The sequence below is a fragment of the Pseudooceanicola aestuarii genome (assembly GCF_010614805.1).
Classification (GTDB): Bacteria; Pseudomonadota; Alphaproteobacteria; order Rhodobacterales; family Rhodobacteraceae; genus Pseudooceanicola; species Pseudooceanicola aestuarii.
The window spans coordinates 797,501-967,500 of record NZ_JAAFZC010000001.1 but is presented as its reverse complement, the minus strand read 5'-3'; the positions used below and the strand labels follow the sequence as shown (position 1 = coordinate 967,500).

The 170,000-nt window shown below is 65.9% G+C and carries 162 protein-coding genes, 2 tRNA genes and 2 rRNA genes; 103 read left to right on the top strand and 63 right to left on the bottom strand.

What is annotated here, in order from left to right; all coding sequences use genetic code 11:
* Positions 1-12 precede the first annotated feature (12 nt).
* The 4 genes from G5A46_RS04550 to G5A46_RS04535 all read left to right on the top strand — a co-directional run bounded on the left by G5A46_RS04550 (position 13) and on the right by G5A46_RS04535 (position 4,790).
* Positions 13-3,433, top strand: a 23S ribosomal RNA gene (locus tag G5A46_RS04550).
* A 75-nt stretch (positions 3,434-3,508) separates the two neighbouring features.
* Positions 3,509-3,623: ribosomal RNA gene (gene rrf / locus G5A46_RS04545) — 5S ribosomal RNA — on the top strand.
* A 66-nt stretch (positions 3,624-3,689) separates the two neighbouring features.
* Positions 3,690-3,766: transfer RNA gene (locus tag G5A46_RS04540), tRNA-Met, on the top strand.
* A gap of 154 nt (positions 3,767-3,920) precedes the next feature.
* Complete coding sequence (locus G5A46_RS04535; protein ID WP_163847720.1) at positions 3,921-4,790, top strand: hypothetical protein; 870 nt, start codon at positions 3,921-3,923, stop codon at positions 4,788-4,790.
* Positions 4,791-4,805: 15 nt separating this feature from the next.
* Here G5A46_RS04535 and G5A46_RS04530 read toward each other — a convergent pair whose 3' ends face one another.
* Positions 4,806-5,789 (bottom strand): winged helix-turn-helix transcriptional regulator, encoded by a 984-nt coding sequence (locus tag G5A46_RS04530; RefSeq protein WP_204318691.1) that lies wholly within the window; start codon positions 5,787-5,789, stop codon positions 4,806-4,808.
* 178 nt (positions 5,790-5,967) lie between these two features.
* On the opposite strand from G5A46_RS04530, the gene G5A46_RS04525 reads away from it, so the two are divergent.
* The 16 genes from G5A46_RS04525 (at position 5,968) to G5A46_RS04450 (ending at position 25,031) form a co-directional block, all read left to right on the top strand.
* On the top strand, positions 5,968-7,683 hold the full coding sequence (locus G5A46_RS04525) for a class I adenylate-forming enzyme family protein (protein WP_163847718.1): 1,716 nt from the start codon (positions 5,968-5,970) through the stop codon (positions 7,681-7,683).
* Positions 7,683-8,738: an NAD(P)H-dependent amine dehydrogenase family protein gene (locus G5A46_RS04520; protein ID WP_163847716.1), complete on the top strand. Its 1,056-nt coding sequence runs from the start codon at positions 7,683-7,685 to the stop codon at positions 8,736-8,738. The genes G5A46_RS04525 and G5A46_RS04520 overlap by 1 nt, the downstream gene beginning before the upstream one ends.
* A complete protein-coding gene (locus G5A46_RS04515) occupies positions 8,735-9,544 on the top strand; it encodes an SDR family NAD(P)-dependent oxidoreductase (protein ID WP_204318690.1) in 810 nt (269 codons plus the stop codon). Before G5A46_RS04520 ends, G5A46_RS04515 begins: the two co-directional genes overlap by 4 nt.
* A gap of 299 nt (positions 9,545-9,843) precedes the next feature.
* Positions 9,844-11,301, top strand: coding sequence for a carotenoid oxygenase family protein (locus G5A46_RS04510; RefSeq protein WP_204318689.1), 1,458 nt, complete (start codon positions 9,844-9,846; stop codon positions 11,299-11,301).
* Positions 11,301-12,458, top strand: coding sequence for a thiolase family protein (locus G5A46_RS04505; protein WP_163847714.1), 1,158 nt, complete (start codon positions 11,301-11,303; stop codon positions 12,456-12,458). The genes G5A46_RS04510 and G5A46_RS04505 overlap by 1 nt, the downstream gene beginning before the upstream one ends.
* 2 nt (positions 12,459-12,460) lie before the next feature.
* Positions 12,461-14,188, top strand: coding sequence for a phenylacetic acid degradation protein PaaN (paaN, locus tag G5A46_RS04500; protein ID WP_163847712.1), 1,728 nt, complete (start codon positions 12,461-12,463; stop codon positions 14,186-14,188).
* A complete protein-coding gene (locus G5A46_RS04495; RefSeq protein ID WP_163847710.1) occupies positions 14,185-15,408 on the top strand; it encodes a thiolase family protein in 1,224 nt (407 codons plus the stop codon). Before paaN ends, G5A46_RS04495 begins: the two co-directional genes overlap by 4 nt.
* Entirely contained in the window at positions 15,405-16,898 is a 1,494-nt protein-coding gene (locus G5A46_RS04490; protein ID WP_163847708.1) for a class I adenylate-forming enzyme family protein, read from the top strand. Before G5A46_RS04495 ends, G5A46_RS04490 begins: the two co-directional genes overlap by 4 nt.
* Entirely contained in the window at positions 16,895-17,872 is a 978-nt protein-coding gene (locus tag G5A46_RS04485) for an NAD(P)H-dependent flavin oxidoreductase (RefSeq protein WP_204318688.1), read from the top strand. Before G5A46_RS04490 ends, G5A46_RS04485 begins: the two co-directional genes overlap by 4 nt.
* A 63-nt stretch (positions 17,873-17,935) precedes the next feature.
* Positions 17,936-18,814 carry a branched-chain amino acid ABC transporter permease gene (locus tag G5A46_RS04480; protein ID WP_163847705.1) on the top strand — a complete coding sequence of 293 codons (879 nt, stop codon included), beginning with the start codon at positions 17,936-17,938 and terminating at the stop codon, positions 18,812-18,814.
* A 4-nt stretch (positions 18,815-18,818) separates the two neighbouring features.
* Positions 18,819-19,895, top strand: coding sequence for a branched-chain amino acid ABC transporter permease (locus G5A46_RS04475; protein ID WP_163847703.1), 1,077 nt, complete (start codon positions 18,819-18,821; stop codon positions 19,893-19,895).
* Complete coding sequence (locus tag G5A46_RS04470; protein ID WP_163847701.1) at positions 19,892-20,659, top strand: ABC transporter ATP-binding protein; 768 nt, start codon at positions 19,892-19,894, stop codon at positions 20,657-20,659. Before G5A46_RS04475 ends, G5A46_RS04470 begins: the two co-directional genes overlap by 4 nt.
* Before the next feature lie 3 nt (positions 20,660-20,662).
* Positions 20,663-21,427, top strand: a complete 765-nt coding sequence (locus G5A46_RS04465) for an ABC transporter ATP-binding protein (RefSeq protein WP_163847699.1) — start codon at positions 20,663-20,665, stop codon at positions 21,425-21,427.
* Positions 21,418-23,244: an AMP-dependent synthetase/ligase gene (locus tag G5A46_RS04460; protein ID WP_163847697.1), complete on the top strand. Its 1,827-nt coding sequence runs from the start codon at positions 21,418-21,420 to the stop codon at positions 23,242-23,244. Before G5A46_RS04465 ends, G5A46_RS04460 begins: the two co-directional genes overlap by 10 nt.
* A 20-nt stretch (positions 23,245-23,264) precedes the next feature.
* The gene (locus tag G5A46_RS04455) at positions 23,265-24,446 is read left to right on the top strand and encodes an ABC transporter substrate-binding protein (protein ID WP_163847695.1); all 1,182 of its coding nucleotides are present in this window, start codon (positions 23,265-23,267) and stop codon (positions 24,444-24,446) included.
* Between the two features lie 123 nt (positions 24,447-24,569).
* Entirely contained in the window at positions 24,570-25,031 is a 462-nt protein-coding gene (locus tag G5A46_RS04450; protein WP_163847693.1) for a PaaI family thioesterase, read from the top strand.
* Positions 25,032-25,058: 27 nt separating this feature from the next.
* Here G5A46_RS04450 and G5A46_RS04445 read toward each other — a convergent pair whose 3' ends face one another.
* The gene (locus tag G5A46_RS04445; protein WP_163847691.1) at positions 25,059-25,445 is read right to left on the bottom strand and encodes a YciI family protein; all 387 of its coding nucleotides are present in this window, start codon (positions 25,443-25,445) and stop codon (positions 25,059-25,061) included.
* Positions 25,446-25,536: 91 nt separating this feature from the next.
* Between G5A46_RS04445 and G5A46_RS04440 the strand changes: the two genes are divergently transcribed.
* From G5A46_RS04440 to G5A46_RS04415, 6 genes are all read left to right on the top strand, one after another.
* Positions 25,537-26,412 carry a fumarylacetoacetate hydrolase family protein gene (locus G5A46_RS04440; protein ID WP_163847689.1) on the top strand — a complete coding sequence of 292 codons (876 nt, stop codon included), beginning with the start codon at positions 25,537-25,539 and terminating at the stop codon, positions 26,410-26,412.
* Complete coding sequence (locus G5A46_RS04435; protein WP_163847687.1) at positions 26,409-27,080, top strand: malonic semialdehyde reductase; 672 nt, start codon at positions 26,409-26,411, stop codon at positions 27,078-27,080. The genes G5A46_RS04440 and G5A46_RS04435 overlap by 4 nt, the downstream gene beginning before the upstream one ends.
* A 116-nt stretch (positions 27,081-27,196) precedes the next feature.
* Complete coding sequence (locus G5A46_RS04430; RefSeq protein WP_163847685.1) at positions 27,197-28,285, top strand: C4-dicarboxylate TRAP transporter substrate-binding protein; 1,089 nt, start codon at positions 27,197-27,199, stop codon at positions 28,283-28,285.
* A gap of 13 nt (positions 28,286-28,298) precedes the next feature.
* Complete coding sequence (locus tag G5A46_RS04425) at positions 28,299-28,820, top strand: TRAP transporter small permease subunit (RefSeq protein WP_163847683.1); 522 nt, start codon at positions 28,299-28,301, stop codon at positions 28,818-28,820.
* Positions 28,817-30,121 carry a TRAP transporter large permease gene (locus tag G5A46_RS04420; protein WP_163847681.1) on the top strand — a complete coding sequence of 435 codons (1,305 nt, stop codon included), beginning with the start codon at positions 28,817-28,819 and terminating at the stop codon, positions 30,119-30,121. The genes G5A46_RS04425 and G5A46_RS04420 overlap by 4 nt, the downstream gene beginning before the upstream one ends.
* Positions 30,122-30,149: 28 nt before the next feature.
* Positions 30,150-31,019 carry a dioxygenase family protein gene (locus tag G5A46_RS04415; RefSeq protein ID WP_163847679.1) on the top strand — a complete coding sequence of 290 codons (870 nt, stop codon included), beginning with the start codon at positions 30,150-30,152 and terminating at the stop codon, positions 31,017-31,019.
* 203 nt (positions 31,020-31,222) lie between these two features.
* Here G5A46_RS04415 and G5A46_RS04410 read toward each other — a convergent pair whose 3' ends face one another.
* The 3 genes from G5A46_RS04410 to G5A46_RS04400 form a co-directional block, all read right to left on the bottom strand.
* Complete coding sequence (locus G5A46_RS04410; protein ID WP_163847677.1) at positions 31,223-31,894, bottom strand: GntR family transcriptional regulator; 672 nt, start codon at positions 31,892-31,894, stop codon at positions 31,223-31,225.
* A gap of 142 nt (positions 31,895-32,036) precedes the next feature.
* Complete coding sequence (locus G5A46_RS04405) at positions 32,037-32,741, bottom strand: hypothetical protein (RefSeq protein WP_163847676.1); 705 nt, start codon at positions 32,739-32,741, stop codon at positions 32,037-32,039.
* The gene (locus G5A46_RS04400) at positions 32,713-33,000 is read right to left on the bottom strand and encodes a hypothetical protein (RefSeq protein ID WP_163847674.1); all 288 of its coding nucleotides are present in this window, start codon (positions 32,998-33,000) and stop codon (positions 32,713-32,715) included. The genes G5A46_RS04405 and G5A46_RS04400 overlap by 29 nt, the downstream gene beginning before the upstream one ends.
* 179 nt (positions 33,001-33,179) lie before the next feature.
* On the opposite strand from G5A46_RS04400, the gene G5A46_RS04395 reads away from it, so the two are divergent.
* The 3 genes from G5A46_RS04395 (at position 33,180) to G5A46_RS04385 (ending at position 35,595) form a co-directional block, all read left to right on the top strand.
* Complete coding sequence (locus G5A46_RS04395; RefSeq protein ID WP_163847672.1) at positions 33,180-33,623, top strand: hypothetical protein; 444 nt, start codon at positions 33,180-33,182, stop codon at positions 33,621-33,623.
* 117 nt (positions 33,624-33,740) lie between these two features.
* A complete protein-coding gene (locus G5A46_RS04390; protein ID WP_204318687.1) occupies positions 33,741-34,400 on the top strand; it encodes a ribonuclease HII in 660 nt (219 codons plus the stop codon).
* A gap of 94 nt (positions 34,401-34,494) precedes the next feature.
* The gene (locus G5A46_RS04385) at positions 34,495-35,595 is read left to right on the top strand and encodes a site-specific DNA-methyltransferase (protein ID WP_163847670.1); all 1,101 of its coding nucleotides are present in this window, start codon (positions 34,495-34,497) and stop codon (positions 35,593-35,595) included.
* Positions 35,596-35,716: 121 nt separating this feature from the next.
* Here G5A46_RS04385 and G5A46_RS04380 read toward each other — a convergent pair whose 3' ends face one another.
* Complete coding sequence (locus G5A46_RS04380; RefSeq protein ID WP_163847668.1) at positions 35,717-36,535, bottom strand: sulfotransferase family protein; 819 nt, start codon at positions 36,533-36,535, stop codon at positions 35,717-35,719.
* 145 nt (positions 36,536-36,680) lie between these two features.
* Here G5A46_RS04380 and G5A46_RS04375 point away from each other — a divergent pair, with 145 nt between their 5' ends.
* From G5A46_RS04375 to G5A46_RS04355, 5 genes are all read left to right on the top strand, one after another.
* Positions 36,681-38,258, top strand: a complete 1,578-nt coding sequence (locus G5A46_RS04375; RefSeq protein WP_163847667.1) for a DUF5928 domain-containing protein — start codon at positions 36,681-36,683, stop codon at positions 38,256-38,258.
* A gap of 12 nt (positions 38,259-38,270) precedes the next feature.
* Positions 38,271-38,651, top strand: coding sequence for an HIT domain-containing protein (locus G5A46_RS04370; protein ID WP_163847665.1), 381 nt, complete (start codon positions 38,271-38,273; stop codon positions 38,649-38,651).
* Between the two features lie 174 nt (positions 38,652-38,825).
* Positions 38,826-39,035, top strand: a complete 210-nt coding sequence (locus tag G5A46_RS04365; RefSeq protein WP_163847663.1) for a zinc-finger domain-containing protein — start codon at positions 38,826-38,828, stop codon at positions 39,033-39,035.
* A gap of 91 nt (positions 39,036-39,126) precedes the next feature.
* The gene (gene polA, locus G5A46_RS04360; RefSeq protein WP_163847661.1) at positions 39,127-41,925 is read left to right on the top strand and encodes a DNA polymerase I; all 2,799 of its coding nucleotides are present in this window, start codon (positions 39,127-39,129) and stop codon (positions 41,923-41,925) included.
* 123 nt (positions 41,926-42,048) lie between these two features.
* Positions 42,049-42,990 carry a cation diffusion facilitator family transporter gene (locus G5A46_RS04355; protein WP_163847660.1) on the top strand — a complete coding sequence of 314 codons (942 nt, stop codon included), beginning with the start codon at positions 42,049-42,051 and terminating at the stop codon, positions 42,988-42,990.
* Positions 42,991-43,069: 79 nt separating this feature from the next.
* Here G5A46_RS04355 and G5A46_RS04350 read toward each other — a convergent pair whose 3' ends face one another.
* Together G5A46_RS04350 and G5A46_RS04345 are read right to left on the bottom strand one after the other, a co-directional pair.
* A complete protein-coding gene (locus G5A46_RS04350) occupies positions 43,070-43,837 on the bottom strand; it encodes a hydroxypyruvate isomerase family protein (RefSeq protein WP_163847658.1) in 768 nt (255 codons plus the stop codon).
* A 34-nt stretch (positions 43,838-43,871) separates the two neighbouring features.
* Positions 43,872-44,447 carry a DUF1285 domain-containing protein gene (locus tag G5A46_RS04345; RefSeq protein ID WP_239520608.1) on the bottom strand — a complete coding sequence of 192 codons (576 nt, stop codon included), beginning with the start codon at positions 44,445-44,447 and terminating at the stop codon, positions 43,872-43,874.
* An 83-nt stretch (positions 44,448-44,530) separates the two neighbouring features.
* Here G5A46_RS04345 and G5A46_RS04340 point away from each other — a divergent pair, with 83 nt between their 5' ends.
* The 4 genes from G5A46_RS04340 to G5A46_RS04325 are packed head-to-tail and all read left to right on the top strand — an operon-like array spanning position 44,531 to position 51,289.
* Complete coding sequence (locus tag G5A46_RS04340; RefSeq protein WP_163847654.1) at positions 44,531-45,538, top strand: AAA family ATPase; 1,008 nt, start codon at positions 44,531-44,533, stop codon at positions 45,536-45,538.
* Positions 45,535-46,419: a DUF58 domain-containing protein gene (locus G5A46_RS04335; RefSeq protein WP_163847653.1), complete on the top strand. Its 885-nt coding sequence runs from the start codon at positions 45,535-45,537 to the stop codon at positions 46,417-46,419. The genes G5A46_RS04340 and G5A46_RS04335 overlap by 4 nt, the downstream gene beginning before the upstream one ends.
* Positions 46,419-49,241 (top strand): DUF4159 domain-containing protein, encoded by a 2,823-nt coding sequence (locus G5A46_RS04330; RefSeq protein ID WP_163847651.1) that lies wholly within the window; start codon positions 46,419-46,421, stop codon positions 49,239-49,241. Before G5A46_RS04335 ends, G5A46_RS04330 begins: the two co-directional genes overlap by 1 nt.
* Positions 49,238-51,289 carry a hypothetical protein gene (locus G5A46_RS04325; protein ID WP_163847649.1) on the top strand — a complete coding sequence of 684 codons (2,052 nt, stop codon included), beginning with the start codon at positions 49,238-49,240 and terminating at the stop codon, positions 51,287-51,289. Before G5A46_RS04330 ends, G5A46_RS04325 begins: the two co-directional genes overlap by 4 nt.
* A gap of 48 nt (positions 51,290-51,337) precedes the next feature.
* On the opposite strand, the gene G5A46_RS04320 is transcribed toward G5A46_RS04325, so the two are convergent.
* Together G5A46_RS04320 and G5A46_RS04315 are read right to left on the bottom strand one after the other, a co-directional pair.
* Positions 51,338-51,703, bottom strand: coding sequence for a hypothetical protein (locus tag G5A46_RS04320; RefSeq protein WP_163847648.1), 366 nt, complete (start codon positions 51,701-51,703; stop codon positions 51,338-51,340).
* Positions 51,704-51,734: 31 nt separating this feature from the next.
* A complete protein-coding gene (locus G5A46_RS04315) occupies positions 51,735-52,472 on the bottom strand; it encodes a DUF599 domain-containing protein (RefSeq protein ID WP_163847646.1) in 738 nt (245 codons plus the stop codon).
* A 109-nt stretch (positions 52,473-52,581) separates the two neighbouring features.
* On the opposite strand from G5A46_RS04315, the gene G5A46_RS04310 reads away from it, so the two are divergent.
* The 8 genes from G5A46_RS04310 to G5A46_RS04275 all read left to right on the top strand — a co-directional run bounded on the left by G5A46_RS04310 (position 52,582) and on the right by G5A46_RS04275 (position 60,477).
* Positions 52,582-54,024, top strand: a complete 1,443-nt coding sequence (locus tag G5A46_RS04310; RefSeq protein ID WP_163847644.1) for an FAD-linked oxidase C-terminal domain-containing protein — start codon at positions 52,582-52,584, stop codon at positions 54,022-54,024.
* Complete coding sequence (locus tag G5A46_RS04305) at positions 54,021-55,169, top strand: FAD-binding protein (protein ID WP_163847642.1); 1,149 nt, start codon at positions 54,021-54,023, stop codon at positions 55,167-55,169. Before G5A46_RS04310 ends, G5A46_RS04305 begins: the two co-directional genes overlap by 4 nt.
* Positions 55,166-55,519: a hypothetical protein gene (locus G5A46_RS04300; RefSeq protein WP_163847640.1), complete on the top strand. Its 354-nt coding sequence runs from the start codon at positions 55,166-55,168 to the stop codon at positions 55,517-55,519. Before G5A46_RS04305 ends, G5A46_RS04300 begins: the two co-directional genes overlap by 4 nt.
* Positions 55,519-56,850 carry a glycolate oxidase subunit GlcF gene (gene glcF / locus G5A46_RS04295; RefSeq protein WP_163847638.1) on the top strand — a complete coding sequence of 444 codons (1,332 nt, stop codon included), beginning with the start codon at positions 55,519-55,521 and terminating at the stop codon, positions 56,848-56,850. The genes G5A46_RS04300 and glcF overlap by 1 nt, the downstream gene beginning before the upstream one ends.
* A 58-nt stretch (positions 56,851-56,908) precedes the next feature.
* Positions 56,909-57,739: a trypsin-like serine peptidase gene (locus G5A46_RS04290; RefSeq protein WP_163847636.1), complete on the top strand. Its 831-nt coding sequence runs from the start codon at positions 56,909-56,911 to the stop codon at positions 57,737-57,739.
* Between the two features lie 257 nt (positions 57,740-57,996).
* A complete protein-coding gene (locus G5A46_RS04285) occupies positions 57,997-58,461 on the top strand; it encodes an Hsp20 family protein (protein ID WP_163847634.1) in 465 nt (154 codons plus the stop codon).
* Positions 58,462-58,642: 181 nt separating this feature from the next.
* Positions 58,643-59,632 (top strand): diacylglycerol/lipid kinase family protein, encoded by a 990-nt coding sequence (locus tag G5A46_RS04280; RefSeq protein ID WP_163847632.1) that lies wholly within the window; start codon positions 58,643-58,645, stop codon positions 59,630-59,632.
* A 29-nt stretch (positions 59,633-59,661) separates the two neighbouring features.
* Positions 59,662-60,477 carry a metallophosphoesterase family protein gene (locus tag G5A46_RS04275; protein WP_163847630.1) on the top strand — a complete coding sequence of 272 codons (816 nt, stop codon included), beginning with the start codon at positions 59,662-59,664 and terminating at the stop codon, positions 60,475-60,477.
* A gap of 202 nt (positions 60,478-60,679) precedes the next feature.
* On the opposite strand, the gene G5A46_RS04270 is transcribed toward G5A46_RS04275, so the two are convergent.
* Positions 60,680-61,852, bottom strand: coding sequence for a MalY/PatB family protein (locus G5A46_RS04270; protein ID WP_163847628.1), 1,173 nt, complete (start codon positions 61,850-61,852; stop codon positions 60,680-60,682).
* 119 nt (positions 61,853-61,971) lie between these two features.
* Here G5A46_RS04270 and def (G5A46_RS04265) point away from each other — a divergent pair, with 119 nt between their 5' ends.
* The 3 genes from def (G5A46_RS04265) to def (G5A46_RS04255) are packed head-to-tail and all read left to right on the top strand — an operon-like array spanning position 61,972 to position 63,483.
* Positions 61,972-62,490: a peptide deformylase gene (gene def / locus G5A46_RS04265; protein WP_163847626.1), complete on the top strand. Its 519-nt coding sequence runs from the start codon at positions 61,972-61,974 to the stop codon at positions 62,488-62,490.
* A 1-nt stretch (position 62,491) separates the two neighbouring features.
* A complete protein-coding gene (gene def / locus G5A46_RS04260; protein ID WP_163847625.1) occupies positions 62,492-62,989 on the top strand; it encodes a peptide deformylase in 498 nt (165 codons plus the stop codon).
* On the top strand, positions 62,986-63,483 hold the full coding sequence (def, locus tag G5A46_RS04255) for a peptide deformylase (RefSeq protein WP_163847623.1): 498 nt from the start codon (positions 62,986-62,988) through the stop codon (positions 63,481-63,483). The genes def (G5A46_RS04260) and def (G5A46_RS04255) overlap by 4 nt, the downstream gene beginning before the upstream one ends.
* 62 nt (positions 63,484-63,545) lie before the next feature.
* Here the strand turns inward: def (G5A46_RS04255) and fmt are convergent, their stop codons facing one another.
* The 5 genes from fmt to G5A46_RS04230 all read right to left on the bottom strand — a co-directional run bounded on the left by fmt (position 63,546) and on the right by G5A46_RS04230 (position 67,146).
* Positions 63,546-64,454 (bottom strand): methionyl-tRNA formyltransferase, encoded by a 909-nt coding sequence (fmt, locus tag G5A46_RS04250; protein ID WP_163847621.1) that lies wholly within the window; start codon positions 64,452-64,454, stop codon positions 63,546-63,548.
* Between the two features lie 118 nt (positions 64,455-64,572).
* Positions 64,573-65,025, bottom strand: a complete 453-nt coding sequence (gene rnhA, locus G5A46_RS04245) for a ribonuclease HI (protein WP_163847620.1) — start codon at positions 65,023-65,025, stop codon at positions 64,573-64,575.
* 70 nt (positions 65,026-65,095) lie between these two features.
* The gene (gene ispH, locus G5A46_RS04240; RefSeq protein ID WP_163847618.1) at positions 65,096-66,046 is read right to left on the bottom strand and encodes a 4-hydroxy-3-methylbut-2-enyl diphosphate reductase; all 951 of its coding nucleotides are present in this window, start codon (positions 66,044-66,046) and stop codon (positions 65,096-65,098) included.
* Between the two features lie 69 nt (positions 66,047-66,115).
* On the bottom strand, positions 66,116-66,547 hold the full coding sequence (locus tag G5A46_RS04235; RefSeq protein ID WP_163847616.1) for a YqaA family protein: 432 nt from the start codon (positions 66,545-66,547) through the stop codon (positions 66,116-66,118).
* A 20-nt stretch (positions 66,548-66,567) separates the two neighbouring features.
* The gene (locus G5A46_RS04230) at positions 66,568-67,146 is read right to left on the bottom strand and encodes a LabA-like NYN domain-containing protein (RefSeq protein WP_163847615.1); all 579 of its coding nucleotides are present in this window, start codon (positions 67,144-67,146) and stop codon (positions 66,568-66,570) included.
* A gap of 138 nt (positions 67,147-67,284) precedes the next feature.
* Here G5A46_RS04230 and folK point away from each other — a divergent pair, with 138 nt between their 5' ends.
* The 11 genes from folK (at position 67,285) to recO (ending at position 76,171) form a co-directional block, all read left to right on the top strand.
* Positions 67,285-67,842 (top strand): 2-amino-4-hydroxy-6-hydroxymethyldihydropteridine diphosphokinase, encoded by a 558-nt coding sequence (gene folK / locus G5A46_RS04225; protein WP_163847613.1) that lies wholly within the window; start codon positions 67,285-67,287, stop codon positions 67,840-67,842.
* Positions 67,843-67,917: 75 nt separating this feature from the next.
* The gene (gene rpoZ / locus G5A46_RS04220; protein ID WP_163847610.1) at positions 67,918-68,277 is read left to right on the top strand and encodes a DNA-directed RNA polymerase subunit omega; all 360 of its coding nucleotides are present in this window, start codon (positions 67,918-67,920) and stop codon (positions 68,275-68,277) included.
* A 34-nt stretch (positions 68,278-68,311) separates the two neighbouring features.
* Complete coding sequence (locus tag G5A46_RS04215) at positions 68,312-70,480, top strand: RelA/SpoT family protein (RefSeq protein WP_163847607.1); 2,169 nt, start codon at positions 68,312-68,314, stop codon at positions 70,478-70,480.
* Positions 70,470-71,120: a DUF2062 domain-containing protein gene (locus tag G5A46_RS04210; protein ID WP_163847605.1), complete on the top strand. Its 651-nt coding sequence runs from the start codon at positions 70,470-70,472 to the stop codon at positions 71,118-71,120. Before G5A46_RS04215 ends, G5A46_RS04210 begins: the two co-directional genes overlap by 11 nt.
* Positions 71,121-71,126: 6 nt before the next feature.
* Positions 71,127-71,876, top strand: a complete 750-nt coding sequence (locus G5A46_RS04205) for a pyridoxine 5'-phosphate synthase (protein WP_163847603.1) — start codon at positions 71,127-71,129, stop codon at positions 71,874-71,876.
* A 22-nt stretch (positions 71,877-71,898) separates the two neighbouring features.
* Entirely contained in the window at positions 71,899-72,360 is a 462-nt protein-coding gene (acpS, locus tag G5A46_RS04200; protein WP_163847602.1) for a holo-ACP synthase, read from the top strand.
* Positions 72,361-72,434: 74 nt separating this feature from the next.
* Positions 72,435-73,277 (top strand): signal peptidase I, encoded by an 843-nt coding sequence (lepB, locus tag G5A46_RS04195; protein WP_163847600.1) that lies wholly within the window; start codon positions 72,435-72,437, stop codon positions 73,275-73,277.
* 7 nt (positions 73,278-73,284) lie between these two features.
* On the top strand, positions 73,285-73,968 hold the full coding sequence (gene rnc / locus G5A46_RS04190; protein WP_163847598.1) for a ribonuclease III: 684 nt from the start codon (positions 73,285-73,287) through the stop codon (positions 73,966-73,968).
* Positions 73,969-74,095: 127 nt separating this feature from the next.
* On the top strand, positions 74,096-75,001 hold the full coding sequence (gene era, locus G5A46_RS04185; RefSeq protein ID WP_163847596.1) for a GTPase Era: 906 nt from the start codon (positions 74,096-74,098) through the stop codon (positions 74,999-75,001).
* 49 nt (positions 75,002-75,050) lie between these two features.
* Positions 75,051-75,380 carry a DUF1491 family protein gene (locus G5A46_RS04180; protein WP_163847595.1) on the top strand — a complete coding sequence of 110 codons (330 nt, stop codon included), beginning with the start codon at positions 75,051-75,053 and terminating at the stop codon, positions 75,378-75,380.
* Between the two features lie 59 nt (positions 75,381-75,439).
* Positions 75,440-76,171 (top strand): DNA repair protein RecO, encoded by a 732-nt coding sequence (recO, locus tag G5A46_RS04175; protein ID WP_163847593.1) that lies wholly within the window; start codon positions 75,440-75,442, stop codon positions 76,169-76,171.
* On the opposite strand, the gene G5A46_RS04170 is transcribed toward recO, so the two are convergent.
* Both G5A46_RS04170 and G5A46_RS04165 read right to left on the bottom strand, forming a co-directional pair.
* Positions 76,149-76,523 (bottom strand): META domain-containing protein, encoded by a 375-nt coding sequence (locus tag G5A46_RS04170; protein WP_163847591.1) that lies wholly within the window; start codon positions 76,521-76,523, stop codon positions 76,149-76,151. The two genes, recO and G5A46_RS04170, sit on opposite strands and share 23 nt — an antisense overlap.
* Before the next feature lie 9 nt (positions 76,524-76,532).
* Positions 76,533-77,066 (bottom strand): TetR/AcrR family transcriptional regulator, encoded by a 534-nt coding sequence (locus G5A46_RS04165; RefSeq protein WP_163847589.1) that lies wholly within the window; start codon positions 77,064-77,066, stop codon positions 76,533-76,535.
* A gap of 165 nt (positions 77,067-77,231) precedes the next feature.
* On the opposite strand from G5A46_RS04165, the gene glpK reads away from it, so the two are divergent.
* The gene (glpK, locus tag G5A46_RS04160) at positions 77,232-78,713 is read left to right on the top strand and encodes a glycerol kinase GlpK (protein ID WP_163847586.1); all 1,482 of its coding nucleotides are present in this window, start codon (positions 77,232-77,234) and stop codon (positions 78,711-78,713) included.
* 3 nt (positions 78,714-78,716) lie between these two features.
* Here glpK and G5A46_RS04155 read toward each other — a convergent pair whose 3' ends face one another.
* Together G5A46_RS04155 and G5A46_RS04150 are read right to left on the bottom strand one after the other, a co-directional pair.
* On the bottom strand, positions 78,717-79,409 hold the full coding sequence (locus G5A46_RS04155; RefSeq protein WP_163847580.1) for a fumarylacetoacetate hydrolase family protein: 693 nt from the start codon (positions 79,407-79,409) through the stop codon (positions 78,717-78,719).
* 112 nt (positions 79,410-79,521) lie between these two features.
* Complete coding sequence (locus G5A46_RS04150) at positions 79,522-80,370, bottom strand: glycosyltransferase (protein WP_163847578.1); 849 nt, start codon at positions 80,368-80,370, stop codon at positions 79,522-79,524.
* A 151-nt stretch (positions 80,371-80,521) separates the two neighbouring features.
* Here G5A46_RS04150 and ade point away from each other — a divergent pair, with 151 nt between their 5' ends.
* From ade to G5A46_RS04130, 4 genes are all read left to right on the top strand, one after another.
* Complete coding sequence (ade, locus tag G5A46_RS04145; protein ID WP_163847576.1) at positions 80,522-82,225, top strand: adenine deaminase; 1,704 nt, start codon at positions 80,522-80,524, stop codon at positions 82,223-82,225.
* A gap of 182 nt (positions 82,226-82,407) precedes the next feature.
* The gene (locus G5A46_RS04140; protein ID WP_163847574.1) at positions 82,408-84,504 is read left to right on the top strand and encodes a 3-hydroxyacyl-CoA dehydrogenase NAD-binding domain-containing protein; all 2,097 of its coding nucleotides are present in this window, start codon (positions 82,408-82,410) and stop codon (positions 84,502-84,504) included.
* A 17-nt stretch (positions 84,505-84,521) separates the two neighbouring features.
* A complete protein-coding gene (locus tag G5A46_RS04135) occupies positions 84,522-85,709 on the top strand; it encodes an acyl-CoA dehydrogenase family protein (protein ID WP_163847572.1) in 1,188 nt (395 codons plus the stop codon).
* Between the two features lie 3 nt (positions 85,710-85,712).
* Positions 85,713-86,762, top strand: coding sequence for an acyl-CoA dehydrogenase family protein (locus G5A46_RS04130; RefSeq protein WP_163847570.1), 1,050 nt, complete (start codon positions 85,713-85,715; stop codon positions 86,760-86,762).
* Between the two features lie 234 nt (positions 86,763-86,996).
* Here the strand turns inward: G5A46_RS04130 and G5A46_RS04125 are convergent, their stop codons facing one another.
* Positions 86,997-87,308, bottom strand: a complete 312-nt coding sequence (locus G5A46_RS04125; RefSeq protein WP_163847568.1) for an I78 family peptidase inhibitor — start codon at positions 87,306-87,308, stop codon at positions 86,997-86,999.
* A gap of 125 nt (positions 87,309-87,433) precedes the next feature.
* On the opposite strand from G5A46_RS04125, the gene G5A46_RS04120 reads away from it, so the two are divergent.
* Positions 87,434-88,564 (top strand): S-(hydroxymethyl)glutathione dehydrogenase/class III alcohol dehydrogenase, encoded by a 1,131-nt coding sequence (locus tag G5A46_RS04120; RefSeq protein WP_163847566.1) that lies wholly within the window; start codon positions 87,434-87,436, stop codon positions 88,562-88,564.
* 49 nt (positions 88,565-88,613) lie between these two features.
* On the opposite strand, the gene G5A46_RS04115 is transcribed toward G5A46_RS04120, so the two are convergent.
* A complete protein-coding gene (locus G5A46_RS04115) occupies positions 88,614-89,474 on the bottom strand; it encodes a DMT family transporter (protein ID WP_204318686.1) in 861 nt (286 codons plus the stop codon).
* 132 nt (positions 89,475-89,606) lie between these two features.
* Positions 89,607-90,227, bottom strand: coding sequence for a class I SAM-dependent methyltransferase (locus tag G5A46_RS04110; protein ID WP_163847562.1), 621 nt, complete (start codon positions 90,225-90,227; stop codon positions 89,607-89,609).
* A 97-nt stretch (positions 90,228-90,324) separates the two neighbouring features.
* On the opposite strand from G5A46_RS04110, the gene G5A46_RS04105 reads away from it, so the two are divergent.
* The 3 genes from G5A46_RS04105 to mbfA all read left to right on the top strand — a co-directional run bounded on the left by G5A46_RS04105 (position 90,325) and on the right by mbfA (position 93,150).
* A complete protein-coding gene (locus G5A46_RS04105; protein ID WP_163847560.1) occupies positions 90,325-91,227 on the top strand; it encodes a LysR family transcriptional regulator in 903 nt (300 codons plus the stop codon).
* 218 nt (positions 91,228-91,445) lie between these two features.
* Positions 91,446-92,153, top strand: a complete 708-nt coding sequence (locus tag G5A46_RS04100) for an NYN domain-containing protein (RefSeq protein ID WP_163847558.1) — start codon at positions 91,446-91,448, stop codon at positions 92,151-92,153.
* A gap of 25 nt (positions 92,154-92,178) precedes the next feature.
* Positions 92,179-93,150, top strand: a complete 972-nt coding sequence (gene mbfA, locus G5A46_RS04095; protein ID WP_163847555.1) for an iron exporter MbfA — start codon at positions 92,179-92,181, stop codon at positions 93,148-93,150.
* Positions 93,151-93,160: 10 nt separating this feature from the next.
* Here mbfA and zapE read toward each other — a convergent pair whose 3' ends face one another.
* Positions 93,161-94,222 (bottom strand): cell division protein ZapE, encoded by a 1,062-nt coding sequence (gene zapE / locus G5A46_RS04090; RefSeq protein WP_239520607.1) that lies wholly within the window; start codon positions 94,220-94,222, stop codon positions 93,161-93,163.
* Positions 94,223-94,363: 141 nt separating this feature from the next.
* Between zapE and G5A46_RS04085 the strand changes: the two genes are divergently transcribed.
* Positions 94,364-95,608: an MFS transporter gene (locus G5A46_RS04085; RefSeq protein ID WP_163847553.1), complete on the top strand. Its 1,245-nt coding sequence runs from the start codon at positions 94,364-94,366 to the stop codon at positions 95,606-95,608.
* Positions 95,609-95,671: 63 nt separating this feature from the next.
* On the opposite strand, the gene G5A46_RS04080 is transcribed toward G5A46_RS04085, so the two are convergent.
* The 15 genes from G5A46_RS04080 to G5A46_RS04010 all read right to left on the bottom strand — a co-directional run bounded on the left by G5A46_RS04080 (position 95,672) and on the right by G5A46_RS04010 (position 110,478).
* On the bottom strand, positions 95,672-96,622 hold the full coding sequence (locus tag G5A46_RS04080; RefSeq protein ID WP_163847551.1) for an alpha/beta fold hydrolase: 951 nt from the start codon (positions 96,620-96,622) through the stop codon (positions 95,672-95,674).
* Entirely contained in the window at positions 96,619-97,545 is a 927-nt protein-coding gene (locus G5A46_RS04075) for an ornithine cyclodeaminase family protein (RefSeq protein WP_163847550.1), read from the bottom strand. Before G5A46_RS04075 ends, G5A46_RS04080 begins: the two co-directional genes overlap by 4 nt.
* A complete protein-coding gene (locus tag G5A46_RS04070; protein ID WP_163847548.1) occupies positions 97,542-98,165 on the bottom strand; it encodes an HAD-IA family hydrolase in 624 nt (207 codons plus the stop codon). Before G5A46_RS04070 ends, G5A46_RS04075 begins: the two co-directional genes overlap by 4 nt.
* 4 nt (positions 98,166-98,169) lie before the next feature.
* A complete protein-coding gene (locus G5A46_RS04065) occupies positions 98,170-98,625 on the bottom strand; it encodes a YaiI/YqxD family protein (protein ID WP_163847546.1) in 456 nt (151 codons plus the stop codon).
* Positions 98,622-99,452, bottom strand: a complete 831-nt coding sequence (fghA, locus tag G5A46_RS04060) for an S-formylglutathione hydrolase (protein WP_163847543.1) — start codon at positions 99,450-99,452, stop codon at positions 98,622-98,624. The genes G5A46_RS04065 and fghA overlap by 4 nt, the downstream gene beginning before the upstream one ends.
* Positions 99,453-99,480: 28 nt before the next feature.
* Positions 99,481-100,179 (bottom strand): nitroreductase family protein, encoded by a 699-nt coding sequence (locus G5A46_RS04055; protein ID WP_163847541.1) that lies wholly within the window; start codon positions 100,177-100,179, stop codon positions 99,481-99,483.
* 127 nt (positions 100,180-100,306) lie between these two features.
* Entirely contained in the window at positions 100,307-102,511 is a 2,205-nt protein-coding gene (locus tag G5A46_RS04050; protein ID WP_163847539.1) for an NADP-dependent isocitrate dehydrogenase, read from the bottom strand.
* Between the two features lie 112 nt (positions 102,512-102,623).
* Entirely contained in the window at positions 102,624-103,508 is an 885-nt protein-coding gene (gene rfbA, locus G5A46_RS04045) for a glucose-1-phosphate thymidylyltransferase RfbA (RefSeq protein WP_163847537.1), read from the bottom strand.
* Positions 103,505-104,347: a dTDP-4-dehydrorhamnose reductase gene (gene rfbD, locus G5A46_RS04040; RefSeq protein ID WP_163847535.1), complete on the bottom strand. Its 843-nt coding sequence runs from the start codon at positions 104,345-104,347 to the stop codon at positions 103,505-103,507. Before rfbD ends, rfbA begins: the two co-directional genes overlap by 4 nt.
* A complete protein-coding gene (rfbB, locus tag G5A46_RS04035; protein WP_163847533.1) occupies positions 104,344-105,408 on the bottom strand; it encodes a dTDP-glucose 4,6-dehydratase in 1,065 nt (354 codons plus the stop codon). Before rfbB ends, rfbD begins: the two co-directional genes overlap by 4 nt.
* Positions 105,405-105,971 carry a dTDP-4-dehydrorhamnose 3,5-epimerase gene (gene rfbC / locus G5A46_RS04030; protein ID WP_163847532.1) on the bottom strand — a complete coding sequence of 189 codons (567 nt, stop codon included), beginning with the start codon at positions 105,969-105,971 and terminating at the stop codon, positions 105,405-105,407. The genes rfbB and rfbC overlap by 4 nt, the downstream gene beginning before the upstream one ends.
* Before the next feature lie 369 nt (positions 105,972-106,340).
* On the bottom strand, positions 106,341-107,615 hold the full coding sequence (locus G5A46_RS04025; RefSeq protein WP_163847530.1) for a bifunctional folylpolyglutamate synthase/dihydrofolate synthase: 1,275 nt from the start codon (positions 107,613-107,615) through the stop codon (positions 106,341-106,343).
* On the bottom strand, positions 107,612-108,634 hold the full coding sequence (accD, locus tag G5A46_RS04020) for an acetyl-CoA carboxylase, carboxyltransferase subunit beta (protein ID WP_163847528.1): 1,023 nt from the start codon (positions 108,632-108,634) through the stop codon (positions 107,612-107,614). Before accD ends, G5A46_RS04025 begins: the two co-directional genes overlap by 4 nt.
* Positions 108,635-108,693: 59 nt before the next feature.
* Positions 108,694-109,605, bottom strand: a complete 912-nt coding sequence (locus G5A46_RS04015; protein WP_163847526.1) for a CPBP family intramembrane glutamic endopeptidase — start codon at positions 109,603-109,605, stop codon at positions 108,694-108,696.
* A 33-nt stretch (positions 109,606-109,638) separates the two neighbouring features.
* On the bottom strand, positions 109,639-110,478 hold the full coding sequence (locus tag G5A46_RS04010) for a CPBP family intramembrane glutamic endopeptidase (protein ID WP_163847524.1): 840 nt from the start codon (positions 110,476-110,478) through the stop codon (positions 109,639-109,641).
* A gap of 185 nt (positions 110,479-110,663) precedes the next feature.
* On the opposite strand from G5A46_RS04010, the gene ilvD reads away from it, so the two are divergent.
* The 5 genes from ilvD (at position 110,664) to G5A46_RS03985 (ending at position 115,696) form a co-directional block, all read left to right on the top strand.
* A complete protein-coding gene (gene ilvD / locus G5A46_RS04005) occupies positions 110,664-112,391 on the top strand; it encodes a dihydroxy-acid dehydratase (protein ID WP_163847522.1) in 1,728 nt (575 codons plus the stop codon).
* Positions 112,372-113,265, top strand: coding sequence for a hypothetical protein (locus tag G5A46_RS04000; protein WP_163847520.1), 894 nt, complete (start codon positions 112,372-112,374; stop codon positions 113,263-113,265). Before ilvD ends, G5A46_RS04000 begins: the two co-directional genes overlap by 20 nt.
* Positions 113,266-113,376: 111 nt before the next feature.
* Positions 113,377-114,150 carry a DUF6478 family protein gene (locus G5A46_RS03995; RefSeq protein WP_163847518.1) on the top strand — a complete coding sequence of 258 codons (774 nt, stop codon included), beginning with the start codon at positions 113,377-113,379 and terminating at the stop codon, positions 114,148-114,150.
* Between the two features lie 18 nt (positions 114,151-114,168).
* Positions 114,169-114,561 (top strand): hypothetical protein, encoded by a 393-nt coding sequence (locus G5A46_RS03990; protein WP_163847516.1) that lies wholly within the window; start codon positions 114,169-114,171, stop codon positions 114,559-114,561.
* Positions 114,562-114,790: 229 nt separating this feature from the next.
* A complete protein-coding gene (locus G5A46_RS03985; RefSeq protein WP_163847514.1) occupies positions 114,791-115,696 on the top strand; it encodes a LysR family transcriptional regulator in 906 nt (301 codons plus the stop codon).
* A 66-nt stretch (positions 115,697-115,762) separates the two neighbouring features.
* Here G5A46_RS03985 and G5A46_RS03980 read toward each other — a convergent pair whose 3' ends face one another.
* The 4 genes from G5A46_RS03980 to G5A46_RS03965 are packed head-to-tail and all read right to left on the bottom strand — an operon-like array spanning position 115,763 to position 118,772.
* Positions 115,763-116,737 carry an OmpA family protein gene (locus G5A46_RS03980; RefSeq protein ID WP_163847512.1) on the bottom strand — a complete coding sequence of 325 codons (975 nt, stop codon included), beginning with the start codon at positions 116,735-116,737 and terminating at the stop codon, positions 115,763-115,765.
* Positions 116,709-117,284, bottom strand: coding sequence for a peroxidase-related enzyme (locus tag G5A46_RS03975; RefSeq protein WP_163847510.1), 576 nt, complete (start codon positions 117,282-117,284; stop codon positions 116,709-116,711). The genes G5A46_RS03980 and G5A46_RS03975 overlap by 29 nt, the downstream gene beginning before the upstream one ends.
* Positions 117,285-117,300: 16 nt before the next feature.
* Positions 117,301-118,053 carry a GNAT family N-acetyltransferase gene (locus G5A46_RS03970; RefSeq protein ID WP_239520606.1) on the bottom strand — a complete coding sequence of 251 codons (753 nt, stop codon included), beginning with the start codon at positions 118,051-118,053 and terminating at the stop codon, positions 117,301-117,303.
* Positions 118,050-118,772, bottom strand: a complete 723-nt coding sequence (locus G5A46_RS03965; RefSeq protein ID WP_163847507.1) for a competence/damage-inducible protein A — start codon at positions 118,770-118,772, stop codon at positions 118,050-118,052. Before G5A46_RS03965 ends, G5A46_RS03970 begins: the two co-directional genes overlap by 4 nt.
* Before the next feature lie 51 nt (positions 118,773-118,823).
* Between G5A46_RS03965 and sfsA the strand changes: the two genes are divergently transcribed.
* Positions 118,824-119,528, top strand: a complete 705-nt coding sequence (gene sfsA, locus G5A46_RS03960) for a DNA/RNA nuclease SfsA (protein WP_163847505.1) — start codon at positions 118,824-118,826, stop codon at positions 119,526-119,528.
* A 5-nt stretch (positions 119,529-119,533) separates the two neighbouring features.
* On the opposite strand, the gene G5A46_RS03955 is transcribed toward sfsA, so the two are convergent.
* Complete coding sequence (locus G5A46_RS03955) at positions 119,534-120,733, bottom strand: hydantoinase/carbamoylase family amidase (protein ID WP_163847502.1); 1,200 nt, start codon at positions 120,731-120,733, stop codon at positions 119,534-119,536.
* A 198-nt stretch (positions 120,734-120,931) separates the two neighbouring features.
* Between G5A46_RS03955 and G5A46_RS03950 the strand changes: the two genes are divergently transcribed.
* Both G5A46_RS03950 and G5A46_RS03945 read left to right on the top strand, forming a co-directional pair.
* Positions 120,932-121,987, top strand: coding sequence for a saccharopine dehydrogenase (locus G5A46_RS03950; protein ID WP_163847500.1), 1,056 nt, complete (start codon positions 120,932-120,934; stop codon positions 121,985-121,987).
* Positions 121,984-123,126: a saccharopine dehydrogenase family protein gene (locus G5A46_RS03945; protein WP_163847497.1), complete on the top strand. Its 1,143-nt coding sequence runs from the start codon at positions 121,984-121,986 to the stop codon at positions 123,124-123,126. The genes G5A46_RS03950 and G5A46_RS03945 overlap by 4 nt, the downstream gene beginning before the upstream one ends.
* A 175-nt stretch (positions 123,127-123,301) precedes the next feature.
* On the opposite strand, the gene G5A46_RS03940 is transcribed toward G5A46_RS03945, so the two are convergent.
* From G5A46_RS03940 to G5A46_RS03925, 4 genes are all read right to left on the bottom strand, one after another.
* On the bottom strand, positions 123,302-123,562 hold the full coding sequence (locus G5A46_RS03940) for a hypothetical protein (RefSeq protein ID WP_163847495.1): 261 nt from the start codon (positions 123,560-123,562) through the stop codon (positions 123,302-123,304).
* A gap of 165 nt (positions 123,563-123,727) precedes the next feature.
* Positions 123,728-124,951, bottom strand: a complete 1,224-nt coding sequence (locus G5A46_RS03935) for a DNA recombination protein RmuC (RefSeq protein WP_163847493.1) — start codon at positions 124,949-124,951, stop codon at positions 123,728-123,730.
* Complete coding sequence (gene mutL / locus G5A46_RS03930; RefSeq protein WP_163847491.1) at positions 124,948-126,834, bottom strand: DNA mismatch repair endonuclease MutL; 1,887 nt, start codon at positions 126,832-126,834, stop codon at positions 124,948-124,950. Before mutL ends, G5A46_RS03935 begins: the two co-directional genes overlap by 4 nt.
* A 73-nt stretch (positions 126,835-126,907) precedes the next feature.
* Positions 126,908-128,128 carry a urate hydroxylase PuuD gene (locus G5A46_RS03925; protein WP_163847489.1) on the bottom strand — a complete coding sequence of 407 codons (1,221 nt, stop codon included), beginning with the start codon at positions 128,126-128,128 and terminating at the stop codon, positions 126,908-126,910.
* Between the two features lie 133 nt (positions 128,129-128,261).
* Here G5A46_RS03925 and G5A46_RS03920 point away from each other — a divergent pair, with 133 nt between their 5' ends.
* Both G5A46_RS03920 and G5A46_RS03915 read left to right on the top strand, forming a co-directional pair.
* Positions 128,262-129,158, top strand: a complete 897-nt coding sequence (locus G5A46_RS03920) for an MBL fold metallo-hydrolase (RefSeq protein WP_163847486.1) — start codon at positions 128,262-128,264, stop codon at positions 129,156-129,158.
* Positions 129,159-129,172: 14 nt separating this feature from the next.
* A complete protein-coding gene (locus tag G5A46_RS03915) occupies positions 129,173-129,550 on the top strand; it encodes a rhodanese-like domain-containing protein (RefSeq protein ID WP_163847485.1) in 378 nt (125 codons plus the stop codon).
* A 191-nt stretch (positions 129,551-129,741) separates the two neighbouring features.
* Here the strand turns inward: G5A46_RS03915 and G5A46_RS03910 are convergent, their stop codons facing one another.
* Positions 129,742-131,085 carry an ammonium transporter gene (locus G5A46_RS03910; RefSeq protein WP_163847483.1) on the bottom strand — a complete coding sequence of 448 codons (1,344 nt, stop codon included), beginning with the start codon at positions 131,083-131,085 and terminating at the stop codon, positions 129,742-129,744.
* A 28-nt stretch (positions 131,086-131,113) separates the two neighbouring features.
* Entirely contained in the window at positions 131,114-131,452 is a 339-nt protein-coding gene (locus G5A46_RS03905) for a P-II family nitrogen regulator (RefSeq protein ID WP_163847480.1), read from the bottom strand.
* 254 nt (positions 131,453-131,706) lie between these two features.
* On the opposite strand from G5A46_RS03905, the gene G5A46_RS03900 reads away from it, so the two are divergent.
* Positions 131,707-133,917 (top strand): transglycosylase domain-containing protein, encoded by a 2,211-nt coding sequence (locus G5A46_RS03900; RefSeq protein ID WP_163847478.1) that lies wholly within the window; start codon positions 131,707-131,709, stop codon positions 133,915-133,917.
* A gap of 228 nt (positions 133,918-134,145) precedes the next feature.
* Here G5A46_RS03900 and G5A46_RS03895 read toward each other — a convergent pair whose 3' ends face one another.
* Both G5A46_RS03895 and G5A46_RS03890 read right to left on the bottom strand, forming a co-directional pair.
* Entirely contained in the window at positions 134,146-134,772 is a 627-nt protein-coding gene (locus tag G5A46_RS03895; RefSeq protein ID WP_163847476.1) for an MlaC/ttg2D family ABC transporter substrate-binding protein, read from the bottom strand.
* Positions 134,750-135,544, bottom strand: coding sequence for an MlaA family lipoprotein (locus G5A46_RS03890; protein WP_163847474.1), 795 nt, complete (start codon positions 135,542-135,544; stop codon positions 134,750-134,752). Before G5A46_RS03890 ends, G5A46_RS03895 begins: the two co-directional genes overlap by 23 nt.
* A gap of 317 nt (positions 135,545-135,861) precedes the next feature.
* Between G5A46_RS03890 and G5A46_RS03885 the strand changes: the two genes are divergently transcribed.
* The 5 genes from G5A46_RS03885 to G5A46_RS03865 all read left to right on the top strand — a co-directional run bounded on the left by G5A46_RS03885 (position 135,862) and on the right by G5A46_RS03865 (position 139,690).
* Positions 135,862-136,323: a RidA family protein gene (locus tag G5A46_RS03885; protein ID WP_163847472.1), complete on the top strand. Its 462-nt coding sequence runs from the start codon at positions 135,862-135,864 to the stop codon at positions 136,321-136,323.
* A 94-nt stretch (positions 136,324-136,417) separates the two neighbouring features.
* Positions 136,418-137,191 carry a glycerophosphodiester phosphodiesterase family protein gene (locus G5A46_RS03880; RefSeq protein WP_163847470.1) on the top strand — a complete coding sequence of 258 codons (774 nt, stop codon included), beginning with the start codon at positions 136,418-136,420 and terminating at the stop codon, positions 137,189-137,191.
* A gap of 38 nt (positions 137,192-137,229) precedes the next feature.
* Positions 137,230-138,432 carry a GNAT family N-acetyltransferase gene (locus G5A46_RS03875; RefSeq protein ID WP_420821346.1) on the top strand — a complete coding sequence of 401 codons (1,203 nt, stop codon included), beginning with the start codon at positions 137,230-137,232 and terminating at the stop codon, positions 138,430-138,432.
* Positions 138,429-138,722 (top strand): 4a-hydroxytetrahydrobiopterin dehydratase, encoded by a 294-nt coding sequence (locus tag G5A46_RS03870; RefSeq protein WP_163847467.1) that lies wholly within the window; start codon positions 138,429-138,431, stop codon positions 138,720-138,722. The genes G5A46_RS03875 and G5A46_RS03870 overlap by 4 nt, the downstream gene beginning before the upstream one ends.
* The gene (locus G5A46_RS03865; protein WP_204318685.1) at positions 138,722-139,690 is read left to right on the top strand and encodes a mechanosensitive ion channel family protein; all 969 of its coding nucleotides are present in this window, start codon (positions 138,722-138,724) and stop codon (positions 139,688-139,690) included. Before G5A46_RS03870 ends, G5A46_RS03865 begins: the two co-directional genes overlap by 1 nt.
* 58 nt (positions 139,691-139,748) lie before the next feature.
* On the opposite strand, the gene G5A46_RS03860 is transcribed toward G5A46_RS03865, so the two are convergent.
* Positions 139,749-140,351: a GntR family transcriptional regulator gene (locus G5A46_RS03860; RefSeq protein ID WP_163847465.1), complete on the bottom strand. Its 603-nt coding sequence runs from the start codon at positions 140,349-140,351 to the stop codon at positions 139,749-139,751.
* Between the two features lie 201 nt (positions 140,352-140,552).
* Between G5A46_RS03860 and G5A46_RS03855 the strand changes: the two genes are divergently transcribed.
* Positions 140,553-141,053 carry a protein-tyrosine phosphatase family protein gene (locus tag G5A46_RS03855; protein WP_163847463.1) on the top strand — a complete coding sequence of 167 codons (501 nt, stop codon included), beginning with the start codon at positions 140,553-140,555 and terminating at the stop codon, positions 141,051-141,053.
* A 243-nt stretch (positions 141,054-141,296) separates the two neighbouring features.
* Here G5A46_RS03855 and G5A46_RS03850 read toward each other — a convergent pair whose 3' ends face one another.
* Complete coding sequence (locus G5A46_RS03850) at positions 141,297-141,785, bottom strand: peroxiredoxin (protein ID WP_163847460.1); 489 nt, start codon at positions 141,783-141,785, stop codon at positions 141,297-141,299.
* 87 nt (positions 141,786-141,872) lie between these two features.
* Here G5A46_RS03850 and G5A46_RS03845 point away from each other — a divergent pair, with 87 nt between their 5' ends.
* Positions 141,873-143,081 carry an NAD(P)/FAD-dependent oxidoreductase gene (locus G5A46_RS03845; protein ID WP_163847457.1) on the top strand — a complete coding sequence of 403 codons (1,209 nt, stop codon included), beginning with the start codon at positions 141,873-141,875 and terminating at the stop codon, positions 143,079-143,081.
* Positions 143,081-143,641: a 16S rRNA (guanine(966)-N(2))-methyltransferase RsmD gene (gene rsmD, locus G5A46_RS03840; RefSeq protein ID WP_163847455.1), complete on the top strand. Its 561-nt coding sequence runs from the start codon at positions 143,081-143,083 to the stop codon at positions 143,639-143,641. The genes G5A46_RS03845 and rsmD overlap by 1 nt, the downstream gene beginning before the upstream one ends.
* Before the next feature lie 69 nt (positions 143,642-143,710).
* On the opposite strand, the gene map is transcribed toward rsmD, so the two are convergent.
* Complete coding sequence (gene map / locus G5A46_RS03835; protein ID WP_163849871.1) at positions 143,711-144,502, bottom strand: type I methionyl aminopeptidase; 792 nt, start codon at positions 144,500-144,502, stop codon at positions 143,711-143,713.
* A gap of 202 nt (positions 144,503-144,704) precedes the next feature.
* Here map and G5A46_RS03830 point away from each other — a divergent pair, with 202 nt between their 5' ends.
* Positions 144,705-145,349, top strand: a complete 645-nt coding sequence (locus G5A46_RS03830) for a hypothetical protein (protein WP_163847452.1) — start codon at positions 144,705-144,707, stop codon at positions 145,347-145,349.
* A 12-nt stretch (positions 145,350-145,361) separates the two neighbouring features.
* Here the strand turns inward: G5A46_RS03830 and G5A46_RS03825 are convergent, their stop codons facing one another.
* Both G5A46_RS03825 and G5A46_RS03820 read right to left on the bottom strand, forming a co-directional pair.
* Positions 145,362-146,066 (bottom strand): response regulator transcription factor, encoded by a 705-nt coding sequence (locus tag G5A46_RS03825; protein ID WP_163847449.1) that lies wholly within the window; start codon positions 146,064-146,066, stop codon positions 145,362-145,364.
* Positions 146,063-147,973, bottom strand: coding sequence for a PAS-domain containing protein (locus G5A46_RS03820; RefSeq protein ID WP_163847447.1), 1,911 nt, complete (start codon positions 147,971-147,973; stop codon positions 146,063-146,065). The genes G5A46_RS03825 and G5A46_RS03820 overlap by 4 nt, the downstream gene beginning before the upstream one ends.
* Before the next feature lie 201 nt (positions 147,974-148,174).
* Here G5A46_RS03820 and G5A46_RS03815 point away from each other — a divergent pair, with 201 nt between their 5' ends.
* The 8 genes from G5A46_RS03815 to G5A46_RS03780 all read left to right on the top strand — a co-directional run bounded on the left by G5A46_RS03815 (position 148,175) and on the right by G5A46_RS03780 (position 158,513).
* Positions 148,175-150,151, top strand: a complete 1,977-nt coding sequence (locus G5A46_RS03815) for an AMP-binding protein (protein WP_204318684.1) — start codon at positions 148,175-148,177, stop codon at positions 150,149-150,151.
* A 29-nt stretch (positions 150,152-150,180) separates the two neighbouring features.
* The gene (locus G5A46_RS03810; RefSeq protein ID WP_163847444.1) at positions 150,181-150,999 is read left to right on the top strand and encodes an ABC transporter ATP-binding protein; all 819 of its coding nucleotides are present in this window, start codon (positions 150,181-150,183) and stop codon (positions 150,997-150,999) included.
* Positions 151,000-151,040: 41 nt separating this feature from the next.
* Complete coding sequence (locus G5A46_RS03805; RefSeq protein ID WP_163847441.1) at positions 151,041-152,027, top strand: branched-chain amino acid ABC transporter permease; 987 nt, start codon at positions 151,041-151,043, stop codon at positions 152,025-152,027.
* 75 nt (positions 152,028-152,102) lie between these two features.
* Positions 152,103-153,179, top strand: a complete 1,077-nt coding sequence (locus tag G5A46_RS03800; RefSeq protein WP_163847438.1) for a branched-chain amino acid ABC transporter permease — start codon at positions 152,103-152,105, stop codon at positions 153,177-153,179.
* Between the two features lie 81 nt (positions 153,180-153,260).
* On the top strand, positions 153,261-154,544 hold the full coding sequence (locus G5A46_RS03795) for an ABC transporter substrate-binding protein (RefSeq protein WP_163847434.1): 1,284 nt from the start codon (positions 153,261-153,263) through the stop codon (positions 154,542-154,544).
* Positions 154,545-154,633: 89 nt separating this feature from the next.
* Positions 154,634-155,488, top strand: a complete 855-nt coding sequence (locus G5A46_RS03790; protein ID WP_163847432.1) for an ABC transporter ATP-binding protein — start codon at positions 154,634-154,636, stop codon at positions 155,486-155,488.
* Positions 155,489-155,562: 74 nt separating this feature from the next.
* Positions 155,563-156,792 (top strand): phenylacetate--CoA ligase family protein, encoded by a 1,230-nt coding sequence (locus tag G5A46_RS03785; protein WP_163847430.1) that lies wholly within the window; start codon positions 155,563-155,565, stop codon positions 156,790-156,792.
* A gap of 47 nt (positions 156,793-156,839) precedes the next feature.
* Positions 156,840-158,513, top strand: a complete 1,674-nt coding sequence (locus tag G5A46_RS03780) for a peptidoglycan-binding protein (RefSeq protein ID WP_163847428.1) — start codon at positions 156,840-156,842, stop codon at positions 158,511-158,513.
* A 143-nt stretch (positions 158,514-158,656) separates the two neighbouring features.
* On the opposite strand, the gene ykgO is transcribed toward G5A46_RS03780, so the two are convergent.
* Positions 158,657-158,782: a type B 50S ribosomal protein L36 gene (ykgO, locus tag G5A46_RS03775; RefSeq protein WP_028287243.1), complete on the bottom strand. Its 126-nt coding sequence runs from the start codon at positions 158,780-158,782 to the stop codon at positions 158,657-158,659.
* Positions 158,783-158,857: 75 nt separating this feature from the next.
* Positions 158,858-158,932 (bottom strand) — tRNA-Val (locus G5A46_RS03770).
* A 148-nt stretch (positions 158,933-159,080) separates the two neighbouring features.
* On the opposite strand from G5A46_RS03770, the gene G5A46_RS03765 reads away from it, so the two are divergent.
* On the top strand, positions 159,081-159,941 hold the full coding sequence (locus tag G5A46_RS03765) for an N-formylglutamate amidohydrolase (protein ID WP_163847426.1): 861 nt from the start codon (positions 159,081-159,083) through the stop codon (positions 159,939-159,941).
* A gap of 2 nt (positions 159,942-159,943) precedes the next feature.
* Here G5A46_RS03765 and G5A46_RS03760 read toward each other — a convergent pair whose 3' ends face one another.
* From G5A46_RS03760 to G5A46_RS03745, 4 genes are all read right to left on the bottom strand, one after another.
* Entirely contained in the window at positions 159,944-161,197 is a 1,254-nt protein-coding gene (locus G5A46_RS03760) for a DNA polymerase IV (protein ID WP_163849869.1), read from the bottom strand.
* 168 nt (positions 161,198-161,365) lie between these two features.
* A complete protein-coding gene (gene pyrF / locus G5A46_RS03755; protein ID WP_163849868.1) occupies positions 161,366-162,088 on the bottom strand; it encodes an orotidine-5'-phosphate decarboxylase in 723 nt (240 codons plus the stop codon).
* Between the two features lie 205 nt (positions 162,089-162,293).
* Entirely contained in the window at positions 162,294-162,596 is a 303-nt protein-coding gene (locus G5A46_RS03750) for a hypothetical protein (protein WP_163847424.1), read from the bottom strand.
* 250 nt (positions 162,597-162,846) lie between these two features.
* Complete coding sequence (locus tag G5A46_RS03745; protein WP_163847422.1) at positions 162,847-163,161, bottom strand: hypothetical protein; 315 nt, start codon at positions 163,159-163,161, stop codon at positions 162,847-162,849.
* A gap of 224 nt (positions 163,162-163,385) precedes the next feature.
* On the opposite strand from G5A46_RS03745, the gene clpB reads away from it, so the two are divergent.
* The 4 genes from clpB (at position 163,386) to msrQ (ending at position 169,498) form a co-directional block, all read left to right on the top strand.
* Positions 163,386-166,004, top strand: a complete 2,619-nt coding sequence (gene clpB, locus G5A46_RS03740) for an ATP-dependent chaperone ClpB (RefSeq protein WP_163847421.1) — start codon at positions 163,386-163,388, stop codon at positions 166,002-166,004.
* Positions 166,005-166,301: 297 nt separating this feature from the next.
* Entirely contained in the window at positions 166,302-167,879 is a 1,578-nt protein-coding gene (locus G5A46_RS03735; RefSeq protein WP_163847419.1) for an FMN-binding glutamate synthase family protein, read from the top strand.
* Positions 167,880-167,938: 59 nt separating this feature from the next.
* Positions 167,939-168,844 (top strand): protein-methionine-sulfoxide reductase catalytic subunit MsrP, encoded by a 906-nt coding sequence (gene msrP / locus G5A46_RS03730; protein ID WP_163847416.1) that lies wholly within the window; start codon positions 167,939-167,941, stop codon positions 168,842-168,844.
* A gap of 18 nt (positions 168,845-168,862) precedes the next feature.
* The gene (gene msrQ, locus G5A46_RS03725) at positions 168,863-169,498 is read left to right on the top strand and encodes a protein-methionine-sulfoxide reductase heme-binding subunit MsrQ (protein ID WP_163847414.1); all 636 of its coding nucleotides are present in this window, start codon (positions 168,863-168,865) and stop codon (positions 169,496-169,498) included.
* The last annotated feature ends 502 nt before the right edge of the window (positions 169,499-170,000 follow it).

Sequence of the window (170,000 nt, the reverse complement as noted above, 5' to 3'; positions counted from 1 at the left end):
TCTTCTGGATCAAATCAAGCGCGAGAAGGGCGTTTGGTGGATGCCTTGGCAGTAAGAGGCGATGAAGGACGTGATACTCTGCGATAAGTCATGGGGAGCCGAGAATAGGCTTTGATCCATGAATTTCCGAATGGGGCAACCCACCTGACAGTTCGATATAATTGCCTTCGGGCAGCCTATATCTTGCTGAAACAGGTACTTATTACCTGAATACATAGGGTTTTAAGAGCAAACCCGGGGAACTGAAACATCTAAGTACCCGGAGGAAAGGACATCAATTGATACTCCCCTAGTAGCGGCGAGCGAACGGGGACCAGCCGAGCCGTGAATGTGGCCAGAACGATCTGGAAAGATCGACCATAGTGGGTGACAGTCCCGTATGGGAAGCATGATCGGACGTATTAAGTAGGGCGGGACACGTGAAATCCTGTCTGAAGATCGGGGGACCACCCTCGAAGGCTAAGTACTCCTTACTGACCGATAGCGAACCAGTACCGTGAGGGAAAGGTGAAAAGCACCCCGACGAGGGGAGTGAAACAGTACCTGAAACCGAACGCCTACAATCAGTCGGAGCTTGACTGGACTCTAATGACAATCCCTGCGCACCACGCTATGCCTGCTGGAAACAGCTGAAAGGGCAGTAGCATGGATGGCGCATTGGCAGTTCTCTTCCTCGTGGCCGGTCTGACCGACATGGGGGTGAACCACTGCGGAACCGGATGCCTGGCGGAAAGCCAGCAAGAACAGCGCATTGCGCTGAGTTTCGGTGACGTACAGTTCAACGGGAACTCGATCAGCGAAGAGGTCTATCTGAAGTATGACTCCGGGCGAACCTATGGGCCGTTCCAACCAGCAGCCGGCGTTTCCGTAACCGGAGATGGCGACGCGTGGATCGGTCTGGGGGCAACCTGGACCGGCCAATTCGCAAGTGATCGTGCCTATGTGCAGCTCTCACTTCTCCCCGGCCTCTACAGCCGCGGAGATGGGCCGGACCTTGGCCACGCGATCGAGTTTCGATCGGGTGTCGAGGTCGGTTACCAATCGCGGAAGGGGATCCGCTACGGCATCTCCTACGACCATCGGTCGAACGCGGAATTGTCGAATATCAACCCAGGTCTGGAAACCCTGCAATTCAGGATTTCCATGCCCTTCTAGGTTGTCATTAGTGTCCAGTCTTGTGACGGCGTACCTTTTGTATAATGGGTCATCGACTTGGTCTATCTAGCAAGCTTAAGCCGTTAGGTGTAGGCGCAGCGAAAGCGAGTCTTAATAGGGCGTCGAGTTAGATGGATCAGACCCGAAACCGAGTGATCTAGGCATGACCAGGATGAAGGTACGGTAACACGTACTGGAGGTCCGAACCCACACCTGTTGAAAAAGGTCGGGATGAGTTGTGCCTAGGGGTGAAAGGCCAATCAAACTCGGAGATAGCTGGTTCTCCGCGAAATCTATTTAGGTAGAGCGTCATCCGAATACCCCGGGGGGTAGAGCACTGGATGGGTAATGGGGCCCCACAGGCTTACTGATCCTAACCAAACTCCGAATACCCGGGAGTACTAGATGGCAGACACACTGCGGGTGCTAACGCCCGTAGTGGAGAGGGAAACAACCCTGACCTCCAGCTAAGGCCCCCAATTCATGGCTAAGTGGGAAAGCAGGTGGGACGACCAAAACAACCAGGAGGTTGGCTTAGAAGCAGCCATCCTTTAAAGATAGCGTAACAGCTCACTGGTCTAAACAAGTTGTCCTGCGGCGAAGATGTAACGGGGCTCAAGCCATGAGCCGAAGCTGAGGATGCCGTAAGGCATGGTAGCGGAGCGTAGTGTGACATAATTCCATTCCTCCTTAGTCCCCTCCGGGGGGCGTTGGAGGAGCGGAGTTTTCTGTGAAGCCGGCGCGTAAGCGATCCGGTGGAGAGATCACTAGCGAGAATGATGACATGAGTAGCGACAAACAGGGTGAGAGACCCTGTCGCCGAAAGTCCAAGGGTTCCTGCTTAAAGCTAATCTGAGCAGGGTAAGCCGACCCCTAAGGCGAGGCCGAAAGGCGTAGTCGATGGGAATCAGGTTAATATTCCTGAGCCAGAGAGATGTGACGGATCGTGAAGGTTGTTCACCCTTATCGGATTGGGTGGGCCGCTGATCGGTCCCTGGAAATAGCCTCTCATTGGATCGTACCCTAAACCGACACAGGTGGACTGGTAGAGAATACCAAGGCGCTTGAGAGAACGATGTTGAAGGAACTCGGCAAAATACTCCCGTAAGTTCGCGAGAAGGGAGCCCGGGTTCAAGGCAACTTGGATCTGGGGGCACAAACCAGGGGGTGGCGACTGTTTACTAAAAACACAGGGCTCTGCGAAGTCGCAAGACGACGTATAGGGTCTGACGCCTGCCCGGTGCCGGAAGGTTAAAAGGAGGAGTGCAAGCTCCGAATTGAAGCCCCGGTAAACGGCGGCCGTAACTATAACGGTCCTAAGGTAGCGAAATTCCTTGTCGGGTAAGTTCCGACCTGCACGAATGGCGTAACGACTTCCCCGCTGTCTCCAACATCGACTCAGCGAAATTGAATTGCCTGTCAAGATGCAGGCTTCCCGCGGTTAGACGGAAAGACCCCGTGCACCTTTACTACAGCTTCACACTGGCATCAGGCACAACATGTGCAGGATAGGTGGTAGGCTTCGAAACCGGGACGCCAGTCTCGGTGGAGCCATCCTTGAGATACCACCCTTGTTCTGCTTGATGTCTAACCGCGATCCCTTATCGGGTTCCGGGACCCTGTGTGGCGGGTAGTTTGACTGGGGCGGTCGCCTCCTAAAGCGTAACGGAGGCGCGCGAAGGTTGGCTCAGAGCGGTCGGAAATCGCTCGTTGAGTGCAATGGCAGAAGCCAGCCTGACTGCGAGACTGACAAGTCGAGCAGAGTCGAAAGACGGCCATAGTGATCCGGTGGTCCCGAGTGGAAGGGCCATCGCTCAACGGATAAAAGGTACGCCGGGGATAACAGGCTGATACTGCCCAAGAGTCCATATCGACGGCAGTGTTTGGCACCTCGATGTCGGCTCATCTCATCCTGGGGCTGGAGCAGGTCCCAAGGGTACGGCTGTTCGCCGTTTAAAGAGGTACGTGAGCTGGGTTTAGAACGTCGTGAGACAGTTCGGTCCCTATCTGCCGTGGGTGTAGGATACTTGAGAGGAGTTGCCCCTAGTACGAGAGGACCGGGGTGAACGATCCACTGGTGGACCTGTTGTCGTGCCAACGGCAGTGCAGGGTAGCTATGATCGGACAGGATAACCGCTGAAGGCATCTAAGCGGGAAGCCCCCCTCAAAACAAGGTATCCCCGAGGGCCGTGGTAGACCACCACGTCGATAGGCCGGAGATGTAAGTGCAGCAATGCATTCAGTTGACCGGTACTAATTGCCCGATAGGCTTGATTTGATCCAGTAGAAGCCAGAAAGCTCTACTCAAAAGTCAACACCCAGACTTGGACAACAATTGATGTTTCTTCCTCGGTCTGGTGGTCATAGCGCGAGCAAAACACCCAGCCCCATCCCGAACCTGGCCGTTAAGTGCCGTAGCGCTGATGGTACTGCGTCTCAAGACGTGGGAGAGTAAGTCGCCGCCAGACCTAGCAAGAAACATCAAAAAGATTTCTCTCTATAACGATGAAAAAAACCGATCAGGACAAAATTGACGCGGGATGGAGCAGCCCGGTAGCTCGTCAGGCTCATAACCTGAAGGTCGTAGGTTCAAATCCTACTCCCGCAACCAAAAATCAGACAGATCCCGTCGCCACGCCAACCCGTCGCGGCGGGTTTTTCGTGTCCATACGTCCAAAAACAACGAAAACACCTAAACTGCTTAGAGGCATTGCAAAATGCAGTGTGAATGCCCCATCACAGGGGAGAAAAGGGGCAGTGGTCACATGAAGTCAGCGTTTCTGACAATGGTCTGGAAAGAAGAGTTCTTTCTTCGTCTTTGGGTGCAGTATTATGGTGGTCTGGTGGGCCGTCGGAACCTCTATGTGATCAGCCATGGCGCTGATGCACGTACTGCCGAGATCGCGAAAGGCTGCAACCTGATCGTCATTCCGCGCGATCCGCCGGATGCACATTTTGATGATACGCGGTGGGCGCTGTTGTCGGATGTGGCTAGTGGGCTGGTGCGGATCTTTGATCGCGTCGTGGTCGGCGATGTGGACGAATTGATGGTCAACCTGGCCCCTGACCAGTCGCTCCTCGATCGGCTGGAGGCTGTGCAAGGGTCGATCACCGCGCCGGCGGGTTATGAACTTTTTCCGCAGGATGACGCGCTGATCGACGAAGACCGCCCGTTTCTACAACAATGTTTCAAGGGCGTGTTGAGCGGTACTTATTCCAAGCCTTGCATTCTGACAGAACCGGCGCGGATTTCGGCGGGAGGGCATGGTAGTGCGACTTGGCCGCAGATCGACCCGATGCTCGCGTTGTTGCATCTGCGGTTTCTCAACACCCGCGAGCAGGTCACACGCCGGGCGCAACGCAAAGCGATCGCGGACCAGGCGACGGCGGGAAGCGACCGCGACCAGGGCGCATTTCTGCGCGGATGGCGCCGGGCAGAGCAGATCCGCGACAAGATCGCCCACCAGTTCAACAGCGCCCCGGAAATCTCTTCGGCCGAGGCGCCGGGCCGGGTTGGCGCGATCCTGGATGATGCACGGCAGCGAAAGAATGGCATCCATTCGTTCAATCTGCGCAAGGTGCGCGAAAACGATGTCCGACTGGTGCTGGATCCAAGGCTGCGCGATCTGTTCTGAGGGCGTCGGCGCCAGTCAGCCTTGTTCGGCGGCGACCGTGGATTTTGTGCCGTTGCGGGCGGGTTCGATGCGGAACCGGACGTCGGCGGGATGCAGCGGTTGCTTGCAGGCCGAACAGACCATGGCGGGGTTCAACGGCGCGCCAGTGTCGCGGTCGAACAATTCCAGCGGGGGCCCTTCGGGTGTGGCATACCAGCGGTCCCCCCACCGCATCAGCATGACCAGAACCGGATAATAGTCGACCCCGGCTTCGGTCAGGCGGTATTCATAGCGCGGCGGTTGGCTGGAATAGAGCTGTTTGCGGATCATTCCGATATCGCTCAGCGATTGCAGGCGATCCACCAGGATGTTGGTCGCGATGCCAGCGTCCTTCTGGATCTGGTCATAGCGCCGCTCTCCGGTGAAGATCGCGCGCAGGACGAGGGAAGACCAGCGATCCCCCAACACCCGCAGAATCACGTCCAGCAGATTGGCCTGCGTACCATGGTGGCTGCCACGTGGTTTGTGTCGACGGTTGTGTTGCGGAGTGATCCAGCCCATGCCCGGCCCATGCTGCCATGTGACGCTGCGGGCGGTGAAGGCCTGCCCGGTGGCGAGGCTCAGGGGGACGGCGCTGATTTCGGTGGCGCCGCAGGTGACATGCTCCATCCGGACTGCGAACTTGGCCGAGTCGCCGGCCCATTTCTCTTCCCATCGTAGCATGGCCAGGGCCAACCCATAGAGATCACGGCCCTTCTCCGTCAGGATGTATTCATAGCGCGGCGGCCGCTCGCAATAGAGCCGCTTGACCAGGATATCGGCGGCGGTGAGGTGTTGCAGCCGTTGGCTGAGCTGCGCTTTCAGCAGGCCGGTGCGTTTGCGGAACCCTTCAAACCTGCGTTCGCCCAGCCAGAAGGCTTGCAGGATCAGCATGGTCGGCACGTCCCCGACGTCGTCAAGCGCCCGCCAGATCGAACAGCTGCGAACCAGTTTTGCGGTATCTATCGGGTTTGACTTCATCGGCACTCTTTCCATCAACTTCGTACCGTTAGCAGACCTACTTGGGGGGATCTAGGCGGAAAACCGGGATCAGCCTCTGTGGATACACGGGTACAAGAATTGATCTTGCGTGGTTTCCAAAAAGATGGTTTCAAAATGCAAGCCGCTAGAGGGGGCGGCGCCGGACGGGAGGAAAGCCATGACAAAGATGGAGCATGTCGGTCACCAGGCGGCGGAGCGGTCCGCACGACATCAGGTGTATCGCGATCGCGGGTGGTGGACGGGGCAAACTCTGGATGCCGCCTTTGACGCCATGGTCGCGCTGGATCCCGATGCGCCCGGCGTGATTGATCCGCCCGATTGCGCCGTGTTGATGGGGCGCTCCGCCGCGCGCTGGACCCTGCGGGAGATGTCCAATGCGGCGCGGAACCTTGCCGCGCAACTGGCGGCGCAGGGGATCGGGCGCGGCGACGTGGTGCTGGTGCAACTGCCCAACACGGCAGAACTGGTGACCATGTACCTGGCGCTGTCGCGGCTGGGCGCGGTGATCAGCCCTGTGCCGATGCCCTATCGCCATCACGAGATCGCCGACATCCTGCGCGAGCTGGACGTGCGTGCCATCGTCGCGTGCCGGACGTTCCGGGGACAGGACATGGCGGCAGAGCTTCGGCCGTTGGTGGCCGCGCCGGTCCGCGTCCTGGGCTTTGGCGGCGCGGCGGACGGGGGGCTGGCCCTTGATACCACGGCGCCCGTGACGCCGGTGGTCGCCGCCGGGGACGGCGCGGCCATCTTTACCATCTGCTGGACCTCCGGCACCACCGGCGCGCCAAAGGGGGTGCCGCGCAGCCATGATCATTGGTTTTCCCAGACCCTCGCCGTGGAAGAGGCGATCACGCTGACGCCGGGGGAGTCGATGTTGAACCCCTTTCCGCTGACCAACATGGCGGCGCTGTCCAGCTTTCTGTTTCTGTGGGTGCGGGCACGAACTTGTTTCGTGCTGCACCATCCTTTTGACCTGAAGGCCTACCTGGGCCAGCTGGTGGCGGAGAAGATCGCCTTTACCGCCGCGCCGCCGGCGATCCTGAACATGCTGCTGCAGAACGAGGCGCTGCGCGATCAGGTGGACCTTTCCCATGTCCGTTACATCGCCTCCGGCTCTGCGCCGCTGGACCCCTGGATGGTGCGCGGCATGCGGGAGGTTTTCGAGGTGGACGTGGTGAATTTCTTCGGCTCCAACGAAGGGGTGGCACTGGTGGGTGGCCCGGCCGCGGTACCCGACCCGGAACAGCGCGCCACCCTGTTCCCCCGTCCCGGCGCGGAATTTCCCGGCCGGTTCGGCGCGCGGTTCGAAACCCGGTTGGTCGATTTCACCGCTGACGACCGGGAGATCACGCAACCCGGCACGGTGGGCGAATTGCTGATCCGGGGGCCCAATGTCTTTGACGGGTACCTGAACGGCCGGGACCGGGAATCCTTTGACGCCCTTGGATTTTTCCGCACCGGCGACCTGTTCGAAATCGCCGGGGGCGGTGACATGGCGCGGTTCTACCGGTTTCGCGGACGTCGCAAGGAGCTGATCATTCGCGGCGGCATGAACATCTCGCCCGAGGAGCTGGACAGCCTGATCAACGCCCACCCCGACGTGCAGGAGGCTGCGACCTGCGGCTACCCCGACCGTGTGATGGGTGAAAAGGTCTGTGTTTTCGCGGTGCCCCGTTCGGGCGCTGTGCTGACGCTGGCCGGGATCACCGAATTCCTGGAGAGGCAGGGTGTGGCGAAGTTCAAGTGGCCCGAGCGGTTGGAGCCGATCGACCAGCTGCCGCGCAACCCGCTGAACAAGGTGCTGCGGCGCGATCTGGCCGCCCGGCTGAGTGACATGAGCGAACCGGCCGCGCCGGCCAAGAGGGGAACGTGATGAGAAAACCGAGGATCATTCAATGGGGCACCGGCTCCATGGGGCGGACGACGATCCGGCGGATATTGGACCGCGATGATGTCGAACTGGTGGGTGCCTATGTCACCAATCCCGACAAGGTCGGGCGCGACGTGGGGGAGATCGTCAAACGTCCCGCCACCGGCATCATCGCCACCAATGATATCGACCAGATCCTGGCGCTGGATGCGGATGTGGTGCTGCATACCTCGCAGATCAGTGTGCCCTATGCGGGGCAGAATGCCGATGTCATCCGCCTGCTGGAAAGCGGCAAGAACGTGATTTCGCCCAATGGCTACAATCGCCCGGATTACCACGGGCCGGACTATGCCGAACCGCTGCGCAACGCGGCGATCAAGGGCGGCGCCACGTTGGCCGGCATCGGGCTTAACCCCGGTTTCATCGTTGAGCGGATCGCCCTGTCGCTGGCCGGGCTGGTCGGCGGAAGGACGGACATGCGGGTCTACGAGGTGGTCGATGCCTCCAACGCGCCATCGCCGGGACTGGTGTTCAACGCCATGGGATTTGGCTCGGACCCGGCGGTTTCGGACCTGCGGCAAGGGCCGGTGGCGGAACTGTATGATACCTATTTCGCCGAGATCTTCGACTATGTCGCCGAGAAGCTGGGCACGCGGATCACCGAGATCACGCCCCTGCACGAACTCACCCTGGCACCGCATGACATTGCCATCCGTGTCGGTACCATCGCCAAGGGAACCGTTGCTGCGACGACGTGGAAGTGGCGCGCGGGCTTTGCGGACGGGTCGGGGATGTTGCTGTCGATCCTGTGGACCTCCTCCCACGAACTGCATGGCGAGGACGCCGCCGCCCATTGGGTCATCGAGATCGACGGCCGCCCCGGCGTGCGCGCCACGGTCGAGCTGCTGGACGAGAATCCGGAGGCCCCGCCGGCGAAACCGGCGATGGATGCGATGGCCGTGCTGCTGCTGAACGCGGTACCGCATGTGATGGCCGCCGGTCCCGGATTCTGGGATCTGCCGGCAATCCTGCCCGCCCGGCGGGAGGTGGCACCATGACGGGCACCGCGACAGGGTCGGGGGTCGTGCCGATGTTCGACCTTGCGGGCAAGGTGGCGCTGGTCACCGGGGGCAATGGCGGCATCGGCCTGGGCATGGCGCGGGGATTGGCGCAGGCCGGGGCAGACGTGGTTATCTGGGGTCAGAACCCGGACAAGACCGCCCGCGCGGAGGCCGAACTGACCGCCCTGGGCGGGCGCGTCCAGGCGCGGCGTGTCGACGTGACCGATGAACAGGCGGTGAACGAAGGTGTCGCCGCCGCGCTGGCCGAATTCGGGCGGCTGGATTTCGTCGCCGCCAATGCCGGGACGGGCGCCGGCGGTGGGCCGTTCCACGATATCACGCAATCGGACTGGCGCGCGCTGATGACTGTCAACCTGGATTCCGTGATGTGGCTGTTCCGCGCCGCCTGTCGGCACATGACCGACCGTGCGGCGGCGGGCGATCCGGGCGGCTCCTTGCTGGTATCGTCCTCCATCGCGGCGCTGAACTCGCCGCCGATGAACCAGGCCTATGCCGCGTCGAAGGCCGGGGTGATCGCGATGATCAAGAGTATCGCGGTGGAATACGGCCGTCACGGCATCCGCGCCAACGCGGTTTTGCCGGGCTTTGTCCGTTCGGACCTGTCGCAAGCCTTGCAGGAGGCCGAGAAATTCAACGACCGCGTGATCCGCGGGCGCGTCCCCCTGGGCCGTTGGGGCGAGCCGGAGGATTTCGCCGGGTTGGCGGTCTACCTGGCCTCCGACATGTCGCGGTTCCACACCGGCGATGCGCTGGTTCTGGACGGGGCGCTGACCATCACCTGACGGGCGCTGCGGCGCAGCAGGTACGAAATCGCAATTCACGCGACGCGGGGCCGCGAGGCTCCGCCGACTGCTGTGCTGCGCCTCTTGGGCGGCCTGCCCCGGAGGAATATCGGAGTTACAGGGCAACTGGTAATAAACTCAATGCGTTGCACGTGAAACATTTGCGGCAACCCCGTTCGAGTGGGTCACGCAAGCAGGGCAAATATTTTCAACCCTGGCTCGAATATGTAACTTGCGAATTAAAACCAACCAACCTAGGCTGATGCCAAGAGGAGAGGCCGAATCCGGGAGGGCACATCATGGATGGCAAGCTGACAGATCTGGAACCCGTGCGTATCGAAGCGGGCGAACTGACCGGCGAGAACACGCTGAACCCTTATCTTCAGGGGTTCTACGAAGGCACCAACCGGGAGACGACCGCCCTGGACCTTGAGGTCATCGGCGAGATCCCCAAAGACCTGCACGGCGGCTATTACCGCAACGGTCCCAACCCCGTCCGCGCGCCCAGCGACATGCACCATTGGTTCGACGGCGACGGGATGCTGCACGGCATCCTGTTCGAGGACGGCAAGGCGCAATACCGCAACCGGTTTGTCCGCACCGATGATTTCATCGCCGAGCAGAACGGCACGCTGGAAGCCGGGGGCGTCATGCTGCCCGCCCACCGCAACCGCCCGGACAAGGTCTACAAGGATACGGCCAACACCGACGTGATCATGCACAACGGCCAGCTGATGGCGCTGTGGTATGTCTCGGGTACGCCGGTGCGCGTCGACCCGGTGACCTTGGACACGATCGGCAACGAGAGCTTTGGCGGCAAGCTGCCGCGCAACGTCTCCGCGCATTCCAAGGTGGACCCCGAGACCGGCGAATTCGTCTTTTTCGACTATTCGCTGTACGAGCCCTGGATGTCCTTCGGCGTGGTGAACGCCAAGAACGAGCTGACGAATTTCCAGCGCGTCGAACTGCCCGGTCCGCGCCTGCCCCACGACATGGGCCTGACGAAGAACTACGCCATCCTGCATGATCTGCCGGTGATCTTCTCCGAAAGCGGGATGCGCAAATCCATGTGGAACATCACCAATTCCGGCGAACCTGCCCGGTTTGGCGTGGTGCCCCGCAACGGGACCGGCGATCAGATCCGCTGGTTCGAGACAGAGCCGTGCTACATCTACCACGTCATCAACTCCTGGGAGGAGGGCGACGAGGTCATCATGGCGGCCTGCAAGATGGTGCCCAACGGCCTGGCCAAGGATCCCAAATACGGCCCCTACGCGGCGCATGTGAACGTCATGGCGTTGCACGCGGTGCCGGTGGAATGGCGCATGAACATGCGCACCGGCGAGATCAAGATGCGCCAGCTGGACGACCGGATCGGTGAATTCCCGGTGATCAACCTGGATTACGCCGCCAAGAAGACGCGCTGGTCCTACCATGTCTCCATGGCGCCGACGGATCTGCAGAAATTCGACGGCATGATCAAATATGACCTGATCACCGGCGACGCGGTCGAACACAAGTACGAACCGGGGGTCTATGGTTCCGAGCCGGCCTTTGCGCCGCGCATCGGCGCCAAGGGGGAGGATGACGGCTATGTCGTCGTCTTCGTCACCGACGAGGCCTCGCGCACGTCGGAGGCACGGATCATCGACGCCCGCAATTTCGATGCCGGACCGGTGGCGCGGGTGCTGTTGCCGGCGCGGGTGCCGGCCGGGTTCCACGGCACCTGGGTGCGTGGCGATCAACTGGTGGCCTGATGGACGTTCTCATCTACGAGGCCCTGCGCGGGCCGCGCGGCAAGGCGCGGCCTGACGGCGGGCTTGCATCCGCAACGCCGCAGGGGCTGGTGGCCGATCTGGCCTCCGGCATCGCCGACCGCACCGGCGCCGCACCCGATCCCTGCGCCCTGGTTCTGGGCGCGGTCGGGCAGGTGGGCGCCCAGGGTGGCAACATCGCACAGGTGGCCAAGCTGGCCGCCGGGCTTCCCGCGCGCACGGCCACGATCAGCGTGAACAATTTCTGCGTCTCCGGCCTGACGGCGGTGGGGCAGGCGGCGGCGATGGTGCAGGCGGGGACAGCCCGCAGCGCCCTGGCCGGCGGGGTCGAGATGATGTCCCGCGTGCCCTTCATGGGCGACCGGGCGGAGTATTACACCGACGACAGCTTTGCGCCGCCGCAACGCTACATCCCCGTGGCCTTGGCCGCCGACCGGCTGGCCGCGCGGCGCGATGTCACAAGGGCGGAACTGGATGCCGCCGCCCTGACCTCGGGCCAGCGGGCTGTCGCGGCGGAGGGGACGGCGCTGACGGCCTCCCGATTGGCGCTGAACGGGCTGGAGCGGGAGGAATGCCTGCGCCCCGTCACCGCCGAGGGGCTGGCCGGGCTGGAGCCTGTGTTCGGCCCCCTGGCCGAACAATACCGCGATGCGCTGGGCGACGAGGAATTCGCGCCGATCCACACGCTGGCCCATGCGCCGGCCACTTCGGACGGGGCCGCGCTGGCGCTGATGGGCGCACCGGGCGCGGTGGAGGCCGCACCACGGGCCCGCATCCTGGCCTGGGCCGAGACGGGGGGCGATATCGGCGCCTCGCTGACCGCCGGGGTGGACGCGATGGACCAGGTGCTGGAGCGTGCCGGACTGCGGCTACAGGACATGGACCGGATCGAGTTCATGGAGGCCTTTGCCGTCACCCAGGCGCTGTTCCTGCGCGACCGCGCCCCCGATCCCGACCGCGTGAACGTGGGCGGTGGCCATCTGGCCAAGGGGCATCCGCTGGGCGCCTCGGGCGCCATTCTGCTGTCCTCGCTGCTGGATGCGCTGGACGCCTGCCAGGGCCGTCTGGGGCTGGTGGTGGCCACCGGCGCCCAGGGTGCTGGCAGCGCCATGATCGTCGAACGACTGAACCGAGGGTGACAATGACCAACTGCCAAGAGACCGCCGCCCAGCCCGCCGACCTGATCGCGCGCCACGCGCCGCTGCTGGACCGGGCCATCGCGGCCACCGAAACCCGCGAAGCCTGGAGCCCGTTCCGCGACAGCCCGTCTTCCAAGATCCACGGGGCGGAGAAACCGGCGGCGGGCAAGGCCGCCTTTGCCGCGCGGCGCGACACGCGGTTCACCATCGATCAGCCGGGTATCACCGGCTGGGTGGGGGCTGAGGTCTCGCCCTTCACGCAGCAGCCGCTGGGCATCACCTATCCGCGATCCGACCCGCAGGCGCTGATCGCCGCGGCCCAGGCCGCACAGCCCGCCTGGGCCGCCGCCGATCCCGAACTGCGGCTGGCGCTTTGCGTGGAGATCGCGCAGCGCATGTACGACCGCAACTTCGAAATGGCCCATGCCGTCATGCATGTGGCGGGGCAAAGCTATACCCAGGCGTTCAGCGGATCGGGCCCCAATGCGCTGGATCGCGGGATCGAGGCGCTGGCCTATGCCGCCCGCGCCATGCGCGCGGTCAGCCCCGATGGCACCTACCATCGCGATTTCGCCGGCCAGCCCGTGGCGCTTGAGAAACGCTTTACCCTGGTGCCGCGCGGGCTGGGGCTGGTGATCTGCTGTGCCTCTTTCCCGACGTGGAATGCCTATCCCTCGATGTTCGCCAGCCTGGCCACGGGCAACCCGGTGATCGTCAAACCGCATCCCATTGCCATCCTGCCCATGGCCCTGGTGGTGGAAACCGCCCGCGCCGTTCTGGCGGAATTCGGGTTCGATCCCAACCTGGTCACCCTGGCCGCCGACACGCCCGAGGCCCCCGTGGCCGGAGCCTTCGTCGCGGATCCGGCGGTGCAGATCATCGATTTCACCGGCAGCCCGCGCTATGGCAGCCATCTGGAACAGACCGTGGTGGGCAAGCTTCTGTACACCGAAACCGCCGGGGTGAATTCCGTGGTGGTGGAGTCGGTTGACGATCTGGACGACGCAGCGCGGGCCATCGCGCGGGCCAGCTGCCTGTTCTCGGCCCAGATGTGCACCAGCCCGCAGGTGATCTATGTCCCGCGCGAGGGCATCGCGACGGCGGCGGGCCACGCCGGTTTCGACACGGTGGCGCAGGCGATCGTGGCCCAGGTGGATGCCATCGCCGATCAGCCCGCACAGGCGGCGGGTATCATGGGGGCGGTGCAGGGGCAGGTCAGCCTGGATGTCGTCACCGACGCGACGGCAGAAGCCGCGCGCCGCGACCTGCGCGTCCTGCGCCCGGCCGCGCCCTATGATCATCCCGATTTCCCCGAGGCGCGCACCATGACGCCGCTGATCCTGGCGGTGACCCCGGCGGAGGTCGATCTTTACGCGGAGGAACGGTTTGGCCCCGTTCTCTATATCGTGGCCGCCGACAGCGGAGAGGCCGCCGTGGCCGAAGCGACCGAGCTGGCGCGCACCCGTGGCACGATCTCCTGCTATCTCTATTCCACGGATGCGGCGTTTCTGGATGCGGCAGAGCCGCGCTACCTGGCCGCCGGGGCGAATCTGTCGATCAACCTGACCGGGGCGATGTGGATCAACTTTGCCGCCGCCTACAGCGATTACCACGTCACCGGGCTGAACCCTGCGGGCAATGCCTGCCTGACGGATCTGGCCTTTGTCGCCTCGCGGTTCCGCATCGTGCAGAACCGCCGCCCCGCCCGCGTGGAAATCGCCGCGCAATGACGACGGGCGTGCATATCATCGGCGCGGCGATGTCGCGGTTCGGCAAGCGCCCGCAGGACAGCGTTAAAACGCTGACTGCCCAGGTGGTGGCCGAGGTGCTGCAGGACGCGGGCATCGGCGCCGAGGCGCTGGATGCGGCGTGGTTTTCCAACACCCGCCAGCAGATGCTGGAGGGGCAGAACACCATCCGCGGCCAGATCGCCCTGCGTGCGGCGGGGGTGCATGGGCTGCCGGTGACCAATGTGGAAAACGCCTGTGCCTCCGGCTCGACCGGGGTGTGGGGCGCCATGGCCGCCATCCGGGCGGGAATGGCCGATGTGGCGTTGGTGGTGGGCGCGGAAAAGATGGTGTTTCCGGACCGTCCCGACCAGGTCGCCGCCGCCTTTGCCGGAGGCACGGATGTGCATGACCGCGCCGGGGTGATCGACTACATCCGCAGCATCGGCGGCGAGGATCCGGGCCCGGGGCGAAGCCTGTTCATGGATCTGTATGCCGCGCAGGCGCGCCGCCATATGGCGCAATACGGCACCACCCAGGCGGATTTCGCCCGTGTCGCGGCCAAGAACCACACCCATGGGTCGCAGAACTGTCGGGCGCAGTATCGCACGCCCTTCTCTCTGGATCAGGTGCTGGCGGACAAGCCGATCGTCGATCCCTTTACCCGCGCGATGTGCGCCCCCGTGAGCGATGGCGCGGCGGCGCTGGTTCTGTGTTCCGACGCGGCGCTGGCCCGGCTGGGCGCGGCCCGGTCCGTGCGGCTGCGCGCCTGTGCGCTGGTCTCCACCACGCCGCGCGATGCGGCGGCATTCGATCAGCATATCGGCCGCCGCGCGGCGCAGCAGGCCTATGAGGCCGCCGGGCTGGGGCCCGAGGATATCGACCTTGCGGAGGTTCACGATGCCACCGCCTATGCCGAGATCCAGCAGGTGGAGAACCTGGGCCTGGCCGCGCCGGGCGGGGCCGTCGCGCGGCTGGCGGCGGGGGATTTCACGCTGGGCGGGCGTGTGCCGGTGAATCCCTCCGGCGGGCTTCTGGCCAAGGGGCATCCCGTGGGCGCCACGGGGCTGGCGCAGCTGTTCGAGCTGACAACCCAGCTGCGCGGAGAGGCAGGCCCCCGTCAGGTCAGCGGCGCGCGCATCGGGGTTGCGGAAAACGGCGGCGGCTTTCTGGGCGTCGAAGAAGGGGCCACCGCGGTCACCATTCTGGAGGGGCAGGCATGACGGGCCACCCGATAGACACGCTATATGAGGGAATGCCGGCCAAGGCCGCGCGCCTGGCGATCACCGATGGCGATACCCGCATGACCCATGGCGCGCTGATCGCCGCGGTCGAGGATGCCGCCCGCCTGCTGGCCGCGCGGCTGGCGCCGGGCGCGCGGGTCGGGCTGTGCGCCGCGAATTCCTGGCAGAACATTGTGGCCTATCTTGCGATCCTGCGCTGTGGCGCCGTCTGGGTGCCCCTGAACCCGCGCAATGGCGCGGGGCTGAACGGCGATCTGCGGGCACGGGCCGGCCTGGCACTGGTGATCTGCGATGCCCCCTCGCGCGCGGCGCTGGGCCAGGGCGATGGCCCCGTTCTGGCGCTGGAGGATCTGATCGCCACCCGTCCAGATCCCGCCGCTGCCCTGCCTGCGCCGAACCGCGATCCGGGGGCGACCTGCGCGATCAAGTTCACCGGCGGCTCTACCGGGGTGCCCAAGGGGGTGGTGCAGACCAACCGCAGCGCGCTGCGGGCGCTGGCGTCGATCCGCTGGTTCTACGAGTTGACAGATGCGGATGTGAACCTGGTGGCGGCCCCGCTGTCGCATGGGGCGTCGCATTACGTGCTGCCGATCCTGGCGGCGGGCGGGCAACATGTCGTGTTGCGCCATCCCGGCCGGGCCGAGATCCTGAAGGCGCTGCGTGGCGGGGTCAGCACTGTGTTCCTGCCGCCCACCCTGATCCATCTGCTGATGGAGGAGGCGGAGTTCACCCCCGCCGATTTCCCCGCTCTGCGGCATGTCACCTATTCCGCCGCGCCGATGGCGCCGGAGGCGATCGGCCGCGCCATCGACAGGTTCGGCCCGGTGCTGTCCACGCTCTATGGCCAGACAGAGGCCCCGATGGCCATTGCCGGACTGCGTCCGGCGCAGATGGCGCAGCCGGAGCTGCGCGCCGCCGTCGGCTTTGCCTTTCCCGACACGCCGCTGGCGGTACTGACGGAGAGCGGAGAGATCGCCACCCGCGATGCCACGGGCGAGGTTCTGGCTGGCGGTGACCTGGCGGCCACGCGCTATCTGGACGATCCCGACCAGACCGCCGCCGCGCGCCATGACGGCTGGCTGAAGACCGGGGATATCGGCCGCATCGACAGCAGCGGCGCGCTGTTCCTGGTGGGCCGCGCCAAGGACATGATCATCACCGGCGGGTACAACGTCTACCTCGCGGAGGTGGAGCGGGCGCTGGCCGATCACCCCGCTGTCAGCGAGGCCTGTGCCTTTGGCGTTGACGATCCCGTCTGGGGCGAAAGGCTGGAGGCTGCGGTGGTCATGGATGCCACCCGCTGCGACGCGGACAGTTTGCGCGCCCATGTGCGGCAGGCCATCGGCCCCGTCCGCACCCCCAAGGCGCTGCACCTGCTGGAGGCTTTTCCCCGCAATCCCGTGGGCAAGGTGGTGCGCCGTGACGTGATCGCCGCCACCCGCGCCCGCCAGACGGAGGCCGCGACATGACGGGCCATTTCACCGATCAACTGCGCCTGCCCGTGGTCTGCGCACCGATGTTCCTGGTCTCCGGACCCGAACTGGTGATCGCCGCCTGCAAGGCCGGGATCGCGGGCGCCTTTCCCACGACGAACGCCCGCACCACCGCCGATCTGGATGCGTGGATGGGCACGATCACCGGCGCGCTGCGCCCCGGCGACGGGCCATGGATCGCCAACCTGATCACCCATTCCACCAATGCCGCGCTGCCCGATCACCTGGCATTGATCGCGGAATACAAGCCGCCGGTGGTGATCACGGCACTGGGCTCGCCCCGGCCGGTGATGGAAGTGGTGAAATCCTATGGCGGGCAGGTGGTGGCCGATGTCGTCAACCTGAAGCTGGCGCGCAAGGCGGCGGATGCGGGGGTGGACGGCATGGCCTGTATCAGCGCGGGTGCGGGCGGACATACCGGGCACCTGTCGCCCTTTGCCTTCATTTCTGCCATCCGCGACTTCTTTGACGGGCTGATCGCCGTGGGCGGCGGGATTTCCGACGGGGCGGGGGTGGCCGGGGCGATCGCGGCGGGGGCCGATGCCGTCTACATGGGCACCCGGTTCCTGCCCACCCGCGAAAGCCGCGCGCAGCAGGGGTACAAGGACATGGTGATCGCGGCCGGGGCGGATGACCTGGTGGTCTCCGATGCGATCACGGGCACGCCTGCCTCCTGGCTGCGCGACAGCCTGCGGGCGGGCGGCTATGATCCGGATGCGCCCGGCGCTGCGGTGGCTCGGAACTATTCGGGCGAACAGGCCAGGCGCTGGCGCGATATCTGGGCCGCCGGTCAGGGCGTCGGCCGCAGCCGCGAGGAAGAGCCGGTGGCCCAGGTGGTCGAGACGCTGGCCCGCGAATACGCCGCCGCCGCCGCACGGTTCCAGGCGCTGACGGGGCCGGCGCGCCCCGCCGCAAAGACCAGCGACCGCCGCAAGGCATATTCCGCCTGAGCGGTGGACATCCCGCGACCGGCCCGCAGCAGACGGGCGGCGCGGCACAGGGAGAGGACGAACATGCCATTGGACACCATCTTGCAGGTGGCGCTGGACGGGATATCCGTCGGTGCGATCTACGCCCTGGTCGGGTTGGGCTTTGTCCTGACCTACAAATCGGCCGAAGTGATCAACTTCGCCCTGGGCGATCTGCTGATGTTCGCCTGCTTTGTTGGCTGGACCCTGTCGGTGCCGCTGGGCCTGCCGCTGTGGCTGGCGCTGATCCTGGCCATCGCGGCGACCGGGCTGATGGGCGGGCTGATCAATCACACGGTGATGGAGCGCATCGTCGGCCAACCGCAATTCGCGCAGGTTCTGCTGACCATCGGGATCTCCTTCGTGCTGCGCGGTGGCGTCTTCCTGATCTGGGGCGTCGATCAGCGCACGCTGGACAGCCTGGTGCCCGACCGCAGCCTGGGGTTCCTGGGCCTGTCGATCCGCACCGGGCATTTGCAGATCCTGGTGGTGACGCTGGCGCTGGTGGCGGCGCTGTACCTGTTCTTCCGTCGGACACGCGCCGGGTTGGCGATGACGGCGGTGGCCGAAAACCAGCTGGCCGCCTACCTGATGGCGATCCCGGTGCGGCGCTACATCTCTCTGGTCTGGGTGATGTCGGCCGCCGTGGCCGGGGCCGCGGGCCTGATGCTGGCACCGATGCTGCTGGTGGACATCAACCTGTGGACCGTGGTGATCAAGGGGCTGATCGTGGCCGTGATCGGCGGGTTCCATTCGATCCCCGGCGCGCTGCTGGGCGGGTTGCTGATCGGACAGATCGAACAATTCTCCGGCGTCTTCCTGGACAGTGAACTGAGTGAACTGTGCGTCTACGCCACGTTCTTTGTCCTGCTGGCCCTGTTCCCGCGCGGGTTGATGGGCGCCGGCCAGATGAAGCGGGTGTAACGCGATGTATTTCGATTTCCGCACTTCCTACACACAGGACATCCGCCTGTTCCGCCGGACCGAGAACAAGGCGATGGCCGCCGTGGCGCTGGTCGCGCTGCTGGCCGCGCCGCTGGTGCTGCCGACCTTCTACCTGACCGAAAGCGCAAGCGTGATGATCTTTGCCATCATCGTGGTCGGCTTCATGATGGCGGCGGGGATGGCGGGCCTGATCTCGCTGGGTCATGCGGCCTTTGTCGGGATCGGCGGCTATACCCAGGCGGTGGCGCTGTCGCATGGGGTGCCGATGCTGGGCGCGCTGGCGCTGGCCACGGCGATCACCGGGCTGGCCGGGCTGATCCTGGGCGTGCTGTCGCTGCGCCTGTCGGGGCTGTATCTGGGCATCGCCACGCTGATCTTCGGGCTGGCCATCGAACATGTCTTTGTCGTCTGGGACGCGGTGACGGGCGGACCTGCCGGGCTGCTGGTGCCCGATCCGCAGCTGTTCGGCGTGGTGCTGACAGGGCCGGTGGCCTTTTACTACCTGTGCCTGGCCGCGCTGCTGGCTGTCATTCTGGTCTGCGTGAACCTGATGCGCTCGGCCTCGGGGCGGGCCCTGATCGCGATCCGCGACAGTGAGCCGGCGGCGCAATCGCTGGGGGTGAACCTGCTGCGGCTGAAGCTGCTGGCGGTGACCATGTCCGCCGCGATCACCGGGCTGGGCGGTGCCTTCTTTGCCCATCGCATCGTCTATCTGACCCCTGAAGGGTTCAACCTGATGCTCTCGCTACAGATCGTTCTGGCGGCGGTGATTGGCGGGCTGGGCAGCATCTCGGGCGCGGTGATGGGCGCGGTGCTGATCGGCTGGCTGCCGGAGATCACCTCGATCATCAAGTCGTGGCTGCCGCCGTCGCTGGCCTACCAGCCGGGGCCGGACCTGGTGATCTACGGCGGGCTGCTGGTGGTGTTCGTGATCTTCGAACCGCTGGGCCTTTACGGTCGCTGGCGCAAGGTTTCGGCCTGGCTGCGGACCTTCCCGCTGGACCGGCGCGAGACCTTCGCCCGCACCCGCAGCTACATGAAATCGGAGAGGGTGAAATGAGCTTGCTGCGTACCGAACGCATTTCGAAAAGCTTTGGCGGCGTGCACGCGCTGAAATCCATCGACCTCAGCGTCGAACGGGGCCATATCCATGCAATCATCGGCACCAACGGCGCGGGCAAGACCACGCTGATCAATGCGATCTCGGGCTTTTTCGCGCCCAGTTCCGGGCGGGTCACCTTTGACGGGCGCGACATCACCGGGCTGGCGCCCGACCGGGTGGCCCGCGCCGGAATCGCCCGGACCTTCCAGAACATCGAGCTGTTCGAACATGCCACCGTACTGGAGAACCTGCTGTTGGGTCGTTACCGGCACCGGCGGGTGAATCTGGTGCAGGAAATGCTGTTCCTGCCCGCCGTCCGGCGCGAGGCGCTGGCCGATCGCGCGGCGGTGGAAGAGGTGATCGATTACCTTGAACTGGGGCAATGGCGCGATCACGTGGTGGCGGGTCTGGCCTATGGCGTGCGCAAGCAGATCGAACTGGGCCGCGCCCTGGCGCTGCAACCCGACCTGCTGATCCTGGATGAACCGGCCTCTGGCCTGACGCCGGAGGAAACGGGCGAACTGGCCTATCTGCTGACCGACATGGTGCGCCATCGGAACATGACGATCCTGATGATCGAACATGACATGGGCCTTGTCGGCGGCGTGGCGGACCGGGTGCTGGCGATGAACACCGGCGCCGCCATTGCCGAGGGCACGGCGGCCGAGGTGCAATCGCATCCCGACGTGCTGGATTGCTACCTTGGTACACAGGCGGCATAGAGCATGAGCATCCTTTCAGCCACCAACCTTGAAACCTTCTACGGCCCGGTTCCGGCCCTGCGCGGTGTCAGCATCGCCGTCGATCCCGGCGAAATGGTCTGCGTGCTGGGCGCCAATGGCGCGGGCAAGACAACGCTGTTGAACTCCATTGCCGGGGTCGTCGAGCCGCGGTTCGGCACGGTGACCTTCGATGATCGTCCGTTGACCGGGCTGGGCCCGGACGCGGTGGCGGCGCAGGGGCTGGTCCTGTGCCCGGAAGGGCGGCAGATGTTCCCGTTCATGTCCGTCCGGGAGAACCTGGAGCTGGGCGCCTATCGCCGCCAGGCGCGCGCCAGCCGCACCCGCAACCTGGACCGGGTGCTGCACTATTTCCCCCGTCTTGCCGAACGGATCGACAAGCCCGCCGGGATGCTGTCGGGCGGGGAACAGCAGATGGTGGCCATCGGTCGCGCCGTGATGGCGGAGCCGCGAATGCTGCTGCTGGACGAGCCGTCACTGGGCCTGAGCCCCCGGTTCGTGGAGATCATCTATTCCGTCCTGGCGGAGATCAACCGCGACAGCGGGCTGGCCATCCTGGTGGTGGAGCAGAACGCCTCCGTCGCGCTGGAGGCAACGACCAAGGGCTATGTGCTGGAACTGGGCCGGATCGTGATGGCCGACACCTGCGAGGTGCTGACACAAAGTGACGTGATCCGGGAAAGCTTCCTGGGTCACGGCGCGGTCGCGCCCGATGCGAAACGCTTCAGAAAGAAGAAGGTATGGCGCTAGAGACTTCGCAATTTCCCTCCCTCGTGCATTTCCTGAGGGCGCGCGCCGGTGACTGGCAAGGCCGTCCGGCCATGCGGCACAAGGATCTGGGCATCTGGAAGACGATCACCTGGGACGCGTACTACCGTCAGGTCTGCCAGGCCGCCGCCGCCTGCCACGCGCTGGGCATCGGGCCGGGCACGGCGTCCTCTGTCCTGTCGGAGAACCGGCCCGAATGGCTGATCGCCGATTTCGCCGCAATGATGTGTGGGGTGATGTCCTCGGGGATCTATCCGACGTCCTCGGCCGCGCAGGTGGGCTATCAGGTGTCGCATAGCGGCAGCGCGATCCTGTTCGTCGAAGGTGGGGAGCAATACGAGAAGTTGCAGGCCACGGATCCCGCTCAACTTGCCGGGCTGCGCCGCATCGTGATCTTCGACATGGACGGGCTGGACCGGTTGGAGGATCCCCGCGTCCTGCCGTGGGAGGATTTCCTGGCCCAGGGCGCCGAGCTGCTGGCCCGCGATCCCGGCCTGCCCGATCGCCTGCTGGACGGGCTGAGCGCCGATCACATCGCCATCCTGATCTATACCTCCGGCACCACGGGCGACCCCAAGGGGGCGATGATCAGCCATGCCAACATGCTGGCCCAGGTGCAGGCCTGGCACGAAAGCTACGACACAGGGCCGCGCGACCGTTCGGTCTGTTTCCTGCCGCTGTGCCACGTGGCCGAACGCTCGTTTTCGGCCTTCAGCCCGCTGGCTGACGGTATGATCATCCATTTCGTGGAAAGCATGTCGGCCCTGATGGAGAACATGCGCGAGGTAAAGCCGACGCTGATCTTTGCCCCGCCCCGCATCTTCGAGAAGGTGAATGCCACGCTGGAACTGGCGGTCAGCGAGGCCCGCCCCAGCAGCCGCCGCGTCTATGAGCTGGCGCGGCGCTGGATGCAGGCCGCCACCCCGCCCGCAGGCCGTGTGGCCGGGGCGCGGGTTCCGCCGCTTGCCCGGATCAAGGGCGCGATCGCCCGCCATCTTCTGCTGCGCAATGTGCTGCGGCTGATGGGCATGGGACAGGTCCGCTATGCCATGTCGGGTGCCGCGCCGGTGTCTCCCGATCTGATCGACTGGTATCGCGGGCTGGGCGTGAACCTGTTCGAACTGTACGGGATGACGGAAACCAGTGGCTCCCAGACCTGTCTGAACCTCGACGGGCCGCACCGTGCCGCCGGACCCTGTGTCCGGCTGGGCGAGATGCGCATCGGCCAGGCCGAGGAGATCCAGGTGCGTGGCCCGCATGTCTTTTGCGGGTATCTGAACGATCCGGAGAACACCGCCCGCACCATCGATCCGCAAGGCTGGCTGCTTACCGGCGATCAGGGAGAGATCGACGCGGACGGCAATCTGAAGATCATCGGACGGATCAAGGACGTGATGATCACCTCGGGCGGGAAGAACCTGACGCCCTCCAAGATCGAGACGATGATAAAGACCTCGCCCTATGTGACCGACGCGATGCTGATCGGTGACGGGCGGGCCTATGTCACGGCGCTGGTGATGATTGATTACGAAATGACGGCCCGGCACGCCCGCGACACGGGCCTGTCCTTTACCAACTATGCCGACCTGTGCCGGAACGACAAGGTGGCCGAGCTGATCGGCACGTGGATGGAGGAGGTCAACACCCGCCTGAACCAGGTGGAGAAGGTGAAGAAGTTCCGCGTCATCGACGTGGAACTGGACGCCGAGGACGAGGAACTGACGCCGACGATGAAACTGCGCCGCGCCAAGATCGAACAGCGCTACGGCGACGTGATCGAGGCGATGTACGCAAGATGATCTCAAGGGGAGGACCGGAGATGAGACACATCGGAAGAAGAACGCTGATCGGGGCCATGGCGGCACTGGGCCTTGCGGGTTTGCAAGCCACGGAGGCGGGCGCCCAGACCCGCGGGGTCAGCGACGACGAAATCGTGCTGGGGACGCATATGGACCTGTCCGGACCGGCAGCGGCGGGGATGCCCCCCATCGTGGCCGGGCTGGAGGTCGCGGTGAAGGAGCTGAACGCCGCCGGCGGCATCCATGGCCGCCAGCTGCGCCTGGTGGTCGAGGATAACGGCTATCAGCCCGGCAATGCCGTGCGTGCGGTGCAGAAGATGGCGACACGGGACAATGTCTTTGCCATTGTCAGCCCGTTTGGCACCGGCACCTCGGCCGCGGGCTATGCGGTGGCCGCCAAGATGGGCGTGCCGCACCTGTTCCCCTGGACCGGCGTGCCGGAGATCTTTCACAAGACCGGCGATGACCGCAGCTTTACCTACGTGGCCGACTACGGCTGGGTGACGCAGGCCGGGGTGGAATGGCTGATCGCTGAAAAGGGCGCCCAGCGGATCGGGATCCTGTATCAGGATGACGCCTTCGGCCAGACTGTCATCGCCGGGGTGGAGGCCGCTGCCAAGGCGACCGGCACAGAGGTGGTCGAAACCGCCAGCTACAAGTCCGGCGCGCTCGACTTCTCGGCTCAGGTGACCAAGCTGCGCAACGCCGATGCCGACCTGGTGGTTCTGGCGACCCTCCCGCGGGAGACGATCGGCAGCTACACCACCATCCGCCGGGGCGATTGGGACGTGGATGTCGTCACCTCCATCCCCGGTCGGTCGCAGGTCGTGCCGCTGCTGGCCAAGGGCACGCTGGACGGTCTGTATGGCATTGGCCAGTGGAACCTGCCGGGCGATGACGAAACGCCGGAGGCCCAGGCCTGGATCGCCCAATTCGCCGAGGATTATCCCGGCCTGCCCAGTGAGGGCGGCATCGTCTCCTACATGATGATGATGTGGGTCGCCCAGGCGCTGGAGGCAGCAGGCCCCGACCTGACCGCCGAATCCTTCGCCGCCGCGATGGAGGGCAGCACCTACGAGGACAAGGTGTTCCGCAACCAGACGCTGACCCTGACAGACGGGCATATCGCCCCCGAGGTCGCATCGGTCTGGCAGGTTGACGACGTCACATGGCGCAAGCTGTCGGACGACATCACCGAATGATCCGGTCGCGCGCCTGCCCTGCCGGGGTGGGCGCGGACCACGGCCGCCGGGCGCGTCCCTGCCCCGGCGGCCAATTTTTTCCATCCCCGGATGGAACCACTCCCAGATAGAAAGAGCCTGACCGTGACCGTGCAGCCTGCCACTTTTCGCTTCGATCCGCAGAAGACCGGCCTGGAGCTGGCCCGCGACTGGCTGGCCCAGCGCTTGGTGGGTGGGTTTCTGGACCGGCTGCGCGTCATTCCCGACACCTGCGAGGACGGGTTGTTCACCGCCACCTGCACCCTGGACCCCGGCCATGCCAATTTCGTCGGGCTGGTGCATGGCGGGGTGTTGTCGGCGCTGGTCGACATCTCCGGCGGCGGGGCGGTGATGACCTGCCTGCAACGCGGCGAGACGCTGTTGACCACCGATCTCAACATCCGGTTTCTGGCCGCCGTGCCCATCGACACACCGACCCTACAGGCCACCGGCCATGTGACCCATCGCAGCGGCCGGCGTATGGTCGCCTCCGTCCTGGTCACCACACCCAAAGGGGAGGCCGTGGCCGAAGGGTCGGTCGGCGTCTCGGTGCGGCGCCCCGGTTAGCCGGCGAAGCGCCGCGTTTGCCGCCGGTCAGCCAAGCGATACGGCCTGCGCCGACAGCCGCAGGTTCACCGACAGCGCCCCCTCGTTCACCAGCCACTTGCGGATCGCGAAGCTGCGCGCGCCGCGTGCATGCATCGGATCGGCCCGGGCGATGCGGGTCGCCTCCTCCAGCGATGCGGCGCGGTAGATCATCATGCCCATGCCATCGGCACGGGTGCCGGTCTCGTCCGAGACCGGGCCGGCCATGACCAGGGTGCCCGCCTCCTCCAGCTGCGATTGATAGGCCAGATGATCGGGCAATACCGCCTGCACCTCCTCTGGCGGGGCGGTCGGCACCGAATGCACCACGAACAATTCCCATCCCAGGGCGCCGCGCTTGCGGGCGCCGTCCCTGTAGCTGTCCCAATCCGCCATCTCGTTTCCTTCGCCTGAATTTAAAATCGATTTTAGTTGACCGTTAGGAGTTTTATCGGCAAAAAGCGAGTCAAGCAAGCAGGAGGAATTCATGCGTTTACTTGTCGGGACTGTGGATGGCGCGCAGGGCGTGTATCGCGTGGAAGGGGACCGGGCGATCAATCTGACCGATGCCCTGCCGGATGTCGGGACCGACCTGTCGGCATTGATCGCACTGCCCGCCCTGATGGCGCAGGCTGCCGCGGCAGAGGGGCCGGCCCTGGACATCGTCGCGATCACCCCGGCCTTGCCGGTCACCGCGCCCGGCACGATCATCTGCCTGGGCCTGAACTATGTCGAGCATATCCGCGAGGGGGGCTACGACATCCCCGATTACCCGGCGCTGTTCATGCGTGGGCGCAGCTCTGTCATGGCGGCGGGGGCACCCATGGTCCGCCCCGCCTGTTCCGAGCAGCTGGACTACGAAGCGGAGCTGATGGTGATCATCGGCAAAGGCGGGCGCCACATCGCCGAAGCCGACGCCCTGGACCATGTCTTCGGTTACACGATCTTCAACGACGGTTCCGTACGGGACTACCAGCGCAAGACCCATCAATGGACGCCGGGCAAGAATTTCGACAATACCGGGGCCATCGGCCCGGTGGTCGTCACGCCCGAGGATCTGCCCCAAGGGGCGGCGGGACTGAAGATCGAAAGCCGCGTTGGCAGCGAGATCCTGCAATCCTCCAACACCGGCAACATGATCTGGGGCGTGGCACAGGCCATCGCCATCATATCGGGCTATACCACGTTGCAGCCGGGTGATCACATCGCGCTGGGCACCCCGCCGGGCGTCGGTCACGCCAAGAAACCCGGCCCGCGCTGGCTGCGCCCCGGCGAGACCGTGGAAGTGGAGATCGAAAAGCTGGGCATCTGCGCCAGCCCGGTCACCGACGAGGGCGACCAGACCCGGCAGGCGGCGGAATGACGGCGCAGGCCCCTGTTACCCCCCCGGCGGAGGACGCCCGCGCCCGCGCGCAGGCAGATGTGCTGGCCCTTCGAGCGCGCAAGGCGCGGCTGGACGATGCCTCCATCGACGTGATCCTGCGCGATGCGCGATCGCATTACGCCTGGACCGACCGCCCGGTCAGCGATGCCACCCTGCGGGACCTCTACGAGATCACCGCCCGTGGTCCGACCAGCATGAACACCAGCCCGGCGCGGTTCGTCTTTGTCCGCGACCCGGCGGGCAAGGACCGCCTCGCCCGTGCGCTCAAGGCCAAGAATATCGACAAGATGCGCGCGGCGCCGGTGACCGCGATCATCGCCTGGGATCCGCTGTACTGGCAGCAGCTGGACAAGCTGTTCCCGCACGAAGACCGCAAGCCGCTGTTCGAGGGCCGTCCCGACTACGCCGAGGAAACCGCCTTTCGCAACTCGACACTGCAAGGCGCCTATTTCATGATCGCAGCGCGGGCGCTGGGGCTGGACGTGGGCGCGATGTCCGGGTTCTCCAACGAGATCGTGGACCAGGAGTTCTTTGCCGACAACGGTTGGAAATCGAATTTTCTGTGCAACCTCGGCCATGCCGATCCGGCTGCACTGTTTCCCAGATTGCCGCGTTTCACATTCGAGGAGGCCTGCAAGATTTCATGACGACGGGCGGCAGGGAGGTGCCGTCCCGAACCAGGACCCGTCACGGGAACTGCCCTGTCGGGCCCCGCACCGGGAGTAGAGAGCCTGACAGAACCAGGCCATTAGGGAGGAAACACATGTTTGCAAAACTTACGCGCCGCACCGTCGCGGCCGCGCTGATCGCCGGGGCCACGGCTATGCCCGCCCTGGCACAGGAAACGATCAAGGCTGTCGTGATCGACGGCTATCCGGCACGTGCGCTGTGGGTGCAGGAGTTCACCAACTTCTTTATCCCCGAGGTCGACAAGCGCCTGGCCGAGACCGGCACCTACCAGATGGATTGGCAGGAAAGCTACGGCGGCACAATCGTGAAGCCCAAGGGCGTTCTGGAAGGGGTGAAGCTCGGGCTGGGAGATATCGGCATCGTCACGACGATTTTCCACGGCTCCAAGCTGCCCAGCCAGGCGATCGCCGCAGCGACCCCCTTTGTCGCCGCCGATGCCCGTGCCGTGGCCCGTGCCGTGGACGAGATCGCCCGCGAATACCCCGCCATGCAGCAGGAATTCGACAAGCAGAACCAGGTCTATCTGGCCACCGGTGTGGTGCTTGACACGTATCAGCTGTTTTCCAAATCGCAGGTCAATGGCCTGTCCGATCTTCAGGGGACCAAGGTCGCAGGCGCCGGTCTCAATCTGCGTTACCTCGAAGGGATCGACGGTGTCGCGGGTGTGCGCGGCGGGCTGACCGATTTCTACAACATGTTGCAGACCGGGCTGGTGGATCACGCCATGCTCTGGCCCGAGGCCGCCGCGACGTTCAAGATCGCGGAGGTTGCACCCTACATGCTGGAGGCCAATCTGGGCGCCGTGAACACCAAGACGGTCACGGTGAACAAGGACTACTGGAACAAGTTGCCGGACGAGGTGAAGACCGCCCTTCAAGAGGTCGCCGTGGCCTATCGTGACCACGTCGCAGGTATCGCCATGGACCGCGCCGCCGCCAGTCGGCAGGCCTTTGTCGATGCGGGCGGGACCATCGTTGCGCTGAGCGACGCGCAGCGCCAGGCATGGGCTGACGGGATGCCCGACATCGCCGCCGAATGGGCCGCTGACGTGACCGACAATGGTGGTGCCGGCAACGAGATGCTGATCGCCTACATGGGCAAGCTGCGCGACGCCGGGTTCGAACCGGTGCGCGACTGGGCTGCCTCGGCCGCCAGCAACTGATCCGGCGGGCCCGATGACCCTGTTCGCACGACTTGCCGGCGGCATCGCCATTGCCGCGAATGCCGCCGGCACCCTGGTCGTCATCGCTCTGATCGCGGTGGTCAATTACGATATCCTCGCCCGCAGCTTGTTCAACCGCCCCTTCCTGGGCGCGGTGGAGGTGGTGCAATTCGCGATGGTGCTGATCGTGTTCCTGCAATTGCCCGACGTGATCCGCGTCGGTCGGCTGACACGGTCGGACGGGTTTCTGGGCTTTGTCCGCCACAGTCGCCCCCGCGCCTGGAAAGGGCTGGCGGGCGCCATAGACCTGACGGGCGCCATCTTCATGGCGCTTGTCGCCTGGACCATGTGGCCCGAATTCCTGGCGATGTGGGAAAGCCGCGACTATTTCGGCGTGCAGGGCGTGTTCACCGCGCCGTGGTGGCCGATCAAGCTGGTGATCTTTGCCAGCGCCTGCCTGTGCATGGTGCACTTTCTTCTTCACATCTTCACCCGGCCCGGCACCGGGTCCAACGAGACGGACACCGCAAAATGACGCCAATGGAAATCGGCCTTGCCTCCATCGCGGCGATCATCGTTCTGATCTACCTGGGCGTCTATATCCCCATAGCCCTGGGTGTCGTCAGCTTTGGCGCGATATGGCTGATGCGGGAGAACATGGACCTGTCCTTTGCGTTGCTGAAAATCGCCATTGGCGACAGCGCGATGTCCTATACCTTTGCCACGATACCGCTGTTCACCTTCATGGGGTTGGTGGTGTCAAAGGCCGGGATCGGGGCGGATGTCTATACCGTCCTCAACCAGGCATTCCGGCGGGTGACGGGCGGCATCGGCATGGCGACCGTGGGGGCGAATGCCGTCTTCGCCGCCGTCACCGGGTCGTCGATCGCCTCCGCTTCGGTGTTTTCCAAGATGTCGGTGCCGGAGATGTTGAAACACGACTACAACCCGCGCTTTGCCGTTGGGGTGGTGGCCGGGTCCTCGGTTCTGGGCATGATCATTCCGCCCTCGGCCATGCTGATCATCTATGCCTTCGTGGCTGAACAATCCGTGGGAGCGATGTTCCTGGCGGGGGTGGTGCCGGGGCTGCTGCTGGCGGCCGCTTACGTGGGTGCGATCTGGCTGATGGGCCGGTTCACGCCCGGCTTTGTCGGCGGACGCCTGGTGCATGACGCCACGTTGATGGGCTGGGGCGAGATCGCGGCCCGCAGCCTGCCGATTCTGGGCCTGATCCTCGTGGTGCTGGGTGGGCTTTATGCCGGGTGGACCACCCCGGTGGAGGCCGGTGCCGCCGGGTCGCTTCTGGGCCTGATCATCGCCGTGGCGCGGCGCCGGATGACCTGGCGGGGGTTCTGGGAGGCGCTGCTGGAAACGGGGCACATCACGGCCGCGATCCTGTTCCTGATCACCGCCGCGTCCATGTATGCGCGGATGCTGGGGATCGCGGGATTGCCCAACGAATTGTCCGACATCCTGCGTGAGGCGCAGCTGGGTTTTGCCTGGATCATGGTGATCTACGTGGTGCTGATGCTGTTCCTGGGCACAATCCTGGACACGTCCTCGATCATCCTGATCGTGGTGCCGCTGTTCCTGCCGCTGATCGAACCGATGGGGCTGAGCCTGGTGTGGTTCGGCATCATCTCCGTGGTGGCCGCCGAAATCGGCCTGCTGACCCCGCCGCTTGGGTTAAGCTGTTTCGTCATCAAGGCGACACTGGACGACGACCGGATCAGCCTGAAGGACGTCTTCCTGGGCGCGCTGCCCTTTGCCTTTGTCATGCTGCTTGTGCTGGTCGTGCTGATCCGCTTCCCCGGCCTGAGCCTTGCGATCTTGTGATCCGCCCAAACTCTGAAGGAGCCATCCGTTGCGCAACCTGACCCCGGAGAACATCACCGAGGTGTTCCAAAGCTACATGGGCCCCGAAACCGATCCGCGCCTGCGGGAGGTTCTGGGCAGCCTGGTTCGCCATCTTCATGCCTTTGCACGGGAGGTGAACCTGACCCATGCGGAATGGAACACCGGCATCGCCTTCCTGGAGCGCGCCGGAGAGATTTCGGATGCGGAGCGGCACGAGTTCGTGCTGCTGTCCGACGTGCTGGGCCTGTCTTCGCTGGTCGATATGCTGCACAGCAGCGGGGAGGGGACGTCGTCCTCGGTGCTGGGACCGTTCCACATCTCCGGCTCCCCGCCGTTGCCGATGGGGGGCGACCTGCGGGGCGACCGGTCCGATCCGGTCCTGCTGGTGGAGGGCACGGTGCGCGATCCGCAGGGCAATCCCGTCGCCGGGGCCGAGCTGGACATCTGGCAGACCGCGCCCAACGGGCTGTATTCCAGCCAGGACCCGGAGCAGGAGACCTATTCCTTTCACGGGTTGCAGACCGTCGGGGCCGATGGGCGATACGGCTTCACCACCGTGCGGCCGGTGGAATATACCGTGCCCTCCGACGGGCCGGTGGGGGATATCCTGCGCGCCTGTGGGCGCCATCCCTGGCGTCCCTCCCACCTGCATTTCATTGCCAAGGCGCCCGGGTTCCGCACTCTGGTGACGGAGGTTTTCCCGGAGGACGATCCCTATCTCGATCAGGACACGGTGTTCGGCGTGCGGGAAGACCTGGTGATGCGCTACGAAGATCGCGCCGCCGGATCCTTCCCCGCGGAGGGGTTTGAACTGTCCGGCAAGGTCGAGGGCGCCTTTCTGGCGGTGCGGTTCGATCTGGTCCTGGTGCCGGAGTAGCGACACCTGTGGGATGGGGCCGGGCGGCCGCGCCCGTGCCCTGCCGGGGGCAGGCCCCGACTGCCTTGTGCCCAAGTGTTCTGCCATTCCCGATGGCGCCCGCTTCGGCGGCAAGACGAGGGCATAACCCGCCGGGCGTCCGCAGTGGCGGGCCCGGCCCCCTTGGCCCGAGGGGGGGCGACCTGACCAGTGGTGTCCGTCTGCTACTGGGCGGCAGCGCCTGACAGCAGGCCGGACAGGAACGCGCCCGTCAGGCGGTAATGGTTCAAAAGGCGTTCACTGGCCGTGTCCGCATCCCGCGCCACGGCTGCCGCCAGTATGCCGGCGTGTTCCTCTGCCACGTCGCGGCGCTGATAATCCAGCGCGCTGCCGGCAAGGTACCTGTAACGTATGTTCAAATCGTAAAGCTGCGAGCAGAATTTCAGCAGGATCGGCGATTGCGCATTGGCCAGCAGGGCCATGTGAAACTGCTTGTGATGTTCCTCGAAATCCTCGGCGCCGGTGGCCTTGGCGCGCTGCACACGGTGATGGGCCAGGACGATCCCCTCTTCCCATTCCTGCGTCGCGCGGGAGATGCTTTCACGCAGGGCAAGATCCTCCAGCGTGCTGCGCAGCATCAGGATTTCGGTGAAATTCTGGGAGCTTGTCTCGGCTGTGCGAAAACCGCGCTGGTCGATCCGTTCAACCAGGTAGTCGGAGGTCAGCAGGCTCAGCGCTTCGCGGATCGGTGAGGCGCCAGTGTCCAGCCGCTGCCGCAATCCGTCGATCTTCAGCTTTTCACCGGGTTGCAATACGCCGGTCACGATCATCTGGCGCAACCTGTAATAGGCCCGCTGCGTGGCAGAGCCGTCCGCGCCTGATGTCCCTACCGTCATGCTGAATTCCCCCGGTATTATCGATTATTTGGGGAATTTATAGCAGGTTGATCGAGCGGCGGGCAAGTTTCTCCGGCCTCAACTCAAGATTTCGGGCATTTCATCGATCAAATCTCCCGGTATTTCGAAAAATCGACAATGATCACATGACTCGGATCACATCCTTGCCCACCGCCAGCGTATAGCCGCGCCGCGCGATGTTGCGCACCAGCAATTCGCTGACCAGCTGGTTGCCCAGCGTGTCGCGCAACCGCTTGATCCGGGTCGCGCCGGAGGCTTCCTCACATTCCAGTTCGGACCGGCCGGTGATCACCGCCTCGATCTGGACGCCGGACAGGACTTCGTCATCCAGACGCGCTTCGGCCAGAACCGACAGGGTTTCCAATGCGCTATCGGTCAGCTTGAAGCCAAGGTTGTTCAGATACACCATCTTCTCATCGCGGGAGATCAGCAGGGAATTCACCTCGATCCCGGCGCGTTCGATCTGCGCCAGCCTGCGGTTCATCGAAATCAGCATGACCAGAAATGCCAGCGCCGCCAGCAGCAGCGCGGTGGCAAAGACCAGCAGCACGAAAATCACCATCCGGTAACTGGCCAGCGTTTCCGAAAACGCCGTGCCCGATTGCGCCAGAATGGTCAGAAGCGTGACTTCGGCCTGGGTGGTCAGAGTGTCGTTCTCGACAAAGATCCGCTCCACGCGGGCGTTGAACGCATTGGCGTCGGGCAGGTTCAGGAACAGGAACACGGCCGCCACGGCCAGGATCGCCACCACGGCGCCCATCCCGATGACCACCGTGCGCGTCCCGCTGCGCCGCGCATCAGAAGCGAAGGTAGTAGGCTCCTGCATTTGCCCTCCTTGACGCCAGGCCGGACTCGTCGAAGACCGAGACCACATTCAGCAATGTCCAGCCGGCGGACGCAAGCCTGCCGCGCAGTTCCGACGTTGCGCCAGAGCGGTCGCAGGCGGAGACCTGCATCACCCCGTAATGCAGGCCGTAAGGGGTCGCGCGCTTTGCCTTGTAATCGGCATAGCAGGCGGCCTGGGCGGTGCTGGTGCCGGCGGCCAGAAGGGTCAGGGCGGCAAGGATCGGGTACAGATGTCTCATGCTCAGACCCTGTCGCAATGGCGCGGGATATTCAATGACACAAGGGGGTTGGCGCGCTGTTATTGGATAACGCCGGGCTGATATTGCCCGATTTTGGCCGACCGGACCATGGTTGGATCACATCGCACCGGGCTGTCCCGGACCTGTTCGCCACCACCATGAAGAAAGTGACCCACATCATGACCCGCAAGTTTTTCGCCATCCTTTTGTCTGCCACAATCGCCACCACTTCCATCGGTGCGGCGCCGGTTCAGGCCGGAGACAGGGACGCGGCCCGCGCCATCGCCGGGATCGCCGCCATCGCCATTCTGGGCGCCGCCATCCACGAAAGCCAACGGGGCAACCGCGCGCCGCAACAGACCCACGGGCGCCCGCATCGCCAGCCGCAGGCGCATCAGCCGCAGCGGCAGCACCGGGCCCGCGCCGTTCCGGCCAGCTGTCTGGTCGATACCCGCGTGAACCGTCAGCGCGTCAGCGCGTTGCGGATGCGCTGCGTGGACCGCAACGTCCGGGGCCGGGCGCCGCAATCCTGTGTGCGCCGCACCACCGCGAACCACGGTCCGCGTTACGTCTATGGCAAGCGCTGCATGCGCAACAACGGCTACGTCGTCGCTCGCCGCTGAGGCACGGCATCGGCGGAAAAGGGGGAGGGGAGGGACATGGCCCCTTCCCCTTTTTCATGAGCGACGCCGGGGCAGAGGGAACTTGCGCGCGACCGGCAAGGAGGCCAGAAACCGGCCATGACCCGCGCCCCGAAAAGCCCCGCCATCACCCTGCCCCCTGTCCCTGACATGTTCTTCGAAACCGCCGCACGGTCGCGCGGCGCGCAATGGGTCTGTGGCGTGGACGAGGTCGGGCGCGGGCCGCTGGCCGGTCCCGTCACGGCCGCCGCCGTCATCCTGAACCCCGCCGATATCCCGGAGGGGCTGAACGATTCCAAGGCCTTGACCGAACGTCGGCGCGACGCCTTGTTCCCCGAGATCATGGCCCGCGCCCATGTTGGCATCGCCCATTGCGACGTGGCGGAAATCGACAGCCTGAACATTCTGCGCGCAAGCCAGGAGGCGATGCGCCGGGCCATCGCCGCGTTGTCGCAAGTGCCCGATCACCTGCTGATCGACGGCCATATGTTGCCGGACAACCTGCCCTGCCCGGCGGAGGCCATCGTGAAAGGCGACGCGCGATCGCTGTCCATCGCGGCCGCTTCGGTTGTGGCCAAGGTCACACGCGACAGGATCATGCGGGACTTGGCGCAACACTTCCCCGGCTATGGGTGGGAAACCAACATGGGGTATCCGTCGAAATCGCACAAAGCTGCGCTACTCGATCTAGGCGTGACCCCACATCATAGACGCAGCTTCGCCCCCGTGCGCAATATCTTGTGTAAAGACGTTCTTTAACGTGCTGATTCAAATAAAGAAATTGACCGCGAATCGGCAATGACTCATCTTTGTCCACAATAACGAGCGGACGATCCGCCGAGACGAGGCAGAGATGAAAACCAAGGTGAAACAAGCAGCGGAAGCACTTCCGCTGAATTCGATATTGTCCGGTGATTGCGTGGAGGTGATGAATTCCCTCCCGGAGAACTCCGTTGACCTGATCTTTGCGGATCCCCCCTACAACCTGCAATTGAAGGGCGATCTGCATCGTCCGGACAATTCCCGCGTCGATGCGGTGGATGATGCCTGGGACCAGTTCGACAGCTTTGCCGTCTATGACAGGTTCACCCGCGCCTGGCTGAAGGCCGCGCGACGGATCCTGAAACCCAATGGCGCGATCTGGGTGATCGGGTCGTATCACAACATTTTCCGCGTTGGCGCGGCGCTTCAGGACAGCGGGTACTGGATTCTGAACGACGTGATCTGGCGCAAGTCCAACCCGATGCCCAATTTCCGGGGCAAGCGGCTGACCAACGCGCATGAGACGATGATCTGGGCGTCGAAATCCGAGGGTGCGAAATACACCTTTAACTACGAGGCGCTAAAAGCCTTGAACGACGGCATCCAGATGCGGTCTGATTGGGTGCTGCCGATCTGCAACGGGCATGAGCGGCTGAAAAACGACAAGGGCGAGAAGGCGCATCCGACGCAGAAGCCGGAATCGTTGCTGCATCGGGTTCTGGTCGGCGCGACCAATCCCGGCGATGTCGTGCTGGATCCGTTCTTTGGCACCGGCACCACCGGCGCCGTGGCCAAGATGCTGGGACGCGACTACATCGGGATCGAGCGGGAGGCCGCCTATCGCGAAGTCGCAGAACGGCGCCTGGCCTCTGTCCGGCGGTTCGACAAGGGCGCGCTGGAGGTCTCCACCTCCAAACGGGCGGAGCCGCGCGTGCCCTTCGGCCAGCTGGTCGAACGCGGGATGCTGCGTCCGGGCGAAGAACTGTGGTCCATGAATGGCCGGCACAAGGCCAAGGTCCGCGCCGACGGCACCCTGATCGGCGATGACGTCAAGGGGTCGATCCACCAGGTCGGCGCCGCGCTGGAAGGCGCGCCATCGTGCAATGGCTGGACCTATTGGTGCTTCAAACGGGATGGAAAGACGATCCCGATCGACCTGCTGCGTCAACAGATCCGGTCAGAACTGATCTGATCACCCCAAAACGACATACCGCCCCGCATCCCCACCATCCGGGGATGCGCACCTGCGCCCCGGTCCCCACCGGGGCGCATTTTCGGTCAAGGGGGGCGGGCGCGCGCAACCCGCGACTGCGCTATTCGCCGAGTTTGGCGTGAACCTCGTCCAGGTCGATCTCGCCCACGGGCATCTTGTTGGCCGGGTTCTCGAAATCATAGCGGAACAGCTCGAAATCGCGTTTGTAGATCTCGTAGACCAGATGCATCGACAGATCGTCGAAATAATCTTCGACCGGATGCGCGCGCTTGGGCCCGTGACCCTCGCTTTCGTTGAACCGTGGTATGCTGGCCAGGTCGACGTCATGGGCCGTGTCGATGTGGTTCAGGACGTCCTGCATTCCCTCGTTGAACTTTTCGGTCCAGAAGATCCGGTCATAGCGCCCGCCGTTGACGATATAGGTCGAGACATGGCCCGACATGGCGGACCAGTGAATGTCCGGCTCCATCGGGCGGCGCCAGCGGATGCTGTCGCGGGCAAACAGCAGGAACCGGCGGAAACTGCGGATCTGGTCGAAGTCCTGTTTGCCATCGTCGCCGCCGACCTCGATCCCGTATTTCTGGATCAGCAGCGGCACCATGTTGCCGCGATAGCGCCGGCCGTTGCGCTGGATGCCGCAGATCTTGTCGAAGAAACTGGACAGGATGCGGGTGTAGGGATTGCGCACGCAGGTAAAGGCATAGGTGTCATGCGCCGTCACCCGGCGGGTGATCACCGGTTGGCTGTCTTCGATCGCCCATTTGTGCATCCGGTCGGTGGCGTCATGGATGTCACCGTCGAAGAATTCCCCGTGGTCGGCGTAGAACATGATCTGGCCGATGGTCGAACAGGCGCATTTCGGCACGACCCGGTAGATCACGCTTTCGCTTTCGGTCATCCAGGTTCCGGGAAATCCCATGGAAACGTCCTTCCTCGGCCCGGGCAGGGTGCCCGGCGCTTCAGCTTTCAACAGAAAGCAAAGTTGGCATATTTAATCAATGACCCTTGGCGGGTAGGATCGCCCGCGAACAGGAAGATCCAGCAGAAACAGGCCCGGACCAGACATGGCAACCATCGCGTTCATTCTCTTGTGTCACAAGGATCCCGACGCGATCATCGCCCAGGCGGAGCGTCTGACCAAGGTGGGCGATTGCATGTCGATCCATTTCGACGCCAACGCCAATCCCGCCGATTACCAGAAGATCCGCGCCGCGCTGGCCGACAATCCCAATGTCACCTTTGCCCGACGGCGGATGAAATGCGGCTGGGGGGAATGGTCGCTGGTGCAGGCCACCCTGAACGCGGTGGAGGCCGCGCTGGAGGTGTTCCCCCGCGCCACGCATTTCTTCATGGTGTCGGGCGATTGCATGGCGATCAAATCGGCGGAATACGCGCATGATTTTCTGGACCGGCACGATTGCGACTTCATCGAAAGCGTGGATTTCTTCGACAGCGGCTGGATCAAGACCGGGATCAAGGAAGAGCGTCTGATCTATCGCCATTTCCTGAACGAGCGAAAGCACAAGGCCTGGTTCTACAGATCGCTGGATTGGCAGCGGCGGTTGGGCCTGCGCCGAGCGATTCCGGAGGACATACAGGTCCAGATCGGGTCGCAATGGTGGTGCCTGCGCCGCCAGACGGTGGAACAGATCGTCGATTTCACCCAGACTCGCCGCGACGTGATGCGGTTTTTCCGCACCACGTGGATCCCGGACGAGACGTTCTTTCAGACCCTTGTGCGGCACCTCGTCCCGGAAACGGAGATCGAGAACCGCACTCTGACCTTCCTGATGTTCACCGACTACGGGATGCCGGTTACCTTCTACAACGACCATTACGACCTGCTGTTGACGCAGGACTTCCTGTTCGCGCGCAAGATCAGCCCCGAGGCGCATGCGCTGAAACGCAGGCTGGGCCAGCTGTTCGCGGCCGAGGGCGTGCAGTTCGACATCTCGAACGAGGGGCGGTCCCTGTACGGGTTTCTCACCGGGCGGGGGCGCATCGGGCGCCGGTTCTCGACGCGGTTCTGGGAAACCGAAAGCACGCTGGGCCGGGACCGTGAATTGCTGATCATCGTGTGCAAGAAATGGCATGTGGCGAAACGGCTGGTGGCGCGAATCCGTCAGATGACCGACATCACCGCCATTGAATACCTGTTCCACGAAGAGGGCACGCCCCTGCCGGATCTGGGCGGCATCCAGTCCAACATCGGCAAGCGGACGCGCCACCGCCGGGCCTTGATGCGGATGCTGTTCGAATATTACGAGACCAACCGCCTCATCGTCTGCCTGGATCCCGACGGGCTGGACCTGATCGAGGATTTCGCCGCCGACCGGTCCGTCACCCGCCTGTTGGAGATCGAATGCCGGTTTTCCGATCCCTACCTGGAGGGCCATGCCAAGCGTGTCGGCCTGGCCAGCGATTCAACCCCGCGCGACGGGATCGAACGCCTGCTGCCGACGATCCGCAACGACATCACCTTCGAGACGGATCGCATCCGCGACGCGGAACTGGCGAACCATTACCGCCTTCGCGAGGGCGACACGACCGCGCAGAACGCCATCGCCCTGTCGCAATTCCTTGCGATCCCCCTGGAGGTCGCGCAAGACATGGCGGCGACGGAACATCTATTCGTGGATTGAGGACGACGCACCATGGCCTATGCCTATGACGATCAGAACATTTTTGCCAAGATTCTGCGGGGCGAGATCCCCAACAAGACGGTGGCGGAAACCGACCATACCCTCGCGTTCGAGGACATCCGCCCACAGGCGCCGGTGCATGTGCTGGTGATCCCCAAAGGGCCCTATGTCACCTACGATCACTTCGCCGCCGAGGCGAGCGATGCCGAAATCGTCGATTTCCACCGCACCCTGTCGCGGATTTGCGCAGAGGCGGGGATCACCGCCGATACGGCGGGCGGCTGCCGCTTCATCTCCAACGCCGGAGAGCACGGTGTGCAGGAAGTGCCCCATTTTCATATGCATGTGCTGGGCGGGCGTCGCATGGGCCGCATGATCGAACAGCACGACTGACCCTGCTGACCGCGCGCGATGCCCGCCCCGCGTGCGGCGCATGTTCGGGCGAATGGCGCCGCCGCCTGTCGGCGACGCCGTGGAACGGTTGCGCAACGGGTCCGAAGACAGCAGGGTATTGACGCTGCACCCGCGATCCTCATAACCGGGGCGCGGTCGGAAAAGGAGTGGTCCATGCCCATCGAAGCGCCAGAGACGAAGATCGTGGAAACCCGCAGGGTCGCCTGCGACGGTGGAGAGGGCGCATTGGGCCATCCCCGCGTCTGGCTCCACATCCCCGAGGAAACGGGGTATGTCGAATGCGGCTATTGCGACGCGAAATATGTGCTGCGCGGTTACGAGCAGCGCGCCGAAGTGACCGAAAACCCCGGTCTGAAGGCGTAACCCGCGCGGGGCGACCGGCCCCGACGCGGAATTGGCAAGACGACGCCGGGGAGTGGCCTTGCCTCCGCGGCCCTATCGCGGAGGTCCGGACATGGCATTCGGCAAAGGCTGTCACCTGCATCTGATCGACGGTTCGGCCTTCATTTTCCGGGCCTATCACGCGCTGCCGCCGCTGACGCGGAAATCCGACGGGCTGCCCATCGGCGCCGTCGCGGGGTTCTGCAACATGCTGCACCGCTATGTGGAGGGCAACACCGGCCCCGACGCGCCCACCCATGTCGCCGTGATCTTCGACAAGGGCAGCCACACGTTCCGCAACGACCTGTACGATCTCTACAAGGCCAACCGGGAGGCCATGCCCGAGGATCTGCGCCCGCAGATGCCCCTGACCCGCCGCGCGACCGAGGCGTTCAACATCGCCTGCAAGGAGCTGGAGGGGTTCGAGGCCGACGATATCATCGCCACCCTGTCCTGCCAGGCGCGGGAGGCCGGGGGGCGCGTCACCATCATTTCATCGGACAAGGATCTGATGCAGCTGGTCGGCGGCGGGGTCGAGATGCTGGACGCCATGAAGAACACCCGGATCGACATCGAGGGGGTGGAGGCCAAGTTCGGCGTCGGCCCCGACCGCGTGGTCGACGTGCAGGCGCTGGCTGGCGATTCGGTGGACAACGTCCCCGGCGCGCCGGGCATCGGGATCAAGACGGCGGCGCTGCTGATCAACGAATATGGCTCTCTCGAAGAGCTGCTGGACCGGGCGGAGGAGATCAAGCAGCCCAAGCGGCGCCAGACCCTGATCGAACATCGCGCCCAGATCGAATTGTCCAAGCGCCTGGTGCAGCTGGATTGCGACATGGTGCTGGATTTCACCCTGGACGATCTGGAGGTTCAGGAGCCGGACCCCGACACCCTGCTGCCGTTCCTGGCAGAAATGGAATTCCGCACCCTGACCAAGCGGATCGCCGACGGGCTGGGCGCCGAGGCCCCGGTGATCGAGGACACGCCCCAGCCCGGCAGTGAAGCGCCTGTCGCGCTGGACCTGCCGCCTATCGACCACGCCAATTACGAGATCGTGCGCGACGCCGCCGCCTTGCAGGTCTGGATCGACCGCATCCAGGACCGGGGCCATGTCGCCGTGGATACCGAAACAACCGGCCTGGACGAGATGCGCGCCGATCTGGTGGGCATCTGCCTGTGCACCGATCCCGGAGCGGCCTGCTACATCCCCCTGGGGCACAAGGCGGGTGAGGGCGAGGGCCTGTTCTCCAGCGACGCCCTGGCGGAGGGGCAGATGGACATGGAACAGGCGCTGGAGATGCTGAAACCCGTGCTGGAGGATCCCGCGATCCTCAAGATCGGGCAGAACATGAAGTACGACGCCAAGATATTGGCGCGTCTGAACATTTCCGTGGCGCCCATCGACGATACGATGCTGTTGTCCTATGCGCTGAATGCCGGGTTGCACCAGCATGGCATGGATGCGCTGGCCGAACGTTACCTGTCCCACAGCTGTGTCCCGATCAAGGAGCTGATCGGCACCGGCAAGTCGCAGATCACCTTTGACAAGGTGCCGGTGGACAAGGCCGCGACCTATGCGGCGGAGGATGCGGAGGTAACGCTTCGCCTGTGGCAGGTGTTGAAACCGCGCCTGCATCGCGAACGTGTCACCACGGTTTACGAAACGCTGGAGCGCCCGCTGTCGCCGGTTCTGGCGCGCATGGAAATGTCGGGGATCAAGGTGGACCGGGACACGCTGTCGCGCATGTCCAACGCCTTTTCCCAGAAAATGGCCGCACTGGAAGCGGAAATCCACGAGCTGGCGGGGGAGCGGTTCAACGTCGGCTCTCCCAAGCAATTGGGCGAAATCCTGTTCGACAAGATGGGCCTTGAGGGCGGCAAGAAGGGCAAGACCGGCGCCTATGCCACCGGTGCCGACATTCTGGAAGACCTGGCCACCCTGCATGACCTGCCGGGTCGGGTGCTGGACTGGCGCCAGCTGTCGAAACTGAAATCGACCTATACCGACGCGCTACAGGACCATATCAACCCCGAAACCGGCCGGGTCCATACATCCTATGTCCAGACCGGGGCGAACACCGGGCGGTTGGCCTCTACCGATCCGAATTTGCAAAACATCCCCGTCCGCAGTGACGAAGGGCGCCGTATCCGCGAAGCCTTTGTCGCGGAGGAGGGCAAGGTGCTTCTGTCGCTCGACTACAGCCAGATCGAACTGCGTATCCTGGCGCATGTTGCTCAGATTGACGCGTTGAAACAGGCCTTTGCCGAGGGGCAGGACATCCACGCGATGACGGCATCGGAGATGTTCAACGTCCCGCTGGAAGGGATGGACCCGATGATCCGCCGACAGGCCAAGGCGATCAATTTCGGCGTGATCTACGGCATCTCCGGCTTTGGTCTGGCCCGCAACCTGCGGATTCCACGCGCGGAGGCGCAGGGCTTCATCGACCGCTATTTCGAACGGTTCCCCGGCATCCGCGCCTATATGGACGCCACCGTGGAATTCGCGAAATCCCGTTCCTACGTCGAGACGCTGTTCGGCCGCCGCATCCACACGCCCGAAATCGCCGCCAAGGGCCCGCGCGCGGGCTTTGCCAAGCGCGCTGCGATCAACGCGCCCATTCAGGGCACTGCCGCCGACATCATCCGCCGCGCCATGGTACGGATGCCGGACGCCATTGCCGATCTGCCCGCCACGATGCTGTTGCAGGTCCACGACGAACTGGTGTTCGAGGTGGCGGACGGCGCCCAGGACGATGTGATCGCTGCCGCTCGCAAGGTCATGGAATCCGCCGCCGAACCGGCGGTAAAGCTGGACGTGCCGCTGGTGGTGGATGCCGGCCAGGGGGCCAACTGGGCGCAGGCGCACTGACCCACGCCGCGCCCTGCGGCACGGTTCGGGCCTTGGCTTCCGGCACGAGGGCGGCAGGGGTGCCGACATGTCGCGCAGACTTTGCCGATCGGGGGGCTATGTTTCCCGGCAGGAGGTGCGCCCATGCCGCATGATCACGCCCACCACCATCACCACCCCGACCCCGCCGCGCTGGAGGGCGACGCCCGCGTCGGCTGGGCCGTGGCCGTCAATATCGCGTTGACCCTGGTGCAGATCGTGGCGGGGGTGCTGTCCGGCTCCCTCGCGCTGATCGCGGATGCGGTGCACAACCTGTCGGATGCGCTGTCGCTGGTCATCGCCTTTGTCGCCCGCCGCATAGCCAGGCGACCGGCCGATGCCGGCATGACCTTTGGCTACGGCCGGGCCGAGGTGGTCGCGGCGCTGATCAACTACACCACGCTGATCGTGATCGCGCTTATGCTCGCCTCCGAAGGGGTGCAGCGGTTGTTCGACCCGCAGCCCGTTGCCGGCTGGACCGTGGTGATTGTCGCGGGCGTTGCGTTGGTGATCGACCTTGTGACTGCGCTGCTGATTTTTCGCATGTCCCGGGACAGCATGAACATGCGCGCGGCATTCCTGCACAACCTGGCCGATGCGATGGGATCGGTCGCGGTGATCGTGGCGGGCGTGCTCATACTGCTCTACGATTGGCGGTTGGTGGATCCGGTGGTGACGCTGGGCATTTCCGCCTACATCCTGTGGCATGCCGGGACGGAAATCGGGCCGGTGATCCGTCTGCTGATGATGGGCAGCCCCGCCAGCCCCGGCGTTCATGATGTGGCCGACCTAATCCGGCGGGTGCCCGGTGTGGCGGATGTGCATCACCTGCATCTGTGGCGCATGCAGGAACACGAAGTCGCGCTGGAGGCACATGTTGTGTTGTCAGATGCGGAGCAGCGCCCCGAACAGCTGCGCGCCGAAATCAAGAGGACGCTGGACGAGGTCTTTTCCCTGACCCACGCCACGCTGGAGCTGGAAAGCCCCGGCCAGGCCTGCACCGACGCGCCGTTGATCGGACATCATAGCACTTCGACGAAAACCTGAGACACATTGTATCGTCCAACGCATTGAAATCTATGATTTCAGGCAGCGTTGGGTGGTGCAAGTTTTTCCGCAGGACGCTTTAACCCGCCGCGGGGGCCTGTTTCAGCCAGCCCAGCCCGGCCAGTGTGGTGTCGGAGGGGTGATATTCCGCGCTGACCCAGCCGCCATATCCCGCAGCGTCCAGCTGGGCGAAGAAGGCCGGGAAATCCACCGCTCCGCCCGTGGGCTCGTTCCGCTCGGGCGCCGCCGCGATCTGTACGTGGCGCACCCGCGCGCCGTGGCGATCCCAGGTGCCGGGGACATCGCCGGTGATCCGATGGGCGTGATAGGCGTCGAATTGCAGGCCCAGGTTCGGCGCCGCAACCGCGTCCAGGATCTCTGCCGCGAGGTCGAAATCGTTCAGGAAGTAGCCGGGCATGTCGGTCGCGTTGATCGGCTCGATGGTCAGGTTCTGCCCGGGCGCGTGGGCCGTGGCCCATCTCAGGTTGTCGATCATCACGGCCCGGGCCTCCGGCCCCTCGGCACTGCCGGACATGATGTGCAGATGCTGTGCCTTCAGCGCCTCAGCGTAGCGCAGGGCGCGGCGAAAATCGTGGCGAAACCGCTCGGTCCCGCCGGGAATCGCGGCAAAGCCCCGCGTCGTACCGCTATAGCTGGGCGGCGGCGCGTTGATCAGCGCCAGCGGCAGGCCCGAGGTCGCCAGCGCCTGCCGCAATTCCTGCGCAGGATGGTCATAGGGAAACAGGATCTCCACCGCCTCGAACCCGGCTTCCGCTGCCGCGTCGATGCGCCGGGGCAGGGGCAATTCGGTAAAAAGAAAGGACAAGTTGGCAGCAAAACGCGGCATCGGGCCCGATCCTGTGCTGTTTTTTCGAGGGCTGTTAACTGTCGGTCAAGTCTTCTGAGGGAATGATAGGGAAGAATGCCCCGCCCGACCACAATCCGAACCAGGATCGGCCTTCCCATGTTTCATGTACACCCAGATTCACCAGCCTGTAGAATGACTTGCGATCAATCAGCGCCTCCAGCGCATCGCGCACCAGAACATAGGGGGACGGCTCTCCGCTGGTCGAATCGCGGGTCACCCGGATCGGGTTCTCGGGCCCCGCCGTGGCATGATCGGCGACATTGGTCAGAAATGTCAGAACCTGCTCCGGACCCTGTCCCTGTACCTCCACATCAACGGCGACAAAAGGGGCGTCTTCCACCGTGATGCCGACCTTTTCCACCGGCGTCACCAGGACGTAGTCCGCGCCTTCCTTCTTCAGGATGGTGGAGAACAGGCGCACCAGTTCAGGCCGCGCGATGGGCCTGCCTTCGTGGTACCAAGTGCCGTCGCGCGCGATGCGCATGTCCAGGTTTCCCCGAAATTCGGGGTTCCATTTGTGGATCGGCGGCAATCCGCGCCCCTGCGCGGCCTTGGCGGAGGCTTCGATACTCTTGGCAGAGACTTTCACGGTATTTTGTCCCTCATCACTTTTGTCATTCGCCACAGGCGCGATACACTGTCAGGACATATAGTTCATGCGAGGGCATTGCCATGGCCACGGCCGACGACCTTCTGGTCCAAATCGAAGCGCTGGAGGGGAAACTGGCCGAGGCGCGGACCTCCATCACCCGGCGGTTCGTCGGACAGACGCAGGTGGTGGACCTGGCCCTGTCGGCGCTGCTGTGTGGTGGACACGCATTGCTGATCGGCCTGCCCGGCCTGGGCAAGACCCGCCTGGTGGAAACCCTGGGCACGGTCATGGGCCTGCATGGCAACCGGATCCAGTTCACCCCCGATCTGATGCCGGCGGACATACTGGGGTCCGAAGTGCTGGAAACGGCGGCTGACGGGACGCGGGCGTTCCGGTTCCTGCAAGGGCCGGTGTTCTGCCAGCTGCTGATGGCGGATGAGATCAACCGCGCCTCCCCCCGGACCCAATCCGCGCTGTTGCAGGCCATGCAGGAAAAGGAAGTCACCGTCGCTGGAGAGGACCGGCCCCTGGGGAGTCCGTTCCATGTCCTCGCCACCCAGAACCCGATCGAGCAGGAGGGCACCTACCCCCTGCCGGAGGCCCAGCTGGATCGGTTCCTGGTGCGGATCGACGTCGATTACCCCGACCGCGCCACCGAACGCGACATCCTGTTGTCCACCACCGGGGTCGAGGAGGGGGACGCCCACGCCGTCTTTTCCGCCGGGGAGCTGCTGGAGGCGCAGACGCTGCTGCGGCGGATGCCGGTCGGCGATTCCATCGTGGAGATGATCCTGGACCTGGTCCGTGCCTTCCGGCCCGATGACCCCGCCGCCCCGGCCCGCGTGCGCGAGACCGTCAGCTGGGGCCCCGGTCCGCGCGCCGCGCAGGCGCTGATGATGACAGTCCGCGCCCGCGCCATGCTGCAAGGGCGCCTGGCCCCCGGACCGGAGGACGTGATCGCGATGGCGCGCCCGGTGCTGGGCCACCGGATGGGCCTGAACTTCGCCGCCCGCGCCCGTGGCGACGACCTGTCCACCCTGATCGACGAGGTCGCCGCCGGGATCACCCGGACCGAGGCGGCAGCGTGAATTCGCCCACCGCCCCGACGACCCTGCGCCAGTCCGCCGAAGCTGCCGCCGCCACCTTTCCCGACCTTCTGGCACGGGCAGAGCAGCTGGCGGGATCGGTGCTTCTGGGCGACCACGGGCGTCGGCGCGCGGGGCTGGGCGATGATTTCTGGCAATACCGTCCGGTGCAGCCCGGCGATCCGGCGCGCTGGATCGACTGGCGCCGCTCTGCCCGGTCGGACGATCGCTTCGTGCGGCAAAAGGAATGGCAGATCGCGCAAAGCGTGGTTCTGTGGGTCGATCAATCGGCGGCGATGCGCTTTGCCTCCGCCCCGAAACTGCCGGAGAAGGGCGACCGCGCCCGGCTGGTGGCGCTGGCGACGGCGATCCTGTTGATCCGGGGCGGCGAACGGGTCGGCATGGCCGGCACCGCGCTGCCGCCGCGGCGGGGCGGCAACCAGGTGCTGCGCCTGGCCGAGGCCCTCGCCCGCGACGGGGCGGAGGACTACGGCATTCCCGAACACCGCGCGATGATCCCCCATGCCCGCGCGCTGTTCGTGTCGGATTTCCTGGGCGATCTGGACGGATTGCGCATGGCGATGTCCAAGGCCGCCGATCGCGGTGTCCGCGGTGTGCTTCTCATGGTGCTCGACCCGGCGGAGGAGGCGTTTCCCTTTCGCGGCCGCACCATTTTCGAGAGTATCGGCGGCACCCTGCGTCACGAAACCCTCAAGGCCACCGAATTGCGGGCGCGCTATCTGGAGCGGCTCGCCGCGCGCAAGGCCGAGCTGGAGGCGCTGGCCCATGTCACCGGCTGGCAGATGCAGGTGCATCACACGGATAAATCAGCACAATCCGCGCTGTTGTGGATCTGGCAGGCGCTGGACAGGGGGACCGTCTGATGATGATCGGCCCCATCGGTTTCGCGGCGCCCTGGTTGCTGATCGCACTGGCCGCGCTGCCTGTCTTGTGGGTGATTCTGCGTGCCGTGCCGCCCGCGCCGATCCGGGCGCGGTTCCCCGGCGTAGCGCTGCTGTTGGGGTTGCGCGATGACGACACGGTCACGGATCGCACGCCCTGGTGGTTGCTTCTGCTGCGGATGCTGGCGGTGGCCGCGCTGATCCTCGGGCTGGCCGGGCCGGTGCTGAACCCGCGCGACGCGGCGCGTCCGGGTGCCGGGCCGTTGCTGATTCTGCTGGACGGCAGCTGGGCCGCCGCCCGCGACTGGCCGCGCCAATCGGAAACCGTCGATGCTCTGCTTGCAGAGGCCGGGCGCCAGGGCAGGACCGCCGCCGTGGTGCAGTTGTCCCAGCCGGAGGCACCGGTGTTCCGCACGTCGGAGGCCTGGCGCAGCAGCCTGCCTGGCCTGGCCCCGCGCCCCTGGGCCCCGGCCGGGACGGATGCGCCCGAGATGCAGCGCCTGATCGAGGCGTTGCGCGACATGCCCGCCCCGGTCGATACGGTCTGGCTGTCCGACGGGCTGGCCCGTGACGGGCGCCGCGAGGTGCTGGCGGCGGTGCAATCGCGCGGCTCCGTCCGGGTGCTGGAAAGCGCCCGCCCGGCTCTGGCGCTGCGGCCCGTGGGATTTGCCGATGGCAAGGTGCAACTGACCGGTCTGCGTGCCGCCACCACCGCTCTGCCGGGGCAGGAGGCGATCGTGCAGGTCCACGGACGCGATCCCGCCGGGGCGATGCGCGTATTGGCGGCCCAGCCGCTGACCTTTGCCGAGGGTGCGGACAGTGCCACGGTGGACATCGCCCTGCCTGCCGAATTGCGCGCCCGGGTTACCCATTTCGAGATCGCCGGCCAACGCTCTGCCGGGGCGGTGGCGCTGACCGATGACAGCCTGCGCCGGCGCGAGGTCGCGTTGATTGCTGCCAGCGAAAACCGCGAAGGGCTGGAGCTGTTGTCGCCGCTGCATTACCTGGAAAAGGCGCTGGCCCCCAATGCGGAGTTGTTGCGCGGCACGTTGATGGACCTCTTGCCCGCCAATCCGGACGTGATCGTCCTGGCCGACGTGGCCACCCTTTCCGAAGGGGAGACCGCCGCCCTGCTGGACTGGGCAGAGGGGGGCGGCACCCTGTTGCGCTTTGCCGGGCCGCGCCTGGCCGCAAGCGAGGTCGGGCGCGCGGCCGAAGACCCGTTGATGCCTGTGCGCCTGCGGGCCGGCGGACGCAATGTCGGTGGCGCGATGAGCTGGGGGGAACCCAAGACATTGGCGCCCTTCGACAGCGAAAGCCCCTTTGCCGGGTTGCCGGTGCCGGCGGATGTCACGATCTCTTCGCAGGTGATGGCGCAGCCCGATCCCGCGCTGGCCGCACGGGCCATTGCGCGGTTGTCGGACGGCACGCCTTTGGTAACGCGCAAATCCATGGGCCAGGGGCAGGTGGTGCTGTTCCATGTCTCCGCCAATGCCGAATGGTCCAGCCTGCCGTTATCGGGGCTGTTCGTGCAGATGCTGGAACGGCTGTCCGTTTCCTCGGCCAGCGGCCAGCCCGCCGCGGCGGAGGTGGAGGGGACGACCTGGCAGCCGCTGCGCGTTCTCGATGCTTTTGGCGGGATTTCGGAGGCTGGAACATTGCCCGGTGTCGCGGGGCCCACGCTGCTGGACGGTCCGCTGGGCCCCGATCTGCGCCCCGGCGTTTACCGGGATGGCGACCGGACTCTGGCGCGCAACGTGATCGGGCCGCAGGATGTCCTGACCCCGGTCCTCTGGCCCGCCAATGTTCCGGTGTCCGGGTTGGACCGGCAGGAGGAAACACCGCTGGGCGGGCCGCTGCTGGCGCTGGCGCTGCTGCTGTTGCTGGCGGATGTCGTCGCGTCGCTGGCGCTGTCCGGTCGGATGACGGGGCGGGTGTCTGGCCGCAGCTCCGGCGCGGTGGCCGGGCGCGGCACGGTGGCGCTCCTCGCGGTGCTGGCGCTGGGCCTGCCGGCCACGCCCCTGCGCGCGCAGCAGGACGGGGCGCCTGACGATTTCGCCCTCCTCGCGACCGAGGAACTGCGCCTGGCCCATGTGATCACCGGCGATGCGCAGTTGGATGAGCTGGCCCATGCCGGACTGCGCGGCCTGTCGGAAACGCTGTTCTTCCGCACGTCGGTGGAGCCGGGGGCGCCGCTGGCGGTGAACCTGGAAACCGACGATCTGTCGTTGTTTCCGTTCCTCTACTGGCCCGTCACCCCCGACCAACCCACCCCGACGGAGGAGGCCTACGCCCGGTTGAACCGCTACTTGCGCACCGGCGGGATGATCCTGTTCGACACCCGCGATGCCGATGTCGCGGGCTATGGCGCGGCCTCGCCCAACGGGCGCAAGTTGCAATCCCTCGCCGCGCCGCTGGACATCCCCGCGCTGGAACCGGTGCCCCGCGATCACGTCCTTACCCGCACCTTCTACCTGTTGCAGGACTTTCCGGGGCGTCATACCGGCGGCCAGCTGTGGGTAGAGGCCGCGCCTCCCGATGCGGAGCTGATCGAGGGGATGCCCTTTCGCAACCTGAACGACAATGTCACCCCGGTGGTGATCGGCGGCAACGACTGGGCTTCCGCCTGGGCGCAGGATGCGCGGGGCAATCCGATGGTTCCCGTCGGGCGCGGGTTCAGCGGCGAACGCCAGCGCGAAATCGCCTTTCGCTTCGGGGTGAACCTGGTGATGCACGTGCTGACAGGCAATTACAAAAGCGACCAGGTCCATGTGCCCGCGTTGCTGGACAGGCTGGGCCAATGACCGGAACCATCGTTTTTGATCCGCTGCTGCCTTGGGCGGCGGTGGCCCTGCTGGCCACATTGGCGGCGATCGGCACCGCGCTGGCGGCGTGGCGCGGGCTGGCCGGCTGGGCGTTTCGCGGGCTGGCCGGACTGGTGATCGCGGCGGCGCTGGCCGGCCCCTCCTACCGGCAGGAAGACCGCGCGCCGCTGACCGATATCGTGATGCTGGTGGAGGACCGGACCGCCTCGCAACGGCTGGGGGATCGCGCCGCGCAGACCGCCAGCGCCGCAGAGGAGCTGGCCCGCCTCGTCGCCGCCCGCCCGGAGACCGAGTTGCGCCGCGTCACCGTGCCCGACGGCGCCGATGACAGCGGCTCCCTTTTGATGACCGCCCTTTCCGACGCTCTGGCAGAGGAACCGCAGGGCCGCATCGCCGGAGTAATCCTGTTGTCGGACGGGCGGTTGCATGATCTGGACCGCGCGCCGGGCCTCTCCGCGCCGCTGCACCTGCTGCTGTCGGGGCAGCCGCAGGATTGGGACCGGCGGCTGATCGTGTCCAACGCGCCCGCCTTTGCCATCCTGGGCGAACCCGTGACCCTGGGCCTGCGGATCGAGGATACGGGCAATGTTCCCGACGATCTGCCCGCCGAGGCGGAGCTGGAAATCTCCGTCGATGGCGGCCCGCCGCAGACGTTCCGCGTCGCCACCGGGCGAGATTTCGAACTGCCCGTGACCCTGCCACATGGTGGGCGCAACGTCATTCAGTTCTCCGTCCCGGAGGCGGAGGGGGAACTGACCGCGCGCAACAATTCCGCCATTGTGCAGATGAACGGCGTGCGCGACAGGCTGCGCGTGCTGCTGGTGTCAGGATCGCCGCATCCTGGTGGGCGAACCTGGCGCAACCTGTTGAAATCGGACAGTTCCGTCGATCTGGTGCATTTCACCATCCTGCGCCCGCCGACGAAACAGGATGGCGTGCCGGTCACTGAACTGTCGCTGATCGCCTTCCCCACGCGGGAACTGTTTCTGGACAAGATCGACGATTTCGACCTCATCATATTCGACCGCTACAAAAGGCGCGGCATCCTGCCGTCGATCTACCTGGACAACGTTCGCGACTACATCACCAAAGGCGGCGCGGTGCTGATCGCGGCGGGGCCTGACTTTGCTTCTGCCGATTCGCTCTACCGGACGCCGCTGGGGCAGGTGTTGCCGGCCCGGCCGACCGCGCGGGTTCTGGAACAGGGGTTCCGCCCCGCGTTGACGGATATCGGCCAGCGCCATCCGGTCACCTCCGGGCTTGACCAGCTGTGGGAGGGCGATTGGGGCCGATGGATGCGCCAGGTCGACCTGGAGGATGCGACCGGGCAGGTGGTCATGTCGGGGATCGATGACCGGCCACTGGTTATCCTGGACCGGGTGGAAGACGGACGTGTCGCGCTGCTGGCCTCGGACCACGCCTGGCTGTGGCATCGCGGGTTCGAAGGGGGGGGGCCGCAGCTGGAACTGCTGCGCCGCACCGCCCATTGGCTGATGAAGGAGCCGGAGCTGGAAGAAGAGGCCCTGACCGCCGAGGCCAGCGGCCAGACCATGCGGATCACCCGCCGCACCCTGTCCGGCAATGCCGCCAGCGTGACCGTCACCGCCCCCGACGGGACGGAGACGCAGGTGCCCCTGGCAGAGGCCGCGCCGGGCCGTTTCACCGCGGAGGTGACAGGCCCGGAGATCGGTCTGTACCGTCTGCAAAGCGGGGAGGAGGAGGCCGTGATCGGCCTTGGCCCCGCCGCGCCGAAGGAATTCGAGGAAACGATCGCTGATGGTGCCGCGCTGGAGCCGTTGGTGAAAGGCACGCGCGGCGGGGTGCGGCGCCTGTCCGACGGGGTGCCCGATCTGCGCGATGTGCGTCCGGGTCGTCCGGCGGCGGGGCGCGGCTGGATCGGCCTGACGCCGCGCGGCGCCTACGAGACGCGCGATGTCACGCAGGTGCCGCTGTTGCCGGCCTGGCTGGTGCTGTTGCTGTCGGCGGGGCTGGTGCTGGCCGGTTGGCTGCGCGAAGGGCGGCGATAGCGGCGCCGGACTGAGGGGCAGGTGCCCCGGTCCGCGCCACCTGCGGGGTCAATGGTGGAAGGACAGTTCCACGGGATAAGGCGCGCTTTTGTCCCCGTTGGAGCAATGCGCCACGATGAACACCTTGCGCGTCCCATCCGGCAGCATGACGGAGGACAGGGAGCGGGTGAAGGGCTGTTCCGTCACATGGGGGTGGGCCAGTTCGCGAAAGGCGGCGCGATTGCCGTCCTGATCGAGAACCTCCCAACCGGAGGCATAGTGATCCCACCCCGAATCGGGATGTTCCAGCGTTACCTCGATCCGCCAGCCCATGGCCGATTTGCGGGCCGAGGCATCGACAATCCGAGGGGAGTCCGCCCAGGTGGACAGGGCGGTGGTGAGGGTCAGCGCGGCGGCAAGGGCAATACGTTTCATGCCGCCAGAATATCCGCGGATCGCGGCGGGATCACGTCACGTCCGTGTGTGTTTCGGGGCGTCGGGGGGCCAGGGCGTGGCCCTCCAGCAACACCGCACGCGATCGTGACACGAATTCGCGCCGCCACAGCATCGCGCAGGTCACCAGCGTCCCGCAGATCAGCCCCGCGGGTCCGAGGGCCCAGGCGATGGAGGCGAGGCTGAAATAGATCGACCGCAGACCTCGGTTGAAGCTGCGGGCGGCGGTAATGTTGATCTCCGCCGCCTTTGCCGCGAGGGTTAGCGCGCCGGGGTCTTCGGGATCGTTGGGCACCGCCCCCATCAGCACCGCGCAATAGCCGAACAGCCGGTTGGACCAGACGAATTTCAGGAATCCGTTGGTCAGGAACAGCAGCACAAGCAGCAGCTTGATCTCCCACAGGATGGCGGGGTCATCCTCCAGCACCAGCTGGTTCGCCACGCCGGTCAGGTGTTCGGCATTGCCCATCAGCGCCAGCGCCCCGCCGATCGCGATCAACGTGGAGGAGGCAAAGAACGAGGTCGCCGCGCGCAGCGATGTCAGGATCTGGCTGTCGAAGATGCGCGGTTCCCGCGTCACCATCTGGCGCATCCATTCGCGCCGGTATTCCGCCATCAGCGTCACGGTGGAGGGGCGACCGGCGGGCGGGTTCTCGATTCGCCAGCCGATGCCCAGCCAGGCGGCCAGGATCAGCACGACGGCCAGCGCGTCGGCGGGGTGAAACAGGGCAAGTCGGTCGATCCAGTTCATGGGTCTTGTTAGCCTTCCGGCAAGTGGATTGCCTATCGCTAAAATTGGTTATAAAAGTTTACCAATTACTTTCGGCGCCCCGGTGCCCCGCCCGCAAAAAGGACATGCCATGCAAATGCCCGATCCCGATCCGCAGGTTCTGGCCCGTCGTGACCAGTTGATCGGGCGGCTGTCGGCGGTGTTGCCTGCGGGGGCCGTGATCTCGGACCCGGCCGAAACGCGGGCCTATGAATGCGACGCCCTGACCGCCTATCGTTGCCCGCCGCTGGCCGCCGTGCTGCCCGCCACCACCGGGGAGGTCGCGGACGTTTTGCGGATCTGCCACGAGATGGGCGTGCCGGTGGTGCCGCGCGGCTCGGGGACTTCACTGGCGGGGGGGGCGCTGCCGACGGCGGATTGCGTGATCCTGGGCGTGGCGCGGATGAACGATGTGCTGGAGATCGACACCGAAAACCGCGTGATCCGCGTGCAGACCGGGCGCACCAACCTGTCGGTCTCCGGCGCGGTGGAGGATCTGGGGTTCTTCTACGCGCCCGATCCGTCCTCTCAGCTGGCCTGTGCCATCGCGGGCAATGTCGCGATGAATTCCGGCGGGGCGCATTGCCTGAAATACGGGGTGACCACCAACAACCTTCTGGGCGTGACCCTGGTGACGATGGAGGGCGAGGTGCTGGAGATCGGCGGCGCCCATCTGGATGCCGGGGGGCTGGACCTGCTGGGGCTGATCTGTGGCTCCGAAGGTCAGCTGGGTGTGGTGACGGAGGCGACGTTGCGCATCATCGCCAAGCCGGAGGGCGCGCGCCCGGTGCTGATCGGCTACGACAGCTCCGAGGTTGCCGGCCAATGCGTCAGCGACATCATCGAGGCCGGCGTGCTGCCTGTCGCGATCGAGTTCATGGACAGGCCCTGCATTCGCGCCACCGATGCCTTCTCCGGCGCGGGCTATCCCGATTGCGAGGCCCTGCTGATCGTGGAGGTGGAGGGCAGCGAAGCCGAGATCGCCGAACAGCTTGAGGTGATCACCGCCATCGCCCGCCGTCACGATCCGGTAGAGCTGCGCGAAAGCGGCAGTGCCTCGGAAAGTGCCGCGATCTGGCTGGGCCGCAAAAGCGCCTTTGGCGCCATGGGGCAGATCAACGATTACATGTGCCTGGACGGCACCATCCCGGTCAGTGCCCTGCCGCAGGTGCTGCGCCGCATCGCCGAGATGGCCGCCGATTGCGGGCTGGAGGTGGCCAATGTCTTTCACGCGGGCGACGGCAACATGCATCCGCTGATCCTGTTCAACGCCAACGAACCCGGCCAGCTGGAAACCTGCGAACAGCTGGGCGCGGATATCCTGCGGCTTTGTGTGGAGGTCGGCGGCTGCCTGACCGGCGAACATGGCGTGGGGGTGGAGAAACGCGACCTGATGGATGTGCAATATGGCCCCGACGATCTGGAGGCGCAGATGGCAATCAAGGATGTCTTTGATCCGCAGTGGCTTTTGAATGGGGCCAAGGTCTTTCCCCTGTATCTGAGCGAACCGCGCCGCAAAGGGGTGGCGCAATGAGGCCCACAGATGAGGCACAATTGGCAGAGGCGCTGCGGCAGGCAAAAGGCCCGGTGCGGATTCGCGGCGGCGGCACTCGTGGCGCGGCCGCATCCGGCCCGGCGGAGGTTATCGAAACCGGTGCGCTGTCCGGCATCCGCCTCTATGAACCGGGCGCGCTGACGCTGGTGGCGGGGGCGGGCACGCCGTTGCAGGAGGTGGCGCAGGTGTTGGCCGAGAAGAATCAGCGCCTGCCGTTCGAGCCGATGGATTGCCGCGCTCTGCTGGGCCGCGAGGGCACGCCCACGCTGGGCGGCGTGGCCGCGACCAACCTGGCCGGTCCGCGCCGGGTGCAGGCAGGCGCGGTGCGGGATTTCATGCTGGGCGTGCGGTTCGTCGATGGCAGTGGCCGGGTGATCGCCAACGGGGGCCGGGTGATGAAGAACGTCACCGGCTATGACCTGGTCAAGCTGCTGGGCGGCAGTTGGGGCCGGCTGGGGGTGATGACCGAACTCGCCTTCAAGGTGCTGGCCATTCCGCAAGCGGAGGCGACACTGATCCGCCGGGGCGAAACCATGGCCGAGGCGGTGCCCGTCCTGTGCCAGGCCATGGGCACGCCCTTTGACGTCAGCGGCGCCGCCTGGGCGGAAGGCGCCCGCCTTGTCCGGGTCGAAGGGATGGCCGGATCCGTCGCCTATCGCGCGGCGCAGCTGGACGCGGCGTTGGGCGGCGGCCACGAGATCGTCGAGGACGCGGAGAGCGCCGCGCTGTGGCGGGATGTGCGCGATGTCACGGCCTTCGCCGATCGGCCCGGCGCGGTTTGGCGCGTCTCCGTCAAGCCGACAGACGGCCCCCGGCTGATCGCCGCACTGGCCGAGGCCGGGCTGGCCGCGCAGGCGATCTGCGACTGGTCCGGCGGGCTGCTGTGGCTGCTGCTGGGCGAGGACGGCGACGCCGGGGCTGGCGTCCTGCGCGGGTTGGTGACCAAGATGGGCGGCCATGCCACCCTGTTCCGCGCCGGGCCCGACCTGCGCCGCAGGGTGCCGATGTTCCATCCCGAACCGGCCGGGATTGCCCGGCTGACCGAAGGGCTGCGCCGTCATTTCGACCCGCGGGGCCTGTTTTCCGAGGCAAAGACCGATGCAGCGACAAAGGTGACCGCATGATCCTGACTTCTCTTTTGGCTGCCACCGTCCTGGGCGCGGTACTCTACGGGTTCCTGATCGCGGCGGGCGCGCGCAGCATGTCGCTGCGGGTCTTGCTGCCGCTTTGCATGGTGCTGATCCTGGCCAGCCTGTCGTTGTTCTATGTCATGCCCCCCGACCAGGGGCAGGGGGCCGGGCGCATCCTGCTGGCGCTGACGCTGCTGTGGCTGGGCTGGATCCTGTTGATGGCCGGACTGGCGCGGATCACCATTCCGCGCGTGGCGGATCTGGGCGGAATCGTCGTGCTGGCCGGCGGGCTGGGCGCGATGGCGCCGCTGGCGGGCTTTGGCCTGGCGCGGGTCCTGGCCTGATGCAGACCCAATTCACTCCCGAACAGCTGCAAGATCCCGGCACCGAACGGGCGAACGAGATCCTGCGCGCCTGCGTGCATTGCGGGTTCTGCACCGCGACCTGTCCCACCTACCAGGTGCTGGGCGACGAGCTGGACAGCCCGCGTGGCCGCATCTACCTGATCAAGGACATGCTGGAGAACGATCGCACACCGGATGCCAAGACGGTGCAGCACGTCGATCGCTGCCTGTCCTGCCTGGCCTGCATGACGACTTGCCCGTCGGGCGTGCACTACATGCATCTGGTCGATCACGCCCGCGCCTATATCGAACAGAATTACAGGCGCCCCCTGTCGGACCGGGCCCTGCGGGCCGTGCTGGCCTGGGTACTGCCGCATCCGATGCGGTTCCGGCTGGCGCTGCTGGGCGCCCGGATCGCGCGGCCGGTGCGGCGGATGATTCCGGATGCGCGGGTTCGCGCGATGCTGGACATGGCTCCGCGTCGCCTGCCGCCGGTGTCGCGCAACGATGATCCGCAAAGCTTTGCCCCCCGCCAGGCGCCGCGCCGGATGCGCGTCGCGCTGATGACGGGCTGTGCGCAGAAGGCGCTGAACACCGATATCAACGACGCCACGATCCGCCTGCTGACCCGGTTGGGATGCGAAGTCGTGGTGGCGCGGGGGGCGGGGTGCTGCGGGGCGCTGACTCATCACATGGGCAAGGAGGCGCAGGCGCATGCCAGCGCCGCCGCCAATATTCGCGCCTGGACGGCAGAGATCGCGGGCGATGGGCTGGATGCGATCGTGATCAACACCTCCGGCTGCGGCACCACGGTGAAGGATTACGGCCATATGTTCCGCAACGATCCGCTGGCCGAACAGGCGCAGGCGGTGGCAGACCGCGCCATGGACATCACCGAACTGCTGACCCGCCTGGACCTGCCCCCTCCCCGGCCGGAGGCTGCCGGGATGCGTGTCGCCTATCACGCCGCCTGTTCTCTGCAACACGGGCAAAAGGTCACCCAGGCGCCCAAGGATCTGCTGGCCCGCGCCGGTTTTGCCGTGATGGTGCCCGCCGATGCGCATCTGTGCTGCGGTTCTGCCGGGACTTACAACCTGATGCAGCCGGAGATTTCCGGCCAGTTGAAGGCCCGCAAGGTCAACACGCTGGAGGCACTGACCCCCGATGTGATCGCCGCCGGGAACATTGGCTGCATGATGCAGATCGGGTCCGGTACCGGGGTGCCGGTGGTACACAGTGTCGAGCTGCTGGATTGGGCCAGCGGCGGGCCGCGCCCGCCTGCGCTGGGTAACGGGGAGGGTGACGCGCGGGAATTCTGGCCTGCGCCCTAATTTCGCCCTGCTGCGCCGTCAGTATGGCCAGACCCGTCGCAACCCGAGGCCCTGCCGAATGCTGTCCTTGCTCCATCGTGTCGCCCTCGCGGTTCTGTTTGCCCTGCCCGGTGGCGGCACAGTCCTGGCGCAATCCGGGCTGAAGCGTCTGGACACCGGCATAGACAGTCGCGGCTGGGAGGCCGTCGGCCGCCTGGACCTGGACGGGCGCGGATTTTGCACCGGTGCGCTGATCGAACCGGCGCTGGTGCTGACGGCGGCGCATTGCATGTTCGACCGCAGCACCGGCGAACGGTTCACCCCCGACCAGATCGAATTCCAGGCCGGGGTGCGCAACGGACGGGCCGATGCCTATCGCAACGTGCGCCGTGCCGTGCTGCATCCCGATTACGAATTCGGAACCGACGTCTCGCCCGAGCGGGTGCGCCACGACATCGCCCTGCTGGAACTGTACCACCCCATCCGCCAGCCCAATATCGCGCCCTTTCGCATGGCGCCGACCCCGCGCAGCGGCGATCCCGTGGGCGTCGTCTCCTATGCCCACGACCGCGCCGACGCGCCGTCGCTGGAAACCACCTGCGGCGTGATCGCGGCGCAGCAGGGGGTTCTGGTCACCTCCTGCGATGTCGATTACGGCTCCTCCGGCGCGCCGATCTTCAGCTTTTTCGGCGGGGTTCCTATGATCGTCTCCGTCGTCTCCGCCAAGGCGGAGGTCGAGGGTCAGCGCGTCGCGTTGGGCTCTGAACTGGACCGCCAGATCAAGGTGATGAAGGGCCAGCTGGACAGTGGCCTGACCCCCCGGAACCAGCTGACGCCAGGTGTCCGGCGCATCCAGGTGGGCGGTGGACGCAACAGTACGGGCGCCAAGTTCATCACGCCGGACAATTGAACCTTCTGCATTGACCTGGCGGCACTTGTCGCGGGCGCGGCGGGCCGCTCGGCGTCGATCCGCCCTCCGGGCCGGTGTCTGCCAGCTGAAACCCGCCCCCGCTTCGCAACCCGTCAGACGCCCCTTGAAACAAGGCGCGGGTTTTCCCACCTTTGTCTCATCAGGGCGCCCGATGCGGGCCCTGTCCAATCCGGCCCGTCCCATGGTGGGAGGGTCGCTACCTCAACTTGTTATCGCTTTGCGAAGGATGATGAGACATGCGTAATCTTGATTTCGCCCCCCTGTACCGTGCCACCGTCGGGTTCGACCAGATCGCCGACATGATGGATCGGGTGCTGACCAACGATATCAGTCAAACCACCTATCCGCCTTACAACATTGAGAAAACCGCCGAAGATGCATATCGTATCTCGATCGCCGTCGCCGGGTTCACCGACGCGGACCTGACGGTCGAGGTCAAGGAAAAGGCGCTGGTCGTCTCGGCTCGCAAGGCCGAGGAGGAGACCCCCCGGACCTACCTGCATCGCGGCATCGCGACGCGCGCCTTTGAACGGCGCTTCCATCTGGCGGATCACGTCAAGGTCACCGGCGCCACCCATGTCGACGGTATGCTGCATGTCGACCTGGCCCGCGAGGTGCCCGAGGCGCTGAAGCCCCGCCGCATCGAGATCGCCAAGGGCGATACGGTCGAAGCAAAGGCGATTGAAACCGCCAGGGCGTAAAGCCGACAGACCAGGACAACCCTCGTTTCTCAGATGGCGCGGCTTTGGCCGCGCCATTTTTTTCGCGCGCCGACTACCTTGTCCGCCGCATTTCCACAGCGGCGCCCGCCCGGTGCAACCGAACACGTCACCACGGCGTTGACGCAGGACGGGCAAGACCCGGTAACGCGGAAGGCAGATCATGGACGGTTCCTCCCCATTGGCCGATACCCCCCCCGCCCGCCCGGATTCGGCGTTGGGGCCGCGCCAGATCGTGTTGCTGGCCAATCGCGATTCGGGCACCAACAGCCGCGATGCCCAGGCCATCGACCGCGCGGTACAGGCCATGGGGCCGGATCGTGCGCGAATCGTGTATTGGACACCGGGCAGCGATCCCGAACCGTTGGTGGCGGCGGCGATCGCGGAGGGGGCGGATTGCATCGTCGCAGCCGGCGGCGACGGGACCGCGATGGCGGTCGCGCAGGCGATGCTGGGCAAGCCCTGCGCCATGGGTGTGCTGCCGCTGGGCACGTTCAACTTCTTCGCGCGCGGCCTGGGCCTGTCGGAGACACCAGAGGATGCCGCGCGCGCCGTCATCTGCGGTCAGCCCCACGATATCCGCATCGGCATGGTGAACGGCCAGGTGTTCCTGAACAATGCCAGCCTGGGGGTCTACCCGGCGATCCTGAAGGAACGTGAAAGCATCTACCGTCGCTGGGGCCGTCGCCGGATCATGGCGCATTGGTCGGTGGCCAAGACCTTTCTGCGGTTTCAGCGGCCAATGCGCCTGCGCATCACGGTGAACGGCGACACCCTGGCCTATCGCACACCGCTGCTCTTCGTGGCCCGGTCGGCCTATCAGCTGGACCTGTTCGACCTGAAGGGCGAGGCGGCGATCCACGATGATGCCTTTGCCGTGCTGATCGGGCGCGGCGACACCCGCTGGAAACTGTTTCGCCTGGCCTGGCGGCTCGTGACCCGGCAGATGCGGCCGGGGCGCGACTACGCGCTGATCCCGGCCAGTGACCTCAGCGTCGAGACGGGCAGCAAACATACCCTGGTCGCATTTGACGGCGAAAAGACCCGCGCCCGCGCGCCCTTTCGGTTCCACATGACGCAGGATACGTTGCGTATCATGCTGCCCGACCCGCAGGCGCGCCCATCCGACGGCGGCGCGCAGACCGCCGCATGAGAAGGCCGGCAGCGCAAAGGGAGACGCCTGTGAAACGGATCCTGCATCTGTCCGATCTGCATTTCGGTCGCGCCGATCCGGGACTGGTCGAACCTCTGCTGCGCGCCATCGACCGCAACGCGCCGGACCTGGTCGTGATTTCCGGCGATCTGACGCAGCGTGCGCGGGTCAGCCAGTTCCAAAAGGCCCGCGCCCTGATCGACCGCATCACCGCCCCCGTACTGGTGGTGCCGGGCAATCACGACACGCCGCTGGACAACCTGTTCCTGCGTTTCCTGCGCCCCTTTCACCGCTATCGCCGCCATATCAACCGGGAGCTGGAGCCGGGCCATCTGGACGACACGCTGGCGGTGGTGGGGGTGAACACGGTCAACAGGTTCTCCTGGCAGCGCGGGCGGTTTTCGCCCCGCACGGTGCGGCGGGTCTGCGACAGCTTCGACGTGACCGGGGGCCGGCTGTGCGTGGCGGTGCTGCATCATCCGCTCGAACACGGGCCGGGGGTGGAAAAGCGGCTGATGAAAGGCGCCCGCGCCGCGCTGCGGGATCTGTCCGAATGCGGCACGGACGTGGTGCTTTCGGGCCATTTGCACCAGACCGAGGCGCGGCCGTTCACGGCGCAGCCGGGGCTGTTGTTCGTGCAGGCGGGCACCGGATTGTCGACCCGCCTGCGCGGCGAGATGAACACCTTCAACGTGCTGGATTGCGCGCCGGGGCGGGTCGAAGTCACCGCCTGGGCGGCGGACGGCGGACGTTTTGCCCCGCGGGAGGCGGCGCGCTATCACCGTGGCGCCGAAGGCTGGACCCGCCAGGGACCACGCCGCGCCTTGTCCGGCGCCACCGGCTAGGGCCCGGACCGAGCTGCGCGAACCCCCCTTTATCAGACCCTGATACAGTCTCTGTACAAGGGGAGCCACCCGTGGCGCGGCCTACTCCGACCGCAGGGTGCGGCAGCCGGCAAACTTCAATGACAGACTCTTGTCAGACCCTGTAACAGAGCCTGCACAAGACCCTGTTGCAGGGGAAATCGGCCCCTGCCGCCTGGGCCGATCACTGCAAGTCGCCGAACGCTTTCTGCATCCGCTCCACCGCCTGTTCGATACGGGCGCGAGGGGTGGCGAAATTGAAACGCTGGAACCCTTCGCCGCCCTTGCCGAAAGTCTGGCCGTAATTCACCGCGATCCGGGCGTCCTTCAGGATGCGGGACTTTACTTCCTCCGGGGACATGCCGGTACCGGAGAAATCCACCCAGGCCAGGTAGGTGCCTTCGAGCGGCATGGATTTCAGGCCCGGGATGGCGTTCAGCCCCTCGTCCAGAATACGGCGATTGCCGTCGAGATAGGCCATCAGCGCATCGACCCATTGGGCACCGTCCTCGGAATAGGCGGCCTCTACCATGTGCAGGCCAAAGGAATTGGGCGAAATGCCAAGTGCGGCCATCCGGGCGGCAAAAGGTTTGCGCAGCTCCGCATCGGGGATGATGACGTTGCCGGTGTGGCACCCGGCCATGTTGAACGTCTTGGTGGTCGCGGACATCATGATCAGCCGGTCGGCGATCTCCGGCGCGGCGACGGCCAGGGGGATGTGTTTCTGATCGGGAAAGACCAGGTCATGGTGAATCTCGTCCGACACGATCAGCAGGTCGTGGCGCCGGGCGAAATCTGCCAGCCGGGTCAATTCCGCCTGCGTCCAGACGCGACCGCCGGGATTGTGCGGCGAGCAGAAGACAATCATCTTCTCCGACCCGTCCATCATCGCGTCATAGGCGTCGAAATCCAGAGTATAGCGCCCGTCGTTCAACGCCATGGGGCATTCCACGACGCGCCGGCCCGCGGCCTCGATCACCCGGAAAAAGGCGTGGTAGATGGGCGTGAACATGACGATCCCGTCACCTGGCGCGGTATAGGCATCGACGCACATGCCGGTGCCGTTGACCAGGCCGTGGGTGGTAAAGATCGCGGCGGGATCGACGCTCCAGCCGTGCCGGTTCTGCATCCACCAGCAGATCGCATCGATATAGGGCGAAGGGTTGCCGAAATAGCCGTAGATGCCGCCCGCCATCACTTCCTCCAGACGGCGCTGCACAGCGGCGGGCGGGCGGAAATCCATGTCCGCCACCCACATCGCCAGTCCGTCGTCGGGTGACAGGTCGTAATATTGCTGAAGGTTGTCCCACTTGGCCGAATGCGTGCCGCGCCGGTCGATCAGTTCGTCAAAGTTCATGTGTCGGTTCCCTTGTTCTTGGCCAGACGCTAGCCGACAGGCGGGCAAGTGCAAGTCCCCCCGCCACGCCGTCTTGCGCCGATATTGCGCCGCTGCGGGGCATCGCCTACATGGTGGCCATGATACGCCCGATCCTGATCCACCCCGATCCCCGTCTGAAAAAGGCCGCTGCCCCCGTGCCCGACCTGTCCGACGATCTGCGCGCCCTGGCCGATGACATGCTGGAGACAATGTATGACGCACCGGGCATCGGCCTGGCCGCGCCGCAGATCGGCCAGAACCACCGCCTGATCGTGATGGATTGCGTCAAGGACGAGGGAGAGGCGCCGCGCCCCTACGTGATGTTCAACCCGCAGGTCATCGCCTCGAGCGAGGAAACCTCGGTCTACGAGGAGGGGTGCCTGTCCATCCCCGAACAATACGCGGAAGTCACCCGCCCGGCAGAGACGACGGTGCGCTGGATCGACCGCAACGGGGCGGAGCAGGAAGAGACGTTCGGCGCGCTCTGGGCGACCTGCGTGCAGCACGAGATCGACCACCTGGAGGGCAAGCTGTTCATTGATTACCTGACGCCGATGCGTCGCCAGATGATCACCCGCAAGATGCAGAAGCTCAAGCGCGAGAAGGCGCGGGACTGAGATGCCCGCACGCCCCCTGGTGATCTGGCCTGATGCGCGCCTGGCCCGCCCCTGTTCCGAGGTCCCCCATGGCCTGGATTGCCGCGCGCTGATCGTGGACATGTTCGACACGATGTATGCCGCACCCGGCCGGGGGCTGGCCGCACCGCAGATCGGGGTGATGCAACGGATCTTTGTCATGGATTGCGGCTGGAAGACCGGCAGCCGCACCCCGCGCGCCTGCCTGAACCCGGAGATCACCGACCGCTCCGATTCCATCGCCCTGGCAGAGGAAGCCTGCCTGTCGATCCCCGGTATCAGCGCCGAGGTGCCGCGCCCGGCTGAGATCACGCTGCGCTGGTACGACCCGGACTGGACCCGGCAGGAAGCCCGTCTGAGCGGTTTTGACGCGATCTGCGCCCAGCATGAATTCGACCACCTGGAGGGACGGCTTTACCTTGACTACCTGCCGCCCGACCGTCGTGCGACGCTGGACGCCGCCTACGGGATCCGGCCATGACGGCCCGCGTCTGCCTGCCCTGGCCCGATCCGCGCCTGCGCCGTCCCGCGCAGGCGGTGAGCGAGATCACCGACGAGATCCGCGCCCATTGGGACGACATGGTCGACACGATGGAGGCGATGCCCGGCGTTGGCCTGGCCGCGCCGCAGATCGGTGTGACCCTGCGGTTGGCCGTGGTCGATGCGTCGGAGGCCCGTGGTCAGGCGGTGCGGATGGCGAATCCGGAGGTGCTTCATGCCTCCACCCAGCTTCGGGAGCATGAGGAGGCAAGCCCCAACCTGCCCGGCGTCAGCGCCCGCCTGTCCCGCCCGCGCGCCGTGACCGTGCGGTTCCTGAATGCGGACGGGGTGATCGAGGATCGCGATTTCGTCGGGCTTTGGGCGACTTCGGTTCAGCACCAGATCGACCACCTGGCGGGGCGGATGTATTTCGACCGGCTGAGCAAGATGAAACGCGACATCCTGCTGCGCCGGGCGCGCAAGCTGAACGGGTAGGGCCGCCCGGGGGCGCTGCTCTACCTCCGCCGGCGCATGTTCCGCAACGACGAACGCGCTCGTCAGGCGAACCTGTCGCCGGCGGCCAGAGGCTGCCCGCGCAGGAAGATCTCCGTGTCCTGCGCGGATTTTCCCGCGCGCTGGGCGCGGGTGATCTGCACGGCGCCGTCGCCGCAGGCGACGGTCAGCGCATCGTCCAGGACCATCCCCGGCGCGCCGCTGCCCGTGGTCACGCGGGCCCCCAGAAATTTCACCCGCCGGGTGTCGATTTCCGTCCAGGCGCCGGGAAAGGGGGCAAGACCGCGGATCTGGCGGTCGATCTCCACCGCCGGACGGGACCAGTCGATGCGGGCCTCCGCCTTGTCGATCTTGGCCGCGTAAGTGACGCCGGTCTCGGGTTGCGGCACGGGCGTCAGGGTGTCCAGCCGGGAGAGGGCGGTGACCACCAGCCGCGCACCCATCTCCGACAGGGTGTCATGCAGGGTGCCGGCCGTCTCCGCCGCGCCGATGGGCAGAGCCTGGCGCAGCAGGACGGGGCCGGTGTCCAGCCCGGCCTCCATCTGCATGATGCAGATCCCGGTTTCCGCATCACCCGCCATGATCGCGCGCTGAATGGGCGCGGCGCCGCGCCAGCGGGGCAGCAGGGATGCGTGGATGTTCAGGCAGCCGCGCGCGGGGGCGTCCAGCACCGCCTGCGGCAGGATCAGCCCATAGGCCACGACGACGGCGATATCGGCCTTCAGAGCGGCGAATTCGGCCTGTGCCTCAGCGGATTTCAGACTGATGGGGTGGCGCACCGCGAGTCCCAGTTCGGTGGCGCGGGCCTGCACGGGAGAGGGGCGGTCCTTCTTGCCGCGTCCGGCGGGGCGGGGGGGCTGGCAATAGACGGCGGCGATATCGTGCCCGGCCTTTACCAGCGCGTCCAGCACCGGGACGGAGAAATCGGGTGTTCCCATGAAGATGATGCGCATGATGTGCCCCCTGCGGTTCGTCGCGTCCCTAGCAGGCGCACGGGGGCGGGGCCAAGCGCGAAAGCGGGGCGGCTGACCGGAATGGCGGTCGGGGCCGCGTGGCCCGGACGCCCGGCGGTCAGCTCTTGAACGGGGCCATGCCGGCGCGCGCCAGCTCGTCTGCGCGCTCGTTCTCGGGGTGGCCTGCGTGGCCCTTGACCCAAGCCCAGGTGACGTCGTGGCGGGCCTGCGCGGCGTCCAGGCGCTGCCACAGCTCCGCGTTCTTGACGGGTTTCTTGGCGGCGGTCTTCCAGCCGTTGCGCTTCCAACCGTGAATCCAGCCGGTCACACCGTTCTTGACGTATTGGCTGTCCGTCACGACGGTGATCCTGGTGGCGCGGTTCAGGCTTTCCAACGCGGAGATGGCGGCCATCAGCTCCATCCGGTTGTTGGTGGTGTCCGCCTCACCGCCTTTCAGTTCGCGCTCCTTCACGACGGTGTCGCCGTCCTTGGCCTGAAGCAACGTGCCCCAGCCACCCGGGCCGGGATTGCCGGAGCAGGCTCCGTCGGTATAGGCGTAAAGTTCTGTCATGGCGCAGGGATCACCACGCCGGGCGCGCGGCGTCAAGTGGGGATGCGGGAGCAAGGGAGCCGCGCGGGGGTCAGGCCGGTTGGCGCAGCACGCGCGGCACCTTGAACTCCACATTCTCCTGCGCGGTTTCCACCAGGTCCAGCGTCACGTCGAATCGCGATTTCAGCGCGTCGATGACTTCTTCCACCAACACTTCGGGGGCAGATGCGCCGGCGGTGACGCCCATGGCGGTGACGCCGTCCAGCGCGCGCCAGTCGATATCGGCGGCGCGCTGCACCAGCTGGGCATAGCCGCAGCCGTTGTTCGCCGCGACTTCGACGAGCCGACGGGAATTCGACGAATTCGGTGCGCCAACCACCAGCATCGCATCGATGCGGTGGGCCATCGCCTTGACCGCCGCCTGACGATTGGTGGTGGCATAGCAGATGTCTTCCTTGTGCGGGCCGACGATCTGCGGGAACCGCGCCTGCAACGCGGTCACGATTCCGGCGGTGTCGTCCACCGAAAGGGTCGTCTGGGTGACAAAGGCCAGACGCGTCGGATCGCGCACATCCAGCGCGGCAACATCTGCCTCCGTTTCGACCAGAAGCACCTCGCCATCGGGTAACTGGCCCATGGTGCCGATGGTTTCGGGATGACCGGCGTGGCCGATCATGACGATTTGCAGACCGGTGTCGTGATGGCGCTCCGCCTCGATGTGGACCTTGGAGACCAGGGGGCAGGTGGCATCGACATAGATCATCTCCCGGCGGGCGGCCTCGGCCGGGACGGCCTTGGGGACGCCGTGGGCGGAGAAGATCACCGGGCGGTCATCGGGACATTCGGTCAGTTCTTCGACAAAGACAGCGCCCTGATCGCGCAACGCGTCGACGACGAATTTGTTGTGCACGATCTCGTGGCGAACATAGACCGGGGCGCCCCATTTCTTCAGCGCCATTTCGACGATCTTGATCGCCCGGTCGACACCGGCGCAGAAGCCGCGCGGTGCCGCGAGGTACAGCGTCAGGGGCGGTTTGGTCATGGCGGGATCCTCTCGCATTGGCCTACAGGTAGGGGGTGGCGGCCAGCGCGTAAAGACCCTGCGCGGGGGTCAGCCCAGCATCCGGCCCGTCAGCCAGGCCAGGGCCGCGTAGCGCGCCGTCTTGGCCAGGCCGACCAGCAGAACGAACAGCCACAGCGGGCAGCGCATGGCCCCGGCCACCAGGGTCAGCGCATCGCCAAACGGCGCCCAGGACAGCAGCAGCGACCACAGCCCCCAGCGGGCGTACCAGCCGCGCGCGCGGTCAAGTTGCGCATCCGTCAGGGGAAACCAGCGCCGGTGGCGCAGCCGGTCGATGCTGCGCCCGATCGCGTAATTGACGGTGCTGCCTGCGGTATTGGCCAGGCTGGCGACGCCGATCAGCAGGGCCAGCGGTGTCTCTCCGCGCAATTGCACCGCGGCAAAGACGATTTCGGACTGGAACGGCAGCAGGGTGGCCGCGCCGAAGGCGGCAAGCGCCATGGCAATCAGGTCACCCTGCATCCCGGGCCTGCGTCCCGGCCTTAGTGGGCCGCAACGTTCCGCTGGTGGCGTTCGCTGTCGTCGTGATTTTCACGCGGGGGGCGGCCGATCACTTCTTTCAGCTCGTCCAGTTCGATGAAATTGTCGGCCTGGCGGCGCAACTCGTCGGCGATCATCGGCGGCTGGCTGCGAATGGTCGACACGACGGAGACCCGCACACCCTGGCGTTGCAGGCTTTCGACCAGGGGCCGGAAGTCGCCGTCGCCGGAAAACAGCACGATGTGATCGACGCGCGGCGCCAATTCCATGGCATCGACCGTCAGCTCGATATCCATGTTGCCTTTTACCTTGCGCCGGCCCTGACTGTCGGTGAATTCCTTCGCAGGCTTTGTCACCATCGTGAAGCCGTTGTAGTGTAGCCAGTCCACCAGCGGGCGGATGGGCGAGTATTCTTCGTTTTCGAGCAGGGCGGTGTAATAGAAGGCACGCAACAACTTACCGCGACGCATGAATTCCTGGCGCAGCAGCTTGTAATCGATGTCGAATCCCAATGCCTTGGCAGCGGCGTACAGATTCGATCCGTCGATGAACAGCGCCAGCCGTTCGTCTTTGTAGAACATTTAAACTTCCTTCGGTCGGGAGCCAAATACCCCGATAGGTTGTGAGGGAGAAGGCATATGGCACAAGAGCCGAAAAATAGGCTCGATAATTTTTGGTCGCAAGGGCGAGATAGGATGAAGAATGGGACATAAGTATAGATGACCCTGAGTTACATGATAGGACTTGGCGGAAATCAGCCCTTTGACGGCGTGCCTCCGCGTATGGTGGTCCGTGATGCCCTTACTCGTCTGGAAGCTGTGGGGCAGGTTCTGCGTCGCAGTCAACTCTATGCAACCCCAGCGTTTCCTGAGGGGAGCGGCCCGGATTACGTCAACGCGGCGGCGGTGGTCGAGTCGGAACTGACCCCGCAGGCGATGCTTCTGACGCTGCATGGCGTCGAAGCGACGTTAGGTCGCACCAGGGCGCGGCGGTGGGGGCCGCGAATCGTTGACCTCGACCTGCTGGGCGCGGAAGATCGCGTCCTTCCGAATGTGGCGGAGCAGAGCCGTTGGCGGCGCCTTCCGCTGGCCGATCAGATGCGCCTGGCGCCGGATGAACTGATTCTCCCCCACCCCCGGATGCAGGATCGCGCCTTCGTGCTGGTGCCCCTGTCCGAGATCGCGCCGGACTGGCAACACCCGGTTCTGGGCCGCACGGTTGCGCAAATGTGCGCCGATCTGCCCGAAGCGGAGCGGAATGCGGTAGTTTTGTCGTGACACGCTCCTTGTCAAGCCTAAATCAAAGGCGTAGAACCGCTCTCTCAATCCGCCGAGACACAGATTGGAGTCCCCATGGCCCGCGTTACCGTTGAAGACTGCGTCGACAAGGTTCCCAACCGGTTCGAGCTTGTCCTGCTTGCCGCGCACCGGGCGCGGGAGATCTCGTCGGGTGGCGCGCTGACCGTGGATCGCGACAATGACAAGAACCCCGTTGTCAGCCTGCGCGAAATCGCCGACGAGACGCAATCGGCCGACGATCTGCGCGAACGCCTGATCGAGGCGAACCAGTCCCAGATCGAGGTCGACGAACCCGAGGAAGACAGCATGGCCCTGCTGATGGGCGGCGAGCCTGCGGACAAACCCGCCGAAGACGACATGAGCGAGGAGAAACTTCTTCGTGCGCTCATGGAGGCGCAGGGCGGCCAGGGCTGAACCGGTCCGGGCGCGGGGAAAGGCATAGTTTCAGATGATCCCCGTAGACGATCTGATTGCTCTTGTCCGCGCCTACAATCCCCAGACGAACGAGGCACTGATCCGCGCAGCCTATGATTTCGGCCGCGAGATGCACGAGGGCCAGTTCCGCCGCTCGGGAGAGGCGTATTTCTCCCATCCCGTGTCCGTCGCCGCGATTCTCACCCAGCAGAATCTGGACGACGCCACGATCGTCACCGCCCTGCTCCACGACACGATCGAGGACACCAAGGCCAGCTACAACGAGATCACCACCCGGTTCGGCGCCGATATCGCCGATCTGGTCGATGGCGTGACCAAGCTGACCAACCTTCAGCTTTCCTCTACCGAGACGAAGCAGGCGGAGAATTTCCGCAAGCTGTTCATGGCGATGTCCAAGGATCTGCGCGTCATCCTGGTGAAGCTTGCCGACCGTCTGCACAACATGCGCACGATCAAGGCGATGCGCCCGGAGAAACAGGTGCAGAAGGCGCGGGAGACAATGGACATCTATGCGCCGCTGGCCGGGCGCATGGGGATGCAATGGATGCGGGAGGAACTGGAAGACCTTGCGTTCAAGGTCCTGAACCCCGAGGCACGCAATTCCATCATCCGCCGCTTTGTCACCCTGCGCGGCGAAACCGGTGACGTGATCGAACGCATCACCGGCGACATGCGCAAGGAGCTGGACGCCGCCGGGTTGAACGCGCAGGTTCTGGGCCGGGCCAAGAAGCCCTATTCCATCTGGCGCAAGATGGAGGAAAAGGGTCAGGGCTTCTCCCGCTTGTCGGATATCTACGGGTTCCGCGTCATCGCCGGGGCCGAGGATGAGTGCTATCGGGTTCTGGGCGTGATCCACCGCCGCTGGCGATCCGTGCCGGGCCGGTTCAAGGATTACATCAGCCAGCCGAAATCCAACGGCTACCGGTCGATCCACACCACCGTTTCGGGCCGCGACGGCAAGCGGGTGGAGGTGCAGATCCGCACCCGCGAGATGCACGAGGTCGCAGAGGCCGGCGTTGCCGCGCATTGGTCCTACCGCGATGGAGAACCTGCGGAAAATCGCTTTGCCGTCGATCCGGCGCGCTGGATCGCAACCCTGTCCGAACAGTTCCAGTCGGAGGAAGACCACGAGGATTTCCTGGAAGCGGTAAAGCTGGAAATGTACGCCGACAAGGTGTTCTGCTTTACCCCCAAGGGGGACGTGGTGAAACTGCCGCGCGGCGCCACGCCGATCGATTTCGCCTTTGCCATCCACACCCGCATCGGCTCGGCCTGCGTGGGGGCGAAGGTCGACGGCATGCGGGTGCCGCTGTGGACCCGGATCAAGAATGGCCAATCGGTGGAGATCATCACCGCCGAGGGGCAGGATCCTCAGGCCACCTGGCTGGACATCGCCACCACCGGGAAGGCCAAGACCGCGATCCGCCGCGCCCTGCGGGAGATGGATCGCGAACGTTTCATCCGGCTGGGGCGTGAACTGGCGCGGTCGGGGTTCGAACATGTCGGCAAGAAGGCCACCGACAAGGCGCTGGAAACCGCCGCGCGGAAACTCAGCCTGCCCGATGGTGACGAGGTTCTGGCCCGCCTCGGCTCTGCCCAGCTGCGCGTCGCCAGCGTGGTGGAGGCCCTTTACCCCGAGCTGGTCGACACGCCCGAAGGAGAGGCCGTGCGCCGCGACCGCGCGGTCATCGGCCTGGAACAAGGCCAGAGTTTCAACCGCGCCACCTGCTGTCAGCCGCTGCCCGGCGAACGCATCGTCGGCATCACCTGGCGCGGGCGCGGTGTCGTGGTCCACGCGATCGACTGTGCCTCGCTCAGCCATTTCGACGATCAGCCGGAACGCTGGGTCGACCTGCACTGGCATTCCGGGCGCCATGCGGCAATTTACCCTGTTACGCTGGACATCACTCTGGCCAACGATCCCGGTGTACTGGGCCGGATCTGTACCCTGATCGGGGAACAGAAGGCCAATATCTCGGATCTGAACTTCATGGACCGGAAACCGGATTTCTACAGGATCTGGGTGGATGCGGAGCTGCGGGACGCGGAGCACCTGCACACCCTGACCTCGGCGCTGGAGGCAGAGGCCGACGTGGCCGCCCTGACGCGCCGCAGAACCATCGAGGAATCGCCGCCAGGCGCGCCAGGCGCCCCGCGGGAAGGAGAGGCCGTTGGTCTTTAAGCGCCGGGACAGGCGGCCGTACTGGAAGATCGCCGTAGATTTCTTCTGGCCGGTGGGCGGCTGGGCGCGCGCGTTCCACTACGTCAAACACCGCCTGCGCCGCCTGCCCGATACCCCCGAAACCATCGCGCGCGGGATCTTTGCCGGGGTGGTCACGGTCTTCACGCCGTTCTACGGGCTGCATTTCCTGACCGCCGCGATCATCGCCAAGGTGTTGCGCGGCAATATCCTAGCCTCTCTGCTGGCGACCTTTGTGGGCAATCCGCTGACCTATGTGCCGATCGGGCTGCTGTCGATCCAGACCGGGTATTTCCTGCTGGGCCGGCCGAAACCTCCGGACGGCGAGGTCAAACGCTCCTTCGGGGGGAAATTCCTGGATGCCGCGCGCGATCTCAGGGACAACCTGCTGGCGCTGGTCACCGACCGGGACGCCGATTGGCACGGGCTGTCAGTCTTTTACCACGAAATCTTCTTTCCCTACCTGGTGGGCGGGTTGATTCCCGGGGTGGTTTCCGGGCTTGTTGCCTATTACGTCTCGGTGCCGCTGATCCGGGCCTACCAGGCCCGGCGGCGCGTCGCGCTGGCCAGGAAGGTCGCGGCGGCCAAGGCGCGGCAGGCCCGATTGGAACAGGGGAAATAACGCAAGATGACCGAAGTTCAAAAGCTGCGCCTGGGCGTGAATATCGACCACGTCGCCACGGTGCGCAACGCACGTGGCGGGGCCTATCCCGATCCGCTGCGCGCCGCGCAGGTCGCGCAGGAGGCAGGGGCCGACGGCATCACCGCGCACCTGCGGGAGGACCGCCGCCACATCTCGGACGCCGATATCGAAGGGCTGATGGAGGTGCTGACCGTGCCCCTGAACTTCGAAATGGCGGCGACCGACGAGATGCAGGCCATCGCCCTGCGTCACCGCCCTCACGCCGTCTGCATCGTCCCGGAAAAGCGGGAGGAACGCACCACCGAGGGCGGGCTGGAAGTCGCGCGGGAGGAAAATCGCCTGGCCCATTTCATCGCTCCCCTGCGGGAGGCGGGCAGCCGCGTTTCGATCTTCATCGCCGCCGACCGCCGCCAGATCGAGGCGGCGCATCGCATCGGGGCAGAGGTGGTGGAACTGCACACCGGCGCCTATTGCGACGCCCATGCCGAAGGCCGCTTTGACCCCCGCGATGCCGAACTGGAAAGTCTGCGGGAGATGGCGACTTTCGCCCATTCGCTGGGGCTGGAGGTGCATGCCGGCCACGGGCTGACCTATGACACCGTGCAACCCATCGCCGCCTTTCCCGAGGTGCAGGAGCTGAACATCGGGCATTTCCTGATTGGCGAAGCGATGTTTCGCGGGCTGGCTCCGGCCATCGCCGAAATGCGCCGCCTGATGGATGAGGCCCGCGCCTGACGCCTGAAAGAAGGGGCCCGTCATGATCCTGGGCATCGGCACCGACCTGGCCAATATCGACCGCATCGCCGGCACTCTGGATCGTTTCGGCGACCGGTTCCGCAACCGGGTCTTCACCGATGCCGAACAGGCCCGCGCCAATCGCCGGGCCGATGTGGTCGGCACCTATGCCAAGCGATGGGCGGCCAAGGAAGCCTGCTCCAAGGCGCTGGGCACCGGGCTGCGCATGGGCATCGCCTGGAAGGACATGGCCGTCACCAACCTGCGCAGCGGCCAGCCGCAGATGGCCGTCACCGGCTGGGCCGCCCGGCGACTGGAGGCGATGACCCCGCCCGGCCACCGCGCCATCATCCACGTCACCCTGACCGACGACCACCCCTGGGCACAGGCCTTCGTGGTGATCGAGGCCCGGCCGCTGGACATGCCCGACACGCCCTTTCCCAGCGGCGGGCCGGCCTCCGCCGGGCCGGGCCGCGCGCCTTGACACCGGGCGCACCGGCCCGCATGTAGCCACGGACAGACTGGGCCGCGCGCCGGTCGGGAACAGGGGACACACGCATGGCGGACAAGGCCGAAAAGGGTGGCAATGCCATCTGGGAAACCATCAAGACCATCGTCTATGCGCTGCTGATCGCCGGGGTGTTCCGCACCCTGTTCTTTCAGCCCTTCTGGATCCCTTCCGGGTCGATGAAGGACACGCTGCTGATCGGCGACTTCCTGTTCGTGAACAAGATGGTCTACGGCTATTCCTACGCCTCCTGCCCTTCCATCCGCATCGGTGCCGTGGGGCTGGACGTGGATGCCAAGGATCTCTGCGGTTTCCTGGACGGGGACAACACCCGCCTTCTGGGCGGGGAACCCGATCGCGGCGATGTCGTCGTCTTCCGCCACCCCGCCACGGGGGAGGATTACATCAAGCGCCTGATCGGCCTGCCCGGCGACAAGATCCAGATGATCGACAGCGTGCTGCATATCAATGGCGCGGCCGTCGGCCTTGAAGATGCCGGCACCTTCGTGGAGACGTTCGAACGTCAGGGGCCGCTGGGCCGCTACCCGCTGTGCGAGAACGGGCCGGTGGGCCAGGGCGCCGAATGCGTCAAGACGCGCCAGACCGAAACGCTGCCCGGTGGCACGTCCCACGATATCCTGAACATCGCCTACCAGCGGCGGTCGGACGACACCGGCGTCTTTACCGTGCCCGAGGGTCATTATTTCATGATGGGCGACAACCGCGACAATTCCACCGACAGCCGCTTTGCCAAGACGGCGGGTGGCGTGGGCTTCGTGCCTTACGAGAACATCATCGGGCGTGCGGATCGCATCATGTTCTCCTCCGCCGGGCGGTCCATGCTGTTCTTCTGGACCTGGCGCGGCGACCGGTTCTTCAAGGCGATTGATTGAGGCGCAGATGAAGCTGTCGGCCGAGCTGCGCAGGTTCCAGACCCGGATCGGCCATGACTTTGCCCGGCCCGAACTGCTGGTGCGCGCGGTCACCCACCCGTCGATGTCCAGCCCGGGCCGTGATGACAATCAGCGGCTGGAGTTCCTGGGCGACCGGGTGTTGGGCCTGGTGATGGCCGAGGCGCTGTTGATGATCGACCGTGGCGCCAGCGAGGGCCAGTTGGCCCCGCGCTTCAATGCACTGGTGCGCAAGGAAACCTGCGCCGACGTCGCCCGCGAGATCGCCTTGGGCGACGTGCTGAAGCTGGGCCGCTCAGAACAGCTGTCCGGCGGTCGGCGCAAGCAGGCGCTGCTGGGCGACGCGATGGAGGCGGTGATCGCCGCCGTCTATGTCGATGCCGGGTTCGATGCCGCCAAGGCGCTGATCCTGCGGCTTTGGGGCGCGCGGGTCGAAACCGTCGATCAGGACGCCCGCGACGCCAAGACGGCGTTGCAGGAATGGGCGCAGGGCCGGGGCCTGCCTCCGCCCGCCTATGTGGAAACCGCCCGCACCGGCCCCGATCACGCCCCCGTCTTCACCATCGAGGCCCGGCTGCAAACCGGAGAGGCCGCCCAAGCCACCGCCGGTTCCAAACGCGAGGCCCAGCAGATGGCCGCCCGCGGCCTGCTGGATCTCGTCGCGGGGGGGTGAACGCCGCGTCCCGCACCCGATCCCATGTACGTCCCGCAACGCGGCCCCGTCGGGGGCGCCGCGCGCTGCGCCCTTCCCCTTTGGCCATGCATCGCTTATGTCTCCGGCCAGTTTCAAGGAGCCTCCCATGACCACCCGCGCCGGATTCGTCGCCCTGATCGGAGAGCCCAACGCGGGCAAATCCACGCTGCTCAACCGGATGGTGGGGGCGAAGGTGTCGATCGTGACCCACAAGGTCCAGACCACCCGCGCCCGCATCCGTGGCGTCGCGCTGGAAGGGGACAGCCAGATCGTCTTTGTCGATACGCCGGGCCTGTTCAAACCGCGCCGCCGGCTGGATCGCGCCATGGTCGCCGCCGCCTGGGGCGGGGCGGCCGATGCCGATGTCGTCGTCCTGCTGATCGAGGCGCATCGCGGCATCACCGAGGGCGTTACCCGCATCACCGAGGCGCTTGCCGATATCGGCAAGGGACGGCGCGTCGCCCTGGCGATCAACAAGATCGACCGGGTGGAGGCGCGGGTGCTGCTGGGCCTGGCGCAGGAGCTGAACGCGCTGTTCCCTTTCGTGGAGACGTTCATGATCTCCGCCGAGAAAGGGCACGGCGTCGATGATCTGCGCCAGTGGCTGGCCGGTGAAGTCCCCGAAGGACCGTGGCTTTACCCCGAGGACCAGATCGCCGACCTTCCGATGCGGATGATCGCGGCGGAGATGACGCGCGAGAAACTGACCCTGCGCCTGCACCAGGAACTGCCCTACCAACTGACCGTCGAGACGGAGCATTGGGAGGAACGCGACGACGGATCGGCCCGGATCGATCAGGTGATCTATGTCGCGCGCGACGGGCACAAGGGCATTCTGCTGGGCCACAAGGGCGAGACGATCAAGGCCGTCTCCAAGGCCGCGCGCGAAGAGCTGGAGGAATTTCTGGGCCGAAAGTGCCACCTGTTCCTTCAGGTCAAGGTGCGGCCCAACTGGCTGGAGGAATCCGCCCGCTATTCCGAGATGGGCCTGAATTTCAAGGACGGGAATTGATCCCCTTGCGCCTGCGCGCCCTGCGGTTGATCCCGGCCGGGGCGCCGCCATGCGTCTGACCGCGCGAATGTGGGTCGATGCCTATCTGACCCGGCTGCGGCTGGGCGATATCCCTGCCTTTGTCGTGGCGCATGGTGATGACACCTCCGGTGCGGTGCTGGTCAAGTTGAACACCCTGGACGGTCAGGCATGCCTGTATGAACGCCGGTTCGACCTGATGGCCGATCGCCGCGCGTGGGAGGTCATGGCACAGGGAACGGAACGCGATGTCGACGCGGCGCTGGGACGCGCCCGGCAGGCCGATCCCGATCTGTGGGTGGTCGAGGTCGAGGACCGCGCCGGGCGCCACATGCTGGACCAGCCCGGCCTGTCGGAGTGATCCGGTGATGCGGGTGGCAGGGGCTTGCCCCGGTTCGCATCGGGGCGGATAACATCGGCATGGATTGGCGCGATCAGGGGATCTTGCTGGCCGTGCGGCGCCACGGCGAAACCTCGGCCATCGCCGAGGTCTTTACCGCCGCGCGGGGTCGTCATGCCGGGGTGGTGCGCGGCGGGGCGTCACGCCGGATCGCGCCGGTGCTGCAACCGGGCGCGCAGCTGGATATCAGTTGGCGCGCGCGGCTGGAAGATCACCTGGGCACCTTTACCGTTGAACCCGTTCGTTCCCGTGCCGGCGCGCTGGAGGGGCGTTTGTCGCTGGCCGGGCTGAACGCGGTCACGGCGCTGTTGATGTTCTGCCTGCCCGAGCGGGAGGCTCATCCCCGTCTCTATCACCTTACGGAGCAGCTTTTGGACCTGATGGGGCAGGACGATGTCTGGCCACTGGCCTACCTGCGGTGGGAACAGGTGCTGCTGGAGGACATGGGCTACGGGCTGGACCTGTCCAGCTGTGCCGTCACCGGCGCAGAGGAGGGGCTGTGCTATGTCTCCCCGCGCACCGGGCGCGCGGTGACGGAAGCGGGCGCGGGAGACTATGCCGACCGTCTGCTGCCCCTGCCGCCCTGCCTGCGCGGCGAGGGCGCCGCCCCAGATGCGGAGGTCGCGCAAGCCCTGCATGTCACGGGACATTTCCTGCAAACCAAGGTCGCGCCTGCGCTCGGGGCAAAACCCCTGCCCGACGCACGGGACAGGTTTGTAACCGCGTTCCTCAGGCGGGTGGCGCGGGGGTGAAGACCAATGTCGTCTCGGGGCCGGACAACGTAAGCAGGTCGTCGGCAATATCGTAGGCGGTGATCCGTGACAGCGCAGCCAGATAGCTCTGCTCGGCCGCCAGCTCGGGACAGGCGCGGCGGGTGGCGCGGATCGGCCCGGCGGCAAAGGCACCGCCGCCGCCCGTCCAGCCGCCACCGTAGGAATTGCATGGCGTCTGGCCGTCAAACGCGTCCTGCGCGCCGATCCGCAGGGTCGCGCGGGCGGCGAAGGGCTGGCCGTCCAACCGGATCAGTTGCCAGGTCCGGTCGGGCGCCACCAAGGGCGTCTCGCGACAGGCGGCCAAGGCAAGAAGTAGGATCAATGCGCGCATGGCGCCATTCTATCGCAGCGCCAGCACCAGATCCACCAGGGTCGCCAGCGCGGCGGCATTCTGCCCGTCCTCGGCCTCGCCGATCTGGGCGGTGCCGATGCGCGCCGCATAAAGGATGCGTGCGATATCGGGGTTGCGCACGCCCAGCACCCGCAGCAGCGCCCGCAGATGGTCCAGTCGCTGCGCGTCGATCCGCGTCAGGGCGGCCGCCGCGGCCGCATCGGTGCGGGCCCAGGCGCGCATCGCCGCCTCGGCGCGGTGATCGGGGCTGTCGCCCTCGGTCATCAACTGGTGCAACTGCGCCACGGCGGCGCGGCGGTCGGCGGCGGGGGCCAGATCGGCCTCGGCGGTCTGCCCCCAGAACTCCAGCAGCGCCCGGCGATAGGCGGGGACATCGGGGAAATGCCAGTAGAACGACCCTTTCGTGGTGTCGAGCGCGCGGGCCAGCGCCTCGGCCTTGAGGGCCTCAGGCCCGGCGGAGGAGAGCGCATCCAGACCGGCCTGCAACCAGTCGTCGGGGGAAAGGCGTGGCTTGCGTGACATGAGGGCAAGTCTAGCACGTTTCTGCATTGCAGCAATGCGCCATCTGGACCCGCGCCGCGAGGGGCTGGGCGGGGGCCGGCCGGACAGGCGGCGGGCGTCAGGCCAACGGGGCTTGCGACAGGGTCGCGGGCGGGCGAGGATCGCGCCAAACGCAGGAGCAGCGCCATGACCCATATTCTGGCCATCGACCAGGGCACGACATCCAGCCGCGCGATGATACTGGACGGGCAGATGCGCGTCACCGCCGTGGCGCAACAGGAATTTCCCCAGCATTTCCCCCGCTCCGGCTGGGTGGAGCATGATCCCGGCGATCTGTGGACCAGTACTGCCGCCACCTGCCGCGCGGCGGTGGAGAAGGCCGGGCTGGGTCCGCGCGAACTGGCCGGGATCGGCATCACCAACCAGCGTGAAACGGTGGTGATCTGGGATGCGCGCGACGGTCGACCCTTGCACAACGCCATCGTCTGGCAGGACCGGCGCACCGCCGACACCTGTGCGCGGCTGCGCCGCGACGGCGCCGAGGATCAGGTGACGGAGGCCACCGGGCTGTTGCTCGATCCCTATTTCTCCGCCACGAAGATCGCCTGGCTGCTGGATCACGTCGATGGCGCCCGCGCGCTGGCAGAAGCGGGGCACCTGCGGTTCGGCACCGTGGATTGCTGGCTGATCTGGAAGCTGACGGGCGGCGCGGTCCATGCCACGGACGCCACCAATGCCAGCCGGACGATGCTGTATGACATCCGGCGCGGAGCGTGGGATGCGGATCTGTGCGCGCTGTTCGGCGTGCCGATGTCGATGCTGCCCGAGGTCCGCGATTGCGCCGATGATTTCGGCACCACGCGGCCCGATCTGTTCGGCGCGCCGATCCCCATCCTGGGTGTCGCGGGCGATCAGCAGGCCGCCGCGATGGGGCAGGCCTGTTTCACCCCCGGCATGATGAAGGCGACCTACGGCACCGGCTGCTTTGCCCTGCTGAACACCGGGGAGGATCTGGTGCGATCCTCCAACCGGCTGCTGGGCACGGTGGCCTCCCGGCTGGACGGGCGGATGACCTATGCGCTGGAGGGGTCGATTTTCGTGGCGGGGGCGGTGGTGCAATGGCTGCGCGACGGGCTGCGGATCATCGACGACGCGGGCCAGACGCAGGCGCTGGCCGTGCAAGCGGATGAGGAACAGCAGGTGATCCTTGTCCCCGCCTTCACCGGGTTGGGCGCGCCCTATTGGGATGCCGATTGCCGGGGTGCGATCTATGGGCTGACCCGCCGCACCGGCCCGGCGGAACTGGCCCGCGCCGCGCTGGAAAGCGTCGGCTACCAGACCCGCGACCTGATCGAGGCGATGCAGCGCGACCGCCCCGGCGGCGCGCAGACACTGCGCGTGGATGGCGGCATGGTGGCCAGTGACTGGACGATGCAATTCCTGTCCGACATCACCGGCCTGCCCGTGGACCGGCCCGAGATGACGGAAACAACCGCCCTGGGCGCTGCCTGGCTGGCCGGAATGCGCGCCGGGATCTATCCCGACCAGGACGGGTTCGCCGAAATGTGGCGCCGCCAGGCCCGGTTCACCCCCGCGATGGGCGAAGATCGTCGCGATGCCCGCTATGCCGCGTGGCAGGATGCGGTGCGCCGCACCCTGACCGGGTAGCGATTACTCCGGCTCCGCGATGCTCAGCGCCAGAGGGGACAGGCCGTCGATCCGTCCTTCCAGCCGCTGCCCGGCGGTGACTGGGCCGACGCCGGCGGGCGTTCCGGTGTAGATCAGATCGCCCGGCGCCAGGTGGTAGTAGCCCGACAGATGGGCCAGAACCTCGGGCACGGAATGGATCAGGTCGTCCAGAACCGCCTGTTGCACCACCGCGCCATCCACGGCCAGTTCGATCCGCTTGCCGGCCAGGGCCCCGGCCTCGGCCACCGGGGTCAGCGGGGCGATGATGGCCGATTGCTCGAAATCCTTGCCCAGATCCCAGGGGCGGCGCTGATCCTTGCCGTCCTGTTGCCGGTCACGGCGCGTCATGTCCAACCCGCAGGCATAGCCATAGATCGCCTGTTCCGCCTGCGCCGCCGTGGCGCGGAACAGCGGCGCGCCCAGGGCCACGACCAGTTCCATTTCGTGATGGTAGTTCGCGGTGCCGGGCGGGTAGGGGATCGTGCTGCCCGACAGGGTGATGGCCGAGGGAGACTTGGTGAAATAGAACGGCGCCTCCCGATCGGGTTCGGTGCCCATTTCCCGCGCATGGGCGGCGTAGTTGCGGCCGACGCAGAAAATCCGGTGCACCGGATAGGTGTCCTGCGTTCCGGTGACGGGGACTTGCGGGCTGGGCGGAATCTGAAACAGGGTCATCGACGGCTCCTTGGAAGGTCGGGCTGGCGATGTGATGCCAGAGAACCGCAGGCTGGGGAAGGCCGCGGCAGAGATGTGGTGCGGGCCGGGGCCGCCGGGTGCGGCGCGGCGCCTATTGCGGCGTCAGCGCGGGCAGATGCAGACGGGCGAAATCCACCAGCGGGAACCGGGCGCGCGCGCTGTCCATGTCCGAGGGGCCGAAATGATCGGCGACGATGGCGCGGCTGTCGTTGCTGTCATGTACCGCGCGCAGGTAATAGCTGCGCCCGTCGTCATGCAGCTGGCTGGGATGGCGCTGGCCGACCTTGCGGTGGCTGATGCCGTAGACCGTCTTGCGATTGTCGGCCCGCGCGGTCAGTGTCAGGCCCTGGTTGTTCCAGGGGGTGTGCCGGTCGATCACCTCGCAGCCGTCGGGGCGCAGCACCACGGAATGGCCTTGCGGGAAGCTGGTGAACAGCATCTCCGCCCCGACCTGCCGGTGGTTCCAGCCCCGGCTGGCGACCTCCTTCACCGTGGCGGTGAAATCGGCGCTGACCGCGTCGTCATCGTCCAGCACCACGGTCGAGATCACCTGATCATGGTCGTAATTGTTCATCAGGATGCGGCGGAACACGGTATTGGCGCTGTCCGGTCCGATGAACCGCGCACGGCAAATGTTGCAGCTGACGGATTTGACCAGCGCCCGCAGCTTGTCCTTGTAGCTGTCCGTCATCTGGGCGGAGGACAGGACGAACCAGTCGAACGCCATATCGGTCTGCCCCCGCAGGGAGGGCACGGTGATGTCGCCCATCATCTCCAGCCGCTGTTCCAGCCGGGCGGGGTCCAGCAACAGCGCGATGTCGCGGCTGGCATCCGACCGCCAGCCGGAGATGCCGAAGTAATGGAACCGCGTCAGATAGGCGACGCGCATCCGGGTCGGGTCGATGTTCATGGCTCTGCCCTTGGTGTGGTCTCTCAGCATGGGTGTTTCCTTGTCCGCCTGGCCGCTGAATGGCCCAGCATCGGGGCAATTCGATGACCCGTCAACGTCACGGGAAGGGCGGAGAGGGGTGGACATGGGCGGTGCGCATCGGCTTCTTGGCGACAGGATGCAAGCCATGGGAGACAGGCCAATGACCCGCAGACCGCTTTCCGATCGTATCGCACAGGGGCGCGGGGATGCGCCTGCCGATCTGGTCTTGCGCGGGGGGCGGGTGCTGGACCTGATCACCGGCGCGCTGATGGAGGGCGACGTGGCGATCTGCGGTGACATGATCGTCGGCACCTGTGACAGCTACGAGGGGCGGCAGATCATCGACATGACCGGGCAGATCCTGGTCCCCGGTTTCATCGACACGCATCTGCATATCGAAAGCTCGATGGTCACGCCGCATGAATTCGACCGCTGCGTTGCCCCGCGCGGGGTGACCACCGCGATCTGCGACCCGCATGAGATCGCCAATGTGGCGGGGGTGCCGGGGCTGGAATACTTCCTGGCCTGCGCGGTGCAGACGGTGATGGACATCCGGGTGAACCTGTCCTCCTGCGTGCCGTCCTCGCATATGGAAACCGCCGGTGCCCGGATCGAGGCGGCGGATCTGTCCCCCCTGATGGATCATCCGCAGGTCATCGGCCTGGCCGAGGTGATGAACTACCCGGGCGTGATCCACCGCGATCCCGGCATCATGGCGAAACTGGCGCTGTTCGAGGGGCGGCATATGGATGGCCATTGCCCACAGCTTTCGGGGCGCGACCTGAACGCCTATGTCGCCGCAGGGATCAGGACGGAGCACGAGGCAACCACTGCCGAAGAAGCGCGGGAAAAGTTGCAGAAGGGGATGCGCGTGCTGATCCGCGAAGGCTCGGTCAGCAAGGATCTGGAGGCGCTGCACCCGCTGCTGACCGATCTGACGGCGCCCTACATGTGCCTGTGCACGGATGACCGCAATCCGCTGGATATCGCCGAACACGGCCATCTGGATCACATGATACGGACCCTGATCGCGCGCGGCTGCCCGCCGCTGGCCGTCTACCGCGCCGCCAGCCTTTCGGCGGCGGAGGCTTTTGGCCTCAAGGATCGTGGGCTGATCGCGCCGGGCAAACGCGCCGATATCGTCGCCCTGCCGGACCTGGAGGATTGCCGAGCCAGCGCGGTGATCGCGGGCGGGCAGGTGGTGGGGGATGCCGCCTTTGCCGCGCGCGCCACCACCGCGCCGATCGCCCGTGCCTCCGTCAACGCGCCGCATGTCTCGGCGGCGCAGTTCCGGACCGTCGCCAACCGCAGCGCCACCGACGTGATCGGGATCCTGCCCGGCAAGATCATCACCGAACATCTGCGGGAAGAGATCGCCCTCACCGATGGCGACAAGCGCCCCGACCCGGCGCGCGATCTGGCACGCATCGCGGTGATCGAACGGCACGGGCAGAATGGCAACATCGCCACCGGCTTTGTGCGCGGTTTCGGTATCGCGCGCGGGGCCATCGCCTCGACCGTCTGTCATGATCACCACAACATAGCCGTTGTGGGGGTGGATTACGACGACATGGCGCTGGCCGCCAATCGTCTGGGCAAGATCGAGGGCGGGTTCGTCGTGGTGCGGGACGGGCAGGTCACCGCCGAACTGGCCCTGCCCGTCGCCGGGTTGATGAGCCTGGACCCGTTCGAGGCGGTGCATGAACGGCTGATCGCCCTGCGCGCCGCAGCCCGCGACCTGGATGTCACCCTGGAAGAACCGTTCCTGCAACTCGCTTTCCTTGCGCTGCCGGTGATCCCGGCGCTGAAGATCACCGATCGCGGCATGGTGGACGTCACAAGCTTCGAGATCATTCCCGGTTGAAAACCCTGCGTCATGGGCCTCGCCGCGCACTATTCTGCAATGCAAAACGAAATTCCGCGCGTTGACCCCCGGCGCGGCGCGGCCTAACCTGCCGGCCGAGAGGGGAGGAGGCGGACCGGGTGCGAATCCGGGACCGGGCAGATTTCCCGACCCGCAACACGGATGAAAGGGGCACAGCCGCCATGGGCGAGACCATTCAGGTGAACGACGTAACCACGATCGAACAACAGGGCGATATCGCGCTGATCTGCATCGACAATCCGCCGGTCAACGCCACCGGCCTTGCGGTCCGCGAGGGCTTGCAGAAGGCCCTGGCGCAACTGAATGCCGAAGGCAGCGCCAAGGTCATCGCGCTGTATTGCGCCGGTCGTACCTTCATCGCAGGTGCCGATATCCGCGAATTCGGGAAACCGCCCCAGGCCCCCAGCCTGCCCGACGTGATCGACGCGATCGAGGACAGCCCCCTGCCTGTCATCTCCGTCATTCACGGCACCGCGCTGGGCGGCGGGTTCGAAGTTGCGATGGGCACACACGCTCGCATCGCCATTCCGGGCGCCAGGATCGGCCTGCCCGAAGTGTTGCTGGGCATCCTGCCCGGCGCCGGTGGCACGCAGCGTCTGCCGCGGTTGGCGGGCATCCCCTTTGCGCTGGATCTGGCCGTGTCGGGCCGCCACGTCCCCGTGGCCGAGGCGCAGGAAAAAGGCGCCATCGACCGCATCATGGAGGGCGCGCCGCGTGACGTCGCGCTGAAGGCGGCGCAGGAGGTCCTGGACGGCACCTTGGCCACGCGCCGCACCCGCGACCTGACGACGGACGCGGCGGATGACGCCGTCTCTGCCACGCTGGCGATGGTGACGAAGAAGAACCCGCACCTGGTGAACCTGCAAAAATGCGTCGAATCCATCGCCGCATCCACCCTGCCGCTGGCCGATGGCCTGGCGGTGGAGCGGCAGAAATTCATGGAATGCATGGAGACCCCGCAACGCTCCGGCATGATCCATGCGTTCTTTGGCGAGCGCGCCGTGTCCAATATCCCCGAAGCCAAGGGGGCGACCCGCGACCTGAAGAAGATCGGCGTGATCGGCGGCGGCACCATGGGGTCGGGCATCTCCACCTCCTGCCTGATGGCGGGCATTCCCGTGCGTCTGGTCGAGGTTGCGCAGGACGGGCTGGACCGGGGCGTGCAGACCATCACCAAGAACCTCGATGGCGCCGTCAGCCGGGGCAAGATGTCGGCGGAGAAACGCGATGCCGCGCTGGCCATGCTGGAACCCAGCCTGGCGATGGAAGACCTGGCCGATGTCGATCTGGTGATCGAGGCGGTGTTCGAGAAGATGGAGATCAAGAAGGAGATCTTCGGCAAGCTCAACACCATCTGCAAGGACGGTGCGATTCTGGCTTCCAACACCTCCTATCTGGACGTGAACGAGATCGCGGAATCCACTGACCGTCCGCAGGACGTTCTGGGCCTGCACTTCTTCTCCCCCGCGCATGTGATGCGCCTGCTGGAGATCGTGCAGGGCGCCAAGACCGCCGATGACGTGCTGGCCACCGGCTTTGCCCTGGCGAAGAAGTTGAAGAAGGTCGGCGTGCTGGCGCAGGTCTGCGACGGCTTCATCGGCAACCGCATTCTTGGTCACTATTCCAAGACGGCCAGCTACCTGGTGCTGGACGGCGCGACCCCGCAACAGGTGGATGACGCGCTGGAAGCCTTCGGCTTTGCCATGGGGCCGCACAAGGTCGGTGACCTGGCCGGGTTGGACATCGGGTACATGACCCGCCAGCGCAAGCGCGAAGAGGGGATGGACCCCAACGAACGCTATGCCGGGCGCGTCGCCGACCTGATCGTCGAAGAAGGCTGGAAAGGTCGCAAGACCGGCAAGGGGTACTACGTCTACGATGCCGGCGCGCCGGTCCCCAACGAGGCCGTCGAAGACATCATTGCCAAGGTCCGCCAGGAGAACGGCATCACGGCCAAGGATTTTTCCGACCAGGAGATCGTTGACCGCTACATGACCGCGATGATCGTCGAAGCCGCCCGCGTGGTGGAAGACGGCACCGCCAAACGCCCGCTGGACGTCGATATGGTCTTCCTGTTCGGCTACGGCTTCCCCCGGTTCCGGGGCGGGCCGCTGCATTACGCGGATACGATCGGCGCGGCAGAGCTGGTGAAGCGGATCGAAACCTACGCCAAGGAAGACGCCCATTACTGGCAGGTTCCCGCGATCCTGCGCAAGATGGCCGACGAGGGCACCACCTTCGCGGATCTGAACGGTTAAGTCACAGGAGGCCCGACATGGACCTGAATTTCACCCCCGAAGAAGAGGCCTTCCGCCAGGAAGTCCGCGATTTCTTCAAGGAGAACCTTCCCGATGACATCCGCGACGCGGTGCGCGACGGCAAGGAACTGACGAAGGATATCATGGAGCGCTATCACGCGATCCTGAACAAGAAAGGCTGGCTGGCCACGATCTGGCCCAAGGAATTCGGCGGCCCCGGCTGGGGCCCCGTCGAACGCCATATCTTCGAAGAGGAAGGCGCCCGCGCCCATGCCCCGCGCATCGTGCCCTTCGGGCTGTCGATGCTGGGTCCGGTGTTGCAGAAGTTCGGCAGCAAGGAACAGCAGGACTACTACCTGCCGCGCATCCTGAACGGTGACGACTGGTGGTGTCAGGGCTATTCCGAACCGGGCGCCGGGTCCGATCTGGCCTCCCTGAAAACCCGTGCCGTGCGAGATGGCGACGAATGGGTGATCAACGGCCAGAAGACCTGGACCACGCTCGGTCAGCACGCCGACTGGATCTTCTGCCTGTGCCGGACCGATCCGGATGTGAAGCAGCAGGAGGGCATCTCCTTCATCCTCGTCGACATGTCCACGCCCGGCGTCGAAGTGCGCCCGATCAAGCTGATCGAAGGCGGCCACGAGGTGAACGAAGTCTTCTTTACCGACGTGCGCGTGCCCTATGGCAACCTCGTGGGCGAGGAAAACAAGGGCTGGACCATCGCCAAGTACCTGCTGACCCACGAACGCACCGGCATCGCCGGCGTCGGCTTCTCAATGCAGGAGCTGGAGGAGGTCAAGGCACTGGCCCAACGTGTCATGCGCAATGGCAAGCCGCTGTCGCAGGATCCGCTGTTCGCCGCCCGCATCGCGCAGGCCGAAATCGACCTGGAAGCGATGAAGATCACCAACCTGCGGATGCTGTTCACCGCGCAGAAACAGGGCGCGCCGGGGCCGGAGACCTCGATCCTCAAGATCAAGGGTACGGTGATCAACCAGGAGTTCAAGGACCTGCGCCGTCGTGCGTTGGGCCCCAATGCCGCGCCTTTCCCCGGCAGCCTGGCCGATACCAATCTCGACGTTGCCCCGCAGGGCAATGCCAACAATGCCGCGCGCTATTTCAACAACCGCAAGACCTCCATCTTCGGTGGATCGAACGAGATCCAGCGCAACATCCTGACCAAGACCATGCTGGGGCTGTAATCCATGAACTTTGATCTGACCGAAGACCGCCAGATGCTTCAGGACAGCCTGCGGCGTTTCCTGAAGGACAAATACGGCATCGAGCACCGCAACGAGGTTGCCTATACCGCGCCGTTCCATGATCCGGCCAAGTGGACGGAGCTGACGGAGCTGGGCGCGCTCTTTGCGCTGGCCAGCGAAGAGGCGGGCGGCATGGGCGGCACCGGCTTCGACATCTCCGTCGTGTTCGAGGAGCTGGGCCGCGCCCTGAACCCCGAGCCGGTGCTGGGCGCGCTGATGGCCTCGCGCCTTCTGGCCGCGGCAGGTGCCGATCAGGAGGCCCTGCTGTCCGGTACGAAACGCTATGCCGTGGGTCTGGGCGAGCTGGACGCGCCCTATGACCTGTCGCAGATGACCACCACCGCAACGGACGGCAAGCTGTCCGGCCGGAAATCCATCGTCTATGGCGGGCAGGCGGCGGATGCCTTCCTGATCGCGGCGAAATCCGGTGACGGTCTGGCCATCTACGAGGTTGCGGCAGCCGATGCCTCCGTCACCGGCTATGCGCTGATGGACGGGGCGGGCGCCGCCGAAGTCGTGCTGGAGAACACGCCCGGCACGCTGATCCTCGACAATGCAGAAGCCGCGATCGCGGATGCGGTCAACGCCGGGATCGTCGGCCTGTGTTCCGAAGCGGTCGGCGCAATGGACGTGCTGCACGCGATGACGGTGGATTACCTGAAACAGCGCAAGCAGTTCGGCCGTCCCATCGGCACCTTCCAGGTGTTGCAGCACCGTGCCGTGGACATGCTGACCGAGATCGAGCAGAGCCGCTCCATCGTGATCAAGGCCGCCGCAGAGCTGGGCGGCCCGGACGCGGCGCGCTATGCCTCCATGGCCAAGAACCTGATCGGCCGCGCCGGGCGTCTGGTCGCTGAAGAGGCGATCCAGATGCATGGCGGGATCGCCATGACCTGGGAATATCCCGGCTCCCATTACGGCAAGCGCCTGATCATGATCGACGCGCAGCTGGGCGATACCGATTACCACCTGTCGCAGGTGATGGCCGCCTGATCCGGTATCGCGCGCGGCCCACGAGGGCGGCGCCGGGACAGAAACGACGAAGGGGGCCACCGGCCCCCTTCTTGCTGTCTGCGATACCGAATGGTTCTGTTCGGACAGTCGGTTCAGACCTTTCGCGCATGACAGGCGTTTCGGAATTGCCCGTCATTTCGGAAAGAACAGTCACTTCGGAAAGAACTGTCAATTCAGGCATGGTCGACCATCGCCGCCCCGCCTGCCCGGCCCTCAGCCGCAGGTCACGCGGGTGATGCGGTCGTTGCCGTCGATATACAGGTTCAGACGGCTGGGCACGTGATCCATGGTCACCACCGTGTCCGGTTCGATCACGCGCACGGCGCCGGCGCGGTTGGCGATCGCCTCCGCTTCGAGGGGCTGGCCGATCAGGGCCGCCGCGCCGTTGCCCTGGCAGGAGTCCAAGGTGCCGGAACTGCCGCCGCTGATGTCACAGGCGGCAAGGGCAAGGCACGGCCCGCCCAGCAACGCAAGGCGCGCCGGCGGGGTGATACGGGCCAACAGGGCAAGGGGGGTGAGGGGCATGGCGAACCTCCGTTTGCATCTCTGGCCGCCTACTGCGCCTTCCCACGGCCAAGTGAAAGGGGGGTGGTTGCCTTTGCGCAGGGTTTCGCCCAATTTGGCGGTAAATCTGGAATGGAGGGAATGCCATGCGCACCAAAGCTGCCGTCGCCGTCCAGGCGGGCAAACCGCTGGAAGTCATGGATGTCAACCTTGACGGGCCCAAGCCGGGCGAAGTCCTTGTGGAAATCAAGGCCACCGGCATCTGCCACACCGATGAATTCACCCTGTCCGGGGCCGACCCCGAAGGTCTGTTCCCTGCCATTCTGGGCCACGAAGGCGCCGGCGTGGTGATGGAGGTCGGCGAGGGCGTGACCAGCCTGAAACCCGGCGATCACGTCATCCCGCTGTATACGCCCGAATGCCGCGAATGCTATTCCTGCACCTCGCAGAAAACCAATCTCTGCACCTCCATCCGGGCGACGCAGGGCCAGGGGGTGATGCCGGACGGCACCTCCCGATTTACCACGCTGGAGGGCGATCCGATCCTGCATTACATGGGCTGCTCCACCTTCTCCAACCATACCGTCCTGCCGGAAATCGCGCTGGCCAAGGTTCGCGAAGACGCGCCGTTCGACAAGATCTGCTATATCGGCTGCGGCGTCACCACGGGCATCGGCGCGGTGATCAACACCGCCAAGGTCGAGATCGGCGCCACCGCCGTGGTCTTTGGACTGGGTGGTATCGGGCTGAACGTGATCCAGGGCCTGCGCCTGGCCGGGGCCGATATGATCATCGGGGTCGATCTGAATCCGGCGAAGAAGGAAATGGCCGAAAGGTTCGGCATGACCCATTTCGTCAATCCGGCGGATCTGGACGAGGACATCGTGCCTTATATCGTCAACCTGACGAAGCGGCGCGGCGATCTGATCGGCGGTGCCGATTACACATTCGACTGCACCGGCAACGTAAAGGTCATGCGCCAGGCGCTGGAATGCGCGCATCGCGGCTGGGGCGAATCCATCGTCATCGGCGTGGCCCCGGCCGGGGCCGAAATCGCGACCCGGCCCTTCCAGCTGGTCACGGGGCGGGTCTGGAAAGGCACTGCCTTTGGCGGCGCGCGGGGCCGGACCGATGTGCCCCGGATCGTGGATTGGTACATGGACGGCAAGATCGAGATCGACCCGATGATCACCCACCAGCTGGCGCTGTCGGACATCAACAAGGGGTTCGACCTGATGCATGCGGGCGAAAGCATCCGCTCCGTCGTGGTCTACTGATCCGGCCCCCTGCGCGCCGGAGGGTCCGGCGCGCAGGGGGACAATGGTCTTACAACGGCCGTTCGGGCCGGTCGGTGCGCGGGGTGCGGCGACGGGGGCGCAGCTCGCTGACCACCATCCCGGCCACGATCAGCACCCCGCCGATCAACGCCAGCGGGCCCAGCCGTTCCCCCGCCAGCCGTCCGACCAGCCCGGCCCAGACCGGTTCGCCGGCGTAGATGATCGTCGCGCGTGTCGGGCTGACGGTCTTCTGGCCCCAATTCATCACCAGCTGGATTACCGCGCTGGCAAACCCCAGGGCCAGCGCCGCCAGAACCCACACCCAGGAGAAGGCCGGCACGCTCTCTCCGGCCAGGGGCATCAGCGCAAAGGACATCAACCCGGCCGCCCATAGCTGCACCAGCGTGACGCGGCGACTGTCCACCCCCTGGGCGAAATAGCTGATCAGGATCACCTCCGCCGCGATGGCGATGGCCGACAGGATGGTGACAACCTCCCCCCAGCTGAACAGCAGGCCGCGGGCGCCGGGGGCCGAGATCATCACCAGCCCGGCAAAGGCCAGCGCGATCCCGATCCAGGCCATCAGCCGGGGCGCCCGGCGCCAGACCAGCCATTGCAGCAGCGGCACCAGCGGCACGTAGAAGGCGGTGATGAAGGCGACCTTGGAACTGGGCACATCGCGCAGCCCCTCGGTCTGAAGCGCGTAGCCCAGGAAGATCATCACCCCGATGGCGGTACCGGCAAAGACCTCCTTGCCGGTCAGGCCCCGCAGGACGCGGTGAAAGATCAGCGCCGACAGCAGCCCTGCCAGACAGAACCGCACGCCGACGAAGAACAGCGGGCCGGAGGCCGTCATGGCGATCTGCACGGTCAGGAAGGTTGCCCCCCAGACCATGGTGACAAGGATCATCGCCACTTCCTGGCGGCTCAATCGGAACGGGGGGCGGGCGGCGCTTTCCATGTGCGGCCAATGCCACGGGCGGCGGGGCCGGGCAAGATCCCGCGCGGGGCAGGCGGCGGTGCCATGGCCCGGGCGCGGGGGTCAGACCTTTTGCGCGACGATGAAGCGGTTGATCGGGCGGGCGGGATAATTTCCCGTCTCCAGGATCTTCAGCCCCTGCCGCTCCACCGCGTTCTGCAACTCCTCCACGTTGCGAAAGGCGACATAGGGCGCGCGGCCCAGTTGCTGCATCACCCAGATCATCGGGCGCATCCAATGCAGCCCGCTGCCCAGGCAGGCGGATTTTGTGATCACGTAGCCGCCGGGCTTCACCAGCCCGGCCAGATGCGCCAGCGCGGTGTCGATATCCTCCACCAGGTGGAGCAGGTTGAACGCCATCACCACGTCATAGGGGGCGCCTTCGGGACGCTCCATCAGGTCGGCGGTGCGAAAGGTGATCGGGGCGGCGTCGGCCTCCGCCGCGCGCTGGCGGGCGATCTGTATCAGGTTGTCCGACAGGTCCGTCGCCTCGTAGCTTCCGACATGCGGCCGCAGGCGGATGGCGGTGGTACCGGTGCCGGCGCCGACTTCCAGCACCCGGTCGGAGGGGGCAAGGTAGCTGCGCACCCGGTCAAGCGTACGGTCATAGGCCGCGGGGTCGGAAATCGGGCGGTCGGCGTAGCTGCGGGCCATGCCGTCCCAGAATGCGGTGGCGTCTTTCATGTGAAAATCCCTTCATGCTCAAGTATCGCGGCCTTTGTGCCCCGTGTGTGGCTCATGGGGAATTGCCCAAATCCGGTGTTGCCTTATACGAATACGTATGACCCACCCATCGGCGAGCTTTGACTGGAACCAGGCCCGCGCCTTCCTTGCCACGGCAGAGACGGGATCGCTGTCCGCGGCCGCGCGCCTGCTGGGTCAGACACAGCCGACGCTGGGCCGCCAGATCACCGCGCTGGAGGAGAAGCTGGGCGTGACCCTGTTTGACCGGGTGGGGCGCACATTGGTGCTGACGCCCTCGGGGCAGGCGCTGCTGCCCCACCTGCGCGCGATGGAGGAGGCGGCAACCCGCATGGCCCTGACCGCCACCGGGCAGGCGCAAGCGGTGAAGGGTCATGTCAGCATTTCTGCCAGCGACGTGTTGTCGGCGTTGGTGTTGCCGCCGATCCTGGCGCGACTGTCGCGCATCGCGCCGGAGGTGGAAGTGACGGTGCTGGCCCAGAACACCCTGGCCGACATTCCCCGGAGGGAGGCCGATATCGCCGTGCGCCACGTCCGCCCCACCCAGCCCGAGCTGACCGCCCGGCTGGTGGGGGAGGGGGTCGGACGGTTGTATGGCGCGACGCGCTACCTTGACCGGACGGGGCGGCCCGCCGTGGCGGCGGATCTGGCCCGCCATGCTTATGTCGCGTTCACCAATACCGATGAGACGCTGCATTATATGCATCAACGCGGCCTGCCCCTGACGCGGGAGAACATCCGCCTGACCACCGACAACGGGCTGACCCTGTGGGAGATGGTCAAACATGGGCTGGGTCTGGCCGTGATGACCGAGGACGTCGCCCGCATTACCCCGGAGGTGGAGGCCGTGCTCCCGGAAGTCACGTTCGCCTACCCCGTCTGGCTGGTCACGCATCGCGAATTGCACACCAGCCGCCGCATCCGCATCGTCTTCGACCACCTGGCCGACGCGCTATCCGCCCATATGGCCGCCGGCGGATGACCGGGGCAGGGCGTCCGGCCCCTGTTCGCCCCCAGTCCGGCCCCGCTCCGCCCCCAACCCGCTCCGCCCCTGGCGGCAACCCCGGTGCCGCCCGCGCTGACACGAGGGAACGCGCGTGACGCATTGCAATCCCGGGGGGGGCGACTACCCTTGACGCGAAGGCGTCCGGCCCCGGTCCGGCGCGAAAACCGGGGCGCCGTCCCCGACACGGAGATGACATGCCCGAGCAGCGCCCGCTTTATGCCGTATTGATCGACGCGGACAACATTCCCGCCCGCTTTGCCCAGCCGATCCTCAAGGAAATCACCTCCTTCGGGGAGCCGGCCCTGCGCCGCGTCTATGGCGACTGGAGCGCGGAGCGCCTGCGCCCATGGGCCGAACAGACCCGGTCTCTGGGGCTGGTGGCGCATCAGGAAACAGCCAATACCAAGGGCAAGAACGCCAGCGACATCGGGTTGGTGATCGACGCGATGGACATCCTGCATACGGGACGGTTCGACGGCTTTGTCCTTGTCTCCTCGGACAGCGATTTCACCGCGCTGGCCAACCGCATCCGCGAACAGGGGCTGGACGTGATCGGCATCGGAGAGGCCAAGGCGCCCGAGGCCCTGCGCAATGTCTGCAACCGGTTCATCCTGATCGAGAACATCGCCGACGAGGCCACGGCCCCCACCGGCGCCAAGCCCACCGGCAAACGCCAGCCGCAGGAGGCGGTGGAGCTGATCATCCGCGCCATGGACAAGATCGAGACGGATGACGATTGGTATCCCATGGGTCAGCTGGGCCAGTATGTCGCCGCCGAGAACCCGGATTTCGACACCCGCAGCTATGGCAAGCGGAAGTTCTCGGACCTGATCGGGGAGTTGAAACGGTTCGAGACAAAGCGCGGGCCGGGCAATCAGCTGATGGTGCGGCGGCTGGACTGACCCCCATTTCCACCGGAGACAGGCGATGCGGTTCCTGAACAGACGACGTTTCAATGACCTGAGCGAACAGGAGATCCTGGCCCTTGCCATTTCGTCGGAGGAGGACGACGCCCGGATCTTTCGCAACTATGCCGAACGCCTGCGCACCGATTATCCCGGTACCGCGCAGGTGTTCGACGGCATGGCCGCCGAAGAAGACGAACACCGTAGCCGCCTGATCGCCCTGCACGAAGCCCGGTTCGGCGCCGTCATTCCCCTGATCCGGCGCGAACATGTGGCGGGTTTCCACACCCGCCGTCCCGTCTGGCTGATCGAGAACCTGGGGATCGACCGCATCCGCGCCGAAGCCGCCCAGATGGAACGGGACGCCGAACGGTTCTACCTGACCGCCGCCGCGCGCACCCAGGACGCCGCCACCCGGCGCCTGCTGGGCGATCTGGCCGCCGACGAGGCCGGCCACCAGCGCAGCGCCGAGGGGCTGGAAGCCACCCACCTGGACGATCCTGCCCGCACCGAGGAAGGTCAGGCCGCCCATCGCCAGTTCATCCTGACCTGGGTGCAGCCGGGGCTGGCGGGGCTGATGGATGGCTCTGTCTCCACGCTGGCGCCGATCTTCGCCACCGCCTTTGCGACGCGCGATCCCTGGACCACGTTTCTGGTCGGGCTGGCGGCCTCCATCGGGGCCGGGATCTCCATGGGCTTTACCGAAGCGGCCAGCGACGATGGCCAGATTTCGGGCCGGGGATCGCCGGTGAAACGCGGCGTGGCCTCGGGCGTGATGACGACGTTGGGCGGGCTGGGCCACGCGCTGCCCTATCTGATCGCGGATTTCTGGACCGCCACGGTGATCGCCATCATCGTCGTCTTTGTCGAATTGTGGGCGATCGCCTGGATCCAGAACCGGTTCATGCAAACGCCGATGCTGCGCGCGGCGTTCCAGGTGGTGCTGGGCGGGGCGCTGGTCTTTGCTGCCGGGGTGCTGATCGGATCGGGATAGGGCGCGGGGGTCAGTCGCGCGCCCAGTCCTCGGCCTGCATTTCGCGCAACCGGCTGGCGGTACGTTCGAATTCAAACGCGCCTTCGCCTTCGAGATAGAGCGATTCCGGCGCATCGGCGGCCGAACAGATGAACCGCACCCGCGCCTCGTAGAGCGCGTCGATCAGGGTGACAAACCGCTTGGCCTCGTTGAAATTGGAGCGGCCCAGACGGGGAATGTCCTCCAGGATCAGCACGCGAACGGCATCGGCGATGGCCAGATAATCCCCCGGTCCCAGCATCCGCCCGCAGAGATCGTGGAATTTCGCCCGCGCCACGCCATTGCGATAGGCGGGCAGGGTCACGTCGCGGCCCTTGACCTTCAGCACCAATGGCGCACCCTCGCCGCCGGTCAGATCCTCCCAAATGGCGGCGATGGCGGCACGGGCCTCCGCATTGGCAGGGGTGAAATAGACCGGGCTGCCGGACAGGCGATTCTGGCGGTAATCGCGCGGGCTGGCCAGTTCGTGCACGACCATCTTTTCCTTCACCAACGCGATGAAGGGCACGAACCGCTCTCGCTGGAGGCCGTCCTTGTACAGATCATCGGGATGGCGGTTCGAGGTGGTGACCACGACGACCCCGGCGGCGAACAGCGCCTCGAACAGGCGCCCGACGATCATCGCGTCGGCGATATCGCTGATCTGCATCTCGTCAAAGGCCAGGACGCGCACCTCTTCGGCCACGCGGGCGGCCACGGGTGCCAGACTGTCGGCGGTGTTGCTGGCGCGGGCGGCGTGCATCCCCTCGTGGATTTCCTGCATGAAGGCATGGAAATGCACCCGGCGATGCGGCACGTCCAGGCTTTGCGCGAACAGGTCCATCAGCATGGATTTTCCGCGTCCGACACCGCCCCAGATATACAGCCCCCTGGGCGGTTCCGGCGCGCGGCGGAACAGGCCGCGTTTGCGCGGGGCGTTCAGGGCCTCGCGGATGCGGTCGAATTCGGGCAGCACGGCCTCCTGCGCGGGGTCGGCGGTCAGGTGGTCATCGGCCACCGCATCGGCATAGATCTGGGTCATCGACTGGGACATGCCCCTGACCTAGCGCCAAGCCGCGCCGGGGGGAAGAGGCGCCAGCGCCGATCCGTCACCAACCGGAATGAGACGCATCACGGATGTGCGCTTGACCCTTGCAGATGCATGGGTAACGTCCCCGGCAACGAGGAGCTCCCGATGTCCACAACCCCCCGCCTGTTCACCCCCGTGCTGATCGTAGGCTGTGCCATCATTCTGGTCAGCTTTGCCATCCGCGCGTCCTTCGGTGTCTTCCAGATCCCGATCGCCGAGGATTTCGGCTGGCTGCGCGCTGAATTCTCGCTGGCCATCGCGCTGCAAAATCTGGCCTGGGGGATCGGCCAGCCGCTGTTCGCGGCCTTCGCGGAAAAGCTGGGCGACCGGGTGGCGATCATTCTGGGCGCTGTGATCTATGCGGCGGGGCTGGTGCTGAGTTCCGTGGCGGTCACGCCGGAAGCGCACCAGATGCTGGAAATTCTGGTCGGTTTCGGCATCGCGGGCACCGGGTTCGGCGTGATCCTGGCGGTGGTGGGCCGGGCGTCGTCGGATGCCAACCGGTCCATGTCGCTGGCCATTGCCACGGCGGCAGGGTCGGCGGGACAGGTCTTTGGTGCGCCGCTGGCCGAATTCCTGCTGACGCAGATGGCGTGGCAGCAGGTGTTTCTCACCTTTGCGGCGATGATCCTGGGCGTGCTGCTGCTGCTGCCGTTCATGCGCTCGCCGACACCGCCCGCCACCAAGGCGGAGCTGGAGGAGAGCATGGGCCAGATCCTTCTGAAGGCGGCGCGCGATCCCAGCTTTGCGCTGATTTTCCTGGGGTTTTTCTCCTGCGGCTACCAACTGGCCTTCATCACCGCGCATTTTCCCGCCTTCGTGACCGAAATGTGCGGCCCGATCCTGCCCGGCGGCGTGTTGCACAACATCGGCATCACCACGACCTCCGCCCTGGGGGCGGTGGCGATATCGCTGATCGGGCTGGCCAATATCTGCGGCACGCTGCTGGCCGGGTGGCTGGGCAACAGGTTCCAGCGAAAATACCTGCTGGCGGGGATCTACACCCTGCGCACCATCGTCGCGGCCGCCTTCATCCTGTATCCGATGACGCCTGCGACGGTGCTGATCTTTTCGGTCCTGATGGGCGGGCTGTGGCTGGCGACCGTGCCGCTGACCTCGGGGTTGATCGCGCATATCTACGGGCTGCGCTATATGGGCACGCTGTATGGCATCGTCTTCTTCAGTCACCAGCTGGGCGGGTTCCTGGGTGTCTGGCTGGGGGGGCGGATGTATGACGTCTACGGCAGCTATGATCTGGTGTGGTGGTTCGGCGTCGGGGTCGGCGCGTTCAGTGCGCTGGTGCACCTGCCGGTGCGGGAAAGGCGCGGCCCGGTGGCCGCCGCCGCCTGAGCGGAGGGGACAGGCGCGGGGCCGGTCGGCCCGCTGCCCGACCGGCTGTTCCCGCCTCCGGCATCAATGCGCGTCGGGCGTGGCCAGAAATTGGCGATAGGCGTCGATCACCGCGTCGGGATGGGTCAGCGGTATCCAATGGCTGGCACCGGGCACCTGATGATGGACCGCCATGCGGTTCCATTGCGCCAGCGTGCCCAGGCATTCCAGCGGAATGGTCCGATCGGCCTCGGCCCAGATGGCCAGGACGGGCACGTCCTCCCGCGAGAGCTTGCGATGCGGCTGTTCCATCGGGTGCCGCAGAATGCCGCGCAGGGAGGACAGAACCGCAGGCAGGAACCCGCGATAGCGCAACTGGGCCTCCTGTTCCACCGCCGCCTGGGCCGGGACGCCCAGCTTGCGCCGGCCATGCTCGCAGGCGCGGCGAAACGCGCGCGGATAAAGCGCCCGCACCATCCAGCCGCCGATCAGCTCGGCATCGCGCATCCGTTGCATCAGCCCACCGGGAAATCGCCCCATCCCGGCCGGGGCGACCAGCACCAGGCGCAGCACCTGATCGGGATGGCGCGCGGCATAGGCGGCGGTGATCGCGCCGCCCATCGAATAGCCGAAAAAGGTGATGTCATCGGCGATCTTCTGATCGGCCAGCAGGTCCTCCAGCTGGGTGACAAAGAACGCCTCGTCCTGGGGGCCTTTGGGGCGGTCCGACAGGCCGCGCCCGTAAAGATCGTAGACCAGCACCCGGTAGCCCTGCGCCTGAAGGGCGGGCGCGATGTCCTGCCAGACGATGGAGGGGGAGGTCAGCCCGTGGACCAGCACCGCCACCGGCCCGCGCGACCGGTCGTACCAGCGATAATGCGTGCGACCCTGCGACAGATCGGCGAACTGGCCCGGCGCGGCGGCGCGGTCGGCTTCTGTCACCGGGCGGCGCCGTGCCTCCCGCAGGTAGGGGCCCAGGCCGATCAGCAGCGCCAGCGCGATCAGCAGCAAAATTGAAAGGAGAAAGATATTCATTCCGCCGTGTGCCGCGCGGTCCAGGCGGTCAGGATATGGCGCGCGACCATCAGGTCCAGATGCGCGCCGCCGCCGTTCTTTGCCAGGGTGATCTCGTCCTCCGATTGCCGGGCAAAGGTGCCCAGCTGGTAATAATCGGCGCGGATGTCGTCGGGGGTGATCACCCCGTCGGCCAGCGGCGTCTTCAGCTCTCCGATGTGGTCCAGCGTGGTGTCGCGGCTGTCGACGAACAGGCTGGCCCGGCGCAGGGCGTCGTCATCGGCCTCCCGCATGCCGGCGTGGTAGGCGCCGATCAGATCGACATGCTGGCCCGGTTGCAGCCAGGCGCCGCGCAGCACCGGTTCGGTCGCCATGGTGGCGCAGCAGATGATGTCGGCCCGCGCCACGGCCTGTTCCAGGCTGGTGGCGATCTGCATGCCGGGATGTGCGCTGGCCATTGCCTCCGCCCCGGCGGGGCTGCGGTTCCAGACGGTGAATTCCGCGTCGGGAAAAGCGGTGGCATAGGCGGCACGCATGTTGGTGGCCACGGTGCCCGCGCCGATCAGCAGGATGCGGCGGCTGTCGGGCCGGGCCAGGCGGCGCGCGGCCAGCAGGCTGTCGCCGGCGGTCTTCCACTTGGTGATCAGGTGAAAATCGATACTGGCGTCCAGCATCCCGGTTTCGTCGGAGAACAGGTTCGTCGCCCCGTTCACCGCCGGGCGGCCCTGGGCCTTGTTGCCGGGAAAGATCGTTGCCGTCTTCACCGCCACACCCAGCCCGGTGATCCAGGCCGACCTCGACAGAAGCGTATCTTCCCCGCGATAGAGAAACGTATCCCCGATCTCGGCCTTCGGCAGATCATGGCCGGCGGCGATGGCATCGGACAGGGCGATCCAGTCCAGAACGGATTCCCCCTGTTCGAAGGTGATGAACGGGGCGGTCATGCGGCTTCCTCCTTGGTCAGCAATCCTTCGTCCACCAGGCGGGCGGCCCAAAGGTCGGGCGTGGTGAACAGGTGTCCGCGCCAGCCGCGCGCGCGGGCGGCGGCGATGTTGTCGGCGCGGTCATCGGCGAACAGCAGCGCGTCGCCGGACAGGCCCGTGCGGGTCTCCAGCAGGGCGTAGATCCCGGCCTCGGGCTTCATCAGACCGTGGTGGGCGGAAATCACCATATCGTCGAATTCGCGCAGCACCGGGTAGGCCTGCTGCGCGATTTCGAAGGTGCTGGCGCCGAAATTCGACAGCGCGAAAACCGGCACCCCGCGCCTGCGCAGCGCCCGCAGCAGGCGAGCGGAGTGCGGGATGTCGGGTGATGCCATCTCCAGCCAATGGTCGTGCCAATGGTGAATCGCGGTCGCATGGTCGGGATGAGCGGTGGCCAGGGCAGCGACGGCGATCTGCATGTCCGCCCCGCGGTCGACGCGTTCGTTCATGCCGTGCAGGTCCACGGCGGCAAACAGGGCGCGCCGGTTCTCAGGGCCGATGCGGGCGTCATAGAACCCTTCGGGATCCCAGCCGATCAATACGTTGCCGATGTCGAAGACGACCGCCTGCACCTGCCCCATCGTGCTATCTCCTTGACGTTGCGGCCCGCAGCGCACGTTCCAGCGCGTCAAGGAAACGGGACCGGTCCGCCTTTGTAAACCCTTTGCCGCCGCCCTGGCGGAACGGGTCGGAGGCGCGCAGATCGGCCATCAGGTCACGCATCGCCAGCTGCTGGCCGATATTGGCCTGGGTAAAGCGTTCGCCGTTGTGGCGCAGCACCTCGGCCCCGGCTTCGACGCATTTCGCGGCCAGGGGGATGTCGCCGGTGATCACCACGTCGCCGGGGCCGGCGCGGTCGGCGATCCACATATCCGCCACGTCCGGCCCGTCCGGCACGATTTCATGGGTCACAAATGGGTTGGCCGAAGGCCGCAGCCCGCCGTTGGACACCATGACGGCCGTCAGGCGGTGGCGGGTGGCGACCTTCTCGACCTCGGCCTTCACGGGGCAGGCATCGGCATCGACGTAGATCCGCGTCACGCGTAAAGCGCCTGCGCATGGAACGCGACGTGTTCCTCCATGAAGGTGGAGACGAAGAAATAGCTGTGGTCATACCCGTGCTGCATTCGGAACGCCCCCTGCTGACGCCGCGCGGCGGCGGCCTGCATCAGGGTTTCGGGGCGCAGCAGGTCGATGAACTGGTCCGCCGTGCCGGTATCCACCAGCACCGGACCGTCAAAGCCGCGTTCCGCCATCACGCGGGAAGCATCGTGCCGGGCCCAGGTGGTTTCATCCTCGCCCAGGTAGGCCTGCAATTGCTTGCGCCCCCAATCGGCGCCGGTGGGATTGCAGATCGGCGCGAAGGCCGAAACGGAGGCATAGCGCCCCGGATGCGCCATCGCCAGCGTCAGCGCGCCATGCCCGCCCATGGAATGCCCGGTGATCGCCTGCCGGTCACCGTCCACGGCAAAGTTGGCTGTGATCAGGTCAGGAAGCTCCTGCGCCAGGTAATCCCACATCTGGTAGTGCGGCGACCAGGGATTCTGCGTCGCGTTGACGTAAAAACCCGCGCCTTTGCCCATGTCGTAATCGTCGTGATCGGCCACCGCGTCGCCGCGCGGCGAGGTGTCGGGAAAGACCAGGGCTATGCCCTGTTCGGCGGCCCATTGCTGGGCGCCGGCCTTGACCATCGCGTTCTCGTGGGTGCAGGTCAGACCCGACAGGTACCACAGCACCGGAACCGGGCCGATCTGCGCTTCCTCCGGCAGGAACAGGCCAAAGGTCATGTCGCAGCCCGTCACCTTGGACGCATGGGTATAGACACCCTGCACTCCGTCAAAGCAGCGGTTTTCCGATTGGGTCTTCATGGGGCCTCCTTTCGGGGGGCGTGAGGGGCTATCCCGCCTCGTGCAGGGTCAGGATCTGGTCCAGGGGTTTCTTGATCTTCGCCACGGCAGGGATGGTGGCATCCGCCGCGGGATGACCCACGGCCAGGATCATCACGGGTTTCTCCTGTTCGGGACGGCCGCAGAGGTCGGTCAGGAACTTCATCGGGTTGGGCGTGTGGGTCAGGCAGGACAGCCCGGCATTGTGCAGCGCCCCGATCAGGAAGCCGGTGGCGATGCCGACGCTTTCGGGGACGTAGTAATGCTTGTACCGCTCCCCTTCGGCGGTCAGGCCGTAGCGTTGGGCGAAGACCACGATCAGCCAGGGGGCGATGTCCAGATGCGGTTTCGACGCGCCGGTGCCGATGGGCTCCAGCGCGGCCAGCCATTCGTCGCCCGCGCCCCCGGCATAGAACTTCTCCTCCTCCGCCTCGGCGGCGGCGCGAATTCGGGCCTTCATCGCCGGGTCGGAAATGGCGGAGAAATGCCAGGGCTGGTGATTGGCCCCGGAGGGCGCGAGCCCGGCGGTCTGCACGCAATCGGCGATGATCTCGCGCGGGACTGGCCGGTCGGAGAAGTCGCGCACCGAATGCCGGGTACGCATCAGTGCCAGATGTTCGGCCGCCGCGACACGTGCCGCGTCATCCGTCAGATCCCGCCGGTCCGGCAGGGGCAGCGGTTTGTAACCGATCGTGCCCTTTTGATACATGGTGTCCTCCCTTTTCGCGGATCATCGCAGAGCGCGCGGCAGGGTCAACCGGGCAGGGCATCCCGGAAACGCGAACCGCCGCCCCGGGGAAGGGGCGGCGGTCCTGTCTTCGTCCGGTCTGGACGGATCAGCCGATGATGGCGTTCAGCGTCGGAGAGGGGCGCATGGCCGCCGCCGTTTTCGCCGGATCGGTGTGGTAATACCCGCCCAGATCCACCGCCTGCCCCTGTGCGCCGGCCAGCTCGCCGGTGATCGCGGTCTCGCCCTCGGCCAGGGCCTGGGCGATGGGGGCGAAATGGGCGGCCAGTTCCGCATCGTCGGTCTGCGCGGCCAGTGCTTCGGCCCAGTAGCGGGCGAACCAGTAATGGCTGTCGCGGTTGTCCGGCTCTCCAACCTTGCGGGAGGGGGAGCGGTCGTTGTCCAGAATGCCCTGCGTCGCGGCCTCCACGGCCAGGCCCAGCACGCGGGCCTTTTCATTGCCACGGGCATCGGCCAGGAACTTCAGGCTTTCGCCCAGGGCGCAGAATTCACCCAGCGAATCCCACCGCAGATGGCCTTCTTCGACCAGCTGCTGAACGTGTTTCGGGGCCGAGCCACCGGCGCCCGTTTCGAACAGGCCGCCGCCGTTCATCAGCTTGACGATGGACAGCATCTTGGCGCTGGTCGCCAGTTCCAGGATCGGGAACAGGTCGGTCAGGTAGTCGCGCAGCACGTTGCCGGTGATCGCGATGGAGGTCTTGCCCGCCGTGATCGTCTCAAGGCTTTGGCGCGTCGCCTCGCGGGGGGCGAGGATGCTGAACTTGTCCGCGACACCGCGCGCTTCGAGGATCGGTTTGACATAGGCGATCAGCTCCGCGTCATGGGCGCGGGTCTCGTCCAGCCAGAAGATCGCTTCGCAACCCTCGGCCTTCTGGCGGTCGATGGCCAGGTTCACCCAATCCTCGATCGGGGCCTTGCGGGCGGATGCGGCGCGCCAGATATCCCCGGCCTCGACTTCGTGGGAATGCAGCACGCTGCCATCGTCCAACACCATTTTCACGGTGCCGTCGGCCGGGATCTCGAACGTGGTGGGGTGAGAGCCGTATTCCTCGGCCTTCTGTGCCATCAAGCCGATGTTCTGAACGGTGCCAGCGGTTGCCGGGTCCAGTTTCCCGTTCTCCTTGAAGAACTTGATCGCCTCGTCATAGACGGGGGCATAGGAATTGTCGGGGATCACGCAATTGGTGTCATGCTGCGCGTTGTCCGGGCCCCAGCCTTTGCCGCCATCGCGGATCAGCGCCGGCATGGAGGCGTCGATGATCACGTCGGACGGGACATGCAGGTTGGTGATGCCCTTGTCGGAATTCACCATGTACATCGGCGGGCGGTGGTCGCGCACATCCGCGATGGCCTTCATGATCTCGGCGTCGTCCTTTACCCGCTCCAGCAGGTCGCCCAGGCCGGAATTGGGGTTCACGCCTAGCTCTGCCATGCGGTCGCCATAGGTGTCGAACACCGGCTTCAGCCATTCCTTGACCGCGTGACCAAAGATGATCGGGTCCGAAACCTTCATCATCGTGGCCTTCATGTGCAGGGAGAACAGGGTGCCCTCTTCCTTGGTCTTCGCGATTTCCTCAGCCAGGAAGGCGTCCAGCGCCTTGGCGGACATGAAGCTGGCGTCAACCACCGTCCCGGCGGGGAAGGCCACGCCGTCTTTCAGCACGGTTTCGCCCTCGGCGGTTTCCAGCACGATCTTCGCGTTGGCGTCGGCCTTCAGCGTGGCGGACACCTCGTTGGAGCGGAAGTCGCCGGATTGCATCGAGGCAACGCGCGTTTTGCTTTCGGCGGTCCATTCGCCCATGCGGTGCGGGTTGGATTGGGCGAATTTCTTCACCGCCACGGCGGCGCGGCGGTCGGAATTGCCCTCGCGCAGGACCGGGTTCACGGCAGAGCCCTTGATCCCGTCATACTTGGCGCGCACGGCCTTTTCCGCGTCCGTTTCCGGCGCTTCGGGGTAATCGGGCAGGGCAAAGCCCTGTGCCTGAAGCTCGCGCACAGCGGCCACCAGCTGCGGCACGGATGCCGAGATATTCGGCAGCTTGATCACGTTCGCCTCGGGCGTTTTCACCAGGCGGCCCAACTCGGCCAGGTCATCGGACTGGCGCTGCGCCTCGGTCAGGCTTTCGGGGAAGGTCGCGATGATGCGACCGGCCAGGCTGATGTCCTTCGTACCGACGGACACGCCGGCGGCAGCGGCGAACTTCTGGATGATCGGCAGGAAGGACGCGGAAGCAAGTTCCGGCGCTTCGTCAACCTTGGTGTAAATGATATCGGGGGCGTTCTGGTCAGACATCGTGAATCCCTTTCCTCAACTTGGCCCCTCCATAGGCGAAGCGGGCGGAATGGTCTATAGTATGCTTTGGTATACATGGCCGCAGGGGCCGGTTCCGGTATCCCGGCGGCGGCTATGTGCCGGTCTCTCCCGCCAGCCGTTTCAGGTAGCGGCCATATTGCGTCTTTCCGAACAACGCGGCCTGGGCCAGCAGGGCGTCGCGGTCGATCCACCCCTGTTCAAAGGCGATCTCCTCGGGGCAGCCGACCTGTTGGCTTTGTCGGTCCGAGAGGGTGCGCACGAAATTTCCCGCATCCAGCAGGGAGGCATGGGTGCCGGTGTCCAGCCAGGCAAAGCCGCGCCCCATCTGCGTCACCGACAGCGCGCCATCTGCCAGGTAGCTTTCCAGCAGGGAGGTGATCTCCAGCTCTCCCCGGGCCGAGGGGGTGACATGACGCGCCCGCTCCGGCGCGGTACCATCCAGGAAATAGAGCCCCGTCACCGCGAAGGGGGAGGGCGGCACGGCGGGTTTCTCGACAATCGCGCGGACGGTGCCATCGGCGGCGAAATCCACCACGCCATAGCGTTCGGGGTCAGCCACCCGGTAGCCGAAGACGGTGCCGCCCGTGGTCTGCATATCGGCGGCGCGCAGGATCCGGGGCAGGCCGTGGCCAAAGAAGATGTTGTCGCCCAGCACCATGGCAGAGGGGGCGCCATTCAGAAAATCTTCCGCCAACAGATAGGCCTGCGCCAGCCCATCGGGAGAGGGCTGTTCGACATAGACCAGCCGCAGCCCCCATTGCCTGCCATCGCCCAGCGTGCGTTCGAACTGCGCCCGGTCCTGTGGGGTGGTGATCACGCAGATCTCGCGGATGCCGGTCAGCATCAGCGCCGACAGCGCGTAGAAGATCATCGGTTTGTCATAGATCGGCAGCAGCTGTTTCGATACGCCCAGAGTGATGGGATAAAGACGCGTGCCCGATCCCCCGGCCAGGATGATGCCCTTGCGATCGGTCATGTCGCGCCCAGCTCCTTCAGCACGTCGTCCAGCCCCGCGCGCCAATCCGGCGCCGCGATGCCATGGTCGCGCAACAGCGCGCCGCAGTCGAGACGGGAGTTCAGCGGCCGCCGCGCCGGGGTGGGCCAATCGGCGGTTGCGATATCGCGCACGGTGACATCCAGCCCCGCCCGGTCAAAGATCGCGCGGGCGAACCCGGCCCAGCTGATGGCGGGCTGGCCCGCGAAATGCCAGGTGCCCCCCGCCGCCCCGTTTCGCAGCGCCTGACCCAGGGTCAGGGCCGCATCGGCGATGGCGGCGGCCGGGGTCGGCCCGCCGTGCTGATCGGCCACCACGTCCAGCGCGTCGCGGGTTTGCGACAGGCGCAGCATGGTCTTCACGAAATTGGTGCCGTGGGCGGAAAACACCCAGGAGGTGCGCAGAATCGCCGCCCGCGCGCCGCTGGCCCGGATCGCGTCCTCTCCGGCCAGCTTGGTCCGGCCGTAGGTGTTCAGCGGGGCGGTGGGTGCGTCTTCGGTCCGGGGGGGCGTGCCGCTGCCGTCATAGACGTAATCGGTGGAGAAATGCACCAGCGGGATATCGCGACGAACGCAGGCGCGGGCGATTTCCGCCGGCGCTTCGGCGTTCAGGCGATGGGCGGCGTCGGGCGCGTCCTCTGCCGCGTCCACGGCGGTATAGGCGGCGGCGTTGATCACCAGCTCGGGCGTGTGGGCGGCGATAGCCTCGGCGGCTTTGCCGGGTGTCATCAGATCGCAGGCCGCGCGGCCCAGCGGCGTGACCTGACCTCGACGGTCGAGTTCGCGGGCCACCTGCCCCTGCGCGCCAAAGACCAGGATCATCCGTTTGTCCCCGTCTCCATCCCGGTCCGGGTTCCCAGCCGCTGCCCCACGCCGTCGCGCGCCAGCAGGGCCTGCCACCAGGCGGGGTTGTCGAGATACCAGCGCACCGTTCTCTCCAGCCCTTCGTCCAGGGTGACGGACGGACGCCAGCCCAGTTCCTCGCGGATTCGCGTGGCGTCGATGGCATAGCGTGCGTCATGGCCCGGACGGTCGGTCACATGGGTGATCAGATCGCCATGCGGCGCGCCTGTGGGATGCAGCCGGTCCAGGATCGCGCAAAGGCTGCGCACCAGCGCCAGGTTGCTGCGTTCCGCGTTGCCGCCGATGTTGTAGCTGCGGCCCACCGCGCCCGCCTGCACGACACGCAGCAGGGCGCGGGCGTGATCCTCCACGAACAACCAGTCGCGGACATTGGATCCATCGCCGTAGATCGGGATCGGTCGGCCATGCAAGGCGTTCAGAATCACCACCGGGATCAGCTTTTCCGGGAAGTGATACGGCCCGTAATTGTTGGAGCAATTGGACAGCACGACAGGCAGGCCGTAGGTCTCTCCCCAGGCGCGCACCAGGTGGTCCGACGCGGCCTTGGATGCCGAATAGGGGGAGCGGGGGTCATAGCCCGTGGCCTCGGTGAACAGGCCGGTGGGGCCGAGGCTGCCGTAAACCTCATCCGTCGAGACATGGTGAAACCGGAACTCCGCCGGGCGCCCGCGGACGATCCAAAAGGCGCGGCAGGCCTCCAGCAGATGAAAGGTGCCCATGACGTTGGTGTCCATGAAGACGCCGGGCCCGTCGATGGAGCGGTCCACGTGGCTTTCGGCGGCAAGATGCATCACGGCATCGGGGGCATGGGCCGTCAGCACCCGGTCCAGCGTGGCGCGGTCGCGGATGTCGGCGCGTTCGAAGTGATGCGCCGGGTGATCAGCCACAGCGGCGAGGTTGTCGAGACAGGCGGCATAGGTCAGCGCGTCCAGTGTCACCACCTGATGCCCGTCCACGATGGCTTGCCGCACCACCGCCGACCCGATGAAACCCGCCCCGCCGGTCACCAGCAGCTTCACGCCGTGCTCTCCGCCGGACCGAAGGGGGTGCCGATTTCGGCCAGAAGTGGGGCGGCGGCGTCCTTTTCGGACAGGTGGGGGGCAGTGACGCCCCAGTCGATGGCCAGGGCGGGATCGTCCCACCGCACCGCGCCGTCACAATCCGGCGTGTAGAAATCGGTGCATTTGTAGATGATTTCGGTCTCGGGCTCTCGCGTGACGAAGCCATGCAGGAAGCCTGCCGGGATCAGCAATTGGCGGCTGTTCTCCGCGCTCAGCTCTACCCCGATCCACTGGCCGTAGCTGGGCGATCCGGCGCGGATGTCCACCGCCACGTCCCACAGACGCCCGCGTCCGCAGCGCACCAGTTTTGCCTGCGCATGGGGCGGACGCTGGTAATGCAGCCCGCGCAGCGTGCCTGTCTGCTGCGACAGGGAATGATTGTCCTGCACGAAGTCAAGATCCAGCCCGGCCTCGGCCATGCGGGCGCGGTTCCAGCTTTCGCTGAACCAGCCGCGCGCATCGCCGAACCGGCGCGGCGTCAGGATCAGCACACCGGGTAGCTGCGTTTTCTCGATCTGCACCGTCAATTCCCCTGCAAGTCCGCGACAGGGGTAGCAAAGATGGAAGAGCGGCCAAAGGCATAATCAGCGCGGGCGGGATTGAAGGCGGGTCGGGGGCCGTTGCCCGGCCCCCTTGTTCTGCCCGCGTTCCACGCCTGCCGCATCTTTCCCGAACGGAGGAGGTCGTCTTGGCCCGGTCGAAATGCTTAAAATGCCTGTAAGCTAAGGGCAGAATAGCCCCAGCCAGGCGAATCGGTCAACTGAAACCGAATCGCTTCGGGGTCGCGAGCGAGCCGATTCGCGCGATTGATTCGGTTTTCTGATTCGGATCAGCGGCTTACTGGTGCGAAAAAAATTGGCATCGCTGCCGTCGGACAGGCCGCAACCGCCCTACCCGTTGTCCCGCAGCACGTTCCCGGCCAGGTAGAGCGATCCGCAGATCAGGATTCGGGCCTTGGGCGTGGCGGCGGCGATCTGCTGCACGGCGGCCACTGCATTGTCGGCGGTGGTGGCGGTCATCCCGGCGGCGCGGGCTGCGGCGGCGGTCCGGTCGGCAGGCAGGGTGTTGGCCTCGCCGGGGATGGCGATGGCGGTCAGCCCCTCGGCGTGGGCGGCCAGTGGGGTCATGTAACCGGCGACATCCTTGGTGTTCAGCATTCCGCAGACCAGGTGCAACGGGCGCGGCGGCAAGGTCGCCAGGTGGGTGGCCAGCGCAGTCCCGGCGGCGGGGTTGTGACCGCCGTCCAGCCACAGTTCCGCATTGGGGGCGGCATCCACCAGCGGGCCGTGACGCAGGCGTTGCATCCGGGCGGGCCAGTGCACGTCGGTCATCGCGGCCTCGGCCGCGGTCTCACCCAGGGCGAGGTGCCGCAGGGCGGCCAGCGCGGTGCCGGCGTTGTCGATCTGGTGGGCGCCCGGCAGGGCGGGCAGAGGCAGGTCCAGCAGCCCGGTTTCGTCCTGGTAGACCAGGCGGTCACGCTCTGTCCCGACGTGCCAGTGCTGGCCATGGACCAGCAGCGGCGCGCCCAGCCGTTCGGCGCGCGCCTCGATCACCTCCAGCGCGGGATCGGACTGGCGGGCGACGATGCAGGGCACGCCGCGTTTCAGGATGCCGGCCTTTTCGGCGGCGATCATGCGGATGTCGCTGCCCAGGTAGCCTTCGTGATCCATCGACACCGGGGTGATCACGGTCAGCGCCGGGCGGTCCACCACGTTGGTCGCGTCCAGCCGTCCGCCCAGCCCGACCTCCAGCAGGGTGAAATCCGCGTGCGTCCGGGCAAAGGCCAGCAGCGCGGCGCAGGTCGTGATCTCGAAATAGGTGATGGCGTCGGGGCCGTTGGCGGCCAGGCATTCGTCCAGCAGAGCGGCCAGCGCGTCCTCGCCGATCACGGTGCCGGCAAGGCGGATGCGTTCGTGAAAGCGCACCAGATGGGGCGAGGTATAGGCATGGGCAGTCTTGCCGGCCCCCTCGATCCCGGCGCGGATCATCGCCTGGGTGGAGCCCTTGCCATTGGTGCCGGCGATATGGATCACCGGGGGCAGCCGGTCCTGCGGCCGGTCCAGCGCATCGAGAAGGCGCAGAACGCGATCCATCACCAGGTCGATGACCTTGGGATGCAGCCGCATCATCCTGTCGAGCAGGAGATCGGAATGCGGCTGGCTCACGTTTTCTTGGCGTCCTTGGCGGGTTTGCCTGCCTTTTCGGCCTTTTTCGGGGTCTCGGGCGCGGCCTTGGGCGTGTCCTTGACCTCGGCCTCGGGGGCTTTCTCAGGGGCGGTGGGTTCGGGCAGGGCGGGGGCCTCGCTGGGCGGGGGCAGGTCGCCCTTGATCGCCGGCGGCAGGCCCATCAGCATCCGCACGATACCGATCAACTCGTCCCGCATCCGGGTCCGCACGGTGACCCGGTCCAGCATCCCGTGATCGAGAAGGTATTCGGCGCGCTGGAACCCTTCGGGCAGCTTTTCGCCGATGGTCTGCTGGATCACGCGTGGCCCGGCAAAGCAGATCAGCGCATTGGGTTCGGCGATCTGCACATCCCCCAGCATCGCGTAGGAAGCGGTCACGCCACCGCTGGTCGGATGGGTCAGAACCACGATATAGGGCAGTCCGGCCTCTTTCAGCATCTGCACGGCGACGGTGGTGCGCGGCATCTGCATCAGGGACAGGATCCCCTCCTGCATCCGGGCGCCGCCGGCGGCGGAAAAGACGATCAGCGGCGCCTTGCGCTGCACCGCGCGTTCGGCGGCGGCGATGAAGGCATTTCCGACATACATCCCCATGGACCCGCCCATGAAGCCGAAATCCTGACCGGCGGCGACCACGGGGGTGCGCCCGATCTCGCCTTCGGCGACCAGCATGGCCTCGGCCTCGCCAGTCTGTTTCTGCGCCGCCTTCATCCGGTCGGGATAGCGTTTCTGGTCGCGGAAATGCAGCGGGTCGGCGATCGGTTCCGGCACTTTCACCTCGGTAAAGACGCCGCCGTCGAACAGCGCCTCGAACCGGGCGCGGGGCGTGATCGCCATGTGGTGCCCGCAATTGGTGCAAACGTTCAAATTGTCCGTCAGCTCCCGGTGGAACAGCATGGTTCCGCACGCGTCGCATTTGGACCAGAGGTTTTCAGGTACCTCGCGCCGCGAGAAGATCGAATTGATCCGCGGGCGCACGTAATTCGTGATCCAGTTCATCGTCCTGCCTTTGCCATTGGCGTTGCCCCGGAGATAAGGCGCCGGGCCGGTGAATGCAATCAGCGACGGATCGCCAACCGCACCGCCAGCCAGCACAGGCCGATCACCAGCACCTCGATTCCCAGTGACAGGGTCAGAACGGGCGCGTGGCCGGGGCGCGCGCCGTCTCCCGTCCAGCCGGGCAGCAACAGCAGGGCCAGCCCGGAATCCGGTCCGCCCGCCTCGCCGAACAGCAGGGTGGCATAGGCGTTGTTGGCCAGGTGGAACCCGATCGCCGGGCCCAGCGTGCCACTGCGCGCCGTCAGGTCCGAGGCGGCAAGGCCGAAGGCAAAGGCCCAGATCACGTATTGCGCGCCATCGCCGGGGGTGGCGCCGTTCTGCCAATGGGCGGCGGCGAACAGCAGGTTGGGCAGCACCATCCAGACCAGCGGTGCGGGGAAGCGCGCCGCCAGCTGTTGCTGCACATAGCCGCGGTACAGCAGCTCCTCCGATCCGGTCTGCACCAGCAGGACCAGCAGCGCGGGCGCCAGCAACAGCAGCCAGCGGGCCAGCCCGGTGCTCCAGACCTCCCCGGGTGCCAGCCAAGGCGGCAGCAGTTGCAGGGTCAGCAGCAGCGCCAGCCCGCCGATCAGCGCCCGCAGCCCGTCGCGCCAGGCGATCCGCGCCGGACCCATCAGCGCCCCCGGTGCCAGCCCGTGCAGCGCCCGTGCCACCAGGATCACCGCCAGCCCCATCAGTCCGAAAGCTCCCAGCTGGATCAGCAGCCCGGCTGCGCTGTCGCCTTGCCGCATCGCCTGGCCCAGCTGTGGCGCGATGCGTCCTAGCCCCAGCCCGAACATCCCGTAGAGACCGGAGAACAGCATTTCCACCAGCACCACGCCCAGGACGCATTTCCAGATCCGGTGATCGCGGCGCGCAGGCGCGGCCAGCGCCATCTGCGGCGCATAGGCGGGTGGGGGATGCAGGATCATCGTCGGCTCACGCAGGGGGGTGTCATTGCGCGGTCATCGGCGCAGGGCGATCCGTGCGGCCAGCCACAGGATCGCCAGCATCAGCGCCTCGGCCGGGGCCTGCGCGGCCAGGGCGCCGCCATCCGGCGCCTCGGGATAGAGGTAGAGCGCCAGGCCAGACAGGCCTCCGCCCAGCGAGACGCAGAAGATCGCCAGGAAATTGTTCACCAGGTGCAGCGCGATGGCCGGGCCCAGGGTGCCGCTGCGCGCCGTCAGATCCCCTGCGATCAGCCCGAACAGAGTGGCGATTCCGATCAGGAAGGGCGCGGTTTCCACGGTGCGCGGGTCGAAATGCATCACGCCGAAGATCAGCGCCGGCAGGCCCAGCCACAGCACGCGCGACCGGAACCGGGCCGCCATCCGATTTTGCAGGAATCCGCGAAAGACGGCCTCCTCCACGCTGACCTGCACCAGCAGCGCGACCAGCCCCGGCACCAGCCAGGCCAGCCAGATCGCGGGCGCCAGGTTAGGCACCGGCTGGCCCAGGTCGGGGTTGGGCAGGACCAGCGCAAACACGGCCAGCGGCGCCGCGACCGCCAGCACCGTGCCGAATTGCCGCAAGGCGCGTCGCGGCGGTCCGGTCAATGCCCCCGGCCCCTGTCCGTAGATCAGACGCCAGACCAGCAGCAGCGCCGCGCCCGGCAGGGCAAAGCTGCCCAGCATCAGCACAACCTGCGCCGGTTCGGCCCCCAGCCCGGCGCCGCGCAGCATTGCCGGCGCCAACCGGGCCAGCGCGACGAACCCCGCCGCCGTCAGCAGCGCGGTCAGCCCGGCGAAGACCAGCACTGCCAGTGCCAGCCATCCCAGTCCAGTCCTGTTCGTTCCTGCTGTCACGCCGCGCCCCTTGCCTTGCCGCCTCGGGGCGGTTGTGCGGCACGCTATCGCCGGTGGCGGGCGCCCGCAATGCGGCAGCTGCGCCGCACCGGGCATCGGCCCGCGCCAGGGGTGTTCCGCAAACGGACTTGTGCGATGCACGACCCTTCAGTATCCCCGAACAGGACCAATCGGGGAGGCCAGACATGACGAAATTCGACAAATCCAAACTTCCCAGCCGACATGTGACCGAAGGGCCGGAACGGGCGCCACACCGCTCCTACCTATATGCGATGGGCATCACGGAGGAGGAGATCCACCAGCCGCTGGTCGGTGTCGCCACCTGCTGGAACGAGGCCGCGCCCTGCAACATCGCCCTGAACCGTCAGGCGCAGGCGGTGAAGCAGGGGGTGAAGGCCGCCGCCGGGACGCCGCGCGAATTCACCACCATCACCGTGACCGACGGCATCGCCATGGGGCACGAGGGGATGCGCTCATCTCTCGCGTCGCGGGAGGCGATCGCCGACACGGTGGAGCTGACGATGCGCGGCCATTGCTACGACGCCATCGTGGGTCTGGCGGGGTGTGACAAGTCGCTGCCGGGGATGATGATGGCGATGGTACGCCTGAACGTGCCCTCCGTCTTCATCTATGGTGGGTCGATCCTGCCGGGGCGCCTGAACGGCAAGGATGTCGTGGTGCAGGACGTGTTCGAAGCGGTCGGCCAGCATCAGGCGGGCGAGATGTCGGATGCCGAACTGGCGATCCTGGAGCGCGTGGCCTGCCCGTCCTCGGGGGCCTGTGGCGGGCAATATACCGCCAACACCATGGCTTGCGTCTCCGAGGCGATCGGCCTGGCGCTGATGAATTCCTCCGGGATGCCCGCGCCCTATGAATCGCGTGACCAATATGGCGCGGCCTCGGGCGAGGCGGTGATGAACCTGATCGCCCGGAATATCCGCGCCCGTGACGTCGTCACCCGGCAAAGCCTGGAGAACGCCGCCCGCGTCGTGGCCTGCACCGGCGGGTCCACCAACGGCGGGCTGCACCTGCCGGCAATCGCCCACGAGGCGGGGATTGATTTCAACCTGTTCGATGTCTGCGACATCTTCCGCGACACGCCCTATTTCGTGAACCTCAAGCCGGGCGGGGAATACGTGGCCAAGGATCTCTACGAGGTCGGCGGCGTGCCCGTGGTGCTTAAGGAACTGCGCAAGGCCGGCCTGCTGCACGAGGATTGCATGACTGCCTCGGGCCGCAGCATCGGGGAGGAGCTGGACCAGATCACGCGGGAGGCCGATGGCCGCGTCATCCACCCGGTGGAAACGCCGATCTCCGCCACTGGCGGGGTTGTCGGGCTGAAGGGCAACCTGGCCCCGGAAGGCGCCATCGTGAAGGTCGCGGGGATGAGCGCGGAAGAACAGGTCTTCTCCGGTCCGGCGCGCGTCTTCGAATGCGAGGAAGATGCCTTTGCCGCCGTGCAGAACCGCGAATATGCCGAAGGCGAAGTGATCGTGATCCGCAACGAAGGCCCCGCAGGCGGCCCCGGGATGCGGGAAATGCTGGCCACCACGGCGGCCCTGTCCGGTCAGGGCATGGGCAAGAAAGTCGCGTTGATCACCGATGGCCGGTTCTCCGGCGCGACGCGGGGGTTCTGCGTGGGCCATGTGGGACCGGAGGCGGCGCATTGCGGCCCCATCGCGCTGGTGCGCAACGGCGATCACATCACCATCGACGCGGTGAAGGGCGAGATTTCCGTGGACCTGACGGATGCGGAGCTGGAGGCGCGCAAGGCCGACTGGCCCGGCCCCCGGCCCACGATCTATGCCTCCGGCGCGCTGTGGAAATATGCGGAGCAGGTCGGTTCCACCTATCTGGGGGCGGTGACGCATCCGGGCGGCAAGGCCGAAAAGCATGTTTACGCGGATCTCTGACGGGATTCGCGCCAGGCGCGGCCCCTGGCGCCTGGCCTCTGTAGTGTTGCTGCCGCTGGCGCTGTCCGGCTGCCTTGAAGGGGCGGGGCCGGACGCGGTTCCCGCCGACCGCCCCAAGCGGCTGAGCGAGATCAAGACGACGGAGGGAGGGTTGGGCTTCCTCTCCAGTCTGAAACGGCCCATCGGCCCCGTCCTGCAACAGGCGCGCACGGCGGGCGGCGCCGTCGTTATCGCCGGCCCCGAGGGGTATTGCGTCGAAGGCCGGTCGCTGAAGACCCGGCAGCGCGGCGGGTTCGCGGTGCTGGCGCGTTGTGACATCCTGTCGGGTGGAGATATCGGGGCCCCGGTGGCGCTGGCTCTGCTGACCGTAACGATCGCGCCGGCCGGTGACGTCACGGTGCTGCCCTCCGCCGCTGACATGGCGCGCGATTTCACCTATCTTGGCGTATTGGACATGGTGGATGGCCAGGGCGTGCACATGCTGCACCTGGAAACCGGCGGCAACGACCATGTGCCTGCGGTCGATCCCCGGCATTGGCGCGGCGCCTTCCTGCTGAATGGCTATGTCGTCGGGCTGGCCGCCTATGGGCCGCGTGACAGTTCGGTGGTGGCCGATGGCGGGCAGGCGCTGCTGCTGGCCATGGCCCGCCGAATGCGCAGCGCCAGCCCCGAAGGCGCGCCCTCCGCCAACCCCGAAGCGGCAGAGACTGTGCCAGCCCTGGCCGATGCGGGCCGCCCCGCCGGCGCTGCGGAGGCACCTGCAACCCCCGCCGCGGCCACCAGCGCTAGAAGCGCCGAAGCTGACGGGCCGGGCGCTGCCGCATCCGCCGACGGCCCCGCGCCGGGCGGGCTGTCGGGAGGCCTGTTCCCGTAGCCGCGAAATCGTCTATGGTGCCGCAGGTGGACGAACGGGCAGGCCGATGGCGGCGCCCGTCCGGGACGGCAACAACGGGCGGTCAACGCGCGACTGACGGCAGGGCATGGCATGGCAAGGACGGGACAATCCCTGGTGGACAGGATCAGGCTGCGGCGCGAAATGCGGCGCTGGCGGCGCATCGCGCGCGGCGCCCCCCGTGCACCGATGCACATCCTGCGCGATCATCGCAACCAGGCGCGTGGCCTGCGCGAACTGCTGGACCGGGTGATCCGCACCGCTGAATATCGCCTGACGCTGCCCTATGTCGGCTCCAACGCCTTTCCCGTGCCGCATGATGCCGATTGGTCATGGCGCCCGCAGCTGTGGCGCGAACCTCTGACGCCGCGCGGCATGGCTTCGGTCCGGTCGAAATCCATGCTGGGGGCAGAGGCGTCGCTGTTCCACGATTGCGACCGCTCCGAATTGTCGATGCGTCAGGTCCGCAACCGACGGGAAAGCGACCTCGCCCCGTTTGGCCTGCGGCTGGACGTTTTCACCTTTGACGGCACGTTCCTGTCGCTGGTGTTGCAAATGCCGCCAGAGGCCGTCGCCGGGCTGAAACGCCGCCACCTGATCCGCATGGAAGCCATCGTGGAGCTGGAAAAACCGCTGGAGCTGTTCGCCCGGCTGAACATCCGCCATGGCCCGAATACCGAACAATTGGTGCGGGAGGTCGAATTGAACGGCCGCGACATGGTGGTGGAATTCGATCTGGCCTATTCCAAGTTGAACGAAAAACGGATCGAAGGCGCCTGGCTGGACCTGATCTTCGATTCGCCGGAGATGAACCAGATTGTCCTGCGCGACGTCACCTTCAGCCGCCGCCCGCGCGCCGAACTTTGATCCCCCGGAGGGCCCGACATGACCGCCGCCACCTTTTCGACCGAACCGCGCCTGACCAAGACCCGCCTGTTCGAAGGCGTCTGGGAAGGTGTTCTGGAAGGACCGCAGGGCGATCATGCGCCCGATCTGGCGGTCACGCTGGACGGCGATCCCCTGGCGGGGGTCGAAATCACCGCCGCCGACGCGCCCGGTGAATGGCTGGTGCGGGTTGCGGTGCCGGTGGCGGCCATTCGCGACGGGATTCAGACCGTCCTGATCACGGAGGCCGGAAGCGGCGCGGTGCTGAATTCCTTTGCGGTGCTGGCCGGGGACAGCGCCGCCGGCAGCCTTCAGGCCGAGGTCGATCTGCTGCGGTCGGAACTGGATATGCTGAAACGTGCCTTCCGCCGGCATTGCGTCGAAACCGCCTGAGCAGCGCCCAGGGGCGTTCGACCCGACGTCACCCGACCTGACCTTACGGCATTTGAAACTTTCCCGCCTCGGTTCGCGTGAATGGCCCGTTTCCGGGACGCGCGCGATTGTCGCTATCTTGTCATCAACGCAGCCAGAAACCACCCCGTTAATGCCGGTCCCGCGCCCCGATCCTGCCTGAATTGGTGCTGATAACGAAACGGAACGAGACGTGGGATAGGTGGTTTCAATGGACCGGCTGACAGAGATGGAAGCATTCGCGACGGTGGTAGACCAAGGTGGGTTTACCGACGCCGCAAAGAAGATGGGCATATCCAAGTCGGCTGTTTCCAAGCATGTTTCCTCCCTTGAGGCACGGCTGGGGGCGCGGTTGCTGAACCGCACCACGCGCCGTGTCTCGCCCACGGAAATCGGCCTGGCCTATTACGATCGGGCCCGCCGGGTGCTGAACGACGCGGGAGAGGCCGACGCGCTTGTCACCTCGATGCAATCCGCGCCTTCCGGCCTGTTGCGGATCTCCGTCGCGACCGATTTCGGGGTGAACCACCTGTCGCCGGTGCTGGGCGAATTCCTTGCGGAATTTCCGGAAATCACCGTGAACATGGTCCTGAACAACCGCTACGTCGAACTGATCTCGGAAGGGTTCGACATGGCGATCCGCATCGGAGAGCTGGAAGACAGCACCCTGCGCGCCCGCAAGCTGACGGAGACGGCGAAACGGATGATCGCCTCGCCCGCCTATTTCGAGAAATACGGCCGCCCGCAGAAGATCGACGATCTGAACGATCACAAGCTGCTGCATTATTCCAGCCAATCCTCGGGCAACGTCTGGAAACTGACCGCGCCATCGGGGGAGAAACGCCAGGTTCGCACTGCTGGCTGGCTGAGCGTGAATGACGGGCAATCCCTTCTGAACGCAGCGATTTCCGGGCTTGGCATCGCCTATCTGCCCAGCTTTCTCTATTCCGATGCGATGGAAAAGGGGCTGGTGGAGGACGCGATCCCCGATCTTCCGGTCGAGCTTCAGGGCATCTACGCGGTCTACCCGCCGGGCCGGTTCACGCAGCCCAAGGTCCGCGCCTTCATCGACTTCCTGGTCGATGCGTTCTCCGAAAAAGGTCCGCTGGACTGGTAATTTCCGATTTTCCCCCGCCACCCAAGGCAAACTTCACCCCGGCCCAGGCCGGGGTTTTTCTTTGTCTCACTCAGTATTCAGCAGCACCGCCTCGACCCGCCGGTTGGCCTCGCGGCCCTCGGCGGAGAGGTTGCCCAATAGGGGGGAGAGGTATCCGACCCCCTCGGCGCTGACCTGGACGGCGGGAACGCCGTGGCGGTCGATCAGGCGCCGGGCGACGGCCTGCGCGCGGCGCCGGGACAGGGCGATGTTGCCGTCCAACGCGCCCAGGCTGTCGGTATGGCCCACCAGCACGACGCGCCGCCCGGTATCGGCGCGCAGGTAGCCTGCCAACGTGTCGAGAGAGGCATAGGCGCTGTCCGCCAGTTCCGCCGACCCGACGCCGAAATCCAGATCGCGCAGCACCGCGTGGCCGCGTGTTTCCAACCGTGCCACCAGGTCCAGCCGTCCGGTGGCCGGACGGTCAGATGCGGGGGCCGGGGCCGGGGCTCCGTCGGTGGTGGTTACCCCCTCGGCGCTGCCGGGCGGGACGACATGCACCAGTTGGACATAGCCCGCCCCGGAGGAGCGGCTGACCACCAGGAAGATCGCCGACGTGCCATCGCCGCCGTCCCGCAGGGCCGAGAGGGCGCGGAAATCGAACAGATCGACATACATGTCCGGCGCGCTGAGGATATCGGCGGCGAACCGGAAGTCGAAACCGCCGCAATCCTGCGCCTGACAATCCAGAACGATGTCGAAGCCCGCCGCCGTCACCTGGCGTTTCAGCGCCGTCATCAGTTGCAAAGTGGTCATCGCCGAACCAATGCGCCAGCTGCGCCGCGTCACCTCGCCGTCCACCAGGCGGCTGGGCAACTGCGTGCCGTCATGGGGGGCAAGGGGCAGGGTGAAGCTGTCGGCGGCGCGTGGCCCCGTGAAAAGCGGCGCGGCGCGCCCCGGCAAGGTCAGGTCCAAGGCCCGACCGGGCTGGGGCAGCACCAGGGCCAGCGCGACCGCCAGCCCCGCGACCGCCCTACCGCGCCTGGGCGTGGTATTCGTCATTCGGTTTCATGTTGGTGGCAGAGGCCACGCGGTTGGTCATGTTGAAAAAGGCCGCCACGTTGGCGATGTCCCAGATATCACGGTCGGAAAAACCCAGATCGCGCAGCGCCTGCCGGTCGGATTCCGCGATCGCGGCGCTTTCGCGGGTGATCTGAGCGGCGAAATCCAGCATTCCGCGCTGCTTCGGGGTCAGGTCGGCGACGCGGTAATTCATCACCATCATCTCTCCCAGCTTCGGATCGCCGGACAATTCGCGCACGGCGGCGCCATGGGCGGTCAGGCAGTAGAAGCAATGGTTGATGGAGGAGACGACCACCGCGATCATCTCCCGCTCCAGCTTGGTCAGGCCGCTGTCGGCCAGCATCAGGTCGTTGTAGATCGCGGTAAAGGCGTTCAGCTTGTCGATGTCAAAGGCGTGGGCCTTCAGCACGTTGGGCACCATGCCCAGCTTGTCCTGGCAGATGTCGAAATATTTCTGCGTCTTCTCGGGCAGCGGGTCGACCATCGGCAGGTTCAGGGCGGTGGGCATGTTGTCGGTCTTGGTCATCTGTCCTCGGCTCTCCTCAGGCGTCGGTTTCTGGCGCCGGTTTCTGGCGGTAGTGATAGTGTCCCACGATCTCCATCCCGAGGGAAGAATAGAGCCGGTTGGCCGCATCGTTCGCCCGGGTGCACAGCAGCGCGAAATCCGCCGCGCCCTGGGCCACCGCCCATCGGGCGATCCGCACGGTGCCATAGCGGCCCATGCCCTGCCGCCGCGCGGGGGGCGTGATTTCCAGCGCGTGCAGCATGGCGATGCCGTGGTGGATCGCGGCAAAGACGGTGCCGCCGACGCTGTTGTCCAGTTGCAGGACAGCGGAGATGCGCGGCCCGGCGGCGCGCGCCATCACCGCCAGGCGGTCGGGGCCGATGCCGCCCGCGGCCCAGATCTCGCGCTGAATGGCCAGCGGGGACCAGCCCAGGACGGCGGAATATTCGCCCGGCACCGGCTGCGCGGCGACCCGTGCAGCCGGGGCGGAATAGATGTTCGTGGGATCGATCAGCGCATAGCCCCGCGCCGCCAGCAACGCGTCCAGCCTGGCATCCGCCGCCGTCAGCCGAAACAGGGGCTGCTGGTCGATGGCCGCCATCGCGCTTTCGGCCAGGGTGACCTCTCCCTCCGTGATCTCGCCGACCGTTGCGGGGCCCAGGGGCAGAGCGGCGGACACGCGCTTGCCGCCCCCCAGCCCGCGCCGGATCGCCCAGGGGCCGATAAGCTGGCGTTCGGCGGCTGGCCATGTCGCGTCGGTGGCGTCAAGATGGCGCGCGATGACGCTCACGCGGGGAAAATCTCGGCCAGGCGGGTCATCGCCGCATCCACCCGCGCCGCATCGCTGCCGCGCACCACGACATTGGCGCCGTAGACGCCGTTGTGCTGGTAGGGATAGGAACCAAAGGACAGGTCGGCGAATTCCGCCGCGAGGTCACGCAGGGGGCCGGCGATCTCACCCTCGCCGCGCTCGATCCGCAGGGATTGGGACAGCAGCGGCTGGCCGCCGGTCAGGGTGGGCAGGACGGTGGCCACCATGGCGCGGAAAACGTCCGGCACGCCGGCCATGACATGCACGTTGTCGACGGTGAAACCGGGCGCGATGGAAACCGGGTTTTCGATCAGCGTGGCACCTGCGGGGATACGGGCCATGCGCAACCGCGCCTCGGTGATTTCGACGCCGCGCGCCTCCCAATTGGCAACCAGAAGGGCGCGGGCATCGTCGCGGACGTCAATCGTGCGGTCAAAGGCCTGGGCAATGCAATCGGCGGTGATGTCGTCATGTGTGGGTCCGATCCCGCCGGACGTGAACACCGTGTCATGCGCGGCTGCCAGCGCCTGTACGGCGGTGACGATGGCGTCGGCGTCATCGCTGACGATACGGACCTCCCGCAGGTCGATCCCGATCTTCACCAGCTCCTGCGCGAGGTGGTGCATATTGGCGTCGCGGGTGCGGCCGGAGAGGATTTCATCACCGATGACAAGCATCGCGGCTGTGGGATTGGCCATTGGTTCGTTCGCCCCTAAACTTGCGCTTTCGCAACGGTATAGGCCCGGCTCATGCGCTTTCAAACCCCCCTTCTGCCCGCCCGGCTGATCCGCCGCTACAAGCGATTTCTGGCCGATGTCCGTCTGGAGGACGGGACCGAGGCGGTGGCCCATATCGGCAACCCCGGCTCCATGCTGGGGCTGGCAGAGCCGGGGATGCGGATCTGGGTCGAACCCAATGACGACCCGAGGAAAAAGCTGCGTTATGGCTGGCGGCTGGTCGATCACGAGAACGGCCATTTCACCGGGGTCGATACATCGGCCCCCAATCGGGCGCTGCGGGCGGCGCTGATCGCCGGCGAGGTGCCGGGGCTGGACAGCTATGCCGAGGTGCGGCCCGAACAGAAATACGGCCAGGGCAGCCGGGTGGATTTCCTGCTGCGGTCGCCCGGCCGTCGCGATGCCTGGGTCGAGGTGAAATCCGTGACCCTGTGCCGCCAGCCCGGCCTGGCCGAATTCCCCGACAGCGTGACCGCGCGCGGGTTGAAACACCTTGGCGATTTGCAGGCGATGGCGGATCAGGGCGCGCGGGCTGTACTGCTGTTCCTGGTGCAGCGCACCGATGCGGCCAGAGTCGGCGTGGCGGCGGATATCGACCCGGCCTATGCCCAGGGCCTGGCCGCCGCCCGCGCCAACGGGGTGGAAGTTCTGGCCCTGGGCACCCGCATCTCGCCCGAAGGGGTCTGGCCCGCCGATCCCCTGCCGCTGGCGTTGTAGCGGCCTCAGCCCGCGAGCCGCGCCACGGCATCGGCCAGCACATTCAGCCCGGCGGTCAGGTCGGCCTCCGCCGTGTCTTCTTCGAAGGCGTGGCTGATCCCGTTGATCGAGGGCACGAACAGCATCGCAACCGGCATTTTCGCCGCCACACTGGCCGCGTCATGCAGGGCGCCCGATTGCATCCGGCGCCAGCGGCCCGGCGCCTGAACCTGGGCCGCGCTGGCCAGCGCCTCCTGAAAGCGGGGGTCCATCGGCACCGGCTCCAGCCCCAGCATATCGGAGAATTGCAACTCCAGCCCACGCGCCTGTGCGACCTCGGTGGCGGCGGTGCGAATGATCTCTTCCATCCGGGCCAGCCGGTCGCCTTCGCCGTCGCGCCATTGCATGGAGAAAGTGCAGCGCCCCGGCACGATGGAATGCGCGCCGGGATGCAGATCCACGTGGCCGGTGGTCCAGACAGTCTGCGGCGTGACCACGTTGCGGAAACGTTCGGCAATCAGCGCCTGAAACGCCAGCATCCCCTGCAACGCGTCGCGGCGGCGGTGCATGGGCGTGGTGCCGGCGTGGTTCTGCTCTCCGGTAAAGGTGATGCGCATGTCGCGGATGCCGACGATATCGGTGACGATGCCGGCGGCCTCTCCGGCCTCGTCCAGCCAGGGGCCCTGCTCGATATGGCATTCGATGAACCCGGTGAACCGCGCCGGGTCCACCGGCTCGCCCGCCCGGTCCGCCATCCGGGCGCGCGCCTGCGCGAAGGTGACGCCGGTGCTGTCGGTCAGGGTGTCGGCCTCGGCCAGCGTGGTGTGCCCGGCCCAGATGCGACTGCCGGTGGTGACGCCAAAGCGCCCTTCCTCGTCCTGGAAGGACACGGCAGAGATCGGCACACCGGCGGCCTGACCGGCCCGCGCCAGTTCCAGCCCGCAGATCACCCCCAGGGCGCCGTCCAGCCAGCCGCCTTCGGGCTGGCTGTCGGAATGCGACCCGACCAGCAGGGAGGGGCCATCGGCCAGCCCCCAGACGGTGCCGGTCGCGTCGAACCGGGCCTCCAGCCCGGCATCGCGATACTTCTGGGCCAGCCAGTCACGGGCGGCGATGTCGGGGTCTGAATAGGCGGGACGGATCACCCCCTTGGAAACGCCTGCCGCGCCGAACCGGCGCAATTCGTGCAGATCGTTCAGGAACCTCTGGGGATCGACGGGGATCATCTGCATCTCCTTCACTGCGGGCGTGACTGCGGGGCGGGACCGGTGGTAACCGGGGCCAAGGGGCCACAGCCCCCGCGTGATGTCAAATCGCGCCGCGCGGACCGTCCTTCGTGCAATCACGCAATTGCCCGCCGGGGCACGGAGTTCCGTTTGCGCCGCAGGGCAGGCTCCCTTAGGCCGGGGCGAAAGGAGACGACGATGACCCATCTGTGGATGCGCGCGGAGACGCGCCCCTTCGAGGAACGCGCCGGTCTGACCCCCGAGGGGGTCGCGCAGCTGACGGACCGGGGGATCCGCGTCACCGTGGAACACAGCCGCACCCGCATCCTGCCGATCGACGGCTATGCCGCCGCCGGAGCGGAGCTGGCCGAGGAAGGCAGTTGGCCAGAGGCACCGGACGATGCGATCATCTTCGGGCTGAAGGAACTGCCCGAGGACGGCACCCCTCTGCATCACCGCCACATCATGTTCGGCCATGCCTACAAGGGCCAGCCCGCCGGGCAGATCCTGCTGCGCCGGTTCCGCGCCGGGGGGGGGACATTGCATGATCTGGAATACCTGCTGGATGCGGACGGGCGCCGGGTGGCGGCTTTTGGCTACTGGGCGGGCTATGTTGGTGCGGCGGTCAGCCTGAAATGCTGGGCGGCACAGCGGCGCGGCGGGATCTGCGGTCCGGTCTCCGCCTTTGCTGGCAAGGACGACCTGATCGACGAGATCCGCGCCAATCTGGACGGCACCGGCACCCCGCCGCGCGCCATCGTCATCGGGGCTCTGGGCCGGGTCGGCACCGGGGCGCGGGATTTCTGCACGGCGGTGGGCGTGCCCGTCACCAGTTGGGACATGGCAGAGACAGCCCATGGCGGCCCTTTCCCCGAGATCGCGGCGCATGAGGTCTTTCTCAACTGTATTCTGGCCGGGTCGCACACCCCGGTTTTCGTGCCCCGAGAGATGGCCGACGCCCCGCGCGCGCTATCGGTGATTGGCGATATCGCCTGTGATCCGACGTCCGATTTTTCGCCGATCAAGATCTATGATCAGGCTACGGACTGGGGCGATCCGGCATTGCGCGTGCGCACCGATCCGGTGCTGGACGTGATGGCCATCGACAATCTGCCCTCGCTGCTGCCGCTGGAAAGCAGCGAGGATTTCGCCCGGCAACTCCTTCCGTTCCTGAAAGAGGTCGGTACGCTGGACGGCACCGTCTGGGGCCGGGCGGAGAAGATATTCAAAACCAACATGGAGGCGTTGCAATGACAATTCACTGGTGTGGAACCGGGTTGTCCGCCGTGCCCGGCCTGCGGACCCTTCTGACTTCGGGCGCCGATGTCGTCGTCTGGAACCGCACCACGGCCAAGGCTGCGGAGGCGGTCGGCGATCTGACCGACGATATTCGTGCCTTCGATCTGGCGACCCTGTCGGGTGCGCTGGCGGCGGGCGATGTCGTTGTGTCGATGCTGCCGGCGGATTGGCATGTGCCATTGGCACAGGCGGCGCTGGAGGCGGGTGCGCATTTCGTTTCCTCTTCCTATATCTCTCCTGAGATGCGGGCGTTGGACGGCGCGGCACGGGACAAGGGACTTTGCCTGGTGAACGAGGTCGGGCTGGACCCGGGGATCGACCATCTGATGGCCCATGAGCTGGTCGGGAAGTGGCGGTCAAGCGATGATTTCGACAGCTCGGCGGAGCTGTCCTTTACCTCCTATTGCGGTGGATTCCCGAAAATTCCCAACGAGTTCCGCTACAAGTTCAGCTGGTCGCCGCTGGGTGTTCTGAAGGCGCTGCGCTCCCCCTCCCGGTCGATCCGGGATTGGGAGGTGCTGGAGGTCGATCGCCCCTGGCAGGCCATCACCCGCTACGAGGATCCGCGCGAACTGGGAGAGACCTTCGAGGCTTATCCCAACCGGGATTCGGTGCCGTTCATCGCGGAATACGAGTTCGGAAAGGACTGGAACGTCCGCAATTTCGTGCGCGGCACCCTGCGGCTGGACGGCTGGTCGGAGGCCTGGGCCGACGTGTTCCGCGAGATCGAGACGCTGGACGGTCCCGAGGGCGATGCTCGCCTGGCGGAGATGTCGGACGATTTCTGGTCCCGCCACGCCTATGGGGAGGGGGAGGCCGACCGGGTTGTCCTGTTCGTCACCCTGACGGCCAAGCAGGACGACAAGGTGCTGTTCGACCAGACTTGGGCCATGGATGCGCGCGGCACGGCGGAAACCTCGGCCATGGGGCGGCTGGTGTCGCAGACCGTGCGGCTGGCGGTTCAGGCGGTGATCGCCGGCGAAATCGCGCCCGGTGTCAGCGCCGCGCCCAGCGACCCGGAGATCACGGGCAGCTGGCTGGGTCAGATCGCCGGGGCCAACACCCATCTGGAAATCATCCAGCGCGTCGGTTGACCCGGCCCCGCCAGCCGCGATCTGGTGCCAAACCGGGCGCCGCACGATAAAAACCCCGGGCCGCATGGCCCGGGGTTTTTCGATGCTTCGATTCAGACTGGATTTTCAGTTCAGACTGTATGTTCTGTCAGTCCAATCATCACCGATGCATCCGAATTGCCTGACGTGTCAGGTCTTATTGAATTTCATAGGCCGACAATTCGTCGTCACCGTCTTCGCTGAAGACAGACACTTCGGCCTGTTCCATGCGCAGCAGCTGACGGGATTCGTCCTTGTAGACTTCTTCGCCCGGCACGATCTTGGTGGTGCCGTCGGTCACGATGACCGTGTCATTCTGCGTCATGTCGCGTTGCGTCTGCAGCTCGGCCGGGGTGGCAGCGATGGCTGCGGTGCCGGTCATCAGGGCTGCGGTGCTCAGAGCGATAAGGCGTTTCATGGTAATCTCCTTTTTCTTTTTCTCTCGGTGCAGGCCGTGTTGCCTGCGGTTCGAGGAGACAACACCGCGACAGGCGAAAAAGTTCGAACACGCGCTCTGCCAATAATGTGAGAACTGAAAGTGAACCGGATCGCCCCGTCGCGCGTAACGCCGCGCCGGGCGGTGCTATTCGCCGCGCGGACGGCTGGACGTCAGGCGGTCCAGGCTGGGCGCGTCATCGGATATTTCCTCGAAATCGAAATTGTCCAGCCGGGCGGCGCGCTTGCCCGCACGTTCGGCGGCGGTGCCGATTCCGTCCAGATCTTCGCGTGCCTGACGGAAGTGATTGTCCAGCTTCCCCACCCGTTCCACCACCAGTTCGACGTCGCGGTGCAGCTGGCGCAGGGTCTTGCGGATCGCGCCCGCCTGTTCGCGCATCCGCGCGTCCTTGAGGATGGCGCGCATGGTGTTCAGCGTTGCCATGCAGGTGGTGGGGGAGACGATCCAGACGCGGGCGTCGAACCCCTCCCGCACCACGTCGGTGAAATTGGCGTGCAGTTCGGCATAGACGGCCTCGGAGGGCAGGAACATCAGCGCGCCATCCGCCGTCTCGCCGTCGAGGATATAGCGGTCGGAGATCGCGCGGATATGGGTGCGTACCGCCTGGCGCAGCAATTGCGCGGCGCGGGCGACGTGTTCCGGACTGCGGGCGTTGCGCAGGGCCTCGTAGGACTCCAGCGGGAATTTTGCGTCGATCACGATGGGGCCAGGTGGGTTGGGCAGGTGGATCAGGCAATCGGCGCGGCGCCCGTTCGACAGGGTGGCCTGCACCGTGTAGCTGTCCGAGGGCAGCGCCTTGGACACGATGTCGTTCAACTGGATCTCGCCAAAGGCGCCGCGTGTCTGCTTGTTCGACAGGATGTCCTGCAACGACAGCACGTCGCCGGACAGGCGGGTGATATTTTCCTGCGCGCGGTCGATCGTCTTCAGCCGCTCTTGCAGGGCGGTCAGGGATTTCGTTGTCCGTTCCGACCCGCCGCGCAGTTGTTCGTTCATCTTCTCCTGCATCTCCGCCAAGCTGCGGGCCGAGCGCAGGGCGTTTTCATGCAGGCGGTCATTCATCTGCGCCTGAACATGGGCCATCCGGGTTTCCATGGTCTGGATCACCTGCGCCTGGGTGCTGGCCTGAGCGTTGGACACCGAGGTCAGGCCGCCGGCCAGCTGCTCCTGCCCGCGCGACAGCCCTTCCACGGCGCGCGACAACTGGGTCATCTGCCAGATCACCGGTTCGTTCGCACGGGCATTGCCGCGCAGCACCGCGATCAGCAGCCCCACGACCAGCAGCAGCAGCCCGCCCAGCCCCGCGGCCAGGATAAGCGGGTCGGCCAGGATCTGGGACAGGGGGGTCATGTGCGTCCGAACAGCCGTTCGATATCGGCCAGCTTCAGCTCCACATAGGTGGGACGGCCGTGGTTGCATTGGCCGGAATGGGGCGTTGCCTCCATCTGGCGGAGGAGTTCGTTCATCTCCGCCACCTGCATCCGGCGTCCCGACCGGATGGAGCCATGGCAGGCCACGCGGGAGAGGATCGCCTCGATCCGGGCTTGCAGGGTCTGACTGTCGTCCTGATCGGCCAATTCATCCAGCACGTCGCGCAGCATCGCCTCGGCGTTGATCTCGCCCAGGATGGCGGGGGTCTCGCGAATGGCGATGGCGCTGCCGCCGAAAGCTTCGAGGTGCAGGCCCAGGCGCGCCAGATCCTCGGCGGCTTCCAGCAGGCGGGCGCATTCCCCTGCGGACAGCTCAACGATTTCGGGGATCAGAAGCGCCTGGGAGGCGACACCATTGGCGGCCATCTGCGCTTTGAGCTTCTCGTAGACCAGCCGTTCATGGGCGGCGTGCTGATCCACCAGGATCATGCCGGTGCGGGTCTGTGCGACGATGTAATTCTCGTGCACCTGCGCGCGGGCGGCACCCAGGGGGTGATCCTCGGCCGGCGGCAGGTCGGGCCGGGGGTCTTCGACGATCTCGTGCCGGGCCGAGGGCGCGGTGTCGAAGGCAGGCAGGGAGGCCGGGCCTTCGGACAGGCCGGGTGCGGGCTGCGCCTGGGCCAGCGGCGTGTCGGACAGCGGCCGCGTGCCACGTTCCGGTGCCTGGTAGACGGGGGCGTGCGGTGCCTCGGCGGCGCCGGGTTCGGGACGAAAGGCGCCCAGTGTCGCCCCCGCCACGGTGGTGGAGGCGCGGTGCCCGGCCTCTGCCAGCGCATGGCGCAACCCGGTGACGATCAGCCCCCGCGCGGTGCCCGGATCGCGGAACCGAACCTCGGATTTCGCGGGATGCACGTTCACATCCACCAGCGTGGGATCGCAGGTCAGGAACAGCGCGGCGGCCGGGTGGCGGTCGCGGCTGAGAAAGTCGAAATAGGCCGCTCGCAGCGCGCCGGTCAGCAGTTTGTCCCGCACCGGGCGGCCGTTGACGAACAGGAATTGCGCCACCGCCGCGCCGCGCGAATAGGTCGGCAGTGCGGCATAGCCGGTCATGCGCAGCCCCTCGCGGGTGGCGTCGATGGCCAGGGCGTTCTCGGCAAAGTCGCGGCCCAGGATCGTAGCCAGCCGCCCGTGCAGCGCATCGAACAGGTCACCCGATTCGGGGTCGGCGCGGAACAGCACCCGCCCGTCGCCGCCGCCCGACGTGTCGCGCAGGGTGAACCCGACAAAGGGTTCCGCCATCGCCAGCCGCTTGATGATATCGGTCACGGCCTGCGTCTCTGCGCGGTCGCTGCGCAGAAATTTCAGCCGCGCGGGGGTGGCAAAGAACAGATCGCGCAGGTCCGCCACCGTGCCGGAATTCAGCGCGGCGGGGCGCACCGGGTCCGCCCGGCCGCCGGAGACGCGGATTTCGGCGGCCTCCGCGCCCGCCACGCGGGAGGTCAGGGTCAGCCGCCCCACGGCGGCCAGCGAGGGCAGCGCCTCTCCGCGGAAGCCGAAGGTGTGGATGTTCAACAGGTCTGAGCCATCGATCTTGGACGTGGCGTGGCGCGACAGGGCCAGGGGCAACGCGTCAGCCGCGATGCCGCAGCCATCGTCGCGCACGCGGATCAATGTCTTGCCGCCATCGGCAATGGTGATCTCTACCCTGGTGGCGCCGGCATCCAGCGCGTTTTCCACCAGCTCCTTCACCGCGGAGGCGGGGCGTTCCACGACCTCCCCGGCCGCGATGCGGTTGATCGCGGCATCGTCCAACTGGCGGATGACCGGGGCGTCGGGGCGTATCTTGGGGGCGGCTTGGCTCATCCAACTAGGTGTAGCATGGGCGGGCCGAGTCGGAAATGGGGCGCGCGGCGGAAAGCTGTGGGCAACCCCCCGTTCAGCGGGTCGCGGCGCGGTACCAGGCGGTGATCGCCTGGCGCTCCTCCTCCTCCATGAAGGACAGGTTGGCGGGCGGCATCGCGTGGCCCAATCCGGCCTGAAGGTAGATCGCGCGCGCCTGCCGCGCGATCTGCGCTTCGGTCTCCAGCCGGATCCCCTTGGGCGGCCAATGCAGCCCTTCCCAGCCCGGTTCGGCGGCATGGCACATGGAGCAGCGGCCCAGCACGATATCATGCACGCGGTCGAACCCCTCGGCCTGCGCGAACCGCAGCGCGGGGCCGGTCGCCTCCTCCGGTTCGGCGCTGCGGAACATCGGCGCGGTGGAGAGCCACATCACCGCCAGGAAGATCAGAGCCGTCACCAGCCAGGTCCAGTACGGTCGCCCCTGCCGCGCATGCATGGAGTTGAAGAAATGCCGGATCGTCACGCCCATCAGGAACACCAGGCTGGCAATCACCCATGTGTACTGGGTGGAGAAGGCCAGCGGGTAGTGATTGGACAGCATCATGAAGATGACCGGCAGGGTCAGGTAATTGTTGTGAGTGGATCGCTGCTTGGCGATCTTGCCGTATTTCGGGTCGGGTTTGCGCCCGGCCTTCAGATCCGCCACCACGATCTTCTGGTTCGGGATGATGATCATGAAGACATTCGCGCTCATCAGCGTGGCGGTGAAGGCCCCCAGGTGCAGCAGTGCCGCCCGCCCGGAAAAGACAGAGGTATAGAACCACGCCAGCCCCACAAGGATCACGTAAAGGCCGATCATCAGGCGGGTGTTGTTCTCGCCAAGGCGGGATTTGCAGATCTGGTCATAGGCGACCCAGCCCAGTCCCAGCGACGCGATGGAAATCGCGATCGCCTGCCAGGGCGCCAGATCGGCGACGGCGGGGTCGATCAGGTAGAATTCCGCGCCCAGGTAATAGACCAGTGCCAGCAGCGCAAAGCCCGACAGCCAGGTCGCGTAGCTTTCCCATTTGAACCAGACCAGGTGGTCGGGCAGGTTTGCCGGGGCCACCAGGTATTTCTGGATATGGTAGAAGCCGCCGCCATGGACCTGCCATTCCTCGCCATCCGCGCCGGTGGGCAGGTTGCGATCGCGGTGCAGCCCCAGGTCGAGCGCGATGAAATAGAACGATGACCCGATCCAGGCGATCGCGGTGATCACGTGCAGCCAGCGCACGGCAAATTCCAGCCAGGCGCCCATCGCGGCAAAATCGTACATGTCCCGGTCCCTTCGTGGTTCCCGGAATCCTAACCATGGATCGGCCCGTCTCGCAATTCCGCGCGAAGGTGGTTGGCAGGAAGAAATATTCCACTACCTGCATGTGAACAGATGTCAGGCACAGGAGAGCAAGATGTTTCACAGGACATCCCCCGCCCGCGGGCCGGGATCACCCCGGGTGGACGGGTTCCACGACGCGGCGACAGGATCGGTGCAATACGTGGTCACCTGCGAGGCGACCGGCCAATGCGCGCTGGTGGATGTGGTGCAGGATTTCGATCCCGCCGCCGCGCGCAGCCACATGGGTTCGGCGCAGGAGGTACTGGACTTCGTCGCCGCGCAGGGCTGGACCGTGGCCTGGGTGCTGGACACCCACCCCCATGCGGATCATCTGATGGCGTCGGACTGGTTGCGTGCGCAGACCGGCGCGCCCAACGGCATCGGCGCCAAGGTGGCCGAGATCGCGGAGCTGTGGCGCGACCTGTACCATTTACCCGAGGCCTTCGAGCCCGCGCGCGACTTTGACCACCTGTTCGAGGATGGCGCCCGGTTCGCGCTGGGCGATCTGGAGGTGCAGGTGATGCTGTCACCGGGGCATACGCTGGGCTCTGTCACCTATGTAGTGGGGGATGCGGCGCTGGTGCATGACACGTTCATGCATGTCGATGTCGGCACCTCCCGCGCGGATTTCCCCGGCGGATCCTCGGCCCGGTTGTATGACAGCCTGATGCAGATCCTTGATCTGCCAGACCAGACGCGGCTGTTCATCGGCCACGATTATCCCCCGGTGAAGGGGCGCGAGGGTCCGGCCTGGGAGGCCAGCGTCGCCGACCACCGCGCCCACAACCCCCATGTCGGCGGGGGCACGACGCGGGCGGACTACATTCGCCTGCGGGACGAACGCGATGCCACGCTGGGCCTGCCGGACCGGATGCTGCACGCCTTGCAGGTCAATCTGCGCGCCGGACGCCTGCCCGCGTCGGAGGCGGATGGCCACAGCTATTTCAAGATCCCTGCCAATCGATTCTGAACAAGGAGAGAGCGATGAAAACCGAAACCGTGGACGGCGTGGCGCTGGAAAGCTGGACGCCACAGGAAGTGGCCAGCGCGCTGGAGGCCGGAGAGATCGTGCTGATCGACGTGCGCACGCCGCAGGAATTCATGTTCGAACATGTCGAGGGGGCGATGCTGATGCCGATGTCCGGCTTCACGCCCAAAGCTTTGCCGGGGCAGGGAGAGAAGCGGATCGTACTGCATTGCGGATCGGGCGTGCGGTCCGAGAAGATGGCCCGCAGCGCCATCGCCGCCGGGTTGGACCGCATCGCCCATATGGAGGGCGGTTTCGGTGCCTGGAAGGCCGCGCGCCTGCCGCATATCGGCACAGACATGGCCACCGGCGCGCCAAAGAAGGTGACGCCCTGACGGCAGGCGGGGCGGGGCGCTTCGGGTTGGAGCGCCCCGCCTCCGCCCCCCGGCGCCTCTGACGCGGGCGCCTCTGAAGTGGGCAATGGCCTGCCGCGCGTCCATCCTGTCCCCGACGGGGCCGGGCAGCGGGGCACGAAAAAACCCGGGCGCGGACGCCCGGGTCAGGTGTGTGGTCGACTGGACCGGGCTTAGCCCTTGGCGAATTCGGGATAGGCTTCCATCCCCAGTTCGGCCTTGTCGAGGCCCATCAATTCGTCTTCTTCCGAGACACGCAGCCCCATCAGAGCCTTGATGATGAACCAGACCACGAAGGAGGCGACCAGAACGAAGATCCCGACCACGATGATGCCGTAGAGCTGTGCGCCCAGCGTTGCATCGGGGTTGGTCAGGACGACGGCCAGAGTGCCCCAGATGCCGCAGAACAGGTGCACCGGGATGGCGCCGACAACGTCGTCGATCTTCAGCTTGTCCAGCATCGGCACGGCGAAGACGACGATCACACCGCCCACGGCACCGATCAGAGTGGCCGCGCCCAGCGTCGGGGTCAGCGGTTCGGCGGTGATGGACACCAGACCGGCCAGCGCGCCGTTCAGGATCATGGTCAGGTCGGGTTTCTTGTACAGCAGCTGCGTGACGATCAGGGCCGCGATGGCGCCGCCTGCGGCTGCGGTGTTGGTGTTGGAGAAGATCCGCGACACGTCGGCCACATCACCCACGGAGCCCATCGCCAGCTGCGAGCCGCCGTTGAAGCCGAACCAACCCAGCCACAGGATGAACGTCCCCAGGGTTGCCAGCGTCAGGTTGGAGCCGGGGAAGGGGATGACAGCACCGTCCTTGTACCGGCCCAGGCGCGGCCCGAGGATCAGCGCACCGGCCAGCGCGGCCCAGCCGCCCACGGAGTGCACCACGGTGGAGCCTGCGAAGTCCAGGAAGCCCGCTTCGTCCAGGAAGCCGCCGCCCCATTTCCACGACGCTTGCAGCGGGTAGATGATGGCGGTCAGGATGATGGTGAAGACCAGGAAGGGCCACAGCTTGATCCGTTCGGCCAGCGCGCCCGACACGATGGAGGCGGTGGCAGCACAGAACATCAGCTGGAAGAAGAAGTCCGAACCGGTGGAGGCATAGCCCAGGTCATCCGCATCGGCAGGCGCCACGCCCACCGCTTCGAGGACGCCGGGGCCCCAGACACCGGACAGCACCCCTTCGACGGACCAGGTGCCCAGCGGGTACATCAGGTTGTAGCCGATCAGGTAGTAGAAGATGGAAGCCAGCCCGAAGAGGCCCATGTTCTTCGTCAGCTGCATGGTGACGTTCTTGCCGCGCACCAGCCCGGCTTCGAGCATGGCAAAACCGCAGGCCATGAAGAAGACGAGGAAGCCGCCGATCAGGAACAACAGCGAGTTGAGGACGAAGACCGAATGTTCCGGCACGGCGCCAGCGGGGGCCGCAGCCTCGGCCGCGTCCTGCGCAAGGCCAAGGCTCGGGGCCGCGATCAGCGCGGCGGCGAGGCCCAATTTGGAGAGCATGTTCATGTTTGTTTCCCTTTCCCTGTCCGGTGGCTCACAGCGCGTCGGCGTTGGTTTCGCCGGTGCGCACGCGGACCGCCTGCTGGAGGTCGAGCACGAAAATCTTGCCGTCGCCGATCTTGCCGGTCTTGGCGGTGGTGGTGATGGTTTCGACGACCTGATCCGCCATCGCCGCGTTGACCGCGATTTCCAGCTTGATCTTGGGAACGAAATTCACCGCGTATTCCGCGCCGCGATAGATTTCGGTATGGCCGGATTGCGATCCGAACCCCTTGATTTCGGTCACCATCATTCCGCGCACGCCGATCTCGGTCAGCGCTTCGCGGACCTCCTCCAGCTTGAACGGTTTGATTGTTGCAACGATCAGTTTCACTACGATCCCCTTCCTTCGCACGGGTGTATCCCCGTCCTTGACCCCTGCAGATAAGACGCCGGTACCTGCATCGGTGAAGAATTAGGCGACCCTTGCGGGGCGAATGTCTGGGCGAATGATCAAAATATGGGCAATTGTGGAGTGTCGCATAAATTTTGTGCGAAACGTGAACGCTGCGGCAGGCGGAACCACCCTCAACAAAGCGGCAGAAACTGGATAGTCTGCGCCCAAACAAGAAAGTCCGGGCAGGCAGCATGAGTGATTCAGGACGACGCAAACCACCATTGGTGGCGGAAAAGCGCTATGGGCAGAGCCAGGGCAGGAAGAAGCCCGCGACGCGCAAACCCGCGACCGGCAAGTCCCGTCCCCGGGGCGGCAGCGGCGGATCGGGAGGCAAGCGCCCCCCCGGACGCGGGCGCGGTCCCGCCCGACGCGGCCCGAAACGGCGGGGCAACCCGGTGCTGGGCGTGCTGTCGGGGATCACCCGCTGGGTGCTGCGCCTTGTCTGGAACCTGTCCTGGCGGCTGATCATGGTCGTGGGTCTGCTGATTGTCGGCAGCTCGGCTTATATCGCCTCGACCTTGCCGGAATATGATCAGCTGCTGGACGGCCGGTCGCGCGGATCGGTCACCATGCTGGACGACACCGGACAGGTCTTTGCCTGGCGGGGCGATCAATATGGCGGCGAGGTTACGGCCAGCACCGTCTCTCCCTACCTGCGCAACGCCATCGTCGCGACGGAGGACAAGAGGTTCTACAAGCATTTCGGCGTCTCGCCGCGCGGCATTGCCTCGGCCATTCGGATCAACCTGCGCGAAGGGCGGGGCCCGTTGCAGGGGCACGGCGGCTCCACCATCACCCAGCAGACGGCGAAACTGCTGTGCCTGGGGCGCGACTATGACCCCGACGTCTGGAAGAACGAACGCGAATACGAGGCCGATTGCCGCCGCACCACGCTGTGGCGCAAGGCCAAGGAGGCGGTGTTCTCCGTTGCGATGGAGATGCGGTATTCCAAGGACGAGATCCTGTCGATCTACATGAACCGCGCCTTTCTGGGTGCCGGGGCACGCGGTTTCGAAGCGGCCAGCCAGCGCTATTTCGGCAAGTCGGCCGCCAACGTGACGGCGGCCGAATCCGCCATGCTGGCCGGGCTGCTGGTCGCGCCGACGCGCTACGCCCCCACCAACGACCTGTCGCGGTCGCAGCGCCGGGCATCGGTGATTATCGGTCTGATGGAGGACCAGGGCTATCTGGACGGCTCCGAGGCGCGGCAGGCCCGCGCCAACCCGGCCGAGCTGTCAGAAGCCGCGGAGGCCGAAGCCGGCGGCTATTTCGCCGATTGGGTCATGTCTTCGGGACCGGATTTCCTGACCCGCGACACGACGGAGGACGTGATCATCCGCACCACGCTGGACCAGCGGATTCAGCGCGCGGCGGAGGACGCGATGCAGACCGTTTTCGAAACCAAGGTGCGCGAAGGCTCAAAGGCCCAGGCCGCCATCGTGGTGATGAGCGCCGACGGCGCCGTGCGCGGCATGGTCGGCGGGCGCAAGCTGCGCGTGTCGGGCGTGTTCAACCGCGCCACCCAGGCGAAGCGGCAGTCCGGCTCGGCATTCAAACCCTTTGTCTATGCCACCGCGCTTGAATTGGGGTGGAGCGCCTTTGACATGGTCGATGACACGCCGTTGACCATCAATATCCCCGGTTCCGGTGCCTATACGCCCGAGAATTACGACCGCAAGTTCCGTGGCCCCGTCACGTTGGAACAGGCACTGATGCAATCGCTGAACATCCCCGCCATCCGCATCAGCGAGGCCGTGGGCCGCGACAATGTGCGCCGGGTCGCGTCGGATTTCGGGATCTATTCCGACCTGGCCGAAGGGCCGGCCATCGCCCTTGGCGCCTCGGAGACTACGCTGGTGGAGATGGTCGGCGCCTATGCCGGTATCCTCAACGGCGGGTCATCGGTTACGCCTTACGGTTTGGTCGAGGTCCGGTTGATGGGCGATGACGAACCCATGATGGACAGCGAAGGCGGCATCGGCGAACGCGTCATCCGCGAGGAAGCCGCGCGGGAACTGATCTGGATGCTGCACCAGGTGGTGACGCGGGGCACCGGGTCGCGCGCCGGGATCGACGGCTGGCAGATCGCAGGCAAGACCGGCACCAGCCAATCGGCGCGCGACGCATGGTTCGTGGGGTTCTCGGCGGATTATGTCACTGGGGTCTGGATGGGCTACGACGACAACACGCCGCTGACCGGGGTCACCGGCTCTGGCCTCCCGGCAGAGATCTTCCGGGAGACGATGGACCGCGTGCATGACGGTTTGGAGCCGACCCCCCTGCCGATGTCCGAACCCACACCGCCCGCGCGTCCGCAGCCGGTGCAAGATCCCAACCAGGCACAGCAGCGCAATGTCTCGCCGCTGGAACGCGCGTTGAAGGATATCTTCGGGATTCGCTAGCCGCGATCTCCGCCGCCGCGGTCCCGCTTTGTCATGCGGGCGGCATCGTTCGGTCCTCGGGGAGAGACGTCGGGGCAGCGCGGCCCGCAAATGGGCGCGCCACGGGGTCGTGCGACCGGTTCCCGGCCCGCTCAGGTGGGCCGCGCAGGTTGTCCAGTCCTGGCCCGCAGGCGCCGCCCGGTCTTTCCAGTCCGCCTTGGCAGACCCGCGACCAGCGGCGCCCGGCGATCAGCCCGCTTTTTGCAAATCCGCGATCAGCCCGTCGATACTGCCCCGGTTGCGGTCCAGCATGGCGCCGATTTCCGTCCGTTCGGACAGCCGCATGGAGATTCCTTCGATAAACATGTCGAAGAACAGCGGCCGCCCGCCCTTGTCGGAGACCAGGAATTTCACTTCGAACGGGCTTTGCCCGCGCAGGTAGGCGGTGGAGACGACCTCGACCCAGGATTTGACCGGACGTACGCCGCCGACCTCGATTCGGCCGCCGATGAACTCGCGGAACCGCTTGCCGTATTTTCGGGCGATATACCCCTGGAAGGCGCGGGTATAGGCGGCCATCTGACCGGCGCTCAGCCCACGGGCATCGGGGCCCAGACAGGACCGCGCGATGATGTCGACATCGGCGTAATTGGCAAAGATCCGTTCGAAATCCGAGATCATGGATTGCGTCGACCCGCCGGAGGCGATCACGCGGTTGATTTCGGTCACGACCTTGGTCACCAGGGTCGTTGCCTGGTCATTGGTCAGGGCGCGGGCACCGCGTGGCAGGGCCAGGGCGGCGACGCCCAGGGCCAGCAGCCCGCCGGTCACCGCGCGGCGGGACAGCCGCGCGTCACTCGGCATAGGGGTCGGCATATGGGTCCGCGTAGGGGTCTTGGGAAGCTTGTGCATAAGGGTCCTCGTAAGGATCGGCAAAGGGATCGCCCGCGTCATTGCCCGACCCGCCCTGGTTGGAGCCAAGGGTGAAACGGCGATTCTGAAGATAGGTCAGGCGCGCCTGGGCATAGGAATCGGCGCTGTCGTACAAAAGGGAATCCACCGTCCCTGCATAACGCCCCCGGTCGCCAATTCGTTTCACGACACCTGCGACGGGACCGGCATATTTCTCGGGATCGTCCAGAACATAGCTGAGCGGATTGGTGAACAGATCGACGGCCATGCCCGCTGCGCGCCGCTCGGTCGAGGGGCCGACGCCGGGCAATTCGACATAGGCGCCTTCGGGCAGGCCCCAGACATACAGCGTTTCGCCGAAGTCGGAGCGCCGGGCCGGAACACCGAAGATTTCGGCGGCATCCACCAGACCGGCCATGCCGATGGTGGAGTTCACGACAAAACGGTAGGTATTGACCAGCGCGTCGTCCAGCCGGGCCTGAAGGATGTCGTTCACCACGTAGGAGGGCGTCGCCAGGTTGCCGGCGAAATTGCCCACCGCATCGGAGACGTCATCAGGCACCACCTTGGCATAGGTCGTGCCGGCCGGGCGCAGCAGCGCGCGGTCCAACCCGCGGTTGAAGGCGTGCATCCGGCGGTTCGCCCCTTCGTAAGGGTCGAAGACCTGGGGCGCGGGCCCGTCCGGGGTGGTGCAGGCGGCCAGCAGCCCAAGCGCCAGCACGGCGCCAAGGCGCATAACGAAAGATGCCTTAATTTGCATGACCCGCATCACGGTTCAAAGACCCCCCAAGGTTCCTGAACGCCTATCTATGTATCGCGCACGAAACAACCAGAGGGCCCCGGGCCGCAGCCGGGCCAGTGTTGCACCTGCGCGACAGGCTGTGGCCAACCTACCGCGCGTCGCGTCAGGGGCAAGCGGTTTGCGTCACCCGAACCGGCACCGGCGGGATTGCCCCCCTCCCTGTTCAGGGGGGAGGGCAGGCGGGACGGGGCGCTTTGCGGTTGCAAAGAGCGGCGCGGGCTGTAGCGTCGCCCAAAAGACAGGAGACCGACATGAGCACGATCGAAGCCAGCCTCGCCCGCCTGGGCGTCACCTTGCCCGATGCGCCCGCACCGGCGGCGAATTACGTGCCATGGGTGATCGCCGGGAATCTGGTGCATGTTTCGGGCCAGGTGTCGATGGATGCCGACGGCCTGGTCAAGGGCAAGTGCGGCGACACCCTGACGGCACAGGACGGCGCGGCGGCGGCGCGGCTTTGCGCGATTTCCCTGCTTGCCCAGGTCAAGGCAGCCTGCGACGGGGACCTGGACCGGCTACAACGGGTGGTCAAGCTGACCGGCTTTGTCAATTCGACGCCGGAATTCGAGGACCAGCCCAAGGTCGTCAACGGCGCCTCCGATTTCATGGTGGAAGCTCTGGGCGAAATCGGTCGCCATGCGCGGTCGGCGGTGTCTGCTGCCTCCCTGCCCTTTGGCGTCGCGGTGGAGATCGAAGGGATCTTTCAGATCGCCTGAGGGGCAGCGGCCGCCCGCCCTTCCGGGCCTCCACGCCCCCTGGCACCCCTGCCTTCAGACGTCTCCCGCCCCAATCATACCCGGAGCGCCGGCCATGTCTCACCCTTCCCTGCCGCCCGAATTCCTGGACGCATCGATCGCCCACCGGGCCTTGCATGACGTGGCACAGGGCCGGCCGGAGAACGCCCCGGAGGCGGTGGAGGCTGCCTGTGTCGCAGGCTACGGCATCGAAATTGATCTGCAATTGTCTGCCGACGGCGTGGCGATGGTGTTTCACGACTACGATCTGAAGCGCCTGACCGGCCAGTCCGGCCCGATCCGCCAGCGCAGCGCGGCAGAACTGGCGGAGACGCCCCTGATCGGGGGCGCCACCGGGGTGCCGACCCTGGCGCAGGTTCTGGATCAGGTCGCTGGACGGGTGCCGCTGCTGATCGAGCTGAAGGACCAGGACGGCGCCATGGGCCCCGCCATCGGTCCGCTGGAAGAGGCGACCGCCCGCGCGCTCAAGGGCTACGCCGGGCCGGCGGCGGTGATGTCGTTCAACCCGCATTCCATCGCCCGCATGGCGACGCTGGCCCCCGACCTGCCGCGCGGGCTGACCACCTGCGCCTATCGTGCCGTGGATTGGCCGCTGCTGCCCGCCGCCATGCGCGACCGGCTGGCAGGCATTCCCGATCTTGACCGGGTTGGCGCGGGGTTCGTAAGCCATGACGCCCGCGACCTGGACATGCCCCGGATCGTTGCGCTGCGGGATGCGGGAATGCCGGTGCTGTGCTGGACCATCCGCAGCGCCACGGCAGAGGCTGCGGCACGGCGCCGTGCCGACAATGTGACTTTTGAGGGCTATCCTTCGGTCAGCCATGCTTGATTGTGCTGCATGGCGGCGCAGATAGTGGCGGGATGAACATGGAACCGACATCACGGAACGACATGCAGATCGAGATCCGCGTGTTGCAATCGCTGTCCGACATCCCGGCCGGTGACTGGGACAGATGTGCCTGCCCGGAGGCGGTGGATGGCGGCCGGCCCGACGACCCCTTTACCACCCACAGGTTCCTGAAGGCGCTGGAGGACAGTGGCTCTGTCGGGCCTGGGACCGGCTGGGATCCGCTGTACCTGACCGCCTGGGATGGCGAGACGATCATCGGTGCCGCGCCGCTCTATGCGAAGGGTCACAGCCAGGGCGAATACATCTTCGATTTCTCCTGGGCCCATGCCTATGAACAGGCGGGTGGGCGCTATTATCCGAAATTGCAGATCGCCGTGCCCTTTACACCCGCCACCGGACGGCGCCTGCTGACGGCACCGGGCCGGGAGGTCGAAGGCCGCTCTGCTCTGGTGCAGGGCGCGGTGCAGCTGGCGGCGGACAACGGGCTGTCGGGTGTGCATGTCACCTTCTGCACCGAAGACGAGGCCCGCGCCGGGGAGGCGATGGGCCTGATGTCCCGTGCCAGTCAGCAATTCCACTGGCTGAATGATGGCTATGCCGGGTTCGACGATTTTCTGGCCACGCTGTCCTCGCGCAAGCGCAAGACGCTGCGCCGCGAACGGGCGCGGGCCAATGCCTTCGGCGGAGAGATCCATGCCCTGACCGGGGACGAGATCCGGCCCGAGCATTGGGACGATGTCTGGCAATTCTACCAGGACACCGGCGCACGCAAATGGGGCACCCCGTACCTGAGCCGCGAATTCTTCGAGATCGCACATGACACGTTGCGCGACGACATGCTGCTGGTGCTGGCCGAACGGGACGGGCGCAACATCGCGGGCGCTCTGAACCTGCTGGGCCGGGATGTGATCTATGGCCGCTACTGGGGCTGCATCGAACACCACGAATTCCTGCATTTCGAGCTGTGCTATTATCGCGCCATCGACCACGCCATCGCCAATGGGCTGTCGCGGGTCGAGGCCGGCGCGCAGGGAGAACACAAGCTGGCCCGTGGCTATCTGCCAACCCGCACCCATTCCCTGCACTGGCTGGCGGATCCCGGCCTGGGCAACGCCGTGCGCGACTTCCTGAAAGCCGAAGCCGCCGCCGTGGATGACGATATCGAAGTGCTGACCGCGTATGGCCCGTTCCGGCGCGACAGACAGGAGGAACAGGATTGACCGAAAAACTATCCGACACCGCGCGCAAGTCACTGATCGAACCGCTGCTGGCCAGCGGCTGGACGCTGGAACAGCAGGACACGGTCCTGGCCAAGACATTTCGGTTCGACGATTTTCCCTGCGCCTTCGGGTTCATGACCCGTGCCGCGATCTACGCGGAGAAATGGGACCATCACCCCGACTGGTCCAACAGCTACAACACGGTCGCCGTCCGGCTGACCACACATGATGTCGGCGGGATCACCTCGCTGGATGCGAAACTTGCACGAAAGATGGATCAACTGGTCTGATGGATATCACGTCTCTGATGAACACCGAATTATGGAACGGCAAGACGCTGGCCGATCTGCTGACCCTGGAATTCCTGGCCGATATCGTCGGTTCCGTGCTGGCGGCGATCGTCATTCTGGTGATCGGGCTGCTGCTGGCCGGTTGGGCGAAACGCCGGATCAACAAACTGTCGCAGCGCCACGCCCGGCTGGATGACACGCTGTTCAACTTCCTCGGCTCGATCCTGCGCTATGCGATCATCGGGTTCGCGGTTCTGTTCGTGCTCAATACCTTCGGGGTGCAGACGACATCGGTCGTGGCGGTCATCGGTGCCGCCGGCCTGGCCATCGGCCTGGCGTTGCAGGGGACGCTATCCAATATCGCCGCCGGGGTGATGATCATTTTCTTCCGTCCGATCCGAAACGGCGATTTCGTCGTGATCGCGGGCGAAATGGGCACGGTCAAGGATATCTCGCTGAACTATACCGAACTGGCCAGCTTGGGGAATGTGCAGATCATCATCCCCAATTCCGAGGTTTGGGGGAACACGATCACCAATTACTCCATCTACCCGACGCGACGTGCGGAATGGACCTTTGGCGTGGGCTACGGCGCCAATCTAAAGCGCGCCGAGGAGGTGATCCGCGACACGATCACCGGCGATCCGCGCGCCCATACCGACCCGGCGCCCTTTATCCAGGTGAACAACCTGGGGGATTTCTCTGTCGATTTCCTGGTGCGGGTCTGGTGTGACGCGGGCGATTTCTTCCAGTTCCAGGCGGATATGAAGCGCCAGGTCAAGGAGGCGCTGGACGCCGCCGGGGTCGATATTCCCTTCCCAACGCACACCCTGCTGCGAGGTGACGACGACAGCGCCGCGCCCGCCGCCACCGCCCCCCGTGGCGCAGCGCAGGCCCATCGGCGTGGCTTTGACGGTGCCGAGGAAACGGATGACGGGACCGCCGGCGACGACGGTGCCCGAGGCTGACCGGGGGACGCGTCGCCTGACCGGCGGCGCGCCATTCTGCTGCCTTTCGGCGGCCTGGCTAGCCCAGCGGTCGGGAGAGAAAGCGCAGCACTTCGGCGGAATCGTCGCTGCGCGCGATGTCGGCGGCGCGGGACAGCATGGCGGCCATGCGGGTCGCGCGCTGCATCAAGGCCGGTTCCGGCTGGCGCATCGTCCAGCGCAGGTTCCGCCATGACGCCGCCCGGAACGCCGCTGACAGGATGGTATCCGGGATCAGGCTGTCCGCCGCTTCCAGCAACCGCGATTCGGCGCTGAACAACCTATCGCGGGAAAATGGCCGGTCGGTCAGCATGTCCCGCGCCGTCAGCAGCGAGGCGCGGGCGCCTTCGGGGATGTGGACAGGGCAGGCACAGGCGGCGGCAGCCAGCAGCAGCGCCTGGTGCACCTGCCCGTCCCGCTGGCGGTTTTCCTCGTGCAGCGGGGTGGTGACGGTGCCAATGCCGGTACGGGTTTCGACCAGCCCTTCATAGGCCAGAAGTTGCAGGACCTGTCGGATCGGTGTGCGGGAAACGCCGAAGCTCTGCGCCAATTCGCCCTCGTGCAACAGCATTTCGCATTCGTCCTGGGCGATACAGATCCGTTCCCGGATCAGCATAGCCATTTCGTCGTGGGTACGTCTCATTCAATAGGTCGCCATTATTTCTTGACCTGTATACAGGCGCGCTTTAACCGGGGCTGATCTGGTTTAGGTATATGCATGCTCCGGGTGAGGGAAGCCGCCACGCTCGGAGCTTCGGTTGTAAGCGGAAAAACGTAGATGAGCATGATTGACGGGACAGCCCTGCGGGCTTCGATAGACTATCCAGGGGGTGGGGCCTGTATTATGTCCGGATTTCCGGGGCTTGAGATTGGTGTTGAGGGCAGCGCCTATATCAGCCCAGAGCAATTGGGCGAAACTATGGCGGCGCTGGCGGAACGCGGCGTTGCGCGGATGGTGATCCTGGCGGAAGAAGATGAATTGCCCGCCGGCGCCTTTGCCGATGTGCAATGGGTCGCCCAATCGCGCGGGGTCGCACTGGAATTCTTGTCGATCCCCGATTTCTCCACTCCGGGGACGGCGTTCATGACGCGCTGGCGGGATCTGTCACCGGCGCTGCACAGCCTGTTGGCTCAGGGCGGCACCTTCGCCTGCGCCTGCCAATACGGCGCCGGGCGCAGCGGCGTTCTGACCGCGATGATCCTGATCGAGGCCGGGCTGCCTGCTCTTGCCGCCATCGCGCGCCTGCGGCAGGATTTTCCCGAAGCGGTGGAGAACTCCGCCCAGGAGGACTGGCTGATCGCCTATGCCGAGGAGCTGACCACCCGCCAGGCTGCCGCAAGGTAAGGTGTCAGACTTTCGTATCATGAAATTGATTGACCGGCTCACCCGTATACAGGTATCGTTTTGACAGGGGAGAGGTTCGGACACAGAATCCACCCGGTAGGGATGCAAGGGGTAGACGCGTCCACAACACGCAAAAACCGGGATGCCTTGGGCGTCCCGGTTTTCGTTTGCGGATGGCGAAGGGCCTTGGGCCGAAGGACTGCGCCTCCGGCCCGTTTCCAAATCCTGCATGGAGGCCTGTGCCTACATCGAGGCCAGCAACCCCTCACCCGCGGAAACCTCGCAGATGCCGGGGTTTTCCTCGATGTTCAGGACGGTCACGGTGCCGTCCTCCACCAGCATGGCGAAACGGCGCGACCTGTCGATCAGCCCGGCGGGCGGAGCAGAAAAGTCCAGCCCGGCGGCCTTGGTGAATTCGGCCTGCGGATCGCCCAGGAACGTCAACCCGGCCTCGCCCGCGCCGGTGCTGTCCGCCCAGGCGCCCATGACGAAGGGGTCGTTGACGGAAACGCAGATGATCTCGTCCACGCCCTTGGCGTCGAAATCGCCTTTGGTGCGGATGAAGCTGGGCACATGCGCTGTGCTGCAAGTGCCGGTATAGGCGCCCGGAAGCCCGAAGATCACCACCTTGCGGCCCGCGACCTTGTCGGCCAGCTTGACCGGGGCGGGGCCGTCGGCCGTCATCTGTAAAAGGGTGGCATCGGGCAGCTTGTCGCCTTGATTGATTGTCATGTCTCTTCCTGTCGCTGAATTGCCATTGGCACGCAGATGGATATAGCGTCTGCCCGGTGCAGAACAATGACCGGGAGGCATCGGGCGATGACACATGTTGCAGTGGTGGGCGGCGGGCAGGCCGGGGCATCGGTCGTGGCGCGGCTGCGCGCGGGCGGCTTTGACGGGGAAATCACCCTGTTCTGCGCCGAGGCGGTGCCCCCCTATCAGCGCCCCCCCTTGTCCAAGAAATACCTGCTGGGAGAGATGGCCGAAGACCGCCTGTACCTGCGCCCGGCGGAGTTCTACGGCGAAAAGGGGATCACCCTTCGCACCGGCGCGGCGGTGCGGGCCATCGACCCGGTGGCGCGCCGGCTGACCGTCGACGGCGCGCCGGTGTCCTATGACGAGCTGGTGCTGACCACCGGATCCGTGCCGCGCCGCCTGCCCGCCGCCATCGGCGGGGCGTTGGGTGGCGTGTTCTGCGTGCGCGGGTTGGCCGATGTGGATGCCATGGCGCCGCGCTTCGCCAAAGGCGCGCGGGTGCTGATCGTCGGCGGCGGCTACATCGGGTTGGAGGCCGCGGCGGTTGCGGCACAGCGCGGTCTGCATGTCACGCTGGTCGAGATGGCGGACCGCATCCTGCAACGGGTCGCCGCGCCCGAAACATCGGATTTCTTCCGTGATCTGCACCGCCGCCATGGTGTCGACCTGCGGGAGGGCATCGGCCTGGACCGGCTGACCGGCGATGGCGAGGTGTCGGGCGCGGTCCTGTCGGATGGCACGGAACTGGCGGTGGATTTCGTCATCGTCGGCGCAGGGATCGCGCCCGATACGGCGCTGGCGGAGGCCGCCGGCCTGACGCTGGACAACGGCATCGCCTGCGACGCGCAGGGGCGCTGTTCCGCGCCCGGGATCTGGGCGGCGGGGGATTGCGCCTCCTTCCCGTGGCAGGGCGCACGGCTGCGGCTGGAAAGCGTGCAGAACGCCATCGACATGGCCGAAACGGTTGCCGACAACATCCTGGGTGCGGACCGGCAATATCTGCCGACGCCTTGGTTCTGGTCCGATCAATACGATGTGAAATTGCAGATCGCGGGACTGAACACCGGCGCTGATCACATTGTCATCCGCCCCGGCGAGGGGGAGGCCCGGTCGCATTGGTATTTCCGGGGGCCGCGTCTGATCGCGGTGGATGCGATGAATGATCCGCGCGCCTACATGGTGGGCAAGCGTCTGATCGAGCAAGGGAAATCCCCGGCTGCCGCGCGTGTCGCCGACACTGCGATACCGGTCAAGCAATTGTTGACCGCCTGATGCGCATCGTTGCCGGACGATTTCGCGGGCGCAGGCTGGCCACGCTGGGAAAGGGCGACGCGGGCGCGCATCTGCGCCCCACCACCGACCGTGTCCGCGAAAGCCTGTTTTCCATCCTTACCGGTGGCCGGTTCGGCGATCCGGTTGCGGGCGCCCGCGTCCTTGACCTGTTTGCCGGGACCGGTGCTCTTGGGATCGAGGCGCTGTCGCGCGGCGCGGCGCATGTCACGCTGGTCGATGACGGGCGCCTTGCGGGGCGCCTGCTGCGGGAGAATATCGCTCTGCTCGACATCGCGGCGGAGACCCGCCTGATGCGCGCCAACGCGACCCGCCTGCCGACCGCGCCGGGTGCCGCCGATCTGGTGTTCCTCGATCCGCCCTATGGCAAGGGGCTGGGGGAACGCGCCCTTGCCTCGGCATTGGGGCAGGGCTGGGTCGCCGACACCGCCCTTGTCGTTTGGGAGGACAGCGCCCCCGTCACCCCGCCGGAGGGGTGGCAGATCCTGGATACCCGCCAATTTGGCGACACGCGCATCAACTTCCTGCGCGCGGCACCCTAGAGCGGCGCACCGCGTCGTCGGTGCGGAAAGTGCACGACCCCGGTCCCGCGCCGTGTCGGAGTGGTGGTTTCAGGTCTCGTAGGTCGGATGGAACTTGCCGGCGGGCGACAGCGTGAAGATCTCGAACCCGTTGGCGGTGACACCGATGGAATGTTCGAACTGGGCCGACAGCGACTTGTCGCGGGTCACGGCGGTCCAGTCGTCTGCCAGTACCTTGGTTTCCGGGCGCCCCAGATTCACCATCGGTTCGATCGTGAAGAACATGCCTTCCTCCAGCACGGAGGCGGTGCCGGGGCGGCCATAATGCAGCACGTTGGGCGGCGCGTGGAACACCCGGCCCAGCCCGTGCCCGCAGAAATCGCGCACCACGGACATGCGATGGCCTTCGACGAAGGTCTGGATGGCGTGGCCGATGTCGCCGAAAGTGTTGCCGGGTTTCACCGCCTCGATCCCGACCATGAGAGCATCATGGGTGATCTGGATCAGCCGCTCCGCCTTGCGGGGCAGCTTGCCGGCGACATACATGCGCGAGCTGTCGCCGAACCAGCCATCCACGATCACCGTAACATCGATGTTCAGGATATCACCGTCCTTCAGCTTCTTGTCGCCGGGGATGCCGTGGCAGACGACATGGTTCACGCTGATGCAGGAGGCGTGCTTGTACCCCTTGTAGCCGATCGTGGCCGAGGTGGCGCCGGCGCGGGTGACATGCGCCTCGATCAAGCGGTCCAGCTCGGCCGTGGATTGGCCGGGAAAGACCTGGGGCGCGATCTCGTCTAGGATCTCGGCGGCCAGTTTCCCGGCTGCGTGCATTCCGGCGAAATCCGCCGGGTCATGGATGCGAATGCCGTCTCGGGTCATGCGGCCGCGGTGTTCCTGGTTCAAGGCTCGTTTCCTTTCTCGCTGGCGCAGAAAATAGGGGTTTTCGGAGCGAACTTCCAGTGATTGCGCGGTTGATGACGTCGCGGGTCAGGAATGTGGCGTCAGGGCAAGGATCGGCGCGGGGCGAAGGTCGCGGCACGGGACGCTCGACACGGGCCAGGGTTTCGGGAAGATTGACGCGATGTTGCTGCGAATCCTGATCTTTCTGACCGCGCTTTCCGCCACGCCCGCCATGGCGGACCCTTGTATGGCCCAGGTGCAGGCGCTGTTCGACGGCCCGCTGGATCCGTTGCAGCGTGGGCCGTACCGCAGCGAGACCCAGGTGATGACCCGCGAGGGGCAGGTGATGCGGGTCTTCGACACCATCACCCAGACGCCGCAGCGCGCGATCACGACGGAGCGTGGCAGCGGCCTGCACATGCTGGTGTATGACGATCGCCGCTGGACCGGCCCGAGCCCCGACGGCCCCTGGACTCCAGCGGTGCAATCCCTGCCGGAGCCGTCGCCTCGCGCCTTGCGGGGCCGCCTGGCGGAGCGGCGCGCGAACCTTGCCAATCCCGTCTGCGCCGGGCCCGAGGATATTGGCGGGCGCCAGCTGCTGCGGTTTTCCTTTACCACGCAATCGGATCTGCCGGGCGCGGGCGGCACCCTGGCCCAGCAGGAAACGGTATGGACGGATCCGCAGACCGGGCAAGTGCTGATCCATGCGCGCAGCGGTTTTCAGGCGCCTGTGTCGCCGCTGGCCAGCGTGACCCGCCCGCAGGAGGTGCACGTCACCCGCTATGCGCCCGACCCGGAGCTGCGCATCGCCGCGCCGACCGAGTAGCCCCGCCGCCGGTCAGTCCCACTCCACATCGCCGACAAAGATATAGCCCGCGCCGTAGATCGTCTTGATCAGCCGGGGGTTCTTGGGGTCTTCGCGCAGCTTGGTCCGCAACCGCGAGATCCGCACATCCATCGCGCGGTCAAAGCTCTCTCCTGCCGCGCCGCCCAGCGTCTCCTGCATCATCGGGCGGGAAATCAGGCGCTTGGGCCGTTCGAGGAACAGGCGCAGCACCTCCCCCTCCGCATGGGAAAAAGGGGTTTCCGCGCCGGTCGGATCCTCCAGCGCGAAACGGTCGAAATGCGCCGTCCAGCCGGTGAACCGCGCGGTCATCCCGACGTTGGTGGCGGGGCGGTCGCGGCGCAGGCGGGCGCGGACACGGGCCACGACCTCGGCCGGATCGAAGGGTTTGATGATGTAATCATCCGCTCCCAGTTCCAGCCCGGTGACGCGGTCCTGCACCTGGCCCCGCCCCGAGATGATGATTACCGCCGCGCCTTTCTCCAGCGCCAGCCGGTGCACCAGCGTCAGCCCGTCGCGGTCGGGCAGGGACAGATCCACCAGACAGACATCCGGCGTCAGGTTCTTCAGCGCCGCCTCGAATTCCGTCGCGCGGGAGAATCCCAGCGTGCGGAAGCCGGCATCTTCCAGCGCGGCGGCCAGGATGGCGCGGATCTCCGGTTCGTCGTCCAGGATGGTGACAAGGGCGGTGGCGGTCATGGATCTTCGGCCGACAGGAAGGCGGCCAGGGCGGCCAGGTCAAAGGGCTTTTGCAGCACCGGCCCGCGGGCGATGGCGTCACGGTGCATCGGATGGTCGCGGCGCAGCGAGGTCATCATGAAACAGGGCGGGGCATCGGCGGGCAGGTTGTCGAACAGGTCGATCCCTGTCTGCGTGCCCTCCAGCGTCAGGTCCGACAGGATCATCGACAGGCCGGGCACCTCGGCGGTCAGGGTCAGGGCCTCCTCGGTCGAGGTCGCCTCGATCACCGGGTGGCCGATCTCGCGCAGCATGTCGCGGATGGACTGGCGCAGGTCGGGGCTGTCCTCCACCAGCAGGACAAGGCCCTGGGCGATGGCTTCGGGGACATGTCGCCAGGGCAGGTGCAGCGTCACCTGCGCGCCCCGGCCCGGCGGATTGTCCAGCCGCATCCGCCCCCCGGCGCGCTGCGTCATGTCGTAGACCATCGACAGCCCCAGGCCGGAGCCTTCGCCGCCCTTGGTGGTGAAGAACGGGTCCAGGCCGCGGGCCAGCGCCTCGGCGGAAAATCCCGGTCCGGTATCGGTGACTTGCACTTCGATCCAGGTGTCGCGCCGGGGGGAGGCGCGCAGCGTGATCCGGCCGCGTGCGGGGCCGATGGCGTCACGGGCGTTCAGCACCAGGTTCAGCAAACTGTCCTGTAGCATCCCGGCGTCCAGCCACAGTTTTGCCGCGCCGATTCCGTCCTCGATATGCAGGGTGATGTTGTCACCAAGCGCAGAGGCCGCAAGGGTGCGGATATCGTCCAGGAACTGCACCCAATCGGTGGCCGCGGGCTGGTGATCCCGCCCGCTGGTCATGTCGGCGATCCGGTTCAGCAACACGCCCCCGCGTTTCGCCGCCCCCTGCGTGGCCGAGACCAGCGCCGGGGCCCGGCCCGGCAGGTCCATCCTGGCCAGCTGCGATTGCAGACCCAGGATGATGGTCAACAGGTTGGAGAAATCATGCGCCATCCCCGACGTGACCTGCGCCGCCAGTTCCCGGCGGCGGGTCTGTTGCAGGGCTGCGCGGGTCTGGGTTTCCTCGGTCACGTCCATGGACAGGATGTAGACGCCGCCGTGATTGTCCGGTGTCTTGGCGGTGCGGATGCGGCGGCCGCTGGCTTCGTCGGAGAATTCGAACACGGAGGAGCGCCCGGCCAGCGCCGCCTCGATATAGGGGCGGACGGCCTGGAATGCCTGCTGGCCCAGAACCTCGGCGATATGCATCCCGATGATGTTCGACGGCCGCCCCGGCATGATCATGTTCAGCCGCCCGTTGGAGAAGGTATAGACCAGCGCGCCGGAGATATGGGCGATATGGGCCGGCATCATCTCCGTCGTCAGGCGGGTGCGGGCCTCCATCTCCGTCAGTTCCTGCCGGGCCTCTTCCAACGCGGCATTAGTGGCCTGCAACTCGCGGTTGGCGGCGGCCAGCTGTTCTGCGCGGGTCAGCAGCTGGTCCGACAATTCCTCGGACCGTGCGCGCAGCAGGCGTTCCTGTCGTTGGGTGTCGGTGATGTCGGTATAGACGGTGACCCATCCGCCCTGCGGCAGCGGCGCGCCCTCGACGCTGATCACCCGGCCATTGGCGCGGGTGCGCTCCATGTAATGCGGCCGAAAGGCGCGGGCCTGTTCGACGCGCAGGCGCACGCTGGCCTCGATATCATCGATCGGGCCGTATTCACCGACCTCGCATTGATGGCGGATCGTGTCTTCGAACCGGGCGCCGGGGCGGGTCAGGGGGGCGGGCAGGTGGAACATGGTGCGGAACGGACGGTTGCACATCACCAGCCGCAGGTCGTCGTCATAGACTGACATCCCCTGCTGGATCAGGTTCAGCCCGGCGGTCACCAGGGAATAGGGCGGCGCGGTGCGGGTCACGGGCACGGGTCTGTCTCCTCCTGTCGGATATGGCTAGCCCGGACTGGCCGTTCAGGAAAGGTCGAATGCCCCGCCGCCGCGACTGTTACAATTCGTTAGGTTTCGGAAATCTTCCCGAAAAGGTCGGGCGCCACACCTGTGGGATCGCTGGCGGGCTGTCTTTGAGGAGGGACGCCCCGCACCCCGGCGCAAAGGGAGGAAACAGATTTGGCACCTGTGTCGCAAGACGCGGGCGGGCTTGCGTCCGTCCCCGCACTGCTGGACCGCAATGCACGGCAGTTCGCGGACAAACCCGCCTATCGCGAGAAGGAATTCGGCATCTGGCAAAGCTGGACCTGGGCCGAAACCCGCGAGGAAATCCGCGCCCTGGCCCTGGGCCTGATCAAGCTGGGCGTGAACAAGGGCGATTTCATCGCCATCATCGGCGCGAACAGGCCGCATCTCTACTGGTCGATGGTATCGGCGCAGATGATCGGCGCGGTGCCCGTGCCGCTGTATTCCGACAGCGCGGCCGAGGAGATGGCCTATGTGCTGGATCATTGCGGCGCGCGGTTCGTCATCGCCGAGGATCAGGAGCAGGTCGACAAGGTGACCGAGGTGCGGGACCATCTGCCCGCCATTGAACAGATGATCTATCTGGATCCTCGCGGGCTGCGCAAATACGACCATTCCGTGCTTCATGCCTACCGTGCCGTGCAGGACAGCGGACGCGCAGCCGCGCCGGAGCTGAACGCCGAACTGGACCGCCGCCAATCCGCCGTCACCCGCGACGACATCTGCGTCATGCTCTATACCTCGGGCACGACGGGCAAGCCCAAGGGCGTGGTGCTGTCGAACCGCAACATCATCGAAACCTCCCGCGCGTCGTCGGAATTCGACACGCTGGGCGCGGGAGAGGAGGTCGTGGCCTACCTGCCCATGGCCTGGGTCGGGGATTTCATATTTTCGATCGGGCAGGCCTATTGGTCGGGTTTCTGCGTCAATTGCCCCGAAAGCGAAAGCACCCTGCAAACCGATCTGCGGGAGATCGGGCCGACCTATTATTTCGCCCCGCCCCGCGTGTTCGAGACGCAGCTGACCAACGTCATGATCCGCATGGAGGACGCGACCCGGTTCAAGAAATGGCTGTTCGACCGCTCCATGTCCCATGCCCGCAAGGTCGGGGGGGACATTCTGGACGGGAAATCCGTGGGCACGATGGACCGGCTGAAATACTGGCTGGGGGACATGTTCATCTATGGCCCGCTGAAAAACACCCTTGGCCTCAGCCGGGTGCGCGTCGGGTACACGGCGGGAGAGGCGATCGGGCCCGAGATCTTTGACTTCTATCGCTCTCTCGGGATCAACCTGAAACAGCTTTATGGCCAGACGGAGGCCTCGGTCTTCATCACCCAGCAGCCCGACGGGCAGGTGCGCTCCGATACCGTGGGCGTGGCCTCCCCAGGGGTGGAGCTGCGGATCGACGACAATGGAGAGGTGTTCTACCGCTCTCCGGGGACGTTCGAATATTACTACAAGAACGCGGACAGCACCGCCTCCACCAAGGATGCAGAGGGCTGGGTGGCGACCGGCGATGCCGGCTTCATCGAAACGGACACCGGCCACCTGCGGATCATCGACCGGGCCAAGGACGTGGGCAAGATGGCCGACGGGTCGATGTTCGCGCCTAAATATGTCGAGAACAAGCTGAAGTTCTATCCCAACATCCTGGAGGCGGTGGTGTTCGGCAATGGCCGTGATCGCTGCTGCGCCTTCATCAATATCGACCTGACGGCGGTGGGCAACTGGGCGGAGCGGAACAACATCGCCTATTCCTCCTATCAGGAGCTGGCGGGCCATCCCCAGGTGATGGACACGGTGCAGGCCCATGTGGAGGAAGTGAATACCGCCGTCGCGCAGGACGAGATGCTGTCGGGCTGCCAGGTGCACCGTTTTGTCATCCTGCACAAGGAACTGGACGCCGACGACGGCGAGATGACGCGGACCCGCAAGGTGCGCCGCCGCATCATCGAGGAGAAATATTCCGATATCATCGATGCGCTCTACGACGGGTCCGATCGGATCTCCACCCGGACGGAGGTCACCTACGAGGACGGGCGCAAGGGCTACATCTCCGCCACGCTGGAGATCCGCGACGCCAAAACGGTGCCGGTGTCCGCGCCCGGACAGGTGGCCGCGGAATGACGGGGCTTGCAGCACAGACAGGGGGCGACATGCCGGACCAGAGCGAAGGCTACGTGACCGCCGATGGCCGCAAGATCGGCGCGGTGGTGATGGAGATGCAGAACATCACCCTGCGGTTCGGCGGCGTGGTGGCGATCAAGGATATCTCCTTTGACATCCGGCAAGGCGAAATCCGCGCCATCATCGGGCCGAACGGCGCGGGCAAGTCGTCCATGCTGAACGTCATTTCAGGGTTCTACATCCCGCAGGAGGGCGCGGTTCTCTACAAGGGCAGCAAGCGCCCGCCGATGAAACCCTATGAAGTGGCGCGCCAGGGCATCGCGCGTACGTTCCAGAACATCGCCCTGTTCGAGGGCATGTCGGTTCTGGACAATGTGATGACCGGGCGACTGAACTACATGAAATCCAACATTCTGCAACAGGCGCTGTGGCGCGGCGCGGCGGAGCGGGAAGAAACCGCCAACCGCGAGGTTGTGGAAAAGGTCATCGACTTCCTGGAAATCCAAAGCATCCGCAAGACGCCGGTGTCGCGCCTGCCCTACGGGTTGAAGAAACGGGTGGAGCTGGCCCGCGCGCTGGCCGCCGAACCGTCCCTTCTGCTTCTGGATGAGCCGATGGCCGGCATGAATGTGGAGGAAAAGGAGGACATGAGCCGCTTTATCCTCGATGTGAACGACGAATTCGGCACGACCATCGCGCTGATCGAACACGACATGGGCGTGGTCATGGATATCTCCGACCGCGTCGTGGTGATGGATTACGGCAAGAAGATCGGCGACGGCACCCCCGACGAGGTGCGCGCCAACCAGGCGGTGATCGACGCCTACCTGGGGGTGGCCCATGACTGACCAACGTCCCGACAACGCGCAATCAGGGGGGGAGCGGCACAATGCCTGAACAATTGGTCTTTGCGATGGAGGTCTTCCTGAACGGCCTGATGGCCGGGGTGCTCTATTCGCTGGTGGCGCTGGGCTTTGTCCTGATCTTCAAGGCCTCGGGCGTGTTCAACTACGCCCAGGGGGTCATGGCGCTGTTCGCCGCGCTGACCCTGGTGGGGATCATGGAGGGGCAGGTGCCCTTTGCCCATCTGATCAATGCGATCTTCGGCACCGAGATCCACCATTTCGGCTGGCACGTGCCCGCCCTGCTGGGGATCTTGCTGACGGCGGTGGTGATGGTCGGGCTGGCCTGGCTGGTGAACACGCTGATCATGAAGCATCTGGTCAATCAGGAGCCCATCATCCTGTTCATGGCCACCATCGGTCTCGCCTATTTCATGGAAGGTCTGGGCGACCTGATGTGGGGCGCGGACATCAAGAAGATGGATGTGGGCCTGCCGCAGGGCATCAACCTGTGGATCGACGAGGCCACGTTCGAGATCTTCGGCTACGGGTTCTTCATCGACAATCTGGATATCTGGGCGACCGTGATCGCCATCGTCCTCGTCGCCGCGCTGATGCTGTTCAGCCAATACACCAAACAGGGCCGGGCCATGCGCGCCGTGGCCGATGATCACCAGGCGGCGCTGTCTGTGGGCATCTCGCTGAACTTCATCTGGGTGCTGGTCTGGTCCATCGCCGGGTTTGTCGCGCTGGTCGCGGGGATCATGTGGGGCACCAAATCCGGGGTCCAGTTCTCCCTGTCGCTGATCGCGCTGAAGGCGCTGCCGGTTCTTATGCTGGGCGGATTTACCTCCATCCCCGGTGCCATCGTGGGCGGGCTGATCATCGGCGTGGGCGAGAAGCTGTTCGAATTCGCCATCGGCCCGCTGGTCGGCGGCGCGACGGAGAACTGGTTTGCCTATGTGCTGGCGCTTCTTTTCCTCGTCTTCCGGCCTCAGGGCCTGTTCGGCGACAAGATCATCGAAAGGGTCTGACCATGCACGCGATCCCGATCCGCCGCGCTCCGCGTGCCACGACCAGCCCCGAAAACCGGACGAAGGGATAAGAAGATGTTCTACCGCGAAGCCGGTGATTTCAAGACGACCTACGCCAAGGACAGCCAGACCTTTCCGATCAGGTTCGACCGCTACCGCTACTACGTGGTCATGGCCGTGGCGATCCTGGTGGTGCCTTTCGTGGTCAACGACTATTGGGCCAGCGCCGTTCTGCTGCCGTTCCTGATCTACGCCATCGCCGCGATCGGGCTGAACATCCTGACGGGCTATTGCGGGCAGGTGTCCCTGGGCACGGGCGGGTTCATGGCCGTGGGGGCCTATGCCTGCTACAAGCTGATGACGGCGATGCCGGATGTGAACATCTTCTTCCACGTCATCCTGTCGGGGCTGATCACGGCGGGCGTGGGGGTGCTGTTCGGCCTGCCCAGCCTGCGGATCAAGGGGTTCTACCTGGCGGTGGCAACCCTGGCAGCGCAGTTCTTCCTGGTGTGGCTGTTCAACAAGGTGCCGTGGTTCTACAACAATTCCGCCTCTGGCCAGATCTCGGCGCCCACCCGCACCGTCTTCGGGGCCGAAGTGACGGGCCCGACCGCCTCGGCCGAGGTGAAGTACCTGTTCTGCCTGGCCTTTGTCATCGCCACCGCCTGGATCGCGCGCAACCTGACGCGCGGTTCGCTGGGCCGCAAATGGATGGCGATCCGCGACATGGACATCGCCGCCGAGATCATCGGGGTGAATCCGCTGGCGTCGAAACTGTCGGCCTTTGCCGTGTCCTCCTTCTTCGTGGGGATCGCGGGGGCGCTGTTCTTCGCCGTCTATCTGGGCGCGGTCGAGGTCGGCGAGGTCTACGGCATCAATAAGTCGTTCCTGGTGCTGTTCATGATCATCATCGGCGGGCTGGGGTCGATCTTCGGCAGCTTTGCCGGCGCGGCCTTCATCGTGCTGCTGCCGGTGTTCCTGAAAAACGTGCTGGTCGGCCAGTTCGGCTGGGCCACGGACCTGGCGGCGCATCTGGAGATCATGATCCTGGGGCTGCTGATCATCGTGTTCCTCGTGCTGGAGCCGCATGGCCTGGCGCAGCTCTGGCGGATCACCAAGGAGAAACTGAGGCTCTGGCCCTTCCCGCATTAGGAAGGGACCAGACCGGGCGGACCGCGGGAACAACCCGTGGCCAAGACACCATCGGCACAGACCAAGGGAGGATCATATCCGATGAAAACGAAACTGCTTGCGGCATTGACCGCGACGATCATGGGCGCGGCGCCGGCCCTGGCCGACCTGACGATCCCGACGCTGAACTACCGCACCGGGCCCTATGCCCCCTCGGGCATCCCTTATGCGGACGGGTTCAGCGATTACCTGACGCTGCTGAACGAACGTGACGGCGGCATCGGCGGCGAGATGATCGACGAGAAGGAATGCGAAACCGGCTACAACACCGAAAAAGGTGTGGAATGCTATGAACAGACCAAGGCTGACGGTCTGATCTACATCCCGCAATCCACCGGCATCACCTATCAGCTGATCCCGAAAGCATCGGCTGACAACATCCCCGTCTGGTCCGTTGCCTATGGCCGCACCTCTGCCGTGAACGGCAAGGTCTTCGAATGGATCTTCAACATGCCCGTGACCTATTGGGACGGCGCCTCGGTCGCGGTGAAATACGCGATGGAGGAGGAGGGCGGATCGCTCGACGGGAAGAAGATCGCATTGATCTACCACAATTCCGCCTACGGGAAGGAGCCGATCCGCACGCTGGAGGCGCTGTCGGAGAAACACGGGTTCGAGCTGCTGCCGCTGGCGGTGGATCACCCCGGTCAGGAGCAGAAATCGCAATGGCTTCAGATCCGTCGGGAGCGTCCAGACTACGTGCTGATGTGGGGCTGGGGCGTGATGAACCAGGTCGCCATACAGGAGGCCGCCAACATCCGCTTCCCGATGGACAAGTTCATCGGCGTCTGGTGGTCCGGGTCCGAGGCCGACGTTGTTCCGGTAGGCGCGGGGGCAAACGGTTATAAATCGCTGAACTTCCACGGCACCGGATCCGAATTCCCGGCCATGCAGGAAATCAAGTCGATGGTGATCGACGCTGGCATGGGGGCTGGTGACGGCTCCAAGTTCGGGGAAGTCGGTTACAACCGTGGCGTCTTTGCCGCCGCTGTCACGACCGAGGCGATCCGCCAGGCACAGGAAGCCAGCGGGAAATCCGACATTTCCCCGTCGGATCTGCGCGACGCGATGGAAAGCCTGGAGATCACCGAAGATCGTTGGTCCGAAATGGGCCTGCCCGGTTTCGCGCCCGCGATCTCCGTTACCTGCGCGGTCCATTCCTCGCCTCGTCTTGCGGCGGTTCAGCAATGGGATGCCGAGGCCGGGGAGTGGAACCTGCTGACCGACTTCATGGAACCCGATTTCGACGTGGTCGACCCGCTGATCGAAGAGGATTCCATGGCCTATGCCGCAGAAGCCGGAATCGAACCGCGCAGCTGCGAGTGATGTGAAGGGTCCGGGGCGTGCGCGACGTGCCGCGCGCCCCGGATCACCGACGTGACCACCGGGCCCACCCCCCAGTTCCGAGGTTCCAGATGACCGACGCCGACACGCTTACCGCTCCCGCTGCCGAGACCGCCCCCGAGGGCGCGCCGCTGCTGGAGGTCAACAATATCGAAGTGATCTACAATTCCGTCATCCTGGTGCTGAAGGGCGTGTCCCTCAGCGTGCCCAAGGGGGGGATCACGGCCCTGCTGGGCGGCAATGGCGCGGGCAAGACCACGACGCTGAAGGCCGTGTCGAACCTGCTGCGCTCTGAACGGGGGGAGGTGACAAAGGGAACGATCACCTACCGGGGCGACCGGGTGGCCAATCTGGACCCCGCCGCGCTTGTGAAGAAGGGGGTGATCCAGGTGATGGAGGGGCGTCATTGCTTTGAACACCTGACGGTCGAGGAAAACCTGATGACCGGCGCTTATACGCGCAGTTCCTCCCGTGCCGAGATCGAGACGGATCTTGAGAAGGTCTACACCTATTTTCCGCGCCTCAAGGAACGGCGCAAAAGCCAGGCGGGCTATACCTCAGGCGGTGAGCAGCAGATGGTGGCGATCGGGCGGGCGCTGATGTCACGTCCCGAAACCATCCTGCTGGACGAACCGTCGATGGGCCTGGCGCCACAGTTGGTCGAAGAGATCTTCAATATCGTCAAAAGCCTGAACGAGAACGAAGGCGCGACCTTCCTTCTGGCCGAACAGAACACCAACGTGGCGCTGCGGTTCGCGCATTACGGCTATATCCTGGAATCCGGGCGGATCGTGATGGACGGCCCCGCCGCCCAGCTGCGCGAAAATCCGGACGTCAAGGAATTCTACCTCGGCATGTCGGAGGAGGGGCGCAAGTCCTTTCGTGACGTGCGGTCCTATCGCCGTCGGAAACGGTGGCTGGCCTGATCCCGGCCCCGTTTCGACAGGCAGACCTGACACCGGCCCGCACAGGGCGCCCCGAACACCTGGAGGCATGAGGCATGGCGCGACATTTCGATACCCTGGAAACCCGCAGCGCGGATGAACGCGCCGATACCATGCGCCGCGAACTGCCGCGTCAACTGGCGGCGGCACGCGGGCTGCCCGGTTATGCCGCGACGCTGGCGGAGGTCGATCCCGACGCCATTACCGGGGTGGAGACGCTGGCCAGCCTGCCGGTGCTGCGCAAGTCCGACCTGGTGGCGCGACAGGCGGCTTCCGCGCCGTTTGGCGGGCTGACCACATTGCCGGTCAGCGGCTTTGCCCATGTGTTTCAGTCGCCGGGACCGATTTACGAGCCGGGCGGGCGCGGCCATGATTGGTGGCGGATGGGCCGGTTCCTGCATGCCTGCGGCATCGGCAAGGGCGATATCGTGCAGAACTGCTTTGGCTACCACCTGACGCCGGCCGGCATGATCTTCGAGAACGGCGCGCGCGCGGTTGGCGCTGCGGTGCTGCCCGCCGGGACCGGCCAGACCGATTTGCAGGCTCGCGCGGCCCATGATGTCGGTGTCACCGCCTATGCCGGGACCCCCGATTACCTGAAGGTGATCCTCGACCGCGCCGAGGATCTGGGCCTGCCGTTGCGGATCACCCGTGCGGCGGTGGGCGGCGGGGCGCTGTTCCCCTCGTTGCGGCAGGAATACGCGGATCGCGGTATCACCTGCCTGCAAAGCTATGCCACCGCCGATCTGGGAAATATCGCCTACGAATCCGCCGCGATGGACGGCATGATCGTCGATGAAGGTGTGATCGTGGAGATCGTCACCCCCGGCACCGGCACCCCCGTGGCCGAGGGGGAGGTGGGGGAGGTCGTCGTGACCTCCCTGAACCCTGATTACCCGCTGATCCGGTTCGCCACCGGCGATCTGTCGGCCGTGATGCCCGGCCACAGCCCCTGCGGGCGGACCAACATGCGGATCAAGGGGTGGATGGGCCGCGCCGACCAGACGACCAAGATCAAGGGCATGTTCGTGCGCCCCGAACAGGTCGCTGCCCTGGTCGCCCGCCACAGCGAGGTCCATCGCGCCCGCGTCATTGCCCGGCGGGAGGGAGAGCGCGACCTGATGATCGTCCGGCTGGAGGCCGACGGCGCGGCGGGCGATGGCGGGGAACGCTATGCCGCTTCGGTGGTTGACGCGCTGAAGATGAAAGCCACGATCGAAGTGGTGCCGCGCGGCAGCCTTCCCAATGACGGCAAGGTGATCGAGGATCAGCGCAGCTACGATTGACCGGCCCCCTCCTGCCCCGGATGGTTGTCGGAACGGAGGAACCGCGAATGAAACTTGTCCGCTTGCTGAGGATGTTGAAGGCGCTGCCGGTGCTGGCCCTGGGGGCAACCGCGCTGCCCGTGACCGCCGGCGATGTGGCGCTGGTGCTGGTCAACGGACAGTACCGGCAGCTGGAAGATCCGCGCGTGCCCGATGTCGCCCGGTTCTATACCCGCGTCCTGGAAAACGCCGGATTCGACGTGATCGAAGGCACGGACCGCACCGCCCCGGAGATGCGCCGCCTGGCGGCCGAATTCTCCCGCGCCCTGGAGGAGGACGCCGCCAACCGCGTGGTGATCATGCTGGGCGGGCACATGGTGCGCGGCTCCGCTGATACGTTTCTTCTGGGGCGCGATGCGCTGCTGGACGGCCCCTTCGGGCTGGCGGCAGAGGGGCTGCCGCTGGGCGCGCTGACCGCCGTTCTGGAAACCGCGCAGGGCAAGGCGCTGGTGCTGATGGCGGAGCCGGACCGGCCGTTGGACCCGGTCGCGGGATTGCAGATCGGCACCGATGGCGTGACAGCCCCGCAGGGCGTGACGCTGGCGCGCGGCGGGGCGCGGCCCCTGCTGTCGCTGCTGCGGGACACGCTGCTGGACGACGGCGCCACCTATGCCGCCGCCGCGCGGTTGGCGCCCGGCGGGGTCGCGCTGTCGGGGTTCGTCTCGCCGCACTACGGGTTGGCGGGGGCGGGCGGGACACCGCAGGACGATGACACGACGTCGGGCATCGATACCGGGGAGCTGGCCTATTGGAACGCCGTGCGCGATATCGGCACCATCGACGCGCTGGAGGCCTATTTGCGGCGCTACCCCTCGGGGCGGTTCGTGACCGAGGCCAGGCGCCAGGTCCGCGATCTGCGGGAGGCACCGCTGCGTGACGCCCAAAGCGCGGAAACCGCCCTGAACCTCGGCCGTGATGACCGGCGGCAGGTACAGCGCAACCTGTCGCTGCTGGATTTCAACCCGCGCGGCATCGACGGCATCTTTGGTCCCGGTTCGCGTGCCGCGATCAAGGATTGGCAGGCCGATCGCGGCTTTGACGCGACCACCTATCTGACCCGCGCCCAGGTCACGCAATTGCAGCAGGAGGCCGACCGCCGGGCCGCCGCGCTGGAGGAGGAGGCCCGCCGCCGCCGCGCCGCCGAAGAACGGCGGGACCGGGCGTTCTGGTCCGACCTGGGGGATCCCAAGTCGGAGGATTCGCTGCGCGCCTACCTGGAACGCTATCCCGACGGGGTGTTCGCCGATCAGGCGCAGGCTCGGCTGGATGAGATCGAGGCAGAGCGCCGCCGCCAGGCCAACGCAGAGCTGCGCCGCGCATGGGAAGACACCCGCGCCCGCGACACGATCCCCGCCTATCGCCAGTTTCTGGAGGCTTATCCGCGCTCGCCCTTTGCCGATACGGCGCAGGCCCGGCTGGAGGAATTGCAGGACAATGCGCGCGGTTCCGGTGCGCGGGACGCGGCCCGAGCGGAGGAGGAGCGGATCGTCGGCAATAGTGTGACCCGCCTTCTGGTGGAACGTCGGCTGTCGCAGCTGGGGCTGGATCCGGGGCCTGTTGACGGCAACCTGGACCGGCAGGCCCGCCGTGCCATTCGTCGGTTCCAGCGCGACCAGGGGGTGGACCCCACCGGCTTTGTCACCCAGCAGACCATGGTGCTGATGCTGGCGGTAGGGCGGTGATTTCAGCGGCGCCGGGGGATGGACCTTCGGCGCCGCGAACAAGCCGCATCGCGCAGTCCCGACCTGGCATTTCCCACCCCCCAACAGCAAAAAACCGCCCCAGGGGGCGGTTTCTCGTCAAATCGTCGCTAAGCGCCGGGCTATCAGCCCTGGCGTGCCTTGAACCGGCGCTGCGTCTTGTTGATGACGTAGACGCGGCCCTTGCGGCGCACCACGCGGCAATCGCGGTGGCGGCTTTTCAGCGAGCGGAGCGAGTTACGTACCTTCATGGTCGTCTCCTACTGTCGCGGCGCGGCTCGCGCCTGGTTTCGCGGTGGCGCCGGGGACCGGAGCCGATGAAATCATGGTGGGCGATACTGGGATCGAACCAGTGACCCCTTCGATGTCAACGAAGTGCTCTACCGCTGAGCTAATCGCCCATGATACCGTTCGGTTCCTGCCCCCCAATAAAAGGGGCGCGGGAGGTCCGCGCCGGTTCGGTGGTCTATAAAAGGGTTCGAAGCGGGGATCAAGGGCCTTTCCGCACACTTGTTCCCGGACTATCATGTTTTCCAGAGCGGAGCAGCCATGACCCTGACACCCTTTGAGATTTTCAGCCCGGACCAGGTCACGACCTCGGTCGTTTTCGCCTCTCCGCACAGCGGGCGGGATTACGGGGCGGCGTTTCTGAGCCGGTCGATTCTCAGCGCCCATGACATCCGCTCTTCCGAGGATGCCTTTGTCGATCAGCTGTTCGATTGCGTGCCGGATTTCGGGGCCCCGCTGCTGTGCGCCCATGCGCCGCGCGCCTATGTCGACCTGAATCGTGGCCCGGACGAACTGGACCCGGCCGTGATCGAAGGGGTCCGCCGACGCGGACACAATCCGCGCATCGCCTCCGGGCTGGGGGTGATTCCCCGCGTCGTCGCCAATGGCCGCCCGATCTATCGTGGCAAGCTGCCCCTGGCAGAGGCGCATCGGCGCCTCAGTACCGCATGGCACCCCTATCACGACGCGCTGGAGGATCTGCTGCGCGCCGCGCAACGCCGGTTCGGCGAGGCGATACTGGTGGATTGCCATTCCATGCCCCACGAGGCGGTCGATTGTATTGCCCGCAACGGCGCGCCACGGCCCGACGTGGTGATCGGCGACCGGTTCGGCGCGTCGGCCGATGGCGCGCTGGTTGATCGGATCGAGACGATCCTGGCCGGCGCGGGGCTGAATGTAGTGCGCAACGCCCCCTTTGCCGGGGCCTATGTCACGCAGCGCTACGGCCGCCCCGGGCGCAACCAGCATGCGGTTCAGATCGAATTCGATCGGGCATTGTACATGGATGAGCAGACTTTGAGGCCTACCGCCGGGTTCGCGGAAATGCGCCAGCTGCTGCGCGTCGTGGTCGGTGCCGTCGCCGAACTGGGGCGCCCGGCGCTGCCGCTGGCGGCGGAATAAGGTCAGCGCAGCGCGCGGCCCTTGATGATGGCATCGGCGCCGAATTTCTCCCGAATCGCGTCGGTGGCGCGCTCCGCCTGGCTGCGACGGGCGGCGTCAGGGTCCAGAAGATCGCCCAGCCGGTCGGCGGCGGTGTCGGGCACCAGATCCGACAGCCCCACCCCGATCAGGCGATAGGGCCCCTGGGCGCCGACCTGGTCAAACAGCGCCCGCGCCTCCCGGTATAGAACATCGGCCAGCTGCGTGGCGTCGCGCAGCGCATGGCGGCGGGTCAGGGCGGAATGGTTCGCGCGTTTCAGCTTCAGCGTTACGACGCGTCCGGCCAGCCCGCGCGCCTTGGCCCTGCCAGAAGCCTTTTCTGCCAGGCGCCAGATATGTCCATCCAGAAGATCGGGGTCGGCGGTATCCTCGAAAAACGTCGTCTCGTTGGAGATCGACTTGACCGGCGAATGCGCGGAGACACGGCGCCGGTCCTGCCCGCGCGCCAGGTGCCACAGCCGGTCCCCCATGCTGCCGAACCGTGCGGCCAGGTCGCGCCGATCCCAGCGGCGCAGATCACTGAAGCTGCGGATGCCGGCGGTTTCCAGCGTGGCGAGGGTCGCGGGGCCGACGCCCCAGATGTCGCGCACCGGCCGGGGGGCCAGAAAATCCTCCGTCTCGGCGGCGCCTATGACGGAGAACCCGTGCGGCTTGTCCAGATCGGAGGCAAGCTTGGCCAGGAACTTGTTGTGCGACAACCCGATGGAGCCGGTCAGCCCCAGTTCGTCGCGCATCCGGCGAACCAGCCGGGCCAGCATCCAGGCGGGAGAGTGGCCGTGCAGCCGCGCGGTGCCGGTCAGATCCAGGAAGGCCTCGTCCAGGGACAGGGGTTCGATGGCGGGGGTCAGCTCCTCCATCATGGCGCGGATCGCGCGGGAGGCTTCGACATAGGCGGACATTCGGGGTTTGATCACCACCGCCTCGGGGCAGAGCTTTAGCGCCTGGAACATCGGCATGGCAGAGCGGACCCCCCGGATCCGCGCGATATAGCAGGCGGTGGAGACAACGCCGCGCCGCCCGCCGCCGATGATCACCGGCTTGCCCGCCAGGTCGGGATTGTCGCGTTTCTCGACCGAGGCAAAGAACGCGTCGCAATCCATATGCGCGATGCTCAGCCGCTCCATCTCCGCATGGGCTACCACACGCCGCGACCGGCAGGTGGGGCAGGCGGGCGCCATGGCGAATTCGGCAAGGCAGTCGCGGCACAGGGCAGGGATCGGCGCGGACATGGCAACAGGGACCGGGAAACAGGGCGAGACACCACAAATCTATCCCAGCCCGCGGGTAGAGAACAGATGCGGAATACCGGCGGCGGCAAGCGGGGCGCCGTGGTCGCCCCCGGTGCACCTGTCGCCTGTCCGGTGTCGCCTGCCCGGAGGGGAGCGTCAGCGGATTTCGGCGAGAATCGCGCGGGCTGCGGCGGCGGGGTCTTCGGCCTGCCAGACCGGGCGCCCGACGACGATATGATCCGCGCCCGCGTTCAGGGCGGCGGCTGGGGTGGCGATGCGCTTCTGGTCACCGCTGGCCGCGCCTGCTGGGCGCACGCCGGGGGTGACGATCAGGCGGCCCTCTGCCTGGGGCAGGGCGCGGATGGCGGCGGCCTCCCTGGGGGAGGCGATGACCCCATGGGCGCCGGTTTCGAACGCGCGCGCGGCCCGCTCGACCACCAGTTCGGACAGATCGCCGGGCTGGATCAGGCCGTCGTCCAGATCGGCGCGATCCAGCGAGGTGAGGATGGTCACCGCCAGAATCTGCGTGGCGCTGGTGCCGGCCCCCTCGCGGGCGGCACGCACCACGTGGGGGTCACCATGTACGGTCAGGAAATCCAGATCGAATTGCACCAGCCCGCGCACGGCGGCCTCCACCGTGGCGCCGATGTCGAACAATTTCATGTCCAGGAAGATCCGCTTCCCCTGCTCCTGCTTCAACTCGTTGGCAAGGGCCAGCCCGCCGCCAGTCAGCATGCCCAGCCCGATCTTGTAGAAGGACACGGCATCACCCAGGCGCGTCGCCAGTTCCAGCCCGGCCGGGGCATGGGGCACGTCCATCGCGACGATCAGGCGGTCATCAGCAGGAAAAAAAGCGGGGGCGGAGGTGGCGTTCTTCATGTCGCGTGGAATGAAGCGCTCTCCGCCCCCAGTCAAGGCTTAAAGCCTTGGGGCAGTTGGTGAGGCAATCGGAAGAGCCTCAAGGCAAGGAAATGTCAGAAAGGTTTGCAGGAAATTTGCAGGATTCAGATGCGCGGGGGCTGGGAGCGGAAAAACGGGGCCAGGCTGGCGGCGGGACAGAATGAACCGCCAGCCCGGCACCCAGTCACGCGGCGTGGTAAAGCTCCGGGGTCCAGACCTGCCGGGCAGACGCGATACAAGCCTGGGGGACTTTATCAACCGGCTGGTCCATGGAGGACCGGGAGCGCAGGGACGCGCCGCAATGGTGTGTCATCCGGGCGGCAGCAGACAACCGGACAGAAATTTCCGCCTGATCGGCGTCGAGATCCGTCATGACGGAGACGGGGTAACGATAGGTCGCGCCTGCGTCTTCGACTGTGGCCATGGCCTCGAACGAGGCGCAGGCTGCGTTATAGCGAAGCGCGGCGAGCGTAACTGTCAGTGTCATAGTGCCGGTCCCGATAGGTCCGCCCGGATTATGGCCCGAAGCAGAGAGTTGCTATGTAAGGCACTGGTTAGAAAGGAAACTCTTACGTCGTTGAAATACAAGTATACGGCTTTGCAAAAATCATCAATAAAAATTTGCAAGGACGTCATGCGCAATTTTGCATGGAGGGGGTCAAGCGCCTGTCAGGCCACAATATATGTGGTTACTCAGGCGTATCCGCCCAAGATGCTTGCCGTCTTTTGACCCTACGTCAGGCGGCGCGGCGCAGGATCCGCTCCCACAGGGTATTGGTCGCGCTGTGGACCGCGGCGGGAATCTCGCTCAGGTGCGGCAGATCGGGACGCTTGCGATTCGACCGCAGGGCGGTGGTGCCGCGCTCGTGGCGGCGCAGGGCCAGCCGGGTCATGGCCTCGGAGACGCGGGGGTAATCCATGTCCAGCGGGGCCCGCAAACTGATCGGGTAGGTAAAGGTCTCGCCGTGCCGGGTGAGCGTCACGAGGGCTTCGAAGGCGCGATCCGCCGCATTGTAGCGGATGTCGGAAATTCGGGTCTCGGGGCGTTTCATGCTCTGTTCCTTTCCCTGACCTGGTGCCTGTCTGATCGCTGTCACGGGGGCGATTTCCCCGCGATGGCGTGTCAGACAAACGGATGACGGAGCTTGCAGGTTCCATTTTAGCGCTCAAGTCCGCTTGAACGGAGGGGCAGTCTCCCCATCTTTGAAGGGAGGTTCCCGAGGGGCGCGCCTGTTCAGGGCGCCACGGGCGGAACGCTTGTCAGAAGGAGAAACCCATGGACTTGAGCAAGTTCACGGAGCGGTCGCGCGGCTTCATCCAGTCGGCGCAGACGATCGCCATTCGGGACAATCACCAACGTCTGGTGCCCGAACATATCTTGAAAGCGCTGATGGATGACAGCGAAGGCCTGGCCGCGAACCTGATCCGCAAGGCCGGTGGGGATCCCGCCGCCGTGCAGCAGGCGGTCGATCTGGCCCTGGGCAAGGTGCCCGCCGTCACTGGCGACGCCGGCCAGACCTACATGGACAATGCCACCGTAAAGGTTCTGACGGAGGCGGAGAAGGTCGCGCAGAAGGCGCGCGACAGCTTTGTGCCCGTCGAACGGCTGCTGACCGCGCTGGCGCTGGTCCGCTCCGCCGCGAAGGACGCGCTGGAAACCGGCGGCGTCACGGCGCAAAAGCTGAACGAGGCGATCAACGACATCCGCCGTGGCCGCACCGCCGATAGCGCCAGCGCCGAAGACACGTTCGAGGCGCTGGAGAAATATGCCCGCGATCTGACCCGCGCGGCGGAGGAAGGCAAGATCGACCCGATCATCGGCCGTGACGACGAGATCCGCCGCGCCATGCAGGTTCTGTCCCGCCGGACCAAGAACAACCCGGTCCTGATCGGGGATCCGGGCGTCGGCAAGACCGCCATCGCCGAGGGGCTGGCCCTGCGCATCGTCAACGGCGACGTGCCCGAAAGCCTGCGGGACAAACGCCTGCTGGCGCTGGACATGGGCGCGCTGATCGCCGGGGCCAAGTATCGCGGCGAATTCGAGGAGCGCCTGAAATCCATCCTGAAGGAAGTGGAAAGCGCCGAGGGCGAGGTGATCCTGTTCATCGACGAGATGCATACCCTGGTGGGCGCGGGCAAGGCCGATGGCGCCATGGACGCCGCCAACCTGATCAAACCTGCGCTTGCGCGGGGTGAGTTGCATTGCGTCGGCGCCACCACGCTGGACGAATATCGCAAGCATGTGGAGAAGGACGCCGCCCTGGCGCGCCGTTTCCAGCCGGTGCTGGTCAGCGAACCGACGGTGGAGGACACGATTTCCATCCTGCGCGGGATCAAGGAGAAGTACGAGCTGCACCATGGCGTGCGGATCTCGGATGCGGCGCTGGTGGCGGCCTCGACGTTGTCGAACCGCTATATCACCGACCGGTTCCTGCCCGACAAGGCGATTGACCTGGTGGACGAAGCCGCCAGCCGTCTGCGCATGGAGGTCGACAGCAAGCCGGAAGAGCTGGACCAGCTCGACCGCCAGATCCTGCAAATGCAGATCGAGGCGGAGGCCCTGAAGAAGGAAGACGACAGCGCCTCCCGCGATCGGCTGGAGCATCTGGAGCGGGATCTGGCGGATCTTCAGGATCGCGCTTCGGAGATGACGGCCAAGTGGCAGGCAGAGCGGGACAAGCTGGCCTCTGCCCGGGAGTTGAAGGAACAGCTGGACCGTGCCCGTGCCGATCTGGAAATCGCCAAGCGGCAGGGCGATCTGGCCCGCGCGGGAGAGCTGTCCTATGGCATCATCCCACAGCTGGAAAAACAGCTGGGCGAGGCGGAGCAGCAGGAAGCGGAGGGCGTGATGGTCGAGGAAGCCGTGCGCCCCGAGCAGATCGCCCAGGTGGTCGAACGCTGGACCGGCATCCCCACCGCCCGCATGCTGGAAGGCGAGCGGGAGAAACTGTTGCGCATGGAGGACGAATTGCACCGCCGGGTGATCGGTCAGCACAATGCCGTGCGGGCCGTGGCCAACGCGGTGCGCCGGGCGCGGGCCGGTCTGAATGACGAGAACAGGCCGCTGGGTTCGTTTCTCTTCCTCGGGCCGACGGGTGTCGGCAAGACAGAGCTGACGAAGGCCGTCGCCGAATTCCTGTTCGACGACGATCAGGCCATGGTGCGCATCGACATGTCGGAATTCATGGAGAAGCACTCCGTGGCCCGGCTGATTGGGGCGCCGCCGGGATATGTCGGCTACGACGAGGGTGGTGTCCTGACGGAGGCGGTGCGCCGCCGGCCCTATCAGGTCGTGCTGTTCGACGAGGTGGAGAAGGCGCATCCGGATGTGTTCAACGTGCTGCTTCAGGTGCTGGACGACGGGGTGCTGACCGATGGCCAGGGTCGCCGTGTGGATTTCAAGCAGACGCTGATCGTGTTGACCTCCAACCTTGGCGCGCAGGCGCTCAGCCAATTGCCCGAAGGTGGCGACAGCGCGCAGGCGCGGCGCGACGTGATGGATGCGGTGCGGGCCCATTTCCGGCCCGAATTCCTGAACCGTCTGGATGAAACGATCCTGTTCGACCGGCTGGCCCGGGCGGATATGGACGGCATCGTCGATATCCAGATGGCACGGCTGCTGAAGCGGTTGTCTTCTCGCAAGATACGTCTGGAACTGGACCAGGACGCCCGGACCTGGCTCGCCGACGAGGGCTACGACCCGATCTTTGGCGCCCGTCCGCTGAAGCGGGTGATCCAGCGCGCCCTTCAGGATCCGTTGGCCGAGGCCCTGCTGTCAGGCGAGATCGCGGATGGCACCATTGTTCCGGTGACTGCCGGGCCGGACGGGTTGATCATCGGCGACAGGCTGGGCCGATCGGACCGCGATGCGCCCGACCACGCCACGCTGCACTGATCCTGGCCAAGGCCCGCCCTCGCCGGCGGGCCTTTTTCGTGAGGTCGGCCTCCCGTTTCCTGCGCTGATGGGACCGGGGGCAGCCGCGACGGCATCGCCATCTTGCAAGGCGTCCGCCGCAGCGACAGCGCCGCCGCCACCGCAGCGCGCCGAAACCGCGCCTGCCGCCATTGTCGCCGGATGCCATCCCTTTTCTTCCGGGCGCGGCCCACTAGGGTGTCATCAACCCGCAATGATGCGGGCGTAGATCCCGGAACGCGCGACGGCGCGGGACGGCAGAAGAAAGAGGCGTGGCAGATGGTTGTGGTTTGGGTGATCCTGGAATGGCTGGCACTGCTGTTCGTGCTGATGCTGGGGATCGGGGTGCTGGCCGTGCTGGCCATGTTTGTCCTCGATCGCCGCAACCGGGAGGACGCGGTGCGCCGCAACTACCCCGTCATCGGTCGGTTCCGCAGCCTGTTCACCGAGCTGGGGGAATTCTTCCGGCAGTACTTCTTTGCCATGGATCGTGAGGAAATGCCGTTCAACCGCGCCCAGCGAGACTGGGTCTACAACGCGGGCAAGGGGCACGGGAACATGGTGGCCTTCGGGTCGACGCGCAACCTGTCCATTCCCGGCACCTCGATCTTCGTCAACGATACCTTTCCGCCACTGGACGATCAGTTCGCCCAGACCCAGCCACTGGAAATCGGGCCGACGGCGCGGTTGCCGTACCGGGCGCCCTCGGTCTTCAACATCTCGGGCATGTCCTTTGGCGCCCTGTCACGACCGGCGGTGCGGGCGCTGAGCCGGGGCGCGGCCGAGGCGGGGATCTGGATGAACACCGGGGAGGGCGGCCTGTCCCGGTATCACCTGGAAGGAGGCTGTGACCTGGTGTTCCAGATCGGCACCGCGAAATACGGCGTTCGGGATGAACACGGTCACCTCAGCGACGACCGTCTGCGCGATGTCGCAGCCCATGATCAGGTCCGCATGTTCGAATTGAAGCTGGCGCAGGGGGCCAAGCCGGGCAAGGGCGGTATCCTGCCGGCGGAAAAGGTGGATGCGGAGATCGCGGCCATCCGGGGCATTCCCGAGGGTGTCGCCTCCATTTCGCCCAACCGGCACGTGGAAATTCCGGACTTCCCTTCGCTGCTGGACATGATCGGCCACATCCGGGAGGTGACCGGCAAACCCGTGGGGTTCAAGACGGTGATCGGCTCGTCCGACGCCTACGAAGCCCTGTTCGAGGAGATTTTGCGCCGGGGCGCCGACCACGCCCCCGATTTCATCACCATCGACGGCGGAGAGGGCGGCACCGGCGCCGCGCCGATGCCGTTGATGGACCTGGTGGGGATGCCTCTTCGGGAGGCACTGCTGCGCATGGTCGACATGCGCGACCGGTTCGGCCTGAAGGACCGCATCCGCCTCATCGCCAGCGGCAAACTGGTGAATCCCTCCGACGTGGCCTGGGCGATTTGCGCCGGCGCCGATTTCGTCACCACGGCGCGGGGGTTCATGTTCTCCCTGGGCTGCATCCAGGCGCTGAAATGCGACCGCAACACCTGCCCCACCGGTGTCACTACCCATGACCCGCATCTTCAGCGCGGCCTGGTGCCCGAGGAAAAATACCGCAAGGTCGCCAATTACGCCCGCCAGATCACCCATGAGGTGGAGATCATCGCCCATTCCGTGGGCGTCGCCGAACCCCGCCTGATGCGGCGGCGGCATGTGCGGGTCGTGCAGGCGGGGGGCGATTCCGTGGTGCTGCGCCATCTGCGGCCCAGCGTCCTGCCCGATGATGCCCGGATCGCTGCCTTGAACGCGGGCGAAAGCGGATCTGGCGGTACGGAATTGTTTCAATCCGCCGACGCAGACGTGAGAAGCTCTGATTAGGAGGAAACCGCCGGACGCTTTACCTCGTATATCAAGCATATCACGAGGAGAGACAGCCGATGCCCCGCCCCTGGAAAAGCCATTTCACCGAAAACGACGTCACGCCTCAGGGGATGTACCTCAGCCGGCGGTCGCTGATCGCGGGGGCCGCGGGCCTTGGTGTCGGCTCCATCGCCGGTCCGGCCCTGGCTGCCCCCCAGGGGCTGGAGCCGAACACGCTGGAAGACGTCACCAATTACAACAATTACTATGAATTCGGCACCGGCAAGACCGACCCGGCCGAAAACGCCCACACCCTGACCACCGCGCCGTGGTCGGTGAAGATCGACGGCCTGGTGGACAAGCCCGGCGACTACGCGCTGGAGGACATCCTGAAGGGCAAGCAGATCGAGGAGCGGATCTACCGCCTGCGTTGCGTGGAAGCCTGGTCGATGGTGATCCCCTGGAACGGGTTCGAACTGCGCGCCCTGCTGGAGCAGGTGGGCGTGCAATCCGGGGCGAAATACGTGGCTTTCGAAACCGCGCAACGCCCCGAGGAAATGCCGGGCCTGCGCTATCCGGTGCTGGACTGGCCTTACCGCGAGGGCCTGCGCCTGGACGAGGCGATGCATCCGCTGACCCTGATGGCCACCGGCCTCTACGGTCAGGATCTGCCCAACCAGAACGGCGCCCCGCTGCGCCTGGTCGTTCCGTGGAAATACGGCTTCAAGGGCATCAAGAGCATCGTGCGCATCACCTTGCAGGAGGACATGCCCTTCACCAGCTGGAATGACGCGAACGCCAGCGAATACGGCTTCTATTCCAACGTGAACCCCGAAGTGCGCCACCCCCGGTGGAGCCAGGCGACCGAACGGGTGATCGGCGCAGGCCTGTTCGGCAGCCGCCGCGACACCGAGATGTTCAACGGCTATGGAGAGGAAGTCGCCTCTCTCTATGCCGGGATGGACCTCCAGAAGAACATCTGACCGGTGGGGGAAATCGGCATGGCACTCACGGCAGCGCTTGGACAAGGCAGGGATCACGTGGTCGGACGGATCAACGGCGTGCTACGTCGTGTCCCAGCGTGGCCCTTGTATATAGTAGGGGCCGTTCCGCCGATCTGGCTGTTCATCTCCGGTGTCACCGGAGGGCTGGGCGTGGATCCGGTAAAGGTGATGGAGCACCAGATGGGCGAATGGGGCCTGTGGTTGCTGATCGCCGGGCTGGCCGTCACGCCGCTGCGGCGCCATGTCGGTCTGAACCTGCTGAAGTTCCGCCGCGCGATCGGTCTGCTGACGTTCTTCTACATTCTGGGCCATCTGCTGGTCTGGCTGGTGCTGGACGTCCAGATCCTGTCGCAGGTCTGGGCCGATATCCTGAAGCGCCCCTATATCACCGTCGGCATGGCGGCATTCGTCCTGATGATCCCGCTGGCCGTGACCTCCAACAACCGTTCGATCCGCCGGCTTGGTTCGAAATGGCGCAAGCTGCACAAGGCGGTCTATGCGGTGGCGATCCTGGGGGCGCTGCACTTCGTGCTACTGGTCAAGGGGTTTCAACTGGAGCCGCTGATCTACCTTGCCGCCATTCTGTTCCTGCTGGCCCTCCGGGTTCGGCTGCCCCGGCGGCGGCGCGCCTGAAATCCCGCATGTCTCCCTCCATGTGCATGGCGTGCCATCCGGCCCGGCTCCGATAATGGGCCGGGCCGTTTTCTTTTCCCCCGATTCCGCAATGCGAGGGGGGCAGCGACTCGCGATGACACCCATTTCCGGTGAATCGCGTCGGCGATTCATCGGAAATGGGTGCTGATTCAGGCTGCTTCTGGGGATAAGTCTGTGAGTAACGTGATTGAGTCCGAAATCTCACGGGAACGAGAGCAGTAGGTCCGGCTGCGTAGGGCCGGTGGCGCGAAAAATGCAATGCATAACCCACTGTTATTTATAGGAAAATCATCTTCATGTAAGAAAAGTGACGTTTCTTTTGAAAAAGCGCTTGCGGACCCCCGGTGCTATCCGTAAATACCCCCTCACCGGCGGCGCTGAGGCGCACAACGGAACGCCAGACGGAACGACGGAGCGACGCTCTAAAGGGACAGACGGTAGAAAACATTGAGGCATCTGAAGCGGGTCGCGCCAGAAAGTA

What these genes read in the sequence shown, in the direction of transcription:
- ilvD (WP_163847522.1), top strand. Translation starts at nt 110,664, where the DNA reads ATGACGAAATTCGACAAATCCAAACTTCCCAGCCGACATGTGACCGAA.
- G5A46_RS03785 (WP_163847430.1), top strand. Translation starts at nt 155,563, where the DNA reads ATGGCGCGACATTTCGATACCCTGGAAACCCGCAGCGCGGATGAACGC.
- G5A46_RS04350 (WP_163847658.1), bottom strand. Translation starts at nt 43,837, where the DNA reads ATGCCGCGTTTTGCTGCCAACTTGTCCTTTCTTTTTACCGAATTGCCC.
- G5A46_RS03810 (WP_163847444.1), top strand. Translation starts at nt 150,181, where the DNA reads ATGCCGGACCAGAGCGAAGGCTACGTGACCGCCGATGGCCGCAAGATC.
- G5A46_RS04340 (WP_163847654.1), top strand. Translation starts at nt 44,531, where the DNA reads ATGGCCACGGCCGACGACCTTCTGGTCCAAATCGAAGCGCTGGAGGGG.
- clpB (WP_163847421.1), top strand. Translation starts at nt 163,386, where the DNA reads ATGGACTTGAGCAAGTTCACGGAGCGGTCGCGCGGCTTCATCCAGTCG.
- G5A46_RS04385 (WP_163847670.1), top strand. Translation starts at nt 34,495, where the DNA reads ATGAAAACCAAGGTGAAACAAGCAGCGGAAGCACTTCCGCTGAATTCG.
- G5A46_RS04150 (WP_163847578.1), bottom strand. Translation starts at nt 80,370, where the DNA reads ATGCTGAGAGACCACACCAAGGGCAGAGCCATGAACATCGACCCGACC.
- G5A46_RS04075 (WP_163847550.1), bottom strand. Translation starts at nt 97,545, where the DNA reads ATGACCGCCCCGTTCATCACCTTCGAACAGGGGGAATCCGTTCTGGAC.
- G5A46_RS04155 (WP_163847580.1), bottom strand. Translation starts at nt 79,409, where the DNA reads ATGACCCTGTTTCAGATTCCGCCCAGCCCGCAAGTCCCCGTCACCGGA.
- G5A46_RS03885 (WP_163847472.1), top strand. Translation starts at nt 135,862, where the DNA reads ATGAGCACGATCGAAGCCAGCCTCGCCCGCCTGGGCGTCACCTTGCCC.
- G5A46_RS03965 (WP_163847507.1), bottom strand. Translation starts at nt 118,772, where the DNA reads ATGGCCAATCCCACAGCCGCGATGCTTGTCATCGGTGATGAAATCCTC.
- rnc (WP_163847598.1), top strand. Translation starts at nt 73,285, where the DNA reads ATGAAGCTGTCGGCCGAGCTGCGCAGGTTCCAGACCCGGATCGGCCAT.
- G5A46_RS04405 (WP_163847676.1), bottom strand. Translation starts at nt 32,741, where the DNA reads ATGCAGGAGCCTACTACCTTCGCTTCTGATGCGCGGCGCAGCGGGACG.
- G5A46_RS03900 (WP_163847478.1), top strand. Translation starts at nt 131,707, where the DNA reads ATGAGTGATTCAGGACGACGCAAACCACCATTGGTGGCGGAAAAGCGC.
- G5A46_RS03985 (WP_163847514.1), top strand. Translation starts at nt 114,791, where the DNA reads ATGGACCGGCTGACAGAGATGGAAGCATTCGCGACGGTGGTAGACCAA.
- G5A46_RS03735 (WP_163847419.1), top strand. Translation starts at nt 166,302, where the DNA reads ATGGTTGTGGTTTGGGTGATCCTGGAATGGCTGGCACTGCTGTTCGTG.
- ade (WP_163847576.1), top strand. Translation starts at nt 80,522, where the DNA reads ATGACCCGCAGACCGCTTTCCGATCGTATCGCACAGGGGCGCGGGGAT.
- G5A46_RS04510 (WP_204318689.1), top strand. Translation starts at nt 9,844, where the DNA reads ATGGATGGCAAGCTGACAGATCTGGAACCCGTGCGTATCGAAGCGGGC.
- G5A46_RS04380 (WP_163847668.1), bottom strand. Translation starts at nt 36,535, where the DNA reads ATGGGATTTCCCGGAACCTGGATGACCGAAAGCGAAAGCGTGATCTAC.
- G5A46_RS04365 (WP_163847663.1), top strand. Translation starts at nt 38,826, where the DNA reads ATGCCCATCGAAGCGCCAGAGACGAAGATCGTGGAAACCCGCAGGGTC.
- paaN (WP_163847712.1), top strand. Translation starts at nt 12,461, where the DNA reads ATGACCAACTGCCAAGAGACCGCCGCCCAGCCCGCCGACCTGATCGCG.
- G5A46_RS04100 (WP_163847558.1), top strand. Translation starts at nt 91,446, where the DNA reads ATGCCCGAGCAGCGCCCGCTTTATGCCGTATTGATCGACGCGGACAAC.
- G5A46_RS04125 (WP_163847568.1), bottom strand. Translation starts at nt 87,308, where the DNA reads ATGCCCCTCACCCCCCTTGCCCTGTTGGCCCGTATCACCCCGCCGGCG.
- G5A46_RS04370 (WP_163847665.1), top strand. Translation starts at nt 38,271, where the DNA reads ATGGCCTATGCCTATGACGATCAGAACATTTTTGCCAAGATTCTGCGG.
- rpoZ (WP_163847610.1), top strand. Translation starts at nt 67,918, where the DNA reads ATGGCCCGCGTTACCGTTGAAGACTGCGTCGACAAGGTTCCCAACCGG.
- glcF (WP_163847638.1), top strand. Translation starts at nt 55,519, where the DNA reads ATGCAGACCCAATTCACTCCCGAACAGCTGCAAGATCCCGGCACCGAA.
- G5A46_RS03950 (WP_163847500.1), top strand. Translation starts at nt 120,932, where the DNA reads ATGACCCATCTGTGGATGCGCGCGGAGACGCGCCCCTTCGAGGAACGC.
- ispH (WP_163847618.1), bottom strand. Translation starts at nt 66,046, where the DNA reads ATGACCAAACCGCCCCTGACGCTGTACCTCGCGGCACCGCGCGGCTTC.
- G5A46_RS04320 (WP_163847648.1), bottom strand. Translation starts at nt 51,703, where the DNA reads ATGAAACGTATTGCCCTTGCCGCCGCGCTGACCCTCACCACCGCCCTG.
- def (WP_163847626.1), top strand. Translation starts at nt 61,972, where the DNA reads ATGATACGCCCGATCCTGATCCACCCCGATCCCCGTCTGAAAAAGGCC.
- G5A46_RS03955 (WP_163847502.1), bottom strand. Translation starts at nt 120,733, where the DNA reads ATGATCCCCGTCGATCCCCAGAGGTTCCTGAACGATCTGCACGAATTG.
- G5A46_RS04050 (WP_163847539.1), bottom strand. Translation starts at nt 102,511, where the DNA reads ATGTCTGACCAGAACGCCCCCGATATCATTTACACCAAGGTTGACGAA.
- G5A46_RS04330 (WP_163847651.1), top strand. Translation starts at nt 46,419, where the DNA reads ATGATGATCGGCCCCATCGGTTTCGCGGCGCCCTGGTTGCTGATCGCA.
- G5A46_RS03980 (WP_163847512.1), bottom strand. Translation starts at nt 116,737, where the DNA reads ATGACGAATACCACGCCCAGGCGCGGTAGGGCGGTCGCGGGGCTGGCG.
- accD (WP_163847528.1), bottom strand. Translation starts at nt 108,634, where the DNA reads ATGAACTGGATCACGAATTACGTGCGCCCGCGGATCAATTCGATCTTC.
- G5A46_RS04130 (WP_163847570.1), top strand. Translation starts at nt 85,713, where the DNA reads ATGAACTTTGATCTGACCGAAGACCGCCAGATGCTTCAGGACAGCCTG.
- G5A46_RS04015 (WP_163847526.1), bottom strand. Translation starts at nt 109,605, where the DNA reads ATGATCCTGCATCCCCCACCCGCCTATGCGCCGCAGATGGCGCTGGCC.
- recO (WP_163847593.1), top strand. Translation starts at nt 75,440, where the DNA reads ATGGATTGGCGCGATCAGGGGATCTTGCTGGCCGTGCGGCGCCACGGC.
- G5A46_RS04435 (WP_163847687.1), top strand. Translation starts at nt 26,409, where the DNA reads ATGACGGCGCAGGCCCCTGTTACCCCCCCGGCGGAGGACGCCCGCGCC.
- G5A46_RS04485 (WP_204318688.1), top strand. Translation starts at nt 16,895, where the DNA reads ATGACGGGCCATTTCACCGATCAACTGCGCCTGCCCGTGGTCTGCGCA.
- G5A46_RS04105 (WP_163847560.1), top strand. Translation starts at nt 90,325, where the DNA reads ATGACCCACCCATCGGCGAGCTTTGACTGGAACCAGGCCCGCGCCTTC.
- G5A46_RS04115 (WP_204318686.1), bottom strand. Translation starts at nt 89,474, where the DNA reads ATGATCCTTGTCACCATGGTCTGGGGGGCAACCTTCCTGACCGTGCAG.
- G5A46_RS04070 (WP_163847548.1), bottom strand. Translation starts at nt 98,165, where the DNA reads ATGGGGCAGGTGCAGGCGGTCGTCTTCGACATCGGCAACGTATTGATC.
- G5A46_RS04305 (WP_163847642.1), top strand. Translation starts at nt 54,021, where the DNA reads ATGAGGCCCACAGATGAGGCACAATTGGCAGAGGCGCTGCGGCAGGCA.
- G5A46_RS03745 (WP_163847422.1), bottom strand. Translation starts at nt 163,161, where the DNA reads ATGAAACGCCCCGAGACCCGAATTTCCGACATCCGCTACAATGCGGCG.
- G5A46_RS04535 (WP_163847720.1), top strand. Translation starts at nt 3,921, where the DNA reads ATGAAGTCAGCGTTTCTGACAATGGTCTGGAAAGAAGAGTTCTTTCTT.
- G5A46_RS03850 (WP_163847460.1), bottom strand. Translation starts at nt 141,785, where the DNA reads ATGACAATCAATCAAGGCGACAAGCTGCCCGATGCCACCCTTTTACAG.
- G5A46_RS03945 (WP_163847497.1), top strand. Translation starts at nt 121,984, where the DNA reads ATGACAATTCACTGGTGTGGAACCGGGTTGTCCGCCGTGCCCGGCCTG.
- G5A46_RS03855 (WP_163847463.1), top strand. Translation starts at nt 140,553, where the DNA reads ATGTCCGGATTTCCGGGGCTTGAGATTGGTGTTGAGGGCAGCGCCTAT.
- fghA (WP_163847543.1), bottom strand. Translation starts at nt 99,452, where the DNA reads ATGAAGACCCAATCGGAAAACCGCTGCTTTGACGGAGTGCAGGGTGTC.
- G5A46_RS03890 (WP_163847474.1), bottom strand. Translation starts at nt 135,544, where the DNA reads ATGCGCCTTGGCGCCGTGCTGGCGCTTGGGCTGCTGGCCGCCTGCACC.
- acpS (WP_163847602.1), top strand. Translation starts at nt 71,899, where the DNA reads ATGATCCTGGGCATCGGCACCGACCTGGCCAATATCGACCGCATCGCC.
- G5A46_RS03750 (WP_163847424.1), bottom strand. Translation starts at nt 162,596, where the DNA reads ATGACACTGACAGTTACGCTCGCCGCGCTTCGCTATAACGCAGCCTGC.
- G5A46_RS04390 (WP_204318687.1), top strand. Translation starts at nt 33,741, where the DNA reads ATGACCCGCGCCCCGAAAAGCCCCGCCATCACCCTGCCCCCTGTCCCT.
- G5A46_RS04140 (WP_163847574.1), top strand. Translation starts at nt 82,408, where the DNA reads ATGGGCGAGACCATTCAGGTGAACGACGTAACCACGATCGAACAACAG.
- G5A46_RS04475 (WP_163847703.1), top strand. Translation starts at nt 18,819, where the DNA reads ATGTATTTCGATTTCCGCACTTCCTACACACAGGACATCCGCCTGTTC.
- G5A46_RS04180 (WP_163847595.1), top strand. Translation starts at nt 75,051, where the DNA reads ATGCGTCTGACCGCGCGAATGTGGGTCGATGCCTATCTGACCCGGCTG.
- G5A46_RS04465 (WP_163847699.1), top strand. Translation starts at nt 20,663, where the DNA reads ATGAGCATCCTTTCAGCCACCAACCTTGAAACCTTCTACGGCCCGGTT.
- map (WP_163849871.1), bottom strand. Translation starts at nt 144,502, where the DNA reads ATGACCCGAGACGGCATTCGCATCCATGACCCGGCGGATTTCGCCGGA.
- G5A46_RS03920 (WP_163847486.1), top strand. Translation starts at nt 128,262, where the DNA reads ATGTTTCACAGGACATCCCCCGCCCGCGGGCCGGGATCACCCCGGGTG.
- G5A46_RS03990 (WP_163847516.1), top strand. Translation starts at nt 114,169, where the DNA reads ATGACCGCCGCCACCTTTTCGACCGAACCGCGCCTGACCAAGACCCGC.
- G5A46_RS04120 (WP_163847566.1), top strand. Translation starts at nt 87,434, where the DNA reads ATGCGCACCAAAGCTGCCGTCGCCGTCCAGGCGGGCAAACCGCTGGAA.
- G5A46_RS03975 (WP_163847510.1), bottom strand. Translation starts at nt 117,284, where the DNA reads ATGACCAAGACCGACAACATGCCCACCGCCCTGAACCTGCCGATGGTC.
- folK (WP_163847613.1), top strand. Translation starts at nt 67,285, where the DNA reads ATGACCCTGAGTTACATGATAGGACTTGGCGGAAATCAGCCCTTTGAC.
- G5A46_RS04470 (WP_163847701.1), top strand. Translation starts at nt 19,892, where the DNA reads ATGAGCTTGCTGCGTACCGAACGCATTTCGAAAAGCTTTGGCGGCGTG.
- G5A46_RS04055 (WP_163847541.1), bottom strand. Translation starts at nt 100,179, where the DNA reads ATGTATCAAAAGGGCACGATCGGTTACAAACCGCTGCCCCTGCCGGAC.
- zapE (WP_239520607.1), bottom strand. Translation starts at nt 94,222, where the DNA reads ATGTCCCAGTCGATGACCCAGATCTATGCCGATGCGGTGGCCGATGAC.
- G5A46_RS04355 (WP_163847660.1), top strand. Translation starts at nt 42,049, where the DNA reads ATGCCGCATGATCACGCCCACCACCATCACCACCCCGACCCCGCCGCG.
- G5A46_RS04420 (WP_163847681.1), top strand. Translation starts at nt 28,817, where the DNA reads ATGACGCCAATGGAAATCGGCCTTGCCTCCATCGCGGCGATCATCGTT.
- G5A46_RS04530 (WP_204318691.1), bottom strand. Translation starts at nt 5,789, where the DNA reads ATGAAGTCAAACCCGATAGATACCGCAAAACTGGTTCGCAGCTGTTCG.
- msrQ (WP_163847414.1), top strand. Translation starts at nt 168,863, where the DNA reads ATGGCACTCACGGCAGCGCTTGGACAAGGCAGGGATCACGTGGTCGGA.
- rfbA (WP_163847537.1), bottom strand. Translation starts at nt 103,508, where the DNA reads ATGACCGATCGCAAGGGCATCATCCTGGCCGGGGGATCGGGCACGCGT.
- G5A46_RS04205 (WP_163847603.1), top strand. Translation starts at nt 71,127, where the DNA reads ATGACCGAAGTTCAAAAGCTGCGCCTGGGCGTGAATATCGACCACGTC.
- mbfA (WP_163847555.1), top strand. Translation starts at nt 92,179, where the DNA reads ATGCGGTTCCTGAACAGACGACGTTTCAATGACCTGAGCGAACAGGAG.
- G5A46_RS04110 (WP_163847562.1), bottom strand. Translation starts at nt 90,227, where the DNA reads ATGAAAGACGCCACCGCATTCTGGGACGGCATGGCCCGCAGCTACGCC.
- G5A46_RS04460 (WP_163847697.1), top strand. Translation starts at nt 21,418, where the DNA reads ATGGCGCTAGAGACTTCGCAATTTCCCTCCCTCGTGCATTTCCTGAGG.
- G5A46_RS03765 (WP_163847426.1), top strand. Translation starts at nt 159,081, where the DNA reads ATGACCCTGACACCCTTTGAGATTTTCAGCCCGGACCAGGTCACGACC.
- G5A46_RS03880 (WP_163847470.1), top strand. Translation starts at nt 136,418, where the DNA reads ATGTCTCACCCTTCCCTGCCGCCCGAATTCCTGGACGCATCGATCGCC.
- G5A46_RS04315 (WP_163847646.1), bottom strand. Translation starts at nt 52,472, where the DNA reads ATGAACTGGATCGACCGACTTGCCCTGTTTCACCCCGCCGACGCGCTG.
- G5A46_RS04000 (WP_163847520.1), top strand. Translation starts at nt 112,372, where the DNA reads ATGTTTACGCGGATCTCTGACGGGATTCGCGCCAGGCGCGGCCCCTGG.
- rsmD (WP_163847455.1), top strand. Translation starts at nt 143,081, where the DNA reads ATGCGCATCGTTGCCGGACGATTTCGCGGGCGCAGGCTGGCCACGCTG.
- G5A46_RS03940 (WP_163847495.1), bottom strand. Translation starts at nt 123,562, where the DNA reads ATGAAACGCCTTATCGCTCTGAGCACCGCAGCCCTGATGACCGGCACC.
- G5A46_RS04400 (WP_163847674.1), bottom strand. Translation starts at nt 33,000, where the DNA reads ATGAGACATCTGTACCCGATCCTTGCCGCCCTGACCCTTCTGGCCGCC.
- G5A46_RS04215 (WP_163847607.1), top strand. Translation starts at nt 68,312, where the DNA reads ATGATCCCCGTAGACGATCTGATTGCTCTTGTCCGCGCCTACAATCCC.
- ykgO (WP_028287243.1), bottom strand. Translation starts at nt 158,782, where the DNA reads ATGAAGGTACGTAACTCGCTCCGCTCGCTGAAAAGCCGCCACCGCGAT.
- G5A46_RS04520 (WP_163847716.1), top strand. Translation starts at nt 7,683, where the DNA reads ATGAGAAAACCGAGGATCATTCAATGGGGCACCGGCTCCATGGGGCGG.
- def (WP_163847625.1), top strand. Translation starts at nt 62,492, where the DNA reads ATGCCCGCACGCCCCCTGGTGATCTGGCCTGATGCGCGCCTGGCCCGC.
- G5A46_RS04290 (WP_163847636.1), top strand. Translation starts at nt 56,909, where the DNA reads ATGCTGTCCTTGCTCCATCGTGTCGCCCTCGCGGTTCTGTTTGCCCTG.
- G5A46_RS03825 (WP_163847449.1), bottom strand. Translation starts at nt 146,066, where the DNA reads ATGACCGCCACCGCCCTTGTCACCATCCTGGACGACGAACCGGAGATC.
- G5A46_RS04230 (WP_163847615.1), bottom strand. Translation starts at nt 67,146, where the DNA reads ATGTTCTACAAAGACGAACGGCTGGCGCTGTTCATCGACGGATCGAAT.
- G5A46_RS03895 (WP_163847476.1), bottom strand. Translation starts at nt 134,772, where the DNA reads ATGCCGACCCCTATGCCGAGTGACGCGCGGCTGTCCCGCCGCGCGGTG.
- sfsA (WP_163847505.1), top strand. Translation starts at nt 118,824, where the DNA reads ATGCGCTTTCAAACCCCCCTTCTGCCCGCCCGGCTGATCCGCCGCTAC.
- G5A46_RS04135 (WP_163847572.1), top strand. Translation starts at nt 84,522, where the DNA reads ATGGACCTGAATTTCACCCCCGAAGAAGAGGCCTTCCGCCAGGAAGTC.
- G5A46_RS04235 (WP_163847616.1), bottom strand. Translation starts at nt 66,547, where the DNA reads ATGCAGGGTGACCTGATTGCCATGGCGCTTGCCGCCTTCGGCGCGGCC.
- G5A46_RS03875 (WP_420821346.1), top strand. Translation starts at nt 137,230, where the DNA reads ATGGAACCGACATCACGGAACGACATGCAGATCGAGATCCGCGTGTTG.
- G5A46_RS04455 (WP_163847695.1), top strand. Translation starts at nt 23,265, where the DNA reads ATGAGACACATCGGAAGAAGAACGCTGATCGGGGCCATGGCGGCACTG.
- G5A46_RS04170 (WP_163847591.1), bottom strand. Translation starts at nt 76,523, where the DNA reads ATGCGCGCATTGATCCTACTTCTTGCCTTGGCCGCCTGTCGCGAGACG.
- G5A46_RS04430 (WP_163847685.1), top strand. Translation starts at nt 27,197, where the DNA reads ATGTTTGCAAAACTTACGCGCCGCACCGTCGCGGCCGCGCTGATCGCC.
- G5A46_RS03795 (WP_163847434.1), top strand. Translation starts at nt 153,261, where the DNA reads ATGAAAACGAAACTGCTTGCGGCATTGACCGCGACGATCATGGGCGCG.
- G5A46_RS04375 (WP_163847667.1), top strand. Translation starts at nt 36,681, where the DNA reads ATGGCAACCATCGCGTTCATTCTCTTGTGTCACAAGGATCCCGACGCG.
- G5A46_RS03935 (WP_163847493.1), bottom strand. Translation starts at nt 124,951, where the DNA reads ATGACCCCCCTGTCCCAGATCCTGGCCGACCCGCTTATCCTGGCCGCG.
- G5A46_RS03915 (WP_163847485.1), top strand. Translation starts at nt 129,173, where the DNA reads ATGAAAACCGAAACCGTGGACGGCGTGGCGCTGGAAAGCTGGACGCCA.
- G5A46_RS03910 (WP_163847483.1), bottom strand. Translation starts at nt 131,085, where the DNA reads ATGAACATGCTCTCCAAATTGGGCCTCGCCGCCGCGCTGATCGCGGCC.
- era (WP_163847596.1), top strand. Translation starts at nt 74,096, where the DNA reads ATGACCACCCGCGCCGGATTCGTCGCCCTGATCGGAGAGCCCAACGCG.
- G5A46_RS04445 (WP_163847691.1), bottom strand. Translation starts at nt 25,445, where the DNA reads ATGGCGGATTGGGACAGCTACAGGGACGGCGCCCGCAAGCGCGGCGCC.
- G5A46_RS04280 (WP_163847632.1), top strand. Translation starts at nt 58,643, where the DNA reads ATGGACGGTTCCTCCCCATTGGCCGATACCCCCCCCGCCCGCCCGGAT.
- G5A46_RS04300 (WP_163847640.1), top strand. Translation starts at nt 55,166, where the DNA reads ATGATCCTGACTTCTCTTTTGGCTGCCACCGTCCTGGGCGCGGTACTC.
- G5A46_RS04525 (WP_163847718.1), top strand. Translation starts at nt 5,968, where the DNA reads ATGACAAAGATGGAGCATGTCGGTCACCAGGCGGCGGAGCGGTCCGCA.
- G5A46_RS03805 (WP_163847441.1), top strand. Translation starts at nt 151,041, where the DNA reads ATGCCTGAACAATTGGTCTTTGCGATGGAGGTCTTCCTGAACGGCCTG.
- G5A46_RS03860 (WP_163847465.1), bottom strand. Translation starts at nt 140,351, where the DNA reads ATGAGACGTACCCACGACGAAATGGCTATGCTGATCCGGGAACGGATC.
- mutL (WP_163847491.1), bottom strand. Translation starts at nt 126,834, where the DNA reads ATGAGCCAAGCCGCCCCCAAGATACGCCCCGACGCCCCGGTCATCCGC.
- G5A46_RS04085 (WP_163847553.1), top strand. Translation starts at nt 94,364, where the DNA reads ATGTCCACAACCCCCCGCCTGTTCACCCCCGTGCTGATCGTAGGCTGT.
- G5A46_RS04285 (WP_163847634.1), top strand. Translation starts at nt 57,997, where the DNA reads ATGCGTAATCTTGATTTCGCCCCCCTGTACCGTGCCACCGTCGGGTTC.
- msrP (WP_163847416.1), top strand. Translation starts at nt 167,939, where the DNA reads ATGCCCCGCCCCTGGAAAAGCCATTTCACCGAAAACGACGTCACGCCT.
- G5A46_RS04165 (WP_163847589.1), bottom strand. Translation starts at nt 77,066, where the DNA reads ATGTCACGCAAGCCACGCCTTTCCCCCGACGACTGGTTGCAGGCCGGT.
- G5A46_RS04270 (WP_163847628.1), bottom strand. Translation starts at nt 61,852, where the DNA reads ATGAACTTTGACGAACTGATCGACCGGCGCGGCACGCATTCGGCCAAG.
- G5A46_RS04410 (WP_163847677.1), bottom strand. Translation starts at nt 31,894, where the DNA reads ATGACGGTAGGGACATCAGGCGCGGACGGCTCTGCCACGCAGCGGGCC.
- def (WP_163847623.1), top strand. Translation starts at nt 62,986, where the DNA reads ATGACGGCCCGCGTCTGCCTGCCCTGGCCCGATCCGCGCCTGCGCCGT.
- G5A46_RS03830 (WP_163847452.1), top strand. Translation starts at nt 144,705, where the DNA reads ATGTTGCTGCGAATCCTGATCTTTCTGACCGCGCTTTCCGCCACGCCC.
- lepB (WP_163847600.1), top strand. Translation starts at nt 72,435, where the DNA reads ATGGCGGACAAGGCCGAAAAGGGTGGCAATGCCATCTGGGAAACCATC.
- G5A46_RS04425 (WP_163847683.1), top strand. Translation starts at nt 28,299, where the DNA reads ATGACCCTGTTCGCACGACTTGCCGGCGGCATCGCCATTGCCGCGAAT.
- G5A46_RS04480 (WP_163847705.1), top strand. Translation starts at nt 17,936, where the DNA reads ATGCCATTGGACACCATCTTGCAGGTGGCGCTGGACGGGATATCCGTC.
- G5A46_RS04440 (WP_163847689.1), top strand. Translation starts at nt 25,537, where the DNA reads ATGCGTTTACTTGTCGGGACTGTGGATGGCGCGCAGGGCGTGTATCGC.
- G5A46_RS03845 (WP_163847457.1), top strand. Translation starts at nt 141,873, where the DNA reads ATGACACATGTTGCAGTGGTGGGCGGCGGGCAGGCCGGGGCATCGGTC.
- G5A46_RS03780 (WP_163847428.1), top strand. Translation starts at nt 156,840, where the DNA reads ATGAAACTTGTCCGCTTGCTGAGGATGTTGAAGGCGCTGCCGGTGCTG.
- G5A46_RS03865 (WP_204318685.1), top strand. Translation starts at nt 138,722, where the DNA reads ATGGATATCACGTCTCTGATGAACACCGAATTATGGAACGGCAAGACG.
- G5A46_RS04395 (WP_163847672.1), top strand. Translation starts at nt 33,180, where the DNA reads ATGACCCGCAAGTTTTTCGCCATCCTTTTGTCTGCCACAATCGCCACC.
- pyrF (WP_163849868.1), bottom strand. Translation starts at nt 162,088, where the DNA reads ATGAAGAACGCCACCTCCGCCCCCGCTTTTTTTCCTGCTGATGACCGC.
- rnhA (WP_163847620.1), bottom strand. Translation starts at nt 65,025, where the DNA reads ATGACAGAACTTTACGCCTATACCGACGGAGCCTGCTCCGGCAATCCC.
- glpK (WP_163847586.1), top strand. Translation starts at nt 77,232, where the DNA reads ATGACCCATATTCTGGCCATCGACCAGGGCACGACATCCAGCCGCGCG.
- polA (WP_163847661.1), top strand. Translation starts at nt 39,127, where the DNA reads ATGGCATTCGGCAAAGGCTGTCACCTGCATCTGATCGACGGTTCGGCC.
- G5A46_RS04490 (WP_163847708.1), top strand. Translation starts at nt 15,405, where the DNA reads ATGACGGGCCACCCGATAGACACGCTATATGAGGGAATGCCGGCCAAG.
- G5A46_RS04080 (WP_163847551.1), bottom strand. Translation starts at nt 96,622, where the DNA reads ATGAATATCTTTCTCCTTTCAATTTTGCTGCTGATCGCGCTGGCGCTG.
- G5A46_RS03995 (WP_163847518.1), top strand. Translation starts at nt 113,377, where the DNA reads ATGGCAAGGACGGGACAATCCCTGGTGGACAGGATCAGGCTGCGGCGC.
- rfbD (WP_163847535.1), bottom strand. Translation starts at nt 104,347, where the DNA reads ATGATCCTGGTCTTTGGCGCGCAGGGGCAGGTGGCCCGCGAACTCGAC.
- G5A46_RS04495 (WP_163847710.1), top strand. Translation starts at nt 14,185, where the DNA reads ATGACGACGGGCGTGCATATCATCGGCGCGGCGATGTCGCGGTTCGGC.
- G5A46_RS04310 (WP_163847644.1), top strand. Translation starts at nt 52,582, where the DNA reads ATGCAAATGCCCGATCCCGATCCGCAGGTTCTGGCCCGTCGTGACCAG.
- G5A46_RS04325 (WP_163847649.1), top strand. Translation starts at nt 49,238, where the DNA reads ATGACCGGAACCATCGTTTTTGATCCGCTGCTGCCTTGGGCGGCGGTG.
- fmt (WP_163847621.1), bottom strand. Translation starts at nt 64,454, where the DNA reads ATGCGCATCATCTTCATGGGAACACCCGATTTCTCCGTCCCGGTGCTG.
- G5A46_RS04515 (WP_204318690.1), top strand. Translation starts at nt 8,735, where the DNA reads ATGACGGGCACCGCGACAGGGTCGGGGGTCGTGCCGATGTTCGACCTT.
- G5A46_RS03800 (WP_163847438.1), top strand. Translation starts at nt 152,103, where the DNA reads ATGTTCTACCGCGAAGCCGGTGATTTCAAGACGACCTACGCCAAGGAC.
- G5A46_RS04505 (WP_163847714.1), top strand. Translation starts at nt 11,301, where the DNA reads ATGGACGTTCTCATCTACGAGGCCCTGCGCGGGCCGCGCGGCAAGGCG.
- G5A46_RS03925 (WP_163847489.1), bottom strand. Translation starts at nt 128,128, where the DNA reads ATGTACGATTTTGCCGCGATGGGCGCCTGGCTGGAATTTGCCGTGCGC.
- G5A46_RS03790 (WP_163847432.1), top strand. Translation starts at nt 154,634, where the DNA reads ATGACCGACGCCGACACGCTTACCGCTCCCGCTGCCGAGACCGCCCCC.